The sequence below is a fragment of the Pseudoxanthomonas sp. F37 genome (genome assembly GCF_022965755.1).
GTDB lineage: Bacteria > Pseudomonadota > Gammaproteobacteria > Xanthomonadales > Xanthomonadaceae > Pseudoxanthomonas_A.
The window spans coordinates 457328-688013 of sequence record NZ_CP095187.1 but is presented as its reverse complement, the minus strand read 5'-3'; the positions used below and the strand labels follow the sequence as shown (position 1 = coordinate 688013).

Genomic DNA, 230686 nt, shown 5'->3' with positions numbered 1-230686 from the left:
TTCATCTGCAACCTGGAACCGCGGATCCAGGACAGGTGCGCACGCGCATGGAACAACGCCGGTACGCATCGCCGCGGGCGACCGCCGAACGGTGGCCGCACGGCGCACACCCCCGCGTTGGCCCCTCTGTCGCATCCGGCGACGCCACCGGTCCGGTGCATCATGGCCCTGTCCCGCCGACACCTGCTCGCGGCCCCCGCCGCGCTCGCCGCGACCACATTGCTGCCCGGCCCCCTGCTGGCCGCGGTCGCCGCGCAGACACCCGCCCTGCCCGACCTCTCCGACTGGGATGCCGTGCGCGCGCAGTTCGCGCTGGATCCGGCGTACCGGCATTTCGCCTCGTTCTTCATCGCCAGCCACCCCACCCCGGTGCGGGAGGCCCTGGAAGGCTATCGGCGGGCGATGGACGCCAATCCGTTCCTGTTCGTCGAACGCGCGATGTTCGAGGACGACGCGCACAACCTGCCGCTGCAGGTCTGCACCGAGGCCGCGGACTACCTGGGTGGGCGCGCCCACGAGGTATGCCTGACCCGCAGCACCACCGAAGGCCTCGCGCTGGTCTACCACGGGCTGCCGCTGAAGCCCGGCGATGAAGTGCTGACGACCGTCCACGACCATTACTCGCACCACGAATCGATCCGGCTGGCCACCGCGCGCGCCGGCGCCTCGATGCGCAGGATCGCCCTGTTCGCCTCGTCCGCGGACGCCAGCGTCGACGAGATCGTCGGCCAGCTGAAAGCGGCGATACGGCCGGCCACCCGCGTGGTCGGCATCACCTGGGTGCACTCCAGCACCGGCATCCGCCTGCCGGTCCGCGAAATCGCCGCCATGCTGCGCGGCCTGCCCGAGCCGCCGCTGCTGGTGGTCGATGGCGTGCACGGGCTTGGCGCGGCCGACGACACCGTCGCCACGCTGGGTGCGGACTATTTCTGCGCCGGCACGCACAAGTGGATGTTCGCGCCGCGCGGCACCGGGCTGGTGTGGGCGAACGCGGCGAGCTGGGCACGCCTGCGGCCGCTGGTGCCCAATTTCACCGAACTGGAGAGCTACAAGGCCTGGGCAGAAGAACGTCCGCCCTCGGGTCCTGCCAACGCCGCCAGGATGACGCCCGGCGGCTTCCATGCCTTCGAGCACCAATGGGCGATGGCGGCCGCCTTCCGCATGCACAGGCAGATGCAGCGCCCGCGCGTGGCGGCGCGCATCACCGCGATGAACGATCAACTGAAGCAGGGCCTGGCCAGCCTGCCGAAGGTGAAGATGCACACGCCGCGCGCCGCCGCGTTGTCCGCGGGGCTGGTGGCGTTCGAGATCGATGGCCTATCGCCCACCGACATCGTGAAACAACTGCTCGCGCGGCGCATCGTCGCCAGCACCAGTCCTTACGCCGTCAGCTACGCCCGGCTGGCGCCAAGCCTGGTGAATACGCCAGAGGAAGTCGACGAGGCCTTGCGCGCGGTGCGTGCGATTGCGGGGTGAGGGATAAAGAAAACCCCCGCCTCGCGGCGGGGGTTCTCGTGGAACGGTGACGCGGGAAACGGGACTTAGAAGTCCATGCCGCCCATGCCGCCCATGCCGCCGCCGGCCGGCATGGCCGGTTCGTCCTTCTTCGGGGCCTCGGCCACCATCGCTTCGGTGGTGATCATCAGGCCCGCGATCGAGGCGGCGTTCTGCAGCGCGGAACGCGTGACCTTGGTCGGGTCCAGGATGCCGAACTCGATCATGTCGCCGAACTCGCCGTTGGCGGCGTTGTAGCCGAAGTTGCCCGAACCTTCCTTCACGCGGTTGACGATCACCGACGGCTCTTCGCCGGCATTGGTGACGATCTCGCGCAGCGGGGCTTCCATCGCGCGCAGGGCGATCTGGATGCCGTGGTTCTGGTCTTCGTTGGCGCCCTTCAGGGTGCCGATGCTCTGCAGCGCGCGGATCAGGGCGACGCCGCCGCCCGGGACCACGCCTTCCTCGACGGCCGCACGCGTGGCGTGCAGGGCGTCTTCGACGCGGGCCTTCTTTTCCTTCATTTCGATCTCGGTCGAGGCGCCGACCTTGATCACGGCCACGCCGCCGGCCAGCTTGGCCACGCGTTCCTGCAGCTTCTCGCGGTCGTAGTCGGAGGAGGTCTCCTCGATCTGCGCCTTGATCTGCTTGATGCGCGACTGGATGCGCTCGGCATCGCCGGCGCCGTCGATGATGGTGGTGTTCTCCTTGGAGACCACGACCTTCTTCGCACGGCCCAGGTCGTTGATGGTGGCCTTCTCCAGCTGCAGGCCGACTTCCTCGGAGATCACCGTGCCGTTGGTCAGCGTGGCGATGTCTTCCAGGATGGCCTTGCGACGGTCACCGAAGCCCGGCGCCTTGACGGCGGCGACCTTCACGATGCCGCGGATGGTGTTGACCACCAGGGTGGCCAGGGCTTCGCCTTCCACTTCCTCGGCCACGATCAGCAGCGGCTTGCCCGCCTTGGCGACGCCTTCCAGCACCGGCAGCAGTTCGCGGACGTTGGAGACCTTCTTGTCGTGGATCAGGATGAAGGGGTCGTCGAATTCGACCTGCTGCGACTGCTGGTTGTTGATGAAGTACGGCGACAGGTAGCCGCGGTCGAACTGCATGCCCTCGACCACGTCCAGCTCGTTCTCCAGGCCCGAACCTTCCTCGACCGTGATCACGCCTTCCTTGCCGACCTTCTTCATGGCCTCGGCGATGATGTCGCCGATGTTGCTGTCGGAGTTGGCCGAGATGGTGCCGACCTGGGCGATCGCCTTGTCGTCGGCGGTCGGCTTGGACAGCTTCTTCAGCTCTTCGACGGCGGCCTTCACGGCCTGGTCGATGCCGCGCTTGAGGTCCATCGGGTTCATGCCGGCGGCGACGGCCTTGGAGCCTTCGCGGATGAACGCCTGCGCCAGCACGGTGGCGGTGGTGGTGCCGTCACCGGCGTTGTCGGAGGTCTTGGACGCGACTTCCTTCACCATCTGCGCGCCCATGTTCTCGAACTTGTCGGCCAGTTCGATTTCCTTGGCCACGGACACGCCGTCCTTGGTGATGGTCGGGGCGCCGAAGCTCTTCTCGAGCACGACGTTGCGGCCCTTCGGGCCGAGGGTGGCCTTGACGGCATTGGCGAGGATGTTCACGCCGCGCACCATGCGCGTACGGGCATCTTCACCGAAACGGATATCTTTGGCTGCCATTGGAAAAACTCCGTGATTCGTGATTCGTGATGTGTGATGAGTGATTCGATAAGCGTCGGGCGGCGGGAATTCGGTGGGGGCGGGACCGTCAGCGCGGTTGCGCTACTGCGAATCACCAGTCACCCATCCCGCCTCGGCATCAGCCGAGGATCGCGAGGACGTCGTCTTCCTTGATGATCTTGTACTCGACGCCGTCCTGCTTGTAGGCCGAGCCGGAGTACTGACCGTAGATCACCTTGTCGCCCACCTTCACCTTCGGGGCGCGCACGCCACCGGTGGCGTCGATGAACTTGCCTTCGCCGACAGCAATGACTTCGCCCTTGGTGGGCTTTTCCTTGGCGGCGTCGGGAATGATGATGCCGCCCAGCGAGGTCTCTTCGGCTTCGATCGGCTTGACCACCAGGCGGTCGTACAGGGGCTTGATGTTGCTCATGTCAATCCTCTTAAGTGATTGATTGGACTAGGAAAGGGGCGGGGATGTTAGCACTCGTCCACGGAGAGTGCCAACGCCCGGGGCACAAAAACCCGGCCAGGCCGGGATGACGGGGATGTTGGGCGGCGGCCTGCGGCTTTCAAGGGGTGTGCCCGCACTTTTTTTCGCCGGCCGGGCCGGTGCGGCGGGTCTGCGATAATCGGCCACCCATGTCCGTCTTCCTGATCCTGTCCACCTGCCCCGATCCCGACACCGCTCAGCGGCTGGCGCGGATCCTGGTGGAGGAGCGCCTGGCGGCCTGCGTCAGCCTGCTCCCGGGGGTGGTCTCGACCTACCACTGGCAGGGCCGGGTCGAACAGGCCAGCGAGGTCCAGCTGCTGGCCAAGACGCCGGCGGACCGGCGCGATGCCCTCATGACGCGGCTGGCCGAACTCCATCCGTATGAACTGCCCGAGATCCTGGCGGTCGAAACCGCCGGCCTGCCCGCCTACCTGGACTGGGTCGCCGCGGAAACGCGCGCCGACGCCCGACCCGAGTGACCCGATGACGCCGATCCGCACCCTGCTCGCCTGCCTGCTGCTGTCCCTCGCCTCGCTGGTCGCACCGACAGCCTCGGCCGCCATCACCCAGGACGACCTGCTGCCGGTGGACGAAGCCTTCGTGCTGAGCGCCAGCGCGCCGGCGCGCGACCGCATCGAGATCCGCTGGAAGATCACCGACGGCTATTACCTGTACCGGCACCGCACCGGCGTGGAGGCCGATGCGGGCTTCGTCGCGCAGCCGCTGCAGTTGCCCAAGGGCAAGGCCTACCGGGACGAGTTCTTCGGCGATGTCGAAACCTACCGCGGCGAACTGCTCGCCACCCTGCCCGGGCAATCGGCGGCGAGCGCCGACAGCGTCACGCTGAAGATCAAGTACCAGGGCTGCGCCGACGCCGGCATCTGCTACCCGCCGCAGACGCGCACGCTGAAGGTGGCGTTGCCGGCCGCCGAGGGCACTGCCTTCGTTCCGCTGGCGTCGGGCGCGCGCGCCGGCAACCTGCTCGGCCAGACGCCGCAGGCCGGCCTGGATGCGCTGCCGCTGCCGGCGGAACAGGCGTTCGCCTTCGAGGCGATCGCCTTCGACGGCGACGAACTGCTGCTGCGCTTCACGCCCGCGCGCGGCTACTACGTGTATCGCGACCGCACTTCGATGGCGCTGGAAGGTGCGCAGGGCGTGTCGCTGCAGGCACCGCGCTGGCCGAAGGGCGTCGCGCACCGGGATGAGCATTTCGGCGACGTCACCGTCTATTTCGACCAGGCCGAAGTGCCGGTGCCGCTGAAGCGCACCCGTGCCGACGCGGTGACCGCGACGCTGCGGGTGACGTTCCAGGGCTGCCAGACCGACGGCATCTGCTATCCGCCGATGACACGGCGGGTGAAGCTGGCCATCCCGGCCGGCGCGGTGACGCCGGCGGATGCGCCGGTCACGCAGGCCCCCGCCGAGGTGGCGCCGACGATGACGCCCGCAGAGGCAGGGGCCGGGAACCCGCAGGCCGCCGATATGCGGACGGGCGGCGGCGACGTCGCCCGCACGCGTCCGCCCGAGGAGGTGCTGGCGCGCGCTTCGGAGCGTGGATCGGTATCGCTGCTGACGGCCTTCGCGTTCGCGCTGCTGGGCGGCCTGGTACTCAACCTGATGCCCTGCGTGCTGCCGATCCTGTCGCTGAAAGCGCTGTCGCTGGCCGAGAGCGGGCGCAGCGGCGCCGACGCGCGCCGGCGGGCGCTGTGGTACACGGCCGGCGTGCTGGTCAGCTTCATCGCCGTGGGAGCCCTGGCCCTCACGCTGCGATTCGCCGGACAGGCGCTGGGCTGGGGCTTCCAGCTGCAGCAGCCGTGGGTGGTGGGCGTGCTGGCGTACGTGATGTTCGCCGTGGGCCTCAGCCTGTCGGGCGTGTTCACGGTGGGCCACCGCCTGGCCGGTGCCGGCCACGGCCTTGCCACGCGCAGCGGCCCGGCCGGCGACTTCTTCACCGGCGTGCTCGCGGTGGTGGTGGCCAGTCCGTGCACTGCGCCGTTCATGGGCGTGGCGCTGGCCTACGCCTTCACCGCGCCGGGCCTGCTGGGCCTGCTGGTATTCGCCGTGCTGGGCCTGGGCCTGGCGCTGCCGTTCCTGCTGATCGGTTTCGTGCCGGCGCTGGCGCAGCGCCTGCCGCGACCGGGCGCGTGGATGGAAACGCTCAAGCAGGTGCTCGCCTTCCCCATGTACCTCACCGCGGTCTGGCTGCTGTGGGTGCTGGGCAACCAGCGCGGCATCGACGCCGTCGGCCTCGCGCTGGCGGGCCTGGTGGTGCTGGCGCTGGGCCTGTGGTGGTGGCAGCGCCTGCGGCTGCGCGCGGCGCCGCTGCAGCGCGTGCTGGCGGCGCTGCTGGTCACCGCATCGGTGGTGCCGCTGGTGGTGGCGCATCGCCTGCCGACGGCATCGACCAGTGCGCCGCGCGGCGAGGACCATGTCGCCTATTCCGCCGAAGCCCTGCGGGCCCTGCGCGCCGAGGGCCGCATCGTCTTCGTCGACATGACCGCCGACTGGTGCGTCACCTGCAAGGCCAACGAGAAGGCCGTGCTCTCGACGCCCGCCTTCCGCGAGCTGCTCAAGACCCATGACGCGGTGATGATGACCGGCGACTGGACCAACGTGGACCCGGCCATCACCGCCTTCCTCGAAGAACACGGCGCGGTCGGCGTGCCGCTGTACGTGGTGTACCCGCGCGGCGGTGGGGCCGGGGAAGTGCTGCCGACCGTCCTGACCCAGGACGGCGTGCGCCGGGCCTTCGAGCGCGCTGCGCGATGAGGGCGACGACCTCGCGCGTGTTGCTCGTGGCGGTTGCCGCCGGTGGCCTGGGCCTGCTGGCCAGTCTGTGGTTCGACGGCAACCCGCTCTGGCGCACCCGCGCCGGCGAACGCGCCCTGCATGCGGCCACGAACGCCACCGCGCCCGCGCCACCGGCCGGCGTGGCGCCCGCCGGCATCGGCGACCCGATGCCTGCCATCGCATTGCCCGGCCTGGATGGCGCCCTCGTCGACCTGCGCACGCGCTATGCGGGCAGGCGGCTGCTGATCAACGTGTGGGCCAGCTGGTGCGGGCCGTGCATCGAGGAGATGCCCGAGCTCGACCGCTTCGCCGCCACTCAGGGCGAAGCCGGCGTGCAGGTGCTCGGCCTGGCCCTCGATACGCCCGAAGGCGTGCGCGACTTCACCGCGCGCGTGCCCGTGCGCTATCCGATCCTGCTGGACACGCCGGGCCCGGCCGATGCCAGCGTCTGGCTGGGCAATGCCAAGGGCGTACTGCCCTACACCGTGCTGGTGGATGCCGATGGCCGCATCGCGCGGCAGAAGGTCGGCCCCTTCGAGCACGGCGAGATCAGCGGCTGGGTGGAGTGAGCGCGCCAGCGCGCGGTCCTTGCATCATTCTTCCTCGTCGGATGACGCCAGACGGTCGCGCGACTTGACGCGACCGCCCTTCGCACCGATGCGCGCCATGTGCTCGCGGTCCCGACTGACTTTCGCCCCGCCCTTCCTGCCTGCCTCGCGCGCGTCCTCGCTGTCGAACCGATGCGCGCGGCCGCGCTTCTGCGCCGCACGCCCCCCCTTGCGTGCGATGTCCTTCCGTTGCTCGGGCGTCAGCAGCGCGAATCCCCATTTGCGCTTCTCGTCAGTCATCGCCACGCCTAGAGCACAGCGGACACGGCGCTGAAGGAACACGCGCGCGCGATGCGATGAGCATGTGAACGCCGTTCACGCACATGACTCGATGTGATGCAGTGCACGCATGCCCACATCACTGGCTTGTTGCTGAAGCGGACTCAGCCGAAATCGTCGTGACGCCCTCGCGTTCCTTATGATCGGAGCACACGAAGAACATGCGTGTCCGCGTTTGAGCGCGAACAGACACGTCGGGTCCGTCGATGGCGGACCGGATCGCGCCCTGCGATCGACTTTCCCCCAGTGCAAGCGAGAAGGCCCTCCCCATGACCAAGGCTGTCCCCATGAAACTCCCCGACGATTTCCAGTGGGTGGAAGCGACGCCCGACGACGACTGGAGCGGTGCGCGTCTGGATCTCGACGGACATCCCGTGCTGGAAGTGAGCGCATGCCGCGGCGGTTGGCTGGTGGTCGTCCTGCTGGACGATCCGCGGCAACCGCAGGCGAACGTCGCGGTACGCTCGGTGCCCGCGGGCATGCGCTGGTCTGCGCGCTGGGCGCTGGCCCGCACCGACCGCCTGCGTGCCCTGGCGGCGCGGCGGAACACGCCACGCCCGGCCGCGGGCCAAGCGCGGCCTTCACCGCTGCCGTCGCCGATGCCCCGTCCGCTGCCCTACGCACGCGAGGAAGAACCGCTGGATGCGTGAAGCGCATCGGCGCACGATCAGTTGCCGCGGTCGAAGTTGTATTGCGCCGCGGCCGCATTGCTGATGATCCCGGACAGCGGCAGCAGCTGGGTCAGGAAGCGGTTCCAGCGCGTGACGCCTGCCGGGCCCACCCACACCACGTCGCCCGGCCGCAGCGGGAAGCGGTCCGCCAGGGTGAAGGCGACCGGTGACGCGGCATCCAGGTGGTACACCGTCGCCTGTTTGTGCGAGTTGTCTTCCATGCCGCGGATCACGTAGACCGCGCCGCCCTTGGCCGTCACCGGGTTCAGGCCCCCGGTACGGCCCAGGGCCTGGGTCAGGCTCATGTCGGTGGTCTTGAAGGTCAGCGCCTGCGGGCGCAGCACCTCGCCGATGACATAGACCTGCTTGCGGTCGTTGAACGGCATGTGCAGCCGGTCCCCCGGCTTCAGGTACACGTCGGCGGCGACGGTCCCTCCGCGGTTCAACGCATCCAGGTCCAGCGGATAGTCGGTGCCGTCGCGCGTCAGCACGAAACCGGACAGGTCGGCTTCTTCCACATTGATGCGTGCACGGCCCACCGCCTGCGCCAGCGTCAACGGCACCGTGGTGAACTCCTGGGGCGTGGTGTCCTCGAACGCGCCCTGCAGCGTGACCCTCGCGCCGTGACCGACCACGTTCACGTCGACCTGCGGCGACTTCAGGTACTGGCTCAGCCGGCTGGCAAGGGTGCTGCGCACCTGCTCGATCGTCATGTCGGTGACGTTGAGCTTGCCCGCGTACGGGAAGAAGAAGCTGCCGTCCGGCTGCACCAGGCGACCGTTGGTGGCGGCCTGCTGCTGGTTGCCCGCGGGCGTGGTCAGCTCCGGGTGGTCCCACACGGTGACGATCAGGGTATCGCCCGGCTGGATCCGGTAAGCCTCGGGCCGGTACTGGGCGAGCACCGGCGGCAGCACGACGGCCGTACGCGGCGCGGCCACCAGCGCTTGCGTGATGGGCACCATGCGCACGTCGCTCTGCGCCTGGCCTTCGCCGCTCGGCACGCTGGCGCTGCGCATCATGTGCTGGCCCGGGCCGAGTGAGCACGCGGAAAGCGCGGAGACGACGGCTGCTGCGAGCAGGATTTGGACAGGACGCTGGATGTTCACCACCGGATACCTCGCTGTTTCTGGATTGCGGCACCCATGCCGGGCAGGGGGCGCGGACGTTCACGGGATCGTGGCAACGGCGGCGTGAAGAGAACGGCGGAAGCGACCCAACCGGGGATTAATGCCCGGGCGCGCCGATCCACGCGGCGGCCAGCGCCGCGAACTCCTTGAACGCGCGGCCGCTGCGCCACAGCGCGCGCCGCGATGGCAGCCAGCGCGCGCGCAGGCCGACTGCCGGCCGTCCTTCCGGCACCGGTACCGGCGTCACCACGGCGCCCGCCCGGGTGAAGAGCAGCGCGGCGCGCGGCATGTGCAGCGCGGAGGTCACCAGCAGCACATGGCGGCCACCGTGCCCAGCCTCGAGCAGCGCCGTGCTGAAACGCGCGTTGTCGCGGGTGTCGTGGCTGCGTTCCTCCAGCAACAGGGCGTCCTGCGGCACGCCCAGACGCTGGATCGCCTCGGCCATGCGGCGGGCTTCGGTGGTGTTGCCGACGCCACCGCCGCTGAGGATGAGCTTCGGTGCCTTGCCTGCATGCCAGGCGCGCGCACCGGCGGCGAGCCGGCTGCTGCGCAGCTTCGCCGGATCGACGTCCGGCTGGTCGAGCCATGCATAGTGGCTGCCACCGCCCAGCACCACGATCGCATCGGCGGACGGCAATGCCGTTACCTCGCGCACGGCGTAGCGTTGCTCCAGCGTGCCCCGCAACATCTCGGATGCCAAGGGAATGGACCACAGCGCCGACCACGCCAGCGCCATGCCCGCGATGCCAGCGGCGGCCCTGCGCCGCCGCAACAGCCACGCCAGCACCGCAACGCCCAGCAGGCACAGCGAGAACGCCGGGGGATAGCTCAGCGACACCACCAGTCCGGCCAACGCCTCCATCAGCCCCGCCTCAGATGACGATGCCACGGCTGACATAGAAGAACAGCACGCCACAGGCCGCGGCCAGGCCGGCGCCGAGCAGCAGCGGCTGTCGCAGCGGCGCCAGCCTGCTGTAGCAGCAGGCGGCCGCCAGGATCAACGACACCGCGAGCCAGCCGGGCAGCAGGTAGCGGTTGGAAAAGTAGCCCCACCCGATCGCGAAGAACGGCAGCACCATGACCAGGTAGACCGATGCGCCGTCCTGCAGCGGCTTGCGCGCCCCGGCCTGCACCCAGGGAGAGACCGCCAGCATCAGCACGTACCAGAACATGGTGAACACCGCGAAGTCGATGCGCACGCCTGCGCGATAGTTGTCGTTGGCGGTGTATTCCATCACGGTGGTGTAGAGCGCCGGCGACACCGCGGCCACCCCCTTCATCGACAGGCCGCTGGCGTAGGCCAGGAAAGCCAGCGCCGCCAGCGTCCGCAACAGGTTAGGCCTCAGCAGCAGCGCCGGGGCACAGGCCAGATAGAGCAGCGAAGACACGTGCAGGCTGGCCGCGAGCGCGCCCAGCAGCACGAAGCCCCACCATCGCCGCTGCTGGAAGCTGAGCAATGCGGCGAACACCAGCGGAGCGGCCAGGCCCTGGCGGATCGCGTTGATCGACGCGTTGACGAACATGGGCGAGATGAACAGCAACAGCAGCGAGGCGCACAGCAGGGTGGCATACGCCTTGGTCGGCGGGAACGCGCGGTGGTTGACCCGCACGGCGATGGCGACAGCGGCCAGCAGCAGCGCGAACAGCACCGCCTGGTAGCCCGGCACGCCCAGGCCCAGCAGCCGCAGGCCGTAGCTGAGGTAGGCGAAACCGGGTTCGAGCCGCGTTTCCGGCACGCCCTGGTCCAGGCTCTCGAAGAAGCCGGCGTAGGTTTCGGTATCCGATCCGATGTGCAGCGGACGGCTGCCCACCAGCCAGCAGCCGAACACGGCCACCATCAACAGCCATGCGATGCCCAAGCCGCGCTCGGCGCTCGCATGGGGGCGGCGGGCGGGATGCAGCGGGGCGAGCGCGCTGGCGGAGGCCTTCATGTGCTCACCGTGTGGCGGCCGGCCGCAACAGCATCAGCACGCGCCGGCGTCCGCGCCGCACCAGTCCCACAGCCCGCGCGAACCAATGCTCGCCCCGGGTGACCAGCCCCGCCGCCAGCAGTTCCCGGCGCACGTCCTTGCCGGCACGATGCATCGCGTCCAGATCGCCACTGAGTCCGGCCGCGCCGAAGGTGGGTTTGTGCCAGTAGGCGAGCACTTGGTCGAGTTTGACGCAGCGATAGCCGGAGAAGCCGATCTGCGCCCACAGCAGGAAGTCCTCCACCCGCCGGAACCGCTCGTCGAAGCGGAACGGCAGGTCGCGCCGCAGGATCACCGACGCCGTGGGAAACGGATTGTTGAGCAGCAGGCGCCGGCGCCCGATCACCCGCGCCCGCACCCCGCCACGCACCGGTGCCGGCGCAGTGCCGCGTGGCGCGACCTTCATCCCGTGCGCGATCAGGGCGATGCGCGGATCGCGTTCGAGTTCGGCCATCTGCAGGGCGAGCTTGTCCGGCGCCCAGGTGTCGTCCGCATCGAGGAAGGCGATGTAGGGCTGTTGCGCCTGCTGCCAGCCCAGGTTGCGCGCGCGCGAAGGTCCGCCGTTCGGCGACGACGCGATCACCTTGACCCACCCCGCCGGATACGCCGCCGCGACACGATGCAGCGTGTCCAGCGTGCCGTCGCCGCTGGCATCGTCCACCAGCAGCACTTCGGCCGGCCGCCGGCGCTGGGCCGCGATCGAGGCCACCGCAGCGCCGATGGTATCGCTGCAGCGAAAACACGGCACCACGACGCTGACCGGTGCCGGCGCGCTGGCGGTGCGGGGAATGCGTTGCGGACGAGGGAGGTTCATGCGTTTGCCCAGGGTGCGCATTGGAAGATCTCCGGCGCCCGTGCGGCGTATTCGCCGCGTGGAACGCGCGGCCGCCGTTCGCCGGACAGCAAGGCGGGCAAGGCCTCGCTGAACGGGTTCCCGGTCGCCGCGGCGGTGACCCGCAATGTCTCGTCAAGGCCGATGTCGTTGGCGAAGTCGCGGCACTTGGGGTGGTAGTCGATGATCATGAACGGCACCTCCTGCAGGTAAGCGACGATCGCGCCGTGCAGGCGCGCACTCACCACCACATCGCAGGCCGCAAGCGCATCCACCGTGCGCAGGGGGTCCTGGCTGGCGTAACCGCGCCATTCCGCGGCGACGCCTTCGGTGCGCAGCCTGTCCACCAGCGCCTGCGCCAGCGCCCGATCGCCGTGCCGGGGATGCTCGTTGAGGCTGAACACGTCCACGGCCACCTCGCGCGTCCGCCGCAGCGCGGCGAGGGCCGCGATCAGGTGCTCCTCCCAGCGCCGCCGCGAAGGCGCGGCATAATCGCCGTCCTCGCGGTAGCGGCATGGCGCCACGCCGATACGTACGGGTGCATCCGGCACCTTCAACGGGCCAGCGACGACCGGCCCCAGCGCGGGCAACAGCGCGGCCAGGTCGCAACCGGCATGCGTGATCGCCTCCAGTCCCATCGCGTGCGCCAACCGGTGCGAGCGCGCATCGCGCACGGACAGATAGCGGAATCGTTGCAGGAACGCGGCGACCGACGCCTCGTCGCGCGTCGAGTCGAAGGGGCCGATCGACACACCGACCGCGGCCAGCTGCACGCCGCGCTCGACCGCCGCCAGCATCATCGGCTTGCGGAACGATTCGCGCGCCGTGATCACCGAACCCCCACCCATCACCAGCACATCGCAGTCACGCAGGCCGCGCGCGAAACTGAGCCATCGGCTGGCCTTGCCGACGACCCCGGTGCCGCCGTACCAGCGGGTCGGATACCGGCGCGGCACCGTGCCGGGCGCGGGAGCCGATGCCAGCGGCGGCCCCACCACGCGCGGGGCGGCGCGCCAGTACGCCTGCGCCGCGCGCGCGCAGAGCACGCCGAACAGGTCGTCGCCGAAATTGCGCATTCCGTAGTACCCGGTGAACGCCGTGCGCAGGGTCATGGCCCACCCCGCAGCACGGCGGCGCGTCGCGCGCCGTGGTACATGGCCAGCAGCAACAGGCCCTCTGCCGCCAGCGTGGCGAAGGCAGCACCCAGGGCGCCGTAGGCCGGGATCAGCATCAGGTTGAACATCGTGGCGGCCACGGCCGCCGCGAGCATGGCGCCGACGCGGTAGGCCATCTGCCCTTCCGTCAGCAGCACCGCGCCCACCGCGGTGGACAGGAAGCGCAGCGGCACGCACACCGCCATCAGCATCAACAGCGGCTGCAGGCCCGCGTAGCGATGGCCGAACATGCGCACCGCTTCACCCGACAGCGCCGCCAGCAGCGCACCGACCGCCAGCCCGCTGGCGAGCATGCCGATGCAGCCCAGCCGGTAGACCTGGCGGAAGCGCGCGCGGTCGTGCACGGCCCACCGGTGCAGGCGCGCGAGCAGGAACTTCTGGTACACCGTGGCGGGGAACAGGTAGATGGCGGTCATCACCGCCAGCGCGATGCCGAACACGCCGGCCTCGGCGTCGCCACGCAGGTATTTCAGCAGCACCGTGCCGATCTGGAAGAACACCGGGTACAGCACCGCCGCCACGCCGTAGGGCCACGCCAGGCGCAACAGCGCGCGCGCGTCGGGCCGTGCGATGTCCCGCACGTGCGTGGCATCGCGCGGACCGTGGCCCTTCAACGCCCAGCGGCCCCGATGCATCGCCTGCCACTGCGGCAGCGCCAGCACCAGTGCGACGACCGCCAGCACCAGGTGACCCCAAGCCACGGCATGGATCGACATCGACAGTCCCGCCACGGCGAGCAGGGCGATCGCCAACCGTCCCGTCGGCATCAGCAGCTGCCAGCCCGCGAGTGCGCCGTGCCGCTCCTCCAGGCGCAGCTTGCTGCCGATCTGCTCGACCGCCAGCAGGCCCAGAACGAAGGGCGCAAGGACCAGCAGCATGTGCCGGGTCGCCGCGTCCACCGGTGGCCCGGCCAGGGCCCACGCCACGATGCCGGCCACCGCCAGCAGGCTGGTGACGGCGATGAAGCGCGTCGCGGCCGGCTGCCACCGCTCGGCGGCCCAGCCTTCGGCGCCATGCGCCTTCAAGCGGAACTGGGACAGACCGAAACCCGCCAACGGCGCGACCAGGCTGACCGTGGCCAGCGATGAGGCGAACAGGCCGTACTGCGATGGACCGAAATGGCGCGCCAGCAGCACCTGGCTGAGGAAGACCATCGCCGCACCCGCCGCGGTCGCCAGCGACAGGAGGGACAGCGCGGCGAGCGCCGGACGCCACGGCACGGGCAGGACCCGGCTCATGCCGCCGCCGCGAGCGGCCGTGGCAACAGCTCGTCGTAGACCTCGCACGTCCGCCGGATCACCGCACGCTCATCGAAGTCGGCCAGGGCCCTCTGGCGCGCGCGCTCGCCCAACCTGCGCAGCAGGACGCGGTCGTCGTCCAGGCGCGCCAGCGCCTGCGCCAGCGACGCGGCGCTCCGCGGCGCCACGTGCAGGCCGTCATGGCCGTCCCGGGTCACCACCTCCCGGCAACCCGGCAGATCGGTGGTGACCAGCGCGATCCCGCATGCGGCCGCTTCGATCAGGCTCTTCGGCACGCCTTCGCGGTAATAGCTCGGCAGCGCCATGACGTCCACGCTGCGCAGCAGGGCCGGCATGTCGTCCACGTGCCCCCGCCAGTCCAGCAGGCCCTGTGCCTGCCACCCCTCGACTTCCGCGCGCGTCACCGAACCCGGATTGCCTTCATCGGGCATGCCTGCCAGCAGGAACCGCACATCGCGCCCGGCAGCGCGCAAGCGTGCCGATGCCTCGGCGTACTCGCGCACGCCCTTCTCCTTCAGCAGGCGTGCCGCCAGCAGCACGCGGAGCGCGCCATCACCGGCCTGGCGGCCTTCCGTGTTGAAGCGGGCGATGTCGACACCGGAACTGCGGATCAGGCGGATGTGCTGGGGCGGCGCCAGGCGCAGGGAATGGAAGGCCTGCGCATCGTCGGGGTTCTGCAGGATCACGCGCGAGCGTTCGCTGCCCAGCGCCATGCGCATCAGCGCCGATACCACCGGGCGCAGCACGCGCGCCTTCATCCGGTCGCTGGCGAAGACGTAGCCCAGGCCCGTCACCGCATTGACGTAGGCCGGCACGCTGGCCGCGCGCGCCGCCAACGCACCGTACACGGCGCACTTCAGCGTGAAGCTGTGCAGCAGGTCGGGCCGCTCCTGGCGAAGCAGCGCGACCAGCCCGGCCAGCGTTCCCGCTTCGCGCAGCGGATTCAGGCTGGCGCGCTGCATGCGCAGCGGCACCCAGCGCACACCGTGCTGAGCGAAACGCGGACCGAACTCGCCCGGCGGGGAAACCATGACCACGTCCACGCCCCGGGCCTGCAACGCGCGGGCGGTGGACAGCCGGAAGTTGTAGAGATACCAGTCGGTGTTGGCGAACAGGATGAACTTCAAGGCGGGCTCCGCGCGGATCGACCTGCGGATTCTAGGAAACCGCCCCCGCCGATCCATTGACGCACTCACCACAAGACACCTGCGCGCGTGAACGCGGAAATGGAAGAGGCGGCCTGCCGCCGCCTCTTGACCCCCTCTTCACCCGAAGGCTACTTGGCGTACTGGTTGGTGGTCACCCGGATCTCGGTGGCGGTGGACACTTTGGCGATATGCGCACCGTTGCCCTTGTTTCCGTCCACCAGGCCGGTCATCGCGACCAGGGGATTGATCACCGTGTTCACGCCGTGCAGGCGGGTGTGGTTGTTGCGGAAGACATTGCCGCTGACCTGGTAGTTGTAGGTCGCTGCGCCCAGCATCATGCCCACCAGATAGTTGTGCCGGATCGTGTTGAGCGCCACGTATCCGCTCTCCGGCCCGATGGTCAGGATGCCGTGCCCACCGTTGTACTCGATGGTGCAGCGCTTGACGGTCACCCCCTTGACCCGCTTGTAGAGCAGCAGGCCGTTGCCCGCATTGCCGCGGATGAGGCAGTTCTCGATATGCACCGTCGAGGTGGTGCGGGCGTCGTTGGAATCCGGCTCCACGTCGATGCCGCACTCGGGCGCGATGCCCCGCGTGTCGCTGAACTCGCTGTCGTACACCTTCACGTTGGTGGCGCAGCCGATGGTCAGCCCCTGGCGGCGATTGCCGGTGCTCACGATGTTGGCGATCACCACGTCATTGCAGGCAATGGTGGGCGCCCCGGTCACCATGGCGCCGCCGATGGAGACGCCGTCGCCCCAGCACCGCGAAATGTGGATGTCGCGCACGGTCACCCGCGACGATCCGCGGATCATGATGCCGTGGCCCCATTCGCCGGTGGTCCCCAGGTGGTTGTCGCGGTCGCCGATGATGCGGCCACCGGAGATCTCCACGTCGCTGACCTTGTAGGCCATCAGCACGTAGGCGCGTTCCTGGTCGTTGCGCTTGGCCCGCAGCACGGCCCCGTCCGCCAGCTGCAGGTGCATGTTGCTGCGCAGCCGCACGTTGCGTGTCGGATCGATCACGTAGTCGCCGGCCGGCACGTGGACGGTACCGCCGGTCGAGGGCAGTGCGTCGATGGCGGACTGGAACGAGGTGGTGTCGTCGCGCGCACCGTCGCCCGCGGCACCCCAGTCGCGCACGCTCAGCGTGGCCGTGCCGCGCGTGCGGGCCGGCGGGTCGTAGACGGCCGTGGCCGACATCGACAGCGCCGGCAGGTTGCCCGCCATGACCGCGCCGAACGCGTGCCTGATACCGCCCGCGGCGCCGATGACGGGCAGCGCGGCGACCATCGACTTGCGCAGGAAATCGCGCCGAGGCATTCCTGCCCCGCGCAGTTCGTGCGCGAGAACCTTCTTCTTCACAAACGTAACCCCTCGCGGGCGACTGCCCGTCGGAAAAAATGGCCATGTGAGCGCCGCGTGAAGTCCGCGGCGGGGGCCACTGTAGCGATGCAAACGCAACCGCCGGTTAACCTGCGCGCGCATCTGTGAGCGCGTTCAAACACTGCAGGCGCGCGGGCGTCGTTCGTGCGAACGCCGTCACGCATCGTCACGCGCCCGATCATGGTTGAGCCCGCTTTCCCAGCGCGGATGAGTCCGCTTGCAGCCGCACGGTACCGCTCGCTTGCGGCCTCGGTCGCGTCCGCTTGCGTGGCTGCGGCCCGCTACTCGAACCGGTTGTTCCGTTGCACCCGCACGTCCCTGGCCGTGCTTGCGACGTCCACGTGCATCCAGCCCTTCATGGCCTGCGGCCGCCGCTTGCGCAGCCCTGCGGCATTGCCGGAGAACCGGTTGCCCGCCACGGTGATGTCGTGACCACCGCCGCGCACCGCGATGCCGCGCAGGCCATTGTCGGCGATGTCGTTGTCTTCGATCACGCACTGCTCTCCGCCGCGGATCAGCACGCCGTCGCCGCGGTTGCCGCGGATGATGCAGCGGCGCACGCCGATGCGGCGGCCACGTTCGTATACCTGCAGGCCTGCTCCGTGGTTGCCGCGCAGCGTGCAGGCTTCGATGTCGATGTCCTCGGCGCCGTCGCCGGGGTCCGGTTCGATGTCGATGCCGCATCCCGGCAGCGTGCCCTGCGTGGCGAGGAAATGCGAGCGCAGAACACGGACGTTGCGCGACCGCCCGATCGTCAGGCCCTGCCGGCGATTGCCCGCGCAGACCACGTCCTCGATGCGGATGTCGCGGCTGGGCAGCACGCGCGCGCCACTGATGCCGCCCACGGAAATGCCGTCGCCCCAGCACCGGCTGATGTGGAGCTCGCGCAGGAGCACCTGTTCCGCCCCCCGCACCATGATGCCGTGGCCCCACTCGCCGGCGGTGGAACGGTGATGGTCGCGGTCGCCGACGATCCTGCCGCCGCTGACCTGCACATCGCGCACGCCTTCGATCAGCAGCACGTAGGCCCGGGGGGCTGCGTTGGCGCGCGCGACCAGCCGCGTGTCCGGCGCCATGGCCAGGCGGGTGTGCGAACGCAGGCGCAGGCTGCGCTCGGGATCGATCACGTAGTGGCCCGGCCCCAGCGCCAGCGTGCCGCCGTCGGGCAACGCATCGATGGCCGCCTGCAGGGCGCGCGTATCGTCGCTGACCCCGTCGCCGCGCGCGCCGAAGTCGCGCGCATCCAGGGCCCGTGCGCGGGAGACCGGCAGGATCGAGGCGAGCATCACGCCGGTGCCGGCCCCGACGAGGCGGCGGCGGGACAGCCGCATCAGGCCGCCATCGCGTCGCGCCGCGGTGCTGGCACCGTGCCCGCGGCCTGCGATGCATGCGCCGCCAGCCACGGCAACACTACGGCCAGCAGGTAGAACTTGGACGCGTGGTACTTGTTGTCCAGGCGGCCGCGATTGCGTTCCAGCCACGCCTGCGCGCCGGGCAGCAGGTCGCGGGCCCCGGCGGCGAAGGCATGGACCTGGTCGAACCGCTGCGCCGCCAGTCCGCACACATCGAAGCGGAAGCTGCCCTTGCGCTGCACGTAGGGCAGCTCGCCGAAGTGCGCGGCGATATGCCGGCGGATGAGGACCTTGTTGAGCCCCGTCTCCGGATCCACCTTCTGCCCGCGCGGTACCTCGTGGTGGATCCACTCGCGCAGCGCGCGATCGCAGAAGGGATACGCGGCGCCCAGGCCGGCCCCATGCGCCGTGTACAGGCCTTTGGCGAAGGCGCCCGCGGAGCCGGCGATGGACATCGACATGTCCCGCCACTCCCACGCGCTGGTGGCGGAGGCGATCTCCCTCCTGAACAACGACAGCCGCCCGCGCGAGTGCCGCGCGATGTCGCGGCCGAACAGCGCATCCACCTCGGCATCGCTGAAGCGCGAACCGGGGAACACCCGCTCGATGGGCGTCATCTGCAGCGTGCCCAGGGCGAAGCACAGCGGAAAACTGCCCGACACGCCGGGAAGCCCGGTCGCGTCGAACGGCAGCCTCAGACCGCGCGCCAGGCGCACCGTCAGCCGCTGCTGCAGGTCGACCGGCGTGCCGAAGTAGCTGTCGGCCCCCAGCCCGTCGATGAGGCCATCGCCACCGCTGGCCGCCACCTCGGTCGCCAGGTCGGCATAGGACAGCAGGGCGAAATCCGCCGTCAGCAGCGGCATGCGCGCCGCCAGCGCCAGATAGCGGTCGTAGGCGCGTCCCGGATCGCAGACCAGCGCCTCGTGACGCAGGCCGAGCCGGGTGGCGACGTGGCGCGCCGAATCCAGTTCGTTCTCCTCGCGCCCGCCGAGGTAGGTGATGCAGGTGGCGTCCGGGCGCGCCTCGGCCAGGGCGATGGCCAGTGTCGTGGAATCCTTGCCTCCGCTCTGCAGCTGCCAGGGCGAACGCATGCCGGCGCACGTGCGGGTGATGGCATCGCACAACATGCGGTGGTAGACCGCGATCCAGTCCTGTGGGCGGTCGGCGACTTCCGGCACCTCGCCGGCGTTGCGGAACCTGAAATGGAAGTCGGGCGCTGCGCGCATGTCCTGGTCCGCCGAGAAGCCGAACGTCACCAGCTTCACGCCCTCATAGATGGAATGCGGCGGATACACGAAGGCGTTGCGCAACAGGTCGGCCACCGACACCGGGTCGATGCGGTGGTATTCCGGGTGCCGGTCCAGCACCGAGAAATCCGGCGTGCCGTAGTAGGGCGACATCGTGATCTGCATCGGCGGCGCCCCCTTACCGGCCCGCTCCGGCGCGGGGCGCCGGGAGGTATTCGTAGTACGTGTAGGCGTATTCGCCTGCGCCGCGCTTCTCCACGCCGTTGAAGATGGCGCCCTTCACCTCCACGCCATTCTGTTCCAGGCGCTGCTTGGCCAGGGCGATCTCGCGCTGCTGGTTCAGGCCGAAGCGCACCACCATCAGGCAGGTGCCCGCGTGGTGGCCGATGACCGCGGCATCGGTGACCGCCAGCACCGGCGGGGTATCGATCAGCACGATGTCGTACTCGCCAGAGACGCGCTTGAGCAGATCGCTGAAGTTGTCGTGCATCAGCAACTCCGACGGGTTGGACGGTATCGCGCCGCGGGAGAGGAAGGACAGGTTGTCGGCGCCCGCGACGCGGCGGACCGCATCGTCCAGCGCAATGCGGCCGGCGATGACGTCGGACAGGCCGTTCTCCCAGCGCACGCCCACCGCGTCATGCAGCGTGCCGCGGCGCATGTCGGCATCGATCAGCAGCACGCGCTGCCCGGTCTGGGCGATGGTCACGGCCAGGTTGGCGCAGATGAAGGTCTTGCCCACGCCGGGGCTGGGCGCGGAGATCATCAGCAGGTTGTTGCGCGTGCGCATGCGCGCGAAGTGCAGGCTGGTACGCAGCGAGCGCAGCGCCTCCATCGCCAGGTCGGCCGGCGCATTCAGGGCCAGCAGGCGCGAAGTGCCGTCGCGGCGCCGGTGGCGCATGCGATGGGTCAGCGCCTGGCCTTTCCTGCTCAACGGGATGGACGCGTACACCGGCAGGCCCAGCAGTTCGATGTCGATGGGGTCTTCCACGCCGCGGCGGAACATCTGCTGCAACAGCACCACGACCACCATCACCACCAGGCCGAGCAGCGTGCCGGCGGCGAGCACCGGCAACGGCCGGGGCCAGGCGGGGCTGTTGAGGTTGACGGCGGCCGGATCGATCACGCGGGCGTTGCCCACGGCGCTGGCCTTGGCGATCTCCAGTTGCTGGGCCTGGTCCAGCAGGTTGGCATAGGTCTGGTTGGTGACCTCGACATCCCGGTTGAGCCGGAACAGCACCTGCTGCGTGTCCGGCAGGCCGTGGATGCGGCCCTGCAGGCCGTTCCGCTCGCCCTGGAACCGGTTGATCTGGTCCTGCAGTGCGCGGTAGGTCGGGTGCGCCGCCGTGTAGCGATTCTCCACTTCCGTCATCTTGATGCGCAGTTGCTGGATGCTGGCGTCCAGCGCGATGGTCTGGTCGAGCAGCGCGCGGTTCTGCGTGGCCACGTCCAGCGTCTGGGTCCGCGTCTGGTACGCGGTGAGCGCCGCCTGCGCCTTGGCCAGGTCCTCGCGCACCTTCGGCAACTGCTCGGTGACGAATTCCAGCCGGCTGGCCGCTTCGGCGGACATCCGCGCCACGTTCTGGCGGACATAGGCGCCGGTCACCTCGTCCAGCACGCGCCGGGCGCGCTCCGGATCGGCATGTGCGTACACCAGGCCGATCACGCCGGAGTTGCGGCCCATTTCGGTGGCGGTGATGTTCTCCTTGAGGGCAGCCATCACCGCCGACGGATCGTGGCGCGTCACCTGGAAACGCATGCCGGGATGGGCGGTGAGCCTGCGCACCTGCATCACCACGCCCCCTGCGCTCACCGGTTCACCGACGCGACCGCGTGCCAGCACCGACCCCTGCGCCGACAGCACGTAGCTGCCGGCGCGTCCGGCCGTCAGCTCCAGCGGTACGCCCAGCAGGTGCGCCGGCACGTCGAGCCGGGCGATGTCGAGGACGTCGCCACCCCACCCGTACTGGGACAGGCCGAACCAGGGCGCCGCAAGCTGGCCGGGGCTGGCCTGTTCGTGGCGCCGGGCGATGAAGTCGCCGACCACCGGCAGATGCAGCGGCTTCACGTCCACATCCAGGTCCATGTTCGAGATCGCCTCGCCGATCACGCGGCGCGAGGTCAGCAGCTGCACCTCGGTGGTGCCGGGAGTGGGAATGGCGGGCGGCGCCTGCATGGCCGTGTTCTGGCTGATCCCGGGGGGATCGCCGGCCGGCTCTCCACCTGGACCACCGCGTTGGCTTCGTAGCGGGGCGTGACCACGGCCAGATAGGCCAGGCTCGCCAGCACGAAGGCGGCTGTACCCAGGAGAATGAACTTCTTCCGCGCCGCCAGCATCGAGAACAGTGCGGGGATGTCGATGTCGTCGCCGCGCAGGGATGCCGCCGCCAGTGCCGGTCGCTCCTGGCCGCGTCGTGTGATCAGCTGCGTCGCCATGGTTCACCTCGCTTGCATGTCGTGTCGTGGGCACGCCGTCGTTGGCGGCATGCGGAGGGTGGGGATGCGATCTTCATGACGCGGCCCGGGCGTCCAGCCGCTCTTCCACGCCGGAATGGGCAGGGTGCGGCGCGCACACGGTGCGCAGGCCTGCCAGCGCGTCCAGCACCGGGGCGCAGCGGTCGTCGCGGGGAATGTCCAGGTCGGGCACATCGCACAGCGACACATAGACGGCGTCATCGCCCAGCAGGGTCAGCACGCGGCCGGCGATCGCCACGGGGGTCGTGCCGATGGCGACGGCGTCGTCCTCCCCGCCCGTCTCTTCCTGAGCGAGCAGCACGGGCTTGCCCAGCAGGCGGCGCCGCGGCGGCGCGCCCGACTCCACCAGCACCAGGTGCGCACGCTCGAGCAGGAAGGCCCACGCGAGGAAGTCGCCGACATCCAGTGGATGCACGTTGGCGAACGCATGCAGCGGGTCGCCGCCTTCGCCGGGCGCCACGCCCACGCCCCCCACCCAGACGATGTCCACGTCGGGGCGGCGGCGCGCGACCATCGCCAGCGCATCCGAGAACGCGCCCTGCCCCGGCCCGTCGCCGCGCGCACTGACGGCCAGCACCAGCGGCGCGTTGCCGCGCAGGAAACCGAAGCCCCCGGCCAGCGCGCGCGCCAGGTCGGCATCGCGGCGGATCTGGCGCAGCGCGGTGCGCAGCGCCTCGTCGGCCACGTCCGCCTGCACGAGGATGCTCTCGCGCGGCACGCCCTCGCCCCTGAGGCGGCGGCCGGTCCGTTCGCTCGGCGCGACGTGCAGCGCGGCCAGCGATTGCACGATGCGCCGGCTGGCCTCGCTCGGCCAATGCTGCCCGCCGGAGGCCGGCGCATCGGCGTCCACGCAGACCAGCGGGACATCGCGCGCGTGCGCCGCCAGGCTCATCGCAAAGGTCACGGGCGCATCGCCGGGGACCACGATCAGGTCCGGGTCCGTCTCACCGATCAGCTGCTGCATCTCCGCCTGCGCGTCGCCATAGGCGACGGAACCACCGCCTTCGGCGGACACGCTGGCCTGCGCCTGCAACCCGAACATCCGCAGCAGGTGCCCGGCGTCGCCACCCGGCCCCTCCGCCACGCAGACGGTCGCCAGGAAACGCGCATCGCCCGCCAGGCGCCGTGCGATGGGCGCAACCCCGGCGCCCTCGCAGGACGCATTCACCAGGCAGAGCGCGTGCAGGGGAGCATCGTCGCGACGCGCGGTTGCGCCCCCCGGCACACGCCTCCCCGCCAGCGCTTCGAGCGACCGGGGATCCAACGGCCGCACCGATACCGGCGCATGGTTCAGCTCGCCATCGTCGGGAAAATCGCGATGCCCGCGGCGCAGGCGCCGCGCCGGCGCGGCCCCGGACAACCGCCGTTCCACCGCCTCCAGCGCACGCGGGAAGCCGACGATGTAGGCCACGGCGGTGGCGACGAACACGAGGAAACTCAGCGGCTGCGGCATGTCGCGCAACGCGTAGCCGAGCAGCGCCAGCGCCGCGCCCATCGCGACGATGATCCACAGCGACGCCTGTGCCGACAGGCCGCGATCCACCAGCAGGTGATGCAGGTGCTGGCGATCGGCCGCAAACGGCGAGCGCCCCTGCCGCATGCGGCGATACATCACCGCCGCGGTGTCCATCACCGGCAGGGCCACGCACCACAGCACTTCGACGGGCACCATCCTGCCCATGCGCGGATGGCTCAGGTGGATCAGGCTCCAGCCCACCAGGAATCCGATCACCGTGCTGCCGGCGTCGCCCATGAAGATCTTGCGTCCGTCGGGCCAGCCCAGGTTGACGAACACGTACGGGATGAGCGATGCGAACAGGATCTGCAGCATCAGCGTGGTACCCACGCCGGGCGCGCCGTCGTGCGCGAACAGGAGGATGGCCGCGATGGACACCATCGCCGTGGAGGCGGCAAGGCCGTCGATTCCGTCCATCATGTTGAACGCATTCATCAACCCGATCACCGCAATGATCGTCACCGGAATGCCGAGCAGGCCCAGCCGCAGGTCGAACATCGGGATCAGGCCGCCCACGTGGTCCAGGTAGTAGCCGGTGCTGAGGATCACCAGGCCGACGATGGCGGCCTCCACCAGCAGGCGCGTGCGCACGCTCAGGTGGCTGATGTCGTCGGCCACGCCGATGGCCACGATCAGCGCGCTGCCCATCATCAGGCTCATCACGAAGCGGTCGACATAGCCCAGATAGCCCAGGCCCACCAGCGTGCCCACGAAGAAGCAGATGCCCCCGATCACGGGCACCCGGCCCACGTGCTGCTTGCGCCCGCTCGGGCGGTCCACCAGACCGACCCGCCGGGCCCATGGCCGCATCGAGAATATGGCGAACAACGTGGCGGCGAGCGCGATGGCGCCCGCGGCGACGACCCTTGCATTCTCCATCTGTCACCCAGGGTTGCTATGGCTGGAATGCCCCGAGGAACCCTGGTCCTTTCGGGATCCTGCTCTTCAACACGGGGCGCTGTTGAGTGACCGGAGGCTACGGACAGGAATTTGATGAGCGCATGAAATGCGACGCGGCGCCTAACGGTCCAGTCAGGAAGATGGAGAGCAGGCGTGAGGGCGTTCAGGCCGCCAGGCGGGGCTCGCGCGCGCACCATTCCGACACGCAGCGTTCGATCAGGGCGTAGGCGCGCTCGAAATCCTCGCCGGTGCCGCCGACGGGATCGTCGATCTCCTTCGGAGTTCCCCAACGGCCGAGCAGGTGGGTGCGGGCACGCGCGGCCGGCACCAGCGCGCGCACCGCCCGCACGTGCCTGCGCTGCATGACCAGGACCAGATCCTCCGGTCCGACCGACGCGGGCAGGAACGCACGCGCAACAGGCTCCAGCGCATTCAGGCCATGCGCCTGGAGGACCCGGACGGCGGACGCATCGATGCTGCGGCCCGGCTGGGCCGCCAGACCGGAGGCGAGCACCCGGCAGCGATCGGCCGGCAGCCGGGAACGGAACAGGGCCGCCGCGATCGGACTGCGGCAAAGGTTGCCCGTGCAGACGATGTGTAAGGTGAACACCCCGAAGGTCGCCCATGACATGCAGGCCGGCCAGCCTAGGGCAGAGCCCGTCCCGGCGTGCGAATCCGGCGTGAGGCCGGCGCCAGCGGCCGGACCCGGGCAGGCACACGCCACCCCGCCCGATTCAAACGCGCGCTTAAATCGGCCGAAACTTCGGCGAACTGGACAGCATCGCCGGCTTCACGCAGACTGCCGCCCTTCCGCTGGAGGCGCGAATGGCGAAGCTGCTGGTCCTGCATGGTCCCAACCTCAATCTGCTCGGCACCCGCGAGCCGGAGGTGTATGGCCATGCGACGCTGGCGGACATCGACCGGTCCCTGGCCGCACAGGCCCAGGCCGCCGGCCATCGGCTGGACTGCTTCCAGTCCAATGCCGAGCATGCCCTGGTCGACCGCATCCAGGCCGCCCGCACCGATGGTACCGCCTTCATCCTGATCAACCCGGCGGCGTTCACCCACACCTCGGTCGCCATCCGCGACGCACTGGCCGGCGTGGCGCTGCCCTTCATCGAAATCCATCTGTCCAATCCGCACAGCCGCGAGCCCTTCCGCCACACCAGCTACTTCAGCGACAAGGCGGTGGGCGTGGTGTGCGGCTTCGGCGCCGACAGCTATCGCTACGCGCTGGACGCCGCCCTGCAGCGGCTGCCCGCCTGACCCTCCTTCTTCTTGTTCCGCGCGCGGAACATCGTTCAACCAAGAGGCTCCCATGGATCTCCGCAAAATCAAGAAACTGATCGACCTGCTGGAAGAGTCGAACCTGGCCGAAATCGAGATCAAGGAAGGCGAAGAGTCCGTGCGCCTGGCGCGCACGCCGAAGGGCGGCTATGCGGCGCCCGCGGCCCCGGCGCCCGTCGCCTACGCCGAGCCGCGCCCGGCCGCGCCCATGCCGATGAGCTCGCCCACCGAAGCCTCCACCGGCGGCACCGCCAAGCCCGGCAACGCACTGCCGGACGGCCATGTGGTGCGCGCGCCGATGGTCGGCACCTTCTACGCCTCGCCGGCGCCGGACAAGCCGGCGTTCGTCAGCGTGGGCCAGGCGGTGAAGGCCGGCGAGACGCTGGCCATCATCGAAGCCATGAAGATGTTCAACCCCATCGAAGCCGACGTGTCGGGCACGGTGCTGTCGGTCCTGGCCGAGAGCGGCCAACCGATCGAATTCGACCAGCCGTTGTTCGTCATCGGGTGATCTGCGGGAATCGGGAATGGATAATCGGGAATCGTCGAAGAGACCGCACGAGCGGCTCGATGTATGGCGCGACTCGATGGAGCTTGTGGAGATTGTCTACAGGATGTCCGAGACCTTTCCCGACTCCGAGCGCTTCGGCCTGACCGCACAGATGAGACGTTCCGCCATCAGCATTCCTTCGAATATCGCCGAAGGCGCCGCCCGCCGGTCCAGCGCCGAGTATCAGCGCTTCCTCTCGATCGCGCGCGGCTCGCTCGCAGAACTCGACACCCAGCGACAGATCGCGGTCCGGCTCGGTTTCGCAGCCGCTTCTCCGGCGCCGGTCGAGCTCATCGACCGGATCTTCGCCAGACTCACGGCGCTGATGAACGCGATCGGCAAACAGAAGGCGCACGCGTCATGAAAATCCCGGCTCTTCACGATTCCCCATTCTCCACTCCCAATTCCCGGCCCTCCCATGCTCGATAAAGTCGTTATCGCCAACCGGGGTGAGATCGCGCTGCGCATCCTGCGCGCCTGCCACACCCTGGGCATCCGCACGGTCGCGGTGCATTCCACCGTCGACCGCAACCTCAAGCACGTGGCCATGGCCGACGAGTCGGTCTGCATCGGTCCCGCCGCCTCGAAGGACAGTTACCTCAACATCCCGGCGATCATCGCCGCGGCCGAGGTGACCGACGCGCAGGCCATCCATCCCGGCTACGGCTTCCTGTCGGAGAACGCCGACTTCGCCGAGCGGGTGGAGCAGTCCGGCTTCATCTTCATCGGGCCCAAGGCCGACACCATCCGCATGATGGGCGACAAGGTGGAGGCGATCCGCGCCATGCAGGCCGCCGGCGTGCCGTGCGTGCCCGGCAGCGGCGGTCCGCTGGGCGACGACATCGTCGCCAACACCCGGATCGCGCGCGAGATCGGCTACCCGGTGATCATCAAGGCGGCCGGCGGCGGCGGCGGCCGCGGCATGCGCGTGGTGCATGTCGAGGGCGCGCTGAAGGCGGCCATCGAGACCACCAAGTCCGAGGCCAAGGCGGCCTTCGGCAACGGCGAGGTCTACATGGAGAAGTTCCTGGAGAATCCGCGCCACGTGGAGATCCAGGTGCTGGCCGACGGCCAGGGCAACGCCATCCACCTGGGCGAACGCGACTGTTCGATGCAGCGTCGCCACCAGAAGGTGGTCGAGGAAGCGCCGGCGCCCGGCATCACCGAGGAACTGCGCAACGAGATCGGCAAGGTCTGCGTGGAGGCCTGCCTGCGCATCGGCTATCGCGGCGCGGGCACGTTCGAGTTCCTGTTCGAGGACGGCCGCTTCTACTTCATCGAGATGAACACCCGCATCCAGGTGGAGCATCCGGTGACCGAACGCATCACCGGCATCGACCTGGTCTGCGAGCAGCTGCGCATCGCCGCCGGCCACAAGCTGAGCATCAAGCAGTCCGACATCGTGCTGCGCGGCCACGCGATCGAGTGCCGCATCAACGCCGAAGACCCGGATACCTTCATGCCGCACCCGGGCCTGATCCAGCACTTCCACCCGCCGGGCGGCCCCGGCGTGCGCGTGGACACGCACATCTACGAAGGCTACCGCGTGCCGCCCAACTACGATTCGATGATCGCCAAGCTGATCGTGCACGGGCCCGACCGCGAAACGGCGATCGCGCGCATGCGCGTGGCGCTCAGCGAGATGGTCATCGACGGCATCAAGACCAACATCCCGCTGCAGCAGCGCATCATGCGCGACCAGGGCTTCCAGGCCGGCGGCCAGAACATCCACTACCTGGAAAAGCGCCTGGCCGAACGCAAGAACAAGGCGATTTCGCTGGTCTGATACGCCACGATACGCCACGGCCCCGCATCCGCCGCGGGGCCGCATGTGGCGCAAGCCGGGCAAGGTGCGTGTCCGGCGGGACACCGCTCCGGCGTTGGAGGAAACGGATCCCCCGACGAGAACGCACGATGCGTCCGCTGCCCCGCCCCCTGTTCCTGGCCCTGGCCACCGTCATCGCGGCCGCCCCCGCCGCCAGCGCCCCCACCGCCGGTCCGCCGACCCAGGTCTGGATCGACGTGGCCACCCACTCCATGGCCGGCATGCCCGACCTGGGCCCGCTTGGCGGCATGGCCTCGCGCATGATGGGCGGCGGCGCGCAGCAGGCGCACTACGGGCAGACGCGGATGCCGATGATGACGGGGCAATACCTCGACATCGCGCTGTACAACCGTCCCCAGCCCGGCAAGGAAGCCCAACAGCGCATCCCCGCCGGACTGCGCCTGGGCGCCTCGCTGCCGTTGGTGCCGCCGGTGCGCACGCCCGCACCGCCCGAGCGCCGCGGCGAGTACGCACCGCCCGAGGGCCAGGCCCGCCTGCTGATCTACTGGGGCTGCGGCAGCACCGTGCGTCCGGGCCAACCGAAGATCATCAGCATCAACGCCAGCGGCGGCAAGGTGGAAGTCAGCGGCTCGATGCAGGGCCGCTACGCACCGGATCGCGACATCGAAGCCGACCCCGCCTACGCGCTGTGGCCCAATCCGAAGTCCGGCAAGCGCGTGCCCGATGGGGCATCGCTGCAGGGCGCGCACCGGATCACCGGGCCGGGCATCCCCGAATCGCTCGCGTTCGAGCTGAAGCAGGTCGCCGATTTCATGCCGAAGATCGACCTGCAGAGCACCGGCTCGCTGGCCGAGGGGCAGACGTGGCGCTGGACGCCCGTCGATCGCGCGCAGGCGTATTTCCTGCATGCGGTCGGCACCCAGGGCAAGGACGTGGTGCTGTGGAGCAGCGCGGAAGTGCCCGATGCCGGGCAAGACATCTTCGACTACCTGACCGGCTCGCTGATCGAGCGCTGGACGAAGGAAAAGGTACTGCTGCCGCGCACCGCCACCCAGTGCGCAGTGCCGAAGGGCATCTTCGCCGGCCCCGGCGAAGCGGGACGCGAGGGCGGTGGCGGCCTGCTCAGCATCATCGCCTACGGTCCGGAGAGCCATATCGCCTGGCCGCCCAGGCCCTCGGACCCCAAGCAACCGTGGAATCCGGAATGGAACGTGCGCGTGCGCACCAAGTCCACCGGCAGCGCGATGCTGGGCATGGACCTGTCGCCGATGGAGAGGGAGGACGACAGCCAAGCGCAGCCCGAGGAACAGAAGAAGCCGTTGCGCAGCCTGCTGAAGGGGCTGATCGGCGGCTGACACCGCGACATCCCGGCGGAAACGGCAAGGGCCGGGAGTGCGCCTCCCGGCCCTTGCGCGTTGCCGCCCTGCGCAGGACGCGCTAGGGCGGCGCCTGCTGGGTGCCCGGCACCGGCTCCACGCCCAGCGGCGACGACGGGTCGGTGATGCGCACCGTTTCGGCCGAACCGTCAGGCCATACCACCTTGATGGTGCTGCCGGGCGAGAGCGTGGAGAACGGCGTGCCGCTGCGCGCGCGATACAGCGCGGCGACCTGCGCGGCCCCGAGGCGGCGGGCGTCCTCCGGCGCGTGGATGGTCATGTGCCCGATCCGCGACAGGTCGCGGTACTGGGGGTCCCGCGTTTCGATCACGAGCGTGGCCGCCGCCGCCGCGTAGGCCACCACCACCAGGCTCCAGACCAGCAGATTGCTCCCCGGCCGCGTGCGCTTGTATTTCATCCTTCCACTCCCGTGCGGGACAGCAAGGTCCCCACCATCTCTTCCACGTTGTCTTCGCCCTGGCGGGGAATGCCGGCGTCCCGCGCGAAGCTGCTGAAATCCTGCGATGCGTCCTGCGAGCAGATGCCGCCGTTGACGCAGTAGCTGGTCATCATCGACCCGTCCGGGCCGCAGTCCATGCCCAGCCTGCACGACGCGATGCGCCACGCGATCTCGCTCAACTCGCTGCCGGAGACCTCGCCCAGCGTGTCGCCACGCGCACCGCCCACGCTGCCCATCGCGGGCGCGATGGCGACGAAGGCGAACGGATCGCCGGAATCGAGCACGCGCTGCACCAGGTCGCGGCGGTAGTCGTCGCCCTCTTCCAGCGGACGCTCCATCGCCAGCAGCGCGGCCTCGGCGGCCAGGCTGCCCGCGCGCGCCGCCTGCGTGCGCTGGTTGACGATCATCGGCAACGAGAAGCCATCCTGCGGCACGAAGCGCGCGCAGCGCTGCTGCACACGCTGGCGCGCGGACAGCATGGCGGCGCCGTTGGACAGGCCCAGACGCTCGATCACGCGCGTGTCCTGCGCATACCCCACCGGGTCCGCCGCATAGCCGGCGCAGTAGTCGTGCACCAGGCTGAGCAGCCACATGGCATCGGCATCGCCGGCCGCGGCCAGCCCCCTCAGCTCGTGAGCGTAGGCGAACAGGTCGCCGCTTTCTTCGAACGCGCGCCTCAGCGGGGACAGCGCAGGCCTCGCACGCAGGGCGACAGGACGCAGCCTGGCCTCGGAGGTGGGCGGCGCATCGGCCAGCATCTCGCCGCCGGCCGCCACAGCGGGTGCGCTGGAAGCTGCCGACGGCAACAGGCCCGCCTGACGCAGCGGAACCCACGCCAGCGCGCCCAGCAGGCCCACCAGCATCATCGGCATCAGCAGCTTCCGGGGCACGCGGCCATTATCCGGGCAGCTTCCAGGCCTTTCAACGCGCTGCACGCACGCCTGCGCCCCCCATCGCGCCTTTCGTCGCCGCCACGTTGCCACATGAGACAATCGCGACCTGTCCACGTCCTCCTTGCCCCGCATGCCCTACCTCGAACTCTCCCTGCGCTGCACCGAAGTCGAGCAGCCGCGCTACGAGACCGCCCTGGAGGATGTCGGCGCGCTGTCGGTCACGCTGCTGGATGCCGATGCCGACACCGGCAACGAGCGCGCCATCCTGGAGCCGGGCGTGGGCCAGACGCCGCTGTGGAAGACGCTGGTGCTGACCGCACTGTTCGACGCCGACGCCGATGCGCTGACCCTGCTGGCCGCGCTGGAGGCCTTCGACCCGGGCCTGGACTGGACGCAGATCGGCTTCCGCAAGGTGGCGGACGAGGATTGGGAACGCGCCTGGCTGGACCAGTTCCAGCCGATGCGCTTCGGCGCGCGCACGTTCATCGTGCCGTGGAACCACGACGTGCCGTCCGAGGCGGGCGGCGATGCGGCCATCGTGCGGCTGGATCCGGGACTGGCGTTCGGCTCCGGCACGCACCCGACCACCGCACTGTGCCTGCGCTGGCTGGACGCCCTGGCCGCCGATGGCCTGCTGCAGGGCCGGCGCGTGCTGGATTTCGGCTGCGGGTCCGGCATCCTGGCGCTGGCCGCGCTCAAGCTGGGCGCTGCGAAGGCGGTGGGCGTGGACAACGACCCGCAGGCCCTGCTGGCCAGCGCGGACAACGCGCAGCGCAACGCGGTGGACGCGGACTTCAGCGTGTACCTGCCCGACGACGAACCGGTCGCGACCTATCCGGTGGTGGTGGCCAACATCCTGGCCTCGGCCCTCGATGCCTTGGCGGAACGGCTTGCCGCACGCGTCGCGCCCGGCGGCCGCATCGCCCTGTCCGGCATCCTGCAGGGACAGGAAGACGAACTGCTGGTGCGCTATGCGCCCTGGTTCGATGCCCTGTCCGCCACCCGCGACGGCGACTGGATGCGCATCGACGGCATCCGCCGCTGAGCCGCGGGCGCGCCACGCCCATGCTCACAACACGCCCCGCTGCGCGCATGGTTGAATAAGCCCATGCCGATCTCCTGCCCGCAGTGCCAACGCCCTGTCGATCCGCAAGCCGGGCACGATGCATCGCCCGCACCGTGCCCGCACTGCGGCGCATCCCTGGCCGTCGGCGCCCCCGCTGGTGGCGGGTCGCCCAGCCTGGCGGTCTTCCTCCATCCGGCGGCGGCCTCGCCGGCGCAGCCGGATGCCGCACCCGGCCTGGCGGACCTGCCGCCAGCGCAGGTCGATGTCACGCCACGGGACCTCCCGCAGGCAGCGCCGCAGGTCGACGACACCCCGCCAGGCGAGGACAACGTACAGGCCGACGCAGGCGCGGCAGCGAATGCGGTGGTCGCGCCCGAGCCGGCGCCGGTTCCCGCGCGCAAGGCCACCGCCCCCCGCTTCCTGCACCCTGCGCGCACCACGCCGGTGCGGGTGCGGCGGGCGCGCCGCCAATGGGTGGCGGTCATCGCGCTGAGCCTGCTGCTGTGCGTGCAGGTCGTGCTGGCCGACCGCGCACGACTGGCGACGCAGGCGGCGTGGCGCCCCATGGTGGTGGCGCTGTGCGCCGTGTTCCGCTGCGAGGTCCCCACCTGGCGCGAACCGGCCGCCTTCACCATGCTCAGTCGCGACGTGCGTCCCATCCTGGGCCAGCCCGGCACCCTGCAGGCGCAGGCCACCTTCCGCAACGACGCGCGCTGGGCCCAGGCCTGGCCGGTGATCCTGCTGACGCTCAAGGACGCCGACGGCCGCACGCTGGGCGCACGCGCGCTGCAGCCGGGCGACTATCTGCCGCAGGACGAGCGGCCGGCCCCGATCGGCCCGGGGCAGAGCGCGCAGATGGCGGTGCGCATCCGCGAACCCAGCGCGAACGTCGTCGCGTTCTCCTTCGACTTCCGTTGACGTCCCCGGTTCATCAAAAAGCGGATGCGCGCCCGGCGAGCAGGCGCTAGACTCGTCCCCCCGCCGCATACCCTCAAGCACATGGCGGACATCTGCTGCTGTTGCGCCAGGGGACCCGATTGAACGCTGCCTCCACCCGCCAGGACACACCACGCGCCGCTTCACGTCCGCCGCTGCGCGAGCATGTCGCCCAGTCGGTGCGCCGCTACCTGCGCGATCTCGACGGCTGCGATGCCGACGACGTCTACGAGATCGTGCTGCGCGAAATGGAGATCCCGCTGTTCGTGGAGGTGCTGAACCACTGCGACGGCAACCAGAGCCGCGCCGCGGCCATGCTGGGCATCCACCGCGCCACGCTGCGCAAGAAGCTCAAGGACTACGGGCTGGCCTGAGCCGCCCCGGGGCCGTTGCTGCGGCGCGTTATAATCCGCGCCCCGCTCCGCACCACCCCGCCCATGACCCTCGATCTCCTGCCCGTGCGACGGGCGCTGCTGTCCGTTTCCGACAAGACCGGCCTGCTCGACCTGGCCCATGCGCTGGCGCGCCATGGCGTGGAACTGCTGTCCACCGGCGGTACCGCCAAGACATTGCGTGACGCCGGCCTGGCCGTGCGCGACGTCGCCGAGGTCACGGGGTTTCCGGAAATGATGGACGGCCGCGTCAAGACGCTGCACCCGAAGGTGCATGGCGGCCTGCTGGGCCGCGCCGGCGTGGACGATGCGGTCATGGCCGAGCACGGCATCGGCGCGATCGACCTGCTGGTGCTGAACCTGTATCCGTTCGAGGCGGTCACCGCCAAGGCCGGCTGCACGCTGGCCGATGCGGTGGAGAACATCGACATCGGCGGGCCGGCGATGCTGCGCTCGGCCGCGAAGAATTTCGCGCGCGTGGCGGTGGCCACCGATCCCTCGCAGTACGCGGACCTGGTGGCCCAGCTCGACGTCAACGGCGGTGCGCTGACGGCCGCCACGCGCTTCGCGCTGTCGGTGGCCGCGTTCAACCGCGTGGCCCAGTACGACGCGGCCATCAGCACCTATCTGTCCTCCGTCACCGACACCTCGGGCGAGGTCCCGGCGCGCGCCGCGTTCGCCGCCCAGGCCAATGGCAACTTCGTCAAGGTGATGGACCTGCGCTACGGCGAGAACCCGCACCAGCAGGCCGCGTTCTACCGCGACCTGCATCCCGCGCCCGGATCGCTGGCCACCTTCACCCAGCTGCAGGGCAAGGAGCTGAGCTACAACAACATCGCCGACAGCGATGCGGCCTGGGAATGCGTGCGCCAGTTCGATGCGCCGGCCTGCGTCATCGTCAAGCACGCCAACCCCTGCGGCGTGGCCGTCGGCGTGGCCTGCGGCGATGCCTACGAGCTGGCCTACGCCACCGACCCGACCAGCGCCTTCGGCGGCATCATCGCCTTCAACCGCACGCTGGACGCGGCCACGGCGAAGGTCATCCTGGACCGCCAGTTCGTCGAGGTGCTGATCGCACCGGACTACGAACCGGGCGCGCTCGACTACGCGGCCAGGAAGGCCAACGTGCGCGTGCTGCGCATCCCGCTGGCGCCGGCCTCGCGCGGCTTCATCGACACCAAGCGGGTGGGCTCGGGCATGCTGATGCAGACCGCCGACGACCGCGTGGTGACGCGCGAGGAGCTGAAGGTGGTGACCAGGCTCGCACCGACGCAGGCGCAGTTCGACGACCTGCTGTTCGCGTGGAAGGTGGCCAAGTTCGTCAAGTCCAACGCCATCGTCTACGCCAGGGACCACCGCACCATCGGCGTCGGCGCAGGCCAGATGAGCCGGGTGTACTCGGCGCGCATCGCCGGCATCAAGGCCGCCGACGCGAACCTGGTGGTGGAAGGGTCGGTGATGGCCAGCGATGCGTTCTTCCCGTTCCGCGACGGCATCGATGCCGCCGCCGCCACGGGCATCAAGGCCGTGATCCAGCCGGGCGGCTCCATGCGCGACAGCGAAGTGATCGCCGCCGCCGACGAACATGGCATCGCGATGGTGTTCACCGGCGTGCGCCATTTCCGCCACTGAGCACGCCGCCATGTGGATCCGCGCCGAGACCCGCAGCGACCATGACGCGATCCGTTGCCTCACCGACGCGGCGTTCGCGGGGGCGAAGCACGCCGGCGGCGGCGAGTCGCGCATCATCGACGCGCTGCGCGACGCCGGAGCGCTGAGCCTGTCGCTGGTCGCCGACATCGACGGCCGCATCGCCGGACACGTGGCGGTGTCGCCGGTCGTGCTCAGCGATGGCACGCCCGGCTGGTTCGGGCTGGGGCCGGTGGCGGTCGATCCGCGCGACCAGCGCCACGGCGTGGGCAGCGCCCTGATCCGCGCCGCGCTGACGGAACTGTGGGCCCAGCGGGCCGCCGGCTGCGTGGTGCTGGGCGATCCGGCGTACTACGGGCGTTTCGGCTTTCGCCGGCATGCCTCGCTGCGTTATCCGCACGCACCGGCCGACTGCTTCATGGCCCTGCCGTCGGGTGGCCCACCGCCCGACGCCACGGTCGCCTACCACGACGCATTCACTCTCGCCTGATCCCCGCCGGAGCACGCATGCCCATGAAGAAGCGCCGGTATCCCGCCCTGTCGCTGTTGCTGGCCAGCCTGTTCGCGCTGACCGGCTGCCTGGACACCCGGCACGCCCTGCAGCAGGCCCGCGACACGCTCGCGCGCACCCTGCCCGCGCCCTACTTCGAGGATCTGGTGACCGAATCGGTATCGGTGGAAGGCGACCGCCTGGTGCTGCTGGTGCGCAGTCCCACGGGCGATGCGGACAGGACCCGCCAGGCGCCCGGATTCGACGCGCTGCGCGACAGCGAGCAGCAGCAGATGGCCTCGCTGTGCGCGCTGCCCGCCCTGCAGCCGCTGCTGGGCACCGATGCCGTGCTGGTGCGCCGCTTCGTCGACCGCCACGACAAGCTGTTCTTCGAAACCGAACTTCCCGTAAGCGCGTGTCCGGCGCCACCGGCGTGATCGCGCCATCCCTGCATGAGGAGTGCCCCTTGAAAGTCCTGGTCATCGGTTCCGGCGGTCGCGAGCACGCCCTGGCGTGGAAACTGGCGCAGTCGCCGCGGGTGGACGAGGTGATCGTCGCGCCCGGCAACGCGGGCACGGCGACGGAAGCCAAATGCCGCAACGTCGCGATCAAGGTCACCGATATCGACGGCCTGCTGGCATTGGCGCAGCAGGAAGGCGTGGGCCTGACCGTGGTCGGCCCGGAAGTGCCGCTGGTGGCCGGGGTGGTGGACCGCTTCCGCGCGGCGGGCCAGCGCATCTTCGGCCCCACGGCGGCCGCCGCGCAGCTGGAAGGCAGCAAGGCGTTCGCCAAGGACTTCCTGGCACGCCACGGCATTCCCACCGCGTTCTATGCCGTGCACACCGATGTCGACGCGGCGCTGGCCTACATCCGCGAGAAAGGCGCGCCGATCGTCGTGAAGGCCGATGGCCTGGCGGCGGGCAAGGGCGTGATCGTGGCGATGACGCTGGACGAAGCCGAGGCCGCCGTGCGCGACATGCTGTCGGGCAACGCCTTCGGCGATGCCGGCGCGCGCGTGGTGATCGAGGAATTCCTGGAGGGCGAGGAGGCCAGTTTCATCTCGATGGTCGATGGCGCCACCGCGCTGCCGATGGCCACCAGCCAGGACCACAAGCGCGTCGGCGACGGCGACACCGGGCCCAACACCGGTGGCATGGGCGCCTATTCGCCCGCGCCCGTGGTGACGCCCGAGGTGCATGCGCGGGTCATGCGCGAGGTGGTCAACCCCACCGTGCAGGGCATGATCGCCGATGGCGTGCCGTTCACCGGCTTCCTGTATGCCGGCCTGATGATCGATGCCAGCGGTGCGCCGAAGGTCATCGAATTCAACGTGCGCTTCGGCGATCCGGAAACGCAGCCGGTGATGCTGCGCCTGCAGTCGGACCTGGTGAACCTGGTGGAAGCGGCGATCGACGGCCGGCTCGACGCGACGGAGGCGCAGTGGGACCCGCGGCCGTCGCTGGGCGTGGTGATGGCCGCCGCGCCGTATCCGGACACGCCGCGGACCGGCGAGGTGATCGTCGGACTGGATGAAGTGCCCGCGACGGCCAAGGTCTTCCATGCCGGGACGGCACTGGATGCGGAAGGCCGCGTGGTCAGCGCCGGCGGACGCGTGCTGTGCGTGGCCGCGCTGGGCGGGTCGGTCTCCGAGGCGCAGCGCAACGCATACGCGGGCGTCGCTAAGGTGCGATGGACCCACGAGTTCCACCGCACCGACATCGGCTGGCGCGCGATCGCGCGCGAACGCGCGGACGCCTGAGCCCTACGGCGCCTGCACGAAGCTGGCCGCGTACTCGCGCGGCGCGCTGCGCAGGTACTGCGGCGCGATGGCGATCCGCTCGCCCAGCGCCGCGGCTGCGTGCCAGGGCCAGCGCGGGTCGTAGAGGATGCCGCGGGCGATGCCGATCGCATCGGCCTGGGCCTGCTGCAGGATGGCTTCGGCCTGCTGCGGCGTGGTGATCAGGCCGACGGCGATCACCGGCACGTCCACCTCGCGCTTGATCGCCTCGGCGAACGGCACCTGGTAGCCCGGCGCCGGTTCGATCTTCTGCGCCGGATGCAGGCCGCCGCTGGACACATGGATGAAGTGGCTGCCGCGCGCCTGCAGCGCCTTCGCCAGGACCAGGCTCTGCGCCAGGTCCCAGCCGCCGTCCACCCAGTCGGTGGCGGAGATGCGCACGCCGACCGCCATCGAGGCGGGCACCGCGGCCTTGACCGCATCGAACACCTGCAGCAGCAGGCGCATGCGGTTCTCCAGCGGACCGCCGTAGGCGTCGTCGCGCTGGTTGGCCAGCGGCGACAGGAACTGGTGCAGCAGGTAGCCGTGCGCGGCATGGATCTCCACCAGGTCCAGGCCCAGGCGTGCGGCACGGCGCGCGCTCGCGGCGAAGGCGGCGATGACGGCGTCGATGCCGGCCTGGTCCAGCGCGAGCGGCGGATGCTGGCCCGCGCCGTAGGGAAGCGGCGATGCCGACACCGTCTGCCAGCCGTGCGGCGCCTGCGGCGCGATCTGCGCGCCACCGTGCTCCCACGGGCGATGCGTGGACGCCTTGCGCCCGGCGTGCGCCAGCTGCACGCCCAGCGGCATCTTCGAATAGCGGCGCGTCGCCGCCAGCGCGCGGGCGAACGCGGCCTCGGTGGTGTCGTCCCACAAGCCCAGGTCCGCCCAGCTGATGCGGCCTTCCGGCAACACCGCGGTGGCCTCGACGATCGCCAGCCCGGCGCCGGACTGGGCGAGGTTGGGCCAGTGGAAGGCATGCCAGTCGGTGGCCCGTCCGTCCTCGGCGGAGTACTGGCACATCGGCGCGATGACGATGCGGTTGGACAGGCGCAGCGGCCCGAAGTCGAGCGGCGAGAACAGAAGGCTCATGGCGGGGGACATCAAGGACGTGGGGGGCGCCACTATCCGCCCGCCACCGGGCGGCATCAACGCCGCAGACGGAACACTGTCGGGCGCGCCGGCTGGCAGCGTCACCGCGATTTGCTAGGCTGCGCGCAACCCACGGAGGGCGCATGTCCGGCTACAGCCAGTTCTCACTGCTGACACAACGGCGGTTCCTGCCTTACTTCACCGTCCAGGCCCTGGGCGCCTTCAACGACAACGTGTACCGGCAGGCCATCATCGGCCTGCTGATCTTCCTGGGCGCCAGCACCGAGGACCGCGCGCTGTACGCCATCGTGGCGCCCGCCATCTTCATCCTGCCGTACTTCCTGTTTTCCGCCATCGCCGGCCAGATCGCCGAGAAGCTGGAGAAGCAGCGGCTGATCGTGATCACCACCACCATGGAGATCGTGATCATGTCGCTGGCGGCGGTGGGCTTCCTGCTGCAGAACCTGCCGCTGCTGCTGGTGGCGCTGTTCTGCACCGGGGTGCAGTCCACGCTGTTCGGGCCGGTGAAGTACTCCGTGCTGCCGGCCATCCTCAAGCCGGAGGAACTGACCGGCGGCAACGGCCTGGTCGAGATGGGCACGTCCATTTCCATCCTGTGCGGCATGATCGCCGGCGGCATGATCTTCCAGGTGGCCGGTGCGCATGGCCCGCAGGCCGCCGCCATCGCCATCGTGCTGCTGGCCGTGCTCGGCAACGTGCTGTCGCGGATGATCCCGCGCATGGATGCGGGCGCGCCGGACCTGAAGGTGCACTGGAATCCGATTCCCGAGTCGCTGGCGGTGCTGCGCATGGCCAAGCAGCAGCTGGCCGTGCGCAATGCCATCCTGGGCGTGTCGTGGTTCTGGTTCTTCGGCACCCTGCTGACCTCGCAGCTGCCGACCTACGCGCAGCTCCACCTGGGCGGGCCGGCCGATTCGGCCACGCTGTACGTGTTCGCGCTGGCGCTGTTCTCCATCGGCACCGGCGTGGGTTCGCTGCTGTGCGAAAAACTGTCCGGCCGCACGGTGGAGATCGGCCTGGTGCCGGTGGGCGCGTTCGGCATGAGCGCGTTCCTGCTGGACCTGTATTTCGCGCGCCCCGGCCTTGCGCCCGTGGGCGGGCTGGAGCTGGCGCAGTTCGTGCGCCAGCCCGGCAGTGCGCGCCTGATCGTGGACCTGCTGGGGATCGGCCTGTTCACCGGCATCTTCGTGGTGCCGCTGTTCGCGCTGATCCAGAGCCGCACGCACGCCTCGCAGATGGCGCGCGTGTTCGCCGCACTGAACATCCAGAACTCGGGCTTCATCGTGCTGGCCGCGCTGGCCGGGCTGGCCCTGCAGCGCGGGCTGGGCTGGAGCAGCCCGCAGATGTTCCTGGCGCTGGCGATCGCCAACGCCGTGGTGGCGGTCTGGATCTTCACGATAGTGCCCGAGTTCCTGATGCGCTTCCTCAGCTGGCTGCTGGTGCGCACGCTGTACCGGCTGCGCCTGCACGGCATCGAAAAGAACGTGCCGGACGAGGGCCCGGCGCTGCTGGTGTGCAACCACGTCAGCTACATGGACGCGCTGATCCTGGCCGCCACCATCCCTCGGCCGGTGCGCTTCGTCATGTACTACCGGATCTTCAACATCCCGGTGATGAGCTGGATCTTCCGCACCGCCAAGGCGATCCCCATCGCCGGCGCGAAGGAGGACCCGGAGCTGATGCGCCGCGCCTTCGAGGAGATCGACGCGGCGCTGGCGGCGGGCGAGATCGTGGGCATCTTCCCCGAAGGCGCGTTGACGAAGGACGGCCAGATCGCCGCCTTCAAGTCCGGCGTGGAGAAGATCCTGGAACGCCGCCCGGTGCCGGTGGTGCCCATGGCCCTGAAGGGGATGTGGGCCAGCATGTGGAGCCGGCGCGATACGCGCCTGGGCCGCATGCGCGTGCCGCGCCGCTTCCGCGCGCACGTGGAGGTGATGGCGGGCGAGCCGATGGACGGCGCGACGGCCACCGCCGACGCACTGGAGGCCCGCGTGCGCGCCTTGCGCGGCGACGCGGCGTGATGCTTCCACCCGGCCGCCATCCCGGCTAGGCTGTCCGCGGGGATCCTCGTTCGCTACACGTGCCTGCCGCCTGCGGTGGACGTCCCCGTCCGTCTTCCCGCCGCAAGAGAACCGTCATGAGCGCCGTCCCGCCCGTCACGCCAGGCCCCTACGTTCCCAACCATCTGGTGTGGGCCATCCTCAGCACGCTGTTCTGCTGCCTTCCGCTGGGCATCGTCTCCATCGTGTTCGCCGCACAGGTGGACGGCAAGCGCGCCGCGGGCGATCTGGCCGGCGCGCAGGAGGCCTCGCGCAAGGCCTTGAACTGGGCCATCGCGTCGGCGCTGATCGCCCCCATCCTGATCGCGCTGTGGTTCTTTTTGTTCGGCGGTCTGGCACTATTGGGCGGCCTGAGCGGCATGTAAGCCGGCTCGCACGATCTCTCCTCCACTTACAAGGAACGCCTGCATGAGCGCCGTACCTCCCATGCCTTCGACCGCCGCACCGGGCAACGTGCCCAATCACCTGGCATGGGCCATCGTGTCCACGGTGCTGGCCACCTGCCTGTGCTGCCCGCTCGGCCTGATCGGCATCGTCGCCATCGTGTTCTCCACGCAGGTCAACAGCAAGCTCAACCAGGGCGACCTGGAAGGCGCGCAGCGTGCGTCGGCCAATGCCAAGACCTGGTGCTGGGTCGCCACCGCGTTCGCCATCATCGGCCTGCTGATCAACATCGCCATGTTCGCCACCGGCGGCATGGAGCAGTACATGATGATGATGGAACAGATCCAGCAGTCGCAGTGACCTCACTGCGTGCCCCGCACTATCTGGCGCTGACGGCGGCGGCCCTTGCGGCCGCCGTCGGCGTCTGGCTGTTGCGGGAATTCGATCCGAACGCGGCCCACAGCCCGTTCCCGGGCTGCATGTTCCGTGCGCTGACCGGCTATTTCTGCGTCGGCTGCGGGCTGACCCGCGCGCTGCATGCGCTGGTCCACGGCGATCTGGCGCGCGCGTTCACGATGAACCCGCTGGCCATGCTGCTGCTGCCCGCCATCCCGATGATGATCGCGCATGGACAGGGCTGGCGCCCGCGCACGCTGGAGCCCGTCATGCGCGTGCTGCTGGCGCCGCGGTTCTGGCTGGTCCTGCTGCCGGCCTACTGGATCGCGCGCAACCTGCCCTGGTTCCCCTTCTCGATGCTGGCCCCGGGCTGAGCAGCGCGCCGCGGCCACCCCTCTTTCTTCCACTCCATCCACCCGGAGATCCTTCGCTTGAACACCAGCCCGTCCTACGTCCCCAACAATCTCGTGTGGGCGATCCTGTCCACGCTGTTCTGCTGCCTGCCGCTGGGCATCGTCTCCATCGTGTTCGCGGCGCAGGTCAACGGCAAGCTGGCCGCCGGCGACGTCGCGGGCGCGCAGGAAGCCTCGGACAAGGCGAAGAAGTGGGCCATGTGGTCGGCGATCGCCGGCGTGTCCCTGGTGGTGCTCTACATCATCTTCATCTTCGCGATGGGCGGCATGGCGGCCCTCTCGCAGTAACCGGGGGCATCAACCCCTGGTGGAAAGGCCCGCTTCGGCGGGCCTTTCCATGTCGCGGGTCAGCCCACCCAACCGCCGATCACGAACACCGCCAGCACCGCCAGCCACAGCAGCAGGATGCGCCACACCAGGCTCATCGCGTCGCGCAGCTCGGGCAGTTCGCGCATGGCCTGCACCATGCCCTCCTCGGCGTACTCCTCGGCCTCTTCCGCCAGTTCGCCGCGTACGCTGGCGCGCGCGACGCTGCCCAGGAAGCCGGTATCCAGGCGCAACCGCGCCCCGCCCGCTTCGCGCCAGGCCGAGAACACCGTGTCGAAGTTGCCCACCAGCGCCATCGCCAGCGTCATCAGCTGGGCCACCGGCCAGTCCAGGGCCGTGAGCAGCGCGCGTGCGCCCGCTCGGGTCTGTTCCGGCAGTTCGCTCGCCGACTCGCCGTCGACGGCCAGCGAGGACAGGCGATAGAGCAGCGCCCCCGCCGGACCCAGCAGCAGGAACCAGAACAGCACGCCGAACCAGCGGCGCAGGGCATTGGCGAACACCGCTTCGACCAGCGCCGGACCGTCCAGTGCCGCTGCTTCGCCGGTCAGGCCCAGGCGCGCGATGGCGGCGCGCCGCGTCGGCGCATCGTGCGCGTCGATGATGGCTTCCACGTCCACGTCGAGATCGCGCGGGCCCCAGGCATATACCAGCACCACGATGTCGAACAGCAGGCCGATCAGGCCGTACAGCGGACCGTCCAGCAGCCACTGCAGCAGCGCGACCACCAGCAGCACCGGCGCCAGCGCCAGCGCGATGCCGTAGCGGCCGCCCTGGAATCCGGCACTGTCGCGCCCGCCCTCGCCCAACCAGCGCAACCATGCGTCGTACCAGGCGTACTGGCGGAAGGCGGCGACCAGGGAGGGGGCGACGTGGCCCAGCACCAGCGCCAGCACGACAGCGACAAGCGTGATCGACATGCGGTTCCTCCGGTGCGGGGATTCTAGTCCCGCCGCCTGTTAATGCCCGGTCTCGGCGAGCGTCGGGGCATCCACGCGGCATGCCCGCATGCCGGCATGCCAATGTTCGATCAGGGCGCGCGCGATGGAGATGGAAGGCGACAGCAGCAGGCCCGCACCGTCGTCGTTGCCTTCGCGGGCCAGTGCCGCGTCGATCTCGTCGAAGGTGAACCAGCGCGCGTCCTCCAGCTCGCCATCGACCTGCGGCGGATCCGCTTCGGCGACGGCGCTGAAGCCGAGCATCAGCGCGCCGGGGAACGGCCAGGGCTGCGAGCCCAGATAGCGGCAGTGCCGCACGCGCACCTGGGTCTCTTCCAGCACCTCGCGCACCACGGTCTGTTCCAGCGTCTCGCCCGGCTCAACGAAGCCGGCGACCACCGAGTAGCGCCTGGGCGGCCAGGCCGCCTGCCGACCCAGCAGCAGACGCTCGCCATCGCTGACGGCGACGATCACCGCCGGGTCGACGCGTGGATAGTGGTCCTTGCCGCAGTGCGTGCAATGGGCGATGTAGCCCGCGCGCCGGAAGGTGATGGCCCCGCCGCAGGCGCTGCAGAAGCGCGTGGCGGACTGCCAGTGCAGCAGCGCGCGCGCCATGGCGAACACGCCGGCGTCGAAGGCGGACCATGCCGCCGCCGCGCGGCGCAGGTCGATCCGGGAAGGCGCGTCCACCGGATGGTGCCGCGCGTCGGCAGCGAACCAGGCCATCCCGTCCTTCAGCCCGAGGAACAGGCTGGCGCCCGGGCCGCCGCCCAGCGTCGCGCCCGACACCGGGAACCGCATGCCCGCCCCGTCCGCCAGCGCACGCCCCTCCTCGTCGAGCAGCAGCACGCGCGCGGACGGCCACAGCCGCGCCAACGCCTCGGCGTCGTCACGCAGCGCATCGGCGCGGTCCAGCGTGTCGCCTGCGAAGGCGAAGCCGGCCAGTGGCACGGGGGGAGCGAGCAGACCTGTCACGGAACGCGGCAGGCCGGGGTTCACATGCTGAAACTGCTGCCGCAGCCGCAGGTGGTCTTGGCGTTGGGGTTGCGGATCACGAACTGCGCGCCCTGCAGGCTTTCGCTGTAGTCCACTTCCGCGCCCATCAGGTACTGCAGGCTCAGCGGATCCACCAGCAGCGAGACGCCATCGGTATCGACGGCCACGTCGTCCTCGGCGCGGTTCTCGTCGAATTCGAACCCGTACTGGAAGCCCGAGCAGCCGCCGCCCTGGATGTAGACGCGCAGCGCCAGGCTGTCGCTGCCTTCTTCGCGGATCAGCTCGCGCACCTTCGCCGCCGCGGCGGGCGTGAAGTTCAACGGCCGGTCGATCGACTGGTAGTCGGGCGCGGCGGGTGCGGTGGGCAGTGAGACAACGGTGGTCATGAGGGAAGGATGGGGGCTGGCGGAAATCAGTTCAAGCTCAGTGCGCGCCGGCCCCCTCGCCGGCGCCTTCCTTCGCCGCGGCCTGCGCCCACGGGAACGACTGTTCCACGGCGGCGCCGCCCTGCGGCACCACGCGCGCGATGACGCGGACCGGCTTGAAGCCCGGCGGCAGCAGCAGGTCGCCTTCGACCTGCTGGAAGTACTTGAACGAATACGGCACGCCTGGCGCATCGGGCTGTTGGCGCAGGTCGGACCAGGCCAGGCGGCGCAGCTTGCCGGCCTCGGTCCCTTCCACCGACACCAGCAGGCGGCCGGCATTGACGGCGCCGCGATTGAGGTTCTGGGTGAGCGTGGCGGTGAAGTGCCAGGCCTGCTCGTCCTGCGGCTGCAGGGTCAGTTCGTGCACGGACAGGCCGCGGCGCTGGGCGGTGGCGCCGACGAAGCGTTCGTAGAAGGCCACATCGGCGCGCAGGCCGGCGATTTCCTCGTCGCGTTCGGACAGCGTGGCCTGCAGGTCGCGGTTGGCGTCGCGGCTGATCTGGTCCGAGCGCGACAGGGTGGCCACCTGCTGCTCCAGCGATTCGATCCGTCGCTGCTGCTCGCGCAGCTGCGACGGCGTAGCCTCACCGTCGGCGCCGCCCGCCAGCGCGCGCCACAGGGCCCAGCCGCCCAGCGCCAGGGCCATGGCCAGCGCGATGCCCGCGATCACCGGCCCCCTGCGGAAACGGGGCGGTGGCACGGTCGGCGGAGCGGGCCTGGCGTTCATGGCCGCAGGATAGCGCGGCCGGTCCCAGCGGGCTCTGAATGCCCGGTCAGGCGTCGGCGGCCGCCCAGGCTTCCGGCGCGACCGCGCCCTCGTGCCCCGCGGCGGGGACGGCATCGGCATGCACCAGGCGCCCGGTCAGCTGGGCGCCCGCGCTCATCTCCACCACCTTGTAATGCAGGTTGCCCTGCACGCGGGCCTTGCCCGCCAGCTCGATGCGCTCGTGCGCGTGCACGTCGCCGGTCAGGCGGCCGTTGATCACCACCACCGGCGCCTGCACTTCGCCCTCGATGCTGCCCTGCTCGGCCAGGGTCAGCACGGCGCGCCCGCCGGCTTCGGCGATCACCTTGCCCTGGATGTGCCCTTCCACGTACAGGCCACCGCTGAACATCACGTCGCCGCGGATGGTGACCTGGGGACCGATCAGGGTGTCGATGGCGCCCACGTCGGGACGGATGGGCTTGGGCTTGAACATCTCACTTGCCTCCTGCGGCTGTGGCGGTCTTCCAGTCGAAGGCCTGCTCCACCGCCGCGTCCTCGCCGTTCAGCGTCACCTTGACGCGTTGCGGCGTGAACCCGTGCGGCAGCATCACGTTGCCGTCCAACTGCTGGAAATAACGGAAGGAATAGGTTTGCCCGGGCGCGCCGCGCTGCTGGTGCAGTTCGTCCCACTGCACCGCGGCGAGCTTGCCGTCGCGCACGCCCTCCACGCTGAAACGCATCTGGCCCTGGCTGATCGCGCCGCGGTTGAGCGTCTGCGTCAGCATGATCTGGTAACGCCAGGTGCCGCCGGCTTCCGGCGCGAACTCGGCCACGTGCACGCTGAGCCCCTTGCGCTGGCTGGTCGATCCCACCAGTCGCTCGTAGAAGGCCACGTCGGCACGCAACGCGGCGATTTCCTCGTCGCGCTCGGCCAGCGCATCCTGCACCTCGGCGTTGGCGGCGCGGCTGATCTGGTCGGAACGGGCCAGGGTGGATTCGCGCTGGCGCAGCGTGCGCGCTTCGGCCTGCGCCGCCTGCAAGGCCTGCTCGGCGCGCGCCCGCGCCGCATCGGCCCGGGCCAGGCGCGGGGCCGCGGTGTGGCTGGCGAGGAACCAGACCGCGCCCAGGCTGGCCAGCCAGGCCAGGCCCAGCAGCAGCGACGTGCCGCGGCGGCGTACGGCCACCTCGCGCGGCACGATCCGGAAGCGGGAAGGAACAGGTGCGGACATGGTGGACGGGCGGCGGGCGATGCTCAGCCGGCAGCCAGACGGGACCCCTATACTCGCCGCAGTGGCGCGAGCCCACGAGTCTAACGGGAGTGGCCGGGATGTCCGAAGCGCATCTTTTCGTAATTGGGATCCTGTTGGCATGGATGGCCGGGATCCGCGTCTACCTCACCGTGTTCGGCGTGGGCCTGGCCGGCGCCCTCGGTTGGCTGGACCTGCCGCCGGCGCTGCAGGCCACCCAGTCCTGGTGGGTGCTGGGCACCTCCGGCGCGCTGGCCCTGGCCGAGTTCTTCGCCGACAAGATTCCGGGCGTGGATTCGGGCTGGGACCTGCTGCAGACCCTGGCCCGCGTACCGGCGGGCGCTTTCCTCGCCGCCGCCACGCTCTCGCCCGACGGGCAGCTGAGCGGCGGCGCGCTGGCCGCGGGGGCCGGCATCGCGCTGACCAGCCATGTGCTGAAAAGCGGATCGCGCGCGCTGATGAACACCTCGCCCGAGCCGGTCAGCAACTGGGCCGCCTCGGTCACCGAGGATGCCGTGGTGGTCGGCGGGCTGGCCTTGGCCTTTGCGCACCCCTGGATTGCGTTATGCCTGGTGATGGGGGTGTCGCTGCTGATCGCCTTGGCGGTGTGGTGGGTCTGGCGCAAGGTCTCGCGCGGACTGAAGCGCCTGCTGCAGGCGGCGCCATCGGCGCAGGCGACACCCCCGACCTCCGGCCCGTGACAGGGGCCGGCGCTTCGGGGATCATGGCTCTCCTGCCTCGGCCGTGAACTTCATCGCATAATGGGGCTCAGCTTGGGGAAGCCTGATGTCCGTCCTCGATTCCACGTCCCGCCCGCAGGATGAGCCCTCACGCTCGCGCCTGCGCGCGGAAACCCCGCCGGCCCATCATTGGCGCCGCTGGGTGGGCGATGCCACGCCCGAGGACCTGGAACAGGCCCCCGATGCCGGAGACTCCCCCACGATGAATCCCCTCCCGCAGCCCCCCGTCGACACCGCGCCGGCCACCCCGCCGCCGGAGGCGCCCGCCGCATCCGCGGCGAACCGGGTGCCCGAGCCGGTCGATCCCGAATCCCCGTACCGCGTGCTGATCGTCGAGGACGACCGCGGGCAGGCGCTGTTCGCGCAGAGCGTGCTGCACGGTGCCGGCATGCAGGCCGAGGTGCAGATGCAGTCCGACGGCCTGCTGGACGCGATGCGCCGCTTCCGCCCCGATCTGGTGCTGATGGACCTGCACATGCCTGGCAAGGACGGCATGTCGCTGACCATGCTGCTGCGCCAGCAGCCCGAGTACCTGCACCTGCCCATCGTGTTCCTGACCGGCGACCCGGACCCCGAGCGCCAGTTCGAGGTACTGGAAAGCGGCGCCGACGATTTCCTCAACAAACCCATCCGGCCGCGCCACCTGATCGCGGCGGTCTCCAACCGCATCCAGCGCGCGCGCCAGCGCAACCAGGCGCTGCAGGCCCCGCGCCCTTCGGTCAACAGCGACACCGGCCTGCCCACGCGCACCTTCGTGCTGCAGCATCTGGCCGATTCGCTGCAGCGGCAGTCGCGCGGCGGGCTGTTCTTCGTCGAGGTCAACAGCGCGCTGAGCCTGCGCGAACGCTACGGCTACGCGGTGTTCGAGCACCTGATGAACCAGGCGGGCCGCCAGCTGGCCGCCGCCGCGTCGCCGCACCCGGTGGCGCGCCTGAACGACAACAGTTTCCTGATGCTGGCCGACGGCGTGGACGAAGCCACCCTGCCGGCCCTGGCCCAGCAGTTGCGCGACGGACTGGGCAGCCACGATTTCCAGACCCGCGCCAACGAAGTGCTCAAGCTGCGCAGTTCGGTGGGCTACACCGCGCTGTCGCTGGGCTTCGCCGACGCGGGCAGTGCGCTGGAGGCGATCGAGCGCGCGGTGCTGCAGGCCCGGCTGAAGCCGGACAGCGTGGCCGAGTACGTCCCGGCCGAGATCGACGACGATGCCCCGCGCATCTCGCTGGAGGATGGCCAGTTCGAGCTGGCCTACCAGCCCATCGTGGCCGTCGCCGGCAGCGAGCAGGCGCAGTACCAGGTGCTGCTGCGCATGCGCCAGCCCGACGGCTCGCTGCTGCCCGCCTCGCAGGTCATCCCGGCCGCCGAACTGGCCGGCGGCATCGCCCAGATCGATCACTGGGTGCTGGAACACGCGCTTTACGTGCTGGCCGAACGCCAGGCCCAGGGACCGTCGCTGCGCCTGTTCGTGTCGCAGTCGCCGCGCTCGCTGGCGCGCGAGTCGCATGCGCAGTGGCTGCTCGACGCGCTGCGCGCGCGCGGCATCGAGGGTACCTCGCTGGTCATCGACCTGCGCCTGGCCGATGCGCTGATCCACACCGTCACCCTGCGCCAGTTCTGCCAGCAGCTGATGCCGGCCGGCGTGCAGTTCTGCCTCAGCCAGTTCGAGCCGGGCGCCGAGGCCGATGCGCTGCTCACGCAGTTGCCGCTGGGCTTCGTGCGCGTGTCCAGCAAATACGCCAGTGCGCATGCCGACATGCAGCTGCGCGACCAGCTGCGCGGGATCATCGACAACGCCCACCGCCAGGGCCTGCAGGTGATCGGCCAGCAGATCGAGGATCCGCAGGCCGCCGCGGCCATGTGGATGGGCGGCGTGGACTTCATCCAGGGCAACCTGGTGCAGGCGGTCGGCAGCGAACTCGGCTTCGACTTCCACAACGCGGTGCTGTAACGATGCCCGCCGCCGGACGGACGCCGGTGATGCCCTGGGTGACCGCCGTGTTCGCCGCGGCTTCGCTGGCCTCGGCCGGCCTGCAGCAGGCCGGCATCGCGGGGCCGTGGCTGCCGGTGGCCCTGGGCAGCGGTGCCTGCGCCCTGGCGTCCGCCATCGCGGCGGCGCTGCAGTCGCGTGCGCAGGCGCGCCTGCATGCCGGCATCCAGGCGCGTGCGGCGATGGCCGAATCCGAACGCGACAGCCTGCAGCGCGACCTGCAGCGCCACGACCGCCTGGAACAGGAACTGGTGCGCGCCAAGCAGGCCGCCGAATCGGCCGCGATGGCCAAGGGCGAGTTCCTGGCCACGATGAGCCACGAGATCCGCACGCCGCTCAACGGCATCGTGCCGATGCTGGAGATGCTGTCGCGCGCGCCGCTGGCACCGGACCAGCGCGAGATGCTGAGCACGGCGACCGCGTCCTCGCACCAGCTGCTGCGCATCGTCGACGACATCCTGGACTACTCCAAGCTGGAAGCGAACAAGCTGGACCTGGAGATCACCGGGTTCAACCTGCGCGAACTGCTCGACGGCGTGCTGCAGCTGATGCATCGCCCCGCCGAGAACAAGGGCCTGCGGCTGAGCCTGCAGCTGGACCCGGCCGTGCGCCTGCCGGTGCGCGGCGACCCGGTGCGCCTGCGCCAGGTGCTGACCAACCTGGTGGGCAACGCCATCAAGTTCACCGATCGCGGCTCGGTCACGCTGGTGGTGCGGCGGCTGGGCGAGACCGCGGCCCAGCACCTGCTCCGCTTCGAGGTGCGCGACACCGGCATCGGCATCGAGGAAGACGCCCGCCACCGCCTGTTCCATTCCTTCAGCCAGGCCGACGCCTCCACCACGCGCCTGTATGGCGGCACCGGCCTGGGCCTGGCGATCTGCCGGCGCATCGTCGACCTGATGGGGGGCCGCATCGACGTGGTGTCCGAGGTCGGTCGCGGTTCGACGTTCTGGTTCGAAGTCCCGCTGATGAAGGTGATCGGCGACCTGCGCCAGCGCGACAACGGCGCGCTGGACCACGGGCGCGTGCTGATCGTCTCGCCCGACGCGCGCCTGCGGCAGCGCCTGACCCTGCTGGCCACCAACTGGGGCATGCAGCCGGTGGCGGTGGAGACCACGCAGGAAGCGATGGACCGGCTGCGCCTGGTCGGCGAGCAGGGACAGCAGGACTACCTGGCCGTGCTGGCGGACATCAGCGGCATCCGCAGCACCGCCCTGGCACTGCACCGGGCGATCGCACGGCGGCCCTCGCCGGACGCGCTGCGGCTGGTGTGGCTGTACGGCGACGAGGCGGTGCCGGCCGAGCTGCAGCCGCGCAGCACGCAGCTGTCGCGGCAGTCGCCGGATGCGGACCTGCGCGCGGCCCTTACCGGTGCCGCGCCGGAGCAGGACGCATCGGACCTGCTGCCGACGATGCAGGAGATCTTCCCGGAACCGGTGCGCGAACCGGCCCCGGCCGCGCCCGTCATTGCGTCCCCCGTCGCGCCGCAGCCCACGGCCCCCGTGGCCGCGCCCGCCGTGGCCGAACAGGCGGCGGCGCCGGAACCCGCCGCCGTCAGCGCCATGCGCACCGAGCCGCGCCTGCTGCTGGTGGAGGACAACCCGGTCAACCTGCTGGTGGCGCAGAAACTGCTGGCCGCGCTGGGCTTCGACTGCGACACCGCCGCCAACGGCGACCTGGCCCTGAAGCGCATGCAGGCCGAGGCCTTCGACCTGGTGCTGATGGACTGCCAGATGCCGGTACTGGACGGCTATGCCGCAACACGACGCTGGCGCGAGCTGGAAGCCGAGCGCGCCGACGGCGCCCGCCTGCCCATCGTGGCGATGACCGCCAACGCGATGGCGGGCGACCGCCAGCGGTGCCTGGATGCGGGCATGGACGACTACCTGGCCAAGCCCGTCTCGCGCGAACAGCTGGAAGGCTGCCTGCATCGCTGGCTGCCGGACCGCATGAATTTCGTGCTGCGCAACGCCGCCCTGGTCCCGCCCGCCGAACCGGCCCCATCGCCACCGGCGGTCGCCACCGCGCGCGCGCCGGCGCCCAGTTTCCCGGTGCTGGACCAGACCATGCTGGAGGAACTGCGCGAGATCGCGGGCGACGAAACCACGCGCATCATCACCATCTTCCTGGAAGATGCGCCGCGCCTGATCGGTACGCTGGAGAAGGCGGCGGCGGTGCCGGACCTGGATGCCATGCGCGATGCCGCGCACACGCTCAAGTCCTCCAGCGCCAACGTCGGCGCGATGGCCCTGTCCGCCGCCGCCAAGCGGGTGGAACTGGGTGCGCGTGCGCGCAAGCTGGAGCGCCCGGCCGTCGCCGTGGCGCTGGTCATCGCCGAATACGCGCGCGCGCGCATGGCGCTGCAGGGCTACGCGGCGCAGCAGCTGGGCCGGCCACTGCTGCCGGTGCCGCCGCAGGCGCGGCATTCATCGCCGGCGCCCACGGCACCGGACACGCCTCAGTCGTCGAGCTTGGTCAGCAGGTAATTCGGCTCGCCGATGCGGTCGATCACCGACAGCTGGGTTTCCAGCCAGTCGATGTGTTCCTCTTCCGAATCCAGGATGTCCACGAACAACTGCCGGCTGACGTAGTCGGCCACCGATTCGCAGTAGGCGATGGCTTCGCGCAGCGGCGGCAGGGCTTCCTGCTCCAGGGCCAGGTCGCATTCGAGGATCTCGCGCGGCGTTTCGCCGATGCGCAGCTTGCCCAGCGCCTGGAAGTTGGGCAGCCCATCGAGGAACAGGATGCGCTCCGACAGCTTGTCGGCGTGCTTCATCTCGTCGATGGATTCCTTGTACTCGTGCTCGGCCAGTTCCTTGAAGCCCCAGTTCTTCAGCATCTTGGCGTGCAGGAAGTACTGGTTGATCGCGGTCAGCTCGTTGTAGAGCGCCTTGTTGAGGTACTCGATGACCTTGGCGTCGCCTTTCATGGCCATGCTCCGTGGACAGATGGAGGGCACAGGTTAGCCCGCGCGCGCCACCGGTGCCGGAACGCGAATCGTGATCATCTTGGCGCGCAGGGGCCGCCGGGCGCGGCGCGTCAGGCGGCGTTCGGCAGGGTGAGGATGGGGAGCAGCGACTCGCGCGGGGCCGGTTGCGCCGCGTGCAGGATGTCCGCCGCCATCTCCAGGCAGCTGCCGCAGGTGGCGCCGGCGCCGGTGCGCATGGTCAGTTCGGCCACGGTGGCGCATCCGGCCGCGGCGGCTTCTCGGATCTGGCGGTCGGTCACGCCATTGCAGATGCAGACGTACACGGTGTCGGCGGCAGGACGGCAGGCACGGAATGGCCCGGCACCATTCCACCTTGAATGAGAATGATTGTCAATTCTTGGCGGGTTCGCCGGTGCCGCCCCGTTTACGTGCGGGCCGGTCGCGGCCCCGCCGGCGCGCACCGTCCGGTGCGCGGGAGGCGGCCGGCAATGCGGCGGGGATGGCCTGGGGACCGGCCACGGAGCGGGCGAAGGTAGCCAGGTGGCCCAGGGCACGGGCATAGACGCGGCGTTTGAAGATCACCACGTGCTCCAGCGGGTACCAGAAGTCCACCCAGCGCCAGTGGTCGAACTCGGGGCTCTCGGTCAGGTCCAGCCGCAGGTGGGCTTCATCGCCGACCAGGCGCAACAGGAACCAGACCTGCTTCTGGCCGATGCAGACCTGGCGTTCGTTGCGCCGGATGGCACGGGGCGGCAGGCGATAGCGCAGCCAGCCGGGCGTGACGCCCAGAACTTCCACATGTTCGGGCAACAGGCCGGTTTCTTCGCGCAACTCGCGGTACATGGCCTCGACCGGGGTCTCGTCCGTGTTCATGCCGCCCTGCGGGAACTGCCAGCCATCCCGGCGCACGCGCCGTGCCCAGAACACCCGGCCATCGGGCCGCATCAACACGATGCCGACATTGGGTCGGTAGCCGTCCGGATCGATCACGATGCGGACTCCTAAAATCTACTGTCCCCGACTCTGCCACGCCCCGCCGCAGGCGACAAGCGCGGCCGCCCGGCTTGACAGGCAGGGGGTCGAAATGAAGAATACGCGGTTCACGCGGCTATGTAGCTCAGCCGGTTAGAGCACAGCACTCATAATGCTGGGGTCGGTGGTTCGAGTCCACCCATAGCCACCAGATTCCCGAGCGGAATCAACGCGTTGAACAAACCCGCCGCGAGGCGGGTTTTTTGTTGGGCGTGATCTTGGGTTTGCCGGGAGGGGTGGAGGCGGCTTCAGGGCGGCTTAGGCGGAAGTCTACCCCTCCCCGGCACGCTCTCACCTACTCCCACCTTAGGAGCAGGTCTTCAATTACCCCCCTGGCACGCGCCTTGCCTTGTAGCGCTGCAGCCGCGCGTGCGCGACCATGCTCATCGGGGAGGGGCATCATGAAACTGGCATACACGGCACTACTAGCGTTCGTACTTGTCGCTGCGCCTGGTCACGCCGCAGAGCGAATCTTTGAGCCTGTGCCTGGTGACGATCAGACGGTCGAGTACCAGGACGGCGAAGTTGTGCTCATCGCACCCACGACCAATGCCGTCCTGTTCATTACCTATGTCCCGAGAGATAAGAAGTCGGCCTTCTTGAAGGTGGGCATCAAGAACATCGGCGAGGAAAGCTTCAACATCTCGGAGCGATCCTTCACAGCGTCGACTCCTTCCGGCCCCCTTACGGTCCTAACCTACGACGACCGGCTGCGCGAACAGAAGCGCCAGGAGACGTGGGCAGCAGTGGCAGCGGGCCTCGCTGCGGCTGGCAACAACATGTCTGCCTCCAACGCCGGCTACCAGACCAATTACGGCACGTACAACAGCCGAACGAACGCATATGCGTATGGCTCAGGCGGCTACGCTACGGGCACCGCGTACACGTCAGGAACCTACTCCGGGACCACCTACAACGCAGCTGCCGCACAACAGGCCCGCCTGGCTGCGGACAGGCAGAATCAGGCCATCTTCGATCGCCAAAGGGCAAATGCCGACTTCGCACGTCGCGACCTACAGAGCCGCGCTCTCAAGGCCAACACGTTGTCGCCGGGGGAATTCATCCTAGGAGATGTTCGGTTCTCGCTGCCCAAGCGGGACAGGCAGAGTGCCGCACAGTTGACCATTTCCGTCGACCTTGCTGGCGAGCCCGTGACTGTAACCTTCGTTGAGCAGCGGTGATGTATGTGTCCGGTCTCGCCGGCCTGAGCAGGGAGCGAGCGCACTCCGCTAGACCCCAGCCGATACCTGAATAGGCGGTCTTTGGTCTTCTCGTGAACTACCTTACACGACTCAGAACCACCTCCTTTCCCTTTTAAAATCAAGGCTAAGGCGGCATATCTGACGCTATTCTGAATATTGCTCTTTCTAGACAAGGCGCGCTTGCTTCAGCGAAATGCGAGTCAGCGTGTTCTGGAGCCGCGTTATGGAATGGCTGAAGTCGATGTTGGAGGCCCTGCTTGGCGGTGAACCCATTGTTGTTCTGGCAGTGGTAGTTCTCGCTTTCGTGTTCTTGATCTATCGCCTTGGGGTGCGGGTGCTGACCACGATTGAACGGATCGCGCGGCTTGGAGAGCGGCGATGAGGCCATGGGGAAAGCTGCCGTCCTGGTGGTTTCGGCCAGGGAGTGAAGCATTGACCTCTCTTCATGGAGGGCAATCCGCGGGGCTCTCGCAGGCGGCCCTACGCATCTATCTCGGACTGGCCGCCGCTAAGCGTTCCGACGCGTCCAGCTTTGAAGTGCGAGCCTCACTCAACGACCTCGAGGACCTGACGCAGTTGAGCCGAGTGATGACGCTGCGAGGCATTCATCGTGCGGTTGCGGCGGGCCTGATTTCTTACAAGCCCGGAAATCGAACCGCCCCGTCTGACTTCGAACTCTTGCGCCCCGAAGAGGGCGCGGGGGGGTGGGCTAAGCTTCCGAGAGCGCAGGTTCTTCAACGAGTGCCGAAGATTCCCCATCGAGGAACTACTGCACTGGTCGCCCTAAAGCTTTACTTGATCATGCTGGCGGGACGACCCAACGATAACGTTGTCGTAGCACTGAGACACCAGACATTGCGAGACAAGTCGGGAGCCCAGCCGAATCAAATCCGTCCAGCAGTTTCTCTTCTTGCCAATGAGGGGCTTGTACACGTCATCACGGAAGATGCGAGTGATGGTTTTCTGGTCCAGCGATATCAGGTCGTTGGCCGTCTCGATTCGCCGAAGAGCTGGAACGTGGCCACCACCATGACATTGAGCTCGCCCCCGTCGCCTCTGGCTCCATCTGTAAAGTAACTGGGCGTGGCGGGCGCACTTAAAGCTGCGCGGCCAAGCTTAGGCAAGTGTTCTTCACAGCTATGGCGCGGCTGAAGCCCCTCCCATAGCGCCACCGATCCCGCTCTCCGACCCACCCGGACTGGGATGACCTCAGAGTGGCTTAGGAGGGACACGAGAGTGTGAGCCCCTAGTGGGACACCGATCGTTGCGCAATCTGGCCCCCGGCAGTTCTCGACGCCTACTTTGGCTAGACCTCGCCCTCGCAGCCACCGATTGTCGGCGATCGATCAAATTCCAACAAATTCAAGGTCTTATATGTTTTTCGTATTGGACGGGGGGGGCCTTCGACCTCGTTAGTCTGAGCCCGCCTACGAGCGGTTGCCTAGGCTTAATGCAAACGAGCTATGCTTTCCTGAGCTCTACGAGCGCATCGAAGCAATGTAGTACGTGAGAGGGTGGCCCGCACCCTTCTCAAAACGGGGTCCAGCGGGCAAGCGTCCGGTTATGGGGAGAGACGGGATGCAAGTGGAGATGACCATGAGTGGTCGCCAGGCGAATAGAGCCGCATTTGAGGTAGACAAGGCCATCGCTGCAACGGCCCTCTTAGTCCAAGAGACGAACGAGTCGCTCTACCCGATCATGAAAATGATGTATTTGGCAGACAAACTCCATCTGGAGAAGTTCGGCCGCTTCATCGCGGGCGAACAGTATTGCGCCATGGAGAAGGGGCCGGTGCCCAGCTTCACCTACAGCATGCTGAAGCATGTGCGAGGGGACGACTCCTCCGACAAAGATTTTTTGCGCGCGCGCGAGTTTTTTGTGTACCACGCCAATCACATGATTGAGCTGAAGAAGGCGCCCGATCTTGAAGAACTGAGCGAGAGTGAAATCAACTCGCTGCGCGCAGTGATCGACACGTACAAGCGAGTTGGCAAGTGGGCCATAAGGGATATGTCCCATGACTCCGCGTGGAAGGATGCTTGGACGTTCATCAGCCGCCTGTTCAAGAAGTCGGCTCGCATGAGCAAAGAAAGCATTGCTCAGGAATTCGACAACGCAGACGAGATCATCCAACACCTCCGTGACGACAACCCCGGAGAAGCTCGCATGCCCGAAAAACGCACTCATTGGCGAGAAGCAGTTTAAAGGTCACGCCAGGGATGGCCGCTCAGCCTCCAATCCAAGTTGGCGACGTCTTCCGCCTTAGGTGCACACTGTGCAATCCACCGAAACCCAAGTTCTTCGTGGTGGCGGCACTTGACCCTCTGCGCATGTTCCTCATCAACTCAGCGCTTAATGAATTCCAGGCCGGGGTTCCCGAGATCGTCGCCTGCATGGCGCTCATCCGGGCTACTGATCACGCCGGATTCTTAACCCACGACAGTTACGTTGCTTGCAACCAGTTGTCGCACGAATACAGCTACGAGAAGCTCAGCGGCATTCTGAGCAGCGATCCCGGCATCCGTGTCGGTGCGCTCCATGCAAGTGCGAGGGATAGCGTGAGCCGCGCGCTCGCCGGCAATTCTCTGCTCTCAGGAAAATATCTCCGTCACGTGCGCCCTAATTGGCCGTAAACGACCTCGCGCCCCCTGCAGTTGTCGCGCCGATAGACGCGGACGATCCGCATCCAATCATGAACCTCCGGCCCTTCCTATCGTTGGCTTACGCCAACCAAGGAAGCCGCCCGGATGTCAGTCACCACCCTCACCAAACGACTCGTTGCCACTGCCCAGCCCAAGGATCGCGCGTACGAGCTCAGGGACACGCAGGTGCGCGGCTTACTGCTTCGGGTGCAGCCCAGTGGGCATAAAGCCTGGGTCGTCACCTGGGAGCACGGGAAGCGTCGTACGCTGGGGTCTGCTGGTCACTTGACGCTTGACGAGGCTCGGGAGATCGCCCGCAAGATCATCGCGGAGTACATCCAGACCGGGCTGCCCAGCATCGCCAAGCCCGCCGCCCCGAAGATCACCCTCGCGGAGTTCCTGCGCGACCACTACCGCCCTTGGGCGTGCAGCGAGCTCAAAGGGGCGGACAAGTACATCAGTCGCCTGGAGCGGGTATTCCCTGCCGCGCTCGACATGCCCATGTCCGACATCAACGCGGCCTGGGTCGAGCGCTGGTGGATGGAGCGACTGCAGACCAAGGCCCGCCCCGACCGGGCGGGTCTCATCACCAAGGCAACCGCGTGGCGTGACCTAGCCAGCTTCCGCGCCGTGATCGCTAAGGCAGTGAAGTGGGGGATGTTGGAGCAGAACCCCATCCAGCAGCTGCGCATGAAGGCGGCCAAGCCTCGGAGCGTTGTGCGGTTCTTAAGCCCCGCCGAAGAGCAGCGCCTCAGGGAAACCCTTGCAGCGCGCGACCTGGAACACGCTGCCGCGCGCAGATCAGCCAATGACTGGCGAGCAGCCCGGAGACGCCCGCTGTTCCCCGAAGTACCCGAAGGGGCCTATGCCGACCACCTAACGCCGGTCGTGCTGCTGGCGATGAACACCGGTCTGCGCAGGGGCGAACTGCTGGCCCTGGACTGGTCGGACATCAATCTGCAGGCGCGGATGCTCACGGTGCGCCGGGAGAACGCCAAGTCCGGCAAGCAGCGCCATGTCCCCCTGAACGCCGAAGCCATGACCGTGCTGCGGCAATGGGCGTTGCAGTCCGCCGTGTCGGGCAGCGTGTTCGGCATCTCCGGCATCAAGTCGTCCTGGGACACCCTGCTGACCGCAGCGCGGATCGAGGGCTTCCGCTTTCACGACCTGCGCCATCACTTTGCAAGCCGGCTGGTCATGGCTGGAGTCGATCTCAACACGGTCCGCGAACTACTTGGCCACGCCGATCTAACGATGACCCTCCGATATGCCCACCTCGCGCCGGAACACCTGGCAGCCGCCGTCGAGAAGCTCGCTGCCTGAGCTGTGCGCGCGTCGCAGACCCTTCATTACCCACCACAGAGAGCCAACCCAATGCGATCCATCACCCTGCCCCTCGTCGCTATCGTCGCCCTGACCGCATGCACCAGCCAGGAAGAACGTCAGATCCAGGCTGCTCACGCTCTGGTCAAGACCCAGCTCCGCGACCCGGACAGCGCTCAGTTCGACTGCTCTTGGCGTAGCGACCACACCCCCAGCCAAGCGGAACGCTATGCGTCGAAGGAGCCGATCCTCGAGTGCCGTGTGCGCGCCAAGAACGGCTTCGGCGGCTATGGCAGACCGCAGTCGTATGACTTCCAGTTCTACGCCGAAGCAAGCAAGCGTGACCAAGTACGCAGGGCGTGGCGCATGGATGAGGGGGTTGGCATCTTTGACTTCAGTTGGGTGAGGATCAAGTAGAAGTCCGCGGCCACCGGCGGAAAAGGGATTCACAGCGGGGAGGCGGACCGCCGCCCCTTCTTTCCACATGCCCAAAAAGCCTGCGAGCAGGCGGGCTGCGATAGGAAAATCCCTACAGCCAGGTGTGGCTTCGTCTGGCTTGAACGTGACAGGCAACTTGGGCGAATCTACCTTCGTCCAGCGCAGGACCTATGGTCGCTCACCTGCGTCATGCGCCCCTTGAGCCGGGGCGACGGGCGAATCGCTGATGTGCAGAGTGCGCTCCAAACTATGGAGATTGGTCAGGGCTGCGCGGACTTCGGCAGACGCACTACCGCACATCCGGCGCCGTTCTAGGACTTCGCTTCTCGCGCGAAGTCCTGACTCGCATCATTTTTCGCGATGCGGCCCCTCACAACGGGTCTTTCGGGCTTATACATCACCGTAAATCGTTGATAGTCATAGGTCGAGACCCGCGTCAGCCCGGCTCTGATCGCGAATTCTTATTGACGATTTCGTGACGTTTCAATGCGCTAACGCCGCGAAAGATGAGTCACGCTGCCACTTCGACGGGCGCTCCTGGGCCATCAGGCTATGTCAGCCGGAGAGCGAGGGCGATGACGCGTCAACTCCAACTCATACGCTCATCAATCTGCTTCACGGTGGCTCCTGACCTCCGAGAAAGGCGAGAGTCAGTAGTACCCCTTAGGACGCCCAAAGCAGCGATTTGGCGTGGACACACTCTCCTGATGGCCCCTCCTAAGGATCCGATGTGCACGCGCCCGGTGCACCGATTAGGCGCTACGGGGAAGCATGGTGCCCGCCTTCTGATAGCCCTCCTGGGCGGTGTTCAACTGATGAGCGCGTGCGCGCGAAATAGCACACGAAGCGCACCCGTTCACGATCTTTTTTTAGGCGACTTTCATTTTTGCGGCGCTTAACGCAGATCTGAAAACTGCCTGAACTTCCAACAGCCGAATTAGCAGCAAGTGGCTATAACAAGTCATACCGATGCAGCGATCCGCACCAGCTATCTAAACCCGAGCCACGAGAACACCATTGTCGAACTCCGTCTCACGCAAGCAGAAATGGTCCGGCACCAGTGTCCGTGACCGCCAATCGAGGGCATCTCGACTGCGCAGCTATCGAAAGCACGTCTCGGCCGCCCGAGCCCGAGCGGGCGAGATCGCGGTCGTTCGTGAGATTGTTCGCCCGGACGTGCTGCAACAGGAGGCACGGATCACGCGATCCGCCTGGGTTGCCTATGGCTACATGACCGCCATCCGCCGAACCGAGCTGTTCTGCGAGCTCTACCTGGATGCCTACCGCACACATTACGGTCAGGTCCGGGACTATCTAACCGCGGCCCGCCAGATACCTGTAAGCCCCGACCTTTTTCAGAACGACTCCCGCCAGATCAATTCCCTCTGGCGCGCACGCCAAGAGGCCGACCGTCTTGGGATGCCCTATGAGGTGTTCCTGGATGCGACAATGGCCTGGGCAGCACGCCAGAAGAATCGCAAGCAGCTTCTTGCTCCAAATCAGCTCTACAGTGCGAAAGCGCTGGCGGCGGCCCAGGCGCGATGGTCGGATTCCCGGGACACGTTCGCCATCTTCGCTGATGAATGGGATGCACGTCTGTTCGTTGGCGACGAGAAGTGCAGCCGCCCGCGCCTTCAGGCGCTGCGCCTCCTGAAACACCGAGTCATGATGGCGAAGAACCCCGAGATCACGCTCGCGAACTACATGGGCAGGCTCGGCGCCATCGATGAAGCCTTGGCCCGCCGAGTGTTCCATCGGCGGCCCGGCCTGGTCGAAGACGCCCTGCGCAGCCTGGTAGACCCTCTCCCGCCGCCAAAACGCGATCCTCCCACTACGCATATTCCGGCATGTCTCGGCCTTCAGGCGCATGCACGTGATCCTGCCTGTAGCGACTGTACGCTAGCTACACAGTGTGCTCGCCTTTGGGATGCGGCGACTGCCGAGCTCAAGCATGCAACCGGAAGTGCCGACCCGCAGGCAGACAAGAAGCGCCAGTTGGCCACCGAGCGAAAACGTCGCCAGCGCGATAGGGAGCGCGCCGCGGCATTGGTGAGTGACACGCCGTGAGCTCAGAAAGGTCCAGCGCACCCAAGCGTCACGCAGCGACTTCGGCCACCGGAGATGTCACGCTTTCCGGTCACGCTTTCCTCTATATCTCTTAATACCTTAAAGCTTAGAAGTAATTAAGAAATACCTAGGCGAGCGTGACATCCCGGAGTGGGGGGCGACTAGACGGATGTGTCTCAAAGAGACCTGGACGTCAGGATGCGCCCGGAATGGACGAGGATCCCGCTGACGACAACTGGGTGCCGGATCCAACTGGGACCTGTATTCCGGCATTCCGTTCGCGCCGATTGCGCGTCAGTCAGCGCGTACGCGCCGCGCGCACCCTGATCCGCCCCACCCTACCTGGCGCAATCCATCATTCCCCAGACGCACTCCAGTGCGTTCTGGCGCGTATAAGATTTCAGCCGTGCCACCAGGAGGTAGCCACGGCTGACCTCCCGCATGCAACGCACATCCATGCAGACACAAGGGACGCCATGAAGTCATCCAGGGATCTAGTCGTCGGCCAGGTGTACACGCGCGCCGAACTCAAGGCGCAGTTCAACATCGCGGACGCCAGCATCAACAACGGGATCTTCCGGCCCAAGGGCCACGACTCGATCTGGCTGTTTGTGACCGGAGTTAATCCAACGCCAACGGAACCTTTGCCAGCTCCTTCGGTTCTAGCTTGTGCAGCCCGCCCCCGTACACCCGCCCCTCGCCCAGCAAGTCGTCTGGGGCGATAGCGTTGAGCTGCTGCCACACCCGATCGAGCAACGTCGGATCACTGGCCAACCGTTCTTGCAGCAGTGGCGTGGGATACATGGCCAGGTAGGAGTTGGCCACTGTGGCCTGGCTTCGGTTGCGGATGAAGCGAAACGGCCGACCGCCTTTCCTATCCGAGCGTCCCATGTAGGTGCACACGATGGGGGCGGCCTCGCGTTGCTCCTGGTCATACCAGCGCTTGCGGCTGCGGCACAGGTAACGCTCTGGCAACCCCTGGGCTCGACCTTCGGCGAGGTAAGCCGCCAGCGTGGGGAACCGTCGTTCGATTTCGGCTTGGTCCATGCGCGGGTCCAGCAGGAACAGCCGGCGGGTATTCGTCGGCAGGCCTTGCGCGTCGGCGTCGATGGCGTCGCCTTCCACATACCGGGCGCTGGGCAAGATGGGGCGCAGGGCCTGCGCGGGGAGCTCACGCGCTCGCACGGCGGCTTCATCGAGCACAAAGAACCCGTTGTCGCCGGTTGCCAGGCCCCTTTTGATCTTAAACAGGTCGCCCACGGTTCGGCGCTCGCCAGTGGGCTGCCTCACTCCCAGCAAGGGGAAGCGAGTCCACTTGCGTTCCGCGGCCAAGTCGGTGACCGCCACGTCCAGTGCGTGTCCCGGCTGGGCCAGGCTGCCGCCGAACGTGAAGCGTGCTGCGTGGCCAGCAGGCGGGGGGGCGTTGCGGAACCAGACGACGGCCGAGGACACCAGCGCGTCGGAGAACTGCATGTCACGCGGATCGAACCGGTGGATGTGAAGCAAGGTGACCTGCTGTAGCAAGTAGTCCTTGACCTGTTGGCCGTAATTGACGTCCATGAACTCGCTGGGGATGAGCCAGCCAGCGATGGCCTCGGGCGCCATCCATGCGTGAGACTGGAGCAAAAAGTGGCAATACAGTCCGGCTAGCCCGCTCAACTGCCGGCCAGTAGCCGCCAGGGTGCGTTCGGCCAAGTGCTGCTTTTCGCTCGCGCTCAAGTGGTGGTGACGTACGTAAGGCGGGTTGCAGATGACGAGGTTAAAGCGCGCCTGCGGCTCGGCCCGAGTGAAGTCGCCGTGCGTCAGTGCCAGGCCGTTGGGCGTCCACAACTGTTCCGCCGTCTGCCCGTAGTGCGGATCGATCTCGAACGCTTGGGCGTCGTCCACCCTGCGCGAACCGAACACACGCAACAGGGCAGCGTAGAATGCCCCACTGCCCAATGCTGGGTCCAAGAACCGCACCTTGCCCCGCGCAGGCAGCAACGCCTCTGCATGGGTCAGCACGTCGCGCGCCAACGCGGACGGGGTAGCGAACTGCCCCATCTTGTTCCGTTCCTCGGCGGTCTTTTCCGCGTCCAGCGACGCCTGCAGTTCCAGGCGCCGGGCTTCCAACTGCTCAATCATCACAATCCCAGTTCGGACAAGTCGTCTATCCGGTGTTCCCAAATCCAATCAATGCCCTCGGCGGCCTCGTAGCCCAAATAACCGCTGTCGAAGTAACCGCATAGGAACAGCACGAACCGCACGTCGTCCCCGTAGGCGGCTTTCAGCTGTGCCATCTTTACCGCCTCTTCCTTGCGGCGCTTGTTCGTGTTGGTGAAGTCTCCGGCCGATTTAGCCTCCACCAAGATGGGCAACTGTCCGGCCTTGGCGGCCTTGGGCATGATGACTGCGTCCACTGGGATGTTCACCGGCTTGGTGGTGCCAGCCAGCACCTGGACGTTCAGGCGAAAACTAAAGGTGCCCGGCGTCATCTTGCGGAAATCAACGCGGGCACCCGCCGGCACTTCCTTATACCCATTGGCCTCCAACCACTTCTTGATTGCGGCCAGCTGCCGTTCTTCTTGCGCGTTCCTGATGATGGGATTGGCCACCGCGCCACAGAGCCGATCCGCTACGATGGTGGCCGCCCGGTGCGTTTCGGCCTCCGTGGGCTCGTCGCCACGCGCCAACCAGACGAAAATATCCGGGTCAGCCATACGCTCGATGATGTCGCCGATCTTGGTCAGATCGGCGTCCACGTCGGCCGCAGGCATGCGTGGCGGTAGGCGCTGTTTCTTCTCCAGGTTGTCCACCAAGCTGTCACTCACACCCGCGAGGCCTACCAAGCGGTCTACGGCCAAGGGTGGGCAGGTGGACATCCGTAGCGTCGGCAAGATGGTGGGATTGGCGCGGAACGTGTCGGGGCCGATATCGCGTAGGTGCCGGGTGATGTCCAAGCTATGTTCCACCGCCTTGGTGGTCTCCACGCGCGTTTCCCGGAAAGCCTTGGGGGCGAATTTCAAGAACCAATCGTTGTACATGTCCACCGACTTAGCCACGTCGGCCTTCCATCGGTCCGGCTTATCGAGATTTACGCCCATCGTGGCTCCCTCTTCCCAAAGTCCAAGTATGGGTGTCACCGAAGATTGAGCCAACATCGTCGCACTCAGCGAGACGCCTCATCGTCGGCGTGCCACGGGCGCACGGAGTGGGTTTCGGGCGAGCATTCCCGGTTTAACGGGCGCCCAGAGCAGCTGCAATTCCCTACGGATGCACCTCGCCTGACGAAGTCCAGGCGACCAGTCTCACCGCACAGCGAGACAGAAAAAAGTGGCGCGATGCCAAGTCTTACGTCATGTAGCATCAACGATCCTGGGGAGGAATCGAATGGAAGCAGGCATTGGTCGCGCCGAACCGCAGGCGCCGTGGGACAGGGCTATCGAGCTTGAGCCTGGCCGCTACAAGCGGCTCGCGCAGATTGTGGGTCGAGTAAACCGGGCAGACGGGGATGATCCCCTAAGCACAGCGCGTGCCGTCACCCTCGACTGGCTGCGCACGAAGAAGCGCTGGAAGATCTCGGATTCGCAGGCGATCAGTGACCGTCCGGTCCAAATAGAAGATGACGCCAGCACTCGGGCTTTGGCGATCGAGTCGTCTCCCGGGCTGTGGGCGATTCGGTGTGACGACCCCTGCACGGAGGTGGCCGGGCGCCAGTGGCGAGTTGAGCTGGTGTTGGCTGACATGGGACCCGACAGACAGCCGGCCGTTGCCTGCACTCTCTGCGCGTTTGTACCTGCAGGAGTGGATTCAACGATCAGTAGTCCCGCGGTGCCGGCCGTTGTCGGCATGCTTGCCCAACGAGCTGGACTGGAAGACGCTGGTCGGGCGTTGGACGGTCAGCCGTGGGAGGTGGACGCTCCCCGGGACTTGGACACGCTGATCCAGATTATCGAGTCCAAGATGAGGTCGGTGTCGGTCATTGTCGCAAGCACTCCTCGCAACGGCACACCGTTGATCGAACCACAGCGTCTGGCGAGGCAGTTCGCAGGATTGGCGATTGTGGCAGTGGTATCGCCTGATGCGGCGCAAGATCTCACGCTCCGATATGGTCGCGGTCACGGGGTATTCGGGGACGCGATCCGCATCTACCGGGTTGGCTTTGACCCTGATGCCGATGATCGCTTCAGGCATCCGCTCTACGTTGGCCAATCGTGGCGACACCGACTGCCGACCGCCCAAAAGCAGATGAAGTTTGTTGCGATGAGCGACACGGTGGATCGTCGTGACGGCAACAAAGATCTACCCAGCTTCGCCCTCATTCGAGGCATCGCGGCGGATCGCCGACTGCGGTCGGCCATCACTGGGCCTTCGCTCCCGGCGACCAGCACCCAAGACTTCGCGGCGGACATTGCGGTGCTGCGGGACGCTGCCCAAGGCTGGGAAAGGATGGCGCTGGACGAAGAACAACGCGCGCAGGCGGCTGAGGAGGCCAAGCGTCAGGCCCAGGCTAGGCTCTACGCTTACACGGGCCAGATCCGCAGGCTGGAGGAGGAACTCAACCGGCTTCGTGCTGCCCCTCCATTGGACTTCACTCGCCCAGTTGATGAGCTAGAGGAATGGGCGGAAGAGAACTTCACGGGCCGTATGATCATCACCCCCAAGGCATCACGCGCGGCGGCTTCCGTGCCGGATTACGCTGACCCTGAGCTGCTCCTGCGTTGCTGCGCTCTACTCGCCCAGGAATATTGGGAAATGAAGGTGATGGGTGGTGCTGATCATCTGGCAAAGTGCCGCGCGAAAGAGGCCGAGTTGGGGGTGCGCATTTCGCCTACCGGTGAGGCCGTCGATACTCGACAGTATGCGGGTGAGTATCGGGTGTCTTGGGAGGGCACGACATATAAGCTGGACATGCACGTCGCAGGGTCAGACAGCCGAGATCGTCGCCAAGGCCTGAGAATCTACTTCAGCTGGGACGACCAGCAGCAGCTGGTGATTGTCGGTCACCTGCCCACACATCTAACCAGCACACACACTTAAATCGCGGCCTTGGCACTGGATTATTTCGGCGCAGTGGTACGCCCAACCGTTGGCACCGTCTAGGACTGGGTGCGACTTGTAACACGTGTCAGCGCTCAGGTGCTCACCTGGGGCGCGATGCCTGACCCCGTAACGGCCGTAGCGCCCTGTGTGTGGATCCGCCAAGGCAGCGTGCCAGCGGGTCTGGTATGCAATGTCCGTCCGACTTACGAGCCACTTACCGCACGACACGGCATCGGTGCCGCTCGCGGATCTCCTTGTTCGGTCAGGCGTTCCAGTAAGGCCAGCGACTACGACCCTGGCATCAGAACTGCAAGGGTCGGCGATTCAGCTCAGATGCGGTTGATCCTCGTCCTCCCTGCGGCTATCACAGCCGTGAGAACGGCAGAGCACCTATACAGATCGATTACCTCGAAACGCGAGGGCACGCACATATATGGTTTCTCGCAACTAAATAACGCGCCCGTATTCCAAGTGACACGTCCGAGTAATAAGTCACCCGTAGAAATTGCGCCTCCGATCAAGAGGCCACGACGTCATGCCCAAGCGCGCGCAACCCATACCCAACGACCTCCTCGACGCGTTGCTCGCTGATCGGCCGCGAGAGGAAATACTCGGTAACGATGGACTGATTCAGCAGCTCGCCCAGCAGCTCATAGCGCGCTCCCTGAGCTTGCCCATCGGCCAGACGGCCAGCATGCCGCAGCAAAAGGATGTCGCGTCTGACCTACGCGAACTCAGCACGGCTGCGGAGCAGAGCCCTTTGACTGGCAAAGCGGCGAAGGGACGCGCCATTCCCCAGGGTCTCGACACCAAGGTCATGGCCATGTACTCGAAGGGCCTGACCCCTCGCGAAATTCAAGAGCAGGTCCTGGACTTCTACGGTATCGAGTTGACACCAGCAGCAATCTCGAAAGTCACCGATACAGCAGCGGACGAGATCAAGGCCTGGCAGTCCAGGCCGCTCGATGCCGTTTACCCTGTGATTTACCTGGATTGTATCCACGTCCGTGTGCGTGACGGCGCCTCGAGAGCCAAAGCGGTGTACGTGGTGATCGGAATAACCGTCACCGGGCAGAAGGAGGCCATAGGCCTTTGGGTTTCGCCGCATGAGGGCGCCAAGTTCTGGCTGCAGGTGCTCACCGAGATCAAGAACCGCGGCATCCAGGACATCCACATCGCCTGTGTGGACGGACTCAAGGGCTTCCCGGAAGCAATCGCTGCCGTCTTCCCGAAGACCATCGTGCAGTTGTGTGTCGTGCACATGATCAGGAACAGCCTCGACTTCGTATCCTGGAAATCTCGCAAGGATGTGGCGCTCGATCTGCGTCCGATATACACCGCCGCGACGGTTGAAGCCGCGGCGCAGGCGCTCGCTGATTTCGACACCAAATGGGGCGAAGCTTACCCAACGATCGGGCAAGCGTGGCGTCGAAACTGGGAACAACTGACCCCTTTCTTCGACTTCCCGAAAGAGATCCGCAAGATCATCTACACGACCAATACCATCGAGTCCGTCAACATGAGTCTTCGGCGCGTCATGCGTTATAGGGGATCGTTCCAGAACGACGAGTCGCTGCTCAAGCTGCTCTATCTTGCGCTGAGAAACATCAGCCGACGATGGACACTCCCGGTCCACGACTGGAAGGCAGCGCTGAACCGCTTCGCGATCCAGTTCGGCCCGGACGACTGACTATTCGGCACGATCTTCGACTGCCACACCACCGCGACTGGGAAATCGCTGCCGCCGGGGCTGCCCCTTGATTTTCGGATCTGTCGATTCACAATTCCAGTCGCGAGCGCAGCAGGGGGCTGCGCTATTTGATGGCATAGGAGCGGCCGTGACTGACCGGAACTACTACGTTTACGTGTATATCGATCCGAGGAACTATGAGGAGTTCTACTACGGAAAGGGGAAGGGATCGCGCAGGTTTGCGCACCTGTTCGACGATTCGGACTCCGAAAAAGTGGCACGTATCCGGGCCATTGAGGCAGAAGGACTGCAGCCGATCATCCGAACCGTAGCCGCAGGGCTTTCTGAAGCGGAGGCTCACCTCATAGAGACGACGCTGATCTGGAAGCTGGGAAAAGGACTTACGAACAAGGCCGCCGGACGCTTCGTATCTCTCTTCCGCCCAAGGAATACGCTGCATCGCGAACTGTCGTCGTTCGACTTTCAGAACGGCATCTACTACGTCAACGTCGGAGAAGGATCTCACCGCAACTGGGACGACTGCCGGAGGCTTGGATTTCTCTCTGCGGGGCAAGGGCCTCAATGGCGCGACCAGATCCTCGACCTCGCCGAAGGCGACGTCGTGGTGGCTTACCTCAAGGGCAGCGGCTACGTTGGGGTCGGCAAGGTCTTGGCCCGCGCAGTTCCCTATCTTGACTACCGCCATGAAGGTCGACTGCTCGAACATTTTGATCTGGTCGCAAAGGACATGGCTGAGAATTCGGATAGTGTCGCCGACTCAGAGTACGTCCTCCGGGTGGAGTGGATCGTCTCCGTTCCCAGGACTGAGGCGAAGTGGGAGCCAAACTCCGGCCTTTACACGACGCCCCTCGTCCGGGCTTCACTCGAACGCCAGCCACAAACGATCTCGTTTGTGGAGAACGCGTTTGGTGTGCAGCTCAGGGAGCTCGCTACGTAGCAGGGAAGTCGGCGCTCCAGGAAAGTTTTCGGCTTCAGGCCGGCTTACCTACCCGTAAGTCGGCTCTCCGACTTAGGAAAACACTGATATTCCTCAGTATTTTCAGGCACTTGGCCGCATCGAGCCTTCACTCATAATGCTGGGGTCGGTGGTTCGAGTCCACCCATAGCCACCAGATTCCCGAGCGGAATCAACGCGTTGAAGAAACCCGCCGAGAGGCGGGTTTTTTGTTGGGTGCGATTTGGGGTTGTGGACTATACGTGCCGGCTTCAGGGTGGCTTAAACCAGGCCTTCGAGGTTGTCGCCAGTCGGCCCCACAGAAGGCTTACGTCGGAACAGAAGCATTCTTCTTTTCTGACCGGCTTACCGTCGGCAGTGCATCTGTTGTTAAGTCGATTGATGTCGCGCTCGGGAGCGGAAGACTTCGCCTTGCCGGGGACACCCTCAAGATGTTGGCCGCATAGACCCGTCGAGCGACTTCCAACCCATCTCACGAGCGCGCACCCCTACGCATGGGTCAACGTAGCGGCCCAACGCGGACGATCCGCATCCAATCATGAACCTCCCACCCTTCCTATCCTTGGCTTGCGCCAACCACGGAAGCAGCCCGGATGTCAGTCACCACCCTCACCAAGCGTCTCGTCGCGACTGCCAAGCCCAAGGATCGCGCGTACGAGCTCAGGGACACGCAGGTGCGCGGCCTCCTGCTCCGGGTGCAGCCCAGTGGGCATAAAGCCTGGGTCGTCACCTGGGAGCACGGGAAGCGACGTTGGGGTCTGCTGGGCACCTGACCCACGACGAAGCTCGGGGAGCGCCGGCAAGATCATTGCGGAGTACATCCAGACCGGACCGTCCTGAAGAAGGAGCAGATCAAGCGACGGATCTACCCCGCACACGCCACGCCAGCATCGGACGTGTTCGACTAGATCGAGACGTTATACAACCCAGTCCGCCGGCATCGTTCCGCTGGCGGCGAGTCACCGGCCGAGCTGAAGGGCGCTAGGCGAGGAGCGGCAATTGAGTGCTGGTCAGTACCCTTGACTCATTCGATGACGTACCCAGTGAACCGCCATACACCGTCTTCGTCGCGCCGCATGGAAACCAACTCCTTGGCGATGCGATTGTTCTGGAACCGTGTCGCGAATTCCACGCTGGTATACGTGCCTGGCGGCAGCTGACCGCCGACCGCCACCTGTTGGCGTCGCACCGCCATCCAGTTGCGTCCGGCGACCGTGCCCAGCGGCTTGCGCGTCCTGGCTACCTGGCCCAGAAAGTCTTCGCGCCGGGTCGTACGCCGGGTCACCGCCGACGCACCATCCCACAACAGACTCACCTGGTCACGGTCGACGGCCTGCAGTATCCGCAGCGCCGTACCGGCCAGCGTATTGGGATCGATGTCCGCTTGCGCCGCCGCCTGTGCAGGCGCAGCCGGGGCGCGTTGCGCCTGGGCGATGGCGTCTGCCGATCCGGACAACACGCAGAGTGTCACTGCCAACCGCATCACGAAGTACTTCATGGCATTCCCCGGTAGTTTCTCGATGGGAGTGGAACGGCCCGCTTCAGGCCTGCTTGTGGAAACAACTTTCTCTGCCTTGCCCCTCGGGAAGAGGGGTACAACCAGCGATGGAGAAGTCCGCCGATACCAGCCCCCAGCAACGGCGCCGCCCAGAACAGCCACAGCTGCGCCATCGCCGGCGTGCCGACGATGAGGGCCACGCCGGTGGAGCGCGCCGGATTGACGGAGGTATTGGTGACCGGAATGCTGATGAGGTGGATCAAGGTCAGCGCAAGACCGATGGCAACAGGCGCAAACGCCGCGGGCGCACCCTTGCCGGTGACACCCATGATGACCAACAGGAACACGGCCGTCAGTACGGTTTCGGTCAGGAACGCGGCACCCAGCGCATAGCCGCCAGGCGAAAGATCCCCATAGCCATTGGTCGCGAAGGCACCGACGACCTCCGCACTCATATCGAAGTCGGGGGCGCCCTGGGCAATGGAGAACAGCAGCTGGGCCGCCGCCGCCGCACCGGCCACCTGCGCCAATGCATAAGGAAGCACGGCCTTGGCCGGGAAGCGCCCGCCCAGCGCCAGGCCCAGACTGACGGCGGGATTGAAGTGCCCGCCGGATATGCGCCCCAGCGCGTACGCGCCGGTAAGCACGCTCAGCCCGAACGCAAGCGCGATACCCAATCCGCCCACATAGCCCCCCGTCAGCACGGCGGTGCCGCAGCCGCCCAGCACCAGCCAGAATGTTCCCAACAGTTCTGCCGCCAGTTTCCGGATCATTTCAGTCCTTCAGGTTGAGGATCAAAACATCGGGGGAGGCCAATCCCTCCCCCGATGGCCGCCGGTACGCGTTCTGTGGCATGCCGCTGAGGCGACGGCATACCGCATGGGCTGCCGTTGCGCGAACAACCGCAATCGCCCGACTTCCAGAGACAAGCGGCGGTCTCTGGAAGATCGTCCGTGGCGCCCTCCTGGCGCTCGCGGACGGGTTGGTCATCCATGGCAGCAACGCTTCCCTGGCTGGATCCTCCAGCTTCCACGCACCGCCCAACGGCGGCGGGTCCCTGCCCCATGCGTTCTCCGGCACGCAGGCCGAAGCCTGGCATCACCCTTCCACGTCGGCCACGATCTCGACGCGGCGGTTGGGTAGCAGGCATGCAACCAGCGCGCTGCGCGGCTGCGACATGTCGCACTGCTTGATCTGCTCCGTCTCACCCCGCCCTTCTGCGGAAATCAGCGCTGAGGGGACACCTTCAGCTATCAGCAGCTGCCGGACCGTATCCGCGCGACGCTGGGACAGCGCCAGATTGGACTGATCGCTGCCTACCGGGTCGGTGTGGCCCACCACGCGAACGTGGCGCACGCCCCGGGTTTTGCGCAGTTCGTTGACGATGCGCGAAACCTCCGCCCGGCCACCGGCCTGGATGTCGCCTGGGCCGGAACGGCCGAAGGCGAACAAGGTATTGGCGGACAACGCGAAGCGGCGGGTGGTGACGGCCGGCGCAGGCGCAGGCGCCGGTGCCGGCGCAGGCGCAGGCTCGCTGAGCAGGCCGGCGCAGGACGCGGGCATCCAGTAGAAGCTTCGTGCGTAATACTGATTGTCGAAGACGACTTTGTACTGGCAGGTGATCACCTGGCCGTCCCGGCGGAAATGGAAGATGTAGTCCCACTCGCGCACGCCGGCGTAGCCTTCGCGGAAATGCGGGCGGCCCAGCAGATCGTACAGCTGGTCCTTGGTTACGCCGGAAGCCACCAGGCGCAGGCTGTCCGGGTTGGGGAACGTTCCCTCCTTCAGCACCGCCTGTTCCATCGCGGGAAACACTACCTCGCCAGGCACGCCATCGGCGGAGATGTCGCGACTGACATGGGTGGTGCAGCCGCCTGCGGCCACGGCCATCAGCACCAAAAGCAGCATTCCACTCCGTTTGTTATCCATTGCGGGTTCTCCCCTTGAATATTTCATCCAAATCGATATGGGCCAGGAACTCGTCCGGTACCGCGGACCGCATTGCGCGCGCCGCTCCATCCGCCAGCGAAACCTCGATGGCATGGCGCAGGTTCCGGAACGCCAGTTCCTTCAGCAACTCGCACAACCTGCGCTGGCTGCCGCTTACCTGCAAGGCGACCGTTGCGCTCTCGCCCATGAAGGTGATGCGCAGCGTTCTGTCCGACGAGTACAGAGCCGTTTCCTGATGCGCGGCAGGCGGCGGCCTGGTTGCGATGCCGCTACCCGCGTTCTTCCGATCGGTGCTCACCACTGGATACCCGCGCCCACCGTGAAGCCCCAGTCGCGCGTGGTGTTGCCGCTGGCCTGCGCCTTGTAGACCCAGCGGCCGTTTTCGGTGACGCCTGACAGGCCCACCGCCATGCCGTACTCACCCTGGTAGCCGCCGGCCGCCACTGCCAGCATGCTCTTGCCCGGCAGGTAGGCCTGCGGCAGGCCCGCCATGGCCATGGCCGATGCGGTGCCGCCGCGGGCCTCGCGCCTCATCGTCCACATGTCGCTGTAGAACCCGCTGAGCCGGTTGTCGGTGTAGGCGTTGGCCTGGTTGATGGCGTAGTTCACGCCGCCATTGAGCTGGCTGACGTTGACCGCATCGGTACCTGCGGTGCCTGCCGCCACGCCGCTGATGGTGCGGCCACCGATATTGACTTCGCCGGTGGAGGTGCTGTCGCCCACGTAGGCGGCGTTGTAGTTGCTCTGCGCACCGACCGTGGTGGCCGAGCCCGCGCCCAACGCCACGCTGTTGCCGTGGGAGGCTGTGGCGCCGTTACCCAGCGCGGTACTGTCGTTGCCGCTGGCGGTGCTCTGGTTGCCCACGGCCAGCGCATTGTCGCCGCTGGCCACCGCGCCGTTGCCGCCGGCCGCTGCGTTGGTACCGGTAGGCGCAGGCTTGGTGATCGCATCTTCCTGGCTGACCTGGAACATGCCATCCGCGCCGTTCTGCACGTTGGTGATGCGGCCGTCGAAGGTGTTGACGGTCTCGGTCAGGTCGGCCACGTCGCCTTCGACGTTCGTGATGCGGCTATCGAACCCTCCGACGGTCTCGGTCAGGTTGGCGACGTCGCCTTCGACGGTGGTCACCCGCCCGTCCAGCGCATCGATGGCCTGGTTGGTGGCGTACAACTGCGAACCATTGACCGCATCGGTCGACGTGGCCGACAGGCGGCCGGCCGCCACGTGGGTGATGGTGCGCTCGGCTCCCGCATCGCCCACGCTGACCGTGCCCACCGGAACGCCACCGGCAAAGGTGTAGTCGGTACCGGCGATGGTCGTGCCCGTGGTGCCCACGGCTGCCGACGTGGCCGACCCCGCGCCCAGGGCCACGCTGTTGGCGTCCCCTGACGTGGCGCCGGTGCCGATGGCCACCGCATCGGTCGCCGTGGCGCTGGCGCCCACGCCGGACGCGATGGCACCGGTGGCGGTGGCGCCGTCATTGGCGTAGTTGCCGCCATTCACTCCGCCGTCGTTGACGCTGTAGTAGTGCGCCGAGGCACCCTCCACCACCTGGTTCAGCTGATCCACATTGACTGCGTCGGTCCCATTGACGCCTGCCGCCACATTGGTGATGGTGGTGCCGCCGGCATCGATCCCCGCGATGGTGATGCCGGGGCCGCCGATGATGGTCAGGCCGTCGGTGGTGATGCTGGTGTTGCCGATCGCCACGCTGGTGAAACTGGGGTCCGGCACCACGCCCACGGTCAGCGTGCCGGTGGCATCGTCGTAGGTCACGGCCGCATTGCTGCCAGCGGCGACCGCCAGGGTCTCGCCCGCTCCGATATTGCCGCTGCTGGTACCGTCGGTGATGTTCCAGCCGGCGCTGGCGGTGGTGTTGACCTGGGTCAACGCGTCCTGCACGGTGGTGTAGGTGCTGCCGCCCACCGAAAGCCCGCCCGTCACCGTGTGGGTGACGGGGTCGTACACCGAGGTGCCGCCCAGCGTAGCGGCGGTGCTGGCGCCGACCTGATCCAGATTGACGCCCAGCGAGCCGACCGCCTGGTTGGTGGCAAACAGTTGCGAGCCGTTGACGGCATCGGTCGACGTCGATGACACCTGGCCCGCCGCCACATGGGTGATGGTGCGTTCGGCACCCACGCTGCCCACGCTGACGGTGCTGGTGGGCGCCGTGCCGGCGTAGGTGTAGGTCACGCCATCCACGCTGCCGCTGGCCGTGGCCACCACCGCCGCGGTGGTGGAGCCGCTTCCCAATGCCACGTCGCCGGCTTGCGCACCGGCAACGGCGCCCTCGCCGATGGCGGTGGCGCTGTCGGCCGCGGCAGAAGCGCCCACGCCTGCAGCCAGCGCATTGATGCCGGTAGCGCCGTCGTTGTCGTAGTTGCCGCCGGCCACGCCGTTGTCGTTGACGCTGTAGTAGTGCGTCAATCCAGCGGCCACGTCCTCGATAGCCTGGTGGGTGGCGAACAGTTGCGAGCCATTGACGGCATCGGTGCTGGTCGCGCTGAGCTGCCCGGCCGCCACGTTGGTGATCTGCCGCTCCGCGCCCACGCTGCCCACGCTGACCACGCTGGTGGGCGTGGTGCCGGCAAAGGTGTAGGTGGTACCGGCGATGGTCGTGCTGGCCGTCGCGTTGGCCGCGCCTTCCACCGAGTTCTTGCCCAAGGCCACGCCGCCGGCCAGGGTGGCGTTGGCGCCATCGCCCAATGCGGTGCCGCCGGCTCCCGCCGAGGCCCTCGCACCCAATGCCACCGAGTTGGTGGCCGAGGCACCGGTGCCGATGGCAATGGTGTCCAGTCCGCTGGAAACCGTGTCCTGGCCGATGGCGATGGAGCCGGTATTGGACGCCAACGCGTCCGTGCCGATGGCGATGGCGTTCAGTCCGCCGCCGGCAGCACCGTAGCCCAGCGCCAGCGCGGCATCGCCAGCGGCCGAGGTGTCCACGCCCGCGGCCAGCGCGTTGATGCCTGTAGCCCCGTCGTTGTCGTAGTTGCCGCCCACCACACCGTTGTCATTGACACTGTAGTAATGCGTCCTGGCACCATCGACCAGGTTGGTGACCTGGTCCACGTTGGCCGCGTCGGTGCCGGCCACGCCTGGTGCTACATTCGTGATGACGGTGTTGCCGGCATCGATGCCGACCGTGGTCACGCTCGGTCCGCCGGCGATGGTCAGGCCGCTGCTGTTCAACACTGAGCCGCCAGCGGTGACGCTGGTGACGGTGATGTCATCGGCCAGGTCGAAGGTGACGTTGTCGTCGGTGGTGGTCTTGCTGACCACGATGTTGCCGTCGCTGTTGTTCAGGTCCACGGCCTCGCCCGGCGCCACGTTGGTGGCGTTGGCGCCCTGCGCGCTGATGTCCCAGCCAGCATTGGCGACGTCGCTCACCGCGGTCAGCTGGTCCACATTGACCGCATCGGTGCCGGCCACGCCGGCCGTCACACCGCTGATGATGCCGGTGCCGCCGGCATCGATGCCGGTGCTGGTCAGGCTGGGACCGCCGCTGGTGAAGCTGATGCTGCCGTCATTGATGACGGTATCGCCCACGGTGATGGAGTTGAAGCTGGGGTCCGCTACCACGCCCACGGTCAAGGTGCTGGTGGCGTCGTCGTAGGTCACCTCGGCATTGCTGCCGGCGGTCACGGTCAGCGTCTCGTCCGGGGCGATGTTGCCGCTGCTGGTGCCGTCGCTGATGTTCCAGCCGGCGTTGGCCACCTCGCTGACCGCGAACAGCTGCGAGCCGTTCACCGCATCGGTCGAGGTCGAGGACACGGTGCCGGGTGCCACATTGGTGATGACGGTGTTGCCGGCATCGATGCCGGAGGTGGTCACGCTCGGTCCGCCGGCGATGGTCAGGCCACTGCTGTTCAACACTGAGCCGCCAGCGGTGACGCTGGCGACGGTGATGTCATCGGCCAGGTCGAAGGTAACGTTGTCGTCGGTGGTGGTCTTGCTGACCACGATGTTGCCGTCGCTGTTGTTCAGGTCCACAGCCTCGCCCGGTGCCACGTTGGTGGCGTTGGCGCCCTGCGCACTGATGTCCCAGCCGGCATTGGCGATGTCGCTCACCGCGGTCAGCTGGTCCACGTTCACCGCATCGGTGCCGGCCACGCCGGCCGTCACACCGCTGATGATGCCGGTGCCACCGGCGTTGATGGTGGTCGCGCCGAACACCGGCGAGTCGGCCATCTGCAGGTGGATGGTGCCGGTGGCCGGGTCGGTGACGGTCTGTAGATTGCCGCCGCTGTAGGTGCCAGCGGTAGTGGCGTCGCCCTGGATGGACAGGGTGCTGCCCAGTGCCCGCTGCACGTCGCCAGCCGTGTTGTCGTTGCCGGTGAAGGTCAGCCCCGTGTCGCCCAGCGCCGTCAGCTGGTCCACATTGACCGCATCGGTGCCCGCCACCCCCGGCGCCACGTTGGTGATGACCGTACCGCCGGCATCGATGCCGACCGTGGTCACGCTCGGTCCTCCTGCGATGGTCAGGCCACTGCTGTTCAACACCGTGCCGCCAGCGGTGACGCTGGTGACGGTGATGTCGTCGGCCAGGTCGAAGGTGACGTTGTCGCCGGTGGTGGTCTTGCTGACCACGATGTTGCCGTCGCTGTTGTTCAGGTCGACGGCCTCGCCCGGTGCCACGTTGGTGGCGTTGGCACCCTGCGCACTGATGTCCCAGCCGGCATTGGCGACGTCGCTCACCGCGGTCAGCTGATCCACGTTCACCGCATCGGTGCCGGCCACGCCCGGCGCCACATTGGTGATGACCGTGCCACCCGCATCGATGCCGCCGTTGCTAATGCTGGGACCGCCGCTGGTGAAGCTGATGCTGCCGTCATTGATGACGGTATCGCCCACGGTGATGGAGTTGAAGCTGGGGTCGGCCACCACGCCCACGGTTAAGGTGCTGGTGGCGTCGTCGTAGGTGACCTCGGCATTGCTGCCGGCGGTCACCGTCAGCGTCTCGTCCGGTGCGATGTTGCCGCTGCTGGTGCCGTCGCTGATGTTCCAGCCGGCGTTGGCCGTGCTGTTGACCTGGGTCAGCGCGTCCTGAACGGTGGTGTAGGTGGTGCCATCCACATCCAGGCCGGCGGTCACGGTCTGCGTGGCCGGGTCGTAGGCCGATGTCCCACCCAGCGATGCCGCCGTGCTGCTGCCCAGCGCCGTCAACTGGTCCACGTTCACCGCATCGGTGCCGGCCACGCCGGCCGTCACACCGCTGATGATGCCGGTGCCACCGGCGTTGATGGTGGTCGCGCCGAACACCGGCGAGTCGGCCATCTGCAGGTGGATGGTGCCGGTGGCCGGGTCTGTGACGGTCTGCAGATTGCCGCCGCTGTAGGTACCGGCGGTAGTGGCGTCGCCCTGGATGGACAGGGTGCTGCCCAGTGCCCGCTGCACGTCGCCAGCCGTGTTGTCGTTGCCGGTGAAGGTCAGCCCCGTATCGCCCAGCGCCGTCAGCTGGTCCACATTGACCGCGTCGGTGCCCGCCACGCCCGGCGCCACGTTGGTGATGACCGTGCCGCCGGCATCGATGCCGGTGCTGGTCAGGCTGGGGCCGCCGCTGGTGAAGCTGATGCTGCCGTCATTGATGACGGTATCGCCCACGGTGATGGAGTTGAAGCTGGGATCCGCCACCACGCCCACGGTCAGCGTACTGGTGGCATCGTCGTAGGTGACCTCGGCATTGCTGCCGGCGGTCACGGTCAGCGTCTCATCCGGGGCAATGTTGCCGCTGCTGGTGCCGTCGCTGATGTTCCAGCCGGCATTGGCCACCTCGCTGACCGCGAACAGCTGCGAGCCGTTCACCGCATCGGTCGAGGTCGAGGACACGGTGCCGGGTGCCACATTGGTGATGACGGTGTTGCCGGCATCGATGCCGGAAGTGGTCACACTCGGTCCGCCTGCGATGGTCAGGCCACTGCTGTTCAACACGGTGCCGCCAGCGGTGACGCTGGTGACGGTGATGTCATCGGCCAGGTCGAAGGTGACGTTGTCGTCGGTGGTGGTCTTGCTGACCACGATGTTGCCGTCGCTGTTGTTCAGGTCCACGGCCTCGCCCGGCGCCACGTTGGTGGCGTTGGCGCCCTGCGCGCTGATGTCCCAGCCAGCATTGGCGACGTCGCTCACCGCGGTCAGCTGGTCCACATTGACCGCATCGGTGCCGGCCACGCCGGCCGTCACACCGCTGATGATGCCGGTGCCACCGGCGTTGATGGTGGTCGCGCCGAACACCGGCGAGTCGGCCATCTGCAGGTGGATGGTGCCGGTGGCCGGGTCGGTGACGGTCTGCAGATTGCCGCCGCTGTACGTACCGGCGGTAGTGGCGTCGCCCTGGATGGACAGAGTGCTGCCCAGTGCCCGCTGCACGTCGCCAGCCGTGTTGTCGTTGCCGGTGAAGGTCACCCCCGTGTCACCCAGCGCCGTCAGCTGGTCCACATTGACCGCATCGGTGCCGGCCACGCCCGGTGCCACGTTGGTGATGACCGTGCCACCCGCATCGATACCCACCGTGGTCACGCTCGGTCCTCCTGCGATGGTCAGGCCACTGCTGTTCAACACGGTGCCGCCAGCGGTGACGCTGGTGACGGTGATGTCATCGGCCAGGTCGAAGGTGACGTTGTCGTCGGTGGTGGTCTTGCTGACCACGATGTTGCCGTCGCTGTTGTTCAGATCCACGGCCTCGCCCGGCGCCACGTTGGTGGCGTTGGCGCCCTGTGCGCTGATGTTCCAGCCGGCATTGGCGATGTCGCTCACCGCGGTCAGCTGGTCCACGTTCACCGCATCGGTGCCGGCCACGCCGGGTGCCACATTGGTGATGACCGTGCCGCCGGCATCGATGCCGCCGTTGCTGATGCTGGGACCACCGCTGGTGAAGCTGATGCTGCCGTCATTGATGACGGTATCGCCCACAGTGATGGAGTTGAAGCTGGGGTCCGCTACCACGCCCACGGTCAAGGTGCTGGTGGCATCGTCGTAGGTGACCTCGGCATTGCTGCCGGCGGTCACGGTCAGCGTCTCGTCCGGGGCGATGTTGCCGCTGCTGGTGCCGTCGCTGATGTTCCAGCCGGCATTGGCCACCTCGCTGACCGCAAACAGCTGCGAGCCGTTCACCGCATCGGTCGAGGTCGAGGACACGGTGCCGGGTGCCACATTGGTGATGACGGTGTTGCCGGCATCGATGCCGACCGTGGTCACGCTCGGTCCGCCCGCGATGGTCAGGCCGCTGGCATCCAGCACCGTGCCACCGGCCGTGACGCTGGTGACGGTGATGTCGTCGGCCAGGTCGAAGGTGACGTCGTCGTCGGTGGTGGTCTTGCTGACCACGATGTTGCCGTCGCTGTTGTTGAGGTCAACGGTCTCATCGGGCGCCACGTTGGTGAGGTTGGTGCCCTGCGCGCTGACGTTCCAGCCGGCGGTGGCCACCGTATCCAACTGCGTCAAGGCGTCCTGCACATTGGTGTAGGTGGTGCCGCCTACCGCCAGGCCAGCGGTCACGGTATGCGTGGCCGGGTTGTAGGCCGAAGTACCGCCCAGCGAGGACGCCGTGCTGTCACCCAGCGCGTCCAGATCCATGCCCAGCGTGTCCACCGCAAGGTTGGTCGCCAGCAACTGCGAACCGTTGATGGCGTCGGTGCTGGTCGCGTCCACGCGGCCGGCAGCCACATTGGTGATGGTGCGCTCGAAGCCGGGCTGTCCCACACTGACCGTGCTCTGGGGGGCGGTACCGGCATAGGTATAGGCAACGCCGTCGATGATGGCGCCGGTGGTGGCGACCACCGCCGTGGTGGACGAGTTTGCGCCCAGCGCCACGTCGCCCGCATTGGCGCCGGCGACGGCATTCGACCCCAGCGCCAGACTGTCCAGCATGGTGGCGTTCGCGCCCTGGCCCACGGCCACGGCGTTCTCGCCGGTGGCGGCCGCCAGTCCGCCGATGGCCACGGCGTAGGTGTTGGTGGCGCTGGCGGTCAGGCCCAGCGCGATGGCGCTGAGGCCGGTGGCGTTGGACTGGCGACCCAAAGCGACGGCGCTGGAGCCACTGACCGTATTACGGTCACCGATGCCGACGGCGCCCTGGCCGGCCACGGTGTTCTGGTATCCGATGCCCACCGCGCCCTGCGCGGCGGTGCCGGCCACGCCGACAGCCTGTCCGCCGCCGCCCACCATGTTGGTGTTGCCCATGGCGACCGCGCCGTTGCCGGTGGCGGTGTTGTCCAGGCCCTGCGCAATGGCGCCGCTGCCGGTGGCGGTATTGGGATCGCCGATGGCGACAGCGCCGTTGCCGTTGGCGACGTTGCCGGACCCGATGGAGACCGCCCGGCCGCCGGTGGCCACGGCGTTGGTACCGATGGCCACGGCCTCGGCAGCATCGGCGCGGGATTGGGTGCCGATGGCGATGGCATTGGTGGCCGACGCAGTCGCGGTGGTGCCAAGCGCCAGCGCATCGGCAGCGGTGGAACTGGTCGCCGACCCGATGGCGATGGTGCGTGCGGCGGAGGCCGTTGTCGGGGTTGATGTGGCGCCGTCATTTGCAGTGGTCTGCGCCGTTCCGATGGCTATCGCGTCCAGGCCGATGGCTGCGTCAACGGTGGCGACACTGCCGATGCGCATGCCGTAGGTGCCGCCCTCATAGTCGGCCAGACCGATCTTTCCACCGTTCACGAACAGTTCGCCACCCAGTGCCAGTGCAGAACGGCCCGTCACCAGGGTCTTGTAGAAGTTGGCATCGTTCGTCGCACTCGTCCTGTACTGCGCGCATCGCACGCTAATCCACTCACCGATGAACTTCGTGGCTCCCGTGGTGTCGTTGATGTTCGTGCAGATGGTGTCCCCGCTTCCAATGACCGATGAGTTGAACAGCACATCGGCATCGGCCGGCGAGGAATAGGCCATCACTGCGACAAGCGTGGCCGAGTAGAGCAATGTCAGCGGCTTATCGACAAGCCACGACTGCAGCACCGTTGCCGTGGCGCCGCCTTGCCTTCCCCCACTCTTGCCCCGCGAATTCGCCACCTCCGAGGTGACCACGAATTGGCCCAGCGCTGCGCTCCAGACCAGCTTGTAGATCTTGTTCATGGCATTCTCCCTTCCACGCTGATTGTCGAACCCGCATGCTTGCGACGGAAAAATCCGGCGACATGTCGTTGTTTAGGTGCACGGGTGCTGCACGGCGACGCCTGACGCGATAGCGATCATCGGAAACCGCGCGATGACCACGAAAGAAAAACCGCGCAAAAAGCAGACTCTGTTCGCCCAGGCGACTTCTTCTTCCTTGGAAGGAATCTTGGCAGTGAAAACACAAGAGGCAATCTCGGAATATTGCCTTTCGTATCCAAACATTCGGCCCAGGAGATTCCGGGAAAAACAACGGCAATACTTGGATATGGAACGGCACGATCCTGCCGCACGGAATGCGCACCCCGTGCCTGGCATCGGGCCGCATTGAACGTGCTACGGACAGTGGCTTTGCACGGGAACGCGGCGGCATGACCGTGGCATCGATCGCCGTAGCGGCAACCGGGTGCGCCTTGCGGAATGAGCTATCGGGTCCCGGGCCACGTCATGGCCGGCCGGTGTGCAACTGCGGCCCGCAGCAGGAATTCACTCCTGCGCATCGCCCGCAGCAGAGCGAGGTCGAGCGAGTCATCCGCACACTGAAGGAGCAGTGCATCCACCGCCACCGGCATGAAGGCCCGCAGCACGCGAGCCACATGGCCGACGACTGGATCCGGCTCTACCACCACCGGGCCGGTGCTGGGCACGAAGACACTCGCCAACGCATTCGCTTCAGCGTCCTGCCCTGCGCAGGAACCACGGGGTCATTGCAACTGCGTGCCCACGCAGTCATCCGACCTTCGAACGGGCGCATTCCCACGGATGAACATCTCGACGGCGCAGTCGACGCCCTCCGCGTTCGCAACGCCATCGCCCGATAGAAGCGCGCGTGCTATCGCCTCTCCGCCGACCAGTCCGAAGAACTGGGATGAGGCAAGGGCCATGTCCTTGATGTCCAGAGTGCCGTTTGCCACTTCCCGACCCAGGATGCCGCGCATGACCTTGTCATAGCGCCCGAAGCAGGAATTCCAGAATTCGTCGTGGATGCCGGGCGACAAGGACGCAGGAACTGCCCGGATGTGATGGACGCATTTGATCGCCGGGCTTGACGAGATATCCAGGATGACGTGCGCGACGGACCTCAGGCGCTCATGGAGAGCGCCTTCTTGACCGAGCAATGAATCCCACCGCTCGGACATCTCTTGAATACAGTCCCCCAGGACCCTTCTGAACAGCAGCTCCTTGTTGCCAAAGCGCGCATAGACCGTCGCCTTGGATACGCCAGCGCACGCCGCAACGGCGTTCATGGCGGTACCCTCGAAGCCCGAAGAGGTGAACAGCTGCCGCGCCGCCATCAGGACGGCGGCGTGCTTTTCTCTGTTGATGCGAGGCTCTTTCCTCTTGCCCGAGCCTGCGCGTGCGCTGCTCTTTCGCATCATCACCGACCGGTCGCAGACACCAGGGCGCCCGGCGCCGTGGCTTGCTCGACCCATCCTCCTCCCATCGCCTTGTCATGGGCCACCCGGTTGGCGGGACGGGACAGCCGGGTGTCGGTCAACACCTGCTCGGCGCTGTAGAGCGCGCGTTGTGCATCCCACGCGCCCTGGCGGCTGCCGGCAGCGCGCTCGAAGCGCGCCTGGGGGAGCCGGACGCTGCCGGAGGACGCCTCCACCAAGGCCTGTTGCGCCTGCAGCCGGCGCCCCGGCGTCTCGCGTTCGGCCAGCGCATCGGCCACCTCGCCGGACGCGGTCTGGATGGCAGACTCATGGCGGCCCACCTCGATGTCGCCATTGGCGACGGCCATGGCCGCATCGCCGGCCTGCCCGCCCGCCGTGGCGAGCGGCTCCGGCACCGGTGCATCGAGCCGCACGTAGCGTGGCGCCGGGGAACACCCCGACAACAGCCCGGTGGCAGTGAGGGCGATGACGCGCGCGGCACAGACCGTCGTCATCTTCACGGCCCCGCCGCGTGCGTAACCGGGGCGGCAACGGCGCCACTGCGCTTGAACAGCCCGCACACCAGCACGAAGAACAGCGGGACGAAGAGAATCGCCAGGACCGTGCCGGAGAGCATGCCGCCGATGACGGCGGTGCCCAGCGCGTTCTGCGCGCCGGCGCCGGCACCGCTGCCCAGTACCAAGGGCAGCACGCCGAGAACGAACGCCAGCGAGGTCATCAGGATGGGCCGCAGGCGCAGGCGAGCCGCCTCCAGTGCGGATTCGGCCAGGCTCTTGCCACTCTCGTGCAGTTCCTTGGCGAATTCCACGATCAGGATCGCGTTCTTGCAGGCCAGGCCGATGGTGGTCAACAAGCCCACCTGGAAGTACACGTCATTCATCTTCCAGGTCAGGAATGCGCCGACCAGCGCGCCGAGCACCCCCAGCGGCACCACCAGGATCACCGAGAACGGGATGGACCAGCTTTCGTACAACGCAGCCAGGCACAAGAAGACGATCAGGATGGACAGCGTGTACAGCGTGCCGGTCTGGCCGGTGGAGGCCTTCTCCTGCCGCGACAGGCCGGTCCATTCGTAGCCGATGCCCGGGGGCAGCTTGGCCACGGCCGCCTCGACGATGGCCAGCGCCTCGCCGCTCGACGCCGCGCCAGGCATCGCCATGCCCAGGATCTCCACCGACGGCATGCCGTTGTAGCGTTCCAGGCGCGGCGAGCCGGAAGACCAGTGGGCGGTGGCGAACGAGGTGAAGGCCACCATCTCGCCGGAGCCATTGCGCACGTACCAGCGCTCGACGTCCTCCGGCACCATGCGGAAGGGCGCATCGGCCTGCAGCATCACCTTCTTGACGCGGCCCTTGTCGATGAAGTCGTTGACGTAACTGCTGCCCCAGGCCGTGGAGAAGGTGTTGTTGATGTCATCGATCGACACGCCCATCGCCTCCGCTTTGTGCGGATCGATCTCCAGCTTGAATTCCGGCGCGTCCTCCAGGCCGTTGGGCCGCACCGCCACCAGGCGCTTGTCCTTGGACAACTCGGCCAGCAGCTGGTCGCGCGCCTGCATCAGCGCGGCGTGGCCGAGGTTGGCGCGGTCCTGCAGCATCAGGTCGAAGCCGGTGGCGTTGCCCAGTTCCGACACCGCCGGAGGCGCGAAGGCGAATGCCCTGGCGTCGCGCAGCGTGCCGAAGTACGCACCGGCCTTGGCCGCCACGCCGGTCACGCTCTGGTCCTGGCGGGTGCGCTCGTCCCACGGCTTCAGCTTCACGAAGAGCAGGGCCACGTTCTGGCCGCTGCCGGCGAAGCTGAAGCCCGGCACCGCGAACATGCCGTCGACCGAATCCTTCTGATCGACCAGGAAGTGGTGCTCGATCTGCTCGATGACCGCGAGCGTGCGCTCATGGGTGGCGCCCGGCGGCAGCTGGACCAGGCCGAACAACGTGCTCTGGTCTTCATCCGGCAGGAAACCGACCGGCAGCTTGGTGAAACCCACCGCCACCAGCGCCACGATGGCCGCGAACGCCAGCATGTAGCGCCTTTTCCTGCCCAGCATGTGCCGCACCACGCCCTGGTAGCGGTGGTTGCCGCGGTCGAACGTGCGGTTGAACCAGCCGAAAAAGCCGCGCTTCTCGTAGTGCCCGTGCGCGACCGGCTTGAGCAGGGTCGCGCACAGCGCCGGCGTCAGCACCATCGCCACCAGCACCGACAACGTCATCGCGGATACGATCGTGATGGAGAACTGGCGGTAGATCACCCCGGTGGAACCGCCGAAGAAGGCCATCGGCACGAACACCGCCGCCAGCACCAGCGCCACGCCGACCAGCGCGCCGCTGATCTGGCCCATCGACTTGCGCGTGGCTTCCTTCGGCGGCAGCCCATCCTCGGCCATCACGCGCTCGACGTTCTCCACCACGACGATCGCGTCGTCCACCAGCAGGCCGATCGCCAGCACCATCGCGAACATGGTGAGCGTGTTGATGGTGAATCCGAATGCGGCCAGCACGCCGAAGGTACCCAGCAGCACCACCGGAACGGCGATGGTGGGGATGAGCGTGGCGCGGAAATTCTGCAGGAACAGATACATCACCAGGAACACCAGCACCACCGCCTCGACCAGCGTGCTCACGACCTCCTCGATGGAGATGCGCACGAAGGGCGTCGTGTCGTAGGGCTTCTGCGCCTTCATTCCCGGGGGGAAGAACGGCTCGAGCTCTTCCAGCTTGGCGTCGATGCCGCGCACCGTATCCAGCGCGTTGGCGCCGGAGGCCAGCTTGATGGCCAGGCCCGCGGCCGGCTTGCCGTTGTAGCGCCCGACCGTGTTGTAGTTCTCGGCAGCCAGCTCGATGCGCGCCACGTCGCGCAAGCGCACCTGCGAGCCGTCGGACTGGGTGCGCAACAGGATGTCCTCGAACTCCGCGGCGGTCCGCAGCCGGGTCTGCGCGGTGATGGTGGCGTTGATCTGCTGGTTGGCCGCTGCCGGCAAGGCGCCGAGCTGGCCGGCCGACACCTGCGCATTCTGCGCCCGGATGGCGTTGCCCACGTCCAATGGCGTCAGACTGAAGCTGGTCAGCCTGTCCGGATCCAGCCACACCCGCATCGAGTACTGCGAGCCGAACAGCTGCGTATCGCCCACGCCTTCCACGCGGCTGATCGCCTCCTGCACGTTGGCCGCGACATAGTCCGACAGGTCGGAGCCGTTCATGCTGCCGTCTTCGGAGGTGAAGGCCAGCACATTGAGGAAGTTGGAGGTGGACTTGGTGACGGTCACGCCCTGCTGCTGCACTTCCTGCGGCAACAGCGGCGTGGCGAGCGACAGCTTGTTCTGCACCTGCACCTGCGCGGTGTCCGGATCGGTGCCGTTCTCGAAGGTCAGGGTGATGGTGACCTGGCCGCTGGATTCGCTGGTGGAAGCCATGTAGCTGAGCCGGTCCAGGCCTTTCATCTTCTGCTCGATGACCTGGGTGACGGTATCTTCCAGGGTCTTGGCCGAAGCGCCCGGATAGTGGGCGGTGATGGACACCGCGGGCGGTGCGATGGCCGGGTACTGTGCGATGGGCAGGATGGAAATGGACAGGATGCCGGCCAGCATCACGACGATGGCCAGCACCCACGCGAAGATCGGGCGATCGATGAAGAAACGTGCCATGACGGTCCGGCGCCTTCAGTGCTGGGCGCCGGGGGCGGCGGTTTGGCTGCCGTCGGCTTGCCACGGCACGGTCTTGACCTCGATGCCATCGCGCGCGCGCGGCAGGCCGTCCACCACCAGGGCGTCGCCGGGCTTCAGGCCGCTGCGCACCAGCCACTGGTCGCCGACGGTGCGCTCGGTTTCCAGCACGCGCAGTTTCAGCTTGTGGTCGCTGCCCACGACGAAGGCGGTGGGCTTGCCGGCCGTGTTGCGCAGGACGGCGCGCTGGGGAACCAGTATTCCCTGCTCTTTCACGCCTTCCTGCAGCACCGCCCGTACGTACATGCCCGGCAACAGGACGGCGTCCGGGTTCGGAAACACGGCGCGCAGGGTGACCGATCCCGTGCGCTGGTCGACCGTCACGTCGGAAAACTCCAGGCGGCCTTCCAGCGGATAGGTGCTTCCGTCCTCCATCCTCAGTTGGACCTTGGCCGCACCTTTGCCGGCCGTTTCCAGATCGCCCCGGGCCATGGCCTGCTTGAGCTTGAGCAGCGCGGCACTGGACTGGGCGATGTCGACATAGATCGGATCGAGTTGCTGCACGGTGGCCAAGGGACTGGCCTGGCTGGCGGTCACCAGCGCGCCGGGCGTCACGCTGGATTTGCCGATGCGTCCGGAGATGGGGGCATCGACCCGTGCGTGGGCAAGATCGATGCGCGCGCTTTCCACGCTGGCTTTGGCCGCCGTGACATCTGCCACGGCCTGCCCCAGTGCGGCGGCGGCATCGTCGTAGTCCTGCCGGCTGACGGCGGAGATCGCCACCAGATCCTGGTAGCGGCGCGCTTTCAGCTGTGTGGTGCGCAGGTTGGCCTGGGCCTTGGCCAGCGCCGCGACGGCGCCGTCGTAGGCGGCCCGGTACGTGGCCGGGTCGATCTGGTACAGCGCCTGACCCGCTTCGACATCGGCCCCTTCCCTGAACTTGCGCGACTGGATGATCCCGCCGACTTGCGGCCTGACTTCGGCGATCAGGTAGGGGACCGTCCTCCCGGGCAGTTCCGCGGTCAGCGTGACCGACTGCGCCCTGACGGTCATGACGCCCATCTGCGGGGTGCCCTCCGCGGGCGGGGGCCCGCCGGGCGGCGTTCCGCAGGCGCTCAGAAGAAGGACAGCCGCCGCAACAAGCAGCGGCGTGGACCGGCAGGAAGCAGGACGCATGGCGGTATCTCTATTGACTATACGGTACGGTTCGGTATACTATTAATCCTGTCGCCTGCCTGTCAAGCATTTCTGCCCCGCCGGTATATTTGTGAGCCCCCACCGCCTGGAGTCGATCGATGCGGGTCAGGACCGAAGCCAAACGTGAAGCCATGGTCGATGCCGCGGCCGAAGTCTTCCTGGAGGCAGGCTTCGAAGGCGCCTCCATGTCGCAGATTGCCGCGCGTGCCGGGGCTTCCAAGCGCACCCTGTACGGCTACTTTCCCTCCAAGGAGGAACTCTTCGTCGCCGTGGCCCATAGCGTGGCCGAGAAGTTCATCTCGCCCATCTTCACCACGCTCGAGGAAGCCACCGAAACGCTCCCGGTCGCATTGCAGCGTTTTTGCGAGCAGATGCTCCATTTCATCTGCAGCGAGCAGGTCGTGCAGGTATGGCAGACGATCATCGGAGTGGCGGGCCGCTCCAATGCCGGCGTGCTCTTCTACGAGTCGGGCCCGCAGCGGGGCATGCAGCGCCTGGCCGCCTTTCTGCAGCAGCAGATGGAGCTTGGCCGGCTACGGCAGGCCGATCCGCTGGTCGCGGCCCGGCACCTGACCGGGCTGCTCGAATCCCAATCGCTCATGCCCTGCCTGCTCGGGCTGCTCAAGGCGCCTTCCGAGGAATATCTGCAAGGCGTGGCGCAACAAGCGCTGCAGACGTTCCTGTCGGGCTATGCGACTTCGCGGCCGGCAGCCTAGCCGGCCATGGCAGATGCGATGCCACCCCATTCACGCCTGCACCCTCGCGGCCGATGCCCGCGCTGTTTCTGTCCACTGCGCGCAGATGCGGGCGGCCACGGGCGTTGCGCGCCGGCATCCCCGCGCAGGTGCCGGCCCACCGGACACTGCCCGCGGTCGTGAGGGCCCGGTCTGCTGGGCGCCGATGATCCGTTCATGTGTCTGTCGTGCCCGACGTCCTGACGGCACCCATCGTGACGAAAGATTTCGATATGGCGAACGTAAACGCATTTATGGAGTATGGGTCGTGCACCGCCATGAGGGATGGGGACCCAAGACAAAAATCGGCTCATGTCCACGACAGAAGATAGGCAAGACCCGCAGCATGCGCCTGACGGAAATGGCGCCCACGATGCGCCCATGCACTTGTTCCGGCAACTGGCGCACGATTTCAACAATGTCTGGGCGCAGATCTTCGGCTACGTCCAGGAGCTGAGGGAAACCTCAGACTTTCGCGACAGGGAGGAAGCCCTGGACAGGATCCTCTCGACGGCTTCCCGCGGCCTGCTCTACTCGCGCAACCTCATGGAGGTTGTGATGCGTTCCGGGTCCCGCCCGGAAGTGTTCGACGCCTGCGACGTCATCCGGCAATGGTCTTACCGGACCCACCAGCTGGTGCAGGAAGCGATAGACATATCCTGCATGGTGCCGCCCTACCCCCTGCACATCCGCCTCGAACGGAGCGCATTGCAGGCGATCCTGCTTTCCCTGGTCGGATACGCGCTGCAGTCGGGCGGGGAAAAACGCTGGGTGATGATTGGCGTGCGCAATGCCAGCGCAAACGCCTTTCACAAGGACGACGCCCTGCACAGCGTGGATCTGATGTTCCTGTTCGGGATGGCCGACAAGCCGCCCTCCTTGGACCGCACCTTGTTGCAGCAACGCCTGGATGCCATGAGGACGCTCGTTTCCCTCTATGGAGGGGTGGTCAAGACCTCCGTCGTGCCCGCCGTTGGCATCAACCTGCGGATAAGGCTCCCGCGGGCGGCCGCACCGGACACCGTGCGACCGCCTCCCGTGACCAATGGCGCGGGCGGATAGACGCCGCCGGGGTATTCGCCTCCGGCGTTTCCGCCGCTCACGCGCCTAGACCGACAGCATGTAGCCCATCCTGCGCACGGCAGACAAGGGCAGTTCCTGTCCGGACTTGCATTCCACCTTGCGGCGGAGCCGATGGATCAGCATCTCCAGGCGGCTGGGATCGAAGTCGTCGACGACATCGTCCAGTTCCTTGAGCAGATCCTCCCTGGGAACGGGCTTGTCGGCCGACCCCAGCTTTTTCATGATCGCTCTCTCCGTCAGTGACAGCGCAATCACGCTTCCGCTGGGCGCGACCAGCCTCCAGCCATCGGCTTCAATCCGCCATCGCTGCAGGGCCGAAGGCAGGTCGGCCTTGCCGCTTCTCGACATCCTGCGCGACAGGCTGTGCAGTGCGCTGGACAGCAGCTCCACATCGGTGGGCTTGGTGAAATAGGCGTCGGCGCCCGCGTCCAATGCCCGCATGTGGTCGGATTTCGAGTCGTGCCCGGTCAACATGATGATGCCCGCCGCGGTGGTTTCCCGCAGATGCTTGGCGATGGCGAAGCCATCATCGTCGGGCAGGCCGACATCCAGCACGATCATGGAGCACGAGTTTCCCACCAGCCACTTGTAGAGCTCGATGGCGCTTCCCACGCCGTGGACCTCGAATCCGAACCGGCGAAGACCCGGCAGCAGGACCTTTTCGCGAAGTTCCACGTCGTCATCCACGACCAGAATCCGCTGATTTTCGTGATCGCTCATTGTTCCCCCTTCTTGCTTTCTACCGAAACTTGAATGCGCGCGCGCGTAGGAAGATACATTGCAGGTGCGAGGATCCGCTTCGAGTTGATCGTTCCATAGTTCCTTGCTTACTCTCTAGATGAGAGGGCATCCGCTCTTCAATATCCCAATATCTCCAAAGATTCAGAATGTCCGGCTTCCCGACAAGGCTGCGACACATATCCGATACATCCTCGACAAGCCACGCTCGTTTGCAATGGCCTCTCCCATCAACGGAGGCCCATGCCGAGGAAGCTGCGCGCGGTGCACACCCGTCGGCGCGGATGCTTCAGTCACGTCACACCATGAGGCAGGCGAAGTGTCATGTCACAGCGGCAGCCGTACCGGCGAAGCGTTCAAATGTGAGTCCGTCGGTCTGACGGCGAGGCGCCATCGCAGCCGACCGGCACCGGCAAGCAGACGCCACCCCCATGCGGCGGGCATCGGATCGGAGGCTCCGGCATCGCCCGATCCGGCCTGACGACGAAGCTGCGACACTACGCCCCCCGGATGTGGAACGCCCCGCCCTCATGCACGCCCTGCGCAACCTCCTGCTCAACACCGACAGCTACAAGGCCAGCCACTGGCTGCAGTATCCGCCGGGCACCGACGCCACGTTCTTCTATGTGGAATCGCGGGGCGGCATTCACGACCGCACCGTGTTCTTCGGCCTGCAGGCCGTGCTGAAGGAATACCTCGCCACGCCCGTCACCCACGCCGACGTGGACGAGGCGCGCGAGGTCTTCTCCGCGCATGGCGAGCCATTCAACGAAGCCGGCTGGCGCGACATCGTCGACCGCCATGGCGGCCACCTGCCGATCCGCATCCGCGCCGTGCCGGAAGGCACGGTGGTGCCCACGCACGAAGCACTGATGACCATCGAATCGACCGATCCGCAGGCGTTCTGGGTGCCGTCGTACCTGGAGACGATGCTGCTGCGCATCTGGTACCCCATCACCGTGGCGACCATCAGCTGGCATGCGAAGCAGACCCTCCGCCAGTTCCTGCAGCGCACCAGCGACGACCCGGAAGGCCAGCTGCCCTTCAAGCTGCACGACTTCGGCGCGCGGGGCGTATCCAGCCTGGAATCGGCCGCCCTCGGCGGCGCCGCGCACCTGGTCAACTTCATGGGCACCGACACCGTGTCCGGCCTGTTGCTGGCGAAGGCGCACTACCACGAACCGATGGCGGGCTTCTCCATTCCGGCCGCCGAGCACAGCACCATCACCAGCTGGGGGCGCGACGACGAGGTGGAGGCCTACCGCAACATGCTGCGGCAATTCGCCCGGCCGGGCGCGATCGTCGCAGTGGTGTCGGACAGCTACGACATCTTCCATGCCATCCGCCAGCACTGGGGCACCACGCTGAAGCAGGAGGTGATCGACTCCGGCGCGACCGTCGTCATCCGTCCCGATTCGGGCGACCCGGTGGCCGTGGTCCACCAGTGCCTGGAACTGCTGGACGAGGCCTTCGGCCATACCGTCAACGGCAAGGGTTACAAGGTGCTCGACCACGTGCGGGTGATCCAGGGCGACGGCATCAACCCCACCAGCCTGCGCGCCATCCTGGAGCGCATCACCAGCGCCGGCTACGCCACCGACAACCTGGCCTTCGGCATGGGCGGCGCGCTGCTGCAGCGGCTGGACCGCGACACCCAGAAGTTCGCGCTCAAGTGCTCCGCCGTGCGCGTGGCGGGCGAATGGATCGACGTGTACAAGGATCCGGTGACCGACAAGGGCAAGCAGAGCAAGCGCGGGCGCATGACCCTGCTGCGCCACCGCGAGTACGGCGGCTTCCGCACGGTGCCCGTGCCCGCCTCCGCCGCCTCGCTGGAGGAGGCGCAACGGCCCGCCGGCTACGACGACGCCATGGTCACGGTGTGGGAAGACGGCCGCCTGCTGCGCGACTGGACCTTCGCCCAGATCCGCGCGCGCGCCGACGCGGCGCGGCTCTAGCGCTTCATCCCTGCGGCACGCCGGTCATGTCGGGCAGGCGGTGCGCCACGCCCTTGTGGCAGTCGATGCAGGTCTTCTTGCCGGTGCCCAGCCACAGCTTGTGCACCTGGGACGCGCGCGAACCCTGGCGGGTGAGGTCCATCGAGTCGTAGTCGTGGCAGTTGCGGCATTCCAGCGAATCGTTGGCCTTCAACCGGTTCCATTCGTGCGTGGCCAGGATCAGGCGCTCGTCCAGGAACTTCTCGCGCGTGTTGATCGTGCCGAAGATCTTGCCCCATACCTCCTTGGAGGCCTGCATCTTGCGTGCGATCTTGTCGGTCCAGTTGTGCGGCACATGGCAGTCCGGGCAGGTCGCGCGCACGCCCGAGCGGTTGCTGTAGTGGATGGTGGTCTTCAACTCCTCGAAGACGTTGTCCTGCATCTCGTGGCAGCTGGTGCAGAAGGCTTCGGTGTTGGTGGCCTCCAGCGCCGTGTTGAACCCGCCCCAGAACAGGATGCCGGCGATGAATCCGGCCACCGTCAGGAAACCCAGGCTGTAGTGCCGGCTGGGCAGTCGCAGCGTCCGCCACAGCCCCAGCACCTGCTGCTTCACCCGAGGCCACATGGGCTACTCCTTCGCCGTCGGCGGCGGCGACAGCACGCTGTCGATGTCGCGGAACTGGTTGGCCACCAGCACCGGCGCATCGGTCTGCACCACGTGGCACTGGTTGCAGAAATAGCGGCGCGGCGAGATGGTCGCCAGGAACTGGTCGTCGCGGTCCATGTAGTGGGTCACGCTGACCGGTGGCGCCTGGAAGGTGGCCGCGTTGGCGCGCGCGTGGCACAGCATGCAGCGGTTGCTGTTGCGGTCGACCTGGTAGCCATCGATCGTGTGCGGGATGGTCGGCGGCTGCATCGGGTAGGCGCGCGCGCGCCTGAGATCGGCGTTCTCCACGTGCGCGAGCGGCGGCGGGTGCCCTTCCTGGTCCACCGGCACGCCCCGGCGCAGCGCATCGATCTGTCCCGCGCCCGGGATGAACACCGCGCGCGCCTCCACCGGCACGGGCGAAGCGTCCGCCGCGGCGTCCACGTGCTTCGGCCGGCCCACCAGCCAGCCCGCCGCGAACACCAGCGCCATCAGCACCCCCACCAGCCCCACCGCGATCCACAGCTGCTTGTTCTGCATGGCGAGCCTCCTATGCGGCCACGACCTTGACCGCGCACTTCTTGTAGTCGGTCTGCTTGGAAATCGGATCGGTGGCGTCCAGGGTGACCTTGTTGATCAGCTGGCCCGCGTCGAACCACGGTACGAACACCACCCCGCGCGGCATGCGGTTGCGGCCGCGCGTCTCCACCCGCGAGCGCATCTCGCCGCGCCGCGAGGCCACGATGATCTCATCGCCGCGCTTGAGGCCTCGGTCCTTCGCATCGTCCGGATTCATGAACACCACCGCGGCGGGGAAGGCCTTGTACAGCTCCGGCACGCGCATCGTCATCGAACCCGAATGCCAGTGTTCCAGCACGCGGCCGGTGACCAGCCACAGGTCGAAGTCGTCGTCGGGCGATTCCGCCGGCGGCTCGTACGGCAGCGCCCAGATCACCGCCTTGCCGTCCTTGTTGCCGTAGAACTCGAAGCCCGTGCCGGCCTTGACGTACGGGTCCGCGCCTTCGCGATAGCGCCAGCGCGTCTCCTTGCCCTTCACCACCGGCCAGCGCAGGCCGCGCGCCTTGTGGTAGTCGTCGAACGGGGCCAGGTCGTGGCCATGGCCGCGGCCGAAGGCGGCGTATTCCTCGAACAGGCCCTTGTGGACATAGAACCCGAACAGCGCCGACTCGTCGTTGGCGTAGCCGGGTTCGATGTCGGAGTTCGGAAACCTGTCCACGTTGCCGTTGCGGTACAGCACGTCGAACAAGGTCTTGCCCTTGAACTGGGGGTTGGCCGCCAGCAGTTCGGCCGGCCAGCATTCGTCGGTGGTGAAGCGCTTGGAGAACTCCATCAGCTGCCACAGGTCCGAGCGCGCCTCGCCAGGCGCCTTCACCAGCTGGTGCCAGAACTGGGTGCGGCGCTCGGCGTTGCCGTAGGCGCCCTCCTTCTCCACCCACATCGCGGCGGGCAGGATCAGGTCGGCCGCCTGCGCCGTCACCGTGGGGTAGGCATCGGAGACCACGATGAAGTTGTCCGGGTTGCGGTAGCCCGGCCAGGTTTCCTCGCGCAGGTTCGCCGCCGCCTGCATGTTGTTGTTGACCATCACCCAGTACGCGTTGAGCTTGCCGTCCTTCAGCGCGCGGTTCTGCTCCACCGCGTGGTAGCCCACCTTCGGATTGATGGTGCCGTGCGGGATCTTCCAGATCTCCTCGGCGTGCTTGCGGTGCTCGGGGTTGGTCACCACCATGTCCGCCGGCAGGCGGTGGCTGAAGGTGCCCACCTCGCGCGCCGTGCCGCAGGCCGAGGGCTGCCCGGTCAGCGAGAACGGGCTGTTGCCCGGGGTGGCGATCTTCCCGGTCAGCAGGTGGATGTTGTAGACCATGTTGTTGGCCCACACGCCGCGGGTGTGCTGGTTGAAGCCCATCGTCCAGAACGACATCACCTTGGTCTTCGGGTCGGCGTACAGCTCGGCCAGCTGCTCCAGCCAGCCGCGCTCCACGCCGGTCATCTCGACGGCCTTCTCCAGCGTGTACGGCGCGACGAAGGCGGCGAACTCCGCGTAGTCGATCGGCTGGCCGCCGTTGGGGTCCTTGGCGTTCTTGGCCTTCATCTCCAGCGGATGTTCGGGGCGCAGGCCGTAACCGATGTCGTCGTTGCCGCGCTTGAAGGTGGTGTGCCTGTCGACGAACGCCTTGTTGACCTTGCCGGTGCGGATGATGTGGTTGGCGATGTAGTTGAGGATGACCAGGTCGGTCTGCGGCTTGAAGATGATGGGGATGTCGGCCAGCTCGAAGCTGCGGTGCTCGAACGTGGACATCACCGCCACCTTCACGTGCGGATGCGACAGCCGGCGGTCGGTCACCCGCGTCCACAGGATCGGATGCATCTCGGCCATGTTCGAACCCCACAGCACGAACGCATCGGCCGCCTCGATGTCGTCGTAGCAGCCCATCGGCTCGTCCATGCCGAAGGTGCGCATGAAGCCGGCCACCGCCGATGCCATGCAGTGGCGCGCGTTGGGGTCGATGTGGTTGCTGCGGAAGCCGGCCTTCATCAGCTTGTTGGCCGCATAGCCTTCGAAGATCGTCCACTGGCCGGAGCCGAACATGCCGATGGCGTCGCTTCCCTTTTCCTTCAGCACGCGCTTGAACTGCGCGGCCATCACGTCGAAGGCCTCGTCCCAGCCCACCGCGGTGAACTCGCCGTCCTTGGCGTACGCGCCGTTCTTCTTTCGCAGCAGCGGCTGGGTCAGGCGGTCGGCGCCGTACAGAATCTTGGAGAGGAAATAGCCCTTCACGCAGTTGATGCCGCGATTGACCTCGGCATGCACGTCGCCGTGCGTGGCCACCACGCGCCCCTCCTTCACCGCCACGTTCACGCCGCAGCCGGTGCCGCAGTAGCGGCAGGGCGCCTTGTCCCACTTCAGCGTGGTCAGGTCGCCTTCGGTGACGACGTTGCTGCCGGTGCCGGTCAGCGGCAGGCCGGCCGCAGCGGCGGCCGTGGCCAGCGCGCTGTGGCGGATGAATTCACGACGTGTGCTCATGGGCATCTCCGGCCGCGGACAGGATGGACAGGGAGGGCAGCGCCTCGTCGAGCGCGTGCGCGGGCTCGGCATGGTGGTAGACCAGCAGCACGTTCAGCACGCCCGGCACGGCCTGCAGCTGGTCCACGCGCGCCATCACCGCGTGGCGGTCGGCGGATTCGCAGATGACCACGCTGCGCGTGCCGCCAGCGAGCGCCAGGTCCAGGTCGGCGTGCCCGCGGATCATCGCCGCCAACGCGTCGGCCGCCGTTTCGCGGTGCTGGATGACGAAGCTGGCGATGTGGACTTCGGCATCGAGAGCGGGTGCGTTCAAGCGAGGGCCTCCATGGCGGGTGCGTGGTGCAGGGCGATGGCCTGCACCGGACAGGGAGCCACGCAGGCGCCGCAGCCCGTGCATGCCTCGGGATCGACCGTGGCCGACCCCCGTGCACCAGGCGGCACGTGGATCGCGGATGCGGGACATGCGTCGCGGCAGCTGGCGCAGACCACGCCCTGCGCCGACAGGCAGGTGCCGGCGACGTCGGCAACGAGCGTCCACGGCGGATCGCGCGCGGGGTCGAACGCACCGCTGCCGCACGCGGCCACGCAATCGCCGCAGAACGTGCATTCGCCGGCGTGCGCGTCGAAGCGCGGCAGGCCGTCGGCGCCGCGGACCAGCACCTGCTCGGGGCAGGCATGCACGCAGGCATCGCAGCGCGTGCACGCGGCAAGGAACTCGGGCTCGGGCTTGCCCCAGGGCGGCCGGAACGCAGGGGGCAGCGGTGCGGCCGGCACGCGGCCGAACAGCAGGGCGCGACGGGAAGGAGAGCGCATGCCGTCCATCGCTCAGGGCCCCGTCGGCGGCCCGGCGAACAGCAGCTGCCACATCCATACCAGGAAGCCATAGCCGGCGACGAACAGGATGGCCATCAGCGGGAATACGACCAGCGTCAGCAGCAGGAACGCCAGGCGCTCCTGCTGTTTGCTCGCAACGGCTGTTCCTGCGCCCTGCTCCATGATGCCTACCTTGCGGGTGGGTACTGGGTGCGACGATGCTGCGGCCGCAGGCTATCACACTAAATGTGACGCGTCCGACCCGCTCATGCGCCGCGGGCCTGGGTCGCCGATTGCTGCAGTGCGATCCACTCTTCCGGCGTGTTGCAGTTGCACAACGCCTGTTGCCAGCGCGCGGCAGGCAGATGCTGCGTGTCAACGCCCTGTTGCAGGGCCCGCAGCGAACGCTCCCGGCCAGCGCGCGCACCCACGGCATGCATCAGCGTACGCATGCGTTCGTCCACGCGCAGCATCATCGGCAGGGAATGGCCTTCCACGCAGGCGCATGCCGCATCCACTGCCAGCAACGCATGCAACAGGTCCGTGGACAGCAACGGCATGTCCACGGGCACGACGATCCACTCGCCGTCGGTCAGACGCGATGCGAGTTGTGAGAGCGCCCCCATCGGTCCGGTATCGCGCGTCGCGTCCGGCACGCCGCCCATGTCAGGGCGGTCCCCGCTGACGATCACCTCGACCGCGCCCGCGTCGACCAGCATGCCGCGCATGTGCGTCAACAGTGTGCCGTTCCCCCACGGCAGCAAGGCCTTGTCCGTACCCATGCGCGAGGAGCGTCCACCTGCCAGCAGCACCGCACGCCATGCGGGCAATGTCTGGCTCATGCCGGCATCCAGGCGGGCGAATGCAGATGGCTCAGACCGTGTACCTGCACGGGCGTACCGGCGGCCACGTCGCCAAGATCGGAGGGCAGCGTGATCCACGCCGAGGACTGCGAGAACGGCAGCAGGCGGAACGACGATTGCGCCTGCGCCACGTGCGCATGCAGGCGACCGTCGCGGTCGCAGCGCAGCGTGCCGTGCAAGACGGCATGCAGTCCGGCGCGCGAGCGGCAGTCGTCGGCCAGCGGCAGCCAGCACGGCGTTTCCGGCGGCAGGCCCAGCCAGGCACGCAGCAGCGGCTCCACCAGGAAGCGGAAGCCCACCGCCGTGGACAGCGGATTGCCCGGCAGGCCGACGAACATCGCGCCTTCGCGCAGGCGCGCGGCCAGCACAGGCTTGCCCGGACGCAACGCCACGCCATGGAACAGCGTCGCGGCGCCGCGCGCCTGGAGCGCAGCCGGCACGAAGTCGTAGCAGCCCTTCGACACCGCGCCCGTGCTGAGCACCAGGTCGGCACCCGCGGCCAGCGCAGCGTCCACCGCAGCCTGGAAAACCGCGACCTCGTCGCCGACGCGCCGCATGAAGACTGTTTCCGCACCTGCCGCGGCGAGTGCGGCACGCAGGTAGGGCGAGGTCGCATCGTGAATGCCGCCCGGCGGCAACGGCGCGCCCGCCGCCACGATCTCGCGGCCCGTCGCCAGCAGGGCCACGCGCGGACGCCGCGCCACCTGGATCCGGTCGATGCCCAGCCCGGCGGCCAGCATCAGCGCGGCCGGATCCAGCACATGGCCGGCCGGCAACACGCACTGCCCGGGATGCACGTCTTCGCCGCGGCGGCGGATGTTCGCCCCCACGACCACTTCTCCCTGCACGCGTACGCGCGATGCCCCCGACGCGGCAGCGGGCAAGGCTTCCATCCGCTCCACCGGCACCACCGTATCGGCGCGGGCAGGCAACGGTGCCCCGGTCATGATCTCCCAGGCGGACGCGTCGTCCTGCGGCGCGGACTGGCCGGCGCCGATGCGTGCGCCGATCTCCCACACCTGTGCCATGGAGACCGGCCGACCGGCAGCGACCAGCGCAACGCCATCCAGCGCCGCGTTGTCGAACGGCGGCAGCGCCATCGGGCTGACCACTTCATGGGCAAGCACGCGACCGATGGCATCGCCTGGGGCACACGGCTGCACGCCCAGCCGTTCCGCGCCGCCGCGCAGCCTCTCCACCGCCTCCCGGTAACCGATCACCCCAGCCCCTCGCCGACAACGCCTGGCCCAGCCTAGTGCCGGCCGCCGGCCTTTGCCAGCCGCCGCACGCCTTCACGCGACTGAACCTGCGACCGGAAGCCGCAGCCGATTGACCCATATCAAGGACAGCCCCGTGGCGCTGGCCTAGGCTGCACGCATGGCCAGCCTGTCCTCCCTGTTCGATCCCGAGTTGCTGCGGCGCTACGACACGCCGGGGCCGCGCTACACCTCGTATCCCACGGCGCCGCAGTTCTCGCCGGGCTTCGACGAAAGCGACCTGCGCGCCATGGCGGCCACCAGCAACGGCGACCCCATTCCGCGGCCGCTGTCGCTGTACCTGCACATCCCGTTCTGCACCAGCCCGTGCTTCTACTGCGGCTGCAACCGCATCATCACCCGCGACACCGCGCGCGGCGCGGCCTACCTGACGCGGCTGTACCGCGAAGTGGCGATGGCCTCGGCGCTGTTCGACCGCGACCGCGACGTGGAGCAGGTGCATTTCGGCGGCGGCACGCCCAACTTCCTCACCCCGGCGCAGATCGCCGAAGTGATGGACGTGCTGCGCAGGCACTTCTCCTTCGCCGCACCGGCGCGGCTAGACTGTTCGATCGAACTGGATCCGCGCTTCATCACCCCGGACGAGGTGGGCGCGCTGGCCGCCGCAGGCTTCAACCGCGCCAGCCTGGGCGTGCAGGATTTCGATCCCGAGGTGCAGCGCGCGGTCAACCGCATCCAGAGCGTGGAGCAGACGCTGGCGATCATCGACGCCTGCCGCACGCATGGCCTGCAGTCGGTGAACGTGGACCTGATCTACGGCCTGCCGAAGCAGAGCCTGGCTGGGTTCTCGCGCACGCTCGACATCACCCTGGAGGCGCGCCCGGACCGCCTGGCGATCTACAGCTACGCGCACCTGCCGTCGATGTTCCGCCCGCAGCAGCGCATCAACGCCGAGGACCTGCCGTCGCCGGAGGTGAAGCTGGGCCTGCTGCAGTGCGCGATCGACAAGCTGGGCGAAGCCGGCTACGTCTACATCGGCATGGACCACTTCGCCCTGCCCGGCGACAGCCTGGCGCAGGCGCAGCAACGCGGCGACCTGCACCGCAACTTCATGGGCTACACCACCCACGCCGAAAGCGACCTGGTGGGCCTGGGCGTGAGCGCCATCAGCCACATCGGCCCGAGTTTCAGCCAGAACCCGCGCGACCTGGGCAGCTGGGAACAGGCCATCGACCAGGGCCGCCTGCCCGTGTGGCGCGGCATGCGGCTGGAAGAAGACGACGTGATCCGCGCCGACGTCATCCAGCAGCTGATGTGCCACGGCACGCTGGATTACCGCGACCTGGGCCGCCGGCATGTGATCGAGTTCACAACTTACTTCGCCGACGCGCTGCAACGGCTGCGCCCGCTGCAGGACGACGGACTGGTGGAACTGCGCCCGGACGGATTGCAGACCACCTCGCGCGGGCGGATGCTGTTGCGTATCATCGCCATGTGCTTCGACCGCTACCTGCCCACCACTGCAGCCTCGACGCCTCGCTTCTCGCGCACCGTCTGACCACTCCGGGAGTGTCCGCATGACCTCGCCGCTGGTCTTCCCGCGCACGGATGCGAGCATCGTCGCCGACGACGGCGATGCGCTGAGCTTCTGTTCCACCTGCGCGTTCTCGCAAGCCTGCCTGTCCGAGGGCATGGACAAGCGCGCGCTGATGGACCTGCACGTGCTGGTCGAGCACGTGGGCCCGCTGCGCGCCGGCGAACACGTGTTCCGCGAGGGCGATCCGTTCGGCGCCATCGCCGCGGTGCGCGCGGGCACGGTGAAGACCTACCAGATCGACCGCAACGGGCACGAGCAGGTGCTCGGCTTCCACCTGCCCGGCGAAGTCATCGGCCTGAACGCGATCCACGGCGACCGCTATCCCTGCAACGCCATCGCGCTGGACACGGTGATGCTGTGCCGTTTCTCGTTCCCGAAGATCGCACTGCTGGCCGCGCGCCTGCCCAACCTGCAGCAGCACCTGTTCAAGCTGATGAGCCGCGACATCGGCGTGGCCTCGCTGTTCGCCCGCGACAACACCGCCGACGAGCGCATGGCCGCATTCCTGATCGGCCTGTCGCGCCGGCTGGCCGCGCGCGGATTCTCGCCGCGCCGGTTCCAGCTGACGATGGCGCGCACCGACATCGCCAACTACCTGCGCCAGGCGCCGGAAACCGTCAGCCGCGTGCTGCGCCGCTTCGAGCAGGACGGCCTGCTGCACATCAAGCAGCGCGACGTCGAGATCCTGGACCTGCCCCGCCTGGAAGCCCTCGCGCTGAGCGTGTTGCGGGATTGAGATCCGCGGATCCCTTGTAGGAGCGCCCTCGGGCGCGATGCTCCTGGCTTGTTGATGGGCCGCAGAATGAGCATCGCGCCCGAGGGCGCTCCTACAGACGGGCCGGTAAGTTCTGGAGCCGGAGCATCGCGCCCGAAGCCGCTCCTACAGAAGCGCACCTCCCCGATTCCTCCCCCGCTTGACCTGCGTCATGGAGTCCCCGGGCCGGCGCGCCGATGATGCGACCGTTTCCCGAGGAGAGCCGCATCATGAATTCGACACGCAAGTTGTGGGTGGGGTTGGCGGCCCTGCTCATTGCGTCGTTCGCCGTCCTGCTATGGGTCGGCAGCGAGACCTACCGCCAGGCGCCGCCCATGCCCGAACAGGTGGTCACCACCGACGGCAAGGTGGTCTACACCCGCCAGGACATCGAGACCGGCCGCCAGGTGTGGCAGTCGATCGGCGGCCAGCAGCTGGGCTCCATCTGGGGCCACGGCGGTTACGTGGCGCCCGACTGGGGCGCGGACTGGCTGCACCGCGAAGCGGAGGCGATCCTCGACCTGTGGGCCAAGCGCGACACCGGCGCGGACAGCTACAAGCGGCTGGACGAAGCCACCCAGGCCGCCTACGCCAAGCGCGTGCAGTCGCTGTTGCGGCCCAATACCTACAACGCCGCCACCGGCACGATCACGGTCGATGCCGACCGCGCGCAGGCCATGGCCCAGGTCGCCGACCACTACCAGCGCCTGTTCGGCCACGACCCTTCCACCGCCGAGCTGCGCGAGGCCTATGCCATGCGCAACGACACGGTGGCCGATGCCGAACACCGTCGCCAGCTGACCGCGTTCTACTGGTGGGCCGCATGGGCCTCGGTCACCGAGCGCCCCGGTTCGGAGATCACCTACACCGCCAACTGGCCGCATGACGAACTGGTCGGCAACACGCCGGCGTCCAACCTGCTCATCTGGACGGTGTTCAGCGTGCTGTTCCTGATCGCCGGCATCGGCCTGCTGGGCTGGCATTACGCCACCAGCCACGGCGAGGAAATGGTGCCGGTGCTGCCGAAGAAGGACCCGCTGGCCGCGATCAAGGTGACGCCCTCGATGCGCGCCACCGCCAAGTACTTCTGGGTGGTGATCGCGCTGTTCCTGGTGCAGATCCTGCTGGGCGCGACCACCGCGCACTACCAGGTCGAAGGCCAGGAGGCCTACGGCTTCGCGCTGGCCGAAATCCTGCCCTACTCGCTCACGCGCACCTGGCATACCCAGTTGGCGGTGCTGTGGATCGCGACCGCCTGGCTGGGCATGGGCCTGTACATCGCTCCGGCCATCTCCGGACACGAGCCCAAGTTCCAGCGCCTGGGCGTGAACTTCCTGTGGGCGTGCCTGTTGATCATCGTGGTCGGTTCCTTCACCGGCCAGTGGCTGGCGGTGATGCAGAAGCTGGGGCTGGCCAAGAACTTCTGGTTCGGCCACCAGGGCTGGGAATACGTGGACCTGGGCCGCTTCTGGCAGTGGTTCCTGTTCGTGGGCCTGCTGCTGTGGCTGACCCTGGTGGGACGCGCGCTGTGGCCGGCGATCCGCAGGGGCGACGATTCGCGTTCGATCGTGGGCCTGCTGTTCCTGTCGGTGGTGTGCATCGGCCTGTTCTACGCGGCCGGCCTGATGTGGGGCGAGCACACGCACCTGTCGATGGTCGAATACTGGCGCTGGTGGGTGGTCCACCTGTGGGTGGAAGGCTTCTTCGAGGTGTTCGCGGTGGCGGTGATCGCCTTCCTGTTCACCCGCCTGGGCCTGCTGCAGGTGCGCAGCGCGACCCTCACGGTGCTGTTCGCCACCATCGTGTTCATGGCCGGCGGCGTGCTGGGCACGCTGCACCACCTGTACTTCACCGGCACCACGCCTTCGGTGATCGCCCTGGGCGCGAGCTTCTCCGCGCTGGAAGTGGTGCCGCTGGCCTATGTCGGCTTCGAGGCCTACCACAACTACAAGCTGGGCAAGGCCACGCCTTGGATGGCCAAGTACAAGTGGCCGATCATGTTCTTCCTGGCGGTCTCGTTCTGGAACCTGGTGGGCGCCGGCCTGTTCGGCTTCCTGATCAATCCGCCGCTGCCGCTGTACTACATGCAGGGCCTGAACCTGACCGCCAACCACGGCCACACGGCGATGTTCGGTGTGTACGGCATGCTGGGCATCGGCCTGATGCTGTTCTGCCTGCGCGGCCTGAAGCCGGACGTGGCGTGGAACGAGAAGCTGCTGAAGACGGCGTTCTGGGCGCTCAACATCGGCCTGGCCGGCATGGCCGCCTTCACCCTGCTGCCGCTGGGCATCCTGCAGCTGATCGCCTCGATCGACCACGGTTACTGGTACGCACGCTCGGCCGAATTCATGCAGCAGCCGATCGTGGAGATGCTGGTGTGGATGCGCGTGCCGGCCGACACGCTGTTCAGCGTCGGCGCGGTGGCGCTGGCCTGGTTCGTGTTCCGCCTGTGGGTGGCCCCGCGCCGCGAGCCCCTGCCCGTCGCGCAGCCGAACGAAGCCTGACCCTGGAACCGGCATCCGCGGATGGGGATGCCGGGCCACCTGCTGCAGGTTGCAGCCAGAGAGCCGCGCAAGCGGCTCTCTTTTTTTGCGCGGGCATCGCAGGGGAATCCTTCTCCCCGTTCACGGGGAGAAGGTGGCCGAAGGCCGGATGAGGGGGCGCCGGAGCCGGGATCCATGTGCGTACGCATCCTCTCCCGGCGCAACATCCGCGTTTCCCGCACGGCGCGCGCATGCGCTAGAGCCCTGCACTGTCCGTTCCACCCGGGTCAGGAAGACCATTCCCCACCCGTCAAGCCCGACGCAGCGCTTTGCGACTAATATCCGCCCAAACAGGAGGGAAGCCGGTGGCTGACGACCGGTGCTTCCACCCCAAGTGAACCCGATGCATTCGATGGAGCGATCATGGGCTACGAAATCCATATCACCCGCAAGACCGAATGGTTCGACGAAGAAGGGCCGGAGATATCGCTGGAGGACTGGAAGGCCTACATCGCGTCGGACCCCGAGATGCGGCTGGACGGCTATGCGGAAGCGACCATGGAGAACGGCGACGTTTTTCGCATTGATCAAGAAGGCATTGCGGTCTGGACTGCGTATTCCGGACATGGCGTCGACGGCAACATGGCCTGGCTCTACCCCGGTTCCGGCGGCATCGTGGCCAAGAATCCGGACAGGGAAATCCTGGCCAAGATGTTCGAGATCGCCCAGGCACTCGGCGCCCGCGTGGTGGGCGACGAAGGCGAAGAGTACGGGGCGGATGGAGAAATGGCCGGGGCCACTGAGGTGGTCGAAGAAGACGCATCGCCCGGCATGAAGCAGGCCAAGCGCCCGTGGTGGAAGATATTCTGATGCGGATAGGCTCATGGGTTGGGCTGAGCAAAGCCCACTACACATGCCGACTCGGCCATGGAGCAAGAATTCTCACGACCGATGAAGACCACACTGCTGGGGTTCGCAGGCTCACCCAACCTATGAACTACGCCGAGAAGTTAAGTTAAAGATGTTGGCATGCTGTGATGCCGCAGCCAGCGTAGTCCAAGTAAGCGTAGCGCACCGGGACACTTCACAAGGCGACGATAAGTCTTCCAGGGCACGGTCCTTAACCTAACTCAGGCTGCATTTTTACGTTCAGATTGCGGGAAACTTTAGGTCGAACAAAGAGCGAAGCACAGCCTCGACGGTTTTCCGATAGTCATCGACTTGGCGATCAGTGATTCCAACGGTAGCGCGCTCGTGAATGAGCTTATTTCGCAACCCGTAGTAGTGATTGATCTTGCTTATGACATCCGGCTTAATGGTTACGTGAGCAGTAACTTCTTTGATTACGCTGGATCGTCTAGCGAATATTTCTAGAATTTTTGCATCGTTGTATTTGTGTGGCGGAAACAAGTCGGCTCGACTGACAATGAACTCCTTGAACGCGATCTCTAAGTTGCTATCGAGAAGAATGAGGGCAGCCCGATTCTTAGTCTCCAGCCGTTGTTTGCTGATCACCTCGATGAGGCCCATCGCCTCCACAAGACCTATCGTCCATGGTTTCGCGTCCATGGCCCGCTTGTTCGAGGCACGGAGCTGGTCGACGCGGGAGAGTTTGCGAGTGCGAGGCAGTGCGGGTAGAACTGTGCGCTTGGTGGACAGAGCATCGGTGGGGTCGACAATCTCCATCTCGCCTTTCGAGTAGGCGAATACATCCTGATCCCAACTATGTTTGAGTCGACGGGAAAGCGAGCTGAAATAGCTGACAAAGTTGATAAGCCGTGGTCGAATTTGAATGAACGCTGGGTGGCTGTAGTTCAGGTCGCTCTTGCTGCTATTCCACGGCATAACCTCAGGTGGACCATTGAGTTCAATGATCGCGCGACAAAGCGAAGCATCTGGATGAGGAACTCCAGCCTCGGCGGAGATGTAGTAACCCACATCACGCGTACGTAGCTCCTTCACGATTAGGCGATTATTGCAATAGAAATAGACCCCATAGTTCTCTGCTTCAGGGACACGATCGCGAATAAGCCCTGATCGTAGGGTTACCTTTAGGCTCTTTTCGTCTGCTGGCGAGATTTCGAACGTTGCAGTGCGGGGCCGATAGTCTGGCGGGTAGGCCCAATTGTCGAAGACAACGGCCTTTATGGGGTGTCCTCCCAGCCTAATATCGCAGCCCTGATTTATAAACCAGGAGTAGGCTTCGCCAAGATGTAGACACAGTCGATCCACGTCCGCACTGTTGAAGCCTTGGCGTACCTTGGTGATGTCGACCGAGGTGGTGCCTGGCGGAAGGTCAGGAATCTCATGAACGTCGAGATGCCAATCGTCACTGTTTAGCCAGTCATTAGTGATGTCGATTTGAATGCTCTTCCCGCGACCAAAACGCGAGCGGATCTCCACCTGTTCGCCGAGGGCTACGCCAGCACGCTTTCCGCCTACGCCGAACGTGCCTATTACTTGATGGCTATCTCGAATGCTACTGGCTCCGGGAGAAATAAGTAGCCGTATATCCCCTTCGCGAACACCGCCCGCATTGTCGGAGACGCGAATCATTTGACGCTCAACGTCGAGTTGGACGTCAACCTTTAGGCCTGGTTTTTTTCCGCTAGCGAGCCAGAAGTCGAGCGCATTGTCGACAAGCTCGCAGATTCCAGTATGAAGGTTATAGTCACTGATAATCGCTAGGAACATCCGTTTTTCGGGAGTTCCGTCAATGCGAGCAAGTACTTGTCTGCTGGCTACCAAAGTCCACCCCCAGTGTGACCAGTCAGGAAAAGCGTAGCAGTTTTCAAATCAGCTAGCGCTGCCCGGGTACGCAGCGCCCCCGGGCGCTCCACACGGATGCGCTACGCTCCCCGGGTGGGGCCTTCGGCCTTGCTCGGGCTACTTGCTACGACCTAGCGCGCCGTCCGGATAACTCCGGGTGCGGCGTCCAAGGTTACCCACGTGTTGAGGGTGGAGCGGATCCCGGCTCTGACAGCAATTGCTTCCTGCTGCCTGACATCGCGCTGGAGTCCCTTCGCGATCATTCGTTGATCAATGCGAACACCCACCACAGCATTGCCCCGCCTTGTGCCCGCGCGGTTCGCTGTCGCCGGCTTCGGCGTGCTCGCCGACGTCCTTGAGGATGGCGATCACGCGCTCGGTGGGCAGCGTGGTCATCACCATCAGCCGGCCGGTGCCGGCTTCCAGGCTGACCTCGGCTTCGGGGTCCCAGGCGCGCAGGGCCTCGGTCATGGCCTGCTGGCGTTGCGCGGAGGGGGCATGGGCGTGTTCGGACATCGGATTTCCTGTGGTCTTGGCGGCGCGCGGACGCGGGTGGCAGGACTGTAGGCGTTCGCCACGCGCATGGCCTTGACCCGGATCAAGGCCGCGCGGGCGCCCGAATCGCGCCCGGCCTGACCCACGTCAAGGCGGTCGCGGGTCGGGGCGGGCACGCTGCGGCCCATGAAGATCGACATCGTTCCCCCGCCCCGTCCACGCGCCGCGCCGCCGCAGGCCGGCCTCTCGCCGGCGTGGCTGGCGCACGCGCCGCACCGGCTGATGTTCTTCATCGGCGCCGGCAACGTACTGCTGGCAATGCTGTGGTGGGCGCTGTGGCTGGTGGCCACGCGCTGGGGCCTGTGGACGATGCCCGAAACGCCGATCTACGCCGGCTGGCTGCATGCGTTCCTGATGCAGTACCTGGTGCTGCCCAGCTTCATCTTCGGCTTCCTGCTGACCGTGTTCCCCCGCTGGATGGGCATGGCCGACCTGAAGCGCTGGCACTACGTGCCGGTGGGCCTGGGCCTGATGGGCGGGCAACTGGCCATCCTGCTGGGCGTGGCGGGCTGGCAGGCGGGGCTGACCGTCGGCCTGTGGATGGCGCTGGCCGGCTGGACCACGGCGCTGCTGACGCTGGGACGATTGCTTGCGGACGACACCGCCAAGACCTGGCACGCGCGTTCGTGCTTCGCCGGGTTGCTGCTGGGCTGGCTGGGGCTGGTGATGTTCATCGCCTTCGCACTGGGTGCGTCCCCCAACTGGGCGTTCGCCAGCATCAAGCTCGGCGGCTTCGGCCTGCTGCTGCCGGTGTACGTGACGGTGGCGCACCGCATGTTCCCGTTCTTCGCCGGCAACGTGGTGCCGGGTTACGTGCCGTGGCGCTCGCTGCCGTGGCTGGGCGCGGTGTGGGCACTGTTGATGGTGCATCTGGGCCTGGAACTGGCGCACGCCTATGCCTGGCTGTGGCTGGCCGACGTGCCGCTGCTGGTCCTGACCGCGTGGGCGGTGCATCGCTGGTGGCCGCGCGGCCGCATGCCGGGGTTGCTGGCCGTGCTGTTCATCGGCACCGCATGGCTGCCGGTGACCTTCCTGCTGTACGGGGTGCAGAGCGTCACCTTGCTGGCGACGGGCGATTTCGTGCTGGGGCGCGCGCCGATGCACGCGATGTTCATCGGTTTCTTCGGCAGCTTGCTGGTGGCGATGGTCACGCGGGTGACCCAGGGCCATTCCGGACGGCCGCTGGTGATGCCGAAGGTGGCGTGGTTCGCCTTCGTCGCGATCCAGGGGGTGGCGGTGATGCGCATCGTCGCGGATGTCGCGCCGGATGCGATGGCGTGGCAGGCCGCCGCCGCGGTGGGCTGGCTGCTGGCGCTGGCGCCGTGGGTGGGGCGCATCGGCGGCATCTACCTGCGTCCGCGTGCGGACGGGAGGCCGGGATGAGCGCCATGATGACCTTCTACCCCGACATCAAGCTGGTCCACATGGGCGCGGCGATGACCAGCGGCGCGCTGTTCGCGCTGCGCGCGCTCGCACTGCTGGCCGGCATGCGCTGGCCGCGCGCGGCGGCGGTGCGCTACACCAGCTACACCATCGACACCGTGCTGCTGACCGGCGCGATGATGCTGCTGACGATCCTGCCGGCGGGGATGTTCGCCAACGGCTGGTTGACGGCGAAGATCGCCTTCCTGGCCGCCTACGTGGGGCTGGGCATCGCCGCGTTCCGTCCCGCGCGCGGCAGCGGTGCGCGCACCGCACTGGTGGCCGCGGCGGTGCTGTGCTTCCTGCAGGTGTACGGCATCGCGCGCGCGCATGACCCGTGGGGCTGGCTGTTGTGGCTGGGGAGTTGAACACCATGGATACCGCTTTCGATACCGGACTGTTGCCCGAAGCCTTCGCCACCTGCGCCTGCTGCGTGCGCGAATCGCTGGACGCCGCAGGGCTGTCGCTGGACTGCGCGCCCGACCACGAAGACCCGGAGCCGGACGCATGGCACATGCCCTGACCCTGCTGCGGCTGGACCTGCGCGACCTGGCGGCGCCGGAGCCGATGGAGCGCATCCTCGACTGCCTGCGCACCCTGCAGCGCGGCGAGCGCCTGGTGGCGCAGACGCCGTTGTTCCCCGCCCCGCTGCTGCCGATCCTGGACCAGTGGGGATTCGCATACCGGGTGCGCGACACCGAGGCGGGCAACGCCTGCATCGCGATCTGCCACGTGGCCGACCGGCACGCGCTGGAGCCCCCGCAGGCGGCATGAGCGGACTGGCGTTCGCATCGGCGCCGCTGCCATCGCTGCCGATGCGCTTCCTGATGGCGGCGCTGGCGTGGGGCGCCGTGGCGGGACTGTGGCTGGCCTGGCATGGCGAGGTGGCGCTGCTGTCGCGCTGGAGCCCGGTGACGCTGGTGCTGGTGCACGTGTGGGCGCTGGGCGTGCTGGGCAACGCGATGCTGGGCAGCCTGGTGCAGTTCCTGCCCGTCGCCGCCGGCAGTCCCTTGCCGGGCATGCGTGCCGTGCCGTGGCTGCATGCGGCGTTCAACGCCGGCCTGGTCCTGCTGCTGGCAACGCTGGCCACGTCGTCGCACCCACTGGCCTTGCCCGCGGCTGGACTGCTGGGCGGATCGCTGGCGATCTTCGCGCTGCTGGCGCTGCTGGCCGTCATTCGCGGTGAAGGCGCACGCGTGGTGCGCGAGGGCATCGGCCTGGCGCTGCTCGCGTTGATCGCGACGGCGGCACTGGGCCTGCTGTTGCTGGCGGCACGCACCGGTTGGCACGGACCTGCGACGGCGGGAACGGTGGACGTGCACGCGGCGTTCGGCGTCATCGGCTGGGTGCTGGGATTGCTGGCCGCGGTGGGCGGGGTGACGCTGCCGATGCTGCAGGGCACGCGCGCATTGCCGTCTGCGGCATCGCGCACCTGGCAGATCGCCTGGATGCTGACGCTGGGCATCGCGGTGGCGACGCTGGCGGGCGTGGCGCCCGGCAGCGCCTGGCGCGTCGCGGCCTGGCCGCTGGCCGCCTTCGCCCTCGCCGTGTACGTGCTGCAGGCACGCGCATCGCATCGTCGCAATCCGGTGCTGCGCCGCTTCTGGCAGGCCGGCTGCGCGTGCCTGTTGGCCGCCAGCCTGCTCGTGCTGCGGCCCGAGGTTCCGCTGGTGCCGCTCGGCATCCTGGTACTGGGCGTCGGCCTGCCGCTGCTGGTCGTCGGCATGGCGCTGGAGATCACCGCGTTCCTCACCTGGATCGCACTGCGCCAGCGTGTACCGCGTGGTGTCCGTGTGCCGGGCGTGGGCAGCCTGTTCGGGGAAGCGGACAGGCGGCGCGCGTTCGTCCTGCATGCCGTTGCGGGCGCGCTGCTGGTGGCGGCCGCATTCGCGCCGGCCCTCGCCCGCGGCGCCGGCCTGGCGATCGCGCTGGCCTACGCGGCAAGCCTGCACGGGCAATGGCGCTGCTGGCGGCAGGCGGCGACGTGGCGGCACGACGGCGGTTGAGGGTCTGGCGCCGCCCGCGCCCCGGGCCGTTCCCCAACACGAACGGCATCGAGGGCCAGCGACCCCTCGATGCCGTTGCCCGCCGGTCCCCTGGCGTCAGTAGCGCAGGTTGAGCTTCATCCAGGCCGTGCGGCCGGGCTCGTTGATGCGCACCGGATCGGCCGGATAGCCGAAGGCGCTGTTGCCGCCCAGGTTGAGGTGCTCGCTGTAGGCGCGATCGAACAGGTTGTCGATGCCCGCCGTCAGCTGCAGGCGATCGCTGAAGCGGTAGCCCCCGTTGAGCGAGAACACCGCAAAGCCCGCGCTCGGCCCCAGGTCGCGGCCGACCACGTTGCCCTGCGTGGTGCTGACCCGGTCCTGCGCGGCGGCAACGCGCCACAGCGCACCCCACGACCAGGGCCCGCGTTCATGACTGACCGACAGGCGCGCCTCCAGCGGCGGCATCTGCGGCAGTGCGGTGCCGGTGTCGCGCACTTCGCCCCAGGCGTAGGACGCGGCGCCCGACAGTTTCCAGCCCTTGGCGGGACGCCAGTCGATGCCGGCCTCGCCGCCGCGGATACGGGCGTCCACATTGTGCGCGCGGGTGGTGCTGCCCATCATGCCGGCCGCATAGTCGAACAGGATGAAGTCCTGCACGCGGCCCGCGTACAGCGAGGCCCAGGCATCGACCTTGGCGCCGTTGAACTGCAGGCCGATGTCCAGCTGCGTGGTGCGCTCGGGCTGCACGCCGGCGAAGGCATTGGGGGCACCGACCGGACCGCGCGTGGGCGAGAACAGCTCCCAGTAGTCGGGCATGCGTTGGGTGTGGCCGAGGCCGGCGTATGCGCCCCAGCGGCCGCCCATGTCGTATTCGTAGCGGACGAACGCGCTGGGCAGCGTTTCCCTGCGGACCCTGCCGGCGGTGGGGTTGGGCATCGGCATCATGCCGCCGGTGGTGGCGCGCAGGTCCTGCGCTTCGGCGCGGTCGACGCGCACGCCGCTCATCACGTGGTGGGTGTCGGTGATGTGCCAATGCGATTCGGCGAAGGCGCCCCAGCTGTGGAACTTGGCGTCCACGCTCCACGGCAGCGCGAGATAGGCACCGCGCCCGCTGGCGCTGCGCCTGCGGTGCCGGCTGTCGCGCAGGTCCATGCCGGTGGTCACTTCCCAGCGCCCGGACTGCCAGGTGGTGGCGACGCGGCCGCCGCGCGTGCGGTGCGCCACGTTGCTGGCCATCGGCATGGGCATGCTGCTGGTGGGGTCCGGCTGGCGCAGGCTGTAGTTGTCCATCACGTGGTCCACGTCGTTCTGGTAGACGTTGGCGACCACCGCATCGAGTATGCCGCCGATGTGCTTCTTCTCGAAGCGCAGACCCAGGCTGTCGCGGCGGAACTGCGCACCGTCCATGCCGCGGCCGGCGTAGCGCGCCTGCGCATCGCCGATGCCGGCGCTGAGTTCCAGCACCATATTCTCGTCGGGTGTCCAGCCCAGCGCGGCGTCGGCGTTCCACTTCTTCCACGCCGACGGCACCCCCTCGCCGTTGCCGTCCTGGTAGTCGTCGGCCTCGGAACGGTTGGCGGACACCCGCGCATAACCGCGTGGCGTACCGGCGCTGATGTCCAGCACCTGGTCGTTGCGGTCGCGGCTGCCGGCCAGCAGGCTGCCGGCGGCCTGCACGCCCGGCTCGGCGAAGTACGGGATTTCGCGCTCGAAGCGCACCGTGCCGGCGGAAGCGCCGCCGCCCCACAACACGGTCTGCGGCCCCTTGACGACGATCAGGCGGTCGTAGGTTTCCGGTGCGATGTACGACAACGCGTTGTCCATGCGCGAGGGACAGGCACCGCTCATCGCGCCGTCGTTGGTCATCAGGTTGATGCGCGAGCCGAACATGCCGCGCAACACCGGGTCGCCGTTGGTGCCGCCGCTGCGCAAGGTGGCGAAGCCGGGAATGGTCTTCAGGTAGTCCGCACCGTCGCTGGCCGGCACCGGCTGCCGCGGCAGCTTGGGATCGGTGATGAAGGTGGTGGCCATGGCCGGCGCCACGCCGACCACCACGATGCCGTCCAGCGTGGTGGCGGGCATCGCATCGGCGTGCAGCGCGGCGTGCGATTCCTGTGCATGCGCCAGCGGCATGTTCGCCAGTGCGCCCAGCAGGGCCATGCACAACAGATTGCGGTTCATGACGCATCTCCTTGGGTGATGCCGCCATTGTCGCGACGCACCCTGGAGTGCAGATGCGACAAGGTGTCGCATCGGTGCGCGCGCTTGACGTGAGTCAAGCCCCTGCACGAATCCGTGCGTCCGCCCCCTTCCGATTGATTCAGATCAACGAGGCGCCGCGCGTGCATTTCCACCATGGCCGCACACCCACCGATGATCGACCGAGGAACGCACCATGAAACGCCTGTACCCCTCCCTGCTCGCCTGCGCACTCGCCGCACTGTCGGCTGCCCCCGCCTTCGCCGGCGAACAGGGCGGTCGCATCACGCCGGCCGGAGAAACCATCCACGCCGTGATGACGGCACCGCCGATGGTGCCCCCGCCGATCACGCGCAAGACACCGGCCCATGTCGTCGTCGACCTGGAGATGATCGAGAAGGACATGCGCATGGCCGATGGCGTGACCTACAACTTCTGGACCTTCGGCGGCACCGTGCCGGGCAGCTTCATCCGCGTGCGCAAGGGCGACACGGTGGAGTTCAAGCTGAAGAACCGCCACGACTCGCACATGTCGCACAACATCGACCTGCACGCCGTCACCGGCCAGGGCGGCGGCGCCGAGGCCACGTTCACCCTGCCGGGCCATGAAACGCAGTTCTCGTTCAAGGCGCTGAACCCCGGCCTGTACATCTACCACTGCGCGATGGCGCCGGTCGGCATGCACATCGCCAACGGCATGTACGGCCTGATCCTGGTGGAGCCGGAAGAGGGCCTGCCGCCGGTGGACAAGGAGTTCTACGTGGTGCAGGGCGACTTCTACACCGAAGGCGCGTATGGCGAACCCGGCCTGCAGCCCTTCAGCCTGGAGAAGGCGATCGACGAACATCCGACCTACGTGGTGTTCAACGGCTCGGTGGACGCGCTGCAGGGCGACAACGCGTTGACGGCGAAGGCGGGCGAGACCATCCGCATGTTCGTCGGCAACGGCGGCCCCAACCTGGTGTCCAGCTTCCACGTGATCGGCGAGATCTTCGACAAGGTCTACACCGAAGGCGGCAGCAAGTACCAGGAGAACGTGCAGACCACGCTGATCCCGGCCGGCGGTTCGGCCATGGTCGAGTTCAAGGCGGACGTGCCGGGCAACTTCGTGCTGGTGGACCACAGCATCTTCCGCACGTTCCACAAGGGCTCGCTGGGCATCCTGAAGGTGGAGGGACAGAAGAACCCCGACATCTACACCGGCCAGCAGCACGACATCGAGTACCCGGAAGCCAAGCCGGCGGCCGGCAAGTGAGGATCGGATGAAACGGACGCCGCCTTCGACCGCCACGTTCCTGCTGCTCGCGCTGGCATCGGCGTTCGCCGTCGCCGGCGACGCGGACAGCGGATACCGGCGCATCGAGGGCGGCGACTTCCGTTCGTCCGTGCGCTTCGAAGAGGACACCCGCGTGGTGCGGGTGGCCTCGTTCTCGCTGATGGCGCGGCCCGTCAGCAATCGCGATTTCGCCGGATTCCTCGCGCGCCAGCCGCAGTGGCGACGCGACCGCATTCCCGCCGTGTTCGCCAGCCCGGGCTACCTGGGGCACTGGGCCACGGCCGACGCACCGGGGCCGGCGCTGGATCCGGATGCGCCGGTCGTGCACGTCAACTGGTATGCCGCCGATGCCTACTGCCGCGCGCAGCAGGCGCGGCTGCCGCGCTTCGTCGAATGGGAATACGCGGCGGCCGCCGACGCCACGCGCCGCGATGCCCGCGCCGATGGTGCGTGGCGGATGCGCCAGGTCAACGACGGTACGCCGCATGCCATCGATGCCGCGGCCGGCGCACCGGCCAATGCCTACGGCATCCATGGCCTGCACGGCGCGCACTGGGAGTGGAGCGAGGATGTCGCCTCCCTGCTGGGCGACGGCGACCGTCGCGGCCAGCAGGATGGCGACGCGCTGCGCTACTGCGGCGCCACCGCCATGAGCTTCAACGATCCCGGCGACTATGGCGTGGTCAAGCGCTTCGTGCTGCTGTCCGCGCTGCAACCCGACGCCACGCTGGGCAACCTCGGTTTCCGCTGTGCCAGGAGCACGCCATGAAGATCGCATCCCTGTTCCTTTCCCTGCTGGTACTCGCCGCGCCGCTGCACGCGCAGCCGCTGCCCGGCGATTCGGTCTACCACCTGCAGGCGGGCACGCAGGCCGCCGACGGACAACCGGTGGCCTGGTCCTCGCTGCGCGGTCAGCCCCGGCTGGTGTCGATGTTCTATACGAACTGCCACCTGATGTGCCCGCTGATCATCGAGAACGCCAAGAGCGTGCAGAAGCAGCTGTCGCCCGCCGAGCGCCGGCGCCTGGGCGTGGTCATGGTCAGCCTGGACCCGGCACGCGACACCCCGGCCGCGATGCAGGACGTCGCCCAGCGCCACCGCGTGCCGGAAGGCTGGCGGTTCCTCACCCCCGCGACCGACGACGTGCGCGCCATCGCCAGCGTACTGGACGTGCGCTACCGGTTCCGCGACGACGGCAGCATCAACCACACCAGCGTGCTGGTGCTGCTGGATGCCGACGGCCGCGTGCGTGCGCGCAGCGAGGTGACCGGCGCGGCCGCCGATCCGCAGTTCCTGACCCAGGTCAAGGCGCTGCTCGCCGGGCCGTGATGTCATGGCCCCACACCCACCCAAACCCGATGAACGACGGAGTCATACGATGAAACTCTCCCACACTCTGCTTGCCCTGGCCCTGTTCGGCGCCGCCGGCATGGCCCAGGCCGCCGGCAACTGCACTGTCAGCCTGAAAGGCGACGACGCCATGAAGTTCGACCTGAAGGAGGCCACCGTCTCCGCCAGCTGCGCCACCATCACCCTCGAGCTGACCCACAGCGGCAAGCTGCCGGCCGCGGCGATGGGCCACAACGTGGTGGTGTCCAAGACCGCCGACCTGGCAGGCGTGGCGCGCGACGGCATGAAGGCCGGCGCGGCGGGCGCCTACGTCCCGGCCGGCGACGCGCGCGTGATCGCGCATACCGCGCTGATCGGCGGCGGGCAGAAGACGAAGATCACCTTTCCCGGCAAAAAGCTGACCGCCGGCGGCGACTACAGCTTCTTCTGCAGCTTCCCCGGCCACTCCACGCTGATGAAGGGCAAGCTGGTCGTCACCAAGTAGCACCCCTCGCTGCGCCGTCTCCGGGCGGCGCAGCGCGTTACGGAGCCCGCGCATGGAATACGTCATCCGCCTGGACGATGCGCCAGCCGACCTGGCTGCGATCGAACGGCAGCTGCTCGATCTCGATCCCGCCGCCCTGCTCGACCGCGACGCCGCGTCCGGCTCGCTCCGCTGCTCGACCAGCGCGCTCGCGGTGGAACTGATGCTTGTCTTCGCCCAGGCCGGCCACCGGCTGGCGCCCGACGCCATCGAACGCCTGCCGTCGGTGTGCTGCGGCGGATGCAGCGGCTAGGGCGCGCCGCGCGCGCTCACGCCAGGCAGGGCAGCTCCACCGACACCGACAGACCGCCCCATTGCGACGACTGCGCCAGCCGGATGGTGCCGGCATGCGCCGTGACCACTTCCTTCACGATCGCCAGGCCCAGCCCGCTGCCCTCGTGGCGACTGCCCAGCCGGCGGTAGAAGCGATCGAACACGCGCTCGCGTTCGTCGTCGGGAATGCCGGGGCCACTGTCGTCCACCGCCAGGAAGGCGCGGCCATCGGCCTTCCACGTGCGCACCTGCACGGTGGCGCCGGCCGGCGCATAGCGCGCTGCGTTCTCCACCAGGTTGCGCACCAGCAGGCCCAGCGCGATTTCGTCGCCCGACACCAGCACCGGCTGCAGGTCCAGGCGCAAGGTCTGCCCCCGTGCATCGAGCAGCGGCCGGGCGGCGTCGATCTCGATGCCGGCCAGCGCGGCCAGGTCCAGGCGCGCACGCGCCACCACGCGCCCCGTGCTTTCCGCGCGGCTCAACGACAGCAGCTGCGCCACCAGGCGTTCGACGCGCTGCACGCTGGCGTCCAGCAGCTGCAGCGAGGCCTGGCGTTCGCCGTCGTCGCCGGCATGGCACGCGTTGTCGGCATGCACCTTCAGCGCGCTGATCGGCGTGCGCAGCTCGTGCGCAGCATCGGCCACGAAGTTGCGCTCACGCGCCAGTGCGGCATCCAGCCGCTGCAGCAGGCCGTTGATCGCTTCGGCCAGGCCGCGCGCTTCCTGCGGCACCTGGGCCGGATCCAGCGGCGTCATCCGCTCGGGATCGCGCTGGCCGATCTCGTGCGACATGCGCCGCAGCGAGCGCGTGGCCAGTGCGACGCTCCACCAGACCAGCAGGGCGATCAGCGGCAGCGACAGCAGCAGCGGCAGCAGCGTGCCGCCGGCGATGTCCCCGGCCAGTTCCTGGCGGATGTCGGCCAGTTCGGCGGACTGGAACCAGCGGCCCTTCGGCGACTGCAGCGTGAAGGAACGCCAGCGGGCACCATCGATCTCCACGTCCTCGTAACCCGCCCTGCGCTGCGCCAGCGGCTGCTCGGGCGCGCTGTCCGAGCGCAGCAGCAGGCGCCCCTGCGCATCCCATACCTGGAAGGCCAGCTTGTTCTCGTACGCATGCCCGTCGTTGAACGCCAGCGCCTCGCCCACGCCATGCGCCTGCCCATGCCAGCCGCGCAGCACGATGGGTTCGCCGGGATAGGCATTGAGTTCGCTGAGCGGCTCGTCGACCAGGCTGACCAGCACGCGCGTGGACTGCACCAGGCGGGCGTCGAACATCTCGCCGGCTTCCTGCAGCCCGGCCCGGTAACTGAGCAGGCCCGCCGCCGCCATCACCACCGCCAGCGTGCCCAGCAACAGCCACAGCAGGGTGGCGCGCATCGACCTCATGGGGCATCCCCGACGGCATCGCCCAGGGCATAGCCCAGTCCGCGCACGGTGCGGATGATGCCGGGCTCCAGCTTGCGGCGGAGCTGGTGGACATGCACATCGACGGCGTTGCTGGCCACGTCCGCATCCCAGCCGTACAGGTGCCGCTGGATCGCATCGCGCGCCATCGGACGACCGCGCTGCTCCATCAGCACGCGCAGCAGCGCGAACTCGCGGCGGGTCAGGTCCACGGGCCGCCCTTTCCAGGTGGCGGTGAGCGTGGCCGGATCCAGCCGCAGCGGGCCCGACTCCAGCGTGGGATTGGCGCGGCCGGCGCTGCGCCGGATCAGCGCACGCACGCGCGCCAGCAGTTCGGCGGTATCGAAGGGCTTGCCCAGGTAATCGTCCGCGCCCACGTCCAGGCCGAGAGTGCGGTCGGCCGGGCGCTCGCGCGCGCTCAGCACCAGGACCGGCACGGGATCGCCGGTGGCGCGCAGCTGGCGGATCACCTCGATGCCGTCCATCCGCGGCAACCCCAGGTCCAGCACGACCAGGTCGAAACCGCCGCCACGCAGGGCCAGCAGCCCGCTGGCCCCGTCCTGCACCCAGTCGACGGCGAAGGCGCCACGCCGCAGCGCGGTACGGATGCCTTCGCCCAGCGACAGATCGTCTTCCACCAGCAGGATGCGCATGCAGCCAGTCTGGTGGCCGTCTCCTCAGTGCGCAAGGTGCGCCGCGACTTCCTTCAGCTTGGCCTGCGCCTCCTGGCGACGGCCTGCATCGGCCACGTCGCGGCCGGGGCGCGCGGGTGCCGCCAGCGCCTTCTGGAAGGCCGTGCGGGCACCGGCCCAGTCCTTCTGGTCGCGCAGGAAGTCCGCGTAGAAATAGTTGGCGTCGATGCCGTCCGGATCGATGGCCAGCCCCTTGCGCAGCATCGTGCGCGCGGCCGCATCGTCGCCGAAGCCCAGCGGCCAGCCGGGCACCTGGTAATACAGGGCGCCCAGGCTGGTATAGGCGGCCCCATCCAGCGCGTTCGCATCCAGCTTGATGGCCGCCTCGAAATCCGCGCGCGCCCGCTTCACCAGGCCCAGCGCGCCCATGCCGCCCTTCTCGCCGGCCAGGCTGGACAGCACGATGCCCTCCCAGATCAGCGCCGTGGCATCGCGCGGACTGGCCTGGCGGATCTTCTCGGACTGGTGCAGCAGTTCTTCGAACGCCGCTTCCCGCTGCGGCTTGGGCAACTGGTAGTTGATCTGCGCCCAGCGGTCGCGCACCTGGTTGACGCTGGTCGCCGCGGGCTCGCCGGCCACGGCCTTGCCGACCAGCAGCAGCGTGGACATCAGGATGGGGAAGAGCATGGATTTACCGCGGGTGCGCTTCATGGGGAACGTGCTCCGTAGTGGACAGGGGTGACCGTCGCGCGTGCTTGCGGACGGCGGGAAGGCGGGACCGCAGGCTGCGGTCGACCAGGCCCGGCAGCAGGCCGTTGAGGCGGGCGAACAGCTTCTCCGGCCAGCCGATCTGCATGCGGGCGGTGCCGCGTTCGATGGCGCGGACCAGATGGCGCGCCACGTCGGCGGGCGCATCGCTGGCGGTCTTCAGTTCGGCGTTCAGGGCATCGACGGCCGGCGTGTTGAAGGGCGTGCGCGTGGCGCGGGGCGACAGGTACTGGAAGCGCAGCGGCGTGTCGGCGTATTCCCGTGCCAGCGCTTCGGTCAGTCCGCGCAGGCCCGACTTGCTGGCGCTGTAGGCGGCGAAGCCGGGAAACGCCAGGCTGCCGAAGGTCGAGCCCACCACGACCACCGACGCCGGCGCGTGCGTGCCCAGCACCGGCAGCAGCGCGTGCACCAGCAGCATGGGCGCCACCAGGTTGGTCTGCACCAGCCGGGCCATGTCCTCGGGGGACTGGTCGGCGAACAGGCCGAATGCGCCCTGGGCGTGCGCCAGCACCAGCACCGAGGGCGTGGGGTCGGCCGCGGCCGCGGCGCGCACCACCTGCGCGCGTCCTTCCTCGGTGGCGACATCGGCCGCCACCCACGACAGCGCGCCCGCGGGCAGGGGCTGGGCGAGCCGGCGCAGCCTGCCTTCGTCGCGGCCCACCGCCAGCACGCGCGCACCCGCGATGATCAGGGCCGCGCACAGCGGCTCGCCGATGCCGCCGCTGGCGCCGGTCACCAGCACCGTCCTGCCGGCCAGTTCCATCACGCCGCCTCCGCCAGGCGGGCGCCGCCGTCGCGCAGCGTGCGGAAGATGTCGCCGTACAGCACGTAGAAGCGGCGCGCCGCATGCACGATGGCGGCCTTGTCTCCCTCATCCTCCATGCGGTCCATCAGGCGCTTGAAGAAGCCGACATGCTCGATGTCCAGGTCGCCGTGCGAGAGCAGGTAGCTGAAGGCGTTGCGGGGAAGGTCCAGCGAGGTCTGCAGCGTGTTGGCGGCGCGCGTGGCGAGCGCCACGCTGGTGCCTTCCAGCACCAGGACCATGCCGAAGAAGCCCACCGGATTGCCGCGCTGGATGGTGTCGTAGGCGTAGCTGACCATCAGCTCGGTCGCCAGCGACGGGGAAGACGCCTCGGCGGCGGCACGGTCCTCGCCGCAGGCGGCGATGTCGTCCAGCACCCATTCGTGGTGCCCCATTTCCTCTTCGATGTACTCGCCCACCGCCGTGCGCAGCCACTCCAGCCGGGCCGGCAGCCGCGCCCCGCAGGCCATCAGCAGCGGTACGGTATGGCGGACGTGGTGGAAGGCCTGGATGAGGAAGGCCACGTAGTCCTCGCGCGCGATCCTGCCCGCCAGCGCGGACTGGATGATCGGGATGGACAGCAGGCCGTCGCGTTCGCGCGCAGTCTGCGCGACCAGTTCATCATGGAAACTCATGCGGCAACTCCGGAGGGGGATACGTTCGGGGGGCGGCGGTAGCAGGCATCGACGTCGGCCTGGTAGCGGCGGAGGATGGCGTCGCGGCGCGGGCGGCCGTTCGCGGTGGCCAGGCCGGCGTCGACGGTGAATGGCGCCTCCGCGCGCACGAACCGGGCCACGCGTGCGTAGTCGGGCAGGCCCGCGTTGACATCGGCCAGGGCACGCCCGATGCGCGCATCGTCCAGGTCCGGGCGGCGCGGCACGACGACGGCCACGTTGTCGGCCTGGGCCTCGCCCCAGACCACGGCCTGGGCGATGGCCGGATGCGCCAGCAGTTCGCTTTCGACCCACTCGGGCGAGACGTTGCGGCCGAACGCGGTGATGAAGACGTTCTTGCGGCGCCCGGTGATGTGTACGAAGCCGTCCTCGTCCTGGTACCCCAGGTCGCCCGTGCGCACCGGCCCCTCCGGCAGCGGATCGCCGCCGAGGTAGGCGAGCGCGCGAGCGCCGTCGACGCAGATCTCGCCCTCCACGATGGACACGCGCGCGTGCGGCAGCGGACGGCCCACGCTGCCATCGCGCATGGCCTCCGGGCGGTTCAGGCACACCACCGAGCCGCATTCGGTCAGGCCGTAGCCTTCGAAGACCGGCAGCCCGAGCGCGCGCGCGCGCTGCAGCAGGCCCGGCCCCACGCGGCCGCCGCCGACGGCGATGTAGCGCAGCGAGGTGGGCAGCGGCGCACCCTGCTCGGCCGCCATCACCAGCGCCAGCAACAGCTGCGGCACCAGGATCACGCTCTCCGGCTGGTAACGGTGCAGGCAACGCAGCAGCGTGGGCACGTCCAGGCCGGTGGCGCCGGTATAGCCGATCTCCGACAGCGACGGCAGCGCGATTTCCGCATCCGCCAGCAGCGTCGCGTACAGGCCCGCCACGTTCTCCAGCAGCGTCGCCAGCGGCATCAGGCACAGGTGCCGGCGCGGCGCCACGGCCGACGCGGCCTGGACCAGCGAGCCTGCCACGGTGAACAGCGTTTCCGCATCCAGGCATACCCCGCGCGGGCGTCCCGTGGTGCCCGAGGTATAGGTGATGCAGGCCGTGCGATGCGGCAACGGCGGCCCCGCCACATCGTCCGCCGGGGTGCGCCAGCACGCCAGCCGCTCGCCGTCGAGGAACCCGGTGAGCGCTTCTACACCCGGCGGCATGGCGTCCTCGCGCGCCGTCACCACGCACTGCGCGCCGCTGTTCGCCAGCGCATGCCGCACCTGCGCTTCGGAGAAGAACACCGGCAGCGGCACATGCACGCCACCGATCTCGCGCAGGGCAAGATCCAGCACGAACCAGCTGGGTCCGTTGTCCAGGCGGCTGGCGACGCGGCGGATGCCGGTCCTGGCCAGCCACGCCACCAGCGCGTCGATCCGCGCCGCCAGCGCGGCATCGTCCAGCGTGCCCTGGGCGCTGATCACGCGCGGCGCCTGCAGCCGCGCCCCGCGCCGCACGACATCCATCGGCCGCGTCATGGCGCACCCGCCAGGCAGGTATCCGGCGCGTCGCAGGCGGCCGGGCGTTCGGCGCCGCGCAGATGGGCGACGCCTTCGGCCACGTTGCCGCAGATGAGCCGGGGACGCGCATCGTAGTAGCGCCCCCAGTCCGCGCCGGCGTCGCCCAGGCGCTCGGCGCGCGCTTCGGCCAGTTCCAGCATCGGCAGGCGCAGCCGCTCGAAAGCATTGCGCAGCTGCTGCGTGGCCACCAGCAATACCCAGTCCATGCCGGCCGCCTGCAGGGTCAGCGCCAGCTGCAGGATCAGTTCGCGTGCGATCCCGGGCGAAGTGGCCGCGAAATTCCCCACCTCCACCACGCGGCGGCGGTCGACATGCGCGATGCCCCGCCGCGCCATGGCGTGCTCCACCGCGCCGTCCAGATAGTGCTCGACGAACAGCGGCCCCTCCACACCGGCGCGGATGCCCACCGCGGCGGCCAGCCGGCCGTCGCTGTCCCGGTAGGCGATCAGATGGGGGAAGAAGTTGCGCAGGACCGCACCGTAGCGGTCCCGGTAGACGTCGGCGATGAAGGCTTCCACGGCCTCGCGGCCGGGGTCGTCGCGCTCGACCAGTTGGACGCTGACGAAGCGTCCCGGCAGGGGCGCCAAGGCGATATGGGGGCGTATCCAGTGCATGGCGGGCATGCTGGAAGCGCCGGATTAAGGCTCGATTAGGTGCGAGTTAAACGCTCATTAGATTCTCGGCACGAAATCGTGAGAATGGGCACCGCATCACCGTGGAGCTAAATTCCTTCTGAACGCCCCGGCCCCGGACCTCACCAGAACAGCGCATACAGCGCGGTCAGGATCGCCAGCACCGCGACCGCGCCGATGTTGAACGCACCGCCCGTGCGGTAGTCGACATCGCGCGTCTGGATGATGTCCTTCTCCGGCGCGTGCGGCGTGGCCAGCGACACCACCACCGCCAGCGCCAGCGCCAGCAGGAACACCAGGCCGACGCGGTCGATGAACGGCAGCGCCGGCCACGCCAGCTTCAGCACGACGGACAGCGCGAACGAACCGATCGCCGCCGCCAGCGCTCCGGCCTCGTTGGCGCGTTTCCAGAACAGGCCCAGCACGAAGATCACCACGATGCCCGGGGTGAAGAAGCCGGTGTACTCCTGGATGTACTGGAAGGCCTGGTCGAAACTGCCGAGCAGCGGTTTGGCCGCAAGGATGCCCAGCACCACCGTGACCACCGCGGCGATGCGACCCACGCGCACCAGCTTGGCCTCGCTGTGCCGGCGCTTGCCCTTGGCGTAGAAATCCAGGGTGAAGATGGTCGCCACCGAGTTGATCTTCGACGCCAGCGACGCGACGATGGCCGCCACCAGCGCAGCGAACACCAGGCCCAGGATGCCGGTGGGCAGCAGGCGCATCATCGTCGGATAGGCCTGGTCGGGCTTGTCCAGCCCCGGCGCCAGCATCACCGCGGCGATCCCGGGCAGCACCACGATCACCGGCATCAGCAGTTTGAGGAAGGCGGCGAACAGCACGCCCTTCTGCGCCTCGCCGATGTCCTTCGCGGCGAGCGCGCGCTGGATGATGTACTGGTTGAAGCCCCAGTAGCTGATGTTCATGATCCACATGCCGCCGATCAGCACGCTCAGGCCGGGCAGGTCCTTGTAGAACGGATTGTCCCGGTCGAGGATCATCTCGAAGTGGCCGGGCTGCGCCTCCCACAAGCGATGGAAGCCGGCCACCACACCGGCGCCCCCGCCCAGTTCGTCGAGCGTCAGGCCCGCGACCAGCAGGCCGCCCAGCACCAGCAGCGAGACCTGCACGATGTCGGTCAGCGCCACCGCCTTCAGCCCGCCATAGAGCTGGTACAGCAGCGCGAACACGCCGATCAGCACCACCGCCAGCATCTGGTCCATGCCGGTGACCTGGCTCACCGCGATGGCGCCCAGCCACAGGATGGAGGTGACGTTGACGAACACGTACAGCCCCAGCCAGAACACGGCCATGAGCGTGCGGATGCGGTTGCCGTACCGCTGCTCGAGGAACTGCGGCATCGTGTAGATGCCGTTGCGCAGGAACACCGGCAGGAACCACTTGCCGACGATCAGCAGCGTGGCCGCGGCCATCCATTCGTACGAGGCGATGGCCAGGCCGATGGCGTAGCCCGAGCCGGACATGCCGATGATCTGTTCGGCCGAGATGTTGGCCGCGATCAGCGACGCGCCGATGGCCCACCACGGCAGCGACTTGCCGGCGAGGAAGTAGTCCTTCGCGTCCTTGGCGTGCCCGGCCTTCTCGCGCGACACCCATTGCGCCAGCACGAAGATGCCGGCCAGGTAGGCCAGCACGATGGCGATGTCCATTGTCCCCAGACCCACGGCCCCACTCCTGCGGTTGGATCGACCCACGCGCATCCCTTGCGCGGGTCGGGATGCGAACCGCACGCGGCGGCTCGCGATGACGGGAGATCATGCGCTGGCGCTCCCTGCCCTCGCACTCCGGCAGTGGCATGCGCCACCGCCCGCATCTTGCCTTGTTACCTGACCGGGCAGGCGACCGTGGCTTCGGCTTCGTTCAATGCACCCAGCGCGATACGCGACACGGACATCCGCAGCGCCGCACTGCTCTCCAGCACCGGCACCTGCACCAGCTTCGCCACATCGGCGCCGGCGGTGGCGAAGCACTTCAATGGAACGCCGATCACCTTCCATTCGCCTTGCGGGATCGCCTCCAGCGTCGTGCGCAGGTCGACGCGGCCACCGCAATCGGCACCGCAGCCCAGACCCAGCCACACCGGTGCGCTTACCGTACTCTCGCGGCGGAGGGTCAGCTGCAACTGCACATCGCCATTGCTTTCGCGGGTCAGGTCCAGCGGCGTACCGGACACCAGCAACCATCTGGCCGGCGTGCTGCCCGACCATGCAAGGCGGCGCGCGTCCTCCTGTGCGCGGTGGTCGACGGCGGCCAGCGCCAGGCTGCCGTCGGCCAGCGCCACCGGCACTGTCGTGGCCGGCATGCCCGCCTGGCTGGCGTTGGACAATTGCATCGCCAGGCCCAGCGCCGGTTTGCCCTTGTCGAAATACACGCCGCTGGCGGCCTGCTCGCCCTCGATCCCCGAGTCTTCCGGCAGCGCAGCCAGCTCGCCCTGGTCGGCATAGGTCAGGCCGTACCCGAAGGGGAACAGCGGGTCGTAGCCGGGCTGGCCCACGTTGTTGGCGTACTGCGTGGCGGTACGCGGCCAGCTGAAGCTGAGCTTGCCGGTGAAGTCGTACTGCACGCTGCCATCGGCCTTGCGCAGCAGCACATCGGCGATGCCGGCGCCTTCGGAGCCGGGCAGCCAGGCCGCCACGAAGGCATCGGCGGCGTTGATCTCGCGGTTGACCCATAGCGGACGCCCGCTCAGGAACACCGCCACCACCGGGATGCCGTCGGCCTTCAGGCGCTTGATCAGCTGCAGGTCGCTGTCATCGCCGGGCTTGTACAGCAGCGTCTGCAGATCGCCCTGGAACTCGGCGTACGGGTTCTCGCCGAACACCACCACCGCCACGTCCGGCTTCTGCGTGTACCTGCCGTCGATGGCCAGGATCGCCTCGCCCCCCGCCGCCTTCGCCTGCTGCGCGATGCCCTCGTAGATCGAGTCCGCGTTGGGGAAGTCCTTGCGCGTGGTGCCGGTGCCCTGCCAGTTCAGCGTCCAGCCGCCGGCCTGCTTGCCCACATCGTGGGCGCCATCGCCGGCCACCAGGATGCGCTGCCTGGGCTGCAGCGGCAGCACGCCACCGGCGTTCTTCAGCAGCACCAGCGACTGGCGCACCGCCTGGCGCGCCACCGCGCGGTGCTCGGGCGCACCGAGCAGGGCGAACTGCCCGCCCACCGCACGCGCCGAGGGCTTGCCCGCCTCGAACAGGCCCAGGCGGAACTTCACCCGCAGGATGCGGCGCACCGCATCGTCCAGGCGCGCCTGGCTGATCGTGCCGGCCTTCACCGCCGCCAGCGTGGTTTCGTAGAAACCCTTCCAGCTGTCCGAGGCCATGGCCATGTCCAGGCCGGCATTGATCGTGGCCGGGCAGTCGGTGTTGGTGCAGCCCTGGACCTGGCCATGGCCGTTCCAGTCGCCCACCACGAAGCCGCCAAACTGCATGCGGCCCTTCAGCGCATCGGTCAGGTACGCCTTGTGGCCGTGCATCTTCTGGCCGTTGACGCTGTTGAAGGAGGCCATGGCCGTCTGCGCGCCGGCGGCGATCGCCGGCGGGTAGCCGGCGGCGTGCACGCGCACCAGCTCGGCTTCGCCGATCCTGGTATCGCCCTGGTCCTTGCCGTTGGTGGTGCCGCCATCGCCCAGGAAGTGCTTGACCGAGGCGATCACATGGCGCCCGTCCAGGAACTCGGGCGTGCCGACCTTGCCCTGCAGGCCTTCGACCATGGCGGCCGCGTAGCGGGCCACCACCTCGGGCGACTCGGAATACCCCTCGTAGGTGCGGCCCCAGCGGTCGTCCTGCGGCACCGCCACGGTGGGGGCGAAGGTCCACTCCATGCCGGTGGCGCGGGTCTCCAGCGCGGTGATCTGGCCGATCCGGCGCAGCAGCTCCGGGTTGCGCGTGGCGCCCAGGCCGATGTTGTGGGGGAACAGGGTGGCGCCGACGATGTTGCTCTGCCCGTGCACGGCATCGATGCCGAAGATCACCGGGATGGCCTTGCCGCCCTGCGAGGTGTCCATGGAGGCTTCGTAGAAGGCATCGGCCAGGGCCAGCCATTGCGCGGGCGAGGCATCGTAGCGGCCACCGGGATCGGAGTTGCCCCCGGCCAGGATCGAGCCGAGCCGGTATGTGCGCACGTCCTCCGGGGCGAGGCTGGCGATGTCGCCCTGGACCAGCTGGCCGACCTTCTCCTCCACCGTCATGGTGGCCATCAGGTCGGTGATGCGCTGTTCGAGTGCGGCATCCTCGGCCAGCGGCCAGGCCACCTGCGGCCAGGGGTTGGCCTCGCTCGCCGCAGGCGCGAGGGCCTTGTCTTCGCCCCGGCAGGCGGCCAGGGCCAGCACCAGGGCGGCGATGAGCACACCGCTGCGGGTGTTCGTGGACATGATCGTCTTCATCCTTGCATCTGCTCCAGTTCCTTGCCCTTGGTCTCGTGGATGAACCGCCTGACCAGGAAGAAGCTGATCACGGCGCAGGCGCCGTAGAAGGTGTAGCTGATGGCCAGGCCCAGGCCCGATGCCATCAGCGGAAAACTCTGCGCGATGAGGTAGTTGGCGAACCACTGCGCAAACCCGCACACGGCCAGCGCCGAGCCGCGGATCTGGTTGGGGAACATCTCCCCCAGCATCACCCACATCACCGGGCCCCAGGACACGTTGAAGAAAATCACGTAGAGATTGGCGGCAATCACGGCCACCACGCCCATCTGCTGGGAAAGCGACAGCGTGCCCGCCGCGTCCAGCGTGCCCTGGCTGAAGGCGTAGACCATCACGAACAGGGTGATGGCCATGCCTGCCGAACCGATCAGCAGCAGCGGCTTGCGGCCGATCCGGTCGATCAGCGCGATGGTGACGAAACAGGCCGCGATCGACACCGCACCGGAACCGATGTTGATCAGCAGCGAGTCGTTCTCGGTGAAGCCGGCCAGCTGCCAGAGGGTCGAGCCGTAATAGAAGATCACGTTGATGCCGACCAGCTGCTGGAACACCGCCAGCAGCAGGCCCGCCCAGACGATGGCGCGGATACCCAGGAAGCCGCGTCCTCCGCGCGGGGTGAGGATGTCGCTCAGGCGCGGCCGATGGTCCATGGAAAAACTGGCCTGGATCTCGGCCATCTTGGTGGAGGCTTCGGCGGGCCCCAGCAGGCGGGTGAGCACCTCGTTGGCCTCCTCCAGACGCGCCTTGGACACCAGGTAGCGAGGGCTCTCGGGAATGAAAAAGAGCGTGACCAGGAACACTGCCGCCGGCACCGCCTGCATCAGGTACATCCAGCGCCACGCCTCGATCCCGCCCCAGAACGCCTGCGTCGAGCTGCCCGCGGCGGCGGCGAGGTAGTAGTTGACCAGGAAGGCCAGCGTCAGCCCGGTGATGATCATGATCTGCTGGGCCGTGGTCATGCGGCCGCGGATGCTGGCCGGCACGACTTCGGAGATGTAGGCAGGCGATAGCACCGAGGCCGCACCGACGGCCATGCCGCCGAGGATGCGCGCCATGACGAAGATGCCCTGGCTATGGGCCAGGCCCTGGATCAGCGCGCCGATGAGGAACAGGACGGCGGCGAGCCGCATGACATTGCGACGCCCCATGCGATCGGCCAGGGTGCCGGCGAAGAAGGCGCCGATGAAGCAACCGATCAGCAGCGAGCCGACGGTGAAGCCCAAGCCGGCATCGTCCAGGGCGAACGCACCCTTGAGGCCAGGCTGGGTGCCGTTCACCGCGCCGCTGTCGTAACCGAACAGCAGTCCGCCGATGGTGGCGACACAGCTGATCAGGATGATCAAGCCAGTATTCTGGCCACGGACCGATGGTGTTGCTGACAGGCTCGACATGCTGTTCCCTCCCCGGGATGGTGATCCGCCGCGCTCAGCGCAACAGGTACTGGTTGAGCAGGTTCTCGTAGCGCTCCTGCTTGCCGCTGATCTGCCTGGGCTCACCCAGGGTGGCCGCCAGCGCGGCCAGCTCGGCCAGTCCCAGGGCGCCGGTCTCGAAGTCCTTGCCCTTGCCACTGTCGAAGCTGGCATAGCGCTGCCTGCGCCACTGCTCCCACGGCGAGTCGGTCAACAGCGCGTGCGCCACTTCCAGCCCGCGGGCGAAGGCGTCCATGCCGCCGATGTGGGCGATGAACAGGTCTTCCAGGTCGGTGGACTCGCGGCGCACCTTGGCATCGAAGTTCAGCCCGCCCTCCAGCCCGCCCTGGCGCAGCACCACCAGCATCGCCCCCACCGTGTCGTACAGGTCGGTGGGGAACTGGTCGGTGTCCCAGCCGTTCTGCGCATTGCCGCGGTTGGCATCGATGCTGCCCAGCAGGCCGTGGTCGGAGGCCACCTGCAGGTCGTGCTCGAAGGTGTGGCCCGAGAGCGTGGCGTGGTTGGCCTCGATGTTGAGCTTGAAGTCCTTCTCCAGCCCGTGCTCCTTCAGGAAGCCGGCCACGGTGGCGCTGTCGAAGTCGTACTGGTGCCTCATCGGCTCCATCGGCTTGGGCTCGATCAGGAAGTTGCCCTTCAGCCCGATGCTGCGGCCGTAGTCGCGCGCCACGGTCAGGAAGCGGGCCAGGTGGGCGAGCTCGCGCTTCATGTCGGTGTTGACCAGCGAGGCGTAGCCTTCGCGCCCGCCCCAGAACACGTAGTGCTCACCGCCCAGTTCCACCGTGGCCTCCAGCGCGGCCTTGACCTGCACCGCGGCGCGGGCCACCACGGCGAAGTCCGGGTTGGTGGCCGCACCGTTCATGTAGCGCGGATGCGAGAACAGGTTGGCCGTGCCCCACAGCAGCTTGAGGCCGGTGGCGTCCTGGCGCGCCTTGGCCAGGGCGGTCATGTGCTTGAGGTTCTTCTCGTACTGGCCGATGTCCTCGGCATCGGGGGCCAGGTCGATGTCGTGGAAGCACCAGTACGGCACGCCCAGCTTGGTGAAGAACTCGAAGGCGGCATCGACCTTGGCCTCGGCCGTGGCCATGGGCGAGCCGGCCTCCCACGGGAAGTGGCGCGTGCCCGGGCCGAAGGGATCGTGGCCGGCGTTGCAGAACGTGTGCCAGTAGCAGACCGCAAAGCGCAGGTGCTCCTGCATGGTCTTGCCGCCGATGGTCTTGTTCGCGTCGTAGACCTTGAACGCCAGCGGGTTGTCCGAGCCGCGCCCTTCGAAGGGAATGCGGCCGATGCCGGGGAAGTATTCCTGGGCGCCGATGAAGGGCTGGGTGCTCATGGTGCGGTGATCCTGTGGTTGTGCGTGAGGTGCAGGGAAGGTCAGCCGCGCTGCAGCGGCGTGACGGCATGGAGGTGGCGCAGGAAGCGTTGGTAGCCGGCGGCATAGGCCGCGGTGCGGGCCGGATCGGGGGTGGCGGACAGGGCCGGGTCCAGGGCCACGTGGGTACGGGCGATCTGCGCGATGGACGCCTGGCCGCCCTGTGCCTTGTCCCGTGCCCACAGCGCCTGCAGGGCCGCGCCGAAGGCCGCGCCCTCGGACTGCACGGGCACCTGCACCGGCAGGCCGAACACATCGGCCACCAGTTGCCGCCAGGCCGCGCTGTTGCTGCCCCCGCCGGTCAGCACGATGCGCTCGAAGGCCATGCCCGCGCCCAGGAAGGCATCGAAGCCGTACTTCAGGCTGTAGGTCGCCCCTTCCACCGAGGCGCGGTAGAGGTGCGCGGCGGTCAGGTTGGTGGTGTCCAGGCCGGCCAGCACGCCCTTGCCCTGCGGCAGGTCGGGCGTGCGCTCGCCGTTGAGGAAGGGCAGCATCACCAGTCCGTCCGCCCCCGGCGGGGTGGCCTGCAGGTGCGCATCGCCCTGGCGCGTGCTGAAGCCGAAGGCCTTGGCCACCTGCTCGGTGGCCACGGTGCAGTTCATCGTGCAGATCAGCGGCAGCCAGCCGCCGGTGGAGGAGCAGAAGGCGGCCCAGGTGCCGGCCGGATCGACCACCGGGGTATCCGAGTAGGCGAACAGCGTGCCCGAGGTGCCCAGGCTCATCGCCAGCCGGCCCTCTTCCACGCAGCCGGTGCCGATGGCCGCCATCATGTTGTCGCCGCCGCCCACGGCGACCTTCACCGTGGCCGGCAGGCCCAGCTGCGAGGCCGCAGCCGGATCGATGTCGAACAGCGCATCGGGCGCGGCGATCGGCGGCAGGCACGCGGCCAGGTCGCGCTCGCCATCGGTGGCCTGCAGCAGCGCCTGGGACCACGTGCGCGTGCGCACGTCCAGCCAGCCGGTGCCGGAGGCATCGCCCCACTCGCAGAAGCGCTGGCCGGTGAGCACGAAGTTCAGGTAGTCGTGCGGCAGCAGGATGGTCGCCAGCTTCGCGTAAGCCTCGGGCCGGTGGGTCTTCGTCCACGGCAGCTTGGAGGCGGTGTAGCCGGCCAGGATGGGGTTGCCCGCCAGCGCGATCGTCGCGGTCGAACCGCCCACGGCGTCCATGATCTGCGCGCACTCGGCCGTGGTGCTGGTGTCGCACCACAGCTTGGCCGGGGCGAGGACCTGGCCCTCGGCATCCACCGGCACGAAGCCGTGCTGCTGTCCCGAGACCGCCAGCGCGGTGACGCGTGCGCGCACGGCCGGATCGATGCGCGCGAAGCAGCCCTGCATCGCGGCCACCCAGTCGCCCGGGTGCTGCTCGCGGCGGCCGTCCGGGCCACCGGCCAGCTCCAGCGGCGCGCTGGCCATGGCCACCAGCGCGCGGGCGGCCGGGTCGTACACCACCACCTTCAGGCTCTGCGTGCCTGCATCGATGCCAGCCACCAGACTCATGCCGCTTCCTTCTTCATGCGCGCACCAGCACGCCATCGCGCAGCCGCACCGTGGCCGACGCACCGGCGGCGAGTTCGACGTCGAGTGTCTGGCCCGCGTGGACCAATGCGTAGCGGCCGCCCTTGTCCGAATGCAGGGTCGCGTGCGCCAGCCGTCCCGCCTTCCAGCGGAGGTCGAGGCGTGCGGCATTGCGCACGCGCACGCCTTCCAGTTCTCCGTCGCGCCATGACGAGGGCAGCGCAGGCAACAGGAAGATCGATCCGCCCCAGCTCTGCACCAGCATCTCGACGATGCCGGCGGCGCCGCCGAAATTGCCGTCGATCTGGAACGGCGGGTGCGCGTCGAACAGGTTCGGATAGCTGCGCTGCGGCGCCAGCAGCATGCGCAGGATCTCCAGGCAGTGCTCGCCCTCCCACAGGCGCGCCCAGAAGTTCAGCCGCCATGCGATGCCCCAGCCGGTGGCCTCGTCGCCACGCAGCTCCAGCGTGCGTTTCGCGGCGCGCGCAAGCCCGGGCGTGTCGCGCAGGTTGATCTGCGCACTCGGGTGCAGGCCGTACAGGTGCGAGATGTGGCGATGGTGGATTTCCGGCGCCTGCATGTCCCAGTCCTGCTGCCACTCCTGCAGCTGTCCGGCCTTGCCTATCCGGTTGGGCGGCAGCTGCGCGCTCAGCGCGGCCAGGCGCGCGGCGAAGCCGGCATCCACGCCGAGCACGCGCGCCGCTTCGATGCACTGGCCGAACAGATCGCGCAGGATCTGCGCGTCCATGGTCGGGCCGGCGCAGACCGCCGCGCCGAAGGGATGCTCGTTCTCCGGCGACAGCGAGGGCACGGTGACCTTGTGGCCGGTGTGCGGATCGTCCTGCAGCGTGTCGATGAAGAACTGCGCGGCGCCCTTGAACAGCGGCCACACCTGCTTCAGGTACTCCGGATCGCGCCCGTAGTCCCAACGATCCCACAGCGTCCGCAGCAGCCAGGCCCCGCCCGTCGGCCACAGCGCCCAGCGTGCGCCGTCCGGCGGCGTGGCGGCGCGCCACAGGTCGGTGTTGTTGTGGAGCATCCAGCCGCCGGCGCCGTACATGTCGCGCGCCACGCCGGCCCCCGTCTGCGCCAGTTCCTCCAGCATGCGCTGCAATGGCTCGACGCATTCGCCCAGGCCGTTCTGCTCGGCCGGCCAGTAGTTCATCTCGGTGTTGATGTTGACCGTGTACTTGCTCTCCCACGGCGGATCCATCAGGTCGTTCCAGATGCCCTGCAGATTGGCCGGCTGGCTGCCCGGCCGCGAACTGCAGATCAGCAGGTAGCGCCCGTAGGCGTGGTACAGCGACACCAGCGCCGGATCGTCGCCCTGCGCGAAGGCCGCGATGCGCTCATCGGTCGGCAGGTCGGCGGCCGCGGTACAGCCCAGGTCCAGCCGCACGCGATGGAACAGACGGCGGTGCTCGGCCAGATGATCCGCCAGCACGGCGTCGAAGTCCTTGTCCTTCACCCGCGCCAGCTGGGCGGCGGTGATCGCATCGGGATCGCCGCTGACATCGTCATGGGCCACATGGCTGGTGGCCGCGGCGATGCGCAGCTCCAGTTCGCGCACGCCATCGAACGCGATCTGGTCCTGCTCCACCCGCAGCCGGCCCTCGCGGTGCGCGACCTGCACGCGGAAGGCGAAGCGCAGGCGCCCTTCTATGCCGTGCTTGCCGAGGTTGCGGCCACTGACATGCCAGCCGCCGTCGACCACCCGCGTGGTGGTGGCATGCTCGTTGCCGGTGCGGACGCGGCCGATCATCGCATCGCCGCCTTCGACGGTGTAGCGCACCACGATGCACTGGTCCACCGGCGAGACGAACACTTCGCGCCGGTGCACGCCGCCCCCGGCACGGAAGGTGGTGCGCGCGACGGCGGCATCGAGATCCAGCTCGCGCCGGTAGTCGGCCACGCCGTCCAGGCGGTCGAACTGCAGCCACAGGTTGCCCAGCGGCTGGTAGGCCATCTGCTTGGCCGGCCGAGAGATCAGGGTTTCGTCGGCCAGCGCGGCGGCTTCCGCGTAACGGCCGGCGAAGATCAGCGCGCGCACCCGCGGCAATCCCTCCCGCGCTTTCGGATTCACCGCCGAATACGGCCCGCCCGCGTACAGCGTGTCCTCGTTGAGCTGCAGGCGCTCGTGCGCCACGCCCCCGAAGACCATCGCACCGAGCCGGCCGTTGCCGACCGGCAGGGCTTCCACCCAGACCCGTGCCGGCTGGCGGTACCAGAGCGTCATGTCGCCGCTCGACAGCGCGTTGCCGGCCCCGGCGGGCTCGGCAACGTGGGTGCTCGGGATCGCGGCGGCGGCCAGTCCGGCCGCCGTCGCTTTCAGCAGGTCGCGTCGGTTGAACTCCATCGGCCCGTCAGCGCTTCTTCACCACCAGCGCCCTGCCGTCGTAGCGGACGCTGACGTCGCCCTGCGGTTCCAGCGTGCCGGCATCGGCGCGCGGACCGTCGATGAAGCGCACCCGCACTTCGCGCGTGGCTTGCATGCCAGGATAGCGGCCCTCGCGTGCACCGATGCGCAGTTCGCCGGCCTTCTGGTCCCACGCCAGCGGGATGCGGCTGGATTCGCCGCGCTCGTAGCCGTAGCTGCGGCCATTGTCCTCGTACAGCGAGAACGTGCCGTCGGCGCCGGTGTAGACCTCGATGGTCAGCGGCGCGTCGGGCTTCTCGTCCACATACTGCTGCACCACCGTGCGCGGCACGATGGCGCCGGCACGCACGAACAACGGCATGCGCTGCAGCGGTGCGGCGGCCTCGATCGTCTGGCCGCCGTCGTAGCGCTTGCCGGTCTGGAAGTCGATCCACGTCGTGCCGGCCGGCAGGTAGACCGGGCGCGTGGTCGCCTTGAACGCCGTCACCGGTGCGACCAGGAACGCCGGGCCGAACAGGTACTGGTCGGCGATGTCGCGCACCTTCGGGTCGGACGGGAAGTCCATCGCCAGCGTGCGCAGCAGGGTGCCGTCCTGGTGATACGTGTCGCCGGCCAGCGTGTAGATGTACGGCAGCAGCGTGTAGCGCAGCTTCAGGTAATGGACGAAGCTGTCGTAGTGCGGCGTGCCTTCCGGCGCGATCTCCCAGATTTCCCGGTACGGGAACTGGCCATGCAGGCGGAAGATCGGCACGAATGCACCGTACTGGAACCAGCGCAGGCTCAGTTCGCGCCACTCGGCCAGGTGCGCCGGGTCCTGGTTCTCGTAGCGCTTCTCCGGCGAGAAGCCGCCGATGTCGAAGCTGACGTTGGGCGCGCCCGCCATCGAGGCGTTGACCAGGCCGGAGATCTGCTCGCGCAGGTCGTCCCAGCGCGGCACGATGTCGCCGCTCCAGAGCGCCGCGCCGGCGCGCTGCTGGCCCGCGAAGAACGCGCGCGAGAGGATGAAGACGCGCTTGTCCGGGTCCTGTTCGCGCGAACCGCGGTAGACGCCTTCCGAGTGCACCAGCGGATAGGAGTTGAAGAACTCCGTCGACGGGCCCAGCGCGGTGGGCGTGGTGCGGGCCTTGCGCTCGCCGATGTCGATGTTGCTGTGCAGGTCGGGTTCGCTGGCATCCAGCCACCAGGCATCGAACCCCTTGCTGTTGAGCTTGCCGTTGACCTGGCGCCAGAAGATGTCCTGCGCTTGCTTCGAATACGGGTCGTAGAAGGAGTTCAGGTAGCCCTTGCCGATCCAGTCCAGCTCGCCCACCTCGACATTGCGGTGGTACATGTGGCCGGCGGCGTCCAGCTCCTTGTAGTGGGCGGTGGTCGGGTAGAACTTGGGCCACACCGAGATCATGATCTGCGCATGCTGGTCGTGCACGTGCTGGACCATGCCGTCCGGGTCGGGGAAATTCTTCGCATCGAAATCGTGCGAACCCCAGGCGTCCTCCGGCCAGTACGACCAGTCCAGCACGATGGCGTCGATCGGCAGCTTGCGCTTGCGGTACTCGTCCAGCGCGCCGGTCAGTTCGGCCTGGGTCTTGTAGCGTTCGCGGCTCTGCCAGAAACCGTACGACCACTTCGGCAGCAGCACGGCCTTGCCGGTCAGCGTGCGATAGCCGGCCAGCACCTGGTCGGCGTCGTCCCCGGCGACCACGTAGTAGTCGATGGCCTGTGCGGCCTCGGACCAGATGGACAGGTCCTTCGCTTCATCGGCCGGCAGCGGATCGCGATGCAGCAGCGCGATGTAGGCCGGCTCGATGCGGTCCCACACCAGCTTCACCCGGTGGCGCTGGCCGGCCTTCATCTCCAGCGCGAACTCGTGGTGCCACGGGTTCCAGTTCTGGCGCCAGCGGTCGAGCACCTGCTTGCCGTCGATGTAGAGCTTGGCGTACTCGCTGTTGTACAGCGAGAAGGTGTGGCGCCCGTCGCTGCGGGCGGCGATCTCGCCTTCCCACACCACGTCGCTGCGCCCGCCCTGGGCCAGGTTCTTGCCCGCGGCCGGGAAGTTCGCCAGGTCCTTGATGTACTGGTAGTTCACCTCGCTTTCGCGGCGCTCGACCACCTGCCTGCCGTTGACGGTGTAGCGCGCGGTCAGCGCGCCCGGCTTGCCCTGGGCGTCGAACAGGTCCAGCGATGCGCCCAGCGGCTGCAGGCCGCGCGGGTCGCCGTAGCGGGTGATCGCATTGCTGTCCCACAGGAGGCCGTAGTGGCGCGTGGAGACCAGGTAGGGAATCGCCTTGTCGATGTTGTGCTGGAGCAGTTCGACATCGCGGCCCTTCAGGTTCATCCAGCCCTGCTGGTGCAGGCCGGTACCGTAGAAGGCTTCGTCATCGGACGACGCGAAGCGCTGGCGGATGCTGTAGTAGTCCCTGCCCTCGACCTTCGTCGGCGTGAACGTGCGAGCGCGCTCGGCCAGCAACGGCTTGCCGGCGGCGTCGAAGAAGCTGACCTGGCCGGTGCGCGCATCGACCTTGGCCGAGATGCCCTGCGTGGCGAGCGTCACCTGCCCGCCGGCTTCGCCCACCTCCACCGCCGGCGGCGCGCCGGTCTTCGCGCGCATCAGGCTGGGCGTGCGCGCGAAGTCGCCATCGGGGTTGGCCATCACCCGCAGGATGCCCGGCGCGACCGCTTCGACCTTCACGTCGGCGGCGGCGGGATCGGCCGGCCGCACGATCACGCCATGGTCGATCTTTTCCACGGCGCCCTGCCCCGCGGCGTTGGCGCCCGCCGCGGCCAGGGCCAGCAGCGGCACCGTCAACGTCTTCAAGTAACCCATCGCTTGCTCCTCGTTCGGGCGCGTGGACACCCGGGTTCTGGGACCGGCACGCCGGCCCACGGATCGATCAGTAGGTGGCCAGCTTCACCCGCAGCAACTGCGGGACGCTGGAGAAGTTCAGGCCGTAGTCGGTCTGGTCGCCATTCCAGCGCCGGCGGAAGACCCACTTGCCGTCGACGTAGGTGCCCTCGTCGACGTAGTCGTAGATCTGCCGCGCGGCGACGGCCGGATCGGCGGCGGTGATGTTGATGCGCGCGTGCGCGCCGGCCACCAGGAATTCATCCGGCCCCAACTGCACCACCAGCGCGCGGCCGATCGGCTCGGGATTGCCGGGGGGTTCGCCCTGGAACCAGAACTGCGGCACGCCGTAGGTGACCACCATGTTCCAGCGGTCGTCGATCTTCACCGTCTGCACCGCCTGGCCGGGCTGCTCGGCGGTGCCGCGCACCTTGCCGTCCAGGCTGGCCTGCGCGATCACGCGCGCCGCCGGCTTCACGATGGCGTAGTTCAGCGCAAACGTGGCCAGCGTCTTCTCGTCCATGTGCTTGGCGCCGAGCGGCCAATTGGAATAGCGCGAGTAGTCGATGCCGAACGGCGACCAGCCGATGGCCTGTTCGCCCAGCGCGGAGAAGAAATAGCGCGCGTATTCCTCGCGGTTGCCGGTCTCGGCGACGAACAGCGGATTGTCGGGGCGCGCGTAGCGGTCCAGCACCGTGGTGTAGTGCGTGTACTCCGGCATGTAGATGTCCGGCGCCAGCAGGTCGATATGCGGCGCGGCGGCCTTGTACACGTCCAGCACGTTGTCGGTCGGTCCACCGCTGGCGTACTGCCCGGGCTGGCCGGGATTGAACGGCCCGCGCAGCGCGGCATTGACGTACATCGGCAGCGGATAGACCGCCTTGCCCGCTTCGGCCACCTGGTCGATGTAGTGGGCGATATGCCAGGCGTGGAAATACTCGTCCGCGTCGGCGCCGAACACCTCGCGCCATGTGCCCGGCGACTTGCCGAGCTTCTTCAGCAGGGCGTCCGGCACCGGTCCTTCGAATACCTTCTGCGCCAGCGGCGAGAAGTCGCGCACGCTGCCGTAGGTGCCGGGTTCGTTCTGCGGCTGCACCATGATGACGGTGCGCTGCGGGTCGGCGGCCTTGAGGTGCGTCATCAGGGCGACGAACGCCTTGCGGTCGGCGTCCAGCGTGGCCTGTGCGTGCGGCGACAGCGAATTGAGCGTGCGGCCGTCGGCGGTCACGACGCGCGGGAAGCGGGTGTTGTCCAGCTTGACCCAGTCCGGCGCGTAGTTCGGGCTGTTGTTCTTCCAGGTGGCGAACCACAGCAGGATCAGGCGCACGTCCTTCTCGCGCGCCTGCTTCAGCAGCACATCGACGAAGGAGAAATCGAACGTGCCCTCCTTTGCTTCGACCTGCTCCCAGGCCACCGGCACCATCACCGTGTTCGGCTTGACCACGTCGATGGCGGGCCAGACCTCGTCCAGGGCCTGCGGCCAGTTGCTGGAGTTGTTCACCTGCGCGCCGAGGATGAGGAACGGCGCGCCATCCACCATCAATGCATGGCGGCCGTCCTTGCTGACGATCTGCGGGATAGGCCTGGCGCCGGAGGCATCGGCCGCGCCGTCGCCCTTCGCCGTGGCCGGCGCGTCGCCTCTTTCGGCGGGTTGGCAGGCGGCCAGGCCGAGCAGCGCGACGAGCGACAGCAGCAACAGGCGACGGGGCATCATCGAGGGCATCCGGGGGTCACCACGCATCGGTACGGAAAGGCGAAGCGGGCAAGCCCGCCGCGTTGATCAGGTTGGCGTCGGCCGGGTTGTCGGACCAGCCGTAGCGCACGGCCACGGGCATCTTCACTGCGTCGCTGCGCACGACGACCCGACCATCGACGAGCGAGGCTTCCGCCGGATGGAAGACGCGATCGGCACCTGCCAGCGCGAAGCCGTGCACGCGGGTGCCGCCTCCGCGCACGGCGAGCGCGCTGCCACCCCCATCGAAGGTGAGGGTCGCGGCGCCGGCCGAGAACTGCGCCTGCGTATGGACCGGCCCGCTGTAGACCAGCGATTCGCCGTACGCGACATGCCGCGCCGCCAGCGCGAGCCGCTTGCCGACATCCTGCTTGTTGAGCGGATGGATGTCGGTCGGATTGCCGATGTCGATGGTCACCACCTGCGCCGTGGCCGGCAACGACAGCGTGGCCGACTGCGATTCGCGCAGCACCGCCCACGGGCTCGTATCGCCCTGGTCGACGCCGGAAGAGAAGTTCGCCAGCTGCACCCACAGGAACGGCAACCCGGGCGCCTGCCACTGGCGACGCCATTGCTGGATCAGCGTCGGGAACTGCGTGCGGTACTTGAGCGCCTCCGCCACCGTGTTCGCGTTCGATTCGCCCTGGTACCAGATCACGCCGCGGATGGCATACGGCTGCAGCGGATGGATCATCCGGTTGTAGAGCAGCGTTGGGTGCTGGTTCTTGTCGTCGACCAGCGCCACGGTCACGTTGGCCGGGCGGAACGACCAGCCGGCCAACGCACGCGCATCGCCACCCGCCGGCTGCACGAACACCTCGGCCGGCTCGCCCTGGATGCCGCCGCCGCCGCCGAAGTCCGACACCCGCACCGCCACCTGGTTCACGCCGGCGCGCAGCGCCGACGCGGGTATGCGGTAACGACGCGGCTGGTTGTACTGCATGCGGGTTTCGCCCACCTGCACGCCATTGACCCAGGTGACGTCGGAATCGTCGATGCGCCCTACCCCCAGCGTCGCGCCGGCCGCGGCTTCCTCCGCGCTCAGCGTGAAGGTGGCGCGGTACCAGGCCACGCCGTCCAGACCGTTCCAGCCCGTCTTTTCCCACAACGAAGGCACCGCGATGGGCACCCAGTCGCGGGTATCGAGGTCACGCTTCTCCCAGCCGGTGTCATCGGCCGGCCACGAGGTCCAGCGCGCCAGATTGGCGCGCGTCTGCTGCAGCGCGCGCGTGTCGGCGTCGCGCAGTCGCTCGGCCTGCGCCCGCAATGCCGTGGCATCCACGCCCTGCGAGGGCGCATCCATCCAGGCTTCGATCCGGCTGCCGCCCCAGGTGCTGTCGATGATGCCGATCGGCACGCCGGTGACCTTGCGCAGCTCGCGCGCGAAGAAATGCGCGACGGCGGAAAACTTCGGCGCCGCCTGCGGCGACGACGCCACCCATTCGCCGCCCTCCAGCTGCGCCTGCGGTTCGCCGGACCACGATTTGGGGATCTTGAAATGACGGATCTGCGGGTCGGTCGCGCGCGCGGCTTCGACCTGCGGGTCCGCCGACTGCGCGATGGGCCATTCCATGTTCGACTGGCCACTGGCCAGCCACACGTCGCCGACCAGGACGTCGTCCAGTATGCGCGGCTGCGTGCCGTCGTCGATCCGCATCACATGCGGACCGCCCGCGGTCTGCGCGGGCAACGCCAGCGACCAGCGTCCGTCGGCACCGGCCTGCGCCGTGGCCTCGCGGCCGGCGAAGGTCACGCGCACGCGTGCGCCGGGCGCGGCCTCGCCCCAGACGCGCACCGGCTGGTCGCGCTGCACGACCATGCCGTCGGCGAAGATGCGCGGCAGTTCGACCGCCTGCGCGGCGGGGACGGCCAACAGGCCAAGCAACAGCGGAACCGCTCGTATCATGGTGGATCTCCGTACCAGATGCCGCGCCCTTCGGTGCCGAAGTAGACGCGACCATGCAGGCGGGGGTCGCCCGTCACATGGCGGATGATGCCGCCGAATCGCAGTGCGTCATCGTCGATGCGGCGCCAGCGTCGCCCGGCGTCGTCCGAGCGGAACAGGCCACGCTGCCCGCGCACTTCGCCGAACACGAACAGCACCGGCACGTCGCCGTCCTTCGCCGGCCTGCCCAGGCCCACGGACATGACATTGTCCACGCCGGGCACGCGCTCCAGCCTGCCGGGCGCGAGATGCAGCAGGCCGCGCCACGAGGCGGCGATCCAGGCCTCGCCCGTCTTCTCCGGATGCGGCCGGATCTCGGCGCGATACCAATCGCCTATCCCGCCCACCGGCGCGCGCACTTCCTCGAAGGCGACCCCGCCGTTTCCGCTGACATAGAGCTTGCCGCTGATCGCATCGAAGCCGTAATAGATGCCTTCATCGACCCGGTCGGCCTCCACCACCGCGGTCTTCGGCAGGCCTTTCACCTGTTGCCAGCGCCCGCCCATGTCGGCGGTGATCCAATGGTGCCCGCCGTTGCGCGGGTGCCAGATCGCACGCTTGCCATCGGCCGCGAGCGTGATCTGTCCCGCTCCCTCGCCATCCGGCGGCTCGCTCGCGAAGGCCGTCCACGTGCGCCCGCCGTCCTTGGACCATGCGCCGCGCACCGCGCCCTCCGGCCGGTTGTGGAAGTACCCCGTGCGCACCATCACCTGCGGCGCGCGGCCGGCGAAGGCCAGGCTCTCGGTGTTGGAGAAGCGGACGCCGGCGAAGCGCGGCTGCGAAACGTCCAGATCGTCGTGGACGAAGCCATCGACATCGCCCAGGCCGCTCACCAGGTGCGCGCCCTGCGGCGGACTGGCCAGCGCCAGCGGCACGGTTTCCTCGAACCCGGCCTGTTCGAAGCGCCACTGCAGGTCTGCGCCCCCGTCGAAGGCGCGCGCATTGGAGGACGCCCATACGCCATAGCCCGTCACGAACAGCATGCGGTCGGGATCGAACGGATCGATCTCGATGTCGGCCATCCAGTGCGGCTTGGCGTCGGCGGTCCACGGCGCGGGGGAATGATCGAACTGCGAACGCGGGAACAGCGCCGTCCACGTGCGCCCGCCATCCAGGCTGCGATAGAGGTCGTCGTGCGGCTGGTAGCGGCGGAACGTGCTGGCGATGATGATGTCGGGATTGGCCGCATCCACCGCCACCGCGCCCCAGCCGAAGCCGGCATCGGCCCTGGAGCGGCGCACCGGCGTGATGTCTTCCCAGCGATCGCCCGCGGGGTCGAAGCGCCACACGGCGCCATCGGCCATGTTGTTCGGGCCCGGCTCGTCGCCGTAGCTCAGCAGCCAGCGCCCGCGCGCGTCGCGCACCATGTGGCTGGGCCGCAGGCCGACCGGCTGGCCGGGCACGGCCTGCCAGGTCACGCCGCCATCGCGCGAACGGAACAGGCTGGTTTCGTTCGTCGAGACGCCGGCGTAGACCGTTCTTGTCGGTGTGCCTTTCGCGCCGTCGGCCGGATCGAACACCACGAATGCGATGCCGACCGGGCGCAGCTCGCGCCAGCCCATCGCCCAGGCCGACCGCGCCTTGGCGATGGCGGGAAACCCGGTGGCTTCGCGCCACGTCGCCCCGGCGTCGTCGCTGCGCCACAGGCCGTCGGCACGCGTGCCGAACAGCAGCACGCGGCCATCGTTCGGGTCCACGGCAAGCCGTTCGCCGTTGCCGCGCCCCTGTTCGTTGCCGCCGAACTTGAACGGCAGCGGCGTCCGCTGGAACGTGGCCCCGCGATCCGTGGAGCGCAGGATCGCGCCCTCCTGTCCACGCTCGTGCAGATACGTGCCGACGGCCAGGTAGAGACGGTCAGGATCGGACGGATCCAGCGCCAGGCTCTCCACGCCGAAGCGCCCGTTGTCCGCGTAACCCATCCAGTCCATCAGCGGCAGCCAGCGCTGCTCGCGCGGCTGCCAGCGGTACGCACCGCCGATGTCGGTGCGCGCGTACAGCAGGCCCTTCTCGTGCGGATGGAACACCAGGCCGCTGACGAAGCCCCCGCCGCCGATGGCGACATTGCGCCAGCGGTAGCCGGCCACGTCGTCCTTCGCCGCCGCGCCGGGCACCAGCAGGAAAGCGAACAGCGCAAGGGTCAGGCGGAGCGTGGGCACGGAATCTCCTGTCGGGGAACAGCGGTGCGCCGGCAGGAGCACACCTCGGGCGCCGCAGCGGGCAGGCGCCGGTCCATCGAAGGAACGGCCGGCAGTACCGGCCGTTCCGCGGGCTGCATCAGAACGTGAAGCGGAGCGTCGCGGCGTAACGGCGGTCGTTGACGTACCACGACGTGGTGCGCTTGCCGGCGCCGTTCTGGTCCATCAGCGTGCGCTGCTCGGCGTTGTTGAGGTTGTTCATCTCAAGACCGAACTGCACGTTGTCCGAGAACTTGTAGAAGATCGACCCATCCAGCTGGCCGAAGCTGTCGCTGTACACCGGCAGCTTCCACGGGATGCCGCCGTCGCCGCCGTTGTAGCCGTTCGGGCCGACCGACAGCAGGTATTCGCTGCGCCAGTTGTAGGCCAGGCGCACCTGCCACGGCCCCTTTTCGTAGAACGCCGCCACGTTGTAGGAGTTCTTCGACAGGCCGTCGGCCGGCAGGTCGTCGAACAGCGATCCGTCGGTATCGACGGGCACCGCGTTGGAAGAGGCCGGGATCTTCGTGGAGCTGTCGATGTAGGTGTAGTTGGCGGACATGCCGAACCCGTCGAACGGCGCGGGCAGGAAGTCGAAGAACTGGTTCCAGCCGATTTCCGCGCCCTGGATCTTCGCCTTGCCGACGTTCACCAGCCGCGACACGCGATAGTCGTACTCGTTGCCGTCGATGCCCGGGTAGGCGAGCAGTTCGGTCTGTTGGCGGAAGTAGTCCTTGATGTCCTTGTAGAAGAAGTTCACCCACGCCATGCCGCCGCTTTCCGGTGCGAAGTACCACTCCAGCGACAGGTCGAACTGGTTGGCCTTCATCGGCGTCAGGTACGGGTTGTCCGTGGAACTGCCGGTGAGTTCCAGGTCCTCCGGACCCAGTTGGTCGCCCGGCTCCGGATTGACGCCGTCGCGGACGGCCACGCTGAGCACCTGGTAAGCCTGCATGTCGCTGAAGGCGGGGCGCGCGATGGCCTTGGACGCGGCGAAGCGGACGATCCAGTTGTCCGCCGGCTCCCACTTCACGTTCGCGCTGGGCAGCACGTCGGTGTACGAGTTCTCCGCGGAGATGGGTTCCGACTGGCCCGTACCCAGGTACGGCGCGAACGCATTGTTCGGATACACCAGGTAGCCCTTCGCACTGTTCTCGGTGCGCACCACGCGCACGCCGACGTTGCCGTCGATGCGCGCCTGGTCCATCGCGAAGTTCAGCATCGCGTAGGCGGCGTAGGTGCGCTCGTTCTGCACGTTGCCCCATTGCGGGTCGGCCAGGTTGCGCGGGGTGATCTGGCCGTAGCAGCAGCTGTAGTACGGAGTCGCCGCACCGTGGATGTCCAGGTAGCTGTTGGGGAAGTTGAGCGCGGTGGCCAGCACCGGCGAGTAGAACGCTCCGGGCGTCGCGGCACCCCCCGGTAGAAATTGTCGAACGTCATCAGGTTGGTCAGGCTGGAGTTGACCGTGCCGTTCAGGTCCAGCCCCGGCAGCGCGCCGCCAGGCAATGCCCATCCCTGCATCCACGGCTGGAAGACCGGCTGCCAGTCGTAGCCGGTGTCGATGCTGTGCGCATCGCGGTCGGTGACGCGCACGCCGAACTTCACCGAGTCGACGAAACTGCTGTCGAAGCGGTGCTTCAGGTCCGCGCGCCAGGCGATCTCATCGGCCGTGTTGTCGTCCTGGTGGTCCATCGTGAACCCCCAGTAGTAGTTCGCGGGGTTGGTGGTGAACTGGTTGTCCACGCCGATGCGCGGCACGCCATGGCCCAGGTCGATGTCGATGTAGGGCACGTTGAGGCCCAGCGACACGGTGGAATCCAGCGCCTCGGTATTGGCCTTGATGTACTGCAGGTCGGTGGAGAACTCGGTACGGTCGCTGAAGAACCACTTCAGGCCGAACGAATAGTCGGTGGTGTCGGACTTGCGGTGCGAGGCGCGGATGTCCGTGCCCATCGGAATGTCGCCGTTCGAACGCAGGCGGCCCGAGACGAAGACATCGCCGTCCAGCTCGTACGGCTGGCTGGCATCCACGCGCACCTGCAGCGGATCGTTGGAGACGAAGATCGCGTCTTCGTACCAGAGCTCGTCGTACTTGCTCTGGAAGGCGGTGGCGAACAGCTCCAGGTTGTCGTTCGGCCGCCATTGCAGCGCCACGTACGCGCCCTGGCGCTCGCGCTCGTACTCCAGCGTGCGCCAGTCCGCGCCGCGGGGCAGCCACAGGCTCTCGTTGGTGCCGTCGTTGTCCAGGTCGGAGTTAGCGGTGTTGAAGAACGGCCGCACGAACATGCCATCGGTGCGGGTGGCCAGTTCGGAATGCGCCAGGTTGACCAGGATGCCGAACTCGCCCGCGTCGGTGTCCCAGCGGTTGCTGAAGAGCACCGAGCCGGCCGGCTTGACCTGTTCGGCGAAGTCGCCGCGGTTGGCGCTGAACGACATGCCGAACCGGCTGCCGTCGATGTCGAACGGCATGAAGGTGCGCAGGTCGACGGTGCCGCCCAGGCCGCCTTCGATCATGTCGGCCTTCTGGTTCTTGTACACGTCCACGCCGGCCATCAGCTCGGCGGGCACGTCCGCGAAGCTAAGGCTGCGGCCGCCGGAGGCGGAAAAGCTGTCGCGACCGTTCAACTCGGAACGCACCTGGGTGAGGCCGCGCACCTGCACGCCGCCGCCTTCGGCGGAGAAATGCTCCGGATCGCCGACCGTCAGGAAGCGGTCGATGGTCACGCCGGGAATGCGCGACAGCGTCTCGGTGACGCTGCGGTCGGGCAGGGCGCCGATATCCAGCGCGGTGACCGAGTCGACGAACGTGTCGGCGTCGCGCTTGATGTCCTGCGCCCGGTAGACGGAACCGCGGATGCCGGTCACCACGACCGCATCGAGTTCGGTGGTCGCATCGCCTTCTTTCGTCCCGGTCGTGGCTTCCTGCGCGAACGCAGGCGCCGACAGCAGCAGTGCGATGCCGAGCGCGAGGACGGTGGGTTGCAGGTGGCGGCCGGCGGAACGGCCCGCACGGTGGCCGGCCGCGATGCGGCGCTGACGCGTTGACATGGATGTTCCCTCCCAGGACACATGGCAAACGATTGAGTTGTGGTCCTGCCGGGACGTGTTCGCGCACCCTGGCCGGAATGAAGCGGTGACGACTGCGCCCCCCGGCCGCGGTCATCGGTGTTTCGGTCTTTCCCGTGGGGCGTGCCGGTACCCGGAGCCTCGCGGCCGGTGCCCGGCGATCACCTGGCGGCCTTGGGACCGCCTTCCTGTGACTGCGGCGGGAGCATAGGCGGCGCTGACATGCCGTACCAATGAAATATTGATCGCAAGCTATATCGAACCCGAATAGGTCTGGATGTTCAGGCGCCGCCATCACCCGCAGGCGGCACCGCGCCTGCCGGGGAGGACTCCAGGCCGGTGTAGAGGCGCCGGGCGGTGGTCCGCAGCGCCTCGAGCACGCGTTCCGCGCCCGGCGACAGCAACTGGTCGCGGCGGCGGATGATGCCGAAGAACTCCATGCGCACGCCCAGCTCGATCGGCAGCACGCACATCTGCCCGGTCTGCAGGTACGGCCCGACCGATTCGGCCGGCAGCGCGGTCAGCAGGTCGCTGTGCCGCAGCAGGTGGATGATCACCGGCAGCGACGCGGTTTCCACGATGTTCTGCGGCGGCGGCTGGCCGTGCTCGAGGAACACCGCGTCCAGGCGCGAACGCAGCACGCTGGCGGCCGGCGGCATGATCCATCCGTAGTCGGACAGGTCGGCGTGGGTGATGCGCGGGCGCCGGGTCAGCGGATGGCCCGCGCGCACGATGACCGCATGCGGCTCGTCGGCCAGCGGCTCGAAATCCAGCTCGCCCGCGCCTTCCGGGCCCATGATGCGGCCGACCACGATGTCCAGCTGGCCATCCAGCAGTTTGGCCACCAGGGGACGGCTGTAGTCCATCTCGACCTTGATCAGGATGTCGGGGAAATCGCGCTTCACCGCCGCCACCGCCTGCGGCACCAGCGTGGTCCCCGGATTCACCACGGTACCGATGGCGGCCTGGCCCATGCGTCCGCTGCGCAACGCGGCGATCTCGTCGTGGGCGCGGCCGATCTCCGACAGCGCGGAGCGGGCGCGCCGGATCAGGACCTGCCCGTACCAGGTGGGCTCCACGCCACGGGCGTGGCGCTCGAACAGGGGCACGCCGAGCAGGTGCTCCATCTCCGCCAGCAGCTTGGACGCGGCCGGCTGGGTCATGTTGGCGGCCTCGGCCGCGCGCAGGACCGAGCGCTGTTCGTACAGATGCAGCAACAGGGACAGGTGGCGGGTCTTCAGGCGCGTGGCGCCGAACCAGCCGGTGGTGGGGTGGACCATGGTCGCCTCCGGGACACGAGCTATTCGTGCGTGGAATAGCCTATGACAAAAATTTCATTTGTCGTACATAGATGCCCACGCGAGGCTATGCCACGCTTCAAATGCGGGTCGGCGGCGATGCCGGACCATCCGCGAGGGGAGGCCCCAGGACGGCCGGCACCGGTCCGCCACGGGGAAACCCCGCATCCGATCACCGCCGGGAGGAGGGCCCCATGGCGACACCGCAGTCCGACGGCACCTCGCGTGCCGGCGCCATCGTCGCGCCCACGCCAGACGGAATCCGGCTCCCGTGAGCGGCCGCCTGTCCGGCAAGGTCGCGCTGGTCACCGGTGCCGCCAGCGGCATCGGCGCGGCCACGGCCCGGCTGTTCGCACGTGAGGGCGCCACGGTGGTCGGCTTGGACAAGCAGGCCGCCCCCATCGCCGACGACGGCGTGCAGCACCGCATCGCCGACATCACCGATGCCGGCGCGGTGGACGCCGCCGTGCAGGCGGTGCTGGCCGCGCACGGCCGCATCGATGCGCTCGTCAACAATGCCGGCGCCGATGTGTTCTCCGATCCGCTCACCCTGTCCGACGAGGACTGGGAGCGCTGCCTGGCGCTCAACCTCAAGGGCGCCTGGCACCTCTGCCGTGCCGTGCTGCCGGCGATGCAGGCGCAGGGCGCGGGCAGCATCGTCAACATCGCCTCGGTGCACGGGCACAGGATCATCGCCGGCTGCTTCCCGTATCCGGTGGCCAAGCATGGGCTGGTGGGGCTCACCCGCGCGCTGGGCATCGAATACGCCGCACGCGGCATCCGGGTGAACTCGATCTCGCCTGGCCTGATCCTGGTGCCCCGCGTCGAAGCCTGGTTCGCGCGCGAGCCGGGAACGCGCGAGCGCCAGACCGAGCTGTTGCCGCCCAAACGCATCGGGACGCCCGAGGAAGTCGCCTACACCGCGCTGTTCCTCGCCAGCGACGAAGCCCGCTTCATCAACGCCACCGACATCACCATCGACGGTGGCCGCTCGCAGGTCTACCACGACTGATCCGCATGGACGCGCCCGCCCTTCCCTTCTCCCTGCCGCTGATCGCGATCCTGCGCGGCATCACGCCGGACGACGTGCCCGCGCACGTGGCTGCGCTGGTGGAGGAAGGCTACGACGCGATCGAGATCCCGGCCAATTCGCCGGACTGGGCGCGCAGCGTGCGCATCGCCGCGGACGCGTTCGGCGGACGGGCGATGATCGGCGCCGGCACCGTGCTGACGACGGCGGACGTGGACGCGCTGGTCGCCGCCGGCGGACGCCTGATGGTCACCCCGAACACGCGCCCGCCGGTGATCCGGCACGCCGTCGAACGCGGCCTGCAGGTCGCCGCCGGTGTCGCGACGGCAAGCGAGGCCTTCGACGCGCTCGATGCCGGCGCGCAGATGCTCAAGCTGTTCCCTGCATCCGTCTACGGACCGGCCATGGTGCGCGCCCTGCGCAGCGTGCTGCCGCCGGTTCCCCTCTTCGCCGTCGGCGGCGTCACGCCCGACACCCTCTCCGGCTACCTCTCGGCCGGCTGCCAGGGCGCCGGCATCGGCGGCGAACTTTACACGCCTGGCCAGCCGGTCGAGCGCACGCGCCAGCACGCGCGGCGCTTCCGCCAGGCCTACCTGGACCACGCTGCATGAAGATCGTCCGCGTCAGCACCTTCCACGCCGCACCGCGCTGGCTCTTCCTCAAGGTGGAGACCGACGAGGGCGTGACCGGCTGGGGCGAGCCGGTCATCGAAGGCCGCGCCAGCACCGTGGAGGCGGCGGTGCACGAACTGGCGGACTACCTGGTCGGCCAAGACCCGGCGCGCATCAACGACCTGTGGCAGGTGCTGTATCGCGGCGGCTTCTACCGGGGTGGCGCCATCCTGATGAGCGCGATCGCCGGCATCGACCAGGCGCTGTGGGACATCAAGGGCAAGGCGCTGGGGGTGCCCGTCTACCAGTTGCTCGGCGGCCGCGTGCGCGAGCGCATGAAGACCTATCGCTGGGTCGGCGGTGACCGTCCGGCCGACATCGTCGCGCAGATGCAGCGCTACCAGGCCCAGGGCTTCGATACGTTCAAGTTCAACGGCACCGAGGAACTGAAGCTGATCGACAGCCCGCGCGCGATCGACGCGGCGGTGGCCAAGGTCGCCGCCATCCGCGACGCGATGGGCGACCGCGTCGACTTCGGCATCGACTTCCACGGCCGCGTCAGCGCGCCGATGGCGCGCGTGCTGCTGCGCGAACTGGCGCCGTTCAAGCCGCTGTTCGTCGAAGAGCCGGTGCTGCCCGAGCAGTGGGAGTACTACCGCCCGCTGTCCGATGCGACCTCGATCCCGCTGGCCGCCGGCGAACGCATGTATTCGCGCGCCGAGTTCAAGCCGGTGCTGGCGGCAGGCGGCCTGGCGATCCTGCAGCCCGACTTGTCGCATGCCGGCGGCATCACCGAGTGCGTGAAGATCGCGGCGATGGCCGAGGCGCACGACGTGGCGCTGGCGCCGCACTGCCCGCTGGGGCCGGTCGCGCTGGCCGCGTGCCTGCAGGTGGACTTCGTGTCGCACAACGCGATGCTGCAGGAACAGAGCATCGGCATCCACTACAACACCGGCGCGGACCTGCTGGACTACGTGCTCAACAAGGAGGATTTCCGCTGCGACGGCACCGGCAGCATCGCCGCACTGCCCAAACCCGGACTGGGCGTGGAGATCGACGAGGACCGTTTGCTGGAAGCGCACCGGCAGCCGCCGCGCTGGCGCAACCCCGTGTGGCGGCATGCCGATGGCAGCGTGGCCGAGTGGTGATGCCATGACCGCGGCGCTGGCGACCCTGGCCGTCGACAGCCGCTGCGCGCTGGGCGAAGGCATCCTGTGGTGCGACCGCCGGCGCGTGCTGTACTGGACCGACATCCTGGCCGCCGAGCTGTGGCGGCACGACCCCGACAGCGGCCACACGCACACCTGGTCGCTGCCCGCCCCGCTGGGCTGCCTCGCGCTGGGCCAGGACGGGCGCCTGCTGCTGGGCCTGGCGAAGGGGCTGTACGCCAGCGATGTGGAGGCGCAGCTGTCCGCGCGCGGACTGGCGCTGCAAAAGCTGGCCGACGTGGAGGCCGGCGACGCGATGACCCGTGTCAACGACGGCCGCGCGGATCGCCACGGCGGCTTCGTGTTCGGCACCAAGAGCGAACACGCCGACCGGCGTCCGGCGGGCCGCTTCCACCAGTACACCGCGGCGCATGGCCTGCGCGAACTCGCGCTTCCGCGCGCCGCCATCCCGAACTCGATCTGCTTCGACGCCACCGGCACGCGCCTGTATTTCTGCGACTCGGTGACGCCGCGCATCCTGCATTGCCGCTACGACGCGGCGACCGCGACGGTGTCGGACATCGCCACCTTCGTCGACCTCGATCTGCCCGGCGCGGAGCCGGACGGTTCTATCGTCGATGACGAAGGCGCCGTCTGGAATGCGCAATGGGGCGCCGGGCGCGTCGTGCGCTACCTGCCGGATGGCCGCATCGAACGCATCGTGAAGGTACCGTCGCCGCAACCTTCGTGCTGCATCCTGCGCGAGGACACGCTGTACATCACCAGCGCGCGGGTCGGGCTGGACGCGGGCTCGCTGGCCGCCGCGCCGATGTCGGGCGGTGTGTTCGCGTATCGCACCGGGCGCGCACTGGCGCGCGCCACGGACCGGGTACGCCTGCCATGATCGCCGTCGACTGGGGTACCAGCAGCCTGCGCCTGTACCGGATGGCCGACGACGGCCAGGTGCGGGAGCGCCGCCGCAGCGACCAGGGCGTGCTGGCGTGCGCGGGCCGCTTCGGCGATGTGCTCGCGCAGGAAATCGCCGGCTGGGACGATACCGACATCCTGCTGTGCGGCATGGTGGGCGGACGCGGCGGATGGCACGAGATGCCCTACCTGTCCTGCCCGGCCGGCAACCATGCGCTGGCCCTGGGCATGCAGCGCTTCCAGCCGCCGGGCTTCGATGGCCGCGCACTCTGGCTGGTACCGGGCCTGCGCGACATCGCCTCGGACAGCGTGCCCGACGTGATGCGCGGCGAAGAAACGCAGCTGGCGGCGCTGCTCGATGCCCTGCCCGGCGGGGCGCATGTGGTCTGCCTGCCGGGCACCCACAGCAAGTGGGTCACGGTGCGCGATGGGCAGGTGCACCGCATCGCCACCGCGATGACCGGCGAGCTGTTCGCGCTGCTGCGCCAGCACAGCATCCTCGGCCGGCTGATGCCGGGCGGCGACGTGCGCTTCGATGGCTACGCCTTCGACGCCGGCCTGAAGCGCAGCGCCGATGCCGGCGGCCTGCTCCATCACCTGTTCGGCGTGCGCACCACGGGCCTGTTCCAGCAGTTCGCCGAAGCGGCATTGCCCTCGTATCTCTCCGGCCTGCTGATCGGCCACGAACTGCGGGCATCGGGTCTGCTCTCGCATGCACCGCGCCCGGCGCAGGTGCACCTGATCGGCAACGACCGTTTGCTGGCCTCCTACGCGCACGCACTGACGACCCTGGGCGTCGGCGTGCAGCGCCATCCCGAAGACCTGTCCGCGCGCGGCCTGCACGCGCTGTGGACCCGGCGGATCGCGACCGCCCCCTACTAGAGGAAGACCGGATGCTGAAGCACTGCGCGTGGATACTGGCGGCGTGGTTGATGACCGGCCCCGCATGGGCCGGCGATGCGGTCTTCAGCGAAGTGCGCTACCACGGCGACGATGGCGGCCCGCCGGTGGGCGCGGATGAGTACCGCAATCCGGTCGTGGCGGGCTTCTACCCAGACCCGTCCGCGATCCGCGTCGGCGACGACTTCTACCTGGTGACCTCCACGTTCGGCTACTTCCCCGGCCTGCCGGTCTTCCACAGCACCGATCTGGTGTCATGGAATCAGGTCGGCAACGCGATCCATCGTCCCTCGCAGATCAACTACGGCGAGAAGGAAGAACTGACCCGCGGCCTGTTCGCCGCCACCCTCGCCCACCACGATGGCACCTTCTACATCGCCAACACCTGCTTCTACTGCGACCGTGGCAACTTCGTGGTGACGGCCAGCCATCCCGCGGGCCCGTGGTCGGACCCGATCTGGCTGGGCATCAGCGGCATCGACCCGTCGCTGTTCTTCGACGACGACGGCAGCGCGTGGGTGGTGCACAACGACGTGCCGGACGGACAGCGCCGCTACGATGGCCATCGCGCCATCTGGTTGCAGCGCTTCGACTTCGGCACGCGCGAACGCGTCGGCCCGCGCATCCTGCTGGTGGATGGCGGCGCCGATCCGGCGACGAATCCCGAACACGTCGAAGGCCCCCACATCTTCAAGCACGACGGCTGGTACTACCTGACCGCCGCCGAGGGCGGCACCGGCGAACAGCATGCGCAGATGGTGTGGCGAAGCCGCGCGCTCGCCGGCCCCTACCAGCCGTCCCCGTCGAACCCCGCGTTGACCCAGCGCGACCTCGACCCGAAGCGCACCGACCCCGTTACTTCCACCGGCCATGCGCAGTTCGTGGAGCTCAAGGACGGCACGTGGTGGGCGGTGTTCCTGGCCACCCGCCCGTACCGCGGCAACCAGTACAACCTGGGCCGCGAGACCTTCCTGCTGCCGGTCACCTGGAAGGACGGCTGGCCGGTGATCCTGCCGCGCGGCGAACGCGTGCCGATGGTCGCCAAGCGTCCGGACCTGCCGCGCAATCCGCAACCGCTGCCGACCAGTGGACCGATGACGTGGACCGAGCGGTTCGACGCGCCCACGCTGCCGCCGGCGTGGATGACACTGCATCCGCCGCAGCGCCGCTGGTACGCCACCGGCAGCAACGGCCTGACCATCACCCCGGGCGCGATGCCGCTGGGCGCCTTCGGTACGGCGCCGGGCCAGCCGGCCTACATCGCCCATCGGCTGCAGCACCACGCGGCCACGCTGGAAACCACGCTCGCATCGTTCGAGCCCGCCACCGGCGAACTGGCGGGACTGGTGCTGCTGCAGAACGAATACGGCCACTACGTGCTGGGCGTCGAACGCGATGCGCGCGGGCTGGCGGTGTCGCTGTACCGGCGCAGCGGCCGCGAGGGGGCGAAGGAAGGCGATCGCCTGGCGCGCATTCCGCTGGATGAAGGCCACGGCCCGGTGTCGCTGCGCTTCCGCGTCGACGGTCCGCGCCTGGAGGCGTCGTACGCGCTGACGGCCGGCGATTGGAAGACCGTCGCCACCGGCCTGGATGCCAGCCTGCTGAGCGTAGAGACCGCGGGCGGCTTCATCGGCAATACGTTCGGCCTCTACGCCGTCCGTCGCTGACCGCGCGATCACGGAGTCCGCATGCCAGGCACCTCGCGCCGCGCACTGTTCAAGGCCGGACTCGCCGGCCTGGCCAGCTGGCCGCTGTCCTCGCGCGCCGTCGCGTCCACGCCGTGTGCGCCCGGGCTGCCGGCGCACGCCACCGGCGTCGAGGGCCAGCGCAAGGCCGACCTCGGCGAGGGCACCTATCTCAACCCCATCGTCGCCGGCGATCGCCCCGACCCCACGATCCTCAAGGACGGCGACGACTACTACATGACGTTCTCGTCGTTCGATGCCTACCCCGGCCTGGTGATTTGGCATTCGACCGACCTGCTGGCCTGGACGCCGCTCGGCCCCGCGCTGCGCACGCACGTGGGCACGGTGTGGGCGCCCGACCTCTGCAAGCACGGCGACCGCTATTTCATCTATCTGCCGGCGCTGGCGAAGGACCAGGCGTGGAAGATCCACGCGATCTGGGCCGATGACATCCGCGGACCGTGGAGCGCGCCGGTGGACCTGCACATCGATGGCTGCATCGACCCCGGCCATGCGGTCGGCGAGGACGGCCGGCGCTACCTGTTCGTCAACGGCATCCGCAAGGTGCGCCTGACCGATGACGGCCTGGCGACCGATGGCGCGCTCGAAAACGCCTACAGGCCCTGGCGCTATCCGGATGCATGGATCACCGAGAACTTCGCGCCCGAAGGGCCCAAGCTGACGCGGCGCGGCGACTGGTTCTACCTGGTCACCGCCGTCGGCGGTACCGCCGGCCCCGTCACCGGCCACATGGTGATCGCCGCGCGCTCGCGCTCGATCCACGGGCCATGGGAGCACTGCCCGCACAATCCGCTGGTGCGCACGCTGAGCGATGCCGAGCCCTGGTGGTCGCGCGGCCACGCGACCCTGGTCGAGGGGCCGGCCGGCGACAGCTGGATGGTCTACCACGGCTACGAGAACGGCTATCGCACGCTCGGCCGGCAGACGCTGCTGGAGCCGATCGAATGGACGGACGATGGCTGGTTCCGTGCGCGCGGCGGCGATCTGTCGGCGCCGTTGCCGGTGCCGCGCGGCGGCAGGGCGGGGAGCGCGGGCGCCGCGCTGTCGGACGATTTCTCCAGCGACCGCCTCGGCACGCAGTGGGCCTTCCACGCGCCGCGACCGGACGAGATGCGACGGGTGCGCTATGGCGCCAAGTCCCTCCGCCTGGCCGGCGCAGGCCGTTCACCTGCCGATGCCAGCCCCCTGGCCTGCATCGTCGGCGACCGCGCCTACCAGGCCGAGGTCACGCTGACCCTGGTCGAGGGCGGCGAAGGCGGCCTGCTGCTGTTCTACAGCCCGAAGGCTTTCGTCGGCCTGGGCTTCGCGGCGGATGGACTGCGCGTGTTCCAGTACGCGGAGGAGCAGGCGTGGGCGCGACAAGCCCTGCCGACCCGGCGCGTGCGTATCCGCCTGACCTATGACCACCACGTGGTGACCTGGCACCACTCGCACGACGGGGGCCGCACCTGGAAGCGCCTGGACACGCGGATGGAAGTCTCCGGCCTGCACCACAACGTGTTCGGCGGCTTCCTCAGCCTGCGGGTGGCGTTGTACAGCGCCGGCCCGGGCGCGGTGGAGTTCAGCGACTTCCGTTACCGCGCCCTGGCCTGAGCATCATGCCATCGGCGTGTCGTGATGGAAGTGGCGCTTGAACGGCACCCCGTCGTGCTTCGGGGCATCCAGTTCCTGCGCGTACCGGTGGCCGGCATATACCGCGTGCGCGATCAGCCCCGGCGCCAGCGCATCGCCGATGCAGGACACGCTGCGGATGCCCGCATCCGCCCATTCCGCCTCGCGTGCCTTCAACGCCTGGAAGAGCGCATCGTCGGGCAGGCGGGCCGTGACCACCACGACCGCGTCGCACGCCAGCGACGAAGCCGCGCCGCTCCACACCTGCTCCAGCGCGAGCGCGCTGCCCGTGTAGCCGGCGATCATGTGCGAGACGCACTGCGTCACCCCGAACTCGGCCATCCGCCACTGGATGTGGCGGTAATCCAGGGTGTTCGCGCTCCACGAGGCCACGGTGTCGTCCGGCGTAAGCCAGGTGACCTCGCACCCGCGCAGGCGCAGCGCCTCGGCGGCGACGCTGGCGGTATAGAAGTAGTCGTCGTCGTAGACCACCACGCGGCCCTCGGGCCAGCGCCCGTCCATCAGGTCGTCCGGGGTGAACACCCGCGGGTTGTCGGCGAAGTCGGCGATGCCCAGCCCATGGCTGCGCCCGAAGCCGTCCCGCCGCCAATGGCAGCCGGTGGCGACGACCACATGGTCGGCGCCGAAATCGAGCACGTCCTGCGCCGTGAGCGCGGAGTCGAGGTAGGTGCTGACGTTGGCCAGCTTGCCGATCTGTCCGAGCCGCCAGTCGCGCACGCGTGCCCATTCGGCCAGCCCCGGCAGGCGCGCCTCGCGCGTCACCCGCCCGCCCAGTTCGCGCCGGGCTTCGGCCAGGTGGACTTCGTAGCCGCGCTGGCCCAGTGCGCGCGCCGCTTCCAGGCCGGCCGGCCCGCCACCGACCACCAGCACGCGGGCGTCGCTTGCCTTGGGCGCGATCCGCTCCGGATGCCAGCCCTTGCGCCATTCCTCGCCCATGCTCGGGTTCTGCGTGCAGCGGATCGGCGAGATCGTCATGTCGCCGGAGACGCAGATATTGCAGCCGATGCATTCGCGGATGTCGTCGACCCGGCCTTCCTCGATCTTGCGCGGCAGGTACGGGTCGGCGATGGACGGCCGCGCGGCGCCTATCAGGTCGATCACGCCGCGGCGGATCTGCGAGACCATGGTGTCGGGCGAGGTGAAACGGCCCACGCCGACCACCGGCTTGGTGGTCGCCCTGCGGACGAAATCGATGAAGGGTTCCTGGGCGCCTTCGCGGGCGAAGCGCGAGGGCACCGAATCGTTGTACCAGGCGGCGAGGTTGACGTCCCACAGGTCGGGCAGCTCGGCCAGCATGCCGACGATGTCCTGCGCTTCGGCCCGCTCCACGCCACCCGGCCCCAGCAGTTCCTCCGTGGCGAAGCGCAGCGCCACGGCGCAGCGATGGCCGACCGCCTCGCGCGTGTCCTGCAGCACCTCGCGCAACAGGCGCACGCGGTTCTCGAGGCTGCCGCCGTAGGCGTCGCTGCGCTGGTTGCGGCGCCTCTGCAGGAAGTGCATGGGCAGCGACAGGTCGTGCGCGGCGTAGACATAGATGATGTCCATGCCCGCCTGCATGCCGCGCACCGCGGCTTCGCGGTGCCAGCGGCGGTACTCGGCGATGTCGTGCAGGTCCATCGCGCGCGCCTGCGAGGGATAGCCGTACTTGGACGGCTGGTGCGACGGCGCCAGCAGCACTTCGCGTGAATACAGGTTGGAGGCCGTCGGCCCGTTGTGCGACAGCTCCAGCGCCGCCAGCGCGCCGTGCGCGTGCACCTTCTCGCACATCAGCGCGAGCGCGGGGATGTCGCGGTCGTCCCACAGGCGCGCCTCGACGTACGGCGTGAGGTCGCTGCTGGGGTGGATCTCGCACTCCTCCGTCGCGATCACGCCCCAACCGCCCTCGGCCTTCACCTCGCGCATGGCCGCGTGCGCCAGCGGCATCGCATGGCCCATGCCGTTGCAGTGCGGCACCTGGAAGAAGCGGTTCTTCGTCGTCACCGGCCCGATGCGCACCGGCTCGAACAGGATGTCGTAGCGCGGGTCACGCATCCTGCACGACCCGGCCGTGGCGACGGCGCAGCAGGAAGTACGACGGCAGGCCGGCGGCCATCAGCGCCAGCGCCAGCCAGAACGGCTGCGCGCCCATGCCGATGAAGGCGAACACCGTATAGGCCGCGCCCAGCACGGCCGCCACCAGCAGGTCGCGCCCGGTGTCGCGCCGGCCGCGCCACCACAGCACGCCGAGGGCGAGCGAGCAGCCCAGGTACAGCGGCAGGTTGGCGGCCGTCACCACCGTGCTGAGGAAGGTGAAGCCCGCCACCGCGGACTCGCTGTAGTTCATCAACACCATGGCACTGGCCAGCAGGGCCGTCAGCACCAGGGCGCCGGTGGGCGCGCCGAATCGATTGGCCCGTGCGAACACCTTCGGCATCGTGCCGTTGTCGGCCATGGTGCGCATCATCTCGCCGCTCAGCAGCGTCCAGCCATTCAATGCGCCCAGGCCGCTGACAAGGACGAACAACGCGATCCAGCGCCCGGTTCCTTCGCCGGCGAAACGCTCCATCACCAGCGCGAACGGCGCGCTGGACCCGGCCAGTTCCGCGTGTGGCAGCAACAGCAACGGCACGGCGGACACCACCAGGTAGATGGCGGCGGTGATGAAGGTCCCGATCAGCGTGGCGCGGGGTATGGTGCGCCCGGGGTCCTCGACCTTCGCGGCGGGGATGGTCGCCGACTCGATGCCCAGCATCGCGAACAACGCCAGCGTGGATGCCGCCATCGCATCGCCCAGGCTGACCGGCCTGGCAGGCGGATGCGCGCCGAACGATGCCGGCGAGTCCACCAGCGTCCATGCGCCCAGAACGGCCACGGCCAGCATCGGCAGCAGTTTCATCACCGTGGTCGCCACCTGGACGCGGCCGCCGCTGCGCACCCCGAACAGGTTGATGCCCACGAACAGCCACAGCGTGCACAGGCTCAGCACGGCGGCCGGCACGCGCGCCAGCGCCGGGAAGATCGCCGCCGCGTAGCCGACCACGCCGGTGGCGAGCGCGGCGAGCGTGATCCAGTTCGATACCCAGTACGACCACAGCACCGCGTAGGCCGGCAGGCCACCCAGCGTCGCCTGCACGTAGCCATACGGTCCGTCGGCCTGCGGCAGCAGGCGCGCCAGCCGCGCCAGCACGCGCGCCAGCGCGAGGCAACCGAGTACGGTGATGCCCCAGCCCAGCAGCGCGTTGTAGCCCAGCGGCGCCAGCGATGCCGGCAGCACGAAGATGCCCATGCCGATGGTGTTGCCCACCACCAGCGCGGTGCAGGTCCAGAAGCCGATCTTCCTGCCGTCGCGCGGCGGCATGCCGGATCAGTCCCGCGCGACCGGCACGCCGGCCTTCAGCACGCCGCGGATCTGCTGCAGGCAGGCGATGTCGGCCAGTGGGTCGCAGGCCAGGGCGACCAGATCGGCGGCCTTGCCCGGTGCGATGGAGCCCAGCTCCTTTTCCCTGCGCAGCAGGCGCGCCGACTCCAGCGTCGCCGCGCGGATGGCCTGCAGCGGCGTCATGCCGTGGCGGACCATGTAGGCGAACTGGCGCGCGTTGTCGCCATGCGGGTAGACGCCGCTGTCGGTGCCGTAGGCGATGTCGACGCCGGCGGCGACGGCCTTGCGGAAGCCCTCGCGCTGCGCATCGGTCGTGTCCAGGTTCTTGCGCAGGCTCTCGGCGGACCAGCCATCGCGCCGGCCGACGCTGTCGATGTAGTCGCCGTTGTAGATGTCGGCGACCAGCCAGGTGCCGTGCCGCTTCATCAGCGCGATCGCCTCGTCGTCCATCAACGAGCCGTGCTCGATCGAGCGCGCACCGGCACGCACGGCACGCTTGATGCCTTCGGCCCCGTGCGCATGCGCGGCGACGAAGCTGCCGCGAGCCTCGGCCTGTTCGACCGCCGCGCGGATCTCGGCCTCGGTGTACTCGGACTGCCCCGGCTCGGTGCCGTCGGCGAGCACGGCGCCGGTGGCGATCAGCTTGATGAAATCGGCGCCGTTGTCCAGGATCTCGTCCACGCGCCGGCGGACCTCGGCCTCGTTGTCCGCGATGCCGCGACGGAAGGTGTCCGGCACCTCGGTCCCCGCAGGCAATCCGGTGATCTCGCCGCCACCGCCGGTGACGGTGACGTAGGCACCGGCGACGAACATGCGCGGCCCGGGCACCCGCCCGGCGTTGATCGCATCGCGCAGCTGCACGTCGGCGAAGCCGCGGTAGACCCCGACATCGCGCACGGTGGTGAAGCCGGCCTGCAGGGTGGCCCGCGCATTGCGCGCACCGATAAGGGCATCGCGCGCGGCGTTGCTCCTCAGCGGTGTCGCTGGATCGCCGTACGGTCCCTCGTCGGCCAGGTGCGTGTGCATGTCCATCAGGCCGGGCACGACGATCAGCGCCGACCAGTCCAGCGTCCGCAGGCCGGGACCGGCGGCTTCGGCGGGCGGGGTAATGGAAACGATCCGTCCCTCGCGCACCAGGATGTCGTGCGCGGCCAGCATCCGGCCCGTTTCCACGTCCAGGACGTGGCCTGCCCGGATCAGCAGATCCTGGGCCGCGGCCGGCAGTGCGACGGCGGCCAGCAGCAGTGCGGGCAGGACCCGGTCACGCATCGCCATAGGCCGCCCTCAACAGGTTGTGGAAGTGCCAGACGCCGCTTTCGCGCTTCGGGCACAGCCGGCCTGCCTGGTAGAAGCCGGAGGCCAGGCCGCGCTGCACCGCCTCGCAGATGCGGATGTCCTCGTCCTGCACTTCGTCGCTGAAGGCCTGGTCGTTGGCGATGCGGGCCAGGGCCGCGTCGTCTTGCGCGTAGTAGTAGTCGAACTCCACCCGGCAGCGGTCCGGCCCCAGCGGCAGGATGCGGTTGGTCTGCAGCCGGCCCGGCATGATGTTGAGCATCACGTTGGGATAGACGAAATAGTAGAAGGCATCGCCATCGCCGTAGATGTCGCCGCTGTTGCGCAGCGGCGAGTGCTGCAGCGAATGCCAGGGGAACAGCTGGGTGTCGTACGCGCGGTAATCGAGCACCTTCGACAGCCCGGGGTGCACGTGCGGCAGGTGGTAGCCCTCCAGGAAGTTGTCCACGTAGACCTTCCAGTTGCACGCGATGTCGTAGCGGTCGCGGCGGTGGAAGCGCATCGCGGCCAGGTCGATGGGCGCGATGCGCTCGGCGATGCCGCCATATACCGCCTCGAACGGCGGCGCATCTTCGTGCACGGCGACGAACACCAGCCCCTGCCATGCGTGCACGCGCAGCGGCGGCAGGCGGATGTCGGCCATGTCGAAGTCCGCCGCGCCCTGCATCTCCGGCGCACTGCGCAGCTGGCCTTCCAGGGTGTAGGTCCAGCCGTGGTACTTGCAGTGCAGTGCGCGGGCGCCCTTGCCGTTGCACAGCGCGAGCGGGCCCGCGCGATGGCGGCATACGTTGGGGAAGGCGCGCAGCACGCCATCCTGGCCGCGCACCACCAGCACGGGCACGCCGGCGACGTATTCGACGATATGGTCGCCCGGTTCGGCCAGTTGCCCCTGGTGCGCCACCAGTTGCCAGCTGCGGTGGAAGACCGCGCCCTGCTCCATCGCGAGCATGGCCTCGCCGGCGTAGTAGCGGGCGGGCAACGCCCGGGCGCGGTCGAGGGGCAAGGGCGAGGCGGTGTCCGGCATGGCGTTCCCGTCGGGAGGTGTCGCCCGGCCTTGCTGCCGCCGGGCATGCGCCAAGCCTAAGCGGTGGACGGGGGGCCGGCACAGTCCCCCTGCCGCACCATCATGTGCCGCCATCCCGGACACCGCGCACCCGCACGGTGCAGATGCCGCATGCGAAAGGCGAATTACTTTTCGCGCAGCAAAAAGGCGCGCTTTCCAGCGTGTTCGTGCTCTATCCAGCGCCCCCGGTTCGCCTATAGATTGGAGGCGAGGGATACACCACCACACCGGGATACCCGATTGGCTCGACCGATGGCCGACTGCGGATGCATCACCGTCCTCCTGCACGGAGACGGTGCATGAACGCGGTCGCCAGCCCGAGCGGCACGCTGCAGACCGCGCTGGACCATGCGCGCCACCTGCTGGCCACCGATCCTGCGATGGCCGCACAGCAGGCCAACGAGATCATCCGCGTGGTCGGCCCGCATCCGATGGCACGGCTGGTGCTGGCCGCCTCGCACCGTGTGCGCGGGCAGATGTCGCACGCACTCGATGTGCTGGAACCCCTGGTCCGCGAACACCCGCAGTGGCCACTGGCCCATCTGGAGCATGGCCTGACGCTCGGCCGCGCCGGACGCGGCGGCGACGCGGTACCGGCCCTGCGCCGTGCGCTGGCGCTGAAGCCGGACCTGCCACAGGCGTGGCGCGAACTCGGCGACCACCTGTCCGCGATGGGGGATGGCGACGGCGCGGCGAAGGCCTATCTGGAACACACCCGCCACGCCACGCGCGATCCCGGACTGATGCAGGCCGCCGCCGCCCTGGCCGACAACCGCATTCCCGAGGCGGAAGCCCTGCTGCGCGCGCACCTCAAGCGCGTGCCCACCGACGTGGCCGCCATCCGCATGCTGGCCGAAGTCGCCGCGCGCGTGGGGCGCGGCGAGGACGCCGAATCCCTGCTCGCCCGCTGCGTGGAACTGGCGCCGGACTTCCTGCCCGCCCGGCAGAACTACGCGCTGGTGCTGCACCGGGCCAACCGGCCCGAGCACGCCCTGCGGCAGATCGACCACCTGCTGGCGCACGAGCCGGACAATCCGGCGCACCTGAACCTCAAGGCGGTGGTGCTGTGCCGCATCGGCGACTACGAACCCGCGCTGGCGCTGTACGAGCGCGTGCTGGCCTCGTACCCGCAGCAGGCCAGGATCTGGATGAGCTATGGCCATGCATTGAAGACGGCCGGCCACGCCGCACGCGCGATCGAGGCCTACCGCCGCGCGCTTTCGCTGCAGCCGGGCTTCGGCGAAGTGTGGTGGAGCCTGGCCAACCTGAAGACCTTCCGCTTCAGCGATGACGACATGGCGTTGATGCGTGCGCAGCGCGCGCGCGCCGATCTTCCTGAGGACGACCGCCTGCATCTGGACTTCGCGCTGGGCAAGGCCCTGGAGGACGCCGGCGACTACGCGGCGTCGTTCGCGCACTACCGCGACGGCAACACGCTGCGCAGCGCGCAGCTGGGCTACAGCGCCGACGACACCCGTGCGCGCGTGCGCCGGCTGCGCGGCGCGCACAGCGCGGCGTTCTTCGCGCAACGCGCCGGCCTGGGCTGCGATGCGCCCGACCCCATCTTCATCGTCGGCATGCCCCGTGCCGGCTCCACGCTGCTGGAACAGATCCTGTCCAGCCACTCCGCCGTGGAAGGCACGATGGAGCTCCCCGACATCACGTCCATCACCCGCGAACTGCGCGAGCAGGCGCGGGCACGCGGCGCCGACACCTACCACGACCTGCTGGCGGCGCTGGACGGCGACGCCCTGCGCGCGCTCGGCGAGCGCTACCTCCGGTCGACCCGCATCCACCGCAAGTCCGGCCGCCCGTTCTTCATCGACAAGATGCCGAACAACTTCGCCCACACCGGCCTGATCCACCTGATGCTGCCCAAGGCGAAGATCATCGACGCGCGGCGCCACCCGCTGGCCTGCTGCTTCTCCGGCTACAAGCAGCACTTCGCGCGCGGCCAGGGTTTCAGCTATTCGCTGGAGGACATCGGCCGCTACTACCACGATTACGTGGCGCTGATGGCGCATTACGACGACGTGCTGCCCGGGCGCGTGCACCGGGTCATCTACGAACAGCTGGTGGACGACACCGAATCCGAAGTGCGCCGCCTGCTGGCCTACTGCGGGCTGCCGTTCGAGGACGGCTGCCTGCGCTTCTTCGAGAACGCGCGGCCGGTACGCACCGCCAGTTCCGAGCAGGTCCGCCAGCCGATCTACCGCGAAGGCATGGATCACTGGCGGCATTACGAACCGTGGCTGGAACCGCTGAAGGTGGCGTTGGGACCCGTCCTGGGCGCCTATCCGGCGGTTCCCGACTTCATGGCAGGCAGTTCCATTCCCGATTGACCGTCATCACTGGAGAGAGGTGAGCTGGATGAGTAACCGCAGCAGAAGAAAGCCGGGGCGGCGCGATCCGTCGACCCTGGCGAAGTTCCCGTTGACCGCCGCGATCTACCTGGCGTTCGGGGCCACCGCCCTGGCCCAGGACGCGCCCGCCACGCCGCCGGCCGAGGGCGAACGCAGCGCAGCCACCCTGGACACCGTCACGGTGACCGCGCAGAAGCGCGTGGAGAACCTGCAGGAAGTTCCGATCAGCATCCAGGTGCTGGGCACGGAACAGCTGAAGAACCTCAACGTCACCGACTTCGACGACTACGTGAAGTACCTGCCCAGCGTGTCGTACCAGTCCGCGGGCCCGGGCTTCGCGCAGATCTACATGCGCGGCGTGGCCAGCGGTGGCGACGGCAACCACTCCGGCTCGCTGCCCAGCGTGGGCGTTTACCTGGACGAACAGCCGGTCACCACCATCCAGGGCCCGCTGGACATCCACATCTACGACATCGACCGCGTCGAGTCGCTGGCCGGCCCGCAGGGCACGCTGTACGGCGCCAGCTCGCAGGCCGGCACGCTGCGCATCATCACCAACAAACCCGACCCCACCGGCTTCGCCGCCGGCTACGGGCTGGAGCTCAACAGCGTCAGCCACGGCGGCATCGGCCACGTCGCCGAAGGCTTCCTCAACCTGCCCATGAGCGAGCGCGCGGCCATCCGCCTGGTCGCCTGGAACAAGCACGACGCCGGCTATATCGACAACGTGTACGGCACGCGCACGTTCCCGTCGTGGGACGCCGACTCCGGCGGCAACGGCACCATCGACAACGCCGGCCGCGCCAGGAAGGACTACAACGAGGTCGACACCACCGGCGCGCGCCTGGCGCTGAAGGTGGACCTGGACGACAACTGGTCGATCACCCCGACCCTCATGGGCCAGCAGCAGAAGTCCGAAGGCGGTTTTGCCGTGGACCCGCAGGTGGGGGAACTGGCGCTGACCCACTTCTACCCGGAGACCTCGGACGACCGTTGGTGGCAGGCCGCGCTGACGGTGGAAGGCAGGATCGGCAACTTCGACCTGACCTACGCGTTCGCCCGCCTGGACCGCGACGTCGACGTGGAACAGGACTACAACGACTACGCCTTCTGGTACGACACGCTGGCGGCCTACGGCGCCTACACCTGCTCCGACTTCGATCCGGACACCTTCACCTGCGCGCCCGGCTCGCTGGTCAATCCCTCGCAGTACATCCAGGGCGTGGACGGCTACAAGAAGACCAGCCACGAGCTGCGCATCGCCTCGCCCACCGAGAACCGCTTCCGCTTCGTCGCCGGCGTGTTCATGCAGGACCAGGAACACGACATCGAGCAGCGCTACAAGATCGACGGCCTGTCGCCGGTGCAGTCGGTCACGGGCTGGCCGGACACGATCTGGCTGACCAAGCAGCTGCGCCAGGACAAGGACAAGGCGGTGTTCGGCGAGCTCAGCTTCGACATCACCGAGGACCTGACCGCCACCGCCGGCGCGCGCTGGTTCGAGGTGGACAACAGCCTGAAGGGCTTCTTCGGGTTCGCCGACTGGGGCTGGGTGTCCAGCTACGGCGAGGCGGCCTGCCCGGACGGCGCGCCCACCTTCAACGGCGCCCCCTGCAGCTTCTTCGACAAGCGGGTGAAGGAGAACGGCCACATCGGCCGCTTCAACCTGACCTGGCGCATCGACCCCAGCAAGATGATCTACGGCACCTGGTCGGAGGGCTTCCGTCCGGGCGGCATCAACCGCCGCGGCACGCTGCCGCCGTACCTGTCGGACTACCTGACCAACTACGAGTTCGGCTGGAAGACCACCTGGCTGGACAACCGGCTGTCGTTCAACGGTTCGGTGTTCCGCCAGGACTGGGAGGACTTCCAGTTCTCCATCCTGGGCGCCAACGGCCTGACCGAGATCAAGAACGCCAACCAGGCGCGCATCAACGGCGCCGAGTTCTCGCTGGCGTTCGCGGCCACCTACAACCTGCAGCTGACCGCCGGCGCCGCGTTCTACGACGCGGAGCTGACCGAGAACTACTGCGGCTTCACCGACGACGACGGCAACCCGGTCACCGAGTGCGCCGACCCCGAGGCGCCGGAGGGCACGCAGCTGCCGGTCACGCCGAAGATGAAGGGCAACCTGACCGCGCGCTACACCTTCGACGTGGCGGGCGGCGAAGCCTTCCTGCAGGGCGCGGTGGTGCACGTAGGCGACCGCAAGTCCGACCTGCGCCTGGCCGAACGCGAGATCCTTGGCGACCTGGATGCCTACACCACGGTGGACGTGTCGGCCGGCTACCGCCGCAACGACTGGAAGGTGGACGTGTACGTCAACAACCTGTTCGACGAACGCGGCGAACTGAACCGGTTCACCCAGTGCGCCGAATCGGTCTGCGGCGCCGCCGGCGTGGTGCCGGAGTACCCGAACGGCCAGGTCTATACGGTGGTGACCCAGCCGCGCACCATCGGCCTGCGGTTCTCGCAGGAGTTCTGAGGCGGGTCGAGGGATTGGTGAAACAAGCAGAGCCCCGGCACATGCCGGGGCTTTTTTGTGCCTCCTGGAGCAGGCATCGAGCGCATCGCACCCAACCTGCTTCCCGCCGCCCCTGACGACGGCATCGGTCGCCAGTCCGATCCAGGCGGGCTTCGCATGACGACCGACGAGCGGTGACCCACGGATCGGGGCAGCCGCGTTGTTTCCTGCATCCGACAGGCAGCAAGGAACGCCCCATGCCCAGCCCGCGCCTGGTCGCCACCAAGGCGATCGACACTGGAGTCCTGCTCTACACCTACCAGAAGGACGATCGCTCCGCACAGGGCGTGTGGGCCCGTCCCGCCGGCAACGTATTGATCTTTGCCGACAACACGCTGGATGGATCGAGCTTCAGCTACCACGGTGGCGCCACCGCGGGCGCCCCCGGCGGACATCCTGTGCAACTGGTGTTCTGGGGCAGCTGGTGGACGAACGCAGGCGCCTCCGCACGCGGGGCCATCGAAGCCGCCACCGTGGCGATGCTCGACAGCCCCTACTTCGATCATCTCGCTCAGTACGGCATCGCCCGCCCTGTGTGGCGCGGCTCGCTCATTGCGACCGAGCCGGGGCCGCCGATGTCGGTGGCGGACATCAAGGAGATAGGCCGCGCAACCGTCGACCTGATCGACGACCTGATCGACGACGATGTGTTCCCGGACCCCGACGAAGGGCCGCGCATCATCTACATCGTCGTGATGCCGGACGGATTCGTCCTGCGCTCGGGCGATGCGCTCGGCGCCCACCGCTCGGGCTACGACTGGGACTTCATCTTCGACGAACCCGACGAGGACCGGTTCTGGGCCGGGTGGATCGCCCCCAATGCCGACCGGCAGGAAATGATGTGGGTCATGAGCCATGAAATCGCCGAGATGCTGACCGATCCGGAGTCGGATGGATGGCATACCGAGAACGACACGGCCACCAACGAGGTGTCCGACGCGGGCTTTTCGGGCGGCACGGCAGCCGCTCCCGGCACGCAACAGACCGCGTTCGTGAACGGTTGCCGCGTGCAGTCGTACTGGTCGAACACGCATCGCGCGACCATCATCCCGATGGATCACGACTACAAAGCCAGGCTGCGCGTGCGCGTGCACGAACTTCGTCGGCAACCCCTGGCGGACGGTACGTTCCGGCTCGAGGCAGACGACCAGGTCGGGTGCCCCGAGTTCGCCGCGTGCTGCCTGGAAGATCGCGAGTACGCGTGGCGCGTCTACGGCCTGGATGAGCGGGCGCGGATCACGCTGGATACACAGCGCTATGCGATTCCTGTTTCCAGCTGGCGCATCAACGCCACGCCCGTCTCCGGCTCCGGCACGATCACCCTGCACCTGGACGTGGAGACCTTCGCGGGCCGCACCGCTTCCACCGCCAACCGGCCGGTGACGCTGCGCTTCGATGCTCGAGCCGACCGGCTGGACATCTTCGCGGACAACCCCGGCGGCAACTTCGACGTGGTGGTGACCTGCAGCGTCCGCGACGGCTCGATCACCGGCAACGTAGCCACCGATATCGTCTGCTCACCCTCCATCGTCGTGGGCTTCGCTTGCGCCGAGCTCCAGTTGGAGAACGCGTACAACCGCCAGAAGGAAGCATGCCTGCGAGCCATGCTCGACAAGTACGTGGTGCAATACAAACCCATGGGCAGGATCCGCCCCGAAGAGGGGATCAACTGGGACCCCAGGCGACTCTTGCAGGACATCCCTGCCCATCTCGGGCCCACCGGCTACGCCGGTCTGCGATGGCTTGCGAATGCGGGCAGAGCGGCCGGTGCCGTCCTCCCGCCCGAGCGTGCGGCTCGCTTCCAGCGGAAGCTGGCCAACGATGCCACCGTGCTGGCCAGGAACATCACCGTTCCGGCACGCGGGCGCCGCCACCGCCCCGAGTAAGGTTCGGCAGCAGCGAAGCCGATGCAGGGGCCGAGCCCGTGATCGAGCTGCCCCATGCGCACCGGCGGCTGACCCTCGGCGTCTCGCTCACCACACGTACGGGGGACGCCCTTGAGGTTCACGCGCACATTCATCGGCTTCCCTGCTTCCGTTGTCGCACCCCATCGGCCGCCCGCTCGCGCGCCATGGATCGGAACACGCGTTGCCCCACCCGCCCTACGGGCGCGGCTCCCTTTGCGCGGCGTCCCGATCCGCCTCCCGCATCTCGTACCACATGCCGTTGAGGATGGCGAAGCTCGCGGCCAGGCCGGCGCCCAGGATCCAGCTGAAATACCACATGCGGGGCTCTCCTCAGTAGGCGTTGTGGTTGCGTCCCATGCCCTCGCCGTCGACCTTGCCGCGCAACACGCGGAAGACCCAGCCGGTGTACAGCAGGACGATGGGCAGGAAGAAGGCCGTGGCCAGCAGCATGATGAACAGCGTCATGTGGCTGGACGAGGCGTCCCACAGGGTCAGGCTGGAGCCGGCCTGCGTGGACGAGGGCAGCAGGAACGGGAACGTCGCCACGCCTTCGGTCAGGATGATGCCGATGATGCTGGCCGACGACGCCAGGAACGCCAGCCCCGCGCGGCCGATGCGCAGCAGCAACGCGCTCAGCAGCGCGCCCGCCACGCCCACGGCCGGCAGCAGCCAGGTGATCGGCCAGCGCGCGTAGTTGTCCATCCACGCACCGGGCTTGGCCACGGCGAGCTTGGCGAGCGGATTCGACGGACCGGCGGTGTCCATGGCGACCTGCAGCGCGTACCCATCGATGCGCGCGACCCAGATGCCGCCGGCCACGAACAGCACCGCCGTCGCAACAGCCGCGATGCTGCCGTAGCGTCGCGCGCGTTCGGCCAACGCGCCGGAGGTCTTCATCGCCAGCATGCCCGCCCCGTGCATCAGCAGCATCGCCACGCTCACCAGCCCGCACAGCAGCGCGAACGGCGTCAGCAGGCCGAACAGGCCGCCTTCGTAGTACACCCGCAAGGTGTCGTCGAAGTGGAACGGCACGCCCAGCAGCACGTTGCCCATCGCCACGCCGAACACCAGCGAAGGCACCAGCCCGCTGGCGAACAGCGCCCAGTCCCATACCGCCCGCCAGCGCGGATCGGGCACCTTGCTGCGGAACTTGAAGCCGACCGGCCGCAGGATCAGCGCCACCAGGATCAGGAACATCGCGATGTAGAAGCCCGAGAAACTGACCGCGTACAGCGGCGGGAACGCCGCGAAGATCGCGCCGCCGCCCAGGATCAGCCAGACCTGGTTGCCCTCCCACACCGGCCCGATGACGTTCAGCACGATGCGCCGCTCCTCGTCGGTGCGGGCCACCGCGGGCAGCAGCGTGGCCACTCCCAGGTCGAAGCCGTCCATCACCGCGAAGCCGATCAGCAGGATGCCCAGCAGCAGCCACCAGATCAGCCGCAGGGTGGCGTAGTCCAGAGGAATGGTGTCCATGCGCGGTCTCCCTTCAGCCTGCCAGGGCCGGTTGCGGCGGGGGGGCGTCGGGCGCCGGGGCGGCCAGGTGCTCGGGGCCCTTCAGGATCAGCCTGCGCATCAGCCAGACCTCGACGATGGCCAGCACCGTGTAGATCAGCACGAAGCCGCTGAGGGTGATCATGATCTGGTGCAGCTTCAGCCCGGACGCGGCCAGGAAGGTCGGCAGCACGCCATCGATGATCCAAGGCTGGCGCCCGTATTCGGCGATCAGCCAGCCGGCCTCGATCGCCACCCACGGCAGCGGCAGGCTCCAGAACGCCAGCTTGAGGAACCCGCGGTACCGGTCCAGCTGCTGCCGGCTGGCCAGCCAGAAGGCCAGCGCGAAGAAGGCGATGAAGTAGAAGCCCAGCCCGACCATCAGGCGGAAGCTCCAGAACAGCGGCGCCACGTGCGGGATGGTGTCGTGCGCGGCCTGCGCGATCTGCGCCTCGGTCGCGTTGCCGATGTCCTCGCGGTAGCGCTTGAGCAGCAGCGCGTGGCCGATATCGCGCCAATGGGCCTCGAAGACCACCCGCGCGGTGCCGTCGTTGCGGTCGGCGCGCAGCCTCTGCAGCGCTTCGTAGCCCAGCAGGCCGTTGCGGATGCGGCCCTCGGCGCGCTCCACCAGTTCCAGGATGCCCGGCATCTCGGTGTTGAACGAGCGCGTGCCGATCAGCCCCATCACGTAGGGGATGTGCAGGGCGTAGTGGTTGGTCCGGTTTTCCTGGTCCGGGATGGCGAAGGCGTTGAAGCCGGCCGGCGCGGGCTCGGTCTCCCACATGGCCTCGATGGCGGCCAGCTTCATCTTCTGATGCTCGCTGGTGGCGTAACCGCTCTCGTCGCCCAGCACCACGACGGACAGGGCCGCCGCCAGGCCGAAGCTGGCGGCCACCGCCATCGAGCGCTTGGCGAAGTCGATGTTGCGGCCCCGCAGCAGGTAGAACGCGCTGATCGCCATCACGAACATCGCGCCGGTGACATAGCCGGCCGACACCGTGTGGACGAACTTGGCCTGCGCCACCGGGTTGAAGATCACCGCCATGAAGTCGGTGATCTCCATGCGCATGGTCTCGGGATTGAAGACCGCGCCCACCGGATTCTGCATCCAGCCGTTGGCCACCAGGATCCACAGCGCCGAGAAGTTGGACCCCAGCGCCACCAGCCAGGTGACCACCAGGTGCTGCACCTTGCTCAGCCTGTCCCAGCCGAAGAAGAACAGGCCGATGAAGGTCGCTTCCAGGAAGAACGCCATCAGGCCTTCGATGGCCAGCGGCGCACCGAAGATGTCGCCGACGTAGTGACTGTAGTAGGACCAGTTGGTGCCGAACTGGAACTCCATCACGATGCCGGTCGCCACGCCCATGGCGAAGTTGATGCCGAACAGCATGCCCCAGAACAGGGTCATGCGCCGCCAGATGTCGCGCCCCGTCATCACGTAGACGCTTTCCATGATGGCGATCAGGAAGGACAGCCCCAGCGTCAGCGGCACGAACAGGAAGTGGTACATCGCGGTGAGCGCGAACTGCAGGCGGGACAGTTCGACGACGGTCATGTCGGGCATGGGGGAGCTCCTGGGACCTGCCGGGCATTCTAGACCCGCCCGTCGGCGCCAGGGGGGCGACCATCTGTCGCACCCGCCGTGCACGGTCTATCCTCCATCCTTGCACGCCTTCCGCCGGGGACCCTGGCGGGAGCTTTGATCAGAATCAATGCGGCCCCGGTGCCCGGGGCCGAGAATCCCGCCGTGGAAAACTAGGAGAGGCCGCATGCAAGGCGTCCAGGGGACTTATAACGACAAGGTGGTGCGCCAGTTCGCGGTGATGACCGTGATCTGGGGCATCGTGGGGATGGCCGTGGGCGTGCTGATCGCCGCCCAGCTGTACTGGCCGGCATTGAACTTCGACCTGCCGTGGCTGAGCTACGGGCGCCTGCGCCCGCTGCACACCAATGCAGTGATCTTCGCCTTCGGCGGCTGCGCGCTGTTCGCCACCAGCCTGCACGTGGTGCAGCGGACCAGCCATGCACGGCTGATCTCGGACAAGCTGGCGGCGTTCGTGTTCTGGGGCTGGCAGCTGGTGATCCTGCTGGCGGCCGTGACCCTGCCGCTGGGCCTGACCCAGGGCAAGGAGTACGCCGAGCTGATCTGGCCCATCGACGTGCTGATCGCGGTGGTGTGGGTGGCCTACGGCGTGCTGTTCTTCGGCACCATCGCCAAGCGCAAGGTCAAGCACATCTACGTGGCGAACTGGTTCTACGGCTCGTTCATCATCGCCGTGGCCCTGCTGCACATCGTCAACAGCCTGGCGCTGCCCACCGGCCTGCTGCATTCCTATCCGGTGTACAGCGGCGCGGTCGATGCGATGGTGCAGTGGTGGTACGGCCACAACGCGGTGGGCTTCTTCCTGACCGCGGGCTTCCTGGGCATCATGTACTACTTCGTGCCCAAGCAGGCAGGCCGTCCGATCTACTCCTACCGCCTGTCCATCGTGCACTTCTGGGCGCTGATCGCGGTGTACATGTGGGCCGGCCCGCACCACCTGCACTACACCGCGCTGCCGGACTGGGCGCAGAGCCTGGGCATGGTGTTCTCGCTGATCCTGCTGGCCCCCAGCTGGGGCGGCGCCATCAACGGCATCATGACCCTGTCGGGCGTGTGGCATAAGCTGCGCACCGACCCGATCCTGAAGTTCCTGATCGTCTCGCTGTCGTTCTACATGATGTCGACCTTCGAAGGTCCCATGATGTCGATCAAGACGGTCAACTCGCTGAGCCACTACACCGACTGGACCATCGGCCACGTGCATTCCGGCGCGCTGGGCTGGGTGGCGATGATCTCGGTGGGCGCGGTCTACGCGCTGCTGCCCAAGCTGGTCGGCCGCGAGCAGATGCACTCGGTGAAGGCCATCGACACCCACTTCTGGCTGCACACCATCGGCGTGGTGTTCTACATCGCCTCCATGTGGATCGCCGGCGTGATGCAGGGCCTGATGTGGCGCGCCACCAACGCCGACGGCACGCTGACCTACAGCTTCGTCGAGGCGCTCAACGCCACCTATCCCTACTATCTGTTCCGCCTGGCGGGCGGCCTGCTGGTGCTGAGCGGCATGTTCCTGATGGCCTGGAACATGGTGAAGACCCTGCAGGGCGCCAAGTCCACCGCGGCGCAGCCGATCATGGCGCCCGACGCCTCGCAAGCCCGCGCCTGAGGACCGACGAGATGAGCAACGGAAATTCCCACGAGAAGATCGAGAAGAACGTCGGCCTGATGGCGGTGCTGATCGCGGTGGCGGTGTCCTTCGGCGGACTGGCGGAGATCGTGCCGCTGATGTTCCAGGCCGAGGCGATCAAGCCGCTGGAAGGCGTCAAGCCCTACCCCGCGCTGGAGCTGGCGGGCCGCGACATCTACGTGCGCGAGGGCTGCTACAACTGCCACTCGCAGATGGTGCGCACGCTGCGCTTCGAATCCGAACGCTACGGTCACTACTCGCTGGCCGGCGAATCGGTCTACGACCGCCCGTTCCAGTGGGGCAGCAAGCGCACCGGGCCGGACCTGGCCCGCGTGGGCGGACGCTACTCCGACGACTGGCACCGCGTGCACCTGGTCAACCCGCGCGACGTGGTGCCGGAATCGAACATGCCCGCCTTCCCCTGGCTGCAGAAGGCCACGGTGGACGGCGCCGAAGTCGCCGCGCGCATGAAGTCGCTGAAGACCCTGGGCCACCCGTACAGCGAGGCCGAGATCTCCAGCGCCGCCACCGACGTGGAAGGCAAGACCGAACTGGACGCCGTGGTCGCCTACCTGCAAGGGCTGGGCAAGGCCGCGCCGAGGGGGGCTGAGCCATGGTATCGGGCATCGTCACGGGGGTATTGCTGGTGTTGTTCCTGGCCGGCTGGGTGTGGGCGTGGAGCCCGCGCCGCAAGGCCGATTTCGAGGATGCGGCGCGCCTGCCGCTGGGTGAGGAAGGGGAGAAGAACCCATGAGCGCTGGTTGGATCGGATTCATCGTCGCGCTGGTCGTACTGAACATCCTGGGCTGCGTGTGGCTGCTGTGGTGGACCAGCCGCCGCCGTCCCGGCGATCCCGCGCCGGAAGACACCTCGCACGTGTGGGACGGCGACCTCACCGAGTACAACAAGCCGCTGCCGAAGTGGTGGATCAACCTGTTCTACATCACCATCTTCTTCAGCATCGGCTACATCGCCTGGTACGGCGGGCTGGGCGTCATTCCCGGCTACGCGAAGTGGACCTCCACCGGCGAGCACGACCAGCAGAAGGCGCTGGAGGACAAGAAACTGGAGGCGACGTTCGCACCGTTCGCCGGCAAGCCGATCGACCAGCTGGCCAAGGACCCGAAGGCGCAGGCGTTGGGACGTTCCATCTTCAACAACACCTGCGCCACCTGCCACGGCTCGTCCGGCCAGGGCGCCACCGGCTACCCCAACCTGACCGACGACATCTGGCATTGGGGCGGTACTCCGGACCTGGTGCTGCAGACGGTGCTGGACGGTCGCGAGGGCGTGATGCCCGAATGGGGCACCGCGCTGACCAACATGGGGGGCGCCAATGCCGTGGACTACGTGATCGCCTACGTCAACGTGCTGAACAACCCCGAGGAAGGCATGAAGAACAACTTCATGGCGGCCCAGGGCAAGCCGCTGTACGATGGCCTCTGCGTGGCCTGCCACGGCGTGGACGGCAAGGGCAACCAGGAACTGGGTGCGCCCGACCTGACCGACGACTACTGGCTCTACGGCAACAGCAAGGAGAGCATGCGTACCACGATCACCCAGGGTCGCCATGGCGTGATGCCCGCGCACCGCGAGCTGCTGGGCGAGACGCGCGCGCGGCTGGTGGCGTCGTACGTCTGGTCGCTGTCGCACAAGCAGGCGCAGGTGGCCGGCGCGGCGCAATGACCGACTTCACCGAGCCCCGTCTCGACCACCCGCCCCGGCCGCTCGCGCAGCGCGTCGGGGCGGTGCTGTGGCCCAGCTTCTTCGCGGCCGGCGTGGCGACGATGGTGTTCTTCGCCTTCGTCGACCCGCTGACGCTGCGCGACATGACCTTCCCTGACCTGGCGATCAGCCGCGAATTCGGCTACACGCTGGGTTTCTTCATGTTCTGGCTGGCCACGGCGGCCAGCAGCCTGTTCACCTGGATCCTGCTGCGTCCCGCCAGCCGCTTCAACCGCGCGCTGCCGCCGGACTGAGCGCGCCCGCAGCGTCCTCCGGCTGCCAGCGCGCGCCGGAAGCACGCACCTGCGACAAACCGTCGCTCCCTCGCGCACGCCCGTGGCGCGAGCATGACGCCAGCCAAGACAGAGCCCTCCATGTCCACGCCAGCCCCCTCCCCCCTCCGATTCGACCAGGCGCCGCATTCCGCTGGACGTCGTCGATGCGCAGGGAAATTCCTTCTACGTCAGCGAACGCAAGGTCTATCCGCGCGACGTCGCCGGCACGCTCAACCGCCTGCGCGTGGCGGCGGTGTGGTGGCTGCTGGGCATGTACTACGTGTTCCCGTGGGTGAAATGGGACGGCCGCCAGGCGGTGCTGTTCGACCTGCCGGCGCGCAAGTTCTACGTGTTCGGGCTGGTCTTCTGGCCGCAGGATTTCCTGTTCCTGGCCATGCTGCTGATCATCGCGGCGATGGCACTGTTCTTCTTCACCTCGCTGGCCGGACGGCTGTGGTGCGGTTATGCCTGCCCGCAGACGGTGTGGACGGAAGTGTTCCTGTGGATGGAACGCTGGACCGAGGGCGACCGCAGCGCGCGCATCAAGCTGGACGCGGCGCCGTGGAGCGCCAACAAGCTGCTGCGCAAGGGCGGCAAGCACGTGCTGTGGGCGGTGTTCGCGCTGTGGACGGGCTTCACCTTCGTCGGCTTCTTCACCCCCATCCTGGACCTGGGCGCGCGCCTGTGGCCGTTCGCCTGGGGCGGATGGGAAACGTTCTGGGTGCTGTTCTATGCGCTGGCCACATGGGGCTTCGCCGGCTTCCTGCGCGAACAGGTGTGCAAGTACATGTGCCCGTACGCGCGCTTCCAGAGCGCCATGTTCGACCGCAACACCCTGATCATCGCCTACGACCCGTTGCGCGGCGAGCCGCGCGGCCCGCGCAAGCGCGGCCTGGGCAGCGTGCTGGAGCGCGCACGCGGTCTGCTGGCCAAGGAGACGGCCTACGACTACGTGTTCCGCGCGGGCAAGCACCCGTCGGCCGCCAGCCAGGCCGCGCACGCCAAGGGCACCATCACCTGGGACGGCGACCTGGGCGAAGTGGCGCCGCTGCCGAAGTTCGCGCCCGAGGAACTGGGCGACTGCATCGACTGCACGATCTGCGTGCAGGTCTGCCCCACCGGCATCGACATCCGCAACGGCCTGCAGTACGAGTGCATCGCCTGCGGCGCCTGCATCGACGCCTGCAACGACGTCATGGGCAAGATGGGCTACCCGCAGGGCCTGATCCGCTACACCACGCAGAACGCCCTCGACGGCAAACCGTCGCGCGTGCTGCGCCCGCGCGTGTTCGTCTACGGCGGCCTGCTGCTGGCGCTGGTGGCCGGCTGGGCCTGGGGCGTGACCCATCGCAGCGACCTGATCGCCGAGGTGTTGCGCGACCGCAACGCGCTGTACCGTGAAGTCGCCGGCGGCCAGGTCGAGAACAGCTACACCCTCAAACTGATCAACAAGGACCAGCAGACGCGACACTACCGCGTCACCCTGGCCTCGCCCACGCCCGGCATCGTCCTGCGCGGGGGCGAGATGACGGTGACCGCCGAGCCCGAGCAGGTGCTCTCGCTGCCGGTGGTCGCCACCGCCCCGGCCACGGTCACCGGCCGCCATGCGGTCACGCTGACCGTCGCCGCCACCGAGGGCGGCAACGAGAAGACCGTCGACACCAGCTACTTCGGACCCACGCCATGACGTCGAACGCCTCCCCCGCCAGCGACCGCAAGCGCCCGTTCTGGAAGGAGCCCATGATGTGGGTGGTACTGGGCATCCCGCTGGCCTCCATCGTGGCCGGCGTGGGACTGGTGGTGGTGTCGGTGCGCTCCGGCAGCGCGGACGCGGTGATGGACAAGGTGGACCGCGTCTCGCAGATCCAGACCACCGACCTGGGCCCGGACGAAGCCGCTGCCGCGCGCAGGCTCAGCGCCATCGTGCAGGTCCGCGCCGACCATGTGGAACTGGTGCCGGTGACGGGCGAATTCGCCGGCACCTCGCCGCTGGTGCTGACCCTGGCCCACCCCACCGAGGCGGCGAAGGACACCACCCTGACCCTGGCCCGCGATACCGCGGGCTGGACCGCGCCGGCGCAGATCGACACGTCCCACGACTGGAACGTCCAGCTCGCCACGCAGGACGGCCTGTGGCGCATCCGCGGACGCCTGCAGAAGGACACGCGGGCGGTGCGGCTGGCCCCCGCGCACGGGGGCGGCTGAGTCCGGCATGGACATGCCCGTGGTGCCTTGCCACCACTGCGGTGAGCCGGTCGCCGATGCCGCCCACCGCGTCGACGCCGGCGGGCGCGCGTTCTGCTGCAGCGGCTGCGCCGCGGCCGCGGCCTGGATCGAGGAGGCGGACCTGGGCAGCTACTACCGGCTGCGCAGCGCCAACGCCAACCGCGTGCAGGCCGACCGCCTGGACCTGGAAAGCTGGGACCGCAGCGAACTGCTGGACCAGCACAGCCGCGCCGTCGAAGGCGGACGCGAGATCGTGCTGCTCACCGACGGCATGCGCTGCGCCGCCTGCGCCTGGCTGATCGACCGCGCCCTCGCCCGCGAGACCGGCGTGCTCGACACCACCGCCAACGCCGTCACCGGCCGCATCCGCATCGCGTGGGATCCCGCGCGCACCAAGCTGTCGGCCCTGTTGCAGCGGCTGGCGATGCTGGGCTACCGGCCCTACCTCGCCACCGGCGATGCGCGCGAACAGAAGCGGCTTTCCGATCGCCGCCGCTGGCTGCTGCGCCTGGGCGTGGCCGGGCTGGGGTCGCTGCAGGCGATGATGCTGGCCGAGGCGCTGTACCTGGACGTCGATGCCACCATGCCGGTGCCCACGCGCGACATGTTCCGCTGGCTGACCTTCCTGGTCAGTACGCCGGTGGTGTTCTACAGCGGCTGGCCCTTCCTGGCCGGCATGGCGCGCGAACTGCGCGCGCGCCACGTGGGCATGGACACGCTGATCGCCGGCTCCACCCTGCTGGCCTACTTCGCCAGCCTGGTCGAGACGATCCGCGGCGGCACCCATGTCTGGTACGACGCGGCGGTGATGTTCGTGTTCCTGCTGCTGGCGGCGCGCATGCTGGAACAGCGCGCGCGCAACGTGGCCACCGCGCAGGTGGACGCGCTGGCGCGTGCGCAGCCGGTGTTCGCGATCCGCGAGGGCGACGACGGCACGCGCGAGTCGGTGCCGCCGTCCGCGCTGCGGGTGGACGACGTGGTCTGCGTGTCCGCCGGCGAAGGCGTGCCGGCCGACGGCGTGCTGCTGGACGGCGCGGCCGATTTCGAGGAAGCGCTGCTGACCGGCGAATCCCGGCCCGTGCGCCGCCACGCCGGCGACACCGTCTACGCCGGCACGACCTGCCGCGAACGTCCGGCCCGCGTGCGCGTCACCGCCACCGGTACCGGCACGCGGCTGTCGCAGCTGGCCGAACTGGTCGACCGCGCGCAGGGCCACCGCCCGCCGATGGCGCAGCTGGCCGACCGCGTGGGCCGCCACTTCGTGCTGTCGCTGCTGGTGCTGGCCGCCTGCGTCTACGCCGGCTGGCGGATGTACCAGCCCGAGCGCGCGTTCGAAGTGACGCTCGCGTTGCTGGTGATCAGCTGCCCCTGCGCGCTGTCGCTGTCGGTACCGGCGGTGCTCGCCGCCGCGCATGGCGCGCTGGCGCGCTGCGGCGTGCTGGCCACGCGGCCCGAGGCGCTGGACACGCTGGCGCGCGCGACCGACGTGGTGTTCGACAAGACCGGCACGCTCAGCGACGGCCGGCCTGCCTGCGTCGCGGTGGAGGTGTTCGACGGCCTGGATGCGGACGCCGCCAGCGGCATCGTCGCCGCGCTGGAAAAGGACAGCGGCCATCCCATCGCCGCGGCATTCGCCGACATCGCCCCGCATGCCCCGGCGCAGGCCGTGGTGGCACGGCCGGGCCTGGGCGTGGAAGGCGACATCGACGGGCGCCACTGGCGCTTCGGACGCGGCGACTGGGCGGCCGGGCGCGAGGACGACGGCACCCTGTGGCTGGGCGACGGCGCGCGGGGCGTGGCCCGCTTCACCCTGACCGAGAGGCCGCGCGACGACGCCGCCGCGACGATCGCGGCGCTGCGCGGCCAGGGGCTGGCCATCCACTTGGCCAGTGGCGATGGCGAGGGCGCGGTCCGCCGGCTCGCGCATGCGCTGGGCATCGCGTCCGCGCACGCCCGGCAGTCGCCGGAGGACAAGCTGGCGGCCGTGCGCCGGTTGCAGGCCGAAGGCCGCATCGTCGCCATGGTCGGCGATGGCCTGAACGATGCGCCGGTGCTGGCGGGCGCCGACGTGTCCATCGCGATGGGCGAAGGCGCGCCGCTGGCGCAGCAGGCGGCGGACCTGGTCGCCACCGGCCCCTCGCTGCTGCGCATCGCCGACGCCGTGCGCGTGGCGCGGCTGTCGCGCCGGCTGGTGAAGCAGAACCTGGCCTGGTCGGCCGGCTACAACCTGCTGGCGGTACCGCTGGCGGCGGCGGGCATGGTCACGCCGTGGATCGCGGCGCTGGGCATGGCGGTATCCTCGCTGGTGGTCACCCTCAATGCGCTGCGGCTGGCGCGCACCTCCACGGAGATGGCGGCATGAACATCCTGCTGATGCTGTTGCCGATCAGCCTGATCCTGCTGGGCCTGGCCATCGCCGCGTTCGCGTGGGCGGTGCGCAAGGGCCAGTTCGACGACCTGGACACCCCGGCGCTGGACATCCTGGACGACGCACCGCCGCGCCCGTCCACGCCGCCCGCGCCCGCGCTCCGCGAAGGCGACGATGGGGCCTGATGTTCCGGTGCTGCTGGCCGCGCTGCTGGCCGGCCTGGTGGGCAGCACGCACTGCGCCGTGATGTGCGGCGGGATTGCCACCGGCTTTTCCGCCATGTCGTCCCGCCCGGGCTGGGGCAGCGCGCTGCAGCTCAATCTCGGACGCGTGGCCGGCTACGCGCTGGCGGGCGCGCTGGTGGGCGCCTTCGGTGGCGGCCTGCTGTCGCTGGCGCGGCACCAGAACGCCGTGCTCGCCATGCGCGTGGGCGTGGGCTTGGCGCTGGTGGTGCTGGCGCTGCGCCTGCTCGACCAGCGCGGCCGGCTGGACTTCCTGGCCCGTCCCGGGGCGAAGGTGTGGCAGGTGCTGCGTCCGCTGCATGCGCGCGTGCTGCCGGCCGATACCGTGCCACGGCGGCTGATGGCCGGCGCGCTGTGGGGCTGGCTGCCGTGCGGCCTGAGCCTGAGCCTGCTGACGGTGGCCTGGTTGCAGGCCAATGCACGCGATGCCGCGCTGACGATGGCGATGTTCGGCCTGGGCACGCTGCCGATGATGGTGACCCTGACCTGGTCCGGCGCGCGCCTGGGCCGGCACTGGCAGCGCACGTCGGTGCGGCGCGCCGCCGCGGTGTTCGTGCTGGCGGCCGGGCTGCTGACGATCGCCTCGCCGTGGCTGATGCAGCATCCCGCGCTGCATGGCGTGCTGGCGGCGCTGGGATGCCAGCCGCTGCCGACGTGAGCGGAAGCGTGACGGACGCGCCCGCCGGGACCACGGCGAAGGCGCGCCTGCAGGCATTGGGTGCGGTCGCGCGCGCACCCCTGCGCGCTGCCGGTGCGCTGGGCGTGGCTGGCGGTGTGCTGGTGTTGCCGCAGGCGGCGCTGATCGCACTGTGCCTGCAGCGCGCGTTCGTAGAGGCCGCCCCGCCCGCCGCGCTGCTGCCGCTGCTCGGCGCGCTGCTGGCGACCCTGCTGCTGCGCGCAGGCCTGGCATGGGCGGGCCGCCGGCTCGCCGACCGCGCCGTGGAACGCATCCGCATCGACGTGCGCGCGCGCATCGCGCGTGGTCTGGTCGCCCGCGGGCCGGTCTGGGTGCGCACGCAGCAGAGCGGCGCGCTGGCCGAACGCATGGGCGCGCACGTGGACGCGCTGGAAGGCTATTTCGGCGGTTTCGTGCCCCTGCGGGCGGAAGTGGTGGGCGTGCCGTTGGCGATCCTGCCGGCGGTGTTCTGGGTGGACCGTACCGTCGGCCTGGTGCTGCTGCTGACCCTGCCGCTGGTGCCGGTCTTCATGATGCTGGTCGGCTGGGGCGCGCAGGCCGCCAGCCAGCGCCAGCTGCAGGCGCTCACGCGCATGGGCGGGCATTTCGCCGACCGCCTGCGCGGGCTGGGGCTGATCCGCCTGTACGGGCGCGGGGCATCGGATCTGCACGGCATCCGCGCGGCGGCCGAGGAACTGCGCGTGCGCAGCCTGCGCGTGCTGCGCATCGCCTTCCTGTCGTCGGCGGTGCTGGAATTCTTCGCCTCGCTCAGCGTGGCGATGATCGCGCTCTACCTGGGCCTGACCTACCTGGGCATGCTCGACCTGCGTGCGGCGCCGCTGACCCTGGGCATGGGCGTGTTCTGCCTGCTGCTGGCGCCGGAGTTCTACGCGCCGCTGCGGCGCCTGGCAACGCACTACCACGAGCGCGCCGCGGCACTGGCGGCGATGGACGAGATCGCGCTGGTGCTGGACGCAGCGCCACCCGCCATGTCGAACGACGCCGGCATGGGAACACCCCCCACAGCCGCAGCGCCGCTCGTCCGCGTGCGCGATGCCGCGCTGCGCCATCCCGCCGCCACGCGCGATGTACTGTCCGGCATCACGCTGGACCTGCATCGCGGCCAGCATGTGGCGCTGGTCGGCGCCAGCGGCGACGGCAAGAGCACGCTGCTGGAAGCGTTGGCCGGCTGGCTGCCGGTCCACGCGGGCACCCTGCAGCGCGCGCCCGGCCTGCGCGTGGGCTATGCGCCGCAGCGCCCGTTCCTGTTCGCCGGCAGCCTGCGCGACAACCTGCGCATGGCCAAACCCGACGCCAGCGATGCGCTACTGCAACAGGCGGCCGAGGCCGCGCAGGTGCTGCGCTTCGCATCCCGCCTGCCCGAAGGCCTGGACACGGTGATCGGCGAACGCGGCCTGGGGCTGTCCGGCGGCGAGGCGCGCCGGGTGGCGCTGGCGCGCGTGTTCCTGCGCGACCCCGACCTGCTGCTGCTCGACGAGCCCACCGCCTTTCTCGACCCCGACACCGAAGCGGCGGTGCTGCGGGCGATCCTGACGTTCGCGCGCGGCCGCAGCGTGCTGATGGCGACCCACAGCCCGGCCGCACAGGCGGCGATGGCGCAGACCTGGCGGCTCCAGGGCGGCCGCCTGTCCATGCCGGGGGACGGACGATGAAGGCACACCGCGACAGCGACGACACCCCGCTGCGCGAGGTGCTGGCGCGCCACCGCCTGCGCATCGTCCTGTCGGTCGGCTTGCTGCTGTCCACCCTGCTGGCGGGCACCGCACTGCTGGGGCTGTCCGGACACTTCCTCACCGCGGCGGCCCTGGCCGGCAGCGCCGCGGCCGGCTTCAACTTCTTCGGGCCTTCGGCGGGCATCCGCGCCCTGACCTTCGTGCGCATCCTGTCGCGCTACGGCGAGAAACTGCTGGGCCACGACGTGACCCTGCGCATCGCGCGCGACCTGCGCGCCTGGTTCTTCGCGCGGGCGCTGCCGCTGGCACCGCTGGGGCTGGGCCGGTTCCGGGTCGGCGAACTGATGGCGCGGCTGATGGCGGACATCGAGGCGATCGACGGCCTGCTGGTGCGCGCCATCGGGCCGCTGCTCGCGCTGCTGTCGCTGGGCCTGCTCGCGACGGCGGTGACGATGACCGTGCTGCCGCTGGCCGGCAGCGTGCTGCTGGTGGCGCTGGCATCGATCGCCGCGCTGGCGCCCTGGCTGGCGGCACGCAGCGTCGCCGCTCTCGAAAGCGAGCGTGCGGAGGCCCGCACCCGCCTGCGCGCCACCGTGCAGGAAGGCATCGAAGGCCAGCCGGACCTGGTGGCGATGGATGCGACCGCGGCCTGGCTGGCCGCGCTGGACGCACGCAGCCGCGAGGTCGCGCGCTGGGAGGAGCGGCGCAAGCAGCGGCTCGCCCTGGCGACGCTCGCCCAGGCGCTGGTGGCCGCGTTCACGCTGCCGACGATGCTGTGGGTGCTGCTGGCCGCCGTGCATGCCGGACGCATCGGCGCCGCGGCGGCCGGTGGCCTGTTCTTCATGACGCTCGCGGTGCTGGAAGCCTGCTCCGCCATCGGGCCCGCGTGGCAGGCCTGGCGCGCGGCCACGGTGGCGGCGCAGCGGCTGCAGCAGGTGGTGGATGCACCGTCGGCGGCGGGCGGTGCCGCCGGCACGCGGCTGCCGGCGCCCGGCGGCGCGCTGGAACTGCAGGACATCGTGTTCGCCTGGCCGGGCACGGCGCGGCGCGTGCTCGACGGCGCCCAGCTGCGCATCGCGCCCGGCGAACGCGTGCTGGTGGCCGGCGACAGCGGCGAGGGCAAGTCGTCGCTGCTGGCGCTCGTACTGGGACTGCGCGCACCGCAGTCCGGCCGGGTGTCTTTCGCCGGCGACGACCTGCGCACACTGGATGCGGCACCGTGGCACGCCCGCATCGCCTGGCTGCCGCAGGACGCGCCGGTGTTCTCCGGCAGCGTGCGCGAGAACCTGCGGCTGGGCGATCCCCATGCCGACGACGCGCGCCTGTGGCAGGCACTGGCGCAGGTGAAGCTGGATGCGCGCTTCCGCGATTCCGGCCTGGACACCTGGGTCGGCGAGAACGGGGCCACATTGTCGGCCGGCCAGGCGCGCCGCCTGGCGCTGGCGCGCGCCCTGCTGCGCGATGCGCCGCTGTTGCTGCTGGACGAACCGACCGAAGGCCTGGACCAGGATACCGCCGATGCGCTGATGCGCGACCTGGCGGCGGTAACCCGGGGGCGCAGCGTGCTGATCATCAGCCACGCGGCGCTGCCGGATGGCGTGGTGGACACGCGCTATCGGTTGCGGGACGGGAAGCTGATCAAAGAATGAGCGCCCCGCTCCTTGCAGGAGCAACGTAAGTCGCGACCGTAGCAATGAAGCACTCGCGCGCCATCTGGTGAAAAAACTCGACGGAGGCGGCGCTTTCCGATCACCCATCCGTGCTGTCCAAGCCTGCGGTCGCGACTCACGTCGCTCCACAGAAAGCGGAGCCTCAGGCCCGCGCTTCGGCCAAGGCGTCCAGGCGCTTGCGGTTGAGCAGGCGCACGTGGTGCGGGTCGTCGGTAGCGATGCTGCCTTCCTGGCGCAGGCGGGTGAAGCTGCGGCTGACCGTTTCCACGGTCAGGCCCAGGTAGTCGGCGATGTCGGTGCGCGTCATCGGCAGGATGACTTCGGTATCGTCCTGGCCCTGGCGGCGGCGGCGCTGCGCCATGTCCACCAGGAAGCCGGCCAGCCGCTCCATCGGATTCAGGCGGGCCAGCGCCATCAGGTTGCCACGGGTGGCGTCCAGTTCCACGCAGGCGCGTTCCAGCAGTTCGCGCTCCAGTTGCGGGTGGTCGTGGCACAGGCCGCGCATGTCGGCCATCGAGAACTCGCACAGGGTGCTGTCGGTGATGGCTTCGATGGTGTGCTTGTAGTGCGAGGTGCCCGAGAAACCGATGAAGTCGCCCGGCATCAGGAAGCCGGCCACCAGGCGGCGCCCGTCGGGCAGCAGGCGGATGCGGCGCAGCGCGCCCTTGGTCACGGTGAATACGCCGCGCCGGGCTTCGCCTTCGCGCACCAGCGGCTCCCCGGCCACCAGGCGGACGTCGTCGGCCAGCGATTCCATCGCATGCGCCTTCTCCACCGGCAGGGCGGCGCACACGGCCAGGTGCCGGACCAGGCAGCCACTGCAGCCGCGCGCGACCTGGCACACCACGCCATCGCCGGGCACGGCGGGCACCGGGGCGTCGTTCTGGCGGAGGATGCGAAGGCTCATGGCGGTCGGCTACGTGGGTCTTCGGCGGCCATGATACGCCCCCGCGTCACATAATTACCGGCTGCGACAATCGGTCGCGGACCGGGGGCTTTCAGGCGCCGTTCCCCCATTCAGGCCCGGATTCGGTTAAAGTGCCCGCCGCTTGCCTGCGGCCGTTCGTTTCCCCGATGGTCCGCCGGCGCCGGGAATCCGCTCTGGCTTCCCGCGCCCGCCCCGCTCCGACTTCTTTCGTTGCGCAAGCTCGGTCGCGCCGTTTTGGCGCCGCCGCACCCCTTCTCGCAGCGCGGTTTCAGGGAACGCTTCGAGTCACGGCCAGTCCCGCATCCCGCGTGCATGCGCCGCCACATCCCCGTGTGGCGCGGCGCGCGCGTCCGGTCGGCCGCCATTGGAGCCTCACCCATGACGTTTGAAACCCTTGGCCTTGCGCCCGCCCTGCTGCGCGCGCTGGACGAACAGGGCTACACCCAGCCCACCCCCATCCAGGAACAGGCCATTCCGCTGGCCCTGGAAGGCCACGACCTGCTGGCCGGCGCGCAGACCGGCACCGGCAAGACCGCCGCGTTCGGCCTGCCGCTGATCCAGTACCTGGCCACCACCCCGCAGGAAGTGCAGCGCGGCGCCCCGCGCAGGCCGCGCGCGCTGGTATTGACCCCCACCCGCGAACTGGCCGTGCAGGTGCACGACAGCCTGCGCGGCTACGGCAAGTACCTGCGCATTCCCAGCACCACCATCTATGGCGGCGTCGGCATGGGCAACCAGCTGGACGCGCTGCGCCGTGGCGTGGACCTGGTGATCGCCTGCCCGGGCCGCCTGATCGACCACCTCGAGCGCCGCAGCGTGGACCTGTCGGGCATCGAGATCCTGGTGCTGGACGAAGCCGACCGCATGCTCGACATGGGCTTCCTGCCGTCGATCAAGCGCATCCTGGCCAAGCTGCCGCGCCAGAACCGCCAGACCATGCTGTTCTCGGCCACCTTCGCCGACCCGATCCGCGAGCTGGCGCTGGAGTTCATGCGCGATCCGAAACAGATCCAGGTGACCCCGCGCAACACCGTGGCCGAGACCATCACCCACCGCGTGCACCCGGTGGACGGCAGCCGCAAGCGCGACCTGCTGCTGCACCTGCTGGCGCAGGACAGCCGCCTGCAGACGCTGGTGTTCGCCCGCACCAAGCACGGCAGCGACAAGCTGGCGACGTTCCTGGAGAAGAGCGGCATCAAGACCGCGGCGATCCACGGCAACAAGTCGCAGGGCGCCCGCCAGCGCGCGCTCAGCGACTTCAAGGCCGGCCGCATCAACGTGCTGGTCGCCACCGACATCGCCGCGCGCGGCATCGACATCGACCAGTTGCCGCAGGTGATCAACTTCGACCTGCCGATGGTGGCCGAGGACTACGTGCACCGCATCGGCCGCACCGGCCGCAACGGCTCGACCGGCCAGGCGATCTCGCTGGTGGCGCAGGACGAAGCCAAGTACCTGCGCGCCATCGTCCGCCTGCTCAACCGCGACATGGACCTGCGCGACGTGCCCGGCTTCGAGCCGCAGACGCCGATCCGCTGGGGCAACAGCGCGCCGGGCAAGGCCGAGCTGCCGGGCGGCGAGCGCACCCCGCGCCGCAACGGTCCGCAGAAGCACGCACGCCGTCCGCACGGCGACGCGCCGCGGCATGCGCACGCCGGGCCGAAGAAGCACACCGGCCAGCGCCGTGACGGCGGCCGCTCCGGCGGGCCCCGCCAGGGCCAGTCGCGCCCGGCCCGCTAAGCTGTACCGTGCGCGCGGCACCTGTGCAGGTGCCGCGCGCCTCCCCGTTCCAGGAACCGCCGCATGGACATCTTCAAGGTCTTCACCGTCGAAGCCGCCCACCGCCTGCCGCACGTGCCGGAAGGCCACAAGTGCGCGCGCCTGCACGGGCATTCGTTCCGCATCGAACTGCACCTGTCCGGTCCTGTCGATCCGCAGGCCGGCTGGGTGATGGACTTCGCCGACGTGAAGGCGGCCTTCAAGCCCATCTACGAGCGGCTGGACCACCATTACCTCAACGACATCCCCGGCCTGGAAAACCCGACCAGCGAGCAGCTGGCGAAGTGGATCTGGGACCAGGCCAAGCCGTTGCTGCCGTTGCTGAGCGCCATCGTGGTGCACGAAACCTGCACCTCGGGTTGCCGCTATACCGGTCCCTGAGAGGATGTAACCGGTTTCATACCACCTGTTACAAGCGTTTGATTTGTAACGGCTCCTGACCGTTCGTCGGATTTCCATACGGCGGTTATTGCATTGCAACATGGGCACGTCTATGCTGCGACGCAACAAACGGGATTCCCCTTTCAGGAGCACGCCATGAACGCGCAATTCAACGAAAGCTTCAGCCAGTTCACGCACCAGTTCGCTGCGGCCGCCTCGCGCGCCAACCGTCTGGCCCTGGAAAGCGCCGAGACCGTGTTCGGCGTGCAGCTGAAGACGTTCGAGAAGAACATCGACGCCACCACCGCCTTCTTCGGCGAGCTGGCCGAGACCCGCGACCTCGACGGTTACAAGAACCTGTGGCCGAAGGGCCTGCAGGTGGCCAAGGACAACGCCGAGCGCGTCGTCGCCGCCAGCCAGGAAGTGTTCGGCCTGAGCCTGAAGACCGGCGAAGCCTTCGGCCAGCTGGTGAAGAGCCAGTTCGAGAGCGCGACCGACAGCGTCCAGGCCTCGGTGGCCAAGGCGACCAAGGCCGCGAAGGCCAAGTAAGCCCGCTTCTACCGGTTACTGCGCGGCCCTCCCCTCCCTCCGCGCACACCCGACCCGGCAGCTCACGCTGCCGGGTTTTTTGTTGCGCGCAGCACCCTCCCCGAGGGTCCGTGGCGGCTGTCGGGCCTGGAGGCCCTGTTACAGCGGAATCGCGATGTGCCGGCCCAGCTGCCTGCCGTCGATGTCCGGCGCATGCGGCAAGCGCCCCCAACAGGGCACGGGCATGCGCGCGCAAAGCAGCGCGAAGTTCTCGTCGCGGCGTTGCATGGCAGCGTCCACCTCGTTGGCGATCCAGCCCACCAGGCGTGCGCCGTCTTCCTGGATGGCGCGCGCGCTGAGCCGCGCATGGTTGATGCAGCCCAGCCGCATGCCCACCACCAGCACCACCGGCAGCCGCAGTTCCTGCACCAGGTGGCGCTGGTCGAGGGTGGCGGTCAGCGGTGCGGCCCAGCCGCCGACGCCTTCCACCAGCACCATGTCGGCCAGCGGATGCAGGCGCTCGAAGGCGGACACCAGGGCGCCCAGTTGCACGTCCACGCCGGCATCGCGCGCGGCGATCTCCGGCGCCAGCGGTGCGGGCAGCGCGTAGGGATTGACGTCGTCGTAGGGCGGCAGCGGATCGCTGGCGGCCTGCAGGGCCAGCGCGTCCTCGTTGCGCCAGCCTTCGGGGGTTCGCTCGCAGCCGCTGGCGACCGGTTTCATGCCCACGGCGCGCATTCCGCGCGCGCGGAATGCATGCAGCAGCGCCGCGCTGGCCACGGTCTTGCCCACCCCGGTGTCCGTCCCGGTGACGAACAGCCTGTCCAGTGCCCGCTCCATCACGCTTCCGGGTCGGTTTCGGTGCCGTCGCGCGCCGCGGTCGCGCCCCGTGGATCCTGTGTGCTCATGCGAGGAATGATAGCGGGCCGTCGCCGGACGCGCGGAGTAGAATCGATGGCATGTCATTCGCCCACCAGACGCTCACCGGCAGCAAGCCGGAACAATACGCACAGCTGGCCGAGCAGGCCCGCGCCCTGTTGGCCGGCGAACCGGACCGGATTGCCAATGCCGCCAACCTTGCCGCGCTGATCTACCACGCCCTGCCCGACTTCAACTGGGTGGGCTTCTACTTCTTCGATGGCCGGGAATTGGTGGTCGGTCCGTTCCAAGGCTTACCAGCCTGCGTGCGGATCCCGTTGGACAAGGGGGTCTGCGGAGCCGCCGCACGCACCCGCCAGACCCAGCGCGTGGACGACGTGGACGCCTTCCCCGGCCACATCGCCTGCGATTCCGCATCGCGCTCGGAACTGGTGGTCCCGCTGGTGAAGGGGGATGACCTGGTCGGCGTGCTCGACCTCGACAGCCCGCGCCTGGCGCGCTTCGATGCCGACGACCAGGCGGGCATGGAACGCATCGCCGCCATTTTTCTGGATTCGTTGACATGACAGGCACCAAGCTGCGCAACATCGGCCCCAAGTCCGCCGCCTGGCTCCGCCAGGTCGGCCTGCGCACGCAGGAGGATCTGGAGTCGGTGGGCGCGGTGGAAGCCTTCATCCGGGTCAAGCGGGCGGGGTTCCGTCCCAGCCTGAATCTGCTCTATGCGCTGGAAGGCGCCCTGCTGGACTGCCATTGGCAGCAGCTGCCTGAGGCCCGTCGCGGCGAACTGCTGGTGGCCTACGATGCCGCCGCCGCGCTGCTGCCCCCACCGCGTGGCCGCCCGGCGGCCGGACCGGTGACCACCACCCACACCGAGCAGGAAGAGGACGCGGGCCCTTCGCTGAACCTGTTCGACTCGCGCGGCGACGACTGATCCCGGCGGACATCGCAGGCATGGCCCGCTCCTGCCTGTAGGAGCGCCCTTCGTGCCCCAACGGGGTACATGGCGCGATACCCCTCGCGCTGCGCCCGACTGAAAGCATCGCGGGCATGGCCCGCTCCTACAAAAGATCTTCCCGCGGACATCGCGGGCAGGGCCCGCTCCCGCCTGTGGGAGCGCCCTTCGTGCTCCAACGGGGTACATGGGCGCGATGCCCTTCGCGCTGCACCCGGCTGGAACCGACGCGAGACGGCTCGCTTCTGCAACGGGGCATTTCGGGGGAAAGCATCGCGGGCATGGCCCGCTCCTACAAAAGATCTCCCGGCGGATATCGCGGGCATAGCCCGCTCCTACAAGAGATCTCCCGGCGGATATCGCGGGCATGGCCCGCTCCTACAGAGGATTCTCCGGCAGGCTTCGCGGGCAGGGCCCGCGCCTGCAAAAGATCTCCGGCATGGACACGTCTGCGCGCGCGAAGCGCTTCGTCCCGCGTATACTGCGCGCGCTTTCAGGTGACCCGCGCCTCGTGCCGGGTTGAAACGGGAAGCCGGTGAACCGCCTCGCGGCGTCATTCCGGCGCTGCCCCCGCAACGGTAGGCGAAGAAAGCCGCGGCATCGGCCACTGTGCGTCCAGGACGCATGGGAAGGCGCCCCGGCGGAGTGCCCTGCACTCGCTCGCAAGCCCGGAGACCGGCCTGGAAGTCCACTGGTTGCGATGCGGAGGGCGTCGCGGCGTGCCGCGCCGCTTCGCCTGCGCTGTCCGCTCCGCATTCCTTTCCATCGCGACTCCACGCCGAACAATGCGCGCGGCGCGCGCGATGGAGCAGTTCCGATGCAGAGCCGTACCTTTTCCTCCCCTTCCCTGTTGGCCCTCGCGGTCGCGATGGCACTGCCGTTCGCGGTGCAGGCACAGCAGGCCACCGATCTTGACGAAGTCGTCGTCTCCGGCACGCGTACCGAGGTCGCCGTCGAAGACAGCCTGGTGCCCGCGCAGGTGATCGGCCGCGACGCGATCCAGCGCAGCCAGGCGCGCTCGCTGGGCGAACTGCTGCAGGGCCGCGCGGGCATCTCGATCGCCAACCAGGGCGGCGCCGGCAAGATCACCACGCTCAACCTGCGCGGCGCCGAATCCGACCACGTGCTGGTACTGGTGGACGGCGTGCGCATGGGCTCGGCGACCGCCGGCCTGCCGGCGCTGCAGGACCTGCCGATCGACCAGATCGACCGCGTCGAGATCGTGCGCGGCCCGCGCTCGAGCCTGTGGGGATCGGAAGCCATCGGCGGCGTGATCCAGGTGTTCACCCGCCGCAACACCGGCAAGGTACGGCCGAACTTCCGCATCGGCGTGGGCAGCGACAGCACCCGCGAAGCCAGCGCCGGTATCGGCGGGGGCATCGGGCGCGGCTGGTTCGGCGCCGATGTGGCGTACACGCGCACGGATGGCTTCAACGCCTGCCGTGGGCGCGGCCCGGATCCCAGCATCCCGTTCGATTTCGGCGCCGGCTGCTTCACCGACGAACCCGACCGCGACGGCTACCGCAACACCTCGGCCAACCTGCGCGGCGGTTACGCGTTCACCGACACGTTGACGCTGGAGGCCAATGCGCTGCGCGCCGACGGCAAGAGCGAGTTCGACGGCAGCTACACCAACCGCTCCGAGACCGTGCAGCAGGTGCTGGGCACCAAGCTGCGCTATGCGCCCAGCGAGAAGCTCAACCTGCTGCTCAGCCTGGGCCGCAACGACGACAAGTCCGACGACTTCCACGACCACGTGCAGTCCGGCTATTTCCAGACCCGCCGTTACGTGGCCTCGGCACAGGGCGACTTCCTGGTCGCCGCCAGCCAACTGCTGACCGCCGGCATCGACTGGCAGGACGACAGGGTGGAAAGCGACACGCTGTTCGACGTCACCCAGCGCGACAACCTGGCCGGCTTCGTCGAATACCAGGGCCGCTTCGGCGCGCACCAGCTGCAGGCCAGCGTCCGCAACGACGACAACGAGCAGTTCGGCAACCACACCACCGGCAGCCTGGGCTACGGGTTCGGCTTCGGCAATGGACTGAAGCTGACCGCCAGCGTGGCCACCGGCTTCAAGGCGCCGAGCTTCAACGACCTGTACTACCCGTTCTTCGGCAATCCGAGCCTGAAGCCGGAAGAATCCGAGAGCGTCAACCTCGGCATCGCGCAGTACGGGGACGACTGGAACTGGACCTTCAACGTCTACCAGAACAAGGTGGACCAGCTGATTTCCTACGACGCGGCGATCTTCCTGCCCAACAACATCGACGAGGCGCGCATCCGCGGCGCCGAGTTCACCGTCGACTTCACCTTGGCCGGTTTCGACATCACCACCCAGCTGAGCCATACCGATCCGCGCAACCGCTCGGCGGGCATCAACCACGACAACCTGCTGGCGCGCCGTCCGCGCAACACGGCGCGCATCGACGTGGATCGGGCATTCGGCGACTTCCGCACCGGGGTGACGTTCAACGCCGCGGGCGAGCGCTACGACAACCTGGCCAATACCGACCGGCTGGGCGGCTACAGCACGCTGGACCTGCGTCTGGAATACGCGATCGCACCCGCATGGACCCTGCAGGCAAAGGTAGGCAACGTGTTCGACCGCGACTACGAGACCGTCGCCTGGTACAACCAGGCCGGCCGCACCTACGGCCTGAGCCTGCGCTACCAGCCTGCCGAGTGAGGCGGCGTCGGCGCACGACAAAGAAGCCCGGCATCGCCGGGCTTTTTTTCAGGCGTTCGCGGCGGGCGCCGCGGGGCCTTGCTTGAGCGTCTTCATGAAGTCGCGGAAGTGCGGGGCGAACTCGGCGAACAAGGGATGACCCCGGTTCTCGAGCATGACTTCGCTGAAGAGCTTCAGGCCGACGGCCAGGGCGGTGGCGGCCTCGGGCGCCAGGTCCGCGCGCGTGCGCATGCGTTCGACGATGGCGAACACGTCGTCGTGGTTGCCCACCTCGAAGCGCAGCGGTGCGTCGTAGGTGGACGGTGCGCCTTTGGCGTCGGCCAGGTGTTCGAGGGTGACGCGATAGCGATGCTGCTTCATGGCAGTTGCTCCGCGGCCGCGCGCGCGCTGCCGCCCGCATCGCGCCCGATCTCCACGGCTGCGTGGTCGATGACGGCGGCAATGCGGTGCAGCGCCTCGGCATCGGGCGTGCCGTCGGTGAAGCGCAGGCGCAGCGCGGTCTTCAGGTTTTCCATGGCGCGCTCGATCTCGGGCGCGCGCCGCGCGAGCGCATGCCGGCGCCCTTCGCGCAGGCGCAGCAACAACGCATCGAGGTGCTCGCGCCGCGACTGCAGTTGCACGCGTCCCTCGGAAGTGATGCGGTACTGGCGGCGCCCACCGTCCTGGGCGAGCGCCTCGGCCAGGCCCATGTCCTCCAGCCAGGTCAGGGTGGGGTACACCGTGCCGGGGCTGGGACTGTAATCGCCACCGGCAAGGTCGGCGATCGCCCGGATCACTTCATAGCCGTGGCTGGGCTGGGCGTCCAGAACATGCAGGACCAGCAGCTTCAGCTGTCCCTGGTCGAACATGCGGCCACGACGGCCGCGGGCGGGGCCCTCGCCTTCCGCGCCGGGATGGCCGTAGCCGGGATGGCCGTGGCGTCCGCCACGGCCATGGGGAGAGGTCAGAGGAGACATGGCGATTCCATAGGATTATTCAGACACACTCAAGATATATCTTGAGTGTGTCTATTCCAACCCCCGCCCCCTGCTCCGTTCAACCGGCAGCCAGCTCCGGCCCGTCGAACAGCCCCGGCTGCGCCGCCACCTCGTCGCGGTCGCGGAAGCCCGACAGCCCCACCCCCACCAGCCGGTAGCGGGTCCAGGCCGGCAGGTCCACGCGCTCGCGCAGGGCCAGCGCGATGTCGATGAACTCCTGGGCCGAGGCCGGCGGCGCTTCCGGCGTGAAGCTGCGGGTCAGGATGCGGAACTGCGCGGTCTTCAGCTTCAGCACCACGGTGCGGCCCACGCGCTCGGTCTTGCGGCTGGCCTGCCATGCTTTTTCCGCGATGCGGATGATGTGCGGCTCCAGTTCGGACAGCGGCAGGTCGGTGGCGAAGGTGTCCTCCGACGAGATGGACTGCACCGGCTGGTCCGGCTCCACCGGGCGCTCGTCGATGCCGCGCGCGCGCCGGTACAGGCTGCCACCGAAGCTGCCGAAGCGCTGTTCCAGATCGCGCTGCTGGAAGCCGCGCAGGTCGCCGACGGTGTGGATGCCGGCCGCATTCAACCTGCCCTGCATCACCTTGCCCACGCCCGGAATGCGCTCCACCGGCAAGGGCGTCAGGAAGGCCTCCACCTGGTGCGGACGCAGCACGAATTGCCCATCGGGCTTGCGCCAGTCCGATGCGATCTTGGCCAGGAACTTGTTCGGCGCCACGCCGGCCGAGGCGGTCAACTGCGTCTCCTCGCGGATCTGCGCACGGATCGTTTCGGCCACCGCCGTGGCGGTCGGCAGGCCGGACTTCGATGCGGTGACGTCCAGATAGGCCTCGTCCAGCGACAGCGGTTCCACCAGATCCGTATGCCGCAGGAAGATCTCGCGCACCTGCCGCGACACCGCCTTGTAGCGCGCGAAGTCCGGCGGCACGAACACCGCCTGCGGACACAGCCGCTCCGCGCGCACGGCCGGCATCGCCGAGCGCACGCCGAAGACACGGGCCTCATAGGACGCCGCGCACACCACCGAGCGCTCGCCACGCCAGGCCACCACTACCGGCCGTCCCCGCAGCGACGGATCGTCGCGCTGCTCCACCGACGCGTAGAAGGCGTCCATGTCGATGTGGATGATCTTGCGCATCACGCGATGATATCGGCCGCCGTACGCGATCGCATGGAGGCTTGGCGGGCCCATGCGCATGCGCGTGCGGATGCGGACAGGCCACGCCAAACCCTTGCCGCAATTGGGTCGCAGCGATGGTACGCCGGCGTATGGAAAAACCCGCGTTGATCTGCATCAAGACAAGTGTATGCACATGTGTGCATTATTTGCGCTTCGCAGAACGGACCCCGCAATGAATGCCCCCGCCTCCTTCTCCCGCGAACAGCTGCTGGCCAGCGCGCGCGGTGAACTCTTCGGCCCCGACAGCGGCCGCCTGCCCAACGACCCGATGCTGATGTTCGACCGCATCACGCAGATCCGCCAGGACGGCGGTGCGCACGGCAAGGGCATGGTGCGCGCGGAGCTGGATATCCATCCGGACCTGTGGTTCTTCAAGTGCCACTTCATCGGAGATCCGGTGATGCCCGGCTGCCTGGGCCTGGACGCGATGTGGCAGCTGACCGGCTTCTTCCTGACCTGGATCGGCGCGCCCGGCCGCGGCCGCGCGCTCGGCTCCGGTGAAGTGAAGTTCACCGGCCAGGTGCTGCCCACCGCCAAGCGGGTCAGTTACGAGATCGACATCAGCCGCGTGGTCAACCGCAAGCTGGTGCTGGCGGTGGCCGATGGCCGCATGCTCGTGGACGGCCGCGAGATCTACACCGCGCGCGACCTGCGCGTAGGCCTGTTCACCTCGACGGAGAGCTTCTGATCATGCGCCGTGTCGCCATCACCGGCCTGGGCATCACCTCCTGCCTGGGCAACGACGCGGATACCGTGTCTTCCGCCCTGCGCGAAAGCCGCTCGGGCATCCGCCACATCCCGCAGTACGCCGAACTCGGCTTCCGCAGCCAGGTGGGCGGCGCGCCGGAGATCGACCTGGACGCGCAGATCGACCGCAAGCAGAAGCGCTTCATGGGCGATGCCGCCGCGTTCGCCTACATCGCGCTGCGCGATGCGATCGCCGACGCCGGCCTGGACGATGCGCTGGTCAGCCAGCCGCGTACCGGCCTGATCGCCGGCTCCGGTGGCGGCTCGGCGGAATGGCAGATCGAAGCCGCCGACCTGTTGCGCTCGCGCGGCATCCGCAAGGTGGGGCCGTACATGGTGCCGCGCACGATGTGCTCGACGGTGTCGGCGACGCTGGCGACGGCGTTCAGGATCAAGGGGGTGAGCTATTCGATCTCCGCCGCCTGCGCGACCTCCGCGCACTGCATCGGGGCGGCGGCGGACATGATCCGCGCCGGCCGCCAGGACATCATGTTCGCCGGCGGCGGTGAAGAACTGCACTGGGCGCTGACGATGATGTTCGACGCCATGGGCGCGCTGTCCAGCAAGCGCAACGACGATCCCACCCGCGCCTCGCGCCCGTACGATGCGGACCGCGACGGCTTCGTCATCGCCGGCGGCGGCGGCATGCTGGTGCTGGAAGATTACGATCACGCGGTGAAGCGCGGGGCGCGCATCCATGCCGAGTTGCTGGGCTACGGCGTGACCTCCGATGGCGCCGACATGGTGGCGCCTTCCGGCGAAGGCGCGGTGCGCTGCATGCGGATGGCACTGGAAGGCGTCTCCCGGCCCTTGGACTACCTCAACACCCACGGCACCTCCACCCCGCTGGGCGACATCATCGAACTCGACGCCATCCGCACCGCGCTCGGCGATGCGCTGCCGCCCATCTCATCGACCAAGGCGCTGTCGGGCCACTCCCTGGGCGCGGCCAGCGTGCACGAGGCCATCTACTGCCTGCTGATGATGCGCGATGGCTTCATCGCGGGCTCGGCGAACATCGAGACGCTGGACGAAGGCGCGGCGGGTTTCCCCATCGTGCAGGCCAGCCGCGAGGCGACGCTGGACACGGTGATGTCCAACAGCTTCGGTTTCGGCGGCACCAACGCCAGCCTGGTGTTCGGCCGGGCCTGACCCGGACCCGGCTCAGCGCTCGTCCACCGCGCGCCGCCCCAGCGCCGGATCGTCGGTGAAGAAGCCGCCGATCCCCAGCGCCAGATAGGCGCGGATCTCGGCAAGGGCTCCCGCCTCGCTGCGCGTGCGCGGATCGTCGCCTTCGCGCAACGTGGGGGGCAGGAAGTGGTTCTCCGGCCGGAAGGTGTACGGCCACACCTGCAGGCCTGCCATGCGCGCGCCCGCCATCAGGGGCGTCGGTGTCCCCAGTGCGCCGCTCTGTGTCACCGGGATCAGCAGGCGTGTCCATGGCCCGATGATGTCCGCATAGCCGGCGATCTCGCGCAGCCCTGCGGGCGTCATCAGGTCGGCATAGCGCGTCGGCTTTCCTGCCGCCAGCGCATCGCCAGGCCGCCCGTCCGGCGCGCCGAGCAACTGCAGCAGGCGGATGTTCCGTTGCGCTGCGCCGAGACGCCCGCGCAGCGCGCGCAGGTTGGCCTGTTCGAACGACTGGATCACCACTGGTGCCTCGCGCGTGTAGGCGTGGGCGGCCAGCGTTTCCAGCAGGCGCTCCTCCATCGGCAGACCGATGCGCTGGAAGTGGCTGGGATGCTTGATCTCGGGGATCAGGCCGATGCTGCGGCCGGTACGTGCAGCGTGTTGCGCCGCCAACGCGATGATCTCATCCAGCGTCGCGATCTGATATCGACCGTCGTGCACCGTGCCGCGCAGGTCGGGCAACCGTTCGCGTGCGCGCAGCGTCTTCAGATCGGCCAGGGTGAAGTCTTCGCTGAACCAGCCCTCGAACGTCTCCCCGTCGATCACCTGCCGGCGCTTGCGGGCGGCGAATTCCGGCCGCTGCGCGACATCGGTGGTGCCGCCGATCTCGTTCTCGTGCCGCGCGACCAGCACGCCGTCGCGGGTGGCGACCAGGTCCGGCTCGATGTAGTCCGCGCCGTCCTCGATGGCGCGCGCATACGCCGCCAGCGTGTGCTCCGGCAGCACCGCGCTCGCGCCCCGGTGCGCGATCACGACGGGTGGCGGCGGCGCCTCGTCGGCGGCGGCCGTGGCGTGAGACGCGATGACCATCAGAAGCGGCAACAAGGTGCGGAACGGCATGGGGCGGTCCTCATGGCGGAAGCATGCCACGGGCACGGCGCCGCCCGGAAAGCACAAAGCCCGGCAGGAACCGGGCTTTGGTGCAACGCGGGAGGAGAGAGATGCCTCGTTGCGGAGAGCATTCTGCCGGCGGCGTGTTACAGGCAGGAGACAAGCGTCACCGGCACGTCATGACGACAGCTTCCGCCGCAGCACGGCTTGACAGCCATTACATGTAAGCGATAGGTTTCATTTCATGACAGCCACCCTTCCCGCGATCAAGGCCTCCACGCTGCACGTCCGCCATTACCGCGAACGTATGCGCGAGCAGGGACTGGTGAAGAAGGACGTCTGGATAAGGCCCGAATACGCCGAAGAACTGGCCGCCATCGAGAAGTCGATGCGCGAGGCCGAACGCGACGCGGGTATTCCCTACCTGCCGACCCAACCTGCCGATGCCGGCTGGACCATCGCGGCCATCCGCCACGCCCTCCTGCAGGCCAGCACCGTGCGGGACGGACTGATCAGCCTGGAAACCATCGAGGGTGCAGAGCCCAGTCTGCATCTGGTCATGCACGAATACGGCGACCTGTCCGTGTTCCTCGCCGTCGGCGGCGAACAGATCCTGGTGGAGGCCTACCTGTGGCCAGTGGACGATGTGCTGGACGTGGCCGCCTTCAACGCGCACGTGCTCAGCACCCATGTACTGCTGCCGCTCTCCACCATCGGTCTGCAACGGATCGGCGGCGTCGCCGGCTACACGATGTTCGGCGCGCTCGATACGCACTCAAGCCTGGCCAATGTCATGTTCGAGATCGAGACGCTGGCCGAAAACGTCATCAGCGCCACCGAGGCCTATCGCCCCTTCCTGCGGACCGCCACGCGGAGGAAGGCCTGATGCCCGATACGCTGAAGACGCTCTTCAGGCGCATCCAGGAAGGCATGGAGGGCCTGACCGGCGCGATTCTGGGCGACCGCGCCGAGCGCCTACTGGACCAGGAGATCCGCGCCATCGACGACGCCCTGCACGGCGCGCGCGGCGAGCATGCGGGGGCCAAGGCGCGGCGCGTCGCCAATGAACAGCACCAGGCCGCGCTCACCACGCGCATCGGCGAAACCGAAGCCAGCGTGGAGGCCGCGCTGCGGCAGGGCCGCGCCACGCAGGCGCGATCGGCGGCAGAGGATGTGGTGCGCCTGCAGGCCGAGCGCAGCCAGCGGATGGAGGAAGGACAGGCTCTGGCCACGCATGAGCGCCAGTTCGCGCACGTAGTCGAACAGCTTGAGGGGAGGCTGCGGCGACTCAAGCATCAGCTGGACATCCTGCGCGCATCCAACAGCCTGCAGCGTGCGCAAGCCACCGTGGCCAGACGCCAGCCCGGCGAGGCGCTGTACCCGGAGCCTGCATTTGCCTCGGCCGCACGCATGAAATCGCGTCGCGCGCCCGCGCGTGCCGGCGGCACCGGCATACCGGGCAAGGGAAAGAGCAGAAAGAGCGACGCCGACCCGGCACAGGCCGTACTCGACCGCGCCCGCAAGCGAATCACGTCGTCCGCGCGCAAGCGCTGAACCTGGGGAGCCACGATGACCGAGTTCCTGAACACCGCGCTGACCTTCCCCACGCTGCTTTACAGCGTTCTGCTGGCGTTCTGTACCGTGTACTGGCTGCTGGCCGCCACCGGCATGGTGGATATCGACGCCGTGGACGGCTGGCTGACTACCGACGGCGACACCGCCGAACCCAGCGTGGTCGCGGGCATGCTGGCGAAGCTTGGCCTGTCCGGCGTGCCGATGATGCTGGTGCTCACCGTGCTGGCATTCTTCGGCTGGCTGGCCACCTACTTCGTCCACCTGCTACTGCTGCAGCACATGCCTGACGGCCTCCGTTGGGTCGCTGGCGCCATCACGCTGGTCGCCGCGTTGTTGCCCGGGGCGATCGTGACGTCGCTGCTGCTGCGCCCGCTGGCCGCGGTGATCGCGCGCCTGCGCCCGCCTTTGCCGCCTTCCGTACTGGGTCGCGCAGGATCGGTAATCTCGCCACATGCGGATGCCGCCAGCGGACGCGCCCACTTCGACGATGGCGGCGCCGGGCTGATCCTGCAGGTACGCGCGCTGCCCGGCGAGCGCTTCTCGCGCGGCGACCGCGTCGTTCTGATCGAGCATCTGCAGGCCGACAATACCTACCGCATCATGTCCGAAGCCGCCTTCCACCAGCAGTAAGCACCCGCGCCGTCTACAAGGAGTTCCGCAATGAGCACTGCATCGATTCTTCCCTTCGTCATCGGCCTCGGCGTCCTGCTGGTGCTGGGACTGGGCTTCATCGGCATCTTCAAGGCCTTCTACAAGAAGGTCGAACAGGGCACCGCCCTCATCGTCAACGACATGAGCTCGCAGCCCAAGGTGCATTTCACCGGAGCGCTGATCATCCCGGTGCTGTACAAGGCCGAGCTGATGAAGATCAGCCTGATCACCCTGCAGGTCGACCGCCGCGGCAAGGAGGGCCTGGTCTGCAAGGACAACATGCGCGCCGACATCGCGGTGGCCTTCTACCTGCGCGTCAACGAGACCCCCGGCGACGTGCTGCGCGTGGCCAAGGCGATCGGCGCCGACCGGGCGTCGGACAAGCACGCCGTCGACGAACTCTTCAACGCCAAGTTCTCCGAGGCGTTGAAGACCGTGGGCAAGAAATTCGACTTCACCGAGCTGTTCGACAAGCGCCAGGAGTTCCGTGACGAGATCGTCGCCGTCATCGGCCAGGACCTCAACGGCTACGTGCTGGAAGACGTCGCCATCGACTACCTGGAGCAGACGCCGAAGCATCTGCTCGACCCCAGCAACATCCTGGATGCCGAAGGCATCCGCAAGATCACCGAGCTGACCGCGCGCCAGAACGTGCAGACCAACGAACTGGAACAGAACGAGAAGCTGGCGATCACCAAGAAGAACACCGAGGCCCGGGAAGCCATGCTCGCCCTGGAGCGCCAGCAGGCCGAGGCCGAGGCGCGCCAGCAGCGCGAGGTCGAGACCGTGCGGGCGCGGGAAGCCGCCGAAACCGCCAAGGTGATAGAGGAGCAGCGCCAGGTGTCCGAGCGTGCCCGCCTGGAGACCGAAGAGCAGATCAAGATCCGCGAACAGGAGCAGCTGCGACAGGTGGAAGTCGCCGAGCAGAACCGCCGCCGCGCCGTGGCGATCGAACTCGAGCGCGTGGCCCGCGCCGAGCAGTTGGAGCGGGTCAACACCGAGAAGGAAGTGCAGTTGCAGCAGGTCGATCGCGACAAGGTGGTTGAGCAGGGCCGCATGGAGGTGGCGAATGTGGTGCGCGAGCGCACCCAGATTGAACAGACGGTCGCGGTTGCGGAAGAGAAGATCAAGGAAACCCGCGAGGTGGCCGAGGCCGACCGCGCCAAGCAGGTGACCGTGCTGGCCGCCGAGGCCGCTGCACAGGAGACGCTGGTCAAGGACGTGAAGGCGGCGGAGGCCGCGGAACAGGCCGCGCGCCACCGTGCGGTCGAGATGACCGTGCTGGCCGAGGCGGAACTGCAGGCCGCCGGCAAGCAGGCCGAAGCCAAGCGCGTGCTGGCCGACGGCGTGCGCGCCGAAAGCGCCGCGCCCGGTCTGGCGCAGGCCCAAGTGCAGGAAGCCAATGCGGTGGCGATGGAGAAGACCGGGCTGGCCGAGGCCCGCGTGCTGGAAGCCAAGGCCGACGCCACCTACAAGCAGGGCAACGCCGACGCGCGCGTGCTGAACGAACGCCTGACGGCCGAGGCCGAAGGCGCGCAGAAGCTGGGCCAGGCCAACGCCAGCGCCACCCAGGCCATGGGCGATGCCGAAGCCAGCAATATCGCGAAGAAGATGTCCGCCGAAGCCGAGGGCCTGACCTCCAAGTTCGACGCGATGGGCAAGATGAGCCCGGACGCGCGCAGCCACGAAGAGTTCCGCATGCTGCTGGAAACGCAGCTGCGCCAGCTGCTGGCGTCGATCGATGCAGGCAAGGCGATCTCGCGCGAGAACGCCGAGATCCTGGGCAGCGCACTGAAGAGCGCCAACATAGAACTGATCGGCGGCGATGGCGGCGTGTTCAACGCGCTGACCAAGGGCGTCTCGCTGGGCAAGGCGCTGGAGGGCATCGTGGGCGAAAGCCCGATCGCGGCACAGCTGCTGGGACGCCTGGCGGGCAGCGGTCTGCCCGTACCCGGTCGCCAGGCCGAAGCCACCGACGCCTGACCACCGCGCCCACGCCGGGCCGGCTGCTCCGCGCACCGGCCCTGTTTCCCGCATCGACCGCCCAGGACGGGCGAGGATGAGGCCTGATGTCCGCTACGCCGAACAACGAAGTTCCCTCCTCCGACGCGCAGGTCGACCAAGCCGTCGCCCAAGGCGGCGCCTATGAGGTGCTGCGCCGCCGCCTCGACGAACAGGGCGTGCGTCTGCGCACGCTGGTCGAGGCACTCAACGGCCGCAGGCTGCAGGAATTCGGCGACAGCCGGATGGAGGCCATCGGGCGCCTGCGCATCCGCACCGAGCACAACTCGGTCGGCCGCGACATCGTGCAGGTGGGTGACCTGCTGCTGTTCGGCTTCAACGTCTACCTGGGGCTCAAGACCACCACCTCGGTCGCCGACGTATTCGGCATCCACCGGCTGGTGGAGACAGCCGAAGGCTATGACGTGGCGCCGGTCGACATCGACGCCAGCTTCCTTGCCGACGCCGCATTCCAGCGCGACTTCGGCGAACTCTACAGTTACTACAAGGATGCCCGGCTCCTGCAGCTGATCGTTCGCGACGGCCGACTGCTGATGGCGTTCCAGATCGGCCTGAAGAATACCGATGTGCGCGTGTTCCGCTGGACGCTGACCGCGGACGGCGACGTGAACTACCTGGACGCGCGCGGCGAGCGCGACATCGTGCTGCCGCCGCCGTTCGATTTCGAATGGAAGCGTGCGACCAAGGACATGGAAGTCAGTGGCCGCCACCCGCACCTGAACATCCTCGACACGCTGTTCGTGGAGACCACCGGCGGCGACCTGACGATCAAGGTCGAGAACAACACCGAAAGCGGCGCCGGCGTGTACAGCGAGCCGGTAGAGGACCGCACGCAGTCGCTGGACGACGCGCAGTTCGAGTACGCGCGCGTCGGTTCGTTGATCCTGTTGAAAGTGCTTCCCTATCGCGAGAGCACCTGGCGCGGCCTGGTCTACAACACGTTGACCGGCAAGGTCATGCGCCTGGACGCCATCGTGCAGGCCTGCATCCAGCTGCCGGAAGATCACGGCATCATCTTTCCCGGCGGCTACTACCTGCAGAACGGCGAACACAAGGCGTTCGATGCCGCCGTGCAGGACATGCAGTACAAGCGCACGATCCGCTCGCCCAACGGCGAGGACGTACTGTACGTCTTCTACGCACGGGATACCGGTCAGGCCGCGCTGCTGGTCTACAACCTGATCCAACGCCGCCTGCAACCGCCCGTACTGGCGCATGGGTACGCCCGCCTGCACGACGGCCGCATGGTGCTGTTCCGTGCCGAGAACGACGACCCCACGCGCGTGCACCAGATGCAAGTGTGGCAGACGCCGTTCACCTCGGACGAGTTCGCCGCAGCACGGCCGCCGGGCACGTCGTTCATGGGACGCCTGGGCAACGCCGAACTGGTCCGCGCCATGTCCAATCTGCTGGACCTGGCGCGCGAGATCGAACGCGGGGACGTGTCCGCACAGCGTTACCAGCTGCTGACCCATGCAACGCGCCGGCTGTTCGACCTGCACCACTGGATCGACGACGCGCAGTGCGACGGGCTGGCCACCCTGCTGCACGACATCGCCGCCACCGGCGAATCGGTGCTGGACGAATACGAGAAGGTCCAGGAGATCCGCCGGCAGTCGGACATAGCGTTGGAACGGGCGCAACGCGACCACCGTGCGCTCGTCGGCCGCCTGCAGCCGGAGGGCTGGCAGCAAGTGGGCGAGTTCGTCGACGCACTCGGCGCGGTGTCGCGGCTGCGCGGGCACCTGTTGACGATTCGCGACTACCGCTACATCGATACCGCCGCCATCGACGCGATGACGACGGGGCTGCAGGAAGCGCACGCGCGCATCGGCGCGGCGACCGGCACCTTCCTTTCGGGCGAGAAGGCGCTGCAGCCCTTCCAGCAACGTCTGGCCGCGCTGGACGAGCAGGCCCACAAAGCCGGCAGCGCGCGCGAGCTGGGCGAGGCCGTCGACGCCATGCAGGCCATGTCCGGCGAGCTGGACATGTTGTCCGAGCTGATGGCCACACTGAAGGTGGACGATGCCACCCAGCGCACGCGGGTGGTGGACGCGCTGTCAGCCATCTACGCCCGCCTCAATCAGACCCGCGCACGCGCCACCCAGCGCCGCCGCGAACTCGGCTCTGCCGAGACCGTCGCCCAGTTCGGAGCGCAGTTCACCCTCTTCAGCCAGGCCGTGAGCAACGCACTGGCGATGGCGACCACGCCGGAGCGCGCCGACGAGCAGCTGTCGCGCCTGATGGTGCAGTTGGAAGAACTGGAGAGCCAGTTCGGCGAACACGAGCGATTCCTGAGCGACATCCTGTCCAAGCGCGAGGAAATGCTGGAGGCTTTCGAAGCCCACAAGCAGGCGCTGCTGGACGAGCGCCAGCGCAAGACGCAATCGGTGCAGGAGGCCGCCAGCCGTATCCTCGAAGGCTTGCCCCGACGCACCGAGCGCTTCACTACGCCGGACGAACTCAACGCCTTCTTCGCCGGCGACGCGCTGATCCTGAAGCTGCGCGAGCTGGCCGGTCGTCTGCGCGAGCTGAAGGACTCGGTGAAGGCCGACGATATCGAGGCGCGCATCAAGGGCGCACGCGACCAGGCCGTGCGCGGACTGCGCGACCGCAGCGACCTGTTCGAGGACGCCGGCAACGTCATCCGCCTGGGACCGCGCCACCGCTTCAGCGTCAACACGCAGCCGCTGGATCTGACCCTGATCCCGCGTGGCGACACCTTGGCCGTGCACCTGACCGGCACCGACTATCTGGAGCCCCTGCAGGAACCGGCGCTGGATGCGCTGCGCGCCTACTGGAACGTCACCCTCGAATCCGAATCGCCCACGCTGTACCGCGGCGAGTATCTCGCATGCCGCCTGCTGCAGGATGCCATCGCGGGCGGAGGCGGACTCAGCATGCAGGGTCTGGAACATGCACTGGCCGATCCGGAAGCCCTGGACCGGATCGTGCGCGACTATGCCGCACCGCGTTACCGCGACGGCTACGAGAAGGGGATCCACGACCACGATGCCGCTGCCATCCTGCGCGCCTACCTGCCGTTACGGCAAGCCGCCGGCACGCTGCAGTACGCTCCGGCGGCGCGCGCGCTGGCGGTGGCATGGTGGTGCCGCAGCGATGCGGTGACGCACGACACGGTCGACCGGATCCGGGCGGCACGCGCCATCGATGCCCTGTCGCCGGCCGGACGCGCCCTCCCGACGCTCCGCGACGAACTGGCGGCCACGCTTGTCGAGTGGCTGCAGCGCGATGCCTTGCCCTTCGCCGCCACCGACGCCCCGGCCGCCGCTGCGTTCCTGACGGACACCGTCACCACCGCGACACCCACGTTCCGATTCACCCACTACGCCGACGCACTGGCGACGGCGTTCCGCACGCGCCTGACCGATGAGACCAGCGGCGGCGCGCTGACCAGCGCACTGCAACGCCTAGATGGGCGGCCCGCCGGGGCCTGGTCGCTATTGCGCCAGGCGCTCGAGGCGTTGACTGCCTTGCCCGACCAGGCTCATCTGGCGGCGTACGTGCCGGAAGCGATCGCGCTGCTGCGGCATGGTCCGCACCTGACCCACATGGTCGAGCACGTCACGCTGATGGCCGCCGTCGACGGCCTGCTGGGCGAACACGCGCGCATCCGCGAGGGACGGCTGGCGCTGGCGGTGGACGACCTGCCGGCCCGCTTCGCCGAACACTGCGAGCAGTTCGTACCCGCGTGGCAGCGGTACCAGACTCTGCGTGGCGAGGTGGCGCAACGGGAACGCTCCGCGATGCGCCTGTCCGAGTTCAAGGCACGTCCGCTGAGTTCGTTCGTGCGCAACAGGCTGATCAACGACGTCTATCTGCCCGTCATCGGCGACAATCTCGCCAAGCAGATGGGCACCGTCGGCGAGAACAAGCGCAGCGACCTGATGGGCCTGCTGATGATGATTTCGCCGCCGGGCTATGGCAAGACCACGCTGATGGAGTACGTGGCGCACCGGCTTGGACTGGTCTTCATGAAGATCAACGGGCCGGCACTGGGCCATGAGGTGCGCTCGCTGGATCCTGCACAGGCGCCGGACGCCACCTCGCGGCAAGAACTGGAGAAGCTCAACCTGGCGCTGGAGATAGGCAGCAACGTGATGCTGTATGTCGACGACATCCAGCACACGCACCCCGAGTTCTTGCAGAAGTTCATCTCGTTGTGCGACGGCACGCGCCGCATCGAGGGTGTCTGGCGCGGCAGGACCAAGACCTACGACATGCGCGGACGCAAGTTCGCGGTGGTGATGGCGGGCAATCCGTACACGGAGTCCGGCGAGGTCTTCAAGATCCCGGACATGCTGGCCAACCGCGCCGATATCTACAACTTGGGCGACGTGCTGGGCGGCATGGAAGACGCCTTCCTGCTGAGCTACGTGGAGAACTGCCTGACCTCCAATCCGGTGCTGGCGCCGCTGGCGACCCGCGACATGGCCGACCTCTACCTGCTGGTCGACAAGGCGCGCGGCAAGGAGGTCAGTACCAACCAGCTGTCGCATGCCTACAGCGGCGCGGAAATCGGCGAGATCGTCGCGGTGCTGCAGCGCCTGCTGACCGTGCGCGACGTGGTCTACCGCGTCAACCAGCAGTACATCGCCAGCGCCGCGCAGGCGGACAAGTACCGCGTGGAGCCGCCGTTCCGACTGCAGGGCAGCTATCGCAACATGAACAAGCTGGCGGAGAAGATCTCGCCGGTGATGAACGCCGCCGAACTGCAGCAGCTGATCTCCGACCACTACCTGGGCGAGGCGCAGCTGCTCACTACCGGTGCGGAGGAGAACCTGCTCAAGCTGGGCGAGTTGCGCGGCACGCTGAGCGCCGAAGAACAGGCGCGCTGGCAGCAGATCAAGGCCGACTTCCTGCGCAACAAGGCGATGGGCGCGGACGAAGCCGATGTTGGCGGACGCGTGGTTGCGCAGCTGGCCGACATCGCGGTAGGCCTGCAGCGGCTGGGCGAACCTGCGCCGGTCGAAGCCGCTGCACCCGCTCCGTGGGAAGCGCTGCTCGCCGCGCTGCATGCGCTGCGCGCGCCAGAGGCCGCGACGTCGGCCGCGTCCGCTCCCGCGGCGCCCGTCTTGGACACCGCCCCCGTATTGGAGGCTCTGCAGCAGACGATGGCGCGGCAAGACCAGCTCAACGCCGCCCTCGTCGCGCTGGCGCAGGCAATGCGCAGCACCGCCGCGACACCCGTGTCAGCGGGTGCGCGCAAGGCCAAGTCCCGTTCGCCGCGCGAAGCGGAGTTCGACCGGGTGATCGCCAGCCTTGCATTCAAGGAGGAGCGGCCGACGCCCACGCTGGACGTATCGCCGTCGACGCCAGACGAGAATGAAGAAGAGGGGCCGTGGAGGTGAGCCTGCCGCTTCCCACGGACGCCGACGCCATCGGCCTGCCCGAACACGCAGCCGCCATCCGCGCGTTGGCGCAGGCGGGTGCGGGCGACCTGCAGGCGACACTGCGCGACCTGCGCACGGTGCTCCTGTCCGCCGATCCACGCGCGCTGCGCCGCAGCGTCGGCTTCTGGGGCCGGCTGATCGGCCGCGACATCCGTCTCGCCGCCGAGGCGCGGTCGCTGCGCGAGCGCAGCGGCATCCTGCTGCGGCAGGCCGGCTTCGAAGCGTCGCGGTTGCGCAACCAGCACGCGTCGCTCGCCACGCATGCGCAGCGGTTGCGCGAGGCCTGTGCGCAGCTGCAGCATGAGATCGACGGCCTCGCGCGCCGGCAGGCCACGGAGGAAGGCGGCGCGCCACGCCTGGCGCATCTCGTCATGCTGCGCAGTGCCTACGAGATCACCGCCAGCCAGTTGGAACTCGTCGCCGCCAATGCGCTCGCCATCGCCGAGCGTCACGCGCAGCAGCTTCCCCGGCTCACCGTACTGCTGGACCAGCAGTTCGGCGTCGCCGCCGGTGCCGACCACAGAATGCAGCTATCCTCCGCCATGCGGACAATAGATGAGCTGGAAGCCCACATCGAACACCTGCCCTCGCCGGCCGCCCCCCAGGTGCCGGCTGCGCAGCGCACCCATCCCCAGGAGGCCCCATGACGACGACGAACCCCGAACAGACGCTGGTGCCCGCGGCGCTGTCGCCGCAACTGCTCACCGACCTGGGCTTGCAAAGCGCCGACATCCCTCGCATCCAGGAAGCGGCGAAGGCGCTGCAGGACATCGCACCCGGCAACCTGCATACGTACGGCCGCGAAGCGACCACCCGGACCAGCGCCTTCAGCACGCAACTGCTGGACAAGGTTCGCAACGCCGACCTCGACGGCAGCGGCGACAAGCTGGGCGAGGTCGTGCGTATCGCGCGCGCGCTGAATCTCGACTCGTTCCACGGCCGCTCGAAACTGCCGATCCTTGGGCCACTGATCGACAAGCTGCGCGCGACGAAGGACGACCTGATTCAGCGCTATAGTTCGACCAACAGGCAGATCGACCAACTGATGGGCGATGTCGCCAAGACCCAGCAGATCCAGCAGCAGCGCGTGCGCGAGTACGACCAGATGCACGACATCGTGCTGGACGAGCGCCGGGAACTGGGCGTGCATGTGGCCGCCGGGCGCGTGCGCATTGCCGAACTGGAAGCGGAACTGGCGTCGCTGTCCGGCCAGGAGGATCCCGGCTCGCGTACCCGCCGCGCCGCGCTCGACACGGCGCTGCGCCTGATCGACAAGCGCGTGTCCGACCTGCAGGTGCTGCAGCACGCGGCCGACCAGACGCTGCCGATGATCCGACTGATCCAGGCCAATGCAATCCAGCTGATCGAGAAGTTCAGCGCGGTGCGCGATGTCACCATCCCGATGTGGCGCAACCAGTTCGCCATCCAGTTGTCGCTGGCCGACCAGCGCAATGCGGTCGAACTGGCCACCGCCATCGACGACGCCAGCAACGAGCTGATGCGCAAGAACGCCGAGCTGGTGCACGCCACCGCCGTCGGCACGGCGCGGGCCAATCAGCGCTCGGTGATCGACATCGAAACCCTGCGCACCGTCAACGAGACCCTGATCCGCACGGTCGAGGAGGTCCGCGAGATCCACCGCGAAGGCATGGCCAAGCGCAAGCAGCTGTCCACCGAACTGGTGGACATGCGCGAAGACCTGGAGAAGCGGCTGGCGCTGCCGACCGCGGGCACCCCCGCAGCCTGATCGCCCACGCGGATCCACGACGCCTGGAAAGCAGCGGGCCGCCCTGGGGCGGCCCGCTTCGCTTCCGGCATCCGGGGCAGGCCTATTCCACCGTCACCGACTTGGCCAGATTACGCGGCTTGTCCACGTCGGTGCCGCGGGCCAGGGCGGTGTGGTAGGCCAGCAACTGCACCGGGATGGTGTGCACGATGGGGCTCAGCACGCCCACGTGGCGCGGGGTGCGGATGACGTGCACGCCTTCGGACGCGCTGAAGTGGCTGTCCTGGTCGGTGAAGACGAACAGTTCGCCGCCGCGCGCGCGCACTTCCTGCATGTTGGACTTCACCTTCTCCAGCAGCACGTCGTTGGGCGCGATCACCACCACCGGCATGTCCGCATCCACCAGCGCCAGCGGGCCGTGCTTCAGCTCGCCGGCCGGATAGGCCTCGGCGTGGATGTAGGAGATTTCCTTCAGCTTGAGCGCGCCTTCCAGCGCGATCGGGTAGTGCAGGCCGCGGCCGAGGAACAGGGCGTCGGACTTGGGCGCGAAGCGCTCGGCCCACGCGGCGATCTGCGGTTCCAGGTTCAGTGCGTGCTGCACGCTGCCCGGCAGGTGGCGCAGTTGTTCCAGGTAGTCGGCTTCCTGTTCCGGCGCAACCTTGCCGCGCAGCTTGCCCAGCACGACGGTCAGCTGGAACAGCGCCGCCAGCTGGGTGGTGAAGGCCTTGGTGGAGGCCACGCCGATCTCGGCGCCGGCGCGGGTATAGCAGACCAGCTCGCTGGCGCGCGGGATGGCACTCTCGGGCACGTTGCAGATCGACAGCGTGTGCTGGTGGCCCAGCGACTTGGCGTATTTCAGCGCCTCCATCGTGTCCAGCGTTTCGCCGGACTGGGAGATGGTGACGATCAGGTGCTTGGGGTTCGCGTACGCGGCGCGGTAGCGGTATTCGCTGGCGATCTCGACGTTGCACGGCACGCCGGCGATGGCTTCCAGCCAGTAGCGCGCGGTCATGCCGGCGTAGTAACTGGTGCCGCAGGCGAGGATCTGCACGCCCTCGATGTCCTTCAGCGCCGCTTCGGCGTTGGCGCCGAACAGCGCAGGCGAGAAACCGCCATCGACCACGGCTTCGATGGTGTCGGCGATCGCGCGAGGCTGCTCGTGGATTTCCTTCTGCATGAAGTGGCGGTACGGGCCCAGTTCCAGCGAGGCCAGCGAGACATCGGACACGTGCACGTCGCGCTGCACGGGCTGGTCCTTGCCATCGAAAACCCGCACCGACTGGCGCGTGACTTCGGCGGTATCGCCCTCCTCCAGGAAGATCACGCGGCGCGTGGCCTGGATGATGGCGGAGACGTCGGAGGCGATGAAGTTTTCCCCCTCGCCCAGGCCGATCAGCAGCGGGCAGCCCATGCGCGCACAGACCATGCGGTCGGGCTCCTTGCGGCTGACCACGGCCAGCGCGTAGGCGCCGGTGAGCTCCTTCACCGTGCGCTGCAGCGCGGCCAGCAGGTCGTCGCCGCCCTTCAGGTGGTGGTGCATCAGGTGGGCGATGACCTCGGTATCGGTCTGCGACTCGAACACGTAGCCCAGCGCGCGCAGCTTCTCGCGCTGTTCCTCGTGGTTCTCGATGATGCCGTTGTGCACCAGCGCCACGCCGTGGCTGATGTGCGGATGCGCATTGGCCTCGGTGACGCCACCGTGGGTCGCCCAGCGCGTATGGCCTATGCCGAGGCTTGCATGGAAGCCCTCGGCGGCGGCGGCACCCTCCATCTCGGCCACGCGGCCGGTGCGGCGCACGCGGCGCACGTCCTGCTGCTCGACCACCGCGATGCCCGCGGAATCGTAGCCCCGGTATTCCAGCCGTTTCAGTCCTTCGATCAGTACCGGCACCACGTCGCGATCGGCGATCGCGCCCACAATTCCGCACATAGGCCTGCGTCTTCCTTCTGAGTGAAACGAACGGACATTCTACGTGTCCGGCGCTGGACCGGCCCTGTCCGGCGAGTGTCCGCGGACACCCGGACAGCCTGGATCGCCGGGCAAACCCCTTTTTGAATCAATCGCTTGCGTTTGGCACGCATCCTGCTGATTACGGCAGGTCATTCCAAAGAACGCATGCCGACGATGATTCGGGACACCTCCGCGCAAGACCGAGTGCTCAGTTCCACCCAGGCCCGCCCGGCCTGGCGCCGTTGGGTGTGGCCCGCCGCCGGGGCTGCCCTGCTGCTGGCCGGCATCGTGTTCGCCGCGCGCGGCTGGCTGGCGGGCACCACGTCGGTGGACGGCGCCCGGCTGCGCATCGCCGAAGTCACCCGGGGCGACCTGGTGCGCGACATCGCCGCCGATGGCCGCGTCATCGCCGCCAACAGTCCCACCCTGTACGCCGTGGCCGGGGGCGTGGTCACCCTGAAGGTGGTGGCCGGCGACAAGGTGACCCAGGGCCAGCCGCTGGCCGAGATCGACAGCCCCGAACTGCGCAGCAAGCTGGCGCAGGAGCAGACCACGCTGGCCGGCCTGGAAGCCGAAGCCAGCCGTGCCACGCTGGATGCCAGCGTCACCCGCGCCAATGCGCAGAAGGCGCTGGACCAGGCCGAGATCGAGCGCCAGGCGGCCGAGCGCACGCTGCAGCGCTACCAGCGCGGATTCGAGGGCGGCGCGGTGCCGCAGGTCGACGTGCTGGAAGCGCAGGACAATCTGCGCAAGGCCGAGATCGCGCTGGCCCACGCACGCAAGGATGCGGGCCTGCAGGGCCAGGGCGCCGGCCTGGATGCGCGCAACAAGCAGCTGCTGGCCGAGCGCCAGCGCGCGGTGGTGGCCGAAGTGCAGCGCCAGGTGGATGCCCTGACCCTGCGCGCGCCGTTCGATGGCCAGGTCGGCCAGATCCAGGCCGTGCAGCGTTCCAACGTGGCCATCAACGCGCCGGTGCTGAGCGTGGTGGACCTGTCGGTGTTCGAGGTCGAGATCAAGGTGCCCGAGAGCTTCGCCCGCGACCTGGCCATCGGCATGCCGGCCACGCTGACCAGCGCCGGCCAGCCCTACCCGGGCGAGATTTCCGCCGTATCGCCGGAAGTGGTGAACGGCGAGGTCGTCACCCGCCTGCGCTTCTCCGACAAGCAGCCCCCCGGCCTGCGCCAGAACCAGCGCCTGTCCGCGCGCATCCTGATGGAAACGCGCCGCAACGTGCTGATGGTCGAACGCGGCCCGTTCGTCGAACAGGGGGCGGCCGCCAGGCCTATGTCATGGACGGCGGCTCGGCCGTGCGCCGCCCGGTGCAACTGGGCGCCAGCAGCCTGAGCCACGTCGAAGTGCTGGGCGGCCTGCAGCCAGGCGACAAGGTGGTCGTCTCCGGCAGCGACCAGTTCGGCGATGCCGAGCGTGTCTCGGTCAATTGAAGAACGAGTGGAGAGGAACGAGGAACGAGTATGGACATTTCGGCGCCCCTAGCGCACCTGCTCCTCGCTTGTCGCTTCTGACCTCTCGTTCCTCGTTCCTCGTTCCTCGCCCCTCGTTCCTCGCCCCAACCCCAACACCTACAGTCCAGAGAGAATCCACCCATGCTAGAGATGCGCCAAGTCGCCAAGGTCTACCGCACCGAACAGGTGGAAACGCATGCGCTGCGTTCCCTGGACCTGCATGTCCGCGAGGGCGAGTTCGTCGCCGTCACCGGTCCGTCGGGCTCGGGCAAGACCACCTTCCTCAACATCGCCGGCCTGCTGGAAACCTTCACCGGCGGGCAGTTCCTGCTCGACGGCCAGGACGTCAGCCACCTGGGCGACGACGCGCGTTCGCGCCTGCGCAACCAGAAGATCGGCTTCATCTTCCAGGGCTTCAACCTCATCCCGGATCTCAACCTGTTCGACAACGTCGACGTGCCGCTGCGCTACCGCGGCATGCCGGCGGCCGAGCGCAGGCAGCGCATCGAGGACGCGCTGGCCCGCGTGGGCCTGGGCTCGCGCATGAAGCACTACCCGGCCGAACTCTCGGGCGGACAGCAGCAGCGCACCGCCATCGCACGCGCGCTGGCCGGCAGCCCGCGCCTGCTGCTGGCGGACGAACCCACCGGCAACCTGGACTCGCAGATGGCGCGCGGCGTGATGGAGCTGCTGGAGGAAATCAACCGCCAGGGCACCACCATCATCATGGTCACCCACGATCCCGAACTGGCCGCGCGTGCGCAGCGCAACGTGCACATCGTCGACGGCATGGCCACCGACCTGTCGGTGGAGCCCGCGCTGATCCGCGCGGCGCACGCCGCCGAAGCCAACGCCTCCGCCTGAGGAGAACCCGCATGTTCGGCTACTACTTCGCACTGGCGCTGCGCAGCTTCAAGCGCAACAAGGCGCTGACCTTCCTGATGGTGCTGGCCATCGCACTCGGCATCGGCGCCAGCATGACCACGCTGACCGTGTTCTACGTGCTGTCGGGCGACCCCATCCCGCAGAAGAGCGACAAGCTGTTCTACCCGCGCATCGACCCCCGCGCCATGAACGGATTCACCCCCGGCGACGAGCCGGAGGACCAGTTCACCCGCTACGACGCCGAGCGCCTGCTGCGCGACAAGAAGGGCGACCGCCAAGCCTTCATGAGCGGCGGTTCGATGGCGGTGGAATCGGAGGACGGCAAGATCGCCCCCTTCGCCGTCGACGCCCGCTACACCACCGCCGACTTCTTCCCGATGTTCGAAGTGCCCTTCCGCTTCGGCAACGGCTGGAACGCCGGCGACGACGAGTCGCGGGCGCGGGTGGCGGTGATCTCGCAGACCCTCAACGACAAGCTGTTCAACGGCGCCAACAGCGTGGGGCGCAACCTGCAGGCGTCGGGGCAGACGTTCCGCATCATCGGCGTGATGGAGGACTGGCGGCCCACGCCCAAGTTCTACGACATGACCAACGACCGCTTCACCGAAGTCGAGCAGATCTTCGTTCCGTTCTGGACCTCGCGCGCGCTGAAGCTCGGCAACCAGGGCAACATGAACTGCTGGGGCGAAACCACCGACGAAGAAGGATCCACGGGCCCCAATGCGCCGTGCTCGTGGTTGCAGTACTGGGTGGAACTGGATTCGCCGGCCAAGGTCCAGGCCTACAAGCAGTACCTGGCCAACTACTCCGACCAGCAGCGCGCCGCCGGTCGCTTCGAGCGCCCCACCAACGTCGACCTGCACAACGTGATGGAATGGCTGGACAAGAACAACGCCGTGCCCAGCGACGTGCGCCTGCAGGTATGGCTGGCCTTCGGCTTCCTCGCCGTGTGCCTGCTCAACACCGTGGGCCTGCTGCTGGCCAAGTTCCTGGGCCGCTCCTCGCAGATCGGCGTGCGCCGCGCTCTGGGCGCCACGCGCAAGGCGATCTTCGCGCAGTGCCTGGTGGAAGCCGGCACCGTGGGCCTGGTGGGTGGCCTGCTGGGCCTGGCGCTGGCGTGGCTGGGCCTGTGGGCGGTACGCCAGCAGCCGGCAGGCTACGCCGAACTGGCGCACATGGACATGACCATGCTGGCGATGACGTTCGCCCTGGCGATCCTGGCCAGCCTACTGGCGGGGCTGCTGCCCGCCTGGCGGGCCATGCAGGTGACCCCCGCCATCCAGCTCAAGAGCCAGTGATCCATCTTTCCCAGAGGCCCGCCATGGACATCCGCCCCATCATCTCGACACTGGCCCGCCACAAGACCGCCGCCGCACTGATCGTGCTGGAAGTGGCGCTGTCGTGCGCGATCATCTGCAACGCCGTGTTCCTGATCAACAACCGCCTGGAACGCATGCATCGCCCCACCGGCCTGGTCGACAACGAACTGGTCCGCATCAACGTCGGCGGCATCGGCGAAGCCGACGACGCCGACGCGCTGGTCAAGCAGGACGTGGCCAGCCTGCGCGCCCTCCCCGGCGTGAAGGCGGCCAACAGCATCAACCACGTCCCGTTCGACAACTCGTCCTGGAACAGTTCCATCAGCCTGCAGCCGCAACAGGAACGCCCGAACCTCAACGCCAACGTGTACCTGGGCGAAGGCATCATCGACACCTTCGGGCTGCAGCTGGTGGAGGGACGCGACTTCACGCCGGACGAGTACCGCAACTGGACGGCGCTCAACGAGGCTAACTCCAAGACCAGCATCCCGGCCGTCATCCTGAGCCGAGAGGTCGCGCAGAAGCTGTTCCCGGGCGAGAGCGCGATCGGCAAGAACATCTACTCGTGGAACAGCGACGACATTCCCCACAAGGTGGTCGGCGTGGTGGACCGCCTGATCCGCACCAACGACAACGGCGGCCCGGCCGAGCATGGCTACACCATGATCCTGCCGGTGCGCGACCTGACGATGGGCCGCTTCGTGCTGCGCACATCGCCGGAGCGCCGCGAGGAAGTCGTCAAGGCCGCCGTCGCGCAACTGGAGAAGAACAGCGCCCGCCGCCTGATCCTGCGCGACGGCACCTTCAGCGACGTCATCCACACCTATTACCGCGAAGACCGCGCGATGGCGTGGCTGCTGGTGGCGGTGATCGTGGCCCTGCTGGTGGTGACGGCACTGGGCATCGTGGGCCTGGCCAGCTTCTGGGTGCAGCAGCGCACCAAGCAGATCGGCATCCGCCGCGCACTGGGCGCCACCCGCGGCCAGATCCTGCGCTACTTCCAGACCGAGAACTTCCTCCTGGCCACGCTGGGCATCGTCATCGGCATGATCCTGGCCTACGGCATCAACCAGATGCTGATGGGCAGGTACGAGCTGCCGCGCCTGCCCCTGTTCTATCTGCCGGTCGGTGCGGTGCTGCTGTGGCTGCTGGGCCAGGTGGCGGTGTACGGCCCGGCGCGCAAGGCGGCTTCGGTGCCGCCGGCGGTCGCCACCCGCACCGCCTGAACCTTCCGCTCGCTGCCGCGCACGCCCCGCCGGCGTGCGCGGCCCTCCGGGGTTTCCATGTCTTCCTTCCTGCTGCTGGGGCGCCACCATGCGGGCATCGGGTGGATCGTGCTGCAACTGGCGATCGGCGTGGTGCTGTGCCTGCAGGCCTGGCAGGCGACCACCGCGCTGCGCATGGCGCGCGCCGCCCCCGACGGGATCGACGGCACCGGCCTGCTGCTGGTGCCGTGGATGCAGACGGCGCCGGCAGCGGATCCGGGCGTCCCCGCCGTGCTCGGCCGTCTGCGCAACGTCCCGGGCGTGCTGTCGGCGACCGCCGCCAACCAGGCGCCGTACGGCGCCATCGCGTGGAGCGCGCAGGTGTGGACCGCGACGCGCCCGGCGTCGAAGCACATCGCGTCGATGTTCCTGGTCGACGAGACGTTCGCTTTGACGCTCGGCCTGGAGACATCGGCGGGCCGGCATTTCATGACGCACGAATTCCACGACTACCGCGGCGACCCGTCCGATCTGCAGGCCGGCACCCGCTCGGTCCTGCTGTCCTCGGCCCTGGCCGCCCGGCTGTACGGCGACTCGGACCCGCTTGGCCGCCCGTTGCAGATGGCTCCGGGCGCACGGCTGCAGGTGGTGGGCGTGTTCGAACGCCTGCCTCCGCCCGCAGGCGCCCGCGATACGGGCAACCTGGCGGTGCTGCTGCCGGTACGGATGGCGCGCGCAGCCGAAGCCCGTTTCATCGTCCGCCATGCCGCCGATCCGCAGGTCGTCGCAACACGCATCCAGGCCGCGCTGTCCACCGCCTATCCCTCCGCCGTGGTGGCCGATCCCGTGGACATGGCCGCGCTGCGCGAAGCGTCGCTGCATGCGCCGCGCTCCCGCGCGTGGTGGTGGTCGGGCGCCTGCATCGCATGGTGGGCCTCGACACTGGGCCTGCTGATGCTCGGCGGACAGCGCTGGGTGCAGGAACATGCAAGGGAGTTCAGCCTGCGCCGCGCCGCCGGCGCCACCGGCCGCCAACTCGCGCGGCGGTTGCGTCTGGAGTACCTGGGCCTGGCCTGCGCGGCAGCGGCGGTGGGGCTGGCGGGCGGACGGTGGCTGCTGCCGCAGCTTGTGCCCGGGTCCGTTGCCGCACCCCCAAACGGGGCCCTGCTGGCTGCCGCCGCGTGGGCGATGCTGGCCGTGCAACTGGCCGCTGCGTGGCCTGCACGACTGGTCCGGCACATCCCGCCGCACCTGGTCAGCCGCAGCCCTTCGGTTAGGCTATAGCGCATGCCTACCATCCTCGTCATCGACGACAACCGGGCCGTCAGCACGGCGCTGGAAGTGCTGTTCTCCCTGCACGACATCGACACCCTGCACGCCGAATCGCCGGCGGCCGGACTGGCGATGCTGCGCGAGCAGCCGGTGGACCTGGTCATCCAGGACATGAACTTCAGCCAGGACACCACCTCGGGCCAGGAAGGCGAGCAGCTGTTCGCCGACCTGCGCAGCGAGTGGCCGGACATGCCGGTGATCCTGCTGACCGCCTGGACGCACCTGGAGGCGGCGGTGAACCTGGTGAAGGCCGGTGCCGCCGACTACGTGGCCAAGCCCTGGGACGACCGCAAGCTCCTGGCCACCGTCAACACGCTGCTGGAACTGGCCGAGACGCGCCGCGAACTCGACCGCCGGCGCAGCCGCGAACGCCGCAGCCGCCACCAGCTGGAGCAGAAGTACGACCTGCGCAACCTGGTGTTCGAAGACCCGGCCAGCGAACGCGTCGTCGCGCTCGCCTGCCAGGTGGCGCGCTCGGACCTGCCGGTGCTGATCACCGGGCCCAACGGGGCCGGCAAGGAAAAGATCGCCGAGATCATCCAGGCCAACTCCAGCGTGAAGCATGGGCCGTTCGTGACCCTCAACTGCGGTGCGCTGCCGTCGGAACTGATCGAGGCCGAACTGTTCGGTGCGGATGCGGGCGCCTACACCGGCGCCAACAAGGCGCGCGAAGGCAAGTTCGAAGCCGCCGACGGCGGCACGCTGTTCCTGGACGAGATCGGCAACCTGCCGCTGACCGGACAGATGAAGCTGCTGCGCGTGCTGGAGACCGGCCGCTTCGAGCGGCTGGGGTCCAACCGGGAACGCAAGGTCACCGTCCGCGTGATCAGCGCCACCAACGCGGACCTGCCCGCGATGATCCGCGACGGCAGCTTCCGCGAAGACCTGTACTACCGCCTCAATGCCATCGAACTGGCGTTGCCGCCGCTGGCCGAACGTCCGGGCGACATCCTGCCCCTGGCCGAGCGCTTCCGTCCCGACGACAAGCCGCTGGGCGAAAGCGCGCGCGCGGCGCTGCTGCGGCACGCCTGGCCGGGCAACGTGCGCGAGCTGCGCAACGTCGTCCAGCGCGCCGGCCTGCTGGCGATGGGCGAGCGCATCGAGGCCGGCGACCTCAACCTGCCCAAGCCCGCGCCCGCGCGCACGGCGATCGCGGCCGAACCGGAGCGCGCCGACATCGAAGCCGCCCTCGCCCGCGCCGGCGGCGTCATCGCGCAGGCCGCCACCGAGCTCGGCATGAGCCGGCAGGCGCTGTACCGGCGCATGGAACGCTTCGGCATCAAGGCCGCATGATCCGCCGCTCGCTCGCCGGCCGCGTGCTGTCCTGGCTGCTGCCCCTGCTGGCGGTGGCCCTGGTGCTGCCGGTCGCGCTGTCGCACTGGTTGCAGGACGACGTGCTGGCGGTGCTGCTGTCGGCGCTCGTCGTCCTGCCCCTGGCGGCCTGGGCGATCCACCGCGGCCTGCGCAGCACGCGGTCGCTGTTCCGCGCGTTGTCCGGCAGCGTCAACAGCTATCGCGACGGCGAGTACAACTTCGGCATCCACTGGCAGGGCAGCGACGAACTCGCCGAACTCGTGCGTTCGCATGCCGCGCTGGGCGAAGTCCTGCGCGAGCAGCGGCAGACGCTGGTGCAGCGCGAACTGCTGCTCGACACGATGGTGCAGAACACGCCGGTGGCCATGCTGCTGGTGGCGCCCGGAGGCGACGGCGTGCGGCGCGTGGTGTTCGCCAATGTCGCTGCGCGCAAGCTGCTGCATGGCGGCTGGAAACTGGAAGGCCAGGATTACGACAGCCTGCTGTCGGCCTCGCCGGTGGAGATGCGCGAGGCGCTGGCCCGCAGCGGCGACAGCCTGTTCGCCATCGGCAGCGAGGAAGAGGAGGGCGAGGAACAGGTGTACCACCTGGCACGCCGCACTTTCCGCCTCAACGGCCGCCCGCACGAACTGCTGCTGCTGCGCCTGCTGACCAACGAATTGCGCCGGCAGGAAGTGATGACGTGGAAGAAGGTGATCCGCGTGATCAGCCACGAGCTCAACAACTCGCTGGCGCCGGTGGCGTCGCTGGCGCACTCCGGCGCGGAGCTGGTCCGGCGAGGCAAGCTTGAGCGGCTGGAGGAAGTCTTCGGCACCATCGAGGACCGCGCACGCCACCTGGAAGGCTTCATCCGCGGCTATGCGCGCTTCGCCAAGCTGCCCCAGCCGCAGTTGCAGACGGTTCGCTGGCGCGGCTTCCTGGAGGGTCTGCAGCGCCAGATCGGTTTCGAGCTGGAGATGCACGATGCCGACGTCGAAGGCCGCATCGATCTGGCGCAGATCGAGCAGGCGCTGCTGAACCTGCTGAAGAATGCGCACGAATCCGGCACGGCCGCCGACGGCGTGTCGGTGCGCGTCGCCCGCCTGCCCGGCTGGGTGCGCATCGAAGTGATGGACCGCGGCACCGGCATGAACGACGCGGTGCTGCAGAACGCGCTGGTGCCGTTCTATTCCACCAAGCGCAACGGCACCGGCCTGGGCCTGGCGCTGACGCGCGAGATCATCGAAGCCCACGGCGGCCGCCTGTCGCTGCACAACCGCGACGGCGGTGGGCTGTGCGTGGCCATGCAGCTGCCCGAAAACTGATCTGTCCGAAGGCGGGGCGGCGGCATCACCGCGCTGCACCCTAAGCCGAGCACGCTCGACCCTGCGTCACTTCGGCTTCTTCACCGGCCGCTGCCAGCCCTCGACCGTCATCTGACGCGCACGCGCCACCGTCAGCTTGTCGGCCGGCGCGTTCTTCGAGATCACCGAGCCCGCGCCGATCGTCGCGCCATCGGCCAGCGTCACCGGCGCGACCAGCGACGAGTTCGAACCGACGAACACGCGGTCGCCGATCGTCGTGGTGGACTTGTTCACACCGTCGTAGTTGCAGGTGATGGTGCCGGCGCCGATGTTGGTGCCGGTGCCGATGACGGCATCGCCCAGGTATGTCAGATGGTTCGCCTTGCTGCCCGTGCCGATGCGGGCGTTCTTGGTCTCGACGAAGTTGCCCACGTGCACGCCATCGGCCAGCACGGTGCCCGGGCGCAGGCGCGCGTAAGGACCGATCAGCGCCGCGCCTTCGCTGGCGACGCCTTCCAGGTCGCAATGCGCGCGCACCTGCGTGCCGGCGGCGAGGGTCACGTCCTTCAGGCGCGTGAACGGACCGATGGTCACGCCGTCGCCCAGTTCAACCCTGCCTTCCAGCACCACGTCGACATCGATCTGGACGTCGCGGCCCACGCTGACCGTGCCGCGCTGGTCGAAGCGTGCCGGGTCCACCAGCCGCGCCCCCTGCACGCACAGCGCGCGCGCCGCGCGCAGCTGGTAGGCGCGCTCGAGTTGCGAGAGCTGCCAGGGGTCGTTGGCGCCCTCGGCCTCGATGGGTTCGCCGACCAGCACCATTTCCGCCGGGGTGAACTCCTCGGCCGCCATCGCGAAGATATCGGTCAGGTAGTACTCGCCCTGCGCGTTCGCATTGGAAAGACGCGAGAGCCAGCCCTTCAGGGCGCTGCCATCGGCGGCGATGATGCCGGTGTTGATGGTGCGGATGCGGCGCTGCTCCTCGTCGGCGTCCTTGTGCTCGACGATGGCGGCCACGCGGCCGGCCTCATCGCGCACGATGCGCCCGTAGCCGGAGGGATCCGCGGGTTCGGCGACCAGCACCGCCACGCGGCCCGGCGCGTCCAGCAGGCGTTGCAGCGTTTCGCTGCGGGTCAGCGGAACATCGCCGTAGAGCACCAGCACGCGCGCGCCATCCGGTACGTCCGGCATCGCCTGCATGACCGCGTGGCCCGTGCCCAGCTGCTGCGCCTGGTGCGCCCAGTGCAGGTCCGCCTGGTCGGCGAAGGCCGCCTGCACCTGGTCGCCACCGTGCCCGTAGACCACATGCACGCCCGCCGGCGACAACGCGCGCGCCGCCTCGATCACGTGGGCCAGCATCGGCCGCCCGGCGATGGGCTGCAGCACCTTGGGCAAGGCGGACTTCATGCGCTTGCCTTCACCGGCGGCGAGGATGACGACGTGCAGTGGCTTCATGTGGACTTCCCTGATGAGTGCGTGTCGCGATGACACCGCATGGTAACAAGTCCCTTCCGGAACGCATTCCACGCGCGAACCCTGCCACGGCGGCGCGCACCGGCGGGTAACATGCAGGGATGACGCCATCCCCCCGCCACACGCTGGCCCGCCAGGGCGGCAGCTTCCTCCTGGTCGGACTGCTGCAGCTGCTGCTGGACTGGCTGGTATTCGTGGGGCTGACGGCACTGGGCATGCCGGCCGCACCGGGCAACATCGCCGGCCGCGTGGCCGGTGCCCTGCTCGGTTTCTGGCTCAATGGGCGGGTGACGTTCGCCCAAGGCGGCCAGGCGCGCCTCGGGTGGGGGCGACTGGGCCGGTTCCTGGCGCTCTGGATTCCGCTGACCGTGCTGAGCACGCTGGCGGTCAGCGCAATCAGCCGCGTCCTGGGGCTGGAGCTGGCCTGGCTGGCCAAGCCGCTGGTCGAAGGCGTGCTCGCCGTGGCGGCCTTCTTCCTCTGGCGGCACGTGGTCTATCGCTAGGGTCTATAAGGCATCGCGCCCGAGGGCGCTCCTACAGGGGCGACATGTGAAACGAAAACGCCGGCGCGAGGCCGGCGTTTCCGATGTGGCATGTGCGCGGAACTCAGTGCTTGAGGTTCTTGCGCAGGCGCTCCAGCGCGCTGAGCTGGGCGATGCTCATGGCCAGCTGGGCCTGGGCTTCCTCCACGCTCATCTTCGGATCCTTGTGCGCCAGCACGCGCTCGGCTTCTTCCTTGGCCTTGCGCACCTGCGCCTCGTCGATGTCCGACGCACGCACGGCGGTGTCGGCCAGCACGGTGACGACCTGCGGCTGCACCTCGAGGATGCCGCCGGAAATGGCGAAGTCCAGCTGTTCGCCGCTGGCCAGCGTCACCACCACCTTGCCCGGCTTCAGGCGGGTGATCAGCGGCGCGTGCTTCGGCGCGATGCCCAGCTCGCCCAGTTCGCCGGTGGCGACCACCAGGGTGGCTTCACCGTGGAAGATCTCCTGCTCGGCGCTGACGATGTCGCAACGGATGGTGGTGGTCATGGGTCTGTCTTGCCTGTTCGTGCGGTAGGAGGAGTGAGTGGAGAGGAGCGGGAAGTGAGCGGAGTGCGTCTACTCACTCCTCACTTCTCCACCCTCATTACTCGCTCTTACGCCTTCTCGGCCATCTTCTTGGCCTTCTCGACCGCTTCTTCGATGCCGCCGACCATGTAGAACGCCTGCTCCGGCAGGTGGTCGTACTCGCCGTCGACGATCGCCTTGAAGCCGCGGATGGTGTCCTTCAGCGAGACGTACTTGCCCGGCGAACCGGTGAACACTTCCGCCACGTGGAACGGCTGGCTGAAGAAGCGCTCGATCTTGCGCGCGCGCGACACGGCCTGCTTGTCCTCTTCGGACAGCTCGTCCATGCCGAGGATGGCGATGATGTCCTTCAGTTCCTTGTACTTCTGCAGGGTGGCCTGCACGCGGCGCGCGGTGTCGTAGTGCTCGTGGCCGATGACGTTCGGATCCAGCTGGCGGCTGGTCGAGTCCAGCGGGTCCACGGCCGGGTAGATGCCCAGCGAGGCGATGTTACGCGACAGCACGACGGTCGCGTCCAGGTGGGCGAACGTGGTGGCCGGCGAGGGGTCGGTCAGGTCGTCCGCGGGCACGTACACGGCCTGGATCGAGGTGATCGAACCGGTCTTGGTCGAGGTGATGCGCTCCTGCAGCACGCCCATTTCCTCGGCCAGCGTCGGCTGGTAACCCACGGCCGACGGCATGCGGCCCAGCAGCGCCGACACTTCGGTACCGGCCAGCGTGTAGCGGTAGATGTTGTCGACGAACAGCAGCACGTCCTTGCCCTTGCCGGAGGCGTCCTTCTCGTCGCGGAAGTACTCGGCCATGGTCAGGCCGGTCAGCGCGACGCGCAGGCGGTTGCCCGGCGGCTCGTTCATCTGGCCGTACACCATCGCCACCTTGTCCAGGACGTTGGAGTCCTTCATCTCGTGGTAGAAGTCGTTGCCCTCGCGGGTACGCTCGCCCACGCCGGCGAACACGGACAGACCCGAGTGCGCCTTGGCGATGTTGTTGATCAGTTCCATCATGTTGACGGTCTTGCCCACGCCGGCGCCGCCGAACAGGCCGACCTTGCCGCCCTTGGCGAACGGGCACATCAGGTCGATGACCTTGATGCCGGTTTCCAGCAGGTCGGTGGCCGAGGACTGGTCTTCGTACGACGGGGCCGCACGGTGGATTTCCCAATGGTCGGAGGCCTGCACCGGGCCGGCCTCGTCGATCGGATTGCCCAGCACGTCCATGATGCGGCCCAGCGTGCCCGCGCCGACCGGCACCGAGATGGCCTTGTCGGTGTTCACGGCAACCAGGTTGCGCTTCAGGCCGTCGGTGGAACCGAGGGCGATGGTGCGCACGACGCCGTCGCCGAGCTGCTGCTGCACTTCCAGCGTGATGTCGGTGTTCTGCACCTTCAGCGCGTCGTACACCTTCGGCACTTCGTGGCGCGGGAATTCGACGTCAACCACCGCACCGATGATCTGAACGATCTTGCCCTGACTCATTTGGGTAACTCCACTAATGTCTGTTCGATTCTTTGTCGGGAATGGGGAATCGAGAATGGGGAGCGGGAAGATCAGCAGCCGTTGGCTTTGACTATTCCCTATTCCCGATTCTCCATTCCCGGCTACACAGCGGCCGCGCCGCCGACGATTTCCGAGATTTCCTGGGTGATCGCCGCCTGGCGGGCCTTGTTGTAGACCAGCTGCAGGGTGCCGATGAGCTTGCTGGCGTTGTCGCTGGCGGCCTTCATGGCCACCATGCGCGCCGCATGTTCGGAGGCGATGTTCTCCAGCACGGCCTGGTACACCAGCGACTCGATGTAGCGCGTGATCACGTGGTCGAGCACGGTCGCGGCATCGGGTTCGTAGATGTAGTCCCAGTCGTGGCGGGCGACCTGCGTTTCGGCGGCGGGCAGCGGCAGCAACTGGTCGAATGCGGCGCGCTGGGTCATGGTGTTGACGAAGTCGTTGTAGACGACGAACACGCGGTCCAGGCTGGCCTCGGTGTAGGCGTCCAGCATCACCTTGATCACGCCGATCAGCTGGTCCAGCTTGGGCGTGTCGCCCAGGTGGGACACGCTGGCCAGCATGTTGACCTTGACCCGGCGGAAGTACACCGAGGCCTTCTGGCCGATGGTGACCACGTCGACCTCGACGCCCTTCTCGTTCCACTGGCGGATCTCGCCCAGCATCTTGCGGAACAGGTTGTTGTTCAGGCCGCCGGCCAGGCCGCGGTCGGACGACACGATGATGAAGCCGACGCGCTTGACGTCCTTGCGCTCCACCATGAAGGGATGCTGGTAATCGGTATTGGCCTGCGCCAGGTGGCCGATCACCTGCTTCATCGCGCGCGCGTACGGGCGCGAGGTCTTCATGCGGTCCTGCGCCTTGCGGATCTTGGAGGCCGAGACCATCTCGAGCGCGCGCGTCACCTTGCGGGTGTTCTGCACGCTCTTGATCTTGGTTTTGATTTCGCGTCCGCCTGCCATGTCTACTCGCTCGCTGTGCTCGCTGGGGGAATGGGGAATGGAGAATGGGGATTCGGCCGAACCGACGTGTTCCCGCTTCTACGATTCCCTATTCCCGACTCCCAAATCCCGGCTCTTACCAGGTACCGGTCTGCTTGAACTCGGCGATGCCCTTCTTGAAGGCGCCTTCGATCTCGTCGTTCCAGTTGCCGGTGCTGTTGATCGTGTCGACCAGCGCGCCCTGGGTGTTGGTGAAGTGCGCATGCAGCGCTTCTTCGAACGCCAGGATCTTGCCGACCGGCACGTCGTCCAGGTAACCCTCGTTGACGGCATAGATGGACAGCGCCTGCAGGGCGATGGACATCGGTGCGTACTGCTTCTGCTTCATCAGCTCGGTGACGCGCTGGCCGCGCTCCAGCTGCTTGCGGGTGGCTTCGTCCAGGTCCGAGGCGAACTGCGCGAACGCGGCCAGCTCGCGGTACTGGGCGAGCGAGATGCGGATGCCGCCGGACAACTTCTTGATGATCTTGGTCTGGGCGGCGCCACCAACGCGCGACACCGAGATGCCGGCGTTCACGGCCGGGCGGATGCCGGCGTTGAACAGGTCGGTTTCCAGGAAGATCTGGCCGTCGGTGATCGAGATGACGTTGGTCGGCACGAACGCGGACACGTCGCCGGCCTGCGTCTCGATGATCGGCAGCGCGGTCAGCGAACCGGTCTTGCCGGTGACCTTGCCTTCGGTGAACTTCTCAACGTACTCCTCGGACACGCGCGCGGCGCGCTCGAGCAGGCGGGAATGCAGGTAGAACACGTCGCCCGGGTAGGCTTCGCGGCCCGGCGGACGCTTCAGCAGCAGCGAGATCTGGCGGTAGGCCACGGCCTGCTTGGACAGGTCGTCGTACACGATCAGGGCGTCCTGGCCGCGGTCCATGAAGTACTCGCCCATGGTGCAGCCGGAGTAGGCGCTGATGTACTGCATGGCGGCCGACTCGGAGGCGGTGGCGGCGACGACCACGGTGTGGGCCAGCGCGCCGTTCTCTTCCAGCTTGCGCACGATGTTGGCCACGGTCGAGGCCTTCTGGCCGATCGCGACGTACACGCACTTGATGCCGGTGCCCTTCTGGTTGATCACCGCGTCGATGGCCATCGCGGTCTTGCCGGTCTGGCGGTCGCCGATGATCAGCTCGCGCTGGCCGCGGCCGATCGGGATCATCGCGTCGACCGACTTGTAACCGGTCTGCACCGGCTGGTCGACCGACTTGCGCCAGATCACGCCCGGGGCCACGCGCTCCACCGGCGCGGTCAGCGAGGTGCCCAGCGGGCCCTTGCCGTCGATCGGCTCGCCCAGCGCGTTCACGACGCGGCCGAGCATCTCCGGACCGACCGGCACTTCCAGGATGCGGCCGGTGGTCTTGGCCACGTCGCCTTCGCGCAGGTGCTCGTAGTCGCCCAGGACCACGGCACCCACCGAGTCGCGCTCCAGGTTAAGCGCCAGCGCGTAGGTGTTGTTCGGCAGCTCGATCATTTCGCCCTGCATGACGTCGGCCAGGCCGAAGATGCGCACGATGCCGTCGGACACGCTGGTGACCGTGCCTTCGTTGCGCGACTCCGCGGCCAGCTTGACCTTCTCGATGCGGGTCTTGATCAGGTCGCTGATTTCAGAGGGGTTGAGCGTGGTAGCCATGGGTAAGTCCTGTGTGCCGGCTCGCGCGCGGCGGTTCAATGGGAATTCAGTGCGTCAGCGCCGACTGCAGGCGCGCCAGCTTGCCTTTCAGCGAGCCGTCGATCACCACGCTGCCGGCATCGATCACGGCGCCGCCGATCAGCGACGCATCGATGGCCGTTTCGACCTCGACCTCGCGGCCGAAGCGCTTCTTCAACGCTGCCTTGATCACCTCCAGCTCACCGTCCGGCATCGCCGTGGCGGAGGTCACCTTCGCCTTGACGACGTGCTCGGCTTCGGCGCGCAGCTCCTCGAACAGGCCGGCGATTTCCGGCAGCTGCGGCAGGCGGCGCGCGTCGGCGAGGATGCCGAGGAAGCGGGTGAACGCCTCGCTGGCGCCTTCCGGCGACAGCAGCGTCACCGCATCGGCGTGCAGCAGCTGCGGATTGGGCAGCAGCGCGGCCACGCGCGGGTCCGCCGCGACATGCGCGGCGAAACCCAGCGCCTGCGACCAGGCGGCGAAGTTGCCTTCGTCGCGCGCCGTCGCGAAGGCGGCGCGGGCGTAGGGTCGGGCGACGGTCAGGGCCTGGCTCATCGGTCAGCTCGTCCGGATCAGATTTCGGCCGCGAGTTCGTCGAGCAGCGCCTTGTGGGCGTTGGCGTCGATCTCGCGCTTGAGCAGCTTCTCGGCACCGCTGACGGCCAGCGCGGACACCTGCTTGCGCAGGTCCTCGCGGGCACGCGTGGCGGCGGCCTCGATCTCGGCCTGGGCCAGTTCCTTCTGGCGGTTGGCTTCGGCGATGGCTTCGTTCTTCGCCGCGTCGACGATCTGGTTGGCGCGCGCGTGGGCCTGGTCGATGATCTCGTTGGCCTTGACGCGGGCTTCCTTCAACGCTTCGTTGACCTTTTCCTGCGCCTGCGCCAGGTCCTTCTGGCTGCGGTCGGCGGCAGCAAGACCTTCAGCGATCTTCTGCTGGCGCTCTTCGATGGCAGCCAGCAGCGGCGGCCAGATTTTGGTCGCAATGATCCAGATCAGGCCGGCGAAGGCCAGCGCCTGGGCGAACAGAGTGAGATTGATATTCATCGTAAACCTGCCGGTGATGAAGGGCCCGCGCACATCGCGCCGGCCCAGCTACGCCTGGTGACTGACCGCGGGCGGACGCCCGAGGTCAGGCGTGCACGCGACGGATCAGCCCGCCAGCTTGGCCAGCTGCTCGGTGAAGATCGTGATGAACGGGCTGGCGAAGGCGAACAGCAGGCCGACGGCGACCGAGATGATGAACGCGGCGTCGATCAGGCCGGCGGTGATGAACATACGCACCTGCAGGACCGGGATCAGTTCCGGCTGGCGGGCAGCCGATTCCAGGAACTTGCCGGCCATGATGGCCAGACCCAGACCGGCGCCCAGCGCGGCCAGGCCGATCATGATGCCGATGGCGAGGGCGGTCGAAGCCTGGACCTGGGCGAGGTTGGTGAGGATGCTTTCCATGGTGATCTCCGGAACTAAGTGCTTGAAAGGTGGATGGTACGAAGGGAACGGTGAAGCGGAAACGTTAGTGGCTGTCTTCCGACAAGCTGAGGTAGACGATCGACAGCATCATGAAGATGAACGCCTGCAGCGGGATGACCAGCAGGTGGAACAGCATCCAGCCCAGGCCGAACGTCGCACCGCCGAGCATGCCGAGGATGCCGGCGCCGCCCAGCACCCAGATCAGCAGGAAGACGATCTCGCCGCCGAACATGTTGCCGAACAGTCGCATCGCCAGGGAGATGGGCTTGCTGACCCATTCGACGATGTTGAGGATCAGGTTGAACGGCATCATCCACTTGCCGAACGGCGCGGTCAGGAATTCGTGGGTGAATCCGCCCAGGCCCTTGGAGCGCAGCGCGAAGACGATCATCAGGAAGAACACGCTGATCGACATGCCCAGGGTGGCGTTGACGTCGGCGGTGGGGACCGGCTTCCAGTAGTGCACGCCCAGCAGTTCCAGCGGCTTGGCGATGAAGTCCGCCGGTATCATCTTCAGCAGGTTCATCATCAGGATCCAGAAGAAGATGGTGATCGCGATGGGCGTCACCAGCTTGCTGGTCCCGTGGTAGGTGTCGCGGGCCTGCTTGTCGACGAACTCCAGCAGGATCTCGACGAAGGCCTGCCACTTGCCCGGCACCCCGGCCGTGGCCTTGCGGGTGGCCAGCCAGAAGGCGAACACGATCAGCAGCCCCATCAGCACGGCCGTCACGAAGGTGTCGACGTTGATCGTCCAGAAAGGACCGTCGCCACCCACCTGGGCCGTGAGGTTCTTCAGGTGGTGCTGGATGTAGGTGGTGGGAGTAAGCGCCTCGCCCGCCATGTGTCGGAAACCTTTCGTCTAGATTGGGTTTATCGCTGCTTGCCAACCGCAACCAGCATCTGTGCCACCAGTCCGGCGACCACGCCTGCCAGGAGGGGCAGCGGAGGCAGCTTGTACAGCCCCGCGCCGATCACCAGCACGCCGATCACCACGACCCACTTCACCACCATCCCGCCGACCAGCCTCAGGACCGCCGAGACGGCCCCCAACACGCCACCGCCGAAGGCCAACCAGGCCGCCAGCAGCGCGCCGGCCACGATCGCCAGCCCTCCGACGGCCGCCGCGACCGCCTGGGGCACGCCCCGGAGCAGGAACAGCAGCGCGACCAGCAGCACCGCCGCTGTCTGCCAGACGGCGGCGCGCAACACCAGCCGCCGGCCCGCAGCGACGGAATTCAGCACACGAAAGCCCTACGGAATTGGCGGGGTACAAGGCAGTAAAGCGCCTCGCCGAGCCGCAAAAGTATAGCAGCGGGACAATTTCAGGGACAACCGCCAAAGGTCGAAGTGCGGGGCCGCCACCGCCCGATCCGCCAGCAAGCCTTGTGCGGCCTGCATGTAACCGTTTCCCCTGTTCAGAATTTTCTTCCGGGTTTTCCGGAACTTTGGAAAATCGGGCCTGTCAGTCCCTGTAGGCCTGCTGCTCAACTTCCTCGTCCGATGCTCCGTTGCAGGCCTCTCCGAAGCCCCGGCTGCCCCCGGGGCTTCGCCTTTTCCGGGGCTTTCCCGCCGATCGGCCAGCCTGGTTCAGCCAATTCACCCGTTGTCGACCCTGGCGCCGCCAGGGTGATGGCTCCCCCCCGTTTCGCATGGAGCCATGATGACCCCCGCACGCCCGCGCCGTTGCCGCGCCCCCCTTTTCTGCTGCCTGTCGCTGTTGCTCGCCGCTTCCACCGCGCACGCCGCCGACACCGACGACCGCTTCACGCTGCGCCTGGGCGCCATGAATGTCGACGCACAGGGCGAGCTTCGCGGCAGCACGGTCTTCGAGGACAGCGAGCTGGCATTCGCCGAGGATTTCGACTTCGGCAGCAAGGAATGGGTGCCGCGGGTGGACGGGGTGTTCCGCATGGGCGAGCGCCACCGGTTGATCTTCGATTACTTCCAGTACGACAAGTCGCAGCGCGCCACGCTGAGCGAAGACCTGTCCTACGATGACGTGACCATCCCCGCCGGCAGCTTCGCCAAGGGCGAGGTCGAGTTTCAGCTGGCCAGCCTGATGTACGACTTCGCGGTGGTGGAGACCGAGCGTTCGAGCATCGGCCTGCAACTCGGGGCCGAGTGGGCCAAGCTCAAGGGCAGCGTGTACGCCGAGGCGGGCGAGGACAGCTACCGCGACAGCCGCAGCGAGACCGGCTATGCGCCGGTGGTTGGCGTGCGCTTCACCACGCGTCCGTCCGACGCGTGGCTGCTGAGCCTGCAGGGCCAGTATCTGGATGCCGGATGGGGCGATTTCGGCGACTACGACGGCAGCATCACCCGCGCCAACGCCCTGGTGGAATACCGCTTCACCGACACGTTCGGTGCGTTCGTGGGCTACGACTGGTTCAAGCTGGAGGTCGAGCGGGCCGGCAGCGACGGCCTGCTGGGCCTGGACCAGCGCTTCAAGGGGCCGGTGGCCGGCGTGACGCTGGCGTTCTGAGCCGGCAATAGGCAACAGCTATCGGTCCGAGCGGATCGTTTCATTGGACTGGCGGCTCCCCGACCCCATAATGAGATCAGTTCTCATCTGGAGGCCCCTCGTGAACAAGACCCTGAGCTTCGCGATCCTGCACTTCTCGGTGGCCTTCACCTTGGGCTACCTGTTCACCGGCAGCCTGCTGGTGGGCGGCATGCTGGCGCTGGTCGAGCCGGCGACCAACACCGTGGTGTTCCACTTCCACGAGAAGGTCTGGAAGCGGATCGAGGCCAGGCGCGCCGCGCGGGCGACCGCGTTGCCCGCCTGACCCGCGACCCGCCCCATGCAAGAAGGCCACGCATCCGCGTGGCCTTCCGGTTGCTACCGCCCGAGCGGCTTATTTCTTCTTCGGGATGTACAGGTCGGTGATGGTGCCTTCGTACACTTCGGCCGCCATCGCCACCGTCTCGCCGAGCGTCGGGTGCGGGTGGATGGTCGCGCCGATGTCGCCGGCCTCCGCGCCCATCTCGATGGCCAGCGCCAGTTCGCTGATCAGGTCGCCCGCATGCACGCCGACGATGCCGGCGCCGATGATGCGGTGGGTGTGCTCGTCGAAGATCAGCTTGGTGAAGCCCTCGCCGCGGCCGATGCCCACCGCGCGCGCCGAAGCCACCCATGGGAACTTGCCCACGCCGATCTTCAGCCCCTTGGCCTTGGCTTCGGTCTCGGTCACGCCGACCCAGGCGATTTCCGGATCGGTGTAGGCCACCGACGGGATCACCCGTGCCACCCACTCCTTCTTCTCGCCGGCGGCGACTTCCGCGGCCAGCTTGCCTTCGTGCGTGGCCTTGTGCGCCAGCATCGGCTGGCCCACCAGGTCGCCGATGGCGAAGATGTGCGGCACGTTGGTGCGCATCTGCGCGTCCACCGGGATGAAGCCGCGCTCGGTGACGGCGACGCCGGCCTTGTCGGCATCCAGCTTGCCGCCATTGGGCGAACGGCCCACCGCGACCAGCACGCGGTCCCACGTGCCCGCTTCCAGTTCCGGCTTCTGGCCTTCGGTGGCGCTGTCGAAGTGCACGGTGATGCCCTTCTTCGACGCCTCGACCTTGGCGGCCTTGGTCCTGAGGTGGACGATGACGCCCTGCTTCTTCAGACGGTCGGCCAGCGGCTTCACCAGGTCCTTGTCGGCACCCGGCATCAGCTGGTCCATGAACTCGACCACGGTGACTTCGGCGCCCAGCGCGCGGTACACGGTCGCCATTTCCAGGCCGATGATGCCGCCGCCGACGACGAGCAGCTTCTTCGGCACCTCGGCCAGCTGCAGCGCGTCGGTGGAATCCATCACGCGCGGGTCGTCCCAGGGGAAGTTCGGCAGCTTCACCGCCTGCGATCCGGCGGCGATGATGCACTGCTCGAAACGCAGCAGCTGGGTCGTGCCGTCGCCGCCGGCGATTTCCAGCTCGTTCGGCGAGACGAACTTCGCCACGCCGGTCACCGTGCGGACCTTGCGCTGCTTGGCCATGCCGGCCAGGCCCTTGGTGAACTGGCCGACCACCTTGTCCTGCTTGAAGCCGCGCAGCTTGTCCAGGTCGATCTTCGGCTTGCCGAAGCTGATGCCGATGTCGTCGGAATGCGCGGCTTCCTCGATCAGCGCCGCCGCGTGCAACAACGCCTTCGACGGGATGCAGCCCACGTTGAGGCAGACGCCGCCCAGGGTGTCGTAACGCTCGATGAGGACGGTATCCAGGCCAAGGTCGGCCGCGCGGAACGCCGCGGTGTAGCCGCCCGGACCGGAGCCGAGCACGACGATGCGGCATTCGATGTCGGCCGGCCTGCCGGTACCCAGCGCCGGCTTGGGGGCCGAGGTCGCGGGGGCCGCCGGAGCCGCCGGCGAGGGCGTGACCGGTGCGGGCTTCGTGGGCACCGATGCCGCGGCACCCTCGCCTTCGATGATCGCCACCAGGCTGCCCTCGGCCAGCTCGTCGCCGAGCTTGACCTTGATTTCCTTGATGACGCCGGCGGCGGGCGACGGCACTTCCATCGTCGCCTTGTCCGATTCCAGCGTCACCAGGCCCTGGTCCTTCTTCACCGTGTCGCCGACGGCCACCAGGATCTCGATGACCGGCACGCCGTCGTAGTCGCCGATGTCGGGCACCTTGGCCTCGATCAGGCCGGCACCGCCGGATGGCGCGGGTGCAGCAGCCGGCGTCGTGGGCGCGGACGCGGCAGGCGCGGCCGGTGCGGGAGCAGGCTGCGCGGGAGCCGATGCAGCAGGCGCGGACGCGGCGGCGCCTTCGGCTTCCAGCACGGCCACCACGCTGCCTTCGGACAGGGTGTCGCCCAGCTTGACCTTGAGCTCCTTCACCACGCCGGCGGCCGAGGACGGCACTTCCAGCGTGGCCTTGTCCGATTCCAGCGTGACCAGGCCCTGGTCCTTCTTCACGGTGTCGCCCACGGCAACGAGGATCTCGATGACCGGCACATCGCTGTAATCGCCGATATCGGGGACTTTGACTTCGATCGTGTTCGCCATGTCTCAAGCCTCCCGGTTCAGAGCAGCACGCGGCGCATGTCGGCCAGCAGCTGGGCCAGGTAGGCGGTGAAGCGCGCGGCGGCGGCGCCGTCGATCACGCGGTGGTCGTAGCTCAGCGAAAGCGGCAGCATCAGGCGTGGCTGGAACTGCTTGCCGTCCCACACCGGCTGGATCGAGGACTTGGACACCCCCAGGATGGCCACTTCCGGCGCATTGACGATGGGCGTGAACGCCACGCCGCCGATGCCGCCCAGCGAGGAGATCGAGAAGC

193 protein-coding genes, 1 tRNA gene, 7 pseudogenes and 1 riboswitch (1 of these 202 only partly in view) are annotated in these 230686 nt (G+C 68.3%); of the genes and pseudogenes, 103 read left to right on the top strand and 98 right to left on the bottom strand.

Annotation, left to right across the window (positions count from 1 at the left end; translation table 11 throughout):
• Positions 1–162: 162 nt before the first annotated feature.
• Positions 163–1476 carry an aminotransferase class V-fold PLP-dependent enzyme gene (locus MUU77_RS03035; RefSeq protein ID WP_245091448.1) on the top strand — a complete coding sequence of 438 codons (1314 nt, stop codon included), beginning with the start codon at positions 163–165 and terminating at the stop codon, positions 1474–1476.
• Positions 1477–1541: 65 nt separating this feature from the next.
• Here the strand turns inward: MUU77_RS03035 and groL are convergent, their stop codons facing one another.
• Both groL and MUU77_RS03025 read right to left on the bottom strand, forming a co-directional pair.
• A complete protein-coding gene (gene groL / locus MUU77_RS03030; RefSeq protein ID WP_162111161.1) occupies positions 1542–3182 on the bottom strand; it encodes a chaperonin GroEL in 1641 nt (546 codons plus the stop codon).
• Between the two features lie 139 nt (positions 3183–3321).
• The gene (locus tag MUU77_RS03025; protein ID WP_094868220.1) at positions 3322–3615 is read right to left on the bottom strand and encodes a co-chaperone GroES; all 294 of its coding nucleotides are present in this window, start codon (positions 3613–3615) and stop codon (positions 3322–3324) included.
• Between the two features lie 209 nt (positions 3616–3824).
• On the opposite strand from MUU77_RS03025, the gene cutA reads away from it, so the two are divergent.
• Genes cutA through MUU77_RS03010 form a run of 3 tightly spaced genes read left to right on the top strand, consistent with a single transcriptional unit; the run spans position 3825 to position 7034 of the window.
• A complete protein-coding gene (cutA, locus tag MUU77_RS03020; RefSeq protein WP_245091446.1) occupies positions 3825–4154 on the top strand; it encodes a divalent-cation tolerance protein CutA in 330 nt (109 codons plus the stop codon).
• A 4-nt stretch (positions 4155–4158) separates the two neighbouring features.
• Positions 4159–6444 carry a protein-disulfide reductase DsbD gene (locus MUU77_RS03015; protein WP_245091444.1) on the top strand — a complete coding sequence of 762 codons (2286 nt, stop codon included), beginning with the start codon at positions 4159–4161 and terminating at the stop codon, positions 6442–6444.
• Complete coding sequence (locus MUU77_RS03010; RefSeq protein ID WP_245091442.1) at positions 6441–7034, top strand: TlpA disulfide reductase family protein; 594 nt, start codon at positions 6441–6443, stop codon at positions 7032–7034. The genes MUU77_RS03015 and MUU77_RS03010 overlap by 4 nt, the downstream gene beginning before the upstream one ends.
• A gap of 24 nt (positions 7035–7058) precedes the next feature.
• Here the strand turns inward: MUU77_RS03010 and MUU77_RS03005 are convergent, their stop codons facing one another.
• On the bottom strand, positions 7059–7313 hold the full coding sequence (locus MUU77_RS03005; protein WP_245091440.1) for a stress-induced protein: 255 nt from the start codon (positions 7311–7313) through the stop codon (positions 7059–7061).
• 326 nt (positions 7314–7639) lie between these two features.
• Here MUU77_RS03005 and MUU77_RS03000 point away from each other — a divergent pair, with 326 nt between their 5' ends.
• On the top strand, positions 7640–8002 hold the full coding sequence (locus MUU77_RS03000; RefSeq protein ID WP_245091438.1) for a hypothetical protein: 363 nt from the start codon (positions 7640–7642) through the stop codon (positions 8000–8002).
• Between the two features lie 17 nt (positions 8003–8019).
• Here the strand turns inward: MUU77_RS03000 and MUU77_RS02995 are convergent, their stop codons facing one another.
• The 14 genes from MUU77_RS02995 to MUU77_RS02930 form a co-directional block, all read right to left on the bottom strand.
• A complete protein-coding gene (locus MUU77_RS02995; protein ID WP_245091436.1) occupies positions 8020–9042 on the bottom strand; it encodes a polysaccharide biosynthesis/export family protein in 1023 nt (340 codons plus the stop codon).
• A 205-nt stretch (positions 9043–9247) separates the two neighbouring features.
• On the bottom strand, positions 9248–10012 hold the full coding sequence (locus tag MUU77_RS02990; RefSeq protein ID WP_245091434.1) for a YdcF family protein: 765 nt from the start codon (positions 10010–10012) through the stop codon (positions 9248–9250).
• A 10-nt stretch (positions 10013–10022) separates the two neighbouring features.
• Positions 10023–11081, bottom strand: a complete 1059-nt coding sequence (locus tag MUU77_RS02985; protein WP_245091432.1) for an EpsG family protein — start codon at positions 11079–11081, stop codon at positions 10023–10025.
• A 4-nt stretch (positions 11082–11085) separates the two neighbouring features.
• A complete protein-coding gene (locus MUU77_RS02980) occupies positions 11086–11934 on the bottom strand; it encodes a glycosyltransferase family A protein (RefSeq protein WP_245091430.1) in 849 nt (282 codons plus the stop codon).
• Positions 11931–13064 (bottom strand): polysaccharide pyruvyl transferase family protein, encoded by a 1134-nt coding sequence (locus tag MUU77_RS02975; RefSeq protein WP_245091428.1) that lies wholly within the window; start codon positions 13062–13064, stop codon positions 11931–11933. Before MUU77_RS02975 ends, MUU77_RS02980 begins: the two co-directional genes overlap by 4 nt.
• Positions 13061–14365 (bottom strand): oligosaccharide flippase family protein, encoded by a 1305-nt coding sequence (locus tag MUU77_RS02970; protein WP_245091426.1) that lies wholly within the window; start codon positions 14363–14365, stop codon positions 13061–13063. Before MUU77_RS02970 ends, MUU77_RS02975 begins: the two co-directional genes overlap by 4 nt.
• Complete coding sequence (locus tag MUU77_RS02965) at positions 14362–15513, bottom strand: glycosyltransferase family 4 protein (protein ID WP_245091424.1); 1152 nt, start codon at positions 15511–15513, stop codon at positions 14362–14364. The genes MUU77_RS02970 and MUU77_RS02965 overlap by 4 nt, the downstream gene beginning before the upstream one ends.
• A 149-nt stretch (positions 15514–15662) precedes the next feature.
• Positions 15663–16898: a right-handed parallel beta-helix repeat-containing protein gene (locus MUU77_RS02960; protein ID WP_245091422.1), complete on the bottom strand. Its 1236-nt coding sequence runs from the start codon at positions 16896–16898 to the stop codon at positions 15663–15665.
• Positions 16899–17200: 302 nt separating this feature from the next.
• The gene (locus MUU77_RS02955; protein WP_245091420.1) at positions 17201–18250 is read right to left on the bottom strand and encodes a right-handed parallel beta-helix repeat-containing protein; all 1050 of its coding nucleotides are present in this window, start codon (positions 18248–18250) and stop codon (positions 17201–17203) included.
• Complete coding sequence (locus MUU77_RS02950; RefSeq protein ID WP_245091418.1) at positions 18250–19683, bottom strand: asparagine synthase-related protein; 1434 nt, start codon at positions 19681–19683, stop codon at positions 18250–18252. Before MUU77_RS02950 ends, MUU77_RS02955 begins: the two co-directional genes overlap by 1 nt.
• Before the next feature lie 13 nt (positions 19684–19696).
• Positions 19697–21694, bottom strand: a complete 1998-nt coding sequence (locus MUU77_RS02945) for a polysaccharide biosynthesis tyrosine autokinase (protein WP_245091416.1) — start codon at positions 21692–21694, stop codon at positions 19697–19699.
• Entirely contained in the window at positions 21640–21954 is a 315-nt protein-coding gene (locus MUU77_RS02940; protein WP_245091414.1) for a Wzz/FepE/Etk N-terminal domain-containing protein, read from the bottom strand. Before MUU77_RS02940 ends, MUU77_RS02945 begins: the two co-directional genes overlap by 55 nt.
• Before the next feature lie 73 nt (positions 21955–22027).
• Positions 22028–24388, bottom strand: a complete 2361-nt coding sequence (locus tag MUU77_RS02935) for a UDP-N-acetylglucosamine 2-epimerase (RefSeq protein WP_245091412.1) — start codon at positions 24386–24388, stop codon at positions 22028–22030.
• A 184-nt stretch (positions 24389–24572) separates the two neighbouring features.
• Positions 24573–25040 carry a hypothetical protein gene (locus MUU77_RS02930; protein ID WP_245091410.1) on the bottom strand — a complete coding sequence of 156 codons (468 nt, stop codon included), beginning with the start codon at positions 25038–25040 and terminating at the stop codon, positions 24573–24575.
• Between the two features lie 194 nt (positions 25041–25234).
• On the opposite strand from MUU77_RS02930, the gene aroQ reads away from it, so the two are divergent.
• The 5 genes from aroQ to MUU77_RS02905 all read left to right on the top strand — a co-directional run bounded on the left by aroQ (position 25235) and on the right by MUU77_RS02905 (position 29387).
• On the top strand, positions 25235–25675 hold the full coding sequence (gene aroQ, locus MUU77_RS02925; protein ID WP_245091408.1) for a type II 3-dehydroquinate dehydratase: 441 nt from the start codon (positions 25235–25237) through the stop codon (positions 25673–25675).
• 52 nt (positions 25676–25727) lie between these two features.
• Positions 25728–26207 (top strand): acetyl-CoA carboxylase biotin carboxyl carrier protein, encoded by a 480-nt coding sequence (gene accB / locus MUU77_RS02920; protein WP_245091406.1) that lies wholly within the window; start codon positions 25728–25730, stop codon positions 26205–26207.
• Between the two features lie 16 nt (positions 26208–26223).
• Positions 26224–26610, top strand: a complete 387-nt coding sequence (locus MUU77_RS02915; protein ID WP_245091404.1) for a four helix bundle protein — start codon at positions 26224–26226, stop codon at positions 26608–26610.
• A gap of 54 nt (positions 26611–26664) precedes the next feature.
• Positions 26665–28032, top strand: coding sequence for an acetyl-CoA carboxylase biotin carboxylase subunit (gene accC, locus MUU77_RS02910; RefSeq protein ID WP_245091402.1), 1368 nt, complete (start codon positions 26665–26667; stop codon positions 28030–28032).
• A gap of 128 nt (positions 28033–28160) precedes the next feature.
• Entirely contained in the window at positions 28161–29387 is a 1227-nt protein-coding gene (locus MUU77_RS02905) for a hypothetical protein (protein ID WP_245091400.1), read from the top strand.
• A gap of 82 nt (positions 29388–29469) precedes the next feature.
• On the opposite strand, the gene MUU77_RS02900 is transcribed toward MUU77_RS02905, so the two are convergent.
• A complete protein-coding gene (locus tag MUU77_RS02900; RefSeq protein WP_245091398.1) occupies positions 29470–29826 on the bottom strand; it encodes a hypothetical protein in 357 nt (118 codons plus the stop codon).
• On the bottom strand, positions 29823–30758 hold the full coding sequence (locus tag MUU77_RS02895) for a hypothetical protein (RefSeq protein ID WP_245091396.1): 936 nt from the start codon (positions 30756–30758) through the stop codon (positions 29823–29825). The genes MUU77_RS02900 and MUU77_RS02895 overlap by 4 nt, the downstream gene beginning before the upstream one ends.
• 133 nt (positions 30759–30891) lie before the next feature.
• Here MUU77_RS02895 and prmA point away from each other — a divergent pair, with 133 nt between their 5' ends.
• The 7 genes from prmA (at position 30892) to purD (ending at position 37054) form a co-directional block, all read left to right on the top strand.
• Positions 30892–31806 carry a 50S ribosomal protein L11 methyltransferase gene (prmA, locus tag MUU77_RS02890; RefSeq protein WP_245091394.1) on the top strand — a complete coding sequence of 305 codons (915 nt, stop codon included), beginning with the start codon at positions 30892–30894 and terminating at the stop codon, positions 31804–31806.
• Positions 31807–31869: 63 nt separating this feature from the next.
• Entirely contained in the window at positions 31870–32745 is an 876-nt protein-coding gene (locus MUU77_RS02885; RefSeq protein WP_245091392.1) for a DUF3426 domain-containing protein, read from the top strand.
• A gap of 119 nt (positions 32746–32864) precedes the next feature.
• Entirely contained in the window at positions 32865–33137 is a 273-nt protein-coding gene (fis, locus tag MUU77_RS02880) for a DNA-binding transcriptional regulator Fis (protein ID WP_245091390.1), read from the top strand.
• A 63-nt stretch (positions 33138–33200) separates the two neighbouring features.
• A complete protein-coding gene (purH, locus tag MUU77_RS02875) occupies positions 33201–34787 on the top strand; it encodes a bifunctional phosphoribosylaminoimidazolecarboxamide formyltransferase/IMP cyclohydrolase (RefSeq protein ID WP_245091388.1) in 1587 nt (528 codons plus the stop codon).
• 10 nt (positions 34788–34797) lie between these two features.
• On the top strand, positions 34798–35295 hold the full coding sequence (locus MUU77_RS02870; protein WP_245091386.1) for an N-acetyltransferase: 498 nt from the start codon (positions 34798–34800) through the stop codon (positions 35293–35295).
• A 17-nt stretch (positions 35296–35312) separates the two neighbouring features.
• Positions 35313–35732, top strand: coding sequence for a hypothetical protein (locus tag MUU77_RS02865; protein WP_245091384.1), 420 nt, complete (start codon positions 35313–35315; stop codon positions 35730–35732).
• A gap of 29 nt (positions 35733–35761) precedes the next feature.
• Entirely contained in the window at positions 35762–37054 is a 1293-nt protein-coding gene (gene purD / locus MUU77_RS02860; RefSeq protein ID WP_245091382.1) for a phosphoribosylamine--glycine ligase, read from the top strand.
• Between the two features lie 3 nt (positions 37055–37057).
• Here purD and MUU77_RS02855 read toward each other — a convergent pair whose 3' ends face one another.
• Complete coding sequence (locus tag MUU77_RS02855; protein WP_245091372.1) at positions 37058–38164, bottom strand: NADH:flavin oxidoreductase/NADH oxidase; 1107 nt, start codon at positions 38162–38164, stop codon at positions 37058–37060.
• Positions 38165–38307: 143 nt separating this feature from the next.
• On the opposite strand from MUU77_RS02855, the gene MUU77_RS02850 reads away from it, so the two are divergent.
• From MUU77_RS02850 to MUU77_RS02830, 5 genes are all read left to right on the top strand, one after another.
• Positions 38308–40206, top strand: a complete 1899-nt coding sequence (locus MUU77_RS02850; protein ID WP_245091370.1) for an MFS transporter — start codon at positions 38308–38310, stop codon at positions 40204–40206.
• Between the two features lie 116 nt (positions 40207–40322).
• Positions 40323–40610, top strand: coding sequence for a CD225/dispanin family protein (locus MUU77_RS02845; RefSeq protein ID WP_245091368.1), 288 nt, complete (start codon positions 40323–40325; stop codon positions 40608–40610).
• Between the two features lie 43 nt (positions 40611–40653).
• Positions 40654–40989 carry a CD225/dispanin family protein gene (locus tag MUU77_RS02840; protein ID WP_245091366.1) on the top strand — a complete coding sequence of 112 codons (336 nt, stop codon included), beginning with the start codon at positions 40654–40656 and terminating at the stop codon, positions 40987–40989.
• A complete protein-coding gene (locus MUU77_RS02835; RefSeq protein WP_245091364.1) occupies positions 40986–41399 on the top strand; it encodes a DUF2752 domain-containing protein in 414 nt (137 codons plus the stop codon). Before MUU77_RS02840 ends, MUU77_RS02835 begins: the two co-directional genes overlap by 4 nt.
• 57 nt (positions 41400–41456) lie before the next feature.
• Positions 41457–41726, top strand: coding sequence for a CD225/dispanin family protein (locus MUU77_RS02830; RefSeq protein WP_245091362.1), 270 nt, complete (start codon positions 41457–41459; stop codon positions 41724–41726).
• Positions 41727–41785: 59 nt separating this feature from the next.
• Here the strand turns inward: MUU77_RS02830 and ampE are convergent, their stop codons facing one another.
• The 6 genes and pseudogenes from ampE to MUU77_RS02800 form a co-directional block, all read right to left on the bottom strand.
• Positions 41786–42682 carry a regulatory signaling modulator protein AmpE gene (gene ampE / locus MUU77_RS02825; protein WP_245091360.1) on the bottom strand — a complete coding sequence of 299 codons (897 nt, stop codon included), beginning with the start codon at positions 42680–42682 and terminating at the stop codon, positions 41786–41788.
• A gap of 39 nt (positions 42683–42721) precedes the next feature.
• A complete protein-coding gene (gene nudC, locus MUU77_RS02820) occupies positions 42722–43666 on the bottom strand; it encodes an NAD(+) diphosphatase (RefSeq protein ID WP_245094181.1) in 945 nt (314 codons plus the stop codon).
• A 29-nt stretch (positions 43667–43695) separates the two neighbouring features.
• The gene (erpA, locus tag MUU77_RS02815) at positions 43696–44082 is read right to left on the bottom strand and encodes an iron-sulfur cluster insertion protein ErpA (protein WP_245091358.1); all 387 of its coding nucleotides are present in this window, start codon (positions 44080–44082) and stop codon (positions 43696–43698) included.
• A 37-nt stretch (positions 44083–44119) separates the two neighbouring features.
• Positions 44120–44848, bottom strand: coding sequence for a DUF6776 family protein (locus MUU77_RS02810; RefSeq protein WP_245091356.1), 729 nt, complete (start codon positions 44846–44848; stop codon positions 44120–44122).
• A 115-nt stretch (positions 44849–44963) separates the two neighbouring features.
• Positions 44964–45320, bottom strand: a pseudogene (locus MUU77_RS02805) (polymer-forming cytoskeletal protein); the annotation flags it as partial.
• A gap of 1 nt (position 45321) precedes the next feature.
• Positions 45322–46056 carry a DUF6776 family protein gene (locus MUU77_RS02800; RefSeq protein ID WP_245091346.1) on the bottom strand — a complete coding sequence of 245 codons (735 nt, stop codon included), beginning with the start codon at positions 46054–46056 and terminating at the stop codon, positions 45322–45324.
• 98 nt (positions 46057–46154) lie between these two features.
• Here MUU77_RS02800 and MUU77_RS02795 point away from each other — a divergent pair, with 98 nt between their 5' ends.
• The 3 genes and pseudogenes from MUU77_RS02795 to MUU77_RS02785 all read left to right on the top strand — a co-directional run.
• Entirely contained in the window at positions 46155–46775 is a 621-nt protein-coding gene (locus tag MUU77_RS02795) for a DUF4126 domain-containing protein (RefSeq protein ID WP_245091344.1), read from the top strand.
• Between the two features lie 85 nt (positions 46776–46860).
• On the top strand, positions 46861–48762 hold the full coding sequence (locus MUU77_RS02790; protein WP_245091342.1) for an EAL domain-containing response regulator: 1902 nt from the start codon (positions 46861–46863) through the stop codon (positions 48760–48762).
• Between the two features lie 29 nt (positions 48763–48791).
• Positions 48792–51182, top strand: a pseudogene (locus tag MUU77_RS02785) (ATP-binding protein); the annotation flags it as partial.
• Between the two features lie 77 nt (positions 51183–51259).
• Here MUU77_RS02785 and bfr read toward each other — a convergent pair.
• The 3 genes from bfr to MUU77_RS02770 form a co-directional block, all read right to left on the bottom strand.
• Positions 51260–51730, bottom strand: a complete 471-nt coding sequence (gene bfr / locus MUU77_RS02780) for a bacterioferritin (RefSeq protein ID WP_162111468.1) — start codon at positions 51728–51730, stop codon at positions 51260–51262.
• A gap of 110 nt (positions 51731–51840) precedes the next feature.
• Positions 51841–52053 (bottom strand): (2Fe-2S)-binding protein, encoded by a 213-nt coding sequence (locus MUU77_RS02775; protein ID WP_245091340.1) that lies wholly within the window; start codon positions 52051–52053, stop codon positions 51841–51843.
• 67 nt (positions 52054–52120) lie between these two features.
• The gene (locus tag MUU77_RS02770; RefSeq protein WP_245091329.1) at positions 52121–52720 is read right to left on the bottom strand and encodes an RNA pyrophosphohydrolase; all 600 of its coding nucleotides are present in this window, start codon (positions 52718–52720) and stop codon (positions 52121–52123) included.
• 116 nt (positions 52721–52836) lie between these two features.
• Here MUU77_RS02770 and MUU77_RS02765 point away from each other — a divergent pair.
• From MUU77_RS02765 to MUU77_RS02730, 8 genes are all read left to right on the top strand, one after another.
• A tRNA-Met gene (locus MUU77_RS02765) sits at positions 52837–52913 on the top strand.
• Positions 52914–53163: 250 nt separating this feature from the next.
• Positions 53164–53943: a hypothetical protein gene (locus MUU77_RS02760; protein ID WP_245091322.1), complete on the top strand. Its 780-nt coding sequence runs from the start codon at positions 53164–53166 to the stop codon at positions 53941–53943.
• A gap of 244 nt (positions 53944–54187) precedes the next feature.
• A complete protein-coding gene (locus tag MUU77_RS02755; RefSeq protein ID WP_245091320.1) occupies positions 54188–54346 on the top strand; it encodes a hypothetical protein in 159 nt (52 codons plus the stop codon).
• Between the two features lie 1214 nt (positions 54347–55560).
• On the top strand, positions 55561–56169 hold the full coding sequence (locus tag MUU77_RS02750) for a Panacea domain-containing protein (protein ID WP_245091318.1): 609 nt from the start codon (positions 55561–55563) through the stop codon (positions 56167–56169).
• Positions 56170–56294: 125 nt separating this feature from the next.
• Positions 56295–56597, top strand: a complete 303-nt coding sequence (locus MUU77_RS02745; RefSeq protein ID WP_245091316.1) for a hypothetical protein — start codon at positions 56295–56297, stop codon at positions 56595–56597.
• A gap of 114 nt (positions 56598–56711) precedes the next feature.
• Complete coding sequence (locus MUU77_RS02740) at positions 56712–57929, top strand: tyrosine-type recombinase/integrase (RefSeq protein ID WP_245091314.1); 1218 nt, start codon at positions 56712–56714, stop codon at positions 57927–57929.
• A 51-nt stretch (positions 57930–57980) separates the two neighbouring features.
• Complete coding sequence (locus MUU77_RS02735; RefSeq protein WP_245091313.1) at positions 57981–58346, top strand: hypothetical protein; 366 nt, start codon at positions 57981–57983, stop codon at positions 58344–58346.
• A gap of 1038 nt (positions 58347–59384) precedes the next feature.
• On the top strand, positions 59385–60434 hold the full coding sequence (locus MUU77_RS02730) for a hypothetical protein (RefSeq protein WP_245091311.1): 1050 nt from the start codon (positions 59385–59387) through the stop codon (positions 60432–60434).
• Positions 60435–61055: 621 nt separating this feature from the next.
• Here MUU77_RS02730 and MUU77_RS02725 read toward each other — a convergent pair.
• On the bottom strand, positions 61056–62558 hold the full coding sequence (locus MUU77_RS02725) for an Eco57I restriction-modification methylase domain-containing protein (RefSeq protein ID WP_245091309.1): 1503 nt from the start codon (positions 62556–62558) through the stop codon (positions 61056–61058).
• Positions 62558–63517 carry a XamI family restriction endonuclease gene (locus MUU77_RS02720; RefSeq protein ID WP_245091307.1) on the bottom strand — a complete coding sequence of 320 codons (960 nt, stop codon included), beginning with the start codon at positions 63515–63517 and terminating at the stop codon, positions 62558–62560. Before MUU77_RS02720 ends, MUU77_RS02725 begins: the two co-directional genes overlap by 1 nt.
• 286 nt (positions 63518–63803) lie before the next feature.
• On the opposite strand from MUU77_RS02720, the gene MUU77_RS02715 reads away from it, so the two are divergent.
• The 5 genes and pseudogenes from MUU77_RS02715 to MUU77_RS02695 all read left to right on the top strand — a co-directional run.
• Entirely contained in the window at positions 63804–65453 is a 1650-nt protein-coding gene (locus MUU77_RS02715) for a hypothetical protein (protein WP_245091305.1), read from the top strand.
• A gap of 538 nt (positions 65454–65991) precedes the next feature.
• Entirely contained in the window at positions 65992–67146 is a 1155-nt protein-coding gene (locus tag MUU77_RS02710; protein ID WP_245091303.1) for an IS256 family transposase, read from the top strand.
• A gap of 148 nt (positions 67147–67294) precedes the next feature.
• The gene (locus tag MUU77_RS02705) at positions 67295–68104 is read left to right on the top strand and encodes a GIY-YIG nuclease family protein (protein ID WP_245091301.1); all 810 of its coding nucleotides are present in this window, start codon (positions 67295–67297) and stop codon (positions 68102–68104) included.
• Between the two features lie 611 nt (positions 68105–68715).
• Positions 68716–68895 (top strand): Arm DNA-binding domain-containing protein, encoded by a 180-nt coding sequence (locus MUU77_RS02700; RefSeq protein WP_245091299.1) that lies wholly within the window; start codon positions 68716–68718, stop codon positions 68893–68895.
• Between the two features lie 57 nt (positions 68896–68952).
• A pseudogene (locus tag MUU77_RS02695) lies at positions 68953–69093 on the top strand (IS3 family transposase); the annotation flags it as partial.
• Between the two features lie 53 nt (positions 69094–69146).
• On the opposite strand, the gene MUU77_RS02690 reads toward MUU77_RS02695, so the two are convergent.
• From MUU77_RS02690 to MUU77_RS02670, 5 genes are all read right to left on the bottom strand, one after another.
• Positions 69147–69620 (bottom strand): DUF4019 domain-containing protein, encoded by a 474-nt coding sequence (locus MUU77_RS02690; RefSeq protein WP_245091297.1) that lies wholly within the window; start codon positions 69618–69620, stop codon positions 69147–69149.
• Positions 69617–70393: an aquaporin Z gene (aqpZ, locus tag MUU77_RS02685; protein WP_245091295.1), complete on the bottom strand. Its 777-nt coding sequence runs from the start codon at positions 70391–70393 to the stop codon at positions 69617–69619. Before aqpZ ends, MUU77_RS02690 begins: the two co-directional genes overlap by 4 nt.
• Positions 70394–70718: 325 nt before the next feature.
• Positions 70719–71528, bottom strand: a complete 810-nt coding sequence (locus MUU77_RS02680) for an OmpA family protein (protein WP_245091293.1) — start codon at positions 71526–71528, stop codon at positions 70719–70721.
• Positions 71529–71541: 13 nt separating this feature from the next.
• Positions 71542–71868 carry a hypothetical protein gene (locus MUU77_RS02675; RefSeq protein WP_245091291.1) on the bottom strand — a complete coding sequence of 109 codons (327 nt, stop codon included), beginning with the start codon at positions 71866–71868 and terminating at the stop codon, positions 71542–71544.
• The gene (locus tag MUU77_RS02670; RefSeq protein ID WP_245091289.1) at positions 71865–80639 is read right to left on the bottom strand and encodes a YadA-like family protein; all 8775 of its coding nucleotides are present in this window, start codon (positions 80637–80639) and stop codon (positions 71865–71867) included. Before MUU77_RS02670 ends, MUU77_RS02675 begins: the two co-directional genes overlap by 4 nt.
• Before the next feature lie 133 nt (positions 80640–80772).
• On the opposite strand from MUU77_RS02670, the gene MUU77_RS02665 reads away from it, so the two are divergent.
• Entirely contained in the window at positions 80773–81009 is a 237-nt protein-coding gene (locus MUU77_RS02665; RefSeq protein WP_245091287.1) for a hypothetical protein, read from the top strand.
• A 373-nt stretch (positions 81010–81382) separates the two neighbouring features.
• On the opposite strand, the gene MUU77_RS02660 is transcribed toward MUU77_RS02665, so the two are convergent.
• The 4 genes from MUU77_RS02660 to MUU77_RS02645 are packed head-to-tail and all read right to left on the bottom strand — an operon-like array spanning position 81383 to position 86906.
• A complete protein-coding gene (locus MUU77_RS02660; RefSeq protein WP_245091284.1) occupies positions 81383–82057 on the bottom strand; it encodes a TetR/AcrR family transcriptional regulator in 675 nt (224 codons plus the stop codon).
• A complete protein-coding gene (locus tag MUU77_RS02655) occupies positions 82057–82569 on the bottom strand; it encodes a hypothetical protein (RefSeq protein WP_345779060.1) in 513 nt (170 codons plus the stop codon). Before MUU77_RS02655 ends, MUU77_RS02660 begins: the two co-directional genes overlap by 1 nt.
• A 2-nt stretch (positions 82570–82571) precedes the next feature.
• On the bottom strand, positions 82572–85712 hold the full coding sequence (locus MUU77_RS02650) for an efflux RND transporter permease subunit (RefSeq protein ID WP_245091282.1): 3141 nt from the start codon (positions 85710–85712) through the stop codon (positions 82572–82574).
• A gap of 15 nt (positions 85713–85727) precedes the next feature.
• Positions 85728–86906, bottom strand: a complete 1179-nt coding sequence (locus MUU77_RS02645) for an efflux RND transporter periplasmic adaptor subunit (RefSeq protein ID WP_245091280.1) — start codon at positions 86904–86906, stop codon at positions 85728–85730.
• A 119-nt stretch (positions 86907–87025) separates the two neighbouring features.
• Between MUU77_RS02645 and MUU77_RS02640 the strand changes: the two genes are divergently transcribed.
• The gene (locus MUU77_RS02640; protein ID WP_245091278.1) at positions 87026–87643 is read left to right on the top strand and encodes a TetR/AcrR family transcriptional regulator; all 618 of its coding nucleotides are present in this window, start codon (positions 87026–87028) and stop codon (positions 87641–87643) included.
• Between the two features lie 330 nt (positions 87644–87973).
• Positions 87974–88723: a hypothetical protein gene (locus MUU77_RS02635; protein WP_245091276.1), complete on the top strand. Its 750-nt coding sequence runs from the start codon at positions 87974–87976 to the stop codon at positions 88721–88723.
• Between the two features lie 45 nt (positions 88724–88768).
• Here MUU77_RS02635 and MUU77_RS02630 read toward each other — a convergent pair whose 3' ends face one another.
• Positions 88769–89464, bottom strand: a complete 696-nt coding sequence (locus MUU77_RS02630) for a response regulator transcription factor (protein WP_245091274.1) — start codon at positions 89462–89464, stop codon at positions 88769–88771.
• Between the two features lie 548 nt (positions 89465–90012).
• On the opposite strand from MUU77_RS02630, the gene MUU77_RS02625 reads away from it, so the two are divergent.
• Complete coding sequence (locus tag MUU77_RS02625; RefSeq protein ID WP_245091272.1) at positions 90013–91437, top strand: nicotinate phosphoribosyltransferase; 1425 nt, start codon at positions 90013–90015, stop codon at positions 91435–91437.
• Positions 91438–91441: 4 nt separating this feature from the next.
• On the opposite strand, the gene MUU77_RS02620 is transcribed toward MUU77_RS02625, so the two are convergent.
• The 8 genes from MUU77_RS02620 to MUU77_RS02585 form a co-directional block, all read right to left on the bottom strand.
• Positions 91442–92041 (bottom strand): NapC/NirT family cytochrome c, encoded by a 600-nt coding sequence (locus tag MUU77_RS02620; RefSeq protein ID WP_245091270.1) that lies wholly within the window; start codon positions 92039–92041, stop codon positions 91442–91444.
• Positions 92042–92044: 3 nt separating this feature from the next.
• Positions 92045–92602: a nitrate reductase cytochrome c-type subunit gene (locus tag MUU77_RS02615; protein WP_245091268.1), complete on the bottom strand. Its 558-nt coding sequence runs from the start codon at positions 92600–92602 to the stop codon at positions 92045–92047.
• A 10-nt stretch (positions 92603–92612) separates the two neighbouring features.
• Positions 92613–95105: a periplasmic nitrate reductase subunit alpha gene (gene napA / locus MUU77_RS02610; protein ID WP_245091266.1), complete on the bottom strand. Its 2493-nt coding sequence runs from the start codon at positions 95103–95105 to the stop codon at positions 92613–92615.
• Positions 95089–95418 (bottom strand): chaperone NapD, encoded by a 330-nt coding sequence (locus tag MUU77_RS02605; protein WP_245091264.1) that lies wholly within the window; start codon positions 95416–95418, stop codon positions 95089–95091. Before MUU77_RS02605 ends, napA begins: the two co-directional genes overlap by 17 nt.
• Positions 95415–95918, bottom strand: a complete 504-nt coding sequence (gene napF, locus MUU77_RS02600; RefSeq protein ID WP_245091262.1) for a ferredoxin-type protein NapF — start codon at positions 95916–95918, stop codon at positions 95415–95417. Before napF ends, MUU77_RS02605 begins: the two co-directional genes overlap by 4 nt.
• A gap of 12 nt (positions 95919–95930) precedes the next feature.
• Positions 95931–96101, bottom strand: coding sequence for a periplasmic nitrate reductase, NapE protein (locus tag MUU77_RS02595; RefSeq protein WP_245091260.1), 171 nt, complete (start codon positions 96099–96101; stop codon positions 95931–95933).
• A gap of 83 nt (positions 96102–96184) precedes the next feature.
• Entirely contained in the window at positions 96185–96760 is a 576-nt protein-coding gene (locus tag MUU77_RS02590; RefSeq protein ID WP_245091258.1) for a molybdenum cofactor guanylyltransferase, read from the bottom strand.
• Positions 96757–98001, bottom strand: coding sequence for a molybdopterin molybdotransferase MoeA (locus MUU77_RS02585; RefSeq protein ID WP_245091256.1), 1245 nt, complete (start codon positions 97999–98001; stop codon positions 96757–96759). The genes MUU77_RS02590 and MUU77_RS02585 overlap by 4 nt, the downstream gene beginning before the upstream one ends.
• Positions 98002–98158: 157 nt before the next feature.
• Between MUU77_RS02585 and hemN the strand changes: the two genes are divergently transcribed.
• The 4 genes from hemN (at position 98159) to MUU77_RS02565 (ending at position 103702) form a co-directional block, all read left to right on the top strand.
• A complete protein-coding gene (hemN, locus tag MUU77_RS02580; protein WP_245091254.1) occupies positions 98159–99556 on the top strand; it encodes an oxygen-independent coproporphyrinogen III oxidase in 1398 nt (465 codons plus the stop codon).
• Between the two features lie 19 nt (positions 99557–99575).
• Positions 99576–100331, top strand: a complete 756-nt coding sequence (locus tag MUU77_RS02575) for a helix-turn-helix domain-containing protein (protein ID WP_245091252.1) — start codon at positions 99576–99578, stop codon at positions 100329–100331.
• Between the two features lie 248 nt (positions 100332–100579).
• A complete protein-coding gene (locus MUU77_RS02570; protein ID WP_245091250.1) occupies positions 100580–102853 on the top strand; it encodes a nitric-oxide reductase large subunit in 2274 nt (757 codons plus the stop codon).
• A 402-nt stretch (positions 102854–103255) separates the two neighbouring features.
• Positions 103256–103702, top strand: coding sequence for a hypothetical protein (locus MUU77_RS02565; protein WP_245091248.1), 447 nt, complete (start codon positions 103256–103258; stop codon positions 103700–103702).
• 279 nt (positions 103703–103981) lie between these two features.
• Here the strand turns inward: MUU77_RS02565 and MUU77_RS02560 are convergent, their stop codons facing one another.
• Together MUU77_RS02560 and MUU77_RS02555 are read right to left on the bottom strand one after the other, a co-directional pair.
• A complete protein-coding gene (locus MUU77_RS02560) occupies positions 103982–105526 on the bottom strand; it encodes an ATP-binding protein (RefSeq protein WP_245091246.1) in 1545 nt (514 codons plus the stop codon).
• A gap of 345 nt (positions 105527–105871) precedes the next feature.
• A complete protein-coding gene (locus MUU77_RS02555) occupies positions 105872–106117 on the bottom strand; it encodes a hypothetical protein (protein WP_245091244.1) in 246 nt (81 codons plus the stop codon).
• 165 nt (positions 106118–106282) lie between these two features.
• Between MUU77_RS02555 and MUU77_RS02550 the strand changes: the two genes are divergently transcribed.
• From MUU77_RS02550 to MUU77_RS02530, 5 genes are read left to right on the top strand one after another with little or no spacing between them, the layout of a single operon-like run.
• Complete coding sequence (locus tag MUU77_RS02550) at positions 106283–107539, top strand: NnrS family protein (protein ID WP_245091242.1); 1257 nt, start codon at positions 106283–106285, stop codon at positions 107537–107539.
• Positions 107536–107946: a SirB2 family protein gene (locus MUU77_RS02545; RefSeq protein WP_345779059.1), complete on the top strand. Its 411-nt coding sequence runs from the start codon at positions 107536–107538 to the stop codon at positions 107944–107946. Before MUU77_RS02550 ends, MUU77_RS02545 begins: the two co-directional genes overlap by 4 nt.
• A 5-nt stretch (positions 107947–107951) precedes the next feature.
• Complete coding sequence (locus MUU77_RS02540) at positions 107952–108101, top strand: hypothetical protein (RefSeq protein WP_245091240.1); 150 nt, start codon at positions 107952–107954, stop codon at positions 108099–108101.
• Positions 108086–108352 (top strand): DUF2249 domain-containing protein, encoded by a 267-nt coding sequence (locus MUU77_RS02535; protein WP_245091238.1) that lies wholly within the window; start codon positions 108086–108088, stop codon positions 108350–108352. Before MUU77_RS02540 ends, MUU77_RS02535 begins: the two co-directional genes overlap by 16 nt.
• Positions 108349–109584, top strand: coding sequence for a hypothetical protein (locus MUU77_RS02530; protein WP_245091236.1), 1236 nt, complete (start codon positions 108349–108351; stop codon positions 109582–109584). Before MUU77_RS02535 ends, MUU77_RS02530 begins: the two co-directional genes overlap by 4 nt.
• Before the next feature lie 96 nt (positions 109585–109680).
• Here the strand turns inward: MUU77_RS02530 and MUU77_RS02525 are convergent, their stop codons facing one another.
• Positions 109681–111696: a TonB-dependent copper receptor gene (locus tag MUU77_RS02525; protein ID WP_245094164.1), complete on the bottom strand. Its 2016-nt coding sequence runs from the start codon at positions 111694–111696 to the stop codon at positions 109681–109683.
• 262 nt (positions 111697–111958) lie between these two features.
• On the opposite strand from MUU77_RS02525, the gene nirK reads away from it, so the two are divergent.
• The 5 genes from nirK to MUU77_RS02500 are packed head-to-tail and all read left to right on the top strand — an operon-like array spanning position 111959 to position 115164.
• A complete protein-coding gene (gene nirK / locus MUU77_RS02520; RefSeq protein ID WP_162108216.1) occupies positions 111959–113017 on the top strand; it encodes a copper-containing nitrite reductase in 1059 nt (352 codons plus the stop codon).
• A gap of 7 nt (positions 113018–113024) precedes the next feature.
• Entirely contained in the window at positions 113025–113807 is a 783-nt protein-coding gene (locus MUU77_RS02515; RefSeq protein WP_245091234.1) for an SUMF1/EgtB/PvdO family nonheme iron enzyme, read from the top strand.
• On the top strand, positions 113804–114367 hold the full coding sequence (locus tag MUU77_RS02510; RefSeq protein WP_245091226.1) for an SCO family protein: 564 nt from the start codon (positions 113804–113806) through the stop codon (positions 114365–114367). Before MUU77_RS02515 ends, MUU77_RS02510 begins: the two co-directional genes overlap by 4 nt.
• Positions 114368–114416: 49 nt before the next feature.
• Positions 114417–114872, top strand: coding sequence for an azurin (gene azu / locus MUU77_RS02505; protein WP_245091224.1), 456 nt, complete (start codon positions 114417–114419; stop codon positions 114870–114872).
• A 52-nt stretch (positions 114873–114924) separates the two neighbouring features.
• A complete protein-coding gene (locus MUU77_RS02500) occupies positions 114925–115164 on the top strand; it encodes a hypothetical protein (RefSeq protein ID WP_245091222.1) in 240 nt (79 codons plus the stop codon).
• Positions 115165–115180: 16 nt separating this feature from the next.
• On the opposite strand, the gene MUU77_RS02495 is transcribed toward MUU77_RS02500, so the two are convergent.
• The 20 genes and pseudogenes from MUU77_RS02495 to MUU77_RS02405 all read right to left on the bottom strand — a co-directional run bounded on the left by MUU77_RS02495 (position 115181) and on the right by MUU77_RS02405 (position 145761).
• On the bottom strand, positions 115181–116548 hold the full coding sequence (locus MUU77_RS02495) for an ATP-binding protein (RefSeq protein WP_245094161.1): 1368 nt from the start codon (positions 116546–116548) through the stop codon (positions 115181–115183).
• Positions 116549–116565: 17 nt separating this feature from the next.
• Positions 116566–117240, bottom strand: coding sequence for a response regulator transcription factor (locus tag MUU77_RS02490; RefSeq protein ID WP_245091220.1), 675 nt, complete (start codon positions 117238–117240; stop codon positions 116566–116568).
• Between the two features lie 24 nt (positions 117241–117264).
• Positions 117265–117888, bottom strand: coding sequence for a hypothetical protein (locus MUU77_RS02485; protein ID WP_345779070.1), 624 nt, complete (start codon positions 117886–117888; stop codon positions 117265–117267).
• Between the two features lie 22 nt (positions 117889–117910).
• Entirely contained in the window at positions 117911–118750 is an 840-nt protein-coding gene (locus MUU77_RS02480) for an SDR family oxidoreductase (RefSeq protein WP_245094159.1), read from the bottom strand.
• Positions 118750–119424, bottom strand: a complete 675-nt coding sequence (locus tag MUU77_RS02475) for an iron-containing redox enzyme family protein (protein ID WP_245091218.1) — start codon at positions 119422–119424, stop codon at positions 118750–118752. The genes MUU77_RS02480 and MUU77_RS02475 overlap by 1 nt, the downstream gene beginning before the upstream one ends.
• On the bottom strand, positions 119421–120923 hold the full coding sequence (locus MUU77_RS02470; protein WP_245091216.1) for an AMP-binding protein: 1503 nt from the start codon (positions 120921–120923) through the stop codon (positions 119421–119423). Before MUU77_RS02470 ends, MUU77_RS02475 begins: the two co-directional genes overlap by 4 nt.
• A complete protein-coding gene (locus MUU77_RS02465) occupies positions 120920–121579 on the bottom strand; it encodes a thermostable hemolysin (RefSeq protein WP_245091214.1) in 660 nt (219 codons plus the stop codon). The genes MUU77_RS02470 and MUU77_RS02465 overlap by 4 nt, the downstream gene beginning before the upstream one ends.
• 140 nt (positions 121580–121719) lie before the next feature.
• Positions 121720–123282 (bottom strand): sodium/sugar symporter, encoded by a 1563-nt coding sequence (locus tag MUU77_RS02460; protein ID WP_245091212.1) that lies wholly within the window; start codon positions 123280–123282, stop codon positions 121720–121722.
• A 158-nt stretch (positions 123283–123440) separates the two neighbouring features.
• Positions 123441–125984 (bottom strand): exo 1,3/1,4-beta-D-glucan glucohydrolase, encoded by a 2544-nt coding sequence (locus MUU77_RS02455; protein ID WP_245091210.1) that lies wholly within the window; start codon positions 125982–125984, stop codon positions 123441–123443.
• Between the two features lie 8 nt (positions 125985–125992).
• The gene (locus tag MUU77_RS02450; RefSeq protein WP_245091208.1) at positions 125993–127426 is read right to left on the bottom strand and encodes a sugar porter family MFS transporter; all 1434 of its coding nucleotides are present in this window, start codon (positions 127424–127426) and stop codon (positions 125993–125995) included.
• 34 nt (positions 127427–127460) lie between these two features.
• Positions 127461–128795, bottom strand: coding sequence for a xylose isomerase (gene xylA / locus MUU77_RS02445; RefSeq protein WP_245090530.1), 1335 nt, complete (start codon positions 128793–128795; stop codon positions 127461–127463).
• A gap of 41 nt (positions 128796–128836) precedes the next feature.
• The gene (gene xylB / locus MUU77_RS02440) at positions 128837–130330 is read right to left on the bottom strand and encodes a xylulokinase (protein ID WP_245091206.1); all 1494 of its coding nucleotides are present in this window, start codon (positions 130328–130330) and stop codon (positions 128837–128839) included.
• A 13-nt stretch (positions 130331–130343) separates the two neighbouring features.
• Positions 130344–132704, bottom strand: coding sequence for a glycoside hydrolase family 95 protein (locus MUU77_RS02435; RefSeq protein WP_245091204.1), 2361 nt, complete (start codon positions 132702–132704; stop codon positions 130344–130346).
• Positions 132705–132711: 7 nt separating this feature from the next.
• Positions 132712–135546 (bottom strand): TIM-barrel domain-containing protein, encoded by a 2835-nt coding sequence (locus MUU77_RS02430; protein WP_245091202.1) that lies wholly within the window; start codon positions 135544–135546, stop codon positions 132712–132714.
• A 67-nt stretch (positions 135547–135613) separates the two neighbouring features.
• The gene (locus MUU77_RS02425; RefSeq protein ID WP_245091190.1) at positions 135614–137287 is read right to left on the bottom strand and encodes a DUF5597 domain-containing protein; all 1674 of its coding nucleotides are present in this window, start codon (positions 137285–137287) and stop codon (positions 135614–135616) included.
• 7 nt (positions 137288–137294) lie between these two features.
• Positions 137295–139202: a sialate O-acetylesterase gene (locus tag MUU77_RS02420; protein WP_245091188.1), complete on the bottom strand. Its 1908-nt coding sequence runs from the start codon at positions 139200–139202 to the stop codon at positions 137295–137297.
• Positions 139199–141397, bottom strand: coding sequence for a sialidase family protein (locus MUU77_RS02415; RefSeq protein WP_245091187.1), 2199 nt, complete (start codon positions 141395–141397; stop codon positions 139199–139201). The genes MUU77_RS02420 and MUU77_RS02415 overlap by 4 nt, the downstream gene beginning before the upstream one ends.
• Before the next feature lie 118 nt (positions 141398–141515).
• Positions 141516–142796, bottom strand: coding sequence for a TonB-dependent receptor (locus MUU77_RS18480; protein ID WP_256452066.1), 1281 nt, complete (start codon positions 142794–142796; stop codon positions 141516–141518).
• A 137-nt stretch (positions 142797–142933) separates the two neighbouring features.
• Positions 142934–144463 (bottom strand): annotated as a pseudogene (locus MUU77_RS18475) (TonB-dependent receptor); the annotation flags it as partial.
• A gap of 299 nt (positions 144464–144762) precedes the next feature.
• Positions 144763–145761, bottom strand: coding sequence for a LysR substrate-binding domain-containing protein (locus MUU77_RS02405; protein WP_245091185.1), 999 nt, complete (start codon positions 145759–145761; stop codon positions 144763–144765).
• Positions 145762–146050: 289 nt separating this feature from the next.
• Here MUU77_RS02405 and MUU77_RS02400 point away from each other — a divergent pair, with 289 nt between their 5' ends.
• From MUU77_RS02400 to MUU77_RS02370, 7 genes are read left to right on the top strand one after another with little or no spacing between them, the layout of a single operon-like run.
• Positions 146051–146791 (top strand): SDR family oxidoreductase, encoded by a 741-nt coding sequence (locus MUU77_RS02400; RefSeq protein ID WP_245091182.1) that lies wholly within the window; start codon positions 146051–146053, stop codon positions 146789–146791.
• Positions 146792–146796: 5 nt separating this feature from the next.
• The gene (locus MUU77_RS02395) at positions 146797–147420 is read left to right on the top strand and encodes a 2-dehydro-3-deoxy-6-phosphogalactonate aldolase (protein WP_245091180.1); all 624 of its coding nucleotides are present in this window, start codon (positions 146797–146799) and stop codon (positions 147418–147420) included.
• A complete protein-coding gene (gene dgoD, locus MUU77_RS02390; protein WP_245091178.1) occupies positions 147417–148568 on the top strand; it encodes a galactonate dehydratase in 1152 nt (383 codons plus the stop codon). Before MUU77_RS02395 ends, dgoD begins: the two co-directional genes overlap by 4 nt.
• 4 nt (positions 148569–148572) lie before the next feature.
• The gene (locus tag MUU77_RS02385) at positions 148573–149472 is read left to right on the top strand and encodes an SMP-30/gluconolactonase/LRE family protein (RefSeq protein WP_245091176.1); all 900 of its coding nucleotides are present in this window, start codon (positions 148573–148575) and stop codon (positions 149470–149472) included.
• Positions 149469–150377 carry a 2-dehydro-3-deoxygalactonokinase gene (locus tag MUU77_RS02380; RefSeq protein ID WP_245091174.1) on the top strand — a complete coding sequence of 303 codons (909 nt, stop codon included), beginning with the start codon at positions 149469–149471 and terminating at the stop codon, positions 150375–150377. Before MUU77_RS02385 ends, MUU77_RS02380 begins: the two co-directional genes overlap by 4 nt.
• A gap of 11 nt (positions 150378–150388) precedes the next feature.
• Entirely contained in the window at positions 150389–152062 is a 1674-nt protein-coding gene (locus MUU77_RS02375; protein WP_245091173.1) for a glycoside hydrolase family 43 protein, read from the top strand.
• A 21-nt stretch (positions 152063–152083) separates the two neighbouring features.
• Positions 152084–153694 (top strand): family 43 glycosylhydrolase, encoded by a 1611-nt coding sequence (locus tag MUU77_RS02370; RefSeq protein WP_245091172.1) that lies wholly within the window; start codon positions 152084–152086, stop codon positions 153692–153694.
• Between the two features lie 3 nt (positions 153695–153697).
• Here MUU77_RS02370 and MUU77_RS02365 read toward each other — a convergent pair whose 3' ends face one another.
• The 4 genes from MUU77_RS02365 to MUU77_RS02350 are packed head-to-tail and all read right to left on the bottom strand — an operon-like array spanning position 153698 to position 159408.
• Positions 153698–155764, bottom strand: a complete 2067-nt coding sequence (locus MUU77_RS02365) for an FAD-dependent oxidoreductase (RefSeq protein ID WP_245091171.1) — start codon at positions 155762–155764, stop codon at positions 153698–153700.
• Positions 155757–157070 carry an amino acid permease gene (locus tag MUU77_RS02360; RefSeq protein WP_245091170.1) on the bottom strand — a complete coding sequence of 438 codons (1314 nt, stop codon included), beginning with the start codon at positions 157068–157070 and terminating at the stop codon, positions 155757–155759. Before MUU77_RS02360 ends, MUU77_RS02365 begins: the two co-directional genes overlap by 8 nt.
• Positions 157071–157076: 6 nt before the next feature.
• Positions 157077–158360 carry an amidohydrolase family protein gene (locus tag MUU77_RS02355; protein ID WP_245091169.1) on the bottom strand — a complete coding sequence of 428 codons (1284 nt, stop codon included), beginning with the start codon at positions 158358–158360 and terminating at the stop codon, positions 157077–157079.
• Positions 158353–159408, bottom strand: a complete 1056-nt coding sequence (locus MUU77_RS02350) for an SRPBCC family protein (RefSeq protein WP_245091168.1) — start codon at positions 159406–159408, stop codon at positions 158353–158355. The genes MUU77_RS02355 and MUU77_RS02350 overlap by 8 nt, the downstream gene beginning before the upstream one ends.
• A 338-nt stretch (positions 159409–159746) precedes the next feature.
• Here MUU77_RS02350 and MUU77_RS02345 point away from each other — a divergent pair, with 338 nt between their 5' ends.
• The 3 genes from MUU77_RS02345 to MUU77_RS02335 all read left to right on the top strand — a co-directional run bounded on the left by MUU77_RS02345 (position 159747) and on the right by MUU77_RS02335 (position 166220).
• Positions 159747–161789 (top strand): tetratricopeptide repeat-containing sulfotransferase family protein, encoded by a 2043-nt coding sequence (locus MUU77_RS02345; RefSeq protein ID WP_245091166.1) that lies wholly within the window; start codon positions 159747–159749, stop codon positions 161787–161789.
• Positions 161790–161817: 28 nt separating this feature from the next.
• A complete protein-coding gene (locus MUU77_RS02340) occupies positions 161818–164295 on the top strand; it encodes a TonB-dependent receptor (protein WP_245091164.1) in 2478 nt (825 codons plus the stop codon).
• A 236-nt stretch (positions 164296–164531) separates the two neighbouring features.
• Positions 164532–166220, top strand: coding sequence for a hypothetical protein (locus MUU77_RS02335; RefSeq protein ID WP_245091162.1), 1689 nt, complete (start codon positions 164532–164534; stop codon positions 166218–166220).
• A 216-nt stretch (positions 166221–166436) separates the two neighbouring features.
• On the opposite strand, the gene cydX is transcribed toward MUU77_RS02335, so the two are convergent.
• From cydX to MUU77_RS02320, 3 genes are read right to left on the bottom strand one after another with little or no spacing between them, the layout of a single operon-like run.
• The gene (gene cydX, locus MUU77_RS02330; RefSeq protein ID WP_245091160.1) at positions 166437–166559 is read right to left on the bottom strand and encodes a cytochrome bd-I oxidase subunit CydX; all 123 of its coding nucleotides are present in this window, start codon (positions 166557–166559) and stop codon (positions 166437–166439) included.
• Positions 166560–166571: 12 nt separating this feature from the next.
• A complete protein-coding gene (gene cydB, locus MUU77_RS02325) occupies positions 166572–167717 on the bottom strand; it encodes a cytochrome d ubiquinol oxidase subunit II (RefSeq protein ID WP_245091158.1) in 1146 nt (381 codons plus the stop codon).
• A gap of 13 nt (positions 167718–167730) precedes the next feature.
• Positions 167731–169299, bottom strand: coding sequence for a cytochrome ubiquinol oxidase subunit I (locus MUU77_RS02320; protein WP_245091156.1), 1569 nt, complete (start codon positions 169297–169299; stop codon positions 167731–167733).
• A 205-nt stretch (positions 169300–169504) separates the two neighbouring features.
• On the opposite strand from MUU77_RS02320, the gene ccoN reads away from it, so the two are divergent.
• The 12 genes and pseudogenes from ccoN (at position 169505) to cydC (ending at position 181820) form a co-directional block, all read left to right on the top strand.
• The gene (ccoN, locus tag MUU77_RS02315) at positions 169505–170944 is read left to right on the top strand and encodes a cytochrome-c oxidase, cbb3-type subunit I (protein ID WP_245091154.1); all 1440 of its coding nucleotides are present in this window, start codon (positions 169505–169507) and stop codon (positions 170942–170944) included.
• Positions 170945–170955: 11 nt separating this feature from the next.
• Positions 170956–171552: pseudogene (gene ccoO, locus MUU77_RS02310) on the top strand (cytochrome-c oxidase, cbb3-type subunit II); the annotation flags it as partial.
• A 26-nt stretch (positions 171553–171578) separates the two neighbouring features.
• Complete coding sequence (locus MUU77_RS02305) at positions 171579–171719, top strand: cbb3-type cytochrome c oxidase subunit 3 (protein ID WP_162108238.1); 141 nt, start codon at positions 171579–171581, stop codon at positions 171717–171719.
• Entirely contained in the window at positions 171716–172651 is a 936-nt protein-coding gene (gene ccoP / locus MUU77_RS02300; RefSeq protein WP_245091146.1) for a cytochrome-c oxidase, cbb3-type subunit III, read from the top strand. Before MUU77_RS02305 ends, ccoP begins: the two co-directional genes overlap by 4 nt.
• Complete coding sequence (locus MUU77_RS02295) at positions 172648–172944, top strand: hypothetical protein (protein ID WP_162108240.1); 297 nt, start codon at positions 172648–172650, stop codon at positions 172942–172944. The genes ccoP and MUU77_RS02295 overlap by 4 nt, the downstream gene beginning before the upstream one ends.
• Before the next feature lie 265 nt (positions 172945–173209).
• Positions 173210–174652 carry a 4Fe-4S dicluster domain-containing protein gene (locus MUU77_RS02290; protein ID WP_245091144.1) on the top strand — a complete coding sequence of 481 codons (1443 nt, stop codon included), beginning with the start codon at positions 173210–173212 and terminating at the stop codon, positions 174650–174652.
• Positions 174649–175170 (top strand): FixH family protein, encoded by a 522-nt coding sequence (locus MUU77_RS02285; protein WP_245091142.1) that lies wholly within the window; start codon positions 174649–174651, stop codon positions 175168–175170. Before MUU77_RS02290 ends, MUU77_RS02285 begins: the two co-directional genes overlap by 4 nt.
• A gap of 7 nt (positions 175171–175177) precedes the next feature.
• On the top strand, positions 175178–177553 hold the full coding sequence (locus MUU77_RS02280) for a heavy metal translocating P-type ATPase (RefSeq protein ID WP_245091140.1): 2376 nt from the start codon (positions 175178–175180) through the stop codon (positions 177551–177553).
• Positions 177550–177744, top strand: coding sequence for a cbb3-type cytochrome oxidase assembly protein CcoS (gene ccoS / locus MUU77_RS02275; RefSeq protein WP_245091138.1), 195 nt, complete (start codon positions 177550–177552; stop codon positions 177742–177744). The genes MUU77_RS02280 and ccoS overlap by 4 nt, the downstream gene beginning before the upstream one ends.
• Positions 177734–178459 carry a sulfite exporter TauE/SafE family protein gene (locus tag MUU77_RS02270; protein ID WP_185894379.1) on the top strand — a complete coding sequence of 242 codons (726 nt, stop codon included), beginning with the start codon at positions 177734–177736 and terminating at the stop codon, positions 178457–178459. Before ccoS ends, MUU77_RS02270 begins: the two co-directional genes overlap by 11 nt.
• Before the next feature lie 56 nt (positions 178460–178515).
• The gene (gene cydD, locus MUU77_RS02265) at positions 178516–180150 is read left to right on the top strand and encodes a thiol reductant ABC exporter subunit CydD (RefSeq protein ID WP_245094156.1); all 1635 of its coding nucleotides are present in this window, start codon (positions 178516–178518) and stop codon (positions 180148–180150) included.
• The gene (gene cydC / locus MUU77_RS02260) at positions 180147–181820 is read left to right on the top strand and encodes a thiol reductant ABC exporter subunit CydC (RefSeq protein WP_245091136.1); all 1674 of its coding nucleotides are present in this window, start codon (positions 180147–180149) and stop codon (positions 181818–181820) included. The genes cydD and cydC overlap by 4 nt, the downstream gene beginning before the upstream one ends.
• Before the next feature lie 163 nt (positions 181821–181983).
• Here cydC and MUU77_RS02255 read toward each other — a convergent pair whose 3' ends face one another.
• The gene (locus tag MUU77_RS02255) at positions 181984–182748 is read right to left on the bottom strand and encodes a Crp/Fnr family transcriptional regulator (protein WP_245091134.1); all 765 of its coding nucleotides are present in this window, start codon (positions 182746–182748) and stop codon (positions 181984–181986) included.
• Between the two features lie 399 nt (positions 182749–183147).
• On the opposite strand from MUU77_RS02255, the gene MUU77_RS02250 reads away from it, so the two are divergent.
• The 3 genes from MUU77_RS02250 to MUU77_RS02240 all read left to right on the top strand — a co-directional run bounded on the left by MUU77_RS02250 (position 183148) and on the right by MUU77_RS02240 (position 185478).
• Positions 183148–184509: a DEAD/DEAH box helicase gene (locus MUU77_RS02250; RefSeq protein WP_345779058.1), complete on the top strand. Its 1362-nt coding sequence runs from the start codon at positions 183148–183150 to the stop codon at positions 184507–184509.
• Between the two features lie 63 nt (positions 184510–184572).
• A complete protein-coding gene (queD, locus tag MUU77_RS02245) occupies positions 184573–184929 on the top strand; it encodes a 6-carboxytetrahydropterin synthase QueD (RefSeq protein ID WP_185894382.1) in 357 nt (118 codons plus the stop codon).
• A 156-nt stretch (positions 184930–185085) separates the two neighbouring features.
• Positions 185086–185478 (top strand): phasin family protein, encoded by a 393-nt coding sequence (locus MUU77_RS02240; protein WP_162108250.1) that lies wholly within the window; start codon positions 185086–185088, stop codon positions 185476–185478.
• 138 nt (positions 185479–185616) lie between these two features.
• On the opposite strand, the gene bioD is transcribed toward MUU77_RS02240, so the two are convergent.
• Positions 185617–186297 carry a dethiobiotin synthase gene (bioD, locus tag MUU77_RS02235; protein WP_245091132.1) on the bottom strand — a complete coding sequence of 227 codons (681 nt, stop codon included), beginning with the start codon at positions 186295–186297 and terminating at the stop codon, positions 185617–185619.
• Positions 186298–186416: 119 nt separating this feature from the next.
• On the opposite strand from bioD, the gene MUU77_RS02230 reads away from it, so the two are divergent.
• The 3 genes from MUU77_RS02230 to btuB all read left to right on the top strand — a co-directional run bounded on the left by MUU77_RS02230 (position 186417) and on the right by btuB (position 189977).
• A complete protein-coding gene (locus MUU77_RS02230; protein WP_245091130.1) occupies positions 186417–186902 on the top strand; it encodes a GAF domain-containing protein in 486 nt (161 codons plus the stop codon).
• On the top strand, positions 186899–187267 hold the full coding sequence (locus MUU77_RS02225) for a TfoX/Sxy family protein (RefSeq protein ID WP_056880820.1): 369 nt from the start codon (positions 186899–186901) through the stop codon (positions 187265–187267). The genes MUU77_RS02230 and MUU77_RS02225 overlap by 4 nt, the downstream gene beginning before the upstream one ends.
• Positions 187268–187766: 499 nt before the next feature.
• Positions 187767–187987: riboswitch (cobalamin riboswitch) on the top strand.
• Between the two features lie 118 nt (positions 187988–188105).
• Positions 188106–189977, top strand: coding sequence for a TonB-dependent vitamin B12 receptor (btuB, locus tag MUU77_RS02220; RefSeq protein WP_245091128.1), 1872 nt, complete (start codon positions 188106–188108; stop codon positions 189975–189977).
• Positions 189978–190025: 48 nt separating this feature from the next.
• On the opposite strand, the gene MUU77_RS02215 is transcribed toward btuB, so the two are convergent.
• The 3 genes from MUU77_RS02215 to dinB all read right to left on the bottom strand — a co-directional run bounded on the left by MUU77_RS02215 (position 190026) and on the right by dinB (position 192095).
• Positions 190026–190337: a DUF3861 domain-containing protein gene (locus tag MUU77_RS02215; protein ID WP_245091126.1), complete on the bottom strand. Its 312-nt coding sequence runs from the start codon at positions 190335–190337 to the stop codon at positions 190026–190028.
• A complete protein-coding gene (locus tag MUU77_RS02210) occupies positions 190334–190933 on the bottom strand; it encodes a PadR family transcriptional regulator (RefSeq protein ID WP_245091124.1) in 600 nt (199 codons plus the stop codon). The genes MUU77_RS02215 and MUU77_RS02210 overlap by 4 nt, the downstream gene beginning before the upstream one ends.
• A 79-nt stretch (positions 190934–191012) precedes the next feature.
• Positions 191013–192095 (bottom strand): DNA polymerase IV, encoded by a 1083-nt coding sequence (gene dinB / locus MUU77_RS02205; protein ID WP_245091122.1) that lies wholly within the window; start codon positions 192093–192095, stop codon positions 191013–191015.
• A gap of 214 nt (positions 192096–192309) precedes the next feature.
• On the opposite strand from dinB, the gene fabA reads away from it, so the two are divergent.
• Entirely contained in the window at positions 192310–192825 is a 516-nt protein-coding gene (gene fabA / locus MUU77_RS02200) for a 3-hydroxyacyl-[acyl-carrier-protein] dehydratase FabA (protein WP_245091120.1), read from the top strand.
• 2 nt (positions 192826–192827) lie between these two features.
• Positions 192828–194036: a beta-ketoacyl-ACP synthase I gene (fabB, locus tag MUU77_RS02195; RefSeq protein WP_245091118.1), complete on the top strand. Its 1209-nt coding sequence runs from the start codon at positions 192828–192830 to the stop codon at positions 194034–194036.
• A 12-nt stretch (positions 194037–194048) separates the two neighbouring features.
• On the opposite strand, the gene MUU77_RS02190 is transcribed toward fabB, so the two are convergent.
• A complete protein-coding gene (locus tag MUU77_RS02190; RefSeq protein ID WP_245091116.1) occupies positions 194049–195134 on the bottom strand; it encodes a glycerophosphodiester phosphodiesterase in 1086 nt (361 codons plus the stop codon).
• Positions 195135–195369: 235 nt separating this feature from the next.
• Between MUU77_RS02190 and MUU77_RS02185 the strand changes: the two genes are divergently transcribed.
• The 7 genes from MUU77_RS02185 to MUU77_RS02155 all read left to right on the top strand — a co-directional run bounded on the left by MUU77_RS02185 (position 195370) and on the right by MUU77_RS02155 (position 206534).
• Positions 195370–196011: a DUF2170 family protein gene (locus tag MUU77_RS02185; RefSeq protein WP_245091114.1), complete on the top strand. Its 642-nt coding sequence runs from the start codon at positions 195370–195372 to the stop codon at positions 196009–196011.
• Positions 196011–196679: a PspA/IM30 family protein gene (locus MUU77_RS02180; protein ID WP_245091108.1), complete on the top strand. Its 669-nt coding sequence runs from the start codon at positions 196011–196013 to the stop codon at positions 196677–196679. Before MUU77_RS02185 ends, MUU77_RS02180 begins: the two co-directional genes overlap by 1 nt.
• Before the next feature lie 15 nt (positions 196680–196694).
• Positions 196695–197330: a hypothetical protein gene (locus MUU77_RS02175; protein WP_245091107.1), complete on the top strand. Its 636-nt coding sequence runs from the start codon at positions 196695–196697 to the stop codon at positions 197328–197330.
• Between the two features lie 30 nt (positions 197331–197360).
• Positions 197361–199334: a hypothetical protein gene (locus tag MUU77_RS02170; protein ID WP_245091106.1), complete on the top strand. Its 1974-nt coding sequence runs from the start codon at positions 197361–197363 to the stop codon at positions 199332–199334.
• Between the two features lie 86 nt (positions 199335–199420).
• Positions 199421–204745 carry a DNA repair ATPase gene (locus MUU77_RS02165; protein WP_245091090.1) on the top strand — a complete coding sequence of 1775 codons (5325 nt, stop codon included), beginning with the start codon at positions 199421–199423 and terminating at the stop codon, positions 204743–204745.
• Positions 204742–205434 (top strand): hypothetical protein, encoded by a 693-nt coding sequence (locus MUU77_RS02160; RefSeq protein ID WP_245091088.1) that lies wholly within the window; start codon positions 204742–204744, stop codon positions 205432–205434. Before MUU77_RS02165 ends, MUU77_RS02160 begins: the two co-directional genes overlap by 4 nt.
• Positions 205431–206534 carry a toxic anion resistance protein gene (locus tag MUU77_RS02155; protein ID WP_245091086.1) on the top strand — a complete coding sequence of 368 codons (1104 nt, stop codon included), beginning with the start codon at positions 205431–205433 and terminating at the stop codon, positions 206532–206534. Before MUU77_RS02160 ends, MUU77_RS02155 begins: the two co-directional genes overlap by 4 nt.
• Positions 206535–206616: 82 nt before the next feature.
• Here the strand turns inward: MUU77_RS02155 and glmS are convergent, their stop codons facing one another.
• Positions 206617–208443 (bottom strand): glutamine--fructose-6-phosphate transaminase (isomerizing), encoded by a 1827-nt coding sequence (glmS, locus tag MUU77_RS02150; RefSeq protein WP_245091084.1) that lies wholly within the window; start codon positions 208441–208443, stop codon positions 206617–206619.
• 195 nt (positions 208444–208638) lie between these two features.
• Here glmS and MUU77_RS02145 point away from each other — a divergent pair.
• The 7 genes and pseudogenes from MUU77_RS02145 to MUU77_RS02115 all read left to right on the top strand — a co-directional run.
• A pseudogene (locus tag MUU77_RS02145) lies at positions 208639–209906 on the top strand (efflux RND transporter periplasmic adaptor subunit).
• Positions 209907–210068: 162 nt separating this feature from the next.
• Complete coding sequence (locus MUU77_RS02140; RefSeq protein WP_245091082.1) at positions 210069–210791, top strand: ABC transporter ATP-binding protein; 723 nt, start codon at positions 210069–210071, stop codon at positions 210789–210791.
• A gap of 11 nt (positions 210792–210802) precedes the next feature.
• Entirely contained in the window at positions 210803–212110 is a 1308-nt protein-coding gene (locus MUU77_RS02135; RefSeq protein WP_245091080.1) for an ABC transporter permease, read from the top strand.
• 23 nt (positions 212111–212133) lie between these two features.
• Positions 212134–213357: an FtsX-like permease family protein gene (locus MUU77_RS02130; protein WP_245091078.1), complete on the top strand. Its 1224-nt coding sequence runs from the start codon at positions 212134–212136 to the stop codon at positions 213355–213357.
• Positions 213358–213414: 57 nt separating this feature from the next.
• On the top strand, positions 213415–214620 hold the full coding sequence (locus tag MUU77_RS02125; protein WP_245091076.1) for an ABC transporter permease: 1206 nt from the start codon (positions 213415–213417) through the stop codon (positions 214618–214620).
• 3 nt (positions 214621–214623) lie between these two features.
• A complete protein-coding gene (locus tag MUU77_RS02120; protein ID WP_245091074.1) occupies positions 214624–215961 on the top strand; it encodes a sigma-54 dependent transcriptional regulator in 1338 nt (445 codons plus the stop codon).
• Positions 215886–217286 (top strand): annotated as a pseudogene (locus MUU77_RS02115) (ATP-binding protein); the annotation flags it as partial. The gene MUU77_RS02120 and the pseudogene MUU77_RS02115, both read left to right, overlap by 76 nt.
• 66 nt (positions 217287–217352) lie before the next feature.
• Here the strand turns inward: MUU77_RS02115 and glmU are convergent.
• Entirely contained in the window at positions 217353–218720 is a 1368-nt protein-coding gene (gene glmU, locus MUU77_RS02110; RefSeq protein ID WP_245091072.1) for a bifunctional UDP-N-acetylglucosamine diphosphorylase/glucosamine-1-phosphate N-acetyltransferase GlmU, read from the bottom strand.
• A gap of 119 nt (positions 218721–218839) precedes the next feature.
• On the opposite strand from glmU, the gene MUU77_RS02105 reads away from it, so the two are divergent.
• Positions 218840–219241 carry a GtrA family protein gene (locus MUU77_RS02105; RefSeq protein WP_245091070.1) on the top strand — a complete coding sequence of 134 codons (402 nt, stop codon included), beginning with the start codon at positions 218840–218842 and terminating at the stop codon, positions 219239–219241.
• A 103-nt stretch (positions 219242–219344) separates the two neighbouring features.
• On the opposite strand, the gene MUU77_RS02100 is transcribed toward MUU77_RS02105, so the two are convergent.
• From MUU77_RS02100 to MUU77_RS02060, 9 genes are all read right to left on the bottom strand, one after another.
• Positions 219345–219770, bottom strand: a complete 426-nt coding sequence (locus MUU77_RS02100) for a F0F1 ATP synthase subunit epsilon (RefSeq protein ID WP_245091062.1) — start codon at positions 219768–219770, stop codon at positions 219345–219347.
• A gap of 107 nt (positions 219771–219877) precedes the next feature.
• A complete protein-coding gene (gene atpD, locus MUU77_RS02095; RefSeq protein ID WP_245091060.1) occupies positions 219878–221284 on the bottom strand; it encodes a F0F1 ATP synthase subunit beta in 1407 nt (468 codons plus the stop codon).
• 122 nt (positions 221285–221406) lie between these two features.
• The gene (gene atpG, locus MUU77_RS02090; RefSeq protein ID WP_185894406.1) at positions 221407–222270 is read right to left on the bottom strand and encodes a F0F1 ATP synthase subunit gamma; all 864 of its coding nucleotides are present in this window, start codon (positions 222268–222270) and stop codon (positions 221407–221409) included.
• A gap of 115 nt (positions 222271–222385) precedes the next feature.
• Positions 222386–223933 carry a F0F1 ATP synthase subunit alpha gene (atpA, locus tag MUU77_RS02085; protein ID WP_162108280.1) on the bottom strand — a complete coding sequence of 516 codons (1548 nt, stop codon included), beginning with the start codon at positions 223931–223933 and terminating at the stop codon, positions 222386–222388.
• A gap of 46 nt (positions 223934–223979) precedes the next feature.
• Positions 223980–224507, bottom strand: coding sequence for a F0F1 ATP synthase subunit delta (locus tag MUU77_RS02080; protein WP_245091058.1), 528 nt, complete (start codon positions 224505–224507; stop codon positions 223980–223982).
• A gap of 17 nt (positions 224508–224524) precedes the next feature.
• Complete coding sequence (locus MUU77_RS02075) at positions 224525–224995, bottom strand: F0F1 ATP synthase subunit B (protein ID WP_185894407.1); 471 nt, start codon at positions 224993–224995, stop codon at positions 224525–224527.
• 105 nt (positions 224996–225100) lie between these two features.
• Positions 225101–225400, bottom strand: a complete 300-nt coding sequence (atpE, locus tag MUU77_RS02070) for a F0F1 ATP synthase subunit C (RefSeq protein ID WP_055939490.1) — start codon at positions 225398–225400, stop codon at positions 225101–225103.
• Between the two features lie 64 nt (positions 225401–225464).
• Entirely contained in the window at positions 225465–226262 is a 798-nt protein-coding gene (atpB, locus tag MUU77_RS02065; RefSeq protein ID WP_245091056.1) for a F0F1 ATP synthase subunit A, read from the bottom strand.
• A gap of 29 nt (positions 226263–226291) precedes the next feature.
• Entirely contained in the window at positions 226292–226663 is a 372-nt protein-coding gene (locus tag MUU77_RS02060; RefSeq protein WP_245091055.1) for a hypothetical protein, read from the bottom strand.
• Positions 226664–227204: 541 nt separating this feature from the next.
• Here MUU77_RS02060 and MUU77_RS02055 point away from each other — a divergent pair.
• Positions 227205–227903, top strand: a complete 699-nt coding sequence (locus MUU77_RS02055) for a hypothetical protein (RefSeq protein WP_245094153.1) — start codon at positions 227205–227207, stop codon at positions 227901–227903.
• Positions 227904–228003: 100 nt separating this feature from the next.
• Complete coding sequence (locus tag MUU77_RS02050; protein ID WP_162108285.1) at positions 228004–228207, top strand: DUF2061 domain-containing protein; 204 nt, start codon at positions 228004–228006, stop codon at positions 228205–228207.
• Positions 228208–228276: 69 nt separating this feature from the next.
• Here MUU77_RS02050 and lpdA read toward each other — a convergent pair whose 3' ends face one another.
• Positions 228277–230415, bottom strand: a complete 2139-nt coding sequence (gene lpdA, locus MUU77_RS02045; protein ID WP_245091054.1) for a dihydrolipoyl dehydrogenase — start codon at positions 230413–230415, stop codon at positions 228277–228279.
• Between the two features lie 17 nt (positions 230416–230432).
• Positions 230433–230686, bottom strand: partial view of a dihydrolipoyllysine-residue acetyltransferase gene (locus tag MUU77_RS02040; RefSeq protein WP_245091053.1) — the 3' end only. Its footprint extends 1177 nt past the window's final position; the window shows 254 of its 1431 coding nt (coding positions 1178–1431); the start codon falls outside the window, past its right edge — the gene reads right to left on this strand; it ends in the stop codon at positions 230433–230435.

Coding starts and splice junctions, on each gene's coding strand:
- MUU77_RS02155 (WP_245091086.1), top strand. CDS start 205,431: ATGACGACGACGAACCCCGAACAGACGCTGGTGCCCGCGGCGCTGTCG.
- napF (WP_245091262.1), bottom strand. CDS start 95,918: ATGCGCTCTCCTTCCCGTCGCGCCCTGCTGTTCGGCCGCGTGCCGGCC.
- MUU77_RS02560 (WP_245091246.1), bottom strand. CDS start 105,526: ATGTTCCTAGCGATTATCAGTGACTATAACCTTCATACTGGAATCTGC.
- dinB (WP_245091122.1), bottom strand. CDS start 192,095: ATGCGCAAGATCATCCACATCGACATGGACGCCTTCTACGCGTCGGTG.
- atpG (WP_185894406.1), bottom strand. CDS start 222,270: ATGGCAGGCGGACGCGAAATCAAAACCAAGATCAAGAGCGTGCAGAAC.
- MUU77_RS02945 (WP_245091416.1), bottom strand. CDS start 21,694: ATGCAGGCGCCGCCCGCCATTCCCACTCCCGGCACCACCGAGGTGCAG.
- MUU77_RS02055 (WP_245094153.1), top strand. CDS start 227,205: ATGAATGTCGACGCACAGGGCGAGCTTCGCGGCAGCACGGTCTTCGAG.
- MUU77_RS02240 (WP_162108250.1), top strand. CDS start 185,086: ATGAACGCGCAATTCAACGAAAGCTTCAGCCAGTTCACGCACCAGTTC.
- MUU77_RS02375 (WP_245091173.1), top strand. CDS start 150,389: ATGCTGAAGCACTGCGCGTGGATACTGGCGGCGTGGTTGATGACCGGC.
- MUU77_RS02995 (WP_245091436.1), bottom strand. CDS start 9,042: ATGATGCGCAGCGCCAGCGTGCCGAGCGGCGAAGGCCAGGCGCAGAGC.
- MUU77_RS02360 (WP_245091170.1), bottom strand. CDS start 157,070: ATGCCGCCGCGCGACGGCAGGAAGATCGGCTTCTGGACCTGCACCGCG.
- MUU77_RS02345 (WP_245091166.1), top strand. CDS start 159,747: ATGAACGCGGTCGCCAGCCCGAGCGGCACGCTGCAGACCGCGCTGGAC.
- MUU77_RS02140 (WP_245091082.1), top strand. CDS start 210,069: ATGCTAGAGATGCGCCAAGTCGCCAAGGTCTACCGCACCGAACAGGTG.
- ccoP (WP_245091146.1), top strand. CDS start 171,716: ATGAGCGCTGGTTGGATCGGATTCATCGTCGCGCTGGTCGTACTGAAC.
- MUU77_RS02905 (WP_245091400.1), top strand. CDS start 28,161: ATGCGTCCGCTGCCCCGCCCCCTGTTCCTGGCCCTGGCCACCGTCATC.
- fabA (WP_245091120.1), top strand. CDS start 192,310: ATGAATGCCCCCGCCTCCTTCTCCCGCGAACAGCTGCTGGCCAGCGCG.
- MUU77_RS03010 (WP_245091442.1), top strand. CDS start 6,441: ATGAGGGCGACGACCTCGCGCGTGTTGCTCGTGGCGGTTGCCGCCGGT.
- MUU77_RS02935 (WP_245091412.1), bottom strand. CDS start 24,388: ATGGAGAATGCAAGGGTCGTCGCCGCGGGCGCCATCGCGCTCGCCGCC.
- MUU77_RS02865 (WP_245091384.1), top strand. CDS start 35,313: ATGCCCATGAAGAAGCGCCGGTATCCCGCCCTGTCGCTGTTGCTGGCC.
- atpD (WP_245091060.1), bottom strand. CDS start 221,284: ATGAGTCAGGGCAAGATCGTTCAGATCATCGGTGCGGTGGTTGACGTC.
- atpA (WP_162108280.1), bottom strand. CDS start 223,933: ATGGCTACCACGCTCAACCCCTCTGAAATCAGCGACCTGATCAAGACC.
- MUU77_RS02640 (WP_245091278.1), top strand. CDS start 87,026: ATGCGGGTCAGGACCGAAGCCAAACGTGAAGCCATGGTCGATGCCGCG.
- MUU77_RS02940 (WP_245091414.1), bottom strand. CDS start 21,954: ATGGCGACGCAGCTGATCACACGACGCGGCCAGGAGCGACCGGCACTG.
- MUU77_RS02590 (WP_245091258.1), bottom strand. CDS start 96,760: ATGAGCCAGACATTGCCCGCATGGCGTGCGGTGCTGCTGGCAGGTGGA.
- MUU77_RS02465 (WP_245091214.1), bottom strand. CDS start 121,579: ATGCACTGGATACGCCCCCATATCGCCTTGGCGCCCCTGCCGGGACGC.
- ampE (WP_245091360.1), bottom strand. CDS start 42,682: ATGTCGATCACGCTTGTCGCTGTCGTGCTGGCGCTGGTGCTGGGCCAC.
- MUU77_RS02500 (WP_245091222.1), top strand. CDS start 114,925: ATGGAATACGTCATCCGCCTGGACGATGCGCCAGCCGACCTGGCTGCG.
- MUU77_RS02720 (WP_245091307.1), bottom strand. CDS start 63,517: ATGGGCGTAAATCTCGATAAGCCGGACCGATGGAAGGCCGACGTGGCT.
- MUU77_RS02715 (WP_245091305.1), top strand. CDS start 63,804: ATGGAAGCAGGCATTGGTCGCGCCGAACCGCAGGCGCCGTGGGACAGG.
- MUU77_RS02630 (WP_245091274.1), bottom strand. CDS start 89,464: ATGAGCGATCACGAAAATCAGCGGATTCTGGTCGTGGATGACGACGTG.
- MUU77_RS02800 (WP_245091346.1), bottom strand. CDS start 46,056: ATGTCCGCACCTGTTCCTTCCCGCTTCCGGATCGTGCCGCGCGAGGTG.
- MUU77_RS02225 (WP_056880820.1), top strand. CDS start 186,899: ATGACAGGCACCAAGCTGCGCAACATCGGCCCCAAGTCCGCCGCCTGG.
- MUU77_RS02120 (WP_245091074.1), top strand. CDS start 214,624: ATGCCTACCATCCTCGTCATCGACGACAACCGGGCCGTCAGCACGGCG.
- MUU77_RS02665 (WP_245091287.1), top strand. CDS start 80,773: ATGACCACGAAAGAAAAACCGCGCAAAAAGCAGACTCTGTTCGCCCAG.
- MUU77_RS02175 (WP_245091107.1), top strand. CDS start 196,695: ATGACCGAGTTCCTGAACACCGCGCTGACCTTCCCCACGCTGCTTTAC.
- fabB (WP_245091118.1), top strand. CDS start 192,828: ATGCGCCGTGTCGCCATCACCGGCCTGGGCATCACCTCCTGCCTGGGC.
- aroQ (WP_245091408.1), top strand. CDS start 25,235: ATGGCGAAGCTGCTGGTCCTGCATGGTCCCAACCTCAATCTGCTCGGC.
- MUU77_RS02760 (WP_245091322.1), top strand. CDS start 53,164: ATGAAACTGGCATACACGGCACTACTAGCGTTCGTACTTGTCGCTGCG.
- MUU77_RS02435 (WP_245091204.1), bottom strand. CDS start 132,704: ATGGAGTTCAACCGACGCGACCTGCTGAAAGCGACGGCGGCCGGACTG.
- MUU77_RS03000 (WP_245091438.1), top strand. CDS start 7,640: ATGAAACTCCCCGACGATTTCCAGTGGGTGGAAGCGACGCCCGACGAC.
- MUU77_RS02430 (WP_245091202.1), bottom strand. CDS start 135,546: ATGGGTTACTTGAAGACGTTGACGGTGCCGCTGCTGGCCCTGGCCGCG.
- napA (WP_245091266.1), bottom strand. CDS start 95,105: ATGAGCACACGTCGTGAATTCATCCGCCACAGCGCGCTGGCCACGGCC.
- MUU77_RS02645 (WP_245091280.1), bottom strand. CDS start 86,906: ATGCGTCCTGCTTCCTGCCGGTCCACGCCGCTGCTTGTTGCGGCGGCT.
- azu (WP_245091224.1), top strand. CDS start 114,417: ATGAAACTCTCCCACACTCTGCTTGCCCTGGCCCTGTTCGGCGCCGCC.
- MUU77_RS02545 (WP_345779059.1), top strand. CDS start 107,536: ATGAGCGCCATGATGACCTTCTACCCCGACATCAAGCTGGTCCACATG.
- lpdA (WP_245091054.1), bottom strand. CDS start 230,415: ATGGCGAACACGATCGAAGTCAAAGTCCCCGATATCGGCGATTACAGC.
- MUU77_RS02250 (WP_345779058.1), top strand. CDS start 183,148: ATGACGTTTGAAACCCTTGGCCTTGCGCCCGCCCTGCTGCGCGCGCTG.
- MUU77_RS02670 (WP_245091289.1), bottom strand. CDS start 80,639: ATGAACAAGATCTACAAGCTGGTCTGGAGCGCAGCGCTGGGCCAATTC.
- MUU77_RS02365 (WP_245091171.1), bottom strand. CDS start 155,764: ATGCGTGACCCGCGCTACGACATCCTGTTCGAGCCGGTGCGCATCGGG.
- btuB (WP_245091128.1), top strand. CDS start 188,106: ATGCAGAGCCGTACCTTTTCCTCCCCTTCCCTGTTGGCCCTCGCGGTC.
- MUU77_RS02425 (WP_245091190.1), bottom strand. CDS start 137,287: ATGCCCTCGATGATGCCCCGTCGCCTGTTGCTGCTGTCGCTCGTCGCG.
- MUU77_RS02455 (WP_245091210.1), bottom strand. CDS start 125,984: ATGTCCACGAACACCCGCAGCGGTGTGCTCATCGCCGCCCTGGTGCTG.
- MUU77_RS02700 (WP_245091299.1), top strand. CDS start 68,716: ATGTCAGTCACCACCCTCACCAAGCGTCTCGTCGCGACTGCCAAGCCC.
- bioD (WP_245091132.1), bottom strand. CDS start 186,297: ATGGAGCGGGCACTGGACAGGCTGTTCGTCACCGGGACGGACACCGGG.
- MUU77_RS02475 (WP_245091218.1), bottom strand. CDS start 119,424: ATGAGTTTCCATGATGAACTGGTCGCGCAGACTGCGCGCGAACGCGAC.
- atpB (WP_245091056.1), bottom strand. CDS start 226,262: ATGGCGGGCGAGGCGCTTACTCCCACCACCTACATCCAGCACCACCTG.
- MUU77_RS02190 (WP_245091116.1), bottom strand. CDS start 195,134: ATGCCGTTCCGCACCTTGTTGCCGCTTCTGATGGTCATCGCGTCTCAC.
- MUU77_RS02255 (WP_245091134.1), bottom strand. CDS start 182,748: ATGAGCCTTCGCATCCTCCGCCAGAACGACGCCCCGGTGCCCGCCGTG.
- MUU77_RS02570 (WP_245091250.1), top strand. CDS start 100,580: ATGAATTCGACACGCAAGTTGTGGGTGGGGTTGGCGGCCCTGCTCATT.
- MUU77_RS02215 (WP_245091126.1), bottom strand. CDS start 190,337: ATGAAGCAGCATCGCTATCGCGTCACCCTCGAACACCTGGCCGACGCC.
- MUU77_RS02075 (WP_185894407.1), bottom strand. CDS start 224,995: ATGAATATCAATCTCACTCTGTTCGCCCAGGCGCTGGCCTTCGCCGGC.
- MUU77_RS02625 (WP_245091272.1), top strand. CDS start 90,013: ATGCACGCCCTGCGCAACCTCCTGCTCAACACCGACAGCTACAAGGCC.
- MUU77_RS03005 (WP_245091440.1), bottom strand. CDS start 7,313: ATGACTGACGAGAAGCGCAAATGGGGATTCGCGCTGCTGACGCCCGAG.
- MUU77_RS02680 (WP_245091293.1), bottom strand. CDS start 71,528: ATGCTGCTTTTGGTGCTGATGGCCGTGGCCGCAGGCGGCTGCACCACC.
- MUU77_RS02280 (WP_245091140.1), top strand. CDS start 175,178: ATGGACATGCCCGTGGTGCCTTGCCACCACTGCGGTGAGCCGGTCGCC.
- nirK (WP_162108216.1), top strand. CDS start 111,959: ATGAAACGCCTGTACCCCTCCCTGCTCGCCTGCGCACTCGCCGCACTG.
- MUU77_RS02125 (WP_245091076.1), top strand. CDS start 213,415: ATGTCTTCCTTCCTGCTGCTGGGGCGCCACCATGCGGGCATCGGGTGG.
- MUU77_RS02885 (WP_245091392.1), top strand. CDS start 31,870: ATGCCGATCTCCTGCCCGCAGTGCCAACGCCCTGTCGATCCGCAAGCC.
- MUU77_RS02185 (WP_245091114.1), top strand. CDS start 195,370: ATGACAGCCACCCTTCCCGCGATCAAGGCCTCCACGCTGCACGTCCGC.
- MUU77_RS02795 (WP_245091344.1), top strand. CDS start 46,155: ATGTCCGAAGCGCATCTTTTCGTAATTGGGATCCTGTTGGCATGGATG.
- MUU77_RS02135 (WP_245091080.1), top strand. CDS start 210,803: ATGTTCGGCTACTACTTCGCACTGGCGCTGCGCAGCTTCAAGCGCAAC.
- MUU77_RS02840 (WP_245091366.1), top strand. CDS start 40,654: ATGAGCGCCGTACCTCCCATGCCTTCGACCGCCGCACCGGGCAACGTG.
- MUU77_RS02725 (WP_245091309.1), bottom strand. CDS start 62,558: ATGATTGAGCAGTTGGAAGCCCGGCGCCTGGAACTGCAGGCGTCGCTG.
- MUU77_RS02130 (WP_245091078.1), top strand. CDS start 212,134: ATGGACATCCGCCCCATCATCTCGACACTGGCCCGCCACAAGACCGCC.
- xylB (WP_245091206.1), bottom strand. CDS start 130,330: ATGAGTCTGGTGGCTGGCATCGATGCAGGCACGCAGAGCCTGAAGGTG.
- MUU77_RS02420 (WP_245091188.1), bottom strand. CDS start 139,202: ATGATACGAGCGGTTCCGCTGTTGCTTGGCCTGTTGGCCGTCCCCGCC.
- erpA (WP_245091358.1), bottom strand. CDS start 44,082: ATGACCACCGTTGTCTCACTGCCCACCGCACCCGCCGCGCCCGACTAC.
- MUU77_RS02635 (WP_245091276.1), top strand. CDS start 87,974: ATGTCCACGACAGAAGATAGGCAAGACCCGCAGCATGCGCCTGACGGA.
- atpE (WP_055939490.1), bottom strand. CDS start 225,400: ATGGAAAGCATCCTCACCAACCTCGCCCAGGTCCAGGCTTCGACCGCC.
- groL (WP_162111161.1), bottom strand. CDS start 3,182: ATGGCAGCCAAAGATATCCGTTTCGGTGAAGATGCCCGTACGCGCATG.
- MUU77_RS02565 (WP_245091248.1), top strand. CDS start 103,256: ATGGGCTACGAAATCCATATCACCCGCAAGACCGAATGGTTCGACGAA.
- MUU77_RS02340 (WP_245091164.1), top strand. CDS start 161,818: ATGAGTAACCGCAGCAGAAGAAAGCCGGGGCGGCGCGATCCGTCGACC.
- xylA (WP_245090530.1), bottom strand. CDS start 128,795: ATGAGCACCCAGCCCTTCATCGGCGCCCAGGAATACTTCCCCGGCATC.
- MUU77_RS02930 (WP_245091410.1), bottom strand. CDS start 25,040: ATGTCATGGGCGACCTTCGGGGTGTTCACCTTACACATCGTCTGCACG.
- MUU77_RS02950 (WP_245091418.1), bottom strand. CDS start 19,683: ATGCAGATCACGATGTCGCCCTACTACGGCACGCCGGATTTCTCGGTG.
- MUU77_RS02845 (WP_245091368.1), top strand. CDS start 40,323: ATGAGCGCCGTCCCGCCCGTCACGCCAGGCCCCTACGTTCCCAACCAT.
- MUU77_RS02690 (WP_245091297.1), bottom strand. CDS start 69,620: ATGAAGTACTTCGTGATGCGGTTGGCAGTGACACTCTGCGTGTTGTCC.
- MUU77_RS02380 (WP_245091174.1), top strand. CDS start 149,469: ATGATCGCCGTCGACTGGGGTACCAGCAGCCTGCGCCTGTACCGGATG.
- MUU77_RS02955 (WP_245091420.1), bottom strand. CDS start 18,250: ATGCGGCTGTCCCGCCGCCGCCTCGTCGGGGCCGGCACCGGCGTGATG.
- MUU77_RS02230 (WP_245091130.1), top strand. CDS start 186,417: ATGTCATTCGCCCACCAGACGCTCACCGGCAGCAAGCCGGAACAATAC.
- MUU77_RS02350 (WP_245091168.1), bottom strand. CDS start 159,408: ATGCCGGACACCGCCTCGCCCTTGCCCCTCGACCGCGCCCGGGCGTTG.
- MUU77_RS02540 (WP_245091240.1), top strand. CDS start 107,952: ATGGATACCGCTTTCGATACCGGACTGTTGCCCGAAGCCTTCGCCACC.
- MUU77_RS02740 (WP_245091314.1), top strand. CDS start 56,712: ATGTCAGTCACCACCCTCACCAAACGACTCGTTGCCACTGCCCAGCCC.
- MUU77_RS02870 (WP_245091386.1), top strand. CDS start 34,798: ATGTGGATCCGCGCCGAGACCCGCAGCGACCATGACGCGATCCGTTGC.
- queD (WP_185894382.1), top strand. CDS start 184,573: ATGGACATCTTCAAGGTCTTCACCGTCGAAGCCGCCCACCGCCTGCCG.
- MUU77_RS02335 (WP_245091162.1), top strand. CDS start 164,532: ATGCCCAGCCCGCGCCTGGTCGCCACCAAGGCGATCGACACTGGAGTC.
- MUU77_RS02650 (WP_245091282.1), bottom strand. CDS start 85,712: ATGGCACGTTTCTTCATCGATCGCCCGATCTTCGCGTGGGTGCTGGCC.
- MUU77_RS02105 (WP_245091070.1), top strand. CDS start 218,840: ATGACGCCATCCCCCCGCCACACGCTGGCCCGCCAGGGCGGCAGCTTC.
- MUU77_RS02525 (WP_245094164.1), bottom strand. CDS start 111,696: ATGCCGCTGGCGCATGCACAGGAATCGCACGCCGCGCTGCACGCCGAT.
- accC (WP_245091402.1), top strand. CDS start 26,665: ATGCTCGATAAAGTCGTTATCGCCAACCGGGGTGAGATCGCGCTGCGC.
- MUU77_RS02165 (WP_245091090.1), top strand. CDS start 199,421: ATGTCCGCTACGCCGAACAACGAAGTTCCCTCCTCCGACGCGCAGGTC.
- MUU77_RS02810 (WP_245091356.1), bottom strand. CDS start 44,848: ATGAACGCCAGGCCCGCTCCGCCGACCGTGCCACCGCCCCGTTTCCGC.
- MUU77_RS02305 (WP_162108238.1), top strand. CDS start 171,579: ATGGTATCGGGCATCGTCACGGGGGTATTGCTGGTGTTGTTCCTGGCC.
- glmS (WP_245091084.1), bottom strand. CDS start 208,443: ATGTGCGGAATTGTGGGCGCGATCGCCGATCGCGACGTGGTGCCGGTA.
- MUU77_RS02510 (WP_245091226.1), top strand. CDS start 113,804: ATGAAGATCGCATCCCTGTTCCTTTCCCTGCTGGTACTCGCCGCGCCG.
- MUU77_RS02535 (WP_245091238.1), top strand. CDS start 108,086: ATGGCACATGCCCTGACCCTGCTGCGGCTGGACCTGCGCGACCTGGCG.
- accB (WP_245091406.1), top strand. CDS start 25,728: ATGGATCTCCGCAAAATCAAGAAACTGATCGACCTGCTGGAAGAGTCG.
- MUU77_RS02755 (WP_245091320.1), top strand. CDS start 54,188: ATGGAATGGCTGAAGTCGATGTTGGAGGCCCTGCTTGGCGGTGAACCC.
- MUU77_RS02530 (WP_245091236.1), top strand. CDS start 108,349: ATGAGCGGACTGGCGTTCGCATCGGCGCCGCTGCCATCGCTGCCGATG.
- cydB (WP_245091158.1), bottom strand. CDS start 167,717: ATGGACACCATTCCTCTGGACTACGCCACCCTGCGGCTGATCTGGTGG.
- MUU77_RS02980 (WP_245091430.1), bottom strand. CDS start 11,934: ATGAACCTCCCTCGTCCGCAACGCATTCCCCGCACCGCCAGCGCGCCG.
- glmU (WP_245091072.1), bottom strand. CDS start 218,720: ATGAAGCCACTGCACGTCGTCATCCTCGCCGCCGGTGAAGGCAAGCGC.
- aqpZ (WP_245091295.1), bottom strand. CDS start 70,393: ATGATCCGGAAACTGGCGGCAGAACTGTTGGGAACATTCTGGCTGGTG.
- MUU77_RS02470 (WP_245091216.1), bottom strand. CDS start 120,923: ATGACGCGGCCGATGGATGTCGTGCGGCGCGGGGCGCGGCTGCAGGCG.
- hemN (WP_245091254.1), top strand. CDS start 98,159: ATGGCCAGCCTGTCCTCCCTGTTCGATCCCGAGTTGCTGCGGCGCTAC.
- ccoN (WP_245091154.1), top strand. CDS start 169,505: ATGCAAGGCGTCCAGGGGACTTATAACGACAAGGTGGTGCGCCAGTTC.
- MUU77_RS02745 (WP_245091316.1), top strand. CDS start 56,295: ATGTTCCTCATCAACTCAGCGCTTAATGAATTCCAGGCCGGGGTTCCC.
- MUU77_RS02385 (WP_245091176.1), top strand. CDS start 148,573: ATGACCGCGGCGCTGGCGACCCTGGCCGTCGACAGCCGCTGCGCGCTG.
- MUU77_RS03025 (WP_094868220.1), bottom strand. CDS start 3,615: ATGAGCAACATCAAGCCCCTGTACGACCGCCTGGTGGTCAAGCCGATC.
- MUU77_RS02855 (WP_245091372.1), bottom strand. CDS start 38,164: ATGAGCCTTCTGTTCTCGCCGCTCGACTTCGGGCCGCTGCGCCTGTCC.
- MUU77_RS02100 (WP_245091062.1), bottom strand. CDS start 219,770: ATGACCACCACCATCCGTTGCGACATCGTCAGCGCCGAGCAGGAGATC.
- MUU77_RS02515 (WP_245091234.1), top strand. CDS start 113,025: ATGAAACGGACGCCGCCTTCGACCGCCACGTTCCTGCTGCTCGCGCTG.
- MUU77_RS02270 (WP_185894379.1), top strand. CDS start 177,734: ATGGGGCCTGATGTTCCGGTGCTGCTGGCCGCGCTGCTGGCCGGCCTG.
- MUU77_RS02735 (WP_245091313.1), top strand. CDS start 57,981: ATGCGATCCATCACCCTGCCCCTCGTCGCTATCGTCGCCCTGACCGCA.
- cydC (WP_245091136.1), top strand. CDS start 180,147: ATGAAGGCACACCGCGACAGCGACGACACCCCGCTGCGCGAGGTGCTG.
- MUU77_RS02180 (WP_245091108.1), top strand. CDS start 196,011: ATGCCCGATACGCTGAAGACGCTCTTCAGGCGCATCCAGGAAGGCATG.
- MUU77_RS02710 (WP_245091303.1), top strand. CDS start 65,992: ATGCCCAAGCGCGCGCAACCCATACCCAACGACCTCCTCGACGCGTTG.
- MUU77_RS02490 (WP_245091220.1), bottom strand. CDS start 117,240: ATGCGCATCCTGCTGGTGGAAGACGATCTGTCGCTGGGCGAAGGCATC.
- purH (WP_245091388.1), top strand. CDS start 33,201: ATGACCCTCGATCTCCTGCCCGTGCGACGGGCGCTGCTGTCCGTTTCC.
- MUU77_RS02615 (WP_245091268.1), bottom strand. CDS start 92,602: ATGCAGAACAAGCAGCTGTGGATCGCGGTGGGGCTGGTGGGGGTGCTG.
- MUU77_RS02900 (WP_245091398.1), bottom strand. CDS start 29,826: ATGAAATACAAGCGCACGCGGCCGGGGAGCAATCTGCTGGTCTGGAGC.
- MUU77_RS02080 (WP_245091058.1), bottom strand. CDS start 224,507: ATGAGCCAGGCCCTGACCGTCGCCCGACCCTACGCCCGCGCCGCCTTC.
- MUU77_RS02655 (WP_345779060.1), bottom strand. CDS start 82,569: ATGACGACGGTCTGTGCCGCGCGCGTCATCGCCCTCACTGCCACCGGG.
- MUU77_RS02660 (WP_245091284.1), bottom strand. CDS start 82,057: ATGATGCGAAAGAGCAGCGCACGCGCAGGCTCGGGCAAGAGGAAAGAG.
- MUU77_RS02750 (WP_245091318.1), top strand. CDS start 55,561: ATGAGTGGTCGCCAGGCGAATAGAGCCGCATTTGAGGTAGACAAGGCC.
- MUU77_RS03015 (WP_245091444.1), top strand. CDS start 4,159: ATGACGCCGATCCGCACCCTGCTCGCCTGCCTGCTGCTGTCCCTCGCC.
- MUU77_RS02555 (WP_245091244.1), bottom strand. CDS start 106,117: ATGTCCGAACACGCCCATGCCCCCTCCGCGCAACGCCAGCAGGCCATG.
- MUU77_RS02985 (WP_245091432.1), bottom strand. CDS start 11,081: ATGAAGGCCTCCGCCAGCGCGCTCGCCCCGCTGCATCCCGCCCGCCGC.
- MUU77_RS02170 (WP_245091106.1), top strand. CDS start 197,361: ATGAGCACTGCATCGATTCTTCCCTTCGTCATCGGCCTCGGCGTCCTG.
- MUU77_RS02575 (WP_245091252.1), top strand. CDS start 99,576: ATGACCTCGCCGCTGGTCTTCCCGCGCACGGATGCGAGCATCGTCGCC.
- prmA (WP_245091394.1), top strand. CDS start 30,892: ATGCCCTACCTCGAACTCTCCCTGCGCTGCACCGAAGTCGAGCAGCCG.
- MUU77_RS02320 (WP_245091156.1), bottom strand. CDS start 169,299: ATGCCCGACATGACCGTCGTCGAACTGTCCCGCCTGCAGTTCGCGCTC.
- MUU77_RS02790 (WP_245091342.1), top strand. CDS start 46,861: ATGTCCGTCCTCGATTCCACGTCCCGCCCGCAGGATGAGCCCTCACGC.
- MUU77_RS02915 (WP_245091404.1), top strand. CDS start 26,224: ATGGATAATCGGGAATCGTCGAAGAGACCGCACGAGCGGCTCGATGTA.
- dgoD (WP_245091178.1), top strand. CDS start 147,417: ATGAAGATCGTCCGCGTCAGCACCTTCCACGCCGCACCGCGCTGGCTC.
- MUU77_RS02990 (WP_245091434.1), bottom strand. CDS start 10,012: ATGGAGGCGTTGGCCGGACTGGTGGTGTCGCTGAGCTATCCCCCGGCG.
- cutA (WP_245091446.1), top strand. CDS start 3,825: ATGTCCGTCTTCCTGATCCTGTCCACCTGCCCCGATCCCGACACCGCT.
- ccoS (WP_245091138.1), top strand. CDS start 177,550: ATGAACATCCTGCTGATGCTGTTGCCGATCAGCCTGATCCTGCTGGGC.
- MUU77_RS02480 (WP_245094159.1), bottom strand. CDS start 118,750: ATGGAACTGGCCGGCAGGACGGTGCTGGTGACCGGCGCCAGCGGCGGC.
- bfr (WP_162111468.1), bottom strand. CDS start 51,730: ATGAAAGGCGACGCCAAGGTCATCGAGTACCTCAACAAGGCGCTCTAC.
- MUU77_RS02850 (WP_245091370.1), top strand. CDS start 38,308: ATGTCCGGCTACAGCCAGTTCTCACTGCTGACACAACGGCGGTTCCTG.
- MUU77_RS02210 (WP_245091124.1), bottom strand. CDS start 190,933: ATGTCTCCTCTGACCTCTCCCCATGGCCGTGGCGGACGCCACGGCCAT.
- MUU77_RS02970 (WP_245091426.1), bottom strand. CDS start 14,365: ATGAGCCGGGTCCTGCCCGTGCCGTGGCGTCCGGCGCTCGCCGCGCTG.
- MUU77_RS02355 (WP_245091169.1), bottom strand. CDS start 158,360: ATGCGTGACCGGGTCCTGCCCGCACTGCTGCTGGCCGCCGTCGCACTG.
- MUU77_RS02485 (WP_345779070.1), bottom strand. CDS start 117,888: ATGTCCACGCTGCTGCTGGTCGGCAAGGCCGTGGCCGGCGAGCCCGCG.
- MUU77_RS02370 (WP_245091172.1), top strand. CDS start 152,084: ATGCCAGGCACCTCGCGCCGCGCACTGTTCAAGGCCGGACTCGCCGGC.
- cydX (WP_245091160.1), bottom strand. CDS start 166,559: ATGTGGTATTTCAGCTGGATCCTGGGCGCCGGCCTGGCCGCGAGCTTC.
- MUU77_RS02450 (WP_245091208.1), bottom strand. CDS start 127,426: ATGTCGAGCCTGTCAGCAACACCATCGGTCCGTGGCCAGAATACTGGC.
- MUU77_RS02395 (WP_245091180.1), top strand. CDS start 146,797: ATGGACGCGCCCGCCCTTCCCTTCTCCCTGCCGCTGATCGCGATCCTG.
- MUU77_RS02595 (WP_245091260.1), bottom strand. CDS start 96,101: ATGGAGCAGGGCGCAGGAACAGCCGTTGCGAGCAAACAGCAGGAGCGC.
- MUU77_RS03035 (WP_245091448.1), top strand. CDS start 163: ATGGCCCTGTCCCGCCGACACCTGCTCGCGGCCCCCGCCGCGCTCGCC.
- MUU77_RS02975 (WP_245091428.1), bottom strand. CDS start 13,064: ATGACCCTGCGCACGGCGTTCACCGGGTACTACGGAATGCGCAATTTC.
- MUU77_RS02405 (WP_245091185.1), bottom strand. CDS start 145,761: ATGGTCCACCCCACCACCGGCTGGTTCGGCGCCACGCGCCTGAAGACC.
- MUU77_RS02295 (WP_162108240.1), top strand. CDS start 172,648: ATGACCGACTTCACCGAGCCCCGTCTCGACCACCCGCCCCGGCCGCTC.
- MUU77_RS02285 (WP_245091142.1), top strand. CDS start 174,649: ATGACGTCGAACGCCTCCCCCGCCAGCGACCGCAAGCGCCCGTTCTGG.
- MUU77_RS02550 (WP_245091242.1), top strand. CDS start 106,283: ATGAAGATCGACATCGTTCCCCCGCCCCGTCCACGCGCCGCGCCGCCG.
- MUU77_RS02620 (WP_245091270.1), bottom strand. CDS start 92,041: ATGTGGCCTCGGGTGAAGCAGCAGGTGCTGGGGCTGTGGCGGACGCTG.